127 protein-coding genes, 1 tRNA gene and 1 pseudogene are annotated in these 168058 nt (G+C 69.0%); 74 read left to right on the plus strand and 55 right to left on the minus strand.

What is annotated here, in order from left to right:
* The 11 genes from AWC03_RS09430 to proB form a co-directional block, all read left to right on the plus strand.
* Positions 1-315, plus strand: a 315-nt coding sequence (locus AWC03_RS09430) for a transglycosylase family protein (protein WP_249025857.1), incomplete at its 5' end; no start/stop codon positions are given.
* Positions 316-389: 74 nt separating this feature from the next.
* Complete coding sequence (locus AWC03_RS09435; protein WP_085240233.1) at positions 390-1649, plus strand: saccharopine dehydrogenase family protein; 1260 nt, start codon at positions 390-392, stop codon at positions 1647-1649.
* A gap of 62 nt (positions 1650-1711) precedes the next feature.
* A complete protein-coding gene (locus AWC03_RS09440; RefSeq protein WP_085240234.1) occupies positions 1712-4369 on the plus strand; it encodes a valine--tRNA ligase in 2658 nt (885 codons plus the stop codon).
* Positions 4370-4376: 7 nt separating this feature from the next.
* On the plus strand, positions 4377-5834 hold the full coding sequence (gene folC, locus AWC03_RS09445; RefSeq protein WP_085240235.1) for a bifunctional tetrahydrofolate synthase/dihydrofolate synthase: 1458 nt from the start codon (positions 4377-4379) through the stop codon (positions 5832-5834).
* Positions 5831-6181: a DUF4233 domain-containing protein gene (locus AWC03_RS09450; protein WP_085240236.1), complete on the plus strand. Its 351-nt coding sequence runs from the start codon at positions 5831-5833 to the stop codon at positions 6179-6181. Before folC ends, AWC03_RS09450 begins: the two co-directional genes overlap by 4 nt.
* 61 nt (positions 6182-6242) lie before the next feature.
* A complete protein-coding gene (gene ndk / locus AWC03_RS09455; RefSeq protein WP_085240237.1) occupies positions 6243-6653 on the plus strand; it encodes a nucleoside-diphosphate kinase in 411 nt (136 codons plus the stop codon).
* 327 nt (positions 6654-6980) lie between these two features.
* Positions 6981-9830, plus strand: coding sequence for a ribonuclease E (gene rne / locus AWC03_RS09460; RefSeq protein WP_085240238.1), 2850 nt, complete (start codon positions 6981-6983; stop codon positions 9828-9830).
* Between the two features lie 194 nt (positions 9831-10024).
* Positions 10025-10336 (plus strand): 50S ribosomal protein L21, encoded by a 312-nt coding sequence (gene rplU, locus AWC03_RS09465; protein ID WP_007169506.1) that lies wholly within the window; start codon positions 10025-10027, stop codon positions 10334-10336.
* A gap of 15 nt (positions 10337-10351) precedes the next feature.
* Complete coding sequence (rpmA, locus tag AWC03_RS09470; protein ID WP_085240239.1) at positions 10352-10606, plus strand: 50S ribosomal protein L27; 255 nt, start codon at positions 10352-10354, stop codon at positions 10604-10606.
* Positions 10607-10707: 101 nt separating this feature from the next.
* Positions 10708-12150, plus strand: coding sequence for a GTPase ObgE (gene obgE, locus AWC03_RS09475; protein ID WP_085240240.1), 1443 nt, complete (start codon positions 10708-10710; stop codon positions 12148-12150).
* Positions 12147-13250, plus strand: coding sequence for a glutamate 5-kinase (proB, locus tag AWC03_RS09480; protein ID WP_085240241.1), 1104 nt, complete (start codon positions 12147-12149; stop codon positions 13248-13250). The genes obgE and proB overlap by 4 nt, the downstream gene beginning before the upstream one ends.
* Before the next feature lie 5 nt (positions 13251-13255).
* Here the strand turns inward: proB and AWC03_RS09485 are convergent, their stop codons facing one another.
* The 3 genes from AWC03_RS09485 to AWC03_RS09495 all read right to left on the minus strand — a co-directional run bounded on the left by AWC03_RS09485 (position 13256) and on the right by AWC03_RS09495 (position 14927).
* A complete protein-coding gene (locus AWC03_RS09485; RefSeq protein WP_085240242.1) occupies positions 13256-13681 on the minus strand; it encodes a DUF5313 domain-containing protein in 426 nt (141 codons plus the stop codon).
* Positions 13682-13689: 8 nt separating this feature from the next.
* Positions 13690-14193 carry a MarR family winged helix-turn-helix transcriptional regulator gene (locus AWC03_RS09490; RefSeq protein ID WP_085240243.1) on the minus strand — a complete coding sequence of 168 codons (504 nt, stop codon included), beginning with the start codon at positions 14191-14193 and terminating at the stop codon, positions 13690-13692.
* 83 nt (positions 14194-14276) lie between these two features.
* Positions 14277-14927: a TetR/AcrR family transcriptional regulator gene (locus tag AWC03_RS09495; protein WP_085240244.1), complete on the minus strand. Its 651-nt coding sequence runs from the start codon at positions 14925-14927 to the stop codon at positions 14277-14279.
* A 105-nt stretch (positions 14928-15032) separates the two neighbouring features.
* On the opposite strand from AWC03_RS09495, the gene AWC03_RS09500 reads away from it, so the two are divergent.
* On the plus strand, positions 15033-16310 hold the full coding sequence (locus AWC03_RS09500; protein WP_085240245.1) for a cytochrome P450: 1278 nt from the start codon (positions 15033-15035) through the stop codon (positions 16308-16310).
* Here the strand turns inward: AWC03_RS09500 and AWC03_RS09505 are convergent.
* Both AWC03_RS09505 and AWC03_RS09510 read right to left on the minus strand, forming a co-directional pair.
* Positions 16307-17155, minus strand: a complete 849-nt coding sequence (locus AWC03_RS09505) for an NAD-dependent protein deacetylase (protein WP_085240246.1) — start codon at positions 17153-17155, stop codon at positions 16307-16309. The two genes, AWC03_RS09500 and AWC03_RS09505, sit on opposite strands and share 4 nt — an antisense overlap.
* A 64-nt stretch (positions 17156-17219) precedes the next feature.
* Positions 17220-17759: a cysteine hydrolase family protein gene (locus tag AWC03_RS09510; protein ID WP_085240247.1), complete on the minus strand. Its 540-nt coding sequence runs from the start codon at positions 17757-17759 to the stop codon at positions 17220-17222.
* Between the two features lie 59 nt (positions 17760-17818).
* On the opposite strand from AWC03_RS09510, the gene AWC03_RS09515 reads away from it, so the two are divergent.
* Positions 17819-19861, plus strand: a complete 2043-nt coding sequence (locus tag AWC03_RS09515) for an NAD(+) synthase (RefSeq protein ID WP_085240248.1) — start codon at positions 17819-17821, stop codon at positions 19859-19861.
* A gap of 52 nt (positions 19862-19913) precedes the next feature.
* Here AWC03_RS09515 and AWC03_RS09520 read toward each other — a convergent pair whose 3' ends face one another.
* Both AWC03_RS09520 and AWC03_RS09525 read right to left on the minus strand, forming a co-directional pair.
* Positions 19914-20321, minus strand: coding sequence for a hypothetical protein (locus tag AWC03_RS09520; RefSeq protein ID WP_085240249.1), 408 nt, complete (start codon positions 20319-20321; stop codon positions 19914-19916).
* A 95-nt stretch (positions 20322-20416) separates the two neighbouring features.
* Positions 20417-21295, minus strand: coding sequence for a ribokinase (locus AWC03_RS09525; RefSeq protein WP_085240250.1), 879 nt, complete (start codon positions 21293-21295; stop codon positions 20417-20419).
* 331 nt (positions 21296-21626) lie between these two features.
* Here AWC03_RS09525 and AWC03_RS09530 point away from each other — a divergent pair, with 331 nt between their 5' ends.
* The 10 genes from AWC03_RS09530 to AWC03_RS09575 all read left to right on the plus strand — a co-directional run bounded on the left by AWC03_RS09530 (position 21627) and on the right by AWC03_RS09575 (position 32392).
* The gene (locus AWC03_RS09530) at positions 21627-23855 is read left to right on the plus strand and encodes an adenylate/guanylate cyclase domain-containing protein (RefSeq protein WP_085240251.1); all 2229 of its coding nucleotides are present in this window, start codon (positions 21627-21629) and stop codon (positions 23853-23855) included.
* Positions 23852-25297: a mechanosensitive ion channel domain-containing protein gene (locus AWC03_RS09535; protein ID WP_085240252.1), complete on the plus strand. Its 1446-nt coding sequence runs from the start codon at positions 23852-23854 to the stop codon at positions 25295-25297. Before AWC03_RS09530 ends, AWC03_RS09535 begins: the two co-directional genes overlap by 4 nt.
* Before the next feature lie 105 nt (positions 25298-25402).
* A complete protein-coding gene (locus AWC03_RS09540) occupies positions 25403-26662 on the plus strand; it encodes a glutamate-5-semialdehyde dehydrogenase (protein ID WP_085240253.1) in 1260 nt (419 codons plus the stop codon).
* 37 nt (positions 26663-26699) lie between these two features.
* Positions 26700-27575 carry an AAA family ATPase gene (locus AWC03_RS09545; protein WP_085240254.1) on the plus strand — a complete coding sequence of 292 codons (876 nt, stop codon included), beginning with the start codon at positions 26700-26702 and terminating at the stop codon, positions 27573-27575.
* A 9-nt stretch (positions 27576-27584) separates the two neighbouring features.
* Positions 27585-29030 (plus strand): vWA domain-containing protein, encoded by a 1446-nt coding sequence (locus AWC03_RS09550; protein WP_085240255.1) that lies wholly within the window; start codon positions 27585-27587, stop codon positions 29028-29030.
* A gap of 77 nt (positions 29031-29107) precedes the next feature.
* Complete coding sequence (gene nadD, locus AWC03_RS09555) at positions 29108-29764, plus strand: nicotinate-nucleotide adenylyltransferase (protein WP_276327158.1); 657 nt, start codon at positions 29108-29110, stop codon at positions 29762-29764.
* Positions 29761-30150, plus strand: a complete 390-nt coding sequence (gene rsfS / locus AWC03_RS09560) for a ribosome silencing factor (RefSeq protein ID WP_085240257.1) — start codon at positions 29761-29763, stop codon at positions 30148-30150. The genes nadD and rsfS overlap by 4 nt, the downstream gene beginning before the upstream one ends.
* Positions 30147-30818 carry a glucosyl-3-phosphoglycerate phosphatase gene (gene gpgP, locus AWC03_RS09565; protein WP_085240258.1) on the plus strand — a complete coding sequence of 224 codons (672 nt, stop codon included), beginning with the start codon at positions 30147-30149 and terminating at the stop codon, positions 30816-30818. Before rsfS ends, gpgP begins: the two co-directional genes overlap by 4 nt.
* Positions 30808-31557: a diglucosylglycerate octanoyltransferase gene (gene octT / locus AWC03_RS09570; protein ID WP_085240259.1), complete on the plus strand. Its 750-nt coding sequence runs from the start codon at positions 30808-30810 to the stop codon at positions 31555-31557. Before gpgP ends, octT begins: the two co-directional genes overlap by 11 nt.
* 4 nt (positions 31558-31561) lie before the next feature.
* The gene (locus AWC03_RS09575; protein ID WP_085240260.1) at positions 31562-32392 is read left to right on the plus strand and encodes a DegV family protein; all 831 of its coding nucleotides are present in this window, start codon (positions 31562-31564) and stop codon (positions 32390-32392) included.
* Here the strand turns inward: AWC03_RS09575 and AWC03_RS09580 are convergent.
* From AWC03_RS09580 to AWC03_RS09605, 6 genes are all read right to left on the minus strand, one after another.
* Entirely contained in the window at positions 32389-35298 is a 2910-nt protein-coding gene (locus AWC03_RS09580) for an MMPL/RND family transporter (RefSeq protein WP_085240261.1), read from the minus strand. The two genes, AWC03_RS09575 and AWC03_RS09580, sit on opposite strands and share 4 nt — an antisense overlap.
* Complete coding sequence (locus AWC03_RS09585; protein WP_085240262.1) at positions 35295-35714, minus strand: MmpS family transport accessory protein; 420 nt, start codon at positions 35712-35714, stop codon at positions 35295-35297. The genes AWC03_RS09580 and AWC03_RS09585 overlap by 4 nt, the downstream gene beginning before the upstream one ends.
* Before the next feature lie 218 nt (positions 35715-35932).
* Positions 35933-36991 carry an NAD(P)H-dependent amine dehydrogenase family protein gene (locus AWC03_RS09590; RefSeq protein ID WP_085240263.1) on the minus strand — a complete coding sequence of 353 codons (1059 nt, stop codon included), beginning with the start codon at positions 36989-36991 and terminating at the stop codon, positions 35933-35935.
* Between the two features lie 76 nt (positions 36992-37067).
* Positions 37068-38168, minus strand: coding sequence for an acyltransferase PE (pe, locus tag AWC03_RS09595; protein ID WP_085240264.1), 1101 nt, complete (start codon positions 38166-38168; stop codon positions 37068-37070).
* Between the two features lie 64 nt (positions 38169-38232).
* Positions 38233-41232: an MMPL/RND family transporter gene (locus tag AWC03_RS09600; RefSeq protein ID WP_276328774.1), complete on the minus strand. Its 3000-nt coding sequence runs from the start codon at positions 41230-41232 to the stop codon at positions 38233-38235.
* 66 nt (positions 41233-41298) lie between these two features.
* Positions 41299-42720 (minus strand): condensation domain-containing protein, encoded by a 1422-nt coding sequence (locus tag AWC03_RS09605; RefSeq protein ID WP_085240347.1) that lies wholly within the window; start codon positions 42718-42720, stop codon positions 41299-41301.
* A gap of 335 nt (positions 42721-43055) precedes the next feature.
* On the opposite strand from AWC03_RS09605, the gene AWC03_RS09610 reads away from it, so the two are divergent.
* The gene (locus AWC03_RS09610; protein WP_085240265.1) at positions 43056-54041 is read left to right on the plus strand and encodes a type I polyketide synthase; all 10986 of its coding nucleotides are present in this window, start codon (positions 43056-43058) and stop codon (positions 54039-54041) included.
* A gap of 3 nt (positions 54042-54044) precedes the next feature.
* Here AWC03_RS09610 and AWC03_RS09615 read toward each other — a convergent pair whose 3' ends face one another.
* The 3 genes from AWC03_RS09615 to AWC03_RS09625 are packed head-to-tail and all read right to left on the minus strand — an operon-like array spanning position 54045 to position 56754.
* Entirely contained in the window at positions 54045-54476 is a 432-nt protein-coding gene (locus tag AWC03_RS09615) for a PPOX class F420-dependent oxidoreductase (protein ID WP_085240266.1), read from the minus strand.
* 3 nt (positions 54477-54479) lie between these two features.
* On the minus strand, positions 54480-55586 hold the full coding sequence (locus tag AWC03_RS09620) for an acyl-CoA dehydrogenase family protein (RefSeq protein WP_085240267.1): 1107 nt from the start codon (positions 55584-55586) through the stop codon (positions 54480-54482).
* 7 nt (positions 55587-55593) lie between these two features.
* The gene (locus tag AWC03_RS09625; RefSeq protein ID WP_085240268.1) at positions 55594-56754 is read right to left on the minus strand and encodes an acyl-CoA dehydrogenase family protein; all 1161 of its coding nucleotides are present in this window, start codon (positions 56752-56754) and stop codon (positions 55594-55596) included.
* 193 nt (positions 56755-56947) lie between these two features.
* Here AWC03_RS09625 and AWC03_RS09630 point away from each other — a divergent pair, with 193 nt between their 5' ends.
* Genes AWC03_RS09630 through holA form a run of 3 tightly spaced genes read left to right on the plus strand, consistent with a single transcriptional unit; the run spans position 56948 to position 60398 of the window.
* The gene (locus AWC03_RS09630) at positions 56948-57793 is read left to right on the plus strand and encodes a ComEA family DNA-binding protein (RefSeq protein ID WP_085240269.1); all 846 of its coding nucleotides are present in this window, start codon (positions 56948-56950) and stop codon (positions 57791-57793) included.
* Between the two features lie 5 nt (positions 57794-57798).
* Positions 57799-59394, plus strand: a complete 1596-nt coding sequence (locus tag AWC03_RS09635) for a ComEC/Rec2 family competence protein (protein WP_085240270.1) — start codon at positions 57799-57801, stop codon at positions 59392-59394.
* 44 nt (positions 59395-59438) lie between these two features.
* Positions 59439-60398 (plus strand): DNA polymerase III subunit delta, encoded by a 960-nt coding sequence (gene holA / locus AWC03_RS09640; protein ID WP_090421573.1) that lies wholly within the window; start codon positions 59439-59441, stop codon positions 60396-60398.
* Between the two features lie 13 nt (positions 60399-60411).
* Here holA and rpsT read toward each other — a convergent pair whose 3' ends face one another.
* A complete protein-coding gene (rpsT, locus tag AWC03_RS09645; protein ID WP_067918734.1) occupies positions 60412-60672 on the minus strand; it encodes a 30S ribosomal protein S20 in 261 nt (86 codons plus the stop codon).
* A 147-nt stretch (positions 60673-60819) separates the two neighbouring features.
* Between rpsT and AWC03_RS09650 the strand changes: the two genes are divergently transcribed.
* Genes AWC03_RS09650 through AWC03_RS09660 form a run of 3 tightly spaced genes read left to right on the plus strand, consistent with a single transcriptional unit; the run spans position 60820 to position 64309 of the window.
* On the plus strand, positions 60820-62493 hold the full coding sequence (locus AWC03_RS09650; protein WP_085240272.1) for a circularly permuted type 2 ATP-grasp protein: 1674 nt from the start codon (positions 60820-60822) through the stop codon (positions 62491-62493).
* Positions 62493-63470, plus strand: coding sequence for an alpha-E domain-containing protein (locus tag AWC03_RS09655; protein WP_085240273.1), 978 nt, complete (start codon positions 62493-62495; stop codon positions 63468-63470). Before AWC03_RS09650 ends, AWC03_RS09655 begins: the two co-directional genes overlap by 1 nt.
* The gene (locus AWC03_RS09660) at positions 63470-64309 is read left to right on the plus strand and encodes a transglutaminase family protein (protein ID WP_085240274.1); all 840 of its coding nucleotides are present in this window, start codon (positions 63470-63472) and stop codon (positions 64307-64309) included. Before AWC03_RS09655 ends, AWC03_RS09660 begins: the two co-directional genes overlap by 1 nt.
* A 41-nt stretch (positions 64310-64350) precedes the next feature.
* On the opposite strand, the gene AWC03_RS09665 is transcribed toward AWC03_RS09660, so the two are convergent.
* Entirely contained in the window at positions 64351-65190 is an 840-nt protein-coding gene (locus AWC03_RS09665; RefSeq protein WP_085240275.1) for a ribonuclease Z, read from the minus strand.
* Between the two features lie 195 nt (positions 65191-65385).
* Here AWC03_RS09665 and AWC03_RS09670 point away from each other — a divergent pair, with 195 nt between their 5' ends.
* On the plus strand, positions 65386-65814 hold the full coding sequence (locus tag AWC03_RS09670) for a CBS domain-containing protein (RefSeq protein ID WP_085240276.1): 429 nt from the start codon (positions 65386-65388) through the stop codon (positions 65812-65814).
* Positions 65815-65828: 14 nt separating this feature from the next.
* On the opposite strand, the gene AWC03_RS09675 is transcribed toward AWC03_RS09670, so the two are convergent.
* Positions 65829-66428 carry a type II toxin-antitoxin system PemK/MazF family toxin gene (locus tag AWC03_RS09675; protein ID WP_085240277.1) on the minus strand — a complete coding sequence of 200 codons (600 nt, stop codon included), beginning with the start codon at positions 66426-66428 and terminating at the stop codon, positions 65829-65831.
* Between AWC03_RS09675 and lepA the strand changes: the two are divergent.
* From lepA to AWC03_RS09690, 3 genes and pseudogenes are all read left to right on the plus strand, one after another.
* Positions 66410-68419, plus strand: a pseudogene (lepA, locus tag AWC03_RS09680) (translation elongation factor 4). The gene AWC03_RS09675 and the pseudogene lepA overlap by 19 nt on opposite strands.
* A gap of 5 nt (positions 68420-68424) precedes the next feature.
* A complete protein-coding gene (locus tag AWC03_RS09685; RefSeq protein ID WP_085240348.1) occupies positions 68425-69210 on the plus strand; it encodes a sensor domain-containing protein in 786 nt (261 codons plus the stop codon).
* Between the two features lie 192 nt (positions 69211-69402).
* The gene (locus tag AWC03_RS09690; protein ID WP_208859343.1) at positions 69403-70119 is read left to right on the plus strand and encodes a sensor domain-containing protein; all 717 of its coding nucleotides are present in this window, start codon (positions 69403-69405) and stop codon (positions 70117-70119) included.
* A gap of 36 nt (positions 70120-70155) precedes the next feature.
* Here the strand turns inward: AWC03_RS09690 and AWC03_RS09695 are convergent, their stop codons facing one another.
* Complete coding sequence (locus tag AWC03_RS09695; RefSeq protein ID WP_085240280.1) at positions 70156-72192, minus strand: glycoside hydrolase family 15 protein; 2037 nt, start codon at positions 72190-72192, stop codon at positions 70156-70158.
* 71 nt (positions 72193-72263) lie between these two features.
* Positions 72264-73499: an FAD-dependent oxidoreductase gene (locus AWC03_RS09700; RefSeq protein ID WP_085240281.1), complete on the minus strand. Its 1236-nt coding sequence runs from the start codon at positions 73497-73499 to the stop codon at positions 72264-72266.
* A gap of 56 nt (positions 73500-73555) precedes the next feature.
* Here AWC03_RS09700 and AWC03_RS09705 point away from each other — a divergent pair, with 56 nt between their 5' ends.
* The 5 genes from AWC03_RS09705 to AWC03_RS09725 all read left to right on the plus strand — a co-directional run bounded on the left by AWC03_RS09705 (position 73556) and on the right by AWC03_RS09725 (position 77871).
* On the plus strand, positions 73556-73750 hold the full coding sequence (locus tag AWC03_RS09705; protein ID WP_085240282.1) for a hypothetical protein: 195 nt from the start codon (positions 73556-73558) through the stop codon (positions 73748-73750).
* Positions 73751-74027: 277 nt separating this feature from the next.
* Positions 74028-75074, plus strand: a complete 1047-nt coding sequence (locus AWC03_RS09710; protein ID WP_085240283.1) for a sulfate ABC transporter substrate-binding protein — start codon at positions 74028-74030, stop codon at positions 75072-75074.
* Positions 75071-75952: a sulfate ABC transporter permease subunit CysT gene (gene cysT, locus AWC03_RS09715; protein WP_085240284.1), complete on the plus strand. Its 882-nt coding sequence runs from the start codon at positions 75071-75073 to the stop codon at positions 75950-75952. The genes AWC03_RS09710 and cysT overlap by 4 nt, the downstream gene beginning before the upstream one ends.
* Complete coding sequence (gene cysW, locus AWC03_RS09720) at positions 75949-76761, plus strand: sulfate ABC transporter permease subunit CysW (RefSeq protein WP_085240285.1); 813 nt, start codon at positions 75949-75951, stop codon at positions 76759-76761. Before cysT ends, cysW begins: the two co-directional genes overlap by 4 nt.
* 21 nt (positions 76762-76782) lie before the next feature.
* On the plus strand, positions 76783-77871 hold the full coding sequence (locus tag AWC03_RS09725) for a sulfate/molybdate ABC transporter ATP-binding protein (RefSeq protein WP_085240286.1): 1089 nt from the start codon (positions 76783-76785) through the stop codon (positions 77869-77871).
* 16 nt (positions 77872-77887) lie between these two features.
* Here AWC03_RS09725 and AWC03_RS09730 read toward each other — a convergent pair whose 3' ends face one another.
* The 3 genes from AWC03_RS09730 to AWC03_RS28310 form a co-directional block, all read right to left on the minus strand.
* The gene (locus tag AWC03_RS09730; RefSeq protein WP_085240287.1) at positions 77888-78631 is read right to left on the minus strand and encodes a phosphoadenylyl-sulfate reductase; all 744 of its coding nucleotides are present in this window, start codon (positions 78629-78631) and stop codon (positions 77888-77890) included.
* The gene (locus tag AWC03_RS09735; protein WP_085240288.1) at positions 78628-80307 is read right to left on the minus strand and encodes a nitrite/sulfite reductase; all 1680 of its coding nucleotides are present in this window, start codon (positions 80305-80307) and stop codon (positions 78628-78630) included. Before AWC03_RS09735 ends, AWC03_RS09730 begins: the two co-directional genes overlap by 4 nt.
* Positions 80308-80417: 110 nt before the next feature.
* Complete coding sequence (locus tag AWC03_RS28310; protein ID WP_420845655.1) at positions 80418-80792, minus strand: Ms4527A family Cys-rich leader peptide; 375 nt, start codon at positions 80790-80792, stop codon at positions 80418-80420.
* Here AWC03_RS28310 and hemW point away from each other — a divergent pair.
* On the plus strand, positions 80701-81873 hold the full coding sequence (gene hemW / locus AWC03_RS09745) for a radical SAM family heme chaperone HemW (protein WP_085240290.1): 1173 nt from the start codon (positions 80701-80703) through the stop codon (positions 81871-81873). The genes AWC03_RS28310 and hemW overlap by 92 nt on opposite strands.
* A 3-nt stretch (positions 81874-81876) precedes the next feature.
* Here hemW and AWC03_RS09750 read toward each other — a convergent pair whose 3' ends face one another.
* From AWC03_RS09750 to AWC03_RS09760, 3 genes are all read right to left on the minus strand, one after another.
* A complete protein-coding gene (locus AWC03_RS09750; RefSeq protein ID WP_085240291.1) occupies positions 81877-83100 on the minus strand; it encodes a sodium-dependent bicarbonate transport family permease in 1224 nt (407 codons plus the stop codon).
* Positions 83101-83319: 219 nt separating this feature from the next.
* A complete protein-coding gene (locus AWC03_RS09755) occupies positions 83320-84555 on the minus strand; it encodes a sodium-dependent bicarbonate transport family permease (RefSeq protein WP_085240292.1) in 1236 nt (411 codons plus the stop codon).
* 287 nt (positions 84556-84842) lie between these two features.
* A complete protein-coding gene (locus tag AWC03_RS09760; RefSeq protein WP_085240293.1) occupies positions 84843-85055 on the minus strand; it encodes a hypothetical protein in 213 nt (70 codons plus the stop codon).
* Between the two features lie 510 nt (positions 85056-85565).
* Between AWC03_RS09760 and AWC03_RS09765 the strand changes: the two genes are divergently transcribed.
* Positions 85566-86918: a salicylate synthase gene (locus tag AWC03_RS09765; RefSeq protein ID WP_085240294.1), complete on the plus strand. Its 1353-nt coding sequence runs from the start codon at positions 85566-85568 to the stop codon at positions 86916-86918.
* A gap of 168 nt (positions 86919-87086) precedes the next feature.
* Positions 87087-88103 (plus strand): acyl-ACP desaturase, encoded by a 1017-nt coding sequence (locus tag AWC03_RS09770; RefSeq protein WP_085240295.1) that lies wholly within the window; start codon positions 87087-87089, stop codon positions 88101-88103.
* A 13-nt stretch (positions 88104-88116) separates the two neighbouring features.
* On the opposite strand, the gene AWC03_RS09775 is transcribed toward AWC03_RS09770, so the two are convergent.
* From AWC03_RS09775 to AWC03_RS09815, 9 genes are all read right to left on the minus strand, one after another.
* On the minus strand, positions 88117-89043 hold the full coding sequence (locus AWC03_RS09775; protein WP_085240296.1) for a MerR family transcriptional regulator: 927 nt from the start codon (positions 89041-89043) through the stop codon (positions 88117-88119).
* A gap of 3 nt (positions 89044-89046) precedes the next feature.
* Positions 89047-90543, minus strand: a complete 1497-nt coding sequence (locus AWC03_RS09780; protein WP_420845656.1) for a flavin-containing monooxygenase — start codon at positions 90541-90543, stop codon at positions 89047-89049.
* Positions 90544-90545: 2 nt separating this feature from the next.
* A complete protein-coding gene (locus AWC03_RS09785; protein ID WP_085240298.1) occupies positions 90546-91466 on the minus strand; it encodes a ferritin family protein in 921 nt (306 codons plus the stop codon).
* A gap of 25 nt (positions 91467-91491) precedes the next feature.
* On the minus strand, positions 91492-92340 hold the full coding sequence (locus tag AWC03_RS09790) for an SDR family NAD(P)-dependent oxidoreductase (RefSeq protein ID WP_085240299.1): 849 nt from the start codon (positions 92338-92340) through the stop codon (positions 91492-91494).
* Between the two features lie 3 nt (positions 92341-92343).
* Positions 92344-93354 (minus strand): alpha/beta hydrolase, encoded by a 1011-nt coding sequence (locus AWC03_RS09795; protein ID WP_085240300.1) that lies wholly within the window; start codon positions 93352-93354, stop codon positions 92344-92346.
* 184 nt (positions 93355-93538) lie between these two features.
* Positions 93539-94792 (minus strand): HNH endonuclease signature motif containing protein, encoded by a 1254-nt coding sequence (locus tag AWC03_RS09800; protein ID WP_085240301.1) that lies wholly within the window; start codon positions 94790-94792, stop codon positions 93539-93541.
* Between the two features lie 237 nt (positions 94793-95029).
* Positions 95030-96277, minus strand: coding sequence for a hypothetical protein (locus tag AWC03_RS09805; RefSeq protein WP_085240302.1), 1248 nt, complete (start codon positions 96275-96277; stop codon positions 95030-95032).
* Complete coding sequence (locus AWC03_RS09810; protein WP_085240303.1) at positions 96274-97611, minus strand: condensation domain-containing protein; 1338 nt, start codon at positions 97609-97611, stop codon at positions 96274-96276. The genes AWC03_RS09805 and AWC03_RS09810 overlap by 4 nt, the downstream gene beginning before the upstream one ends.
* A gap of 88 nt (positions 97612-97699) precedes the next feature.
* Positions 97700-99091 (minus strand): condensation domain-containing protein, encoded by a 1392-nt coding sequence (locus AWC03_RS09815; protein ID WP_085240304.1) that lies wholly within the window; start codon positions 99089-99091, stop codon positions 97700-97702.
* A gap of 1078 nt (positions 99092-100169) precedes the next feature.
* Here AWC03_RS09815 and AWC03_RS09820 point away from each other — a divergent pair.
* Together AWC03_RS09820 and AWC03_RS09825 are read left to right on the plus strand one after the other, a co-directional pair.
* Positions 100170-100916 carry a maleylpyruvate isomerase family mycothiol-dependent enzyme gene (locus tag AWC03_RS09820; protein WP_085240305.1) on the plus strand — a complete coding sequence of 249 codons (747 nt, stop codon included), beginning with the start codon at positions 100170-100172 and terminating at the stop codon, positions 100914-100916.
* An 80-nt stretch (positions 100917-100996) separates the two neighbouring features.
* On the plus strand, positions 100997-101614 hold the full coding sequence (locus AWC03_RS09825; RefSeq protein WP_085240306.1) for a TetR/AcrR family transcriptional regulator: 618 nt from the start codon (positions 100997-100999) through the stop codon (positions 101612-101614).
* A 7-nt stretch (positions 101615-101621) separates the two neighbouring features.
* Here the strand turns inward: AWC03_RS09825 and AWC03_RS09830 are convergent, their stop codons facing one another.
* A complete protein-coding gene (locus AWC03_RS09830) occupies positions 101622-103283 on the minus strand; it encodes a (2,3-dihydroxybenzoyl)adenylate synthase (RefSeq protein WP_085240307.1) in 1662 nt (553 codons plus the stop codon).
* A gap of 99 nt (positions 103284-103382) precedes the next feature.
* Between AWC03_RS09830 and AWC03_RS09835 the strand changes: the two genes are divergently transcribed.
* The 10 genes from AWC03_RS09835 to AWC03_RS09880 all read left to right on the plus strand — a co-directional run bounded on the left by AWC03_RS09835 (position 103383) and on the right by AWC03_RS09880 (position 125763).
* Positions 103383-106886, plus strand: coding sequence for a non-ribosomal peptide synthetase (locus AWC03_RS09835; RefSeq protein ID WP_085240308.1), 3504 nt, complete (start codon positions 103383-103385; stop codon positions 106884-106886).
* A complete protein-coding gene (locus AWC03_RS09840; protein WP_085240309.1) occupies positions 106883-107644 on the plus strand; it encodes a thioesterase II family protein in 762 nt (253 codons plus the stop codon). The genes AWC03_RS09835 and AWC03_RS09840 overlap by 4 nt, the downstream gene beginning before the upstream one ends.
* On the plus strand, positions 107637-108953 hold the full coding sequence (locus AWC03_RS09845; protein WP_085240310.1) for a beta-ketoacyl [acyl carrier protein] synthase domain-containing protein: 1317 nt from the start codon (positions 107637-107639) through the stop codon (positions 108951-108953). Before AWC03_RS09840 ends, AWC03_RS09845 begins: the two co-directional genes overlap by 8 nt.
* Complete coding sequence (gene mbtD, locus AWC03_RS09850) at positions 108950-111958, plus strand: mycobactin polyketide synthase MbtD (RefSeq protein WP_420845657.1); 3009 nt, start codon at positions 108950-108952, stop codon at positions 111956-111958. Before AWC03_RS09845 ends, mbtD begins: the two co-directional genes overlap by 4 nt.
* Positions 111955-118500 (plus strand): non-ribosomal peptide synthetase, encoded by a 6546-nt coding sequence (locus tag AWC03_RS09855; protein ID WP_085240312.1) that lies wholly within the window; start codon positions 111955-111957, stop codon positions 118498-118500. The genes mbtD and AWC03_RS09855 overlap by 4 nt, the downstream gene beginning before the upstream one ends.
* On the plus strand, positions 118497-122903 hold the full coding sequence (locus AWC03_RS09860; RefSeq protein ID WP_085240349.1) for a non-ribosomal peptide synthetase: 4407 nt from the start codon (positions 118497-118499) through the stop codon (positions 122901-122903). The genes AWC03_RS09855 and AWC03_RS09860 overlap by 4 nt, the downstream gene beginning before the upstream one ends.
* Positions 122900-124195: an NADPH-dependent L-lysine N(6)-monooxygenase MbtG gene (gene mbtG / locus AWC03_RS09865; protein WP_085240313.1), complete on the plus strand. Its 1296-nt coding sequence runs from the start codon at positions 122900-122902 to the stop codon at positions 124193-124195. Before AWC03_RS09860 ends, mbtG begins: the two co-directional genes overlap by 4 nt.
* The gene (locus tag AWC03_RS09870; protein WP_085240314.1) at positions 124173-124388 is read left to right on the plus strand and encodes an MbtH family protein; all 216 of its coding nucleotides are present in this window, start codon (positions 124173-124175) and stop codon (positions 124386-124388) included. The genes mbtG and AWC03_RS09870 overlap by 23 nt, the downstream gene beginning before the upstream one ends.
* Before the next feature lie 179 nt (positions 124389-124567).
* Positions 124568-125083 carry an MTB12 family secreted protein gene (locus AWC03_RS09875; protein ID WP_085240350.1) on the plus strand — a complete coding sequence of 172 codons (516 nt, stop codon included), beginning with the start codon at positions 124568-124570 and terminating at the stop codon, positions 125081-125083.
* A gap of 179 nt (positions 125084-125262) precedes the next feature.
* Positions 125263-125763: an MTB12 family secreted protein gene (locus AWC03_RS09880; RefSeq protein ID WP_085240351.1), complete on the plus strand. Its 501-nt coding sequence runs from the start codon at positions 125263-125265 to the stop codon at positions 125761-125763.
* Here AWC03_RS09880 and AWC03_RS09885 read toward each other — a convergent pair.
* The 3 genes from AWC03_RS09885 to AWC03_RS09895 form a co-directional block, all read right to left on the minus strand.
* Positions 125757-126641, minus strand: a complete 885-nt coding sequence (locus tag AWC03_RS09885; RefSeq protein ID WP_085240315.1) for a sigma-70 family RNA polymerase sigma factor — start codon at positions 126639-126641, stop codon at positions 125757-125759. The two genes, AWC03_RS09880 and AWC03_RS09885, sit on opposite strands and share 7 nt — an antisense overlap.
* A complete protein-coding gene (locus tag AWC03_RS09890) occupies positions 126638-127237 on the minus strand; it encodes a carboxymuconolactone decarboxylase family protein (protein WP_085240316.1) in 600 nt (199 codons plus the stop codon). Before AWC03_RS09890 ends, AWC03_RS09885 begins: the two co-directional genes overlap by 4 nt.
* A gap of 78 nt (positions 127238-127315) precedes the next feature.
* Complete coding sequence (locus tag AWC03_RS09895; protein ID WP_067918923.1) at positions 127316-127630, minus strand: type II toxin-antitoxin system VapB family antitoxin; 315 nt, start codon at positions 127628-127630, stop codon at positions 127316-127318.
* Between the two features lie 216 nt (positions 127631-127846).
* On the opposite strand from AWC03_RS09895, the gene hrcA reads away from it, so the two are divergent.
* The 8 genes from hrcA to era all read left to right on the plus strand — a co-directional run bounded on the left by hrcA (position 127847) and on the right by era (position 136088).
* Positions 127847-128878 carry a heat-inducible transcriptional repressor HrcA gene (gene hrcA / locus AWC03_RS09900; RefSeq protein WP_085240317.1) on the plus strand — a complete coding sequence of 344 codons (1032 nt, stop codon included), beginning with the start codon at positions 127847-127849 and terminating at the stop codon, positions 128876-128878.
* A 58-nt stretch (positions 128879-128936) separates the two neighbouring features.
* Positions 128937-130082 carry a molecular chaperone DnaJ gene (dnaJ, locus tag AWC03_RS09905; protein WP_085240318.1) on the plus strand — a complete coding sequence of 382 codons (1146 nt, stop codon included), beginning with the start codon at positions 128937-128939 and terminating at the stop codon, positions 130080-130082.
* Positions 130083-130100: 18 nt separating this feature from the next.
* On the plus strand, positions 130101-130862 hold the full coding sequence (locus tag AWC03_RS09910) for a 16S rRNA (uracil(1498)-N(3))-methyltransferase (protein WP_085240319.1): 762 nt from the start codon (positions 130101-130103) through the stop codon (positions 130860-130862).
* A gap of 97 nt (positions 130863-130959) precedes the next feature.
* Positions 130960-132018: a PhoH family protein gene (locus tag AWC03_RS09915; protein ID WP_085240320.1), complete on the plus strand. Its 1059-nt coding sequence runs from the start codon at positions 130960-130962 to the stop codon at positions 132016-132018.
* A gap of 19 nt (positions 132019-132037) precedes the next feature.
* Entirely contained in the window at positions 132038-132571 is a 534-nt protein-coding gene (gene ybeY / locus AWC03_RS09920; RefSeq protein ID WP_085240321.1) for an rRNA maturation RNase YbeY, read from the plus strand.
* Positions 132568-133860, plus strand: coding sequence for a hypothetical protein (locus AWC03_RS09925; RefSeq protein WP_085240322.1), 1293 nt, complete (start codon positions 132568-132570; stop codon positions 133858-133860). Before ybeY ends, AWC03_RS09925 begins: the two co-directional genes overlap by 4 nt.
* Positions 133857-135170: a hemolysin family protein gene (locus tag AWC03_RS09930; RefSeq protein ID WP_085240323.1), complete on the plus strand. Its 1314-nt coding sequence runs from the start codon at positions 133857-133859 to the stop codon at positions 135168-135170. The genes AWC03_RS09925 and AWC03_RS09930 overlap by 4 nt, the downstream gene beginning before the upstream one ends.
* Before the next feature lie 18 nt (positions 135171-135188).
* A complete protein-coding gene (gene era / locus AWC03_RS09935) occupies positions 135189-136088 on the plus strand; it encodes a GTPase Era (protein WP_085240324.1) in 900 nt (299 codons plus the stop codon).
* Between the two features lie 158 nt (positions 136089-136246).
* On the opposite strand, the gene AWC03_RS09940 is transcribed toward era, so the two are convergent.
* Together AWC03_RS09940 and AWC03_RS09945 are read right to left on the minus strand one after the other, a co-directional pair.
* Positions 136247-137704 (minus strand): aminotransferase class I/II-fold pyridoxal phosphate-dependent enzyme, encoded by a 1458-nt coding sequence (locus tag AWC03_RS09940; RefSeq protein ID WP_085240325.1) that lies wholly within the window; start codon positions 137702-137704, stop codon positions 136247-136249.
* Positions 137705-137801: 97 nt separating this feature from the next.
* Positions 137802-139298 carry an amidase gene (locus tag AWC03_RS09945; RefSeq protein WP_085240326.1) on the minus strand — a complete coding sequence of 499 codons (1497 nt, stop codon included), beginning with the start codon at positions 139296-139298 and terminating at the stop codon, positions 137802-137804.
* Between the two features lie 62 nt (positions 139299-139360).
* Here AWC03_RS09945 and recO point away from each other — a divergent pair, with 62 nt between their 5' ends.
* Genes recO through AWC03_RS09960 form a run of 3 tightly spaced genes read left to right on the plus strand, consistent with a single transcriptional unit; the run spans position 139361 to position 141547 of the window.
* Complete coding sequence (recO, locus tag AWC03_RS09950) at positions 139361-140152, plus strand: DNA repair protein RecO (protein WP_085240327.1); 792 nt, start codon at positions 139361-139363, stop codon at positions 140150-140152.
* The gene (locus AWC03_RS09955) at positions 140145-141062 is read left to right on the plus strand and encodes a decaprenyl diphosphate synthase (protein WP_085240328.1); all 918 of its coding nucleotides are present in this window, start codon (positions 140145-140147) and stop codon (positions 141060-141062) included. Before recO ends, AWC03_RS09955 begins: the two co-directional genes overlap by 8 nt.
* A gap of 56 nt (positions 141063-141118) precedes the next feature.
* Positions 141119-141547 carry a hypothetical protein gene (locus tag AWC03_RS09960; protein ID WP_085240352.1) on the plus strand — a complete coding sequence of 143 codons (429 nt, stop codon included), beginning with the start codon at positions 141119-141121 and terminating at the stop codon, positions 141545-141547.
* A 19-nt stretch (positions 141548-141566) separates the two neighbouring features.
* Here the strand turns inward: AWC03_RS09960 and AWC03_RS09965 are convergent, their stop codons facing one another.
* On the minus strand, positions 141567-141956 hold the full coding sequence (locus tag AWC03_RS09965; protein WP_085240329.1) for a Fur family transcriptional regulator: 390 nt from the start codon (positions 141954-141956) through the stop codon (positions 141567-141569).
* Entirely contained in the window at positions 141953-142330 is a 378-nt protein-coding gene (locus AWC03_RS09970; protein WP_420845660.1) for an ArsR/SmtB family transcription factor, read from the minus strand. Before AWC03_RS09970 ends, AWC03_RS09965 begins: the two co-directional genes overlap by 4 nt.
* Positions 142331-142576: 246 nt before the next feature.
* Here AWC03_RS09970 and AWC03_RS09975 point away from each other — a divergent pair, with 246 nt between their 5' ends.
* The 3 genes from AWC03_RS09975 (at position 142577) to AWC03_RS09985 (ending at position 145875) form a co-directional block, all read left to right on the plus strand.
* Positions 142577-143974, plus strand: coding sequence for a glycine--tRNA ligase (locus AWC03_RS09975; RefSeq protein ID WP_085240353.1), 1398 nt, complete (start codon positions 142577-142579; stop codon positions 143972-143974).
* 220 nt (positions 143975-144194) lie between these two features.
* On the plus strand, positions 144195-145394 hold the full coding sequence (locus tag AWC03_RS09980) for a PPE family protein (protein ID WP_085240331.1): 1200 nt from the start codon (positions 144195-144197) through the stop codon (positions 145392-145394).
* Positions 145395-145548: 154 nt separating this feature from the next.
* Complete coding sequence (locus AWC03_RS09985) at positions 145549-145875, plus strand: hypothetical protein (RefSeq protein WP_420845658.1); 327 nt, start codon at positions 145549-145551, stop codon at positions 145873-145875.
* A 23-nt stretch (positions 145876-145898) separates the two neighbouring features.
* On the opposite strand, the gene AWC03_RS09990 is transcribed toward AWC03_RS09985, so the two are convergent.
* Positions 145899-147878: a TPM domain-containing protein gene (locus tag AWC03_RS09990; protein ID WP_085240354.1), complete on the minus strand. Its 1980-nt coding sequence runs from the start codon at positions 147876-147878 to the stop codon at positions 145899-145901.
* A 95-nt stretch (positions 147879-147973) separates the two neighbouring features.
* Here AWC03_RS09990 and AWC03_RS09995 point away from each other — a divergent pair, with 95 nt between their 5' ends.
* The 3 genes from AWC03_RS09995 to dnaG all read left to right on the plus strand — a co-directional run bounded on the left by AWC03_RS09995 (position 147974) and on the right by dnaG (position 151949).
* Positions 147974-149263, plus strand: coding sequence for a deoxyguanosinetriphosphate triphosphohydrolase (locus tag AWC03_RS09995; protein WP_142278363.1), 1290 nt, complete (start codon positions 147974-147976; stop codon positions 149261-149263).
* A 64-nt stretch (positions 149264-149327) separates the two neighbouring features.
* Positions 149328-149939, plus strand: a complete 612-nt coding sequence (gene sodC / locus AWC03_RS10000; protein WP_085240333.1) for a superoxide dismutase[Cu-Zn] — start codon at positions 149328-149330, stop codon at positions 149937-149939.
* A gap of 30 nt (positions 149940-149969) precedes the next feature.
* The gene (gene dnaG / locus AWC03_RS10005) at positions 149970-151949 is read left to right on the plus strand and encodes a DNA primase (RefSeq protein ID WP_085240334.1); all 1980 of its coding nucleotides are present in this window, start codon (positions 149970-149972) and stop codon (positions 151947-151949) included.
* Here the strand turns inward: dnaG and AWC03_RS10010 are convergent.
* Positions 151924-152202 (minus strand): hypothetical protein, encoded by a 279-nt coding sequence (locus AWC03_RS10010; protein ID WP_085240335.1) that lies wholly within the window; start codon positions 152200-152202, stop codon positions 151924-151926. The two genes, dnaG and AWC03_RS10010, sit on opposite strands and share 26 nt — an antisense overlap.
* 130 nt (positions 152203-152332) lie before the next feature.
* Between AWC03_RS10010 and AWC03_RS10015 the strand changes: the two genes are divergently transcribed.
* Positions 152333-152405, plus strand: a tRNA-Asn gene (locus AWC03_RS10015).
* A 12-nt stretch (positions 152406-152417) separates the two neighbouring features.
* On the opposite strand, the gene AWC03_RS10020 is transcribed toward AWC03_RS10015, so the two are convergent.
* The 7 genes from AWC03_RS10020 to AWC03_RS10050 form a co-directional block, all read right to left on the minus strand.
* Positions 152418-154064 (minus strand): NAD-dependent malic enzyme, encoded by a 1647-nt coding sequence (locus AWC03_RS10020; protein ID WP_085240336.1) that lies wholly within the window; start codon positions 154062-154064, stop codon positions 152418-152420.
* Positions 154065-154159: 95 nt separating this feature from the next.
* Positions 154160-154579 (minus strand): thioredoxin family protein, encoded by a 420-nt coding sequence (locus AWC03_RS10025; RefSeq protein WP_085240337.1) that lies wholly within the window; start codon positions 154577-154579, stop codon positions 154160-154162.
* Positions 154580-154587: 8 nt separating this feature from the next.
* A complete protein-coding gene (gene cysE, locus AWC03_RS10030; protein ID WP_085240338.1) occupies positions 154588-155271 on the minus strand; it encodes a serine O-acetyltransferase in 684 nt (227 codons plus the stop codon).
* A 2-nt stretch (positions 155272-155273) separates the two neighbouring features.
* Positions 155274-156206, minus strand: a complete 933-nt coding sequence (cysK, locus tag AWC03_RS10035; RefSeq protein WP_085240339.1) for a cysteine synthase A — start codon at positions 156204-156206, stop codon at positions 155274-155276.
* A gap of 358 nt (positions 156207-156564) precedes the next feature.
* Positions 156565-157368: a trehalose 2-sulfotransferase gene (stf0, locus tag AWC03_RS10040; protein WP_085240340.1), complete on the minus strand. Its 804-nt coding sequence runs from the start codon at positions 157366-157368 to the stop codon at positions 156565-156567.
* A gap of 107 nt (positions 157369-157475) precedes the next feature.
* Complete coding sequence (locus AWC03_RS10045) at positions 157476-157751, minus strand: hypothetical protein (RefSeq protein ID WP_244275195.1); 276 nt, start codon at positions 157749-157751, stop codon at positions 157476-157478.
* 109 nt (positions 157752-157860) lie between these two features.
* A complete protein-coding gene (locus tag AWC03_RS10050) occupies positions 157861-162066 on the minus strand; it encodes a bifunctional nitrate reductase/sulfite reductase flavoprotein subunit alpha (RefSeq protein WP_085240341.1) in 4206 nt (1401 codons plus the stop codon).
* A gap of 311 nt (positions 162067-162377) precedes the next feature.
* Here AWC03_RS10050 and AWC03_RS10055 point away from each other — a divergent pair, with 311 nt between their 5' ends.
* On the plus strand, positions 162378-162845 hold the full coding sequence (locus AWC03_RS10055; RefSeq protein WP_085240357.1) for an LppP/LprE family lipoprotein: 468 nt from the start codon (positions 162378-162380) through the stop codon (positions 162843-162845).
* A 183-nt stretch (positions 162846-163028) separates the two neighbouring features.
* On the opposite strand, the gene AWC03_RS10060 is transcribed toward AWC03_RS10055, so the two are convergent.
* Positions 163029-164981, minus strand: coding sequence for an acyl-CoA dehydrogenase family protein (locus AWC03_RS10060; protein WP_085240342.1), 1953 nt, complete (start codon positions 164979-164981; stop codon positions 163029-163031).
* Between the two features lie 126 nt (positions 164982-165107).
* On the opposite strand from AWC03_RS10060, the gene AWC03_RS10065 reads away from it, so the two are divergent.
* Positions 165108-166211: an esterase-like activity of phytase family protein gene (locus AWC03_RS10065; protein WP_085240343.1), complete on the plus strand. Its 1104-nt coding sequence runs from the start codon at positions 165108-165110 to the stop codon at positions 166209-166211.
* On the opposite strand, the gene AWC03_RS10070 is transcribed toward AWC03_RS10065, so the two are convergent.
* Positions 166170-168058: ATP-binding cassette domain-containing protein (locus tag AWC03_RS10070; RefSeq protein WP_420845659.1), on the minus strand; the 1889-nt coding region annotated here is incomplete at its 5' end. The genes AWC03_RS10065 and AWC03_RS10070 overlap by 42 nt on opposite strands.

Consider the following 168058-nt stretch of genomic DNA (forward strand, 5'->3'; position numbering starts at 1 on the left):
CCGCCGCCGGCACCCGCGGGCTTCGACCCCAACGTGCCGCCGCCCCCGGGCCCGGAGGCCCCGCCGCCCCCGCCTGTCCGCGCCTACAGCGTGAACTGGGACGCCATCGCGCAGTGCGAGTCGGGTGGCAACTGGTCGATCAGCACCGGTAACGGGTTCTCCGGGGGCCTGCAGTTCACCCCGAGCACCTGGCGCGCCAACGGCGGGTCGGGCTCTCCCGCCGGCGCGAGCCGCGAGGAGCAGATCCGGGTGGCCGAGAACGTGCTGCACTCGCAGGGCATCGGCGCGTGGCCGGTCTGCGGGCGTCGCGGCTGACGACCCACAACGCAGTAGTAAGTAGTGCCGGGCCATTGGCCCGGCACTACTTATCTGCGGGTAGCGTCGGGCCCGTGACCGCAACGCCGCGCGAATTCGACATCGTGTTGTACGGGGCGACCGGCTTCGTCGGGAAGTTGACCGCCGAATACCTGGCCCGGACGGGGCCGGAAACCCGGGTGGCACTGGCCGGCAGATCGACCGAGCGCTTACGGGCCGTCCGCGAGACCCTTGGCCAGGCCGCGCAATCCTGGCCGCTGGTCGCCGCCGACGCCTCGTCGCCGTCGACGCTGAACGAGATGGCCGCCCGCACCCAGGTCGTCATCACCACGGTCGGGCCGTACACCCGCTACGGGCTGCCACTGGTGGCCGCGTGCGCGGCGGCGGGCACCGACTACGCCGACCTGACCGGCGAGGCGATGTTCGTCCGCGAGAGCATCGACCTGTACCACAAGCAGGCCGCCGACACCGGCGCGCGCATCGTGCACGCCTGCGGATTCGACTCCGTTCCCTCGGACCTCAGCGTGTACGCGCTCTACCGGGCGGCGCGGGACGACGGCACCGGCGAACTCGGCGACACCGACCTGGTGGTCCGGTCCTTCTCGGGTGGGGTGTCCGGCGGAACCGTGGCGTCGATGCTGGAAGTGCTGGACACCGCATCCCGCGATCCCGACGCCCGCCGCCAGCTCGCCGACCCGTACACGTTGACCACCGACCGCAGCGCGGAACCGGAGATCGGCCCCCAGCCCGACCTGCCGTGGCGCCGCGGTCGTCAGATCGCACCGGAGCTGACCGGCGTGTGGACATCGGGATTCGTGATGGCGCCCTACAACACCCGCATCGTGCGGCGCAGCAACGCGTTACTGGACTGGGCCTACGGCCGCCACTTCCGCTACACCGAAAGCATGAGCCTGGGGTCGTCCCCGCTGGCCCCGCTGGCATCCGCGGCGGTAGGCGGGGTCGCCAACGCCACCTTCGGATTGGGCAGCCGCTACTTCCGGCTGCTGCCGCGCCGGCTGGTGGAGCGCATCGTGCCCAAGCCCGGGACCGGCCCCGGCCCGGCGGCGCGCGAGCGCGGTTTCTACAAGCTCGAGACCTACACCACCACAACCACCGGCGCGCGTTATGTCGCGCGCATGGAGCAGCGCGGCGACCCCGGCTACAAGGCGACCTCGGTGCTGCTGGGGGAGTGCGGCCTCGCGCTCGCGTTCGACCGCGACAAGCTGCCCGACCTGCACGGCGTGCTGACCCCGGCGGCGGCGATGGGCGATGCCCTGCTGGACAGGTTCCCCGCCGCGGGTGTGACGCTGCAGGTCGACCGGCTGGGGAAGTGACCCCGCTCACCTGCGATTTGGGCACCTACATCGGAGCAAACGGCGCTCCCTAGAATTGACGGGTGACCGCCAGCCGCAGCCCCGCCACCGACCTGCCCAAGTCGTGGGATCCGGGTGCCGCCGAAAGCGCGATCTACCAGAAATGGCTCGACGCGGGCTACTTCGAGGCGGACCCGACGAGCGCCAAGCCCGGGTACTCGATCGTGTTGCCGCCGCCGAACGTGACCGGCAGCCTGCACATGGGCCACGCGCTGGAACACACCATGATGGACGCCCTGACCCGTCGCAAACGGATGCAGGGATATGAGGTGTTGTGGCAGCCGGGCATGGACCACGCGGGTATCGCGACCCAGAGCGTGGTGGAAAAGCAGCTCGCGGTGGACGGCAAGACCAAAGAGGACTTCGGCCGTGAGCTGTTCGTCGAAAAGGTCTGGGACTGGAAGCGGCAGTCCGGCGGTGCCATCGGCGGTCAGATGCGCCGGCTCGGCGACGGGGTCGCGTGGAGCCGCGACCGGTTCACCATGGACGAGGGTCTGTCGCGGGCGGTCCGCACGATCTTCAAGCGGCTCTACGACGCGGGGCTGATTTATCAGGCCGAGCGGCTGGTCAACTGGTCCCCGGTGCTGCAGACGGCCATCTCCGACATCGAGGTCGTCTACGACGAGGTCGAGGGCGAGCTGGTCTCCTTCCGGTACGGCTCGCTCAACGACGACGAGCCGCACATCGTGGTGGCGACCACCCGGGTCGAGACGATGCTGGGCGACACCGCCATCGCCGTGCATCCGGACGACACGCGCTACACGCGTCTGGTCGGGACGACGCTGCCGCACCCGTTCCTCGATCGCGAGGTCGTGGTCGTCGCCGACGAGCACGTCGATCCCGAGTTCGGCACCGGAGCGGTCAAAGTCACGCCCGCGCATGATCCCAACGACTTCGAGATCGGGCTGCGGCATAACCTGCCGATGCCCAGCATCATGGACGCCAGGGCCGTTATCGCCGGCACGGGAACCGAATTCGACGGCATGGACCGGTTCGAGGCCCGCGTGGCGGTGCGCGAAGCGCTGGCGGCTCAGGGCCGCATCGTGGAGGAGAAGCGGCCCTATCTGCACAGCGTCGGGCATTCGGAGCGAAGCGGCGAGGTCATCGAGCCCCGCCTGTCGCTGCAGTGGTGGGTGAAGGTCGAGTCGCTCGCCAAGGCTGCGGGCGACGCGGTTCGCAACGGGGACACCGTGATTCATCCGGCCAGCATGGAGCCGCGGTGGTTCGGCTGGGTCGACGACATGCGCGACTGGTGCATCTCGCGGCAGCTGTGGTGGGGCCACCGGATCCCGATCTGGTACGGGCCGGGCGGCGAGCAGGTGTGCGTCGGCCCGGACGAGACGCCGCCGGAGGGCTGGGAGCAGGACCCCGACGTGCTGGACACCTGGTTCTCCTCGGCCCTTTGGCCGTTCTCCACGCTGGGCTGGCCGGACAAGACCCCGGAGCTGGAAAAGTTCTATCCAACAAGCGTTTTGGTCACCGGATACGACATCTTGTTCTTCTGGGTGGCCCGCATGATGATGTTCGGCACTTTCGTCGGCGGCGACCAGGCCATCACCCTCGACGGCCGCCGCGGACCGCAGGTGCCGTTCACCGACGTGTTCCTGCACGGCCTGATCCGCGACGAGTTCGGCCGCAAGATGAGCAAGTCCAGGGGCAATGTCGTCGACCCGCTGGACTGGATGGACAGCTTCGGGGCCGACGCCCTGCGGTTCACGCTGGCCCGCGGCGCCAACCCCGGAGGTGACCTGGCCGTCGGCGAGGACGCCGTGCGGGCATCCCGCAATTTCTGTACGAAGCTGTTCAACGCGACCCGGTACGCGTTGCTGAACGGCGCCCGCGTCGCGCCGCTGCCGGCGCAGGACGAACTCACCGACGCCGACCGGTGGATCCTGGGACGGCTGGAAGAGGTTCGCGCCGAAGTCGATTCGGCCCTCGACGACTACGAGTTCAGCCGCGCCTGCGAGGCGCTCTACCACTTCGCGTGGGACGAATTCTGCGACTGGTACGTCGAATTGGCCAAGACGCAGCTGGCCGAGGGCAATGCCCACACCACCGCGGTCCTCGCCGCGGTGCTGGACACCCTGCTGCGGTTGCTGCACCCCGTCATCCCGTTCCTCACCGAGGCGTTGTGGCAGGCCCTGACCGGCCAGGAGTCGCTGGTGATCGCAGCCTGGCCGGAGCCTTCCGGTATAGAGCTGGATCACGTTGCCGCGCAACGGATCAGCGATATGCAGCGGCTGGTAACCGAGGTCCGCCGGTTCCGCAGCGACCAGGGCCTGGCCGACCGGCAGAAGGTGCCGGCCCGGCTCGGCGGCGTGAATGCGGCGGATCTGGGCGCTCAGGTGTCCGCCGTGACGTCGCTGGCCTGGCTCACCGCGCCGGGCGACGACTTCCAGTCGTCGGTGTCGTTGGAAGTGCGACTGGGCCCCCACATGAACCACACCGTCGTCGTCGAGATCGACACCTCGGGCACCATCGACGTCGCCGCCGAACGCCGCCGCCTGGAGAAAGACCTCGCCGCGGCTCAAAAGGAACTGGCGTCGACCACCGCGAAACTGGCCAACGAGGACTTCCTGTCCAAGGCCCCGCAGAACGTCGTGGACAAGATCCGGGACCGTCAGCGCGTGGCCCAGGACGAGACCGACCGGATCACCGCGCGGCTGGTCGGGCTGCAATGAGTGCTCGATGACCGAGCCCTGCGACTGGCCCGAAAACGGCCGCGAAAGCGACGGCGCCACCGGCTTGGCTCCCACCCCGGACGAGATCGCCGCGCTGCTTCAGGTCGAGCATCTGCTCGACCAACGCTGGCCGGAGACCAAGATCGAGCCGAGCCTGACCCGGATCAGCGCCTTGATGGACCTGCTGGGCTCGCCGCAGCGGGCCTATCCCTCGATCCACATCACCGGCACCAACGGCAAGACCTCGGTGGCGCGCATGGTCGACGCGCTGGTGACCGCCCTGCATCGGCGCACCGGGCGGACCACCAGCCCGCACCTGCAATCGGCGGTCGAGCGCATCGCGGTCGACGGCCGGCCGATCACCCCGGCCCAGTACGTGGCGACCTATCGGGAGATCGAGCCCTTCGTGCAGATGATCGACGCCCAGTCGCAGGCCGGCGGCGGGCCGGCGATGAGCAAGTTCGAGGTACTGACCGCCATGGCGTTCGCCGCGTTCGCCGACGCGCCCGTCGACGTCGCGGTCATCGAGGTCGGCATGGGCGGGCGGTGGGACGCGACCAACGTCGTCGACGCGCCGGTGGCGGTCATCACCCCGATCGGCATCGACCACGTGGAGTACCTCGGTGAGGACATCACCGCGATCGCCGGCGAAAAGGCGGGCATCATCACCAAGGCCCCTGACGGCGCGCCCGACACCGTCGCCGTGATCGCGCGGCAGGCGCCGGAGGCGATGGAGGTGCTGCTGGCCCAGGCCGTCCGCGCCGACGCCGCGGTGGCCCGCGAGGATTCGGAGTTCGCGGTGTTGGGCCGTCAGGTCGCGATCGGTGGTCAGGTGCTGCAACTGCAGGGCCTCGGCGGGGTGTATTCCGACGTCTATCTGCCGCTGCACGGTGAACACCAGGCCCATAACGCGGCGGTGGCGCTCGCGGCGGTGGAAGCCTTCTTCGGCGCCGGCGCGCAGCGGCAACTCGACGTCGAGGCGGTGCGGGCCGGATTCGCCGCCGTCACCAGCCCCGGCCGCCTGGAACGCATGCGCAGCGCCCCCACCGTGTTCATCGACGCCGCCCACAATCCGGCCGGTGCGGCCGCGCTGGCGCGGGCGCTGCGCGACGAATTCGACTTCCGCTACCTGGTCGGTGTGCTCAGCGTGCTGGGCGACAAGGACGTCAACGGCATCCTCGCCGCACTCGAGCCGGTGTTCGACGCCGTCGTCGTGACCCACAACGGGTCGCCGCGGGCCCTGGACGTCGAGTCGCTGGCGCTGGCCGCGGGGGAGCGATTCGGGCCCGATCGGGTCACGACCGCCGAGAACCTGCGCGATGCGATCGACGTCGCGACCGCCCTGGTCGACGACGCGACCGTGGCAGGGGACGCCGAGGCCTTCTCCGGCACCGGGATCGTCATCACCGGCTCGGTCGTCACGGCCGGGGCGGCACGCACCCTGTTCGGTCGGGATCCGGAATGACCGACCAGAACCGGACGGACCCCTGGAAGAGCTTCGGCGCGGTGATGGCCGCGACGCTGCTCCTGGAAGCGATCGTGGTGCTGCTGGCGATTCCGGTGGTGAGCGCGGTCGGCGGCGGGCTGACGCCGGTGACGCTGGGTTACCTGATCGGCGTGGCGGCGCTGCTCATCCTGCTGGGCGGGGTGCAGCGCAAACCGTGGGCGATCTGGGTGAACCTGGGCGTGCAACTGCTCCTGCTGGCGGGCTTCGCGGTGTATCCGGGTGTCGGGTTCATCGGGGTCCTGTTCACCGGGTTGTGGGCCCTGATCGCGTACTTCCGGGCCGAGGTGCGGCGGCGCCAGGGGTAGCGCGGCCCCCTGATCGCCGCTGCCCCGGCCGATTCCCGCCCGGTTCTGTACGCTGTCGGCCGTGACCGAACGGACCCTGGTACTGATCAAGCCGGACGGCGTCGAGCGGCAGCTGATAGGGGAAATCCTCAGCCGCATCGAGCGGAAAGGCCTGACCATCGCCGCGCTGGAGCTGCGGTGCGTCAGCGAGGACCTGGCCGCCCAGCATTACGCCGAGCACGAGGGCAAGCCGTTCTTCGGATCGCTGCTGGAATTCATCACGTCCGGGCCGGTGGTGGCGGCGATCGTCGAGGGACCGCGGGCGATTGCGGCGTTTCGGCAGCTCGCGGGCGGTACCGACCCGGTGGATAAGGCGACACCAGGCACGATCCGGGGCGATTTCGGGCTGGAGACCCAGTTCAACCTCGTGCACGGGTCCGATTCGACCGAGTCCGCCAAGCGTGAAATCGCACTCTGGTTTCCCGGCGCGTAGCGCCCAGCAAACGGGCCGCGCCACGCCGCTGACGGCGCGTTCGCTCGGGGGCGGCTTGGCTCGGGGAGTGATGTGGGATACTGATGAAGGGTGAACGTCGCCGGACCGGCGTCGGACACCCGAATGAAGACTTAGACAAGCGCGATCATCGCCACCCCGCGTTGGTGCGCGGCATGTCAGGCCGTCATTCAGCACGGCGCCGAGTGCGTTCTCCGCGAACCGCTCGGGGCGAGACCATCACAAGCTCGGGGAAAGTCACCCGGGCCCATAGCGAAGCCCTCGCGTGGCCGCGTCGCAAGGACGCGCCCGGGGGCTTGAGGAGAATACGTGGTAGACGGTGCACCATCCGCAGAGTCATCCGAAGAGCCGACCCGGCACGACGAACTGCCGGACCGCCTGAGAGTCCATTCGCTAGCCCGGACGCTGGGAACCACCAGTAAGCGGGTGCTGGACGCCTTGAGCGCGCTCGACGGCCGCATCCGCAGCGCGCACTCCACCGTGGACCGCGACGACGCGGTGCGGGTACGCGACCTGCTGGCCGCCCAGCCCGACCCGGGTGCCGAGGATGTGCCCGCCGCCGTCGTCGCCGGCAGCGCGGGCGACGAAGCCGCCGCCGAACCCGAATCCCGGCTGATGCTCGAGACCACGGTCGAGCGGCCGCACTACATGCCGCTCTTCGTCGCGCCGCAGCCGCTGAAGGCGGACGACGACGACCGGAATGCCGACGACGGCACCGACTCCGACGACTCCGACGATTCCGACGTCGACGACGAAGACGACGAGCAGACCGATCGGCCGGCCAACCGGCGGCGGCGTCGGGGCCGGCGCGGCCGCGGCCGCGGCCGCGGTGAGCAGGGCGGACCGGACAACCAGAACGACGACGACGACGAGCCGCAGCAGCGGCGCCAGAAGGCGGGCCGCGGCGACTCCTCCGACGCCGAGGACGGCGACGACGAAGAGGGCTCCGACTATTCGGACTCCGATGACTCCGACACCGGTGACGACGGTTCGGGGGAGGGCGCCACCCGTCGCCGCCGTAGGCGCCGGCGGCGCAAGTCGGGCTCCGGTGACGACGGCGATGAGAGCCCGTCGCCCGACGACCCGCCCAACACCGTGGTCCACGAGCGCGCGCCCCGCAGCGGCAAGAACGGCGGCGATGGCGGCAACGGCTCGTCGAACGCCGAGATCAAGGGCATCGACGGCTCCACCAGGCTGGAGGCCAAGCGGCAACGGCGCCGCGACGGGCGCGACGCCGGGCGGCGCCGGCCGCCGGTACTGACCGAGGCGGAGTTCCTGGCGCGCCGCGAGGCCGTCGAACGGATCATGGTCGTGCGCGACCGCGTCCGCACCGAGCCGCCGCACCAGGGGGCGCGGTACACCCAGATCGCGGTGCTCGAGGACGGCATCGTCGTCGAGCACTTCGTGACGTCGGCCGCATCCGCCTCGCTGGTCGGCAACATCTACCTCGGGATCGTGCAGAACGTCCTGCCCTCGATGGAGGCGGCGTTCGTCGACATCGGCCGTGGCCGCAACGGCGTGCTCTACGCCGGCGAGGTCAACTGGGAAGCCGCGGGGCTGGGCGGGTCCGACCGCAAGATCGAACAGGCGCTCAAACCGGGCGACTACGTCGTGGTCCAGGTCAGCAAGGACCCCGTCGGGCACAAGGGCGCCCGGCTGACCACCCAGGTGTCGCTGGCCGGCCGGTACCTGGTCTACGTGCCGGGCGCGTCGTCGACGGGGATCAGCCGCAAGCTGCCCGACACCGAACGGCAGCGGCTCAAGGAGATCCTGCGCGAGGTGGTTCCCTCCGATGCCGGGGTGATCATCCGCACGGCCTCCGAGGGCGTCAAAGAGGACGACATCCGCAACGACGTCACCCGGCTGCAGGAGCGCTGGAAGCAGATCGAGGCCAAGGCGACCGAGATCAGCGAGAAGGCCGCCGGTGCGGCGGTCGCGCTCTACGAAGAGCCCGACGTGCTGGTCAAGGTCATCCGCGACCTGTTCAACGAGGACTTCGCGGGCCTGATCGTCTCCGGTGACGAAGCGTGGACGACCATCACCGAATACGTGAATTCCGTTGCGCCCGATCTGGTTTCGAAGCTGAACAAGTATGAGCCGCCCAGCGGCCCGGACGGTCAGGCCGGCCCCGACGTCTTCGCGGTGCACCGCATCGACGAGCAACTGGCCAAGGCGATGGAGCGCAAGGTCTGGCTGCCGTCGGGCGGCACGCTGGTGATCGACCGGACCGAGGCCATGACCGTGGTCGACGTCAACACCGGCAAGTTCACCGGGTCCGGCGGCAACCTCGAACAGACCGTCACCAAGAACAACCTCGAGGCGGCCGAGGAGATCGTGCGCCAACTCCGGCTGCGCGACATCGGCGGCATCGTGGTCATCGACTTCATCGACATGGTCCTCGAATCCAACCGCGACCTGGTGTTGCGGCGGCTGACCGAGGCGCTGGCCCGCGACCGCACCCGCCATCAGGTGTCCGAGGTGACGTCGCTGGGCCTGGTCCAGCTGACCCGCAAGCGGCTGGGTACCGGGCTGATCGAGGCCTTCTCCACGTCGTGCACCCACTGCGGCGGCCGCGGAATCGTGCTGCACACCGACCCCGTCGACTCGGCCCCCTCGAACGGGCGCAAGTCGGAGTCCGGGGGGCGCCGTGGCAGGCGCTCCAAGAAGAACCGCGCCGAGGAGCCGGTGGTGGCCAAAGTGCCCGCGCACGCTCCCGGCGAGCACCCGATGTTCAAGGCGATGGCCGCCGGCGGAACCGCGGGCCGCGACGACGACGAGGAATCCGACGAGGCCGCCGAGGAAGCGATCGGCGAGTTCGATGAGCAGAAGTCCGGGGACGCCGCCGACCTGGAGGGCGCCGACCAGGAGGACTTCGAAGAATCCGACGAGGACACCGACGACGACGCCGACGAGGACACCGACGACGACGAGTCCGACGACGATCTCGAGGACGACGATGACGAGGACCTCGACGACGAGGAAGACCTGGGCGACGACGACGAAGACCTCGAGATGGACGACGACGACGACCTGGACGTCGAGGATGACGACTCCGACGACGGGTCCGAGGCGTCCGGCGAGGCCGGGTCGGGGTTCGGGCGTCCGCGGCGCCGCCGCGCGGCGGGCCGGCCGGCGGGCCCGCCGATCCACGTGGACTGACGGGGCCCAGTTTGACCCTGTAGCCGCTGGTCAAGTACCCTAGGACAGTTGTCGCCAGGCCGTGTGGACTTTGGCCGGCGGCAGCGGGCACCGGGCAATCGGCGTGGACCCGCAACCCAGAGCGCACCGCCGGTGGCTCGCGCGCGAGAGAGCCGAAGAACCGGCTGAGCAGAGGAAAGAAGGCAGGAGCAACGATGGCGACCTACGCAATCGTCAAGACGGGCGGCAAGCAGTACAAGGTCGCCGTCGGGGACGTGGTCAAGGTCGAAAAGCTCGACTCCGACCCGGGCGCGAACGTGTCGCTGCCCGTCACCCTGGTCGTGGACGGCGCGAAGGTGACCACCGACGCCGCCGCGCTGGCCAAGGTGGCGGTGACGGGCGAGGTGCTCGAGCACACCAAGGGCCCCAAGATCCGTATCCACAAGTTCAGGAACAAGACCGGCTACCACAAGCGGCAGGGACACCGTCAGCAGCTGACGGTCCTGAAGGTCACCGGAATCAAGTAGCGGGAGGCGACAGAGATGGCACACAAGAAGGGCGCTTCCAGCTCGCGTAACGGCCGCGACTCCGCCGCTCAGCGGCTGGGCGTCAAGCGATTCGGCGGCCAGATCGTCAAGGCGGGCGAGATCATCGTTCGCCAGCGCGGCACCAAGTTCCACCCCGGCGTGAACGTCGGGCGTGGCGGCGACGACACGTTGTTCGCCAAGGCTGCCGGGGCCGTCGAGTTCGGCATCAAGCGCGGACGCAAAACCGTCAGCATCACGCCCCAGGTCTAGGCCTCGCGGGCCGGGGGCGCCGCGCCCCCGCGCGGGGAAACGCTGCGGCGGCTTCACGAGGTGTATGCGCCCTGGCGTGACTTTCGAAGGGCTGGTATCCGATGCCGCGATTCGTCGATCGGGTGGTCATTCACGCGCGCGCGGGTTCCGGCGGTAACGGCTGCGCGTCGGTTCACCGGGAGAAGTTCAAGCCGCTGGGCGGTCCCGACGGCGGCAACGGTGGCCGCGGCGGCAGCATCGTGTTCGTCGTCGATCCGCAGGTGCACACCCTGCTGGACTTTCACTTCCACCCGCACGTCACCGCCCCGTCGGGCAAACAGGGCATGGGCAACAACCGGGACGGGGCGGCCGGCACGGATCTAGAGGTCAAAGTCCCCGACGGCACCGTCGTATTGGACGAAAACGGCCGGCTGCTGGCCGACCTGGTGGGCGCGGGCACCCGCTTCGAAGCAGCGGCCGGCGGCCGTGGCGGCCTGGGCAATGCGGCGCTGGCGTCGCGCGCCCGCAAGGCCCCCGGCTTCGCCCTGCTCGGCGAACCGGGCGAGGCGCGAGACCTGACGCTCGAGCTCAAGACCGTCGCCGACGCCGGTCTCATCGGGTTTCCCTCGGCCGGTAAATCGTCACTGGTATCGGCGATCTCGGCGGCCAAACCGAAGATCGCGGACTACCCGTTCACCACGCTGGTGCCCAATCTCGGAGTGGTGTCGGCCGGCGAGCAGACGTTCACCGTCGCCGACGTGCCGGGCCTCATTCCCGGCGCATCGCAGGGCCGCGGGCTGGGCCTGGACTTCCTGCGGCACATCGAGCGCTGCGCCGTGCTGGTGCACGTCGTCGACTGTGCCACCTCGGAGCCTGGCCGCGACCCGATCTCCGACATCGACGCGCTGGAAGCCGAGCTCGCCGCCTATACCCCCACCCTGCAGGGTGACACGACACTGGGCGATTTGGCCGAGCGGCCACGCGCGGTGGTGTTGAACAAGATCGACGTGCCCGAGGCGCGTGAGCTCGCCGAATTCGTCCGCGACGAGATCGCCGAGCGCGGCTGGCCGGTGTTCCTCGTGTCGACGGTGTCGCGGGAAGGATTGCAGCCGTTGGTCTTCGGGCTCTGGCGGATGATCTCGGAATACAACGCCGCCCGGCCGCAGGCCGCGCCGCGGCGGCCGGTGATCCGCCCGGTTCCCGTCGACGACAGCGGCTTCACCGTTGAGCCGGACGGCGAGGGCGGCTTCGTGGTCAGCGGCGCCCGGCCGCAGCGGTGGGTTCGGCAGACCAACTTCGACAACGACGAAGCCGTGGGCTATCTCGCCGACCGGCTGGCCCGGCTGGGCGTCGAGGAGGAACTGCTGCGGCTGGGCGCGCAACCCGGCTGCGCCGTGACCATCGGTGACATGACATTCGACTGGGAACCGCAAACGCCTGCGGGACAACACGTTGCGATGTCCGGCCGCGGGAGCGACGTGCGGCTGGAACGCAGCGAGCGCACCGGCGCCGCGGAGCGCAAGGCGGCCCGTCGTCAGCGCCGCGAACGCGGGGACGCGACGTGACCGTCCACCGGGAGGCCATCCGGACCGCGCGCAGCCTGGTGGTCAAGATCGGTACCAACGCGCTGACCACACCATCGGGGGTATTCGACGCCGGCCGGCTGGCCGGGCTGGCCGACGCCATCGAGTCACGCATGAAGGCGGGCACCGATGTCGTCATCGTCTCGTCGGGCGCCATCGCCGCCGGCATCGAACCGCTGGGCTTGGCCCGTCGCCCCAAGGATCTGGCGACCAAGCAGGCCGCCGCCAGCGTCGGGCAGGTCGCGCTGGTGAACGCGTGGAGCGCGGCGTTCGCGCGGTACGGCCGCACGGTCGGCCAGGTGCTGCTGACCGCGCACGACATCTCCATGCGGGCCCAGCACACGAACGCGCAGCGCACCTTGGACCGGCTGCGCGCGCTGCACGCGGTGGCGATCGTCAACGAGAACGACACGGTGGCCACCAACGAGATCCGGTTCGGCGACAACGACCGCCTGTCGGCGCTGGTGGCTCATCTGGTCGGTGCCGAAGCCCTGGTGTTGCTCTCCGACATCGACGGCCTGTACGACGCCGATCCGCGAAAGACGAAGGGCGCCAAGTTCATTGCCGAGGTATCCGGCGCGGCCGACCTGGCCGGTGTGGTCGCCGGCCCCGGCAGCGACCTGGGGACCGGTGGAATGGTGTCGAAGATGTCCTCGGCGTTACTGGCCGCCGACGCCGGGGTGCCGGTCCTGCTCGCCGCCGCGGGCGACGCCGGGACCGCGCTGAGCGACGCCTCGGTCGGCACGGTGTTCGCCGCACGGCCGCAACGGATGTCGGCGCGGCGGTTCTGGGTGCGCTATGCCGCCGAGGCGGCCGGCGCGCTGTCCCTGGACGAGGGCGCGGTGCGCGCGGTGCTGGGCCAGCGGCGCTCGCTGCTGCCCGCCGGTATCACCGGGGTGTCGGGCCGGTTCTATGCCGGAGACGTCGTCGAATTGCACGGCCCGGACGCGGCCATGGTGGCCCGCGGCGTGGTGGCCTACGACGCCACCGAACTGGCGACGATGATCGGGCGGTCGACTTCCGAGCTGCCCGGTGAGTTGCGCCGGCCCGCGGTGCATGCCGACGACCTGGTGGCGGTCTGAGCCGGCTAGCTGAACGGGTTGCTGTTGTCCTGCCACGCCGCCGATTCCGGGCGCGGCCCGAAACGGCGGGCGTAGTCCTCGTGCATCTTCGCCTGCTTCTTGTTCTTGATCACGTCGACCAGGTTCGGGTCCAGGCCGTGCTGCGCCAGCCGGTGTCGACGCCAAACCTTGTTCAACGCCAGCGAGATCAGCAGGGCCCAGATGTAGAGCGGCACCGTCATCTCGGTATGCACGTACAACGACGCGGGCAGCAGCCAGAAGGGCGCGAGAACGAACAGCGGTGGTATGGCCCACCGGATCATGTGCCGGCGCACGGCTCCCTTGCCCGCCAGGTCGTTGGCGACCCATTCGCGCATCGAGCTGGGCAGGCATCGACCGTAGGAGTAGGCGATGTGTTGCCAAATGTTGGGTTTGGTCCTGGTGGTGGTCATGGCGGCTCCTAGGAGGGGGTTCCGGACTGCAATGCGCCCGCTGCCAAGGCGGCCGCGTTGACGCGGGTCAGCACCTCGTGCAGGTGCTGAAGTTCATCGATATCGACGCCCAGACGCGCGACCACGGCCGGCGGAATCTTGGTCGCACGCCGGCGTAAGGCGGTGCCGCTGTCGGTGAGTTTCACCTCGATGGAGCGTTCATCGACGGCACTTCGCGCGCGGGTGATCAGGCCGAGGCCCTCCAGGCGCTTGAGCATGGGCGACAGGGTGGCGGAATCCATCTGCAACGTGGTCGCGATCTCCTTGACCGACAGCGGTTTCCGTTGTCCCGAGGCTGATTTCTGATGGTCCCAGAGCGTCAGCATCACCAGATACTGGGGGTGGGTCAGCCCCAACGGCTCCAAGAGTGGCCGGTAGACCGCCAACACGGCGCGGTTGGTCAGGCTCAACGCGAAACAGACCTGCTGTTCCAGGGAAAGCGGGTCGACCTCGGGCGCGGCAGGTGATGCCATATTCGCATAGTACGCTAATAGATAGCACCCTAACTATGTCGTTCTGGTCACAGTGGCAGTGAAGCCGCCGGGCGACCGTCGCATCAGCGGGCCGAAGCGGGTTTGAGATAGAGGGCTCCCCAGACGATTTCCGCCAGTGTGGCGGCCAGTTCCGGGTCGTAGGCGGGCGGATTGCCCGGGAGGTTCTGCTGGCACGCGCGCTCAACCATCCACGTCAGCGCGCTGGCCGTGGTGGCCGCCGCCAGGCCGGGGCGGATGGACCCGTCGGCCTGGCCTTCTTCGATGACCCGGGTCAGCCGCCCGCTGATCGCCGTCAGCAGGTTGTGGTAGGTCGCGGTCACCAGCGGGTCGTAGCCGGCCATCTCGTTGAGCGCGACCAGCACCGGTTGATGGCGCCGATAGCTGGCGATGATCCCCTCCATCGCGGCGCGGACGTCGTCGGGATCGTGCCGCGACGACACGCTCCACCAGCGATCCGCGCTGTCGGCGAGGTCGGCGAACACCTGATTGGCCAGGCGGCGCAGCAGGTGGCCCTTGTCCTCGAAGTAGATGTAGAAGCTCGCGCGGGAAATGCCGGCCTCGGTCGACAGCCGGTCGACACTGAGCTCGGTGAAACTGGTGCCGCCGCGCATCAACCGCTCGGTGGCGTCGAGTAGCTGCCGCTCGATCTGCTCTCGCCGCTGCTGACGCCCCCGCTCGCGGTTGGCCTGCGGCTTCCGGGTGACCGATGGCATTCAGCCAGCATAGAACCATTTTTGACAGCTTGACTAGACACTCTGTCTAGGAATAGTGTCGCTGACGTCCTGTGACCGAGGTCATACACACTGGAGGTGGGTCCCATGACCCTGACGACCAAGACGTCCGGCGCCCAGCAGCCCGGCCGGGCCTACGACCCGATCGACCTGTCCTCGCGTGCGTTTTGGTCCACGACCGCGGCCGATCGGGAACGTTCGTTCGCGGTGCTGCGGGCCGAGCGGCCGGTGAGCTGGCACCCGCCGGTGGAGGACGCCCTGATGTCCGACCCCGACGATCCGGGCTACTGGGCGATCACGCGTCGCGCCGACATCGTCTCGGTCAGCCGCAACAACGAGGCGTTCCTGTCCGGCCAGGGCGTGATGTTCGAGAACATCCCGGTCGAGTTGCTCGAAGCGTCCCAGTCGTTCCTGGCGATGGACCCGCCGCGACACACCAAGCTGCGCAAGCTCGTCAGCGCCGCGTTCACCCCCAGGCAGATCCGCCGCATCGAGGACTCGATCAGGGCGAACGCCAAGGCCATCGTCGAAGAGCTGCGCGCGGCCGGAAGTGGGGCCGACTTCGTCGACCACTGCGCCAAGCAACTGCCGATCCGCACCCTGTCGGACATGGTGGGGATCCCGGAGTCGGAGCGTGAGCGCGTGGCGCGCGCCGCCGACGCGCTGGTGTCCTGGGCCGACCCCGTCTACCTCGACGGTCGCAACGCGCTGGAGGTCCTGGTCGAAAACCAGGTGTATCTGCACCAGATCGCCGGCACGCTGGCCGCCGAGCGTCGCGAGCGTCCCGGCGACGACCTGTTCAGCGGGCTGGTCAACGCCGAGGTCGACGGCGACCGGCTGACCGACGCGGAGGTGGCAGCCTTCTTCGTGCTGCTTTCCGTGGCCGCCAACGACACCACCCGTCAGACCACCAGCCACGCGATGAAGGCGCTCACCGACTTCGCAGACCAACGTGCCTGGCTGCTGGAGGATTTCGACACCCGGATCGGAACGGCCGTCGAGGAGTTCGTCCGCTGGGCCAGTCCGGTGATGAGCTTCCGCCGCACGGCAGCAACGGATTTCGAGCTCGGTGGCCAGACGATCCGGGCGGGCGAGAAGGTCGTCATGTTCTATCCGTCCGGCAACTGGGACACCGAGGCGTTCGACCACCCGGAGCGCTTCGACCTGAGCCGCAGCCCCAATCCGCACGTCGGCTTCGGCGGCGGCGGGGTGCACTTCTGCCTGGGCGCCCACGTGGCCCGGGCGCAGCTGCGCGCCATCTTCGGCGAGTTGTTGCGCCAGCTGCCCGACATCCAGGCCGGTGACCCGACATACGTGGCGGGCAACTTCATTCACGCCGTCCGCAGCATGCCGTGCACCTTCTAACGCATTGGTAACGGCAACAATTCGTCCGCCAGCAGCGCCAGCAGCTCGGAACAGCCGCCGTCGACCTTGACGGTCGCCAGGTCGTCCCCGCGGGTCCTTCCCCGGTTGATGATGGCGATCGGCATGCCCAGCGCGGCGGCGTGACGCACGAATCGGTAGCCGGAGAACACCGTCAGCGACGAGCCGGCCACCAGCAGCGCGTCAGCTTCGGACACCAGTGAATATGCCCGGTCGACAACATGTTTGGCGACGTTTTCGCCGAAGTAGACGATGTCCGGCTTGAGGATCCCACCGCAGCGCGGGCAGTCGAGATACCGGAACGACGTGGTATCGGCGACGACGGCGTCGGCGTCGGGGGCCACCGCGAGCCCGCCGACCGCTTCGGCGCGCTCGATGAATCCGGGGTTGAGCTCTTCCAGCCGTTCGGCGAGAGCGGCGCGGCTCATGGTGTACCCGCAGCTCAGGCAGACCACTTGGGCGTAGGTGCCGTGCAGATCGACGACGTTGCGGCTGCCGGCCTTGGTGTGCAGCAGGTCGACGTTTTGCGTGATCAGCCCCGTCACCACCGAGGCGTGTTCCAGCGCGGCCAGCGCCCGGTGGCCGGCGTTGGGCAGCGTGTCGTCCATGTGCCGCCAACCGACATGGTTGCGCGCCCAGTAGCGCTGCCTGAAGACGGCGTCCGAGGTGAACTGGCGGATCGTCATGGGATTGCTGGGCGGTGAATCGGGTCCGCGGTAATCGGGGATGCCGGAGTCGGTGGACAGGCCCGCGCCCGTCAGCACCGCGATCCGGCGACCGGCCAGCAGCGCGACCAGCTCCGGCGATTCTGCGCAGTGGGCGGTCACCTCTTCGAGAGTACGGGCGCGAAGGCCCACCGAGGACGTGCTGCGTACCCGCGCGGCGATATCGCTAACCGAGGCACTCCGCGGCCGTGGTGAGCTCGGCCGACATGTTCTGCTCCATCATCTTCAGCGCCGCCGCGCCGAGGTCGGGGTCGATGTGGGCGACGGCGTCGGTGGCGATCACGACGGGGAAGTGGCGCACATAGGCGTCGAGCGCGGTGTAGAGGATGCACTGCTCGGTGACCTGCCCGGTGATGATCAGCCGCTTGGTCTCGAGCCGGTTGAGCAGATACGCCAGCGCGGTCGCGTAGAAGGCGCTGTGTCGCACTTTGGTCATCACGCGGCAGTCCCCGGCCGGAACGATCGGCTTGACCAGATCGGGCCGCGCCCCGTCGAGCGCTGATCCGACGATGTCGGAGAACTGGGCGGCGAAGTCGCCGTAGTTGTCGTTGACGTACACCAGGTCGACGTCGGCGGATTCGCGTGCGCGCCCGACCAGATCGGTCAGCGGGTCGATGATCTTGGCGACATTGGGTATTAGTTCCTCAGCATCGGGATGCTGGTAGGTGTTCATCATGTCGACCACGACCACGGCGGTATCGCTCATGGGAAAGGGGATACCCGGCGGCCACGGGTTGACACCGGGCAGGCGACAATGGAAGGGCGATGGACTTTTACAACGCTTACAGCCAGGGGTTTGTCCGGGTCGCCGCGTGCACGCACCACACCGCGATCGCCGACCCGGCGGCCAACGCGGAGTCGGTCTTGCGGTTGGCGCTCGCCTGCCATGACGACGGCGTCGCGGTGGCCGTGTTTCCCGAGCTGACGTTGTCCGGATACTCCATCGAGGACATCGTCATGCAGGACCTGTTGCTCGACGACGTCAGCAGCGCCGTCGAGAGTATCGTCGCCGCCTCGACCGATCTGCTGCCGGTCCTGGTTGTCGGTGCGCCGCTGCGGTATCGGCAGCGCATCTACAACACCGCCGTCGTGATCCACCGCGGCGCGGTGCTCGGGGTGGCGCCGAAGTCGTACCTGCCCACGTACCGGGAGTTCTACGAACGCCGCCAGATCGCGGCCGGAGACGACGAGCGCGGCACCATCCGGATCTGTGACACCGACGTCCCGTTCGGTCCCGATCTGCTGTTCGCCGCGTCGGATATCCCCGACTTCGTGCTGCACGTCGAAATCTGCGAGGACATGTTCGTGCCGATCCCGCCCAGCGCGGAGGCCGCGCTGGCGGGCGCGACGGTGCTGGCCAACCTGTCCGGCAGCCCCATCACGATCGGCCGTGCCGAGGACCGCTGCCTGTTGGCGCGCTCGGCGTCGGCGCGGTGTCTGGCCGCCTACGTCTACGCCGCCGCCGGGGAGGGCGAGTCGACCACCGATCTGGCCTGGGACGGCCAGACGATGGTATGGGAGAACGGCGAACTGCTGGCCTCCTCGGAGCGCTTCCCGAAGGGGGAGCGGCGCAGCGTCGCCGACGTCGACATCGATCTGCTGCGCTCAGAACGGCTGCGGATGGGCACATTCGACGACAACCGGCGCCACCACCGCGGGTCGGCCGAGTCGTTCCGGCGTATCGGGTTCCGGCTGGACCCGCCGGGCGGCGACATCGGGTTGCGCCGCGACATCGAGCGATTCCCGTTCGTCCCCGCGAACCGCGAACGGTTGGAACAGGATTGCTACGAGGCCTACAACATCCAGGTGTCCGGGCTCGAGCAGCGGCTGCGCGCGCTGGACTACCCGAAGATCGTCATCGGCATCTCCGGTGGCCTGGACTCGACGCACGCGCTGATCGTTGCGGCACGGGCGATGGACCGCGAAGAGCGGCCGCGCAGCGACATTCTGGCGTTCACGCTGCCCGGCTTCGCGACCGGGGAACGCACCAAGCGCAATGCCATCGAGCTGTGCCGCGCATTGGGCGTCACCTTCTCCGAAATCGACATCACCGAGACCGCGATGGTGATGTTCAAGGGCATCGACCACCCGTTCGGGCGCGGGGAGAAGGTCTACGACGTCACCTTCGAGAACGTGCAGGCGGGGCTGCGCACCGACTACCTGTTCCGGCTGGCCAACCAGCGCGGCGGCATCGTGCTCGGCACCGGCGATCTATCCGAGATCGGGCTGGGCTGGTCGACGTACGGGGTGGGCGACCAGATGTCGCACTACAACGTCAACGGCGGTGTTCCGAAGACGCTGATCCAGCACCTGATCCGCTGGGTCATCTCGTCCGGGCAGTTCGAGTCCGACGTCACCGACGTGCTGCAGTCGGTGCTCGACACCGAGATCTCCCCGGAACTCGTCCCGAAGGGCGAAGAGGAAGAGCTGCAGAGCAGCGAGGACAAGGTCGGACCGTATGCGCTGCAAGACTTTTCGCTCTTCCACGTGCTGCGCTACGGATTCCGGCCGTCGAAGATCGCGTTTCTGGCCCGGCATGCGTGGAGCGACCCGGATCGGGGCAACTGGCCACCGGGATTCCCCGAGGACAAGCGACCGACATATTCGCTGAAGGAGATCCGGCACTGGCTGGGAGTGTTCGTGCAGCGGTTCTACTCGTTCAGTCAGTTCAAACGCTCGGCCTTGCCCAACGGGCCCAAGGTGTCGCACGGCGGCGCGCTGTCGCCGCGCGGTGATTGGCGGGCCCCGTCGGACATGTCCGCACGCATCTGGCTCGACGAGATCGAGCGGCAGATCCCCGAGGAGTAGCGCGCCGACGGGCCCGCCCGGTGATCGCCGGGCGGGCCCGCGAGCCTCCGGCTCACGCCCTCGCGCGGCGCCAGCCCTGGTACTGCAGTTCGGCGAACACCAGCGTGTAGGCGCCGGCCGCCAGATTCAACGCGACGCCGGCCGTGGTCAGCGGGAAGACGTCTTCGAGCACCAGAACCACGGCGGCCACCGTGTACGCCAGGTTGGCGATGATGACGCCCATGCCCGCGCGCCGCACCGAGGGCAGGGCGGCGAGGCCGAACACGACCACGCCGTAGCCGATCAAGAGCGCGGCCATGGCGTACTCGAACGTTGTCGTGGTCCCCGAAAGCTCGGCGAGCCGGCCGGCCAGCGGGATACCCGCCAGCCCGACCACGCCGCTGATGACGGCGTCGGCGCGCATGGCCAGTCGCAGCAGGCCGTCCCGGGTGCCGGTGCGGTCGATCGTGGTCGCGGACATGATGTTCCTTTCGTCGATGGCTGATCGCCACCGACGGTGCCCGCGAACCACTGCCAGGTCGACGCCAGACGCTGCCACCTACTGCCAGCCGCAGGTCAGGCGCGTGATTCGAGCGCCGCGTCGATCGCTTCGGCGTCCGGGGCGCAGTTGCCGGCGCCTGGCGTCAGGGTCGCCAGCGCTCCCGCCGCGCAGGCGCGCCGCAACGCGCGCAGTCGCTGGGCGGGAGAACCGGGGTTGCGTGGCCAGCTTCCGGCCAGCACCCCGGCGAAGACGTCCCCCGCCCCGGTGGTATCCACCGCGGCCACCGTGGGTGCGGGCACCACGAAGTCCCCGTCGGCGCCCACGTACCGCGCGCCGCGCGCGCCCAATGTGGTCACCAGGTGGGTGGGGCGCCACGGCCACTGTTCGGCCTCGGCTTCGTTGGCGATCACGACGTCGGCCTGCGCCGCCAGCTCCGACAGCGAGTCTTCGTCCCGCCCGGCCGGTGAGGCGTTGACGATGACGACCGCCCCGGCCGAACGGGCATGCCGTGCCGCCGCCACCGCTGCCCTCACTGGAATTTCCAGCTGCGTCAATAACACGTCGCAGCCGGCGATGACGCTTTTCGCGGCGGGGGTGTCCAGGGTCAGCCGCTCGTTGGCGCCCGGGGCGACCACAATGGTGTTCTCTGCGTCGGCATCGACGACCACGATCGCCGTGCCGCTCGGTCCGGGCGTTTCGGCAATCGCGTCCAACCCGACGCCGTTGGCCAGCAAGTGGGCGCGTAACTGTCCGGCGGCCGGGTCGTCGCCGACCGCGCCGACGAATTGCACCCGTGCCCCCGCCCGCGCCGCCGCCACCGCTTGATTGCCGCCCTTCCCACCTGGTCCGTGGGTGAACGACGAAGCCAGCACCGTATCGCCGGGGCGGGGAAGGGTATCGACGCGCAGCGACATATCCATGTTCACGCTGCCGACCACACATACTTGCGCCATACTCTGACGTTAGCCGGTTGCCAACCCCCGCGTACAGCGCCTTCAACATCGTGAAAAGCCTTGCTCCGTAGGGATTGTCGCGTCTGAATTCAGCATCCGGACTCGTGGTCGCGTGCCGCGGCGAAGCCCTCTCGCACGGCAACTGCAGCGATGGCTGCCCGACTGTCGTGTCCGGCCGTCAGCCTTGCGGTCACCCGGCGCTCGGGAGGTCTCCGACAGCGTGCGTGCATTCTTCACCGCCAACGCTTTGCGGCAATCGCCCATATCTCGAGACGCGCGCGCTAGTGTGCTGCGTGAGCGATGCTGCGTGTCCGAGGAAGGGCGTAGTCGAGTGACATCGAGCGAGCTACGAGACGCTGAGCCGGCTTCCCAGACGGCACCGGCAGCCGCCCCGGCGGAAACGGCTGCGGCGCGCCGAGGTGAGTCCCGCAAGGGCCATAAGTCTCGTCGTCGTAGGTTTTTCCGGATCGGCCTGCAATCGAAGCTGCTGCTGACGCTGCTGCTCTGCAGCATCCTGTCGATCGGGGTGATCGGGTTCATCGGGGCGTCGTCGGGCCGCAACGCCCTGCGCCAGGTCGAATCCGAGCGACTCATCGAACTGCGCGAGTCGCAGGCGCAGCAGGTGCGGTCCCTTTTCAAAGAGGTGACGAATTCGCTGCTCGTGTACAGCGGCGGTTTCAGCATCGTCGAGGCGACGACGGCGTTCACCGACGGCTTCGCACAGTTATCCAACGCGACCATCACGCCGCCCCAGCAGCAGGCGCTCGTCAACTACTACGACGACAACATGATCAAGCCGATCAAGCGGATCACCGGTGAGGAACTCGATCTCAACGCGATCTTCCCGAGTTCCAACGCGCAGAAGTACCTTCAGGCCAATTACACGGCGCCCTACCCGTCGATCTCCGACGCGCGGAAGGTTCAGGATGCCGGCGACGGCAGCGCGTGGTCGGCGGCCAGCGCCCGCTACGGTTTCTACTTGCACGACATCGTCACCCGTTTCGAATACCCCGACGCGCTGTTGCTGGACATGCAGGGCAATGTCGTCTTTTCGGTGAACAAAGGTCCGGACCTGGGCACCAACATCCTCACCGGCCCTTACCGGGAATCCAATCTGCGGGACGCATACCAGAAAGCCTTGCGCTCCAACGACATCAACTTTCTCTGGATCACCGACTTCCAGCCGTACCAGCCGCAGCTCGATGCCCCCACGGCGTGGGCGGTGTCGCCGGTGGGCATCAACGGCAAATTCGACGGCGTCATGGCGCTGCCGCTGCCGATCTCGAAGATCAACCGGATCATGACCGCCGACAAACACTGGGAGGCCGCCGGGATGGGGCCGGCGACCGAGACGTATCTGGCCGGGCCCGACAACCTGATGCGTTCTGATTCAAGACTTTTCCTGCAGGATCCGGCTGAATACAAGCGAGAGGCCGTGGCCTCGGGTACCCCGCCGGACGTGGTGGAGGAAGCGATCAGGCTCGGCGGCACGACCCTGGTGCAACCGGTCCCGACTGCGGGTCTTCGCGCCGCCCAGCGCGGACAGACCGGAGTCATCAGCGCCACCGACTACCTGGGGAACAAGGAACTCGAGGCCTTCGCCCCGCTGTCGTTGCCCAACTCCGATCTGCACTGGTCGATCCTGGCGACGCGGGACAACTCCGACGCCTTCGCGCGCCTGGGCAGGTTCAGCAGGACTGTCGTGCTGACGGTGGCGATCATGATCTTCGCCATCTGCGTGGCGTCGATGGTGCTGGCTCAGCTGATGTTGCGACCGATCCGTCGGCTGCAGACGGGCACGCAGAAGATCAGCTCGGGCGATTACCAGGTCAACATCCCGGTAACCACGCGCGACGAAATCGGCGACCTGACCGCGGCTTTCAACGAGATGAGCCGGAGCCTCGCGATCAAGGAGGAGCTGCTCAACGAACAGCGCCGGGAGAACGACCGGCTCTTGCTGGCGCTGATGCCCGAGTCGGTGGTCCAGCGGTACCGCGAGGGACAGGAGACCATCGCGCTGGAACACCAGGGCGTGGCCGTGGTCTTCGCCGAAATCGTCGGCCTCGACGAGGTTTCGGTGGATGTCAGCGGCGACGAGCTGGTGGGGATCGTCGACGAGCTGTTCCGGCAGTTCGATTCGGCGGCCGAATCTTTCGGCGTCGAGCGGATCCGCACCTTCCACAACGGCTATCTCGCCAGTTGCGGGGTGGTCACACCGCGGCTGGACAGCATCCACCGCAGCGTCGACTTCGCGGTGGAAATGCGCCACATCATCGATCGGTTCAACGGCCAAGCGGGTCACGAGCTGCGGCTGCGGGTGGGCATCAGCACCGGCGACGTCATCAGCGGACTGGTCGGCCGCTCCGGACTCGTCTACGACATGTGGGGCGCGGCGGTGAGTCTGGCTTACCGGATGCAGGGCGGCGCAAACGAATCGGGCATCTACGTCACCTCGCAGGTGTACGAGGCGATGCGTGACGTGCGGCAGTTCACGCCGGCCGGGACCATCTCGGTCGGCGGGACCGACCAGGCGATCTACCGGTTGTCGGAGCGATCATGAACTTGTTCCAATCATCCTGGTTCTACTGGGCGATCGGTGTCGCGGTCGGATTCCCGGTCGCTTTGATCCTGCTCACCGAGCTGCACCGCATGCTGGTCCGCCGAAACAGCCACCTCGCCAGGCAGGTAAGCCTGGTGCGCAACTACCTGCTGCCGCTGGGCGCGCTGTTGCTGTTGCTCGTCAAGGCGTCGCAGGTGTCGGCCGGGGACGAGCCGGTGCGGATCCTCACGACGGTGTTCGGCCTGCTGGTGCTGGTGCTGGTGTTGTCCGCCCTGAACGCCACGGTGTTCGAGGGCGCGCCCGACGACAGCTGGCGCAAACGACTGCCCGCCATCTTCGTCGACGTCGCCCGCTTCGGCGTCATCGGCGTCGGCCTGGCGGTGATGCTGTCGATGATCTGGGGTGTCCGGATCGGCGGCTTGTTCACCGCGCTGGGCATCACATCGGTGGTCATCGGCCTGATGCTGCAGAACTCCGTCGGCCAGGTGGTGTCGGGCTTGTTCATGCTGTTCGAGCAGCCCTTCCGGATCGACGAGTGGCTGGACACCGGGACCGCGCGGGGCCGCGTGGTCGAAGTGAACTGGCGGTCCGTGCACATCGACACCGGCAGCGGAATCCGAATCATGCCGAACTCGATGCTGGCCAGCACCTCCTTCACGAATCTCAGTCGTCCGTCCCGCGCGTACGACTGTGCGATCACAACGAAATTCGCGGCGGGCGACTCGCCCGACAAGGTGTGCGCGATGTTGACGCGGGTGGCCGGGGCGCTGCCGGCCCGAAGGCCCGAAATCCCGCCCACCACCGTGGCCTTGGGCGGCGCCCAGTACCGCACGACCGTCCGGTTGTTGTCGCCCGCCGACGCCGAGGCCACGGAAGCGACGTTCCTGCGCTGGGTTTGGTACGCCGCGCGGCGGGCGCGCCTGCGGCTCGACGGCGCTGACGACAACTACTCGACCAAACAACGCGTGGAGAAGGCGTTGCGCACGGTGGTCGCCCCGGCGTTGCGGCTGAGCCACACCGACCAGCAATCGCTGGTGCCGTACGCCAAGATCGTCCGCTACGGTGCCGACGAAATCCTCGAGTCCGCCGGTGAGGTGTCTCGCGGGGTGACTTTCCTGGTCGCCGGCCGGGTGCGCTTGACCGCGACGACCGACGAGGGGTCCATGGTCCCCGTCACCACCCTGGACGAGGGATCGTTCCTCGGCCTGACCGCGCTCACCCGCCAACCCAACCTCGCCGGTGCGTACGCACTGGACGAGGTGACCGCGCTACAGATCGACCGCGAGCATCTCGAGGATCTGGTGATGCGGAAGCCCTTGCTGCTCCAAGACCTGGGCCGGTTGATCGACGAGCGGCAGACCAAGGTGCGGCAGGCAACTCACCATGAGCGGACCGGTCCCGCCCGCCGCGAGGCGCCGACGCCGGCGCAGCGGCTCCGCTGACCCACCCGCGAACGGAATCCTGGTTGCCGGCGCGTCACGCGGGGGGTCGTGCCGCAATAGCCGGGCCGCCTCACCCGGCCGGTGAAGGACCGCTACCCTGGTTCAATGAGTCTGCAAGCACCTTCGCTGCCTGACTTGCGCCGAGAGGTCCACAACGCCGCTCGCCGCGCCCGGGTCGCCTCCCGCGTCCTGGCGCTTCTGCCGACCGTCGCCAAGGATCAGGCGCTGCGGTCCGCGGCCGATGCGATAGCGGCCCACACCGAGTTGATCCTGTCGGCCAACGCCGAAGATCTCAGCGCCGCCGAAGCCGTCGGCACACCGCCCGCGATGCTCGACCGATTGGCGCTGGACGCCAAACGGGTCGAGGGAATCGCCGCCGGGCTGCGCCAGGTGGCCGGGCTGCCCGACCCGGTCGGGGAGGTGCTGCGCGGCTACACGTTGCCCAATGGGCTGCACTTGCGGCAGCAGCGCGTGCCGCTGGGCGTCGTCGGCATGATCTACGAAGGCCGGCCCAACGTCACCGTCGACGCCTTCGGTCTGGCGCTCAAGTCGGGCAACGCCGTGTTGTTGCGCGGGAGTTCCTCGGCGGCGCGGTCCAACCAGGCCCTGGTGCAGGTGCTGCGCGCTTCGCTGGTCAGCGAGGACCTGCCCGCCGATGCCGTGCAACTGCTTTCGGCCGCCGATCGCGCCACGGTGACGCACCTGATCCAGGCCCGCGGCCTGGTCGACGTGGTGATACCGCGCGGGGGAGCGAGCCTGATCAATGCGGTGGTCCGCGACGCGCAGGTGCCCACCATCGAGACCGGTGTCGGCAACTGCCACGTCTACGTGCACGAAGGGGCCGACCTCGATGTCGCGGAACGGATCCTGTTGAACTCCAAGACGCGCCGGCCGAGTGTCTGCAACGCCGCCGAGACGCTATTGGTCGACGCCGCGATCGCCGACAAGGCCCTGCCCCGGTTGGTGGCCGCCCTCGAGAATGCCGGTGTGACGGTGCACGGCGGGCTTTCGGCGGACGCGGGGGAGGACGACCTGCGCCGCGAATACCTGTCGATGGACATCGCAGTCGCGGTGGTCGACGGCATCGACGCCGCGATCGCGCACATCAACGAGTACGGCACCGGCCACACCGAGGCCATCGTCACCAGCAATATGGCTGCGGCGCAACGGTTTAGTGACGGTGTCGACGCCGCAGCGGTGATGATCAACGCGTCGACGGCGTTCACCGACGGTGAGCAGTTCGGTTTCGGCGCCGAAATCGGCATCTCCACGCAGAAGTTGCATGCCCGCGGTCCGATGGGGCTGCCGGAGCTGACCTCGACCAAATGGATTGCCTGGGGCGACGGGCAAGTCCGTCCCGCCTGAGACCCGCGACGAAAAGTGTTTGAGGAGAACTGAGATAGTGAGCCTGCCCGCCCGGCCCAAGCCGTTGTTCGCCGACATCGATGACGTCTCCCGACGGTTGGCCGAGACCGGTTATCTTCCCGATACCGCGACCGCGACCGCGGTGTTCCTGGCCGACCGGCTGGGCAAGCCGCTGCTGGTGGAGGGCCCCGCCGGCGTCGGTAAGACCGAGCTCGCGCGCGCCGTCGCCGAGGCGACGGGCTCGGGACTGGTCCGGCTGCAGTGCTACGAAGGGGTGGACGAGGCCCGCGCGCTCTACGAGTGGAATCACGCCAAGCAGATCCTGCGCATCCAGGCCGGCTCCGGGGACTGGGATCAAACCAAAGACGACGTGTTCAGCGAGGAATTCCTGCTGCAACGCCCGCTGCTGACCGCCATCCGGCGCACCGAGCCCACGGTGCTGCTGATCGACGAGACCGACAAGGCCGACATCGAAATCGAGGGGCTGCTGCTCGAGGTGCTGTCCGACTTCGCGGTGACCGTCCCGGAACTGGGCACGATCACCGCCGAGCGGACACCGTTCGTGGTCTTGACCTCCAACGCCACCCGGGAACTGTCCGAGGCCCTCAAACGTCGATGCCTGTTCTTACACATCGACTTTCCCAGTCCCGAGCTGGAGCGCCGCATCCTGTTGTCGCGGGTGCCCGAATTGCCCCAGCACCTCGCCGAGGAGCTGGTACGCATCATCGGCGTGCTGCGCGGCATGCAGCTCAAGAAGGTGCCGTCCATCGCCGAGACCATCGACTGGGGCCGCACGCTGCTCGCGCTGGGCCTCGACACCATCGACGACTCCGTCGTCGCCGCCACGCTGGGTGTGGTGCTCAAGCACCAATCCGACCAGCAGCGCGCGAGCGGCGAGCTCCGGTTGAACTAGGAATCACCGATGGCCCCACGTCGCATCCGGCCCGCCCGGCCGCTCGCCCCGCACGGACTGCCCGGTCACCTGGTCGGCTTCGTGGAAGCGCTTCGCGGAGTGGGTATTTCGGTGGGTCCGTCGGAGACCGTGGACGCCGGCCGGGTGATGGCCACCCTGGGTCTGGGCGACCGCGATGTGCTGCGGGAGGGCATCGCGTGCGCCGTGCTGCGCAGTCCGGAACACCGCGAGACCTACGACGCCATGTTCGACCTGTGGTTCCCCGCCGCGTTGGGCGCTCGCGCCGTCGTCACCGACGAGGACGCCGACGGGGCGCGAGATGACTCGCTGCCGCCCGACGACGTCGAGGCGATGCGCCAGATGCTGGTCGACCTGCTTACCGAGAATCCCGACCTCGCCGACATGGATGAGCGGCTCGTCGCGATGATCGCACGCATCGTGGAGGCCTACGGCAAGTACAGCTCCAGCCGCGGGCCGTCCTTCTCCTCGTACCAGGCGCTCAAGGCGATGGCGCTGGACGAACTGGAGGCGAAGTTGCTGGCGGGGCTCCTCGCCCCCTACGGTGACGAGCCGACACCCACCCAGGAGCAGATCGCCAAAGCGCTTGCCGCGCAGCGCATCACCCAGTTGCGCAAGATGGTCGACGCCGAGACCAAGCGGCGCACCGCCGAACAACTCGGGCGTGACCACGTCCAGATGTACGGCATCCCCCAGCTTTCCGAGAACGTCGAGTTCCTGCGCGCCTCCGGGGACCAGCTGCGCCAGATGCAGCGGGTGGTGGCCCCGCTGGCCCGGACGCTGGCCACCCGGCTGGCGGCCCGGCGGCGACGCAGCCGCGCCGGGGTGATCGACCTGCGCAAGACACTGCGCAAGTCGATGTCCACCGGCGGCGTGCCGATCGACGTGGTGCTGGCCAAACCCCGCCCGGCACGCCCGGAACTGGTGGTGCTGTGCGACGTGTCCGGTTCGGTCGCCGGGTTCAGCCATTTCACCCTGCTGTTGGTACACGCTCTGCGCCAACAGTTCTCGCGGGTCAGGGTGTTCGCGTTCATCGACACCACCGACGAGGTGACCCATATGTTCGGCCCGGAAGCCGATCTGGCCGTGGCGATCCAGCGGATCACCCGGGAGGCCGGGGTGTACAGCCGCGACGGGCATTCCGATTACGGCAACGCCTTCGCGTCCTTCGTGCAGGCGTTCCCCAACGTGCTGTCACCGCGCAGCTCGCTGCTGGTGCTCGGCGACGGCCGCACCAACTACCGCAATCCCGAGACCGGTCTGCTGGCCCACATGGTGACCGCCAGCCGGCACGCGCACTGGCTGAACCCCGAGCCCAGGCATCTGTGGGGCAGCGGCGACTCGGCGGTGCCGCGCTACCAGGAGATCATCACGATGCACGAATGCCGGTCGGCCAAGCAGCTCGCCACGGTGATCGACCAGCTGTTGCCCGTCTGAATTCTGCCCAGCCCGCGTCGGCTGGGAATCGGGCGACAACGCCGCCTCAAGTAAGCTGGCAAATCGTGCAAAAGCAGCTGCGCAGGCTGGGCGTGATGGGTGGGACGTTCGATCCCATCCATTACGGGCACCTGGTTGCCGCCAGTGAGGTCGCCGACCTGTTCGACCTCGACGAAGTGGTGTTCGTGCCCAGCGGTCAGCCCTGGCAGAAGGACCGGCACGTGTCCGCCGCCGAGGACCGGTACCTGATGACGGTGATCGCCACCGCGTCCAACCCGCGCTTTTCGGTGAGCCGCGTCGACATCGACCGCGGCGGGCCCACCTATACCAAGGACACCCTGCGGGATCTGCACGCCGTCAACCCCGATTCGCAGCTGTACTTCATCACCGGCGCCGACGCGCTGGCCTCCATCCTGTCGTGGCAGGGCTGGGAGGAGATGTTTCAGCTCGCGCGGTTCGTCGGCGTCAGCCGGCCCGGATACGAGCTGCGGCGTGAACACATCACCGGCGTCCTGGGCGAGCTGGACGACGATGTGCTGACGCTCGTCGAAATCCCGGCGCTGGCGATCTCGTCGACCGATTGCCGTCTGCGCGCCCAGCAGCGCCGGCCCCTGTGGTATCTGATGCCCGACGGCGTGGTGCAGTACGTCTCCAAGCGCCGGCTGTATCGCGGCGGCGAAAAACCGAAGGACACCGTGAGCCGTTCAACCCTGCCCGCCGGGAACAACACGTGACCGCCACCCAGGAGGCCATCGACATGGCGACCGTGGCGGCCGGCGCGGCCGCCTCCAAACTGGCCGACGACGTCGTCGTGATCGACGTCTCAGGCCAGCTGGTCATCACGGACTGCTTCGTCATCGCGTCGGCGTCCAACGAGCGGCAGGTCAACGCCATCGTCGACGAGGTCGAGGAGAAGATGCGCCGGGCCGGCTACAAGCCCGCGCGCCGGGAGGGCACCCGGGAGGGCCGCTGGACGCTGCTGGACTACCGCGACATCGTCGTGCACATCCAGCACCAGGACGACCGCGACTTCTATGCCCTGGACCGGTTGTGGGGTGACTGCCCGGTGGTGCCGGTGGACCTGGCGGACCTCCCCGAAGATCCAGCGGGCACGCAATGACCATTCGTCGCCTGATCATGTTGCGGCACGGGCAAACCGAGTTCAACGCCGGTAGCCGGATGCAGGGCCAGCTGGATTCTCAACTCAGTGAACTCGGGCGGGCACAAGCCGTCGCCGCCGCCGAGGTGCTGGGCAAGCTGCAGCCGTTGCTGATCGTCTCGTCGGACCTGCATCGCGCCTACGACACGGCGATCCGACTGGGGGAGCGCACCGGCCTGCCCATCCGGGTGGACCCGCGGTTGCGGGAAACCCATCTCGGCGAGTGGCAGGGGCTGACGCACACCGAGGTCGACGCGCAGGCCCCCGGCGCCCGGCTGGCCTGGCGCGAAGACGCCACCTGGGCACCGCACGGCGGAGAGAGCCGGGTCGACGTCGCCGCCCGCAGCGTGCCGTTGGTCGCCGAATTGGTGTCCGGCGAGCCGGAGTGGGGCGGCCTCCAGCATGCCGATCGCCCGGTCGTGCTGGTGGCCCACGGCGGCCTGATCGCCGCGCTGTCGGCCGCGCTGCTGAAGCTTCCGGTGGCCAACTGGCCGATGTTGGGCGGCATGGGCAATGCCAGCTGGGTGCAACTTTCGGGCCATTCGGACGAGGACGCGGGCGTGGCCGCCATCCGCTGGCGCCTCGACGTCTGGAACGCTTCGGCGCAGGTGTCCAACGATGTCCTGTGAGGCCCGGCCCACGCTGCTGATATTCGCCGACTCGCTGGCCTATTACGGGCCGACCGGCGGCCTGCCCGCCGACGATCCCCGCATCTGGCCCAACATCGTTGCCGCCCAATTGGGTTGGGATGTCGAGCTGATCGGCCGCATCGGTTGGACCTGCCGCGACATCTGGTGGGCCGCGACCCAGGACCCGCGCGCCTGGGCGGCGCTGCCGAGGGCGGGCGCGGTCATCTTCGCCACCGGCGGCATGGATTCGCTGCCGTCGGTGCTGCCGACGGCGCTGCGCGAGCTGATCCGCTACGTGCGGCCCCCCCGCCTCCGGCGTTGGGTGCGCGACGGCTACGGCTGGCTGCAGCCCAGGCTGTCGCCGGTGGCGCGCTCCGCGTTGCCTGCGCACCTGAGCGTCGATTACCTCGAACAGACCCGCGGCGCAATCGATTTCAACCGCCCCGGCATCCCCATCGTGGCGTCGCTGCCGTCGGTGCACATCGCCGAAACCTACGGCAGGGCGCATCACGGCCGCCCCGCCACCGCGGCGGCCATCACCGAGTGGGCGCAAAGCCACGATGTTCCCCTGGTGGATCTCAAAGCGGCCGTTGCCGAACACGTCATGAGCGGACGGGGGAATCCCGACGGGATCCACTGGAACTTCGAAGCCCACCAGGCGGTAGCCGAGTTGATGCTCAAGGCGCTGGCCGAGGCCGTGGACAAGGCTCAAGCGCCGACCGACAAGCCGCGCGGATAGCGTCATGCCTGTCGTGGTGGTGACCGACGCGTCGGCGCGCTTGCCGGCGGAGCTGCTGGACAAGTGGGCGATCCGCGTTGTGCCGCTGCACATCCTGCTCGACGGTGTCGATCTGCGCGACGGCGTGGACGAGATCCCCGAGGACGTCTACCAGCGCCACGCCACCACCGCGGCGGCCACCCCGGCCGAACTGGCCGACGCCTACCAGCAGGCGCTGGCCGACAGCGGCGGGGACGGCGTGGTGGCGGTGCATCTCTCGTCGGCGCTGTCGGGAACCTGCGGCGCGGCCGAACGGACCGCCGCGGACCTGGACCCCCACGTCCGGGTCGTCGACTCGAGGTCGACCGCGATGGGCACGGGCTTCATCGCGCTGGCCGCCGCGCGGGCCGCGGCCGCCGGGGGCGACCTCGACGCCGTTGCCGACGCGGCGAAACTGGCTGTGCGGCACAGCCATGCGTTCATGGTGGTGCACCGACTGGACAACCTGCGCCGCAGTGGACGGATCGGCGGAGCCAAGGCCTGGCTGGGGACCGCGCTGGCGCTCAAGCCGCTGCTGCGCATCGACGACGGCAAACTCGTTCTGGCGCAACGGGTGCGCACCGTCACCCACGCGACCGAGACGATGGTCGACCGGGTCTGCGAGGTGGTGGGCGAGGGTCCCGCCGCGCTCGCGGTCCACCACGTCGCCAATCCGGACGGCGCCAAGGAGGTGGCGGCGACGCTGGCGCGGCGGTTACCCGCGTGCGAGCCGGCGATCATCACCCCGTTGGGGCCGGTGCTGGCGTTGCACGTCGGCGCCGGCGCGGTCGCGGTCTGCGTGCAGCTACCGACCTAGGCCGGCGCCGCGCGCAGGGCGTTGTCGCCGCGCGGATGCACCACCTGCGGCCACCAGAACCACCGCCCCAGCAGCGTCGCGATCGACGGCATCAGCAGGGTGCGCACGATCAGGGTGTCGAGCAGCAGACCGATGCAGACCGTCGACCCGAACTGGCCGAGCACCCGTAGGTCGCTGCCGAGCATCGATGCCATGGTGAAGGCGAACACCAGGCCCGCCGCGGTCACCACGCCACCGGTACCGGCCATCGACCGGATGATCCCCGTCTTGAGCCCGGCATGGATCTCCTCTTTGAACCGGGAGACCAGCAGCAGGTTGTAGTCGGACCCGACAGCCAACAGGATGATGACCGAGAGCGCCATCACGATCCAGTGGATCCTGATACCGAACAAATCCTGCCAAATGAGCACGGACAACCCGAACGACGCCGCGATCGAGCTGGCGGCGGTGCCGACGATCACCAACGCGGCCACCACACTCCTGGTGAGCAGCAGCATGATCATGAAGATCAGCGTCAGCGCCGACACCACGGCGATCATCAGGTCGTACTTCTCGCCGTCGGCCATGTCCCGGAACGTCGGGGCGGTCCCCCCGAGGTAGATCCGCGCATCCGACAGCGACGACTGCTTCAGCGCCTCCTGGGCGGCGGTGCGCTCGGCGTCGACTCGCGAAATGCCTTCCGGTGTCATCGGATCGCTCTGATGGGTGATGAAGAACCGCGCCGACTTGCCGTCCGGTGACAAGAACATGCGCAGCCCCGTCTGGAAGTCGGGGTTCTGGAACGCCTCCGGTGGCAGGTAGAAGAAGTCGTCGTTCTTCGACGCGTCGAAGCTCTGACCCATGACGATCGCGGTGTTGCTCATCGCCTCCATCTGGTCGATCATCGCCTTGAACGTCTGGTACAGCGTCAGCGTGATGCCCCTGGTGGTCTTCAGCGTCGTGATCAGCGTGGGAAACAGCGCGTTGAGGTCGTGGGTGGCTTTGGCGGTGTGCTGGATATCGGCCGTGAGGTAGTGGAACTGTTCGGCCAGCTGGTCGAAGCCGTCGAACGTGTCGAAGAGGGACCGCAACCCGATGCACACCGGGATGTCGTAGCAGTGCCTCTCCCAGTAGAAGTAGGAGCGGATCGGCCGGAAGGTGTCGTCGAAATCGGCGATGTGGTCGCGCAGGGTGTCGGTGATCTGCGACGTCACCGCCGTGGTCTTCGCGCTGTCGTCCGCGGCGTTGGCCAGGTCCAGCGACACCTCGTATTGCCGTTGCGTGGTGTCGATCTGGGTCTGCAGGTCGTCGGCCATCCTGAGGATGTCGGCGATGCGCTCCTTGAGGAAGCCCATGTTCTGCATCGTGGTCTGACTTTGGATGCTGTTCTGGAACGGTATCGAGCTGTGCTGAATCGGAATGCCCAGCGGCCTGGTGATGTCCTGCACCATCGCGATCCCGAGCGTGCGCATCTCGTTCTTGGCCACCCGGTCCAACACCAGCATGTCGGCGGGGTTTCGCATGTCATGGTCGGACTCCACCATCAACATGTCGGGGTTCATCCGGGCCTGCGAGAAATGGCGGTCGGCGGCCGCTTGCCCGAGATTGGACGGGGCGGAGGCCGGTAGGTAGTACCGGTCGTTGTAGCTCGTCTTGTAGCTCGGCAGGGCGATCATGCCGACCAGGACGACCGCGGCGCTGACGGCCAGAACCGGTGCCGGCCAGCGCACGACCGCGGTGCCGACCCGCCGCCAGAGCCGTCCGCCCTTGGCCGCCCGCTTGGACTCGAAGAAGTGAAAACGGCTGCCCACGAAGACAACAGCGGGACCCAGCGTGAGTCCGGCCAGAACCACCACCAGCATGCCGATCGCGACGGGTGCGCCCATGGTGTTGAACCAGGGCAGCCGCGTGAAGCTCAGGCAGTAGGTGGCGCCGGCGATGGTCAGGCCCGACCCCAGCACAACGGGCGCGACCCCTTTGAAGGTGGTGTAGTAGGCGGTTTCTCGGTCCTCGCCGGCGCGCAGCGCTTCCTGGTAGCGGCCAACGAGAAAGATGCCGTAGTCGGTTCCGGCCGCGATCGCCAGCATGGTGAGGATGTTGGCGGCGAAGGTGGTGAGCCCGAAGGCGTTGTGGTACGCCAGGACCGCGACGACGCCCCGCGAACAGGCCAGTGCCACAAAGGTCATGAACAGCTGCACCAGGGTGGTGACGACGGACCGGTAGACCAGCAGCAACATGATCGCGATGGCGCCCAAGGTGAACAGCGTGATCTTGGCCAGGCTGGCGTTACCGATGATGTGCATGTCGTCGGACAGCGCCGCCGGACCGGTGACGTAGGCCTTCACGCCCGGCGGCGCCTTGTTCTCGTCGATGACCTTGCGCACGGCGTCCACGGATTCGTTGGCCAGCGTGGTGCCCTGATTGCCGGCCAGGTTGATCATCACGTAGGCGCCCTTGGAGTCGGCGCTCTGCGCGCCCGCGGCAGTGAGCCGGTCACCCCAGAAGTCCTGGATGTGCTGGATGTGCTGGGGATCCTTGCGGAGGTCCCGAATCAGCTTGTCGTAGTACTGGTGCGCGTCCTGACCGAGGGGCTGCTGGCCCTCGAGGACGATCATGACCGTGCTGTTGGAGTCGAATTCGCGGAAGTTGTGGCCCAGGCGCATCATCGCCTTCATCGACGGCGCGTCCAGCGGTGTCATCGGCGCCGAGTGGGCCTCGCCGACTTTTTCCAGCGTGGGGACGATGACGTTCACCAGCACGGTGACGAACAGCCAGCCCAGGATGATCGGGACCGCGAAAATGCGGATCGCGTGGGGAAGGTAGGGCCGGTGACCGCGCTCGGCCTTGGCTTGAGCCGGTGTCTTGATCGGACCGGTGTCCTCGGTGTCCGCGGTGTCGACCCGGCCCCTGTTGTCGGCGTCGCTCATGCGGACTTCACCAAGCAGAAGGTCTGGGCATTGTGGCCGCTGGAGTGCTGCTGTTCGCGGACGACGCCGTCCACGGTGATCTTGCAGCTGATCTCACTGCTGTCGCTCTGCGCCATGATGTTGGCGCTCACCGACGGCAGGGTCGTCGAGATGGTGGCCGACCACGGCAATGGCGCCGCGTTGACCTGGTGGGTGTTGGCGTTCTCGTCCCAGTAGTTGATGTTGGCCGTGGCCCCGGGCGGCCCGGTGATGTCGTAGACCACGACCTTCGGGTTGAACTGCACGATTTCGATCCCCTTGCCCGCGTTCGCGTTGAGATCCTGTGAGCCGAAAATCTTGTGGAGCCGCGACACGATCAACGCCGAAACGGCCAGGACCACCACCAGAACGAGCGGTATCCACGCCCGTTTGAGCAAACGGGATACGGTGCCGGCTCGTGGACCCGAATCTGGACTAGCCACGCCTGAACCGCCTTCCGCTAACCGCCACCCCGGCGCCGCCGCAAAGCTGACCTACCTCGCCGGCGACACCGGTGTCGCCCGACGCTTTGCTCAGCTAAGCACTCTAAACCTTAGTGCACGCAAGCGTTCCTCCGGGGGCCTCGGTGTGCTGAACGGCACATGGCTGCGGCTGCCTAACGGGCCACCCGGCCGGTCACCGGCGGCAGTTCGGCCAGCGTCACGATCCCGGGTTCGGCGGCGACGACGGCCGGGACGGCATTGGTGACCGGCATCGCGGTGTAGATCATTCCCAGGCCCATGAATCCGGGCTCGGTCCAGTCCTTCGGCGGCAGGCAGTGCAGGACGGTGCGCATGTTGGGCAGCCCGAACACCTGGATGACGTGGCCGTGCTCCAGCGGTTTGGGCGGCACCACGTGATTGCCCATGGTCCAGTTGAAGCCCACGCTGACCACGTTGCGGTCGCCCTCCCAGCCGCGGTGGTAGCCATAGACGCCGCCCACCGTTCCCGCGGGGATCCGCATGAACCCCAGATCGGAATCGCCGGTGGCGGCGGTGAACGTCACGTCGAAGGTCATCCGGTCCAGCTTCGCCCCGATCGCGTCGGCCATCATGGCGGCGGATTCGGCGAAGACCTCGCTTTCGCGCCGCACGCTTTCGGCCAGCCCCGGCGTAGCGGGATCCTGCGAGAAGCCCATCGCCGTCTGGGTTTCCGCCGATTCGTAGGTCGAGCAGTCCACCGACTCGGTGATGCGGATCTCGTCGACGCGTTCGCAGGCGCCGGACAGCACCATGCCGACCATGTTGGTCATGCCGGGGTGCGCGCCGCTGCCGAAGATCGTGGAACCGCCTCGTTTGCACGCATCGGCGATGCGTTCGCGGTCCTCCGGCGTCTGCTTGCCCCCGGTGATCCAGGCCGCGCTGGAGCAGACGTTGACGCCCGCTTCCAGTAACCGCACCAATTCATCGACGTTCGGCCACAACGGGTTATAGCAACACGCGTCGGCGCCCAGGGCGAGCAGCGCGTCGATGTCGTTCGTCGCGCGCACTCCGGTCGGTTCGGGCCAGCCGGCCAGTTCGGCGGCGTCCACGCCCACCTTGTCCGCCCCGTGCGCATACACCCCGACCAGTTCCATGTCCGGTCTGCCGATGATGGCGTGCAGCGAACGGCGCCCGATGTTTCCGGTCGTCCACTGGATCACCCGCAGCGGGCGTTCGGCCGCAGTTTTGCTCATCGCGTCTCCTTTGACGTGGCGAATGTGAGCCATTATCGCCGACGCTGTCGCGGCGTATCGGGGCCCGCCTCTCCGCTCAGCGGTTGCCCTGACCGAACGCGGCCATGGAGCTGGACAATAGCTGCGAAAACGGGTCGGCACCGCCACCGAAGGTGGCCTGACTGGCCGGTGCGATCACGGCCGCCGGGTCGAAGCCCCGCACCGGATCGACTTGGATCGGAGCCGTCAGTGGGTCGTCGTTTCGCGAATATCCCGCGTTCACCATGGGCGTCAGCTCGGCGTCGAGCTGATTGAGCAGGTCTTCCGGCACCCCGAGGTAGCCCAGGGGCAGCACCAGTGGGAGGTGCTTCTCGGGAATCAGATACGTCGTTGTGGTCGCTCCCCGGGAGTTCACGGTGGTTCTGATGTTCTGCGGCGGCACCATGCTCGGGTCGGTGAACGCGACCGCCGTATGCCCGGTCGCCTCGCCCACCAGGGTGTTGGCGAGGGCCAACAGGTTGTCCGGACGATCCGGGAAGTCGGCGATCATGTCGTAGGCGGCGACGAACGCCTTGGTGTCGTATTGGCTCTCCACCGGGGGCGGGATGCGGTAGTCGAGCGCGGGGACGACGGCGCCGACCGGGAAAACGGAGGTCAGGAAGCTCTCGCCGAAGGCGTGACGTCCCACCGGATTGCCAAATGTGCTGAAAATCAATTGATTCGGCGGGGGAGCGGTCGGATCGTTCGCCAACCGGGCCTGCTCGGCGTCAAGCACGAGCGAACCCTCGGACAACCCGATGGCGGCACCGGGGCCGCCTCGGCGGATCGCCGCGTCCAGGTTGTCCGCGCCGATCGCGACCGATTCCCCGACGCTGGGCCCGTCGACTCCCAGGCCCGGGAAGGCTTCGTCCAGCCGGCCGATGCCCGGAAAGAGCCGCTCGAGCACGTGGCCCTGCACCTGCCCCGCCGGGTAGTTGACGATTTCCCGCTGGAACCCCGGAAACCATCCGGCCCCCAGGCGCCGGCCGTACTCGTCGTAGGGGATGCCCGGGACGTGCGCGCCGCCGAGGGCGTACGCCATTCCGCCGGCGGGCGTCCCGTCGCCCGGCGCGTCGTCGGCCGTGGCGATTCCGAGGCCGAAACATCCTGTGGCGCTTAGGGTTACCAGAGCGGTAACTCCTGCGAGTAGTTTCTGCATCGCCACTTCCCGCCTGCTCGATTCCGCCTCGTAGTGTCGCATACCCCGCCGGCCGGGCGGGCGTCTACGGCGCATTCCGGGCCGCCGATCCCGCGGGCGGCCGCCGCGATCCCGCTCGGGAGGGCCACCAGCTCGCCCGCCCGACCAGCGTAGCCAGGGCGGGCACCGTTATGGTGCGCACCACGAAGGTGTCGAGCAGGATGCCGATCCCGATCACCACACCGCCCTGGACCACGGTGCTGATGCTGGAGAACACGAGACCCCACATGGAAGCCGCGAAGATCAATCCCGCCGCGGTGATCACCCCCCCGGTCGAACCCAGCGTGCGGATGATGCCGTAACGCATGCTGTGCGGGGACTCGTCGCGCATTCGCGAGATCAGCAGCATGTTGTAGTCCGCCCCGACCGCGACCAAGACCACGAACGCCAAGGGCGGCACGCTCCAATGCAATTGCTGGCCGAGGACGAATTGGAACGTCACCACGCCGATGCCGACCGCTGACAAGTACGAGATGACGACGGACGCCACCAGATACAGCGGTGCGACGACCGCTCGCAGCAGCGCGATCAAGGTCAACAGCACGACGATGAGGGTGACCGCGATGATGAATCTGATGTCGTGCTCGTAGAAGTCGCGCGTGTCACGCAGGGTGACGGGATAGCCCGCCATCGATATGGAGGCATCCGCCAACGCGGTATTCGGTTGGGCTCCCCGGGCGGTGTCGGCGATCGCGTTGACCTGGTCCATCGCCTCGGCGCTGAACGGGTTCAGTTTGGTTTGAACCAGATAACGCACCGAATGGCCGTCCGGCGAGACGAACGCCTTCGCCGCCTTCTTGAACTCCTCCATGTGCAGGAGCTGCGCCGGGACGTTGAACCCCGCCATCGACGGCTCGGCCGCATCGCGTTTCAGCGTCAGGAGAAACGCCGACGCCTCACCGAGACCGGCGCCCATCTGTTTGATCTGGTCGACCAGCTGGTCTACTCCGTCGGCGACCTGCCGGCTTCCACCCGCGAACTCCGCGGCGCCCTGCTGGAGATGGTTCAGGTCCGCCTGCAGGCCACCCGGTTGGTCCAGCCCCATGGCATGCAGCGCCTTGACGAAGCCGGCCAGCGCGGCACGCAGATGATCGACCGATGCGTTGAGGGTCTGCCGGTCTTGGAACGCCTGCAGTTGTGCGGCCAGGTCGTTGATCTGGTCGAGGCTTCCGTCACCGCGCGCGTTGACCACCCGCTCGAATTGGACGCGGGTGGCGCTGCAGGAGGGGTCGGCATCGCAGACCTGGTTGCCTTCCAGCGCGGTCAGCACCGGGGCCACCCAGGCGAACAGATCCTTGACCGCCGCGAAGTTCACGCCGATGGTATGGCCGAGCGAGTTGATGCTGTTGACCAGTTTGGCCGCCACGACGACTTCTTTGACCAGCTTGTCGCCGCCGTATTGGCTCCTGATCGAGGTGAAGGCATCCGTCAGGCCCCGCATCCCGGCCACCATCTGGTTGACTTGCCCGCGCACCTCGCCGAGGTTGTCGGCCAGCGTGTTCGCCCCGGCGGCCAAGCGGTTCAGATCGTCGGTGTGGTCGCCGATCAGCGCGGAACCGGCGCCCAGGCGAGCGCCGATCGCGCCCGCCTGATACGTCGCTCGGAACTGTTCCGGCACGGCTCCGGCGGGGCGGGTCACGCCGCTGACCTGAGCGATGTTCGGCAGTTGGTTGACCCGGCTGGCCATCTGCTCCAGATCCGCCAGGGCCCGCGGTGTGCGCAGGTCGTGCGGTGACTGGACGAGGATGTATTCGGGGATGGACTGGTTGACCGGGAAGTGGCGATCCAGCGCGGCGTACCCGAGCGAGCTCGGGGCCGAGGCCCGCAGCGCCTTGCGGTCGTCGTAGTTGTAGCGCACCAAGCCCGCGCAGCTGGCGAGGATGATCAACACCAGCGCGCTGGCGACCAGGTGACGTCTCGGCCGGCGCACGATGCGTATCCCGGACCGCCGCCAAAACCGGGCGGTCAGTTCGCGCGACGGTTTGATCCATCCGCGTGGCCCGGCCAGCACCAGTACGGCGGGCAGCAACGTCATTGCCGCGAGGAACGCGACACCGATGCCGATGGCCGAGGACACCCCCACCGTGGAGAACACGCCCATTCGGGCAAAACTCATGCCGAGGAAGGTGATCCCCACCGTGGCCGCGGACGCGGCGATCACTTTTCCGATCGAGAGCAACGCCCGCCGTACCGCCTCGTCGTTGTCGGCGCCGAGCCGCAGATAGTCGTGATAACGGCTGATCAGAAAGACCGCATAATCGGTTCCCGCGCCGGCGACCATTGCGCTCAAGAAGACGATGGACTGGTTCGACACGCCCAACCCGCTGGCCCGCGAGATGCCGGCCACGACGGCCTGCGCGATCACCATCGACGTCCCGATCGCGATCAGCGGCAGCAGCATGGTGAGCGGGTTGCGGTAAACGACGAGCAGGACGATGAGCACCAGCGCGGCGATCGCAAGTTCGATCGGAACGCGGTCCCGCTCGCCGGCGACGGTGAGGTCGCTGACGGTGGCCGCGGGTCCGGCGAGGTTCGCCGTCAGCGGAGTTCCGGCGACGCTGCGGTGGACGACGTCGGCGACCCGGGTGTAGGCGGCGTAGGCCTTCGGGGTGCCCAATTCGCCGGCGATGCCGACCGGCAGCACCCAGGACTTGTGGTCTTTGCTGGTCAAACCCGCGCGCAGCGCCGGCGTGCTGAGGAAATCCTGCAACATCAGCACGTCGCGGGTGTCGTCGTGCAGGGCGGTCACCACTTTGCGGTAGGCGGCCTCGTCGGCCGGCCCGAGCCCCTTCTCATCCGTGAGGACCACCAGCAGCAGGTCCTCGGCGCCCGATTCGTGAAACGCCTCGGTCATCTTCCGGGCGGCGACGCTCGACGGCGCGCCGCTGGGCAGTATCGCGAGCGGATGCTTCTGCGCCATCTCGTTCAGGGTCGGCAACGTCAGCGGCAGGGCGACCGCGACCACGGCCCAGAGCCCGATCACCACCCCGGGCCACCGCATCACAAAATTGGCTAGCCGTCGCACATCGAACTCCCGGCCGGCCGGAGATGGCTCATCCAGAGGAAAGCAGCAGCCATCGCCTACTCCTTGCTATGCAACGCGCCCCCAGTGCCCGGTATCGGCGACCCGCATGCACACGGACTTCATCGCTGCGACGTACCGGGAAACCGATTTCTGGGCAACCGCGTTCGCGGGGTACATGACCGCCATCGCGGTGCCCTCTTCGTACCGGAAGATATAGATCGTGAGTTGGTAGGAATACCTTCCGTCGGAATAGATTCCGATGTTGTTTGCGTAGCCCATTTCGGCTGCCGCCAGCACGGCGTTCATGGGGGCGGCGTCGCTGTGCAAGAAATTCGTCACGGGGAAGTTCGGACGGGGCCTGCTCAGCCACGGCGCCAATTCCAGCACGCGGTAATACGGCACCTTGGCCATGTCCAGGCTTGAATCAAAAGATGTCTGCGCCGCCCACGCGGCTTCGCTGAAGGACACCGCTGCAATCGGAATGGTGATCGGAACCAGCCCGGTGAACCAGCCCTGGGTCATGAAGTTGTCCGACGTCCTGCGGGTATCTCTGGGAGTGAGCCCGTAATACGTTGCCGCGCCGGTGAATTCGTGTTCCACCTGGGCGAGGCAGGCGAACAGCCCGCCGACGAAGCGAGCGCCCGCCGCCGAGCTGGCCGATTCGAACCTCGCCGTCTGCGCCGCGTCCATCAACGTGTCCGTGATCATGTCACTCTTGGTGGGCTCCAGTGGATTGCCCAATGGCAAAGGGAACTCCGGCAGGCTGCCATTGTTGTTCTCCGCGAATTCGATCCACGCGCGTACCGGAGGCGAATCCACGGTCAAAGCCGACGTGTGCTGGCGCTCTTGGAGACAGAAATCGTCGAAGCTTCCGGCGGCGGGCAGGGCGAGGGGCCCGGCGCCGCTTGTCAACGCCGAATACCTGGCATGGGACTCCACCATCGTGATGCCGATCAGCGCGGCGTCGCCGTGGACGTGATCGATACTCGCGTAGAAGGTGAAGTGGTCGTCGTTTTGAACGATCCCGAAGCTGAAGCACTCCCAATGAAACGGGTCGGGTGTGGCGACTACATGATTGTGCAAGTCCTCGATGGCCAATTCGCCGTGGACCGTCGGCGTGAATTCGATATCGTCGGGATCATCGATGGTATGCCGGAGAATCTCTCCGGTTTCGGTGTATTCGAACCAACTGCGGTACGTGTCGTGGCGACGCAGGTACGCGTTGAGCGCCTCGTTCATGGCGGAGATGTCGCACTGGCCGGAAATTTGGCACGTCGCGATGATCTGCCGCGAATAGTCGAGGCCCGAGGTCGTTTGCCGGTGGTAGCCCTGAAGATGTTGCCCCTGCATGTAGCTGACCGGGACGGGACTGACCGGCGCCTGCCGGGCCTTCTCCCGGGCGGCGGGCGTCGGGTGCCAGGAGACGACCACGCCTGGGCTCAGCGTCCACTCAGCGATTGAGCCGATCGTAATCTTCCCGATGCGCAAGATCTTCTCCTCGGTCTGCCGGGCGGCGGTTCCGGGCCCCGCTGGTGGCCAGATCAACATAACTTCTTCGGCGACTTCCGACCCCGACATGCCGGGCCACAGCTGTTCCCCGACGGGTGCGGGGGTGGTTAGGGTAAGACCGGCCCGACGTGGGGACGCGGTCCGGCATCCGGCGAACACTACTCGCCGCTGGGGGATCATTCTGCTGCGCCTAGGGTCGACATGTGGTGCAGTGAGCGGGGTCAAAAGCTGGGTCCGTAAAAAGTCACGGGCCTATCGCCGGAGGCTGGTCCCCGGGGGATCGCCTTCGTCGTCCGAGGTGAGAGGACAGATGCATGGCAACCGCCGAGGCTCGGACGGAGCGAGCATCCGGTTTCGCGATAGTCGGCTACGCAGTGCGTGTTCCGGGTGCCGCCGACGCTTCCGAATTCTGGGACGTGTTGCGGCAAGGGCGCGATGCGGTGTCGGAGGTGCCCCCAGACCGGTGGAATGTCGACGAATTCTTCGACCCAGACCCTGATGCGGCCGGGAAGATCGTCAGCCGCCGGGCGGGCTTCGTCGACGACGTAGTGGGCTTCGACGCGCCGTTCTTCGGCGTGTCGGCGCGTGAGGTCATGTTGATGGACCCGCAGCACCGGCTGTTGCTGGAGACGGCATGGCAGGCGGTCGAGCACTCCGGTACGGCGCCAACGGCTTTGGCGAACAGCAAGACCGGGGTGTTCGTCGGCCTGTCCACCCACGACTACCTGGCGATGGTCTCGGACGAGTTGAAGTACGACGCGATCGACGCGTATATGGCGATCGGGACGGCGGCCGCCGCGGCAGCGGGCCGGATCAGCTACCGGCTGGGGCTGCAGGGCCCGGCCGTCACCGTCGACACGGCCTGCAGCTCGTCGTTGGTGGCGGTCCATCAGGCGTGCCAGGCGCTGCGGCTGGGGGAGTGCGACCTCGCGCTGGCCGGCGGTGCCAACGTCCTGCTCAGCCCGGCGACCATGATGACCTTCTCGCGGGCGCACATGCTCGCGCCGGACGGGCGCTGCAAGACGTTCGACGCCTCCGCGGATGGCTACGTGCGCGGCGAGGGTTGCGGCGTCATCGTCGTCAAGCGGCTCGACGATGCGATCCGCGACGGTGACCGCATTCGCGCGGTGATCCGGGGCAGCGCGGTCAACCAGGACGGCGCGTCGGGCGGTTTGACGGTCCCCAACGGTGTCGCGCAGCAGCGGGTCGTCGCCGAAGCGCTGGAGCGCGCCGGGGTCTCGGCCCGCGACGTCGGATACCTGGAAGCGCACGGCACCGGGACGTCGCTGGGCGACCCGATCGAGGTCCAGGCCGCGGCGGCCGTACTCGGTGAGGGTCGCGACGCGGACCGGCCGCTGTTGATCGGGTCGGTGAAGACCAATATCGGGCATCTGGAAGCGGCGGCCGGAATCGCCGGGATCATCAAGGTGGTGCTGTCGCTCGAGCACCAGCTCTTGCCGAAACACCTCAACTTCTCCACCCCGTCGCCCTACATTCCGTGGGACCGGCTTCCGGTGCGCGTCGTGGACGAGGCGACCCGCTGGGAACGCAACGGGCGGGCCCGCGTCGCGGGTGTCAGTTCGTTCGGGTTCTCCGGGACCAACGCGCACGTCATCCTCGAGGAAGCACCCGCGGAAATCGGTCGGCACGCGGCGCCGGGTCCCGTCGAGCAGCCCGAGGACCGGCGGTTCAGCGTCCTGCCGCTTTCGGCGCGCACCCCGGCGGCCCTGGCGCAGCTCGCCGATCGCTACCGCGGTTGGTTGACCGCGCACCCGGAGACCGACCTGTCCGAGCTGTGCTTCACCGCCGGCGTGGGCCGGGCCCACTTCGAGCATCGGGCCGCGCTGGTGGTCAATTCGACGGAATCGGCCGCCGAGTTGCTCGGCGCCCTCGCCGACGACCGCCCCGCACCGGGTTTGCTGCGGGGGGAATGCGACGACAGGCCGAAGACGGCGTGGCTGTTCCCGGGTCAAGGCAGCCAGTTCGCCGGCATGGCCCGGGAGCTGTTCGAAACCGAGCCGGTGTTCGCCGAGACGATGACCCGGTGCGCCGCGGTGGTCGATGCCGTGCTCGAAAAGCCCATGCTGGACGTCATTTTCGATGTCGACAACCCCGACACCCTGCGGCAGACCAGCTACGCCCAGCCCGCCCTGTTCGCCGTCGAGATGGGGTTGGCCAGGCTCTGGCAGTCGTGGGGCCTCGAGCCCGACGTGGTGCTGGGCCACAGCGTGGGCCAGTACGCCGCCGCCTGTGTCGCCGGTGTGCTCAGCCTCGAGGATGGCGCGCTCCTGCTCGCCGAGCGCGGCCGCCTTTTCGGCAATCTGCCCGCGGGCGGGCGGATGGTCGCGATCTTCGCCGCGGCGGAGCGCGTGGAAAGCTGCACCGACGAGTTCCCGCGGCTGTCGGTGGCCGCCTACAACGGTGCCAACACCGTGCTCGCGGGCCCCGCCGAGGATCTGGACCGGGTGGTGGGCGGCTTGACCGCCGACGGCGTTCGCTGCGACTGGCTGGACACCAGCCACGCATTCCATTCGGCGCTGCTGGACCCGGCACTCGATGAATTCGAGTCGTACGCAAGCCGGTTCGGTTTCAGCTCGCCACAACGGACCCTGGTGTGCAACCGCACCGGCGCCGCCCTGGGGCGCAGCGCAGAGCTGGACGCTTCCTACTGGCGCCGCCACGCGCGCCAGCCGATCGAGTTCGCCAAGAGCGTGGCCACGTTGGCCGATCTCAACTGCGCGGTGCTCCTCGAGGTCGGCGCCCAACCCGTGCTCACCGCCGCCGCTCTGCGGGCGTGGCCCGATCCGGCGACCGCGCCGCGGGCGATCGCGTCGCTGCGTCGAAACGGCGCCGACCACCGCCAGATCATCGAAGCCCTTGGCAGCGCATACGTCTGCGGCCACCTGCCCGCCTTCGCTGCTCTGCAACAGGGACCGACGCGCAAGCTCGACCTGCCCACCTATCCGTTCCAGCACCGCCACTACTGGTTTCGCGACAAGGACGTCCCGTCCACCCCTGCCGTCGCCGAAGCCGCCGTCGCGCGCAGCGAAGCAGTCCGGCTTCTCGAGGACGGCCGGATCGAGGAACTCGCCACCCTCCTCGACGGGCCGAACGCCGACCGGCGGACCACCGACGTGCTGGCCCGGCTTGCGGCGCAACACAACCAGGAACGTGGGAACCAGTCCATCGCGGACGCTCGTTACGAGATCCGCTGGGAGAAAAGCGCGGCCGCGCGCGCGGACGCCGGCGCGGGATCTGACTGGCTGCTGATCGCCGATGACACCGAGGCGGTCGCGCCGTTGGTCGACGCGCTGACCGCCCAAGGGCAGCCGTTCCGGATCGCCGGGCTGCCGGTGTCCGAAGCCGACGAGGAATGGCTCGAAGCGGAGCTGCGCGCCGCGGCGGCGGGCGAATCGACGCTGCGTATCCTGCACTGCGCGGCCCTCGAAGGGGACGCGGCGCCATCGATGCGCTCGCTGCTGCGGATGCAACACCGCGTCCTGAGCGGAACGCGCCGGCTCTTCCGCGCCGCGGCCGCCGCCGAGCTACGCGCCCCCATCTGGCTGATAACCCGAGGCGCGCAACGCGTCACCGACGCCGACGGCGTGTCGCCGGCGCAATCCTGTCTATGGGGATTCGGGCGTGCCGCATCCCTGGAGCACCCGCAGCTGTGGGGCGGGCTGGCGGACCTGTCCGAAGGCAGCGCCGACGAGTGGGGCCGGCTGATCGGTCAGGTTGCGGCGGGCCCGCGGGGCGAAGACCAGATCGCGTTGCGGGACCACGGTGTCTATGTTCCGCGGCTGGCCCGAAGCGCGGGGCGGCCGATCGCGCCGCCACTCGTATTGCGCGGAGACGCAACCTATCTGGTGACCGGCGGCCTGGGCGGCGTCGGCTTGGAGATCGCCGGGTATCTGGCCGACCACGGTGCGCGCCACCTGGTGCTGACCAGCCGACGGGCGCCCAGTGCTGCGGCGCAGCAGCGCGTCGATGCCATCCGGGAAGGGTCGGATTGTGAAATCCGGGTCATCGCGGCCGATGTCGCCAATCCGCACGACGTCGCCCGACTGCTGGCCACGGTTGAGGCCCAACTGCCGCCGCTGGCGGGCATCGTCCACGCCGCGGGCGAGATCGGCACCACGCCGCTGCGGGCCTTGGACGACGCCGAAGTGGACCGGGTGTTCGCGGGAAAGGTCTGGGGCGCCTGGAATTTGAGCGAGGCGATCGCGGAGCTGCCACTGGACTTCTTCCTGAGCACCTCCTCGATCGCCTCGGTGTGGGGCAGCTTCGGCCAGACCGCCTACGGCGCGGCCAACGCCTTCCTGGACGGATTGTCCTGGCGGCTGCGTGAGCAGGGCGTGGCGGGGGTCAGCGTCAACTTCGGTCCATGGTCGGCGGGGATGGCCGACGAGGAGGCCCGGGCGCGCCTGGAGCAGCGCGGGGTCCGCACGCTGCCACCCGCCGACGCGCTGGCCGGAATGGCCGAACTCGTCGCGGCTTCCGCGACCCACGGTGTGGTCGCCCGGATCGACTGGGCCCGCTTCCTGCCGCTCTATCAGCAGGCGGGCCGGCGGGCATTCCTGGACGAGCTGGGCCGAGAGCTGCCCGAGTCGGCGCCGGTGCCGACACCGTCGGGGAACACCCGACTGGTCGAACAGCTCACCCAGGCGCCGGTGCAGCAGCGCAAGAAGCTGCTGGTCGACTACCTGCGCGACGTCGTCGCCGAGGTGACGCGGATCGACGCGGCGGAGATCCGCGAGGAGGCCGGATTCTTCGACCTCGGCATGGATTCGCTGATGGCCGTCGAGTTGCGGCGCCGAGTCGAGCATGCGGTGGGCAGGGAACTGCCGGCCACCCTCGCAATGGACTACCCGCGCGTGGGCGACGTGGCGCTGTACCTGCTGAACGACGTCCTCGGTCTCAACGCACGGGCGGGCGCCAAGGCGGATGCCCGGCCGGTGCCGGTGCCGACCGGGCCCGCCGACGAGCCGATCGCGATCGTCGCGGTGGCCTGCCGCTTTCCGGCCTCGCCCGATCCCGAAACTTATTGGGACGTGCTGTCCGGCGGTGTGGACGCGATCCGGGAGATCCCGGATGACCGCTTCGAGATCGACGAGTACTACGACCCGGATCCGGCGACGCCGGGCAAGATCTACAGCCGCAGCGGCGGATTCCTCGACGGGATCGACGGATTCGACCCCGAGTTCTTCGGGATCTCCCCACGGGAGGCCGTGTGGATAGATCCGCAGCAGCGGCTGATGCTCGAGATCGCTTGGGAGGGCCTGGAACGCGCCGGATATTCCCCGGCCGCGTTGCGGGGCAGCCGAAGCGGCATCTTCGTGGGCGTGGCCGCCAACGAGTATTCGCACCTGTTGTCGCGAGACTCGGTGGAAAGCATCGAAGCGCACTTCATCACCGGCAATGCGCTGAATGCCATCGCGGGTCGGGTCGCGTTCGCGCTGGGGCTGGAAGGGCCGGCGGTGGCGGTCGACACCGCGTGCAGCTCGTCGCTGGTCGCCGTCCATCAGGCCTGCCAGGCGCTGCACTCCGGCGACTGCGATCTGGCGCTGGCGGGCGGGGTGAACGTGCTGCTGAGCCCGGCGTCCATCGTCGCCGCCTCGCGCGCGCGGATGCTGTCGCCCGACGGACGGTGCAAGACCTTCGACGCCGCCGCCGACGGCTATGTGCGCAGTGAAGGATGCGGGATTCTGGTGCTCAAGCGGCTGAGCGATGCGCAGCGCAGCGGCGACCGCATCTGCGCGGTCATCCGAGGTAGCGCCGTCAATCAGGACGGCGCCTCCAGCGGGCTGACCGTGCCCAATGGTGGTGCGCAGCAACGGCTTATCTCCGCTGCACTGGCCCGAGCCGGGGTAACCGGGGGAGAAGTCGACTACCTGGAGGCGCACGGCACCGGCACCTCACTCGGTGACCCGATCGAGGTGCAGGCCGCCGCGGCCGTCTACGGCGAAGACCGGGATCCGCACCGGCCCCTGCTGATCGGCTCGGCGAAGACCAATCTCGGCCACCTCGAGTCGGCCGCGGGAGTCGCGGGTTTGATCAAGGTCGTGCTGTCTTTGCAGCACGAGGTGCTGCCGCAGAACCTGCACTTCAAGAACCCGTCGCCGCATATTCCGTGGGATTCCCTGCCGGTGCGGGTCGTCGACCGGGCGACGCCCTGGCAGGCCAACGGCCGGCCGCGCCGGGCCGGGGTGAGCTCGTTCGGGTTCACCGGAACGAACGCCCATGTGCTGATCGAGGAGGCGCCGCCGGAATCGGTGGCCGGTGACTCGGCGGACGGCCTTGCGCTGACACCGGTGTCGGACGCCGCGGACGAACGCATCAACGTGTTGCCCTTGTCGGCGCGCTCACCGCAGGCTCTGGTCGCGCTGGCGCAGCGATACGGGTCCTGGCTCGACTCGCACCCCGACGTCGACATCGCCGACGTCTGCTTCACGGCCGGGGTCGGCCGTTCGCACTTCGAGCACCGCGCCGCGCTGGTCGTGGATTCGGCGCAGGGTGCCCGCGAGATGCTGGCCGAATTGGCCGAGAACCGGCTGCGGCCGGGGGCGGTCCGCGGCGAGTGCGCCGACCCGCCGAAGACGGCGTGGTTGTTCACCGGGCAGGGCAGCCAGTATCCGGGGATGGCCCGCGAGTTGTTCGACTCCGAGCCGGTGTTCGCCGAGACGGTGACGCGGTGCGCGGAAGCGGTCGACGGCATGCTGCCGCGCCCGCTGCTGGAGGTGCTGTTCGACGCCGACAGGAAGATCGGCGCCGGGGCCGCAGAAACGTTGCAGCACACGTCGTTTGCTCAACCGGCGCTCTTCGCCATCGAGATGGGCCTGGCCCGGTTGTGGCAGTCATGGGGCATCGAGCCCGACGTCGTCCTGGGCCACAGCGTCGGCCAGTACGCGGCGGCGTGCGTGGCCGAAGTGTTCAGCCTCGAGGACGGGGCACGGTTGATGGCCGAACGCGGCCGGCTGTTCGGCAGCCTGCCCGAGGGTGGCCGGATGGTGGCGGTGTTCGCCGACCCCGAGAACGTGGAGGACGCCGCCAAGCAGTTCTCCCGGGTTTCGGTCGCCGCCTATAACGGCCGCAACACGGTCTTGTCGGGCCCGGGCGCCGATCTGGAACGCATCGTCGCGGCCTTCAGCGATGACGGGATCCGCTGCACCTGGCTGGACACCAGCCACGCCTTCCACTCCGAGCTGCTGGAGCCCGTGCTCGACGAATTCGAGTCGTACGCGGCCAAGCTGGCGTTCGCCACCCCGACCCGGCCGCTGGTCTGCAACCGCACCGGCGCGGTGCTCACCGCGGAAACCCCGCTGGACGCGCAATATTGGCGGCGGCATTCCCGCCAGCCGGTGCAGTTCACCGAAAGCGTGCGCACGGTGGCAGCGCTGGGCTGCTCGGTGCTGATGGAGATCGGCCCGCAACCGATCTTGACCGCGGCCGCGGTGCCGGCCTGGCCGGAACACGCGGCGGCGCCCCGCGCCATCGCCTCCCTGCGCAAGGGCACCGGCGCGCGGCGTCAGATCGCCGAAGCGCTGGCGGCGGCCTACGCCGCAGGGCACCGGCCCGAGTTCGCCACGGTGTACCGGCGACCCGGCCGCAGGCTCGATCTGCCCACCTACCCGTTCCAGCGCCGCCACTTCTGGCCCAAGACGTCCGGTGTCGCAAGCGCCGACGGCCGGGGTGCCGCCGCGTCCGGAATCCTGGGCAGCGAAAAGGATCTGGCCTCCGGCGATATCGTCTACACCAGCCGGCTGTCCCTCAAATCGCAGCCGTGGCTGTCCCATCACGTCATCTACGGCACCGTTGTCGTTCCGGGGGCGACCTACGCGGCGATGGCCCTTGCCGCGGTCGGGACGCCGGCTCAGGTGCAGAACGTGTTCTTCTACGAACCGATCATCCTGCCGGACAAGAGTTCTCGCGAGGTGCAGCTGACCCTGCATCCGGCCGAGGACCGGGGTGGCTGGACCTTCCAGGTGCACAGCCGCCCATACGGCGTCCGCGACGCGCAATGGTCGTTGAACGCCGACGGCACCGTCATCACCGGAAGCGCCGACGCAAAAGACGAGCCGGCGGATTCCGTTGACGCCGCGGTCGAACGGTTGAACCGCACCCGTCCCCAGCAGCTGTTCGACACGTTCGCCGACATGGAGCTGGCCTGGGGCCCCACCTGGTCCACCTCCCTGAAATCACTGTGGGTGGGCGAAGGCGAGGCGGTCGGCGACGTCGTCGTCGGTGAAGAACTCGCCGAGCAGTTGGGCAACGAGCCGGTCCACCCGGTACTGCTCGACCTGTGCACCGGCGTCGCGTTCCCGGCCTTTCCGGCGCTTCTCGCGGCGACCGAGCAGGGAGCAATCCCCGACCTGTTTTTGCCGCTGCGCTACGGGCAGGTGATGATCCGTGAGCGGATGCCACGGCGGTTCTACTGCCGGGCCAAGTGGCGCGCCGGCGGTATGGAGAGCGAAACACAGGTCTTCGACCTCGATTTCGTGGATCGCGACGGCCACCACCTGGGCGGCATACGCGAGTTCACCGTCAAACGCGCGCCCCGGGAAGCGTTGCTGCGTGGGCTCGGGGGCGACGTTGGCCGGCTGCTGTACACCCTCGGCTGGCATGAGGTGCCGGCACCGGCGTCGAGCGCCGATGCCGGGCAAGGCGAGAACACCCACGGCACTTGGTTGGTCGCCGGCTTCGACGAGCTCGCAGCCGAGGTGCCCGGTTGCGTCCCGTCCAGCGGGGCCATGGGGCCGCGGGACTGGCGACAGCTGTTCGCCCACGCGCGGGAGAGCGGCGCACCGATCACCGGCATCGTCTGGCGCGGCACCCGTCGACCGGGCGAGGAGGAGTCGAGCGACGAGTTCGCCGCCCGGCTCGAGACAGACATCGGCAACCTGCTGGGCGCCGTGCACACCATGCTGGCCGAAGAATCGCTGAAACTGCCCGGCGGACTGTGGATCATCACCGAACGGGCGGTGGCGACCGAATCCGGCGAGCGGGTCGACCCGGTGCAGGCGGCGCTGTGGGGGCTGGGACGAACCATCATCGCCGAGCAGCCGACGCTGCGCTGCAGGCTGACCGACCACGACGGGTCCGAAGAGGCCGTGCACTCGCTGGCCAGGCTGCTCGGCGCGGCCGACACGTCTGTCGGAGAGCCCGAACTCGCGCTGCGCCAAGGGAAGTTCCTGGCCTCCAGGCTACTGCCCTGGGCGCGCAGCGGTCAGCTCTCCGTACCGCGCACCGGCGACTACGTGCTGGCGCCGACCGAACGCGGCGCGATCGACAACCTGCGTCTCGCCGAGACGGAAGTCCCGCCGCCGGATGCCGGCCAGGTGCAGATCCGGGTGGAGGCCGCCGGTCTCAACTTCCGGGATGTGCTCAACGTGCTGGGCCTCTACCCGGGCGATCCGGGCCTGATCGGCGGCGACTTCTCCGGCATCGTCACCGAAATCGGAGCCGGCGTGACCGGATTCGAGATCGGCGAGCGCGTCTTCGGCTTCATGCAGGGAGCGTTTGCCAGCCAGATCAACGTGCCCGCCCAACTGCTGGCGCCGGTACCGCACGAGCTGGGTGCGGTGGCGGCGGCCACCATTCCGGCCGCTGCGCTCACGGCGCGGCTCGCGTTCGACTGGGCGCAACTCAAGCCCGGCGACCGCGTGCTCATCCACGCCGCAAGCGGTGGCGTGGGACTCGCCGCCATCCAGATGGCGCAGCAGCAGGGCGCGATCGTCTTCGCCACCGCCAGCACCTACAAACGGGCGACGCTGCGCAAACTGGGCGTGGAGCACGTCTACGATTCGCGCACAACCGATTTCGCCGACCAGATCCTCGCGGACACCGACGGGGCCGGCGTCGACGTGGTGCTCAACAGCCTGACCAACGAGGGCTTTGTGGAAGCGACCGTGCGGGCCACCGCCCGCAATGGCCGTTTCGCCGAGATCGCCAAGCGGGACATCTGGACGCGTGAGCAGATGGCGGCGGCCCGACCCGACATCGCCTACGAGGTCGTCGCGTTGGACGGGACGATCGTGCAAGACCCGGAGCGCATCCGGCGATTGCTGGCCGAGGTCTCCGACGGCCTGGGCGGCGGCGAGTGGGCACCACTGCCCGCCGAGATCTACCCGCTGACCGAGGCGAAGACCGCGTTTCGCCGCATGCAGCAGGCGCGGCACATCGGCAAGATCGTGCTGCAGATGCCGAATCCGCTGCAGCCGCAGGGTGATCGGAGCTACCTGATCACCGGCGGCCTCGGCGCGCTCGGCCTGCACACCGCGTCCTACCTGGCCCAACTCGGTGCCGGTGACATCGTGCTCACCAGCCGTCGCGCGCCCGATGCGGACGCGCAACGGGCGATCGCCACCATCACCGAGCGCTACCGGTGCCGGATCCACACCTTTGCGGCCGACATCGGCGACGAGTCCCAGGTCGAGGAGTTGCTGGAGCGGATCCGCGCGGAGATGCCGCCGCTGGCGGGCGTGGTGCACCTGGCGGGCGTACTCGACGACGCGCTGCTGCCCGAGCAGAGCGTCGAACGCTTCCGGACGACCCTGCTGCCGAAAGCGCTGGGGTCCTGGCACTTGCACCGACTGACCAGAAAAGACGAACTCGACTTCTTCATCGTCTACTCGTCGATCTCCAGCGTGCTCGGTTCACCGGGCCAGTCCAACTACGCGACGGCCAATGCGCTGCTGGACGGGCTGGTGGCCGAGCGCAGGGCGCAAGGCCTGCCCGCCACGAGTGTCAACTTCGGTCCCTGGGCGCAGGGCGGTATGGCCGCCTCGGAGGCGGCGCGCGCCAATCTCGGTGCGCAGGGCCTGGTTTCGCTGGAGCCCTCCGCGGCCCTCAACGCCCTCGGTGAGATCGTCGCGCACGGCACGGGCCAGGCGACCGTCATCAAGGCCAATTGGCAGCGCACCGCGAAGATGCTCGGCGGTTCCCGCCCGCCGATTCTCGACCACGTGTTGCCGAGCGACGCCGCGACCGCGACCGGCGACAGCGAGTTGCTCAAGAAGCTGCACGAGGTGCCGGACGCGGAGCGAGTCAGTTTCCTGACCGAGTTCCTGCAGCAGGAAGTGCAGCAGTTCCTGCGGCTCGCGCAACCGCCCGCCGCGACGAGCCGGTTCCTGGACCTGGGTACCGACTCGCTGATGGCGGTCGAACTCCGTAACCGGTTGTACGGTCAGTTCGGGGGCGCGTTCACGATCAGCGCCACAGCGGTTTTCGACTATCCGACGATCAGCGCGCTCGCCGAGTACCTGGCCGGTCAGGTGCCGGAGGTGGTCCCGGCGTCGGACTAGGGGTCAGTCGCTGATATCGAATCCGGCGATGACCTTGGTCGGGCGCAGGCGCACCACCAGTTCGCCGGGGACGGAGTTGCGGCGGCCGAACTCCTCGGCGCGGTCGGCGCCCATGTACCGTGCGCCGGTGCGGGTGGCGATGTCGAGCACCTCGGCCGGGTCCTCGCTCACCGTCGCCACCCCCTGCACCTGAACGAATGAATACGGCGGATGAGGATCGTCGACGCACATCACCACTCGCGGATCGCGATGCAGGGCACGGCCTTTCGACGTGTCACGGCCGGTGTTGAACGCCAGCTCCCCCTGGTCCACGACGAACCACACCGGCGCGACCAGTGGTCGGCCGTCGGCGGCCACGTAACCGAGCATGCCGGTGCGGGTTCCGGCTGACAGGAACTCGACAACCCTTTCCGAGAGCGCGGCGGGCCCGGCCATACGTTAGAGACGGGCCAGGTCGTAGTCGCCGATGTGGTCGATCAGGTTGTGCAGGTGGTCGCCCGAGGTGCCCAACATGTGCTCGATCGCGGTGAGCCGGGCCGCGTAGTGGGCGACCGGGTATTCCGCCGTCACCCCGATGCCGCCGTGCAGCTGGATCGACTCCTGGGCGATGTGCCGGCCCGAGCGGCCGATCTGCAGCTTGGCCCGCGAGGCGATCACCGGATCGAGGTTGCCGTCCGCGATGGACATCGACGCGTACAAGCTCATGCTGTGCGCCAGTTCGAGCGACACGTACATGTCGGCCGCCCGCTGGGTGAGTGCCTGGAACTTGTTGAGCGTGACGCCGAACTGCTTGCGGGTCTTGAGGTAGTCGGTGGTCAGCCGCAGCGCTTCCTCCATCGCCCCGACCGCCTCGGCGCACAGCGCCGCCTGGATGCGGATGACGGCGTCGCGGATGGTCTGCGACGCGTCCGCCGCTTCGCCCAGGGGCTCGGCGGGCGTGGCGTCCAGGTCGATCTGCGCGCCGCGCTGTCCGTCGAAGGTCCGGTAGGGGTGACGCGTGACCGTGTTCGCGTCCACCAGGAACAGGCCCGTCCCGCCGTCCGGCAGGGCGGCGCTGACCACCAGCGTGTCGGCGCAGTCCCCGGCGAGCACCGGGTTCTTGCGTCCGCTCAATGCCCATGAATCGCCTTGCCGCGCGGCCTTGGTGCTCGCATCCGCGGTCGGTGTGCGGTGCCCCGGTTCCAGGTGGGCGAAGGCCAGCAGCCGTTGGCCGGCCGCGACGTCGTCGAGCTGTTCCTTCTGCGCGTCGGTGCCCAGCTCGGCGATCAGCGCGCCCGGCGCGAGCGCGGCGTGCAGGATCGGTTCCGGGGCCAGCCGGCGGCCCGCCTCGGCGAGCACGACCATGATCTCGATCTGGCCCGCCTCCTCCGGGTCGAAGCCGAGGCCCAGGATCCCGGTGTCGGCGAGCTGGCTCCATACCTCGCGGCTCCAGCCCAGGTCCGAGCCGATGACCTTGTTGCGGCTCTCCGGGTCGTAGCTGCGCGACAGCAGGTCGCGGGTCGTGTCGCGGAGCAGTGTCTGCTCGTCGGTCAACTGAAAGTCCATGGCTGCCTCACAATCCCAGAATGGTGGACGCGATGATGTTGCGCTGCACCTCGTTGCTGCCGCCATAGATCGACGTCTTGCGGTAGTTGAGGTAGTGCGGCGCACTGTGTTGCGCCCAGTCCGGAGACGCGATGTCCTCCCCGTCGGCGGGCAACGCGTCGGGACCGGCCACCTCGACCAGCAGCTCGGTGGCCACCTGCTGCAGTTGACTGCCGCGGAGTTTGAGCACCGACGATGCCGGATTGGGCTGTCCGTTCGCCGAGTCCGTGACCACCCGTGACTGCGTGAGTTCCAATGCCAGCAACTCGTTTTCGGCCTCGGCAAGCCGGGCCGCGAACAGCGGGTCCTTGAGCAGGCCGACCTCGGCGGCGTGCTTCTTCACCTCGGCCAGGCGCACCTTGGTCCGCCCGACGCCGGCGATGCCGGTCCGTTCGTTGCCCAGCAGGAATTTCGCGTACGTCCAGCCCTTGTTCTCTTCCCCCACAAGCTGATTCGCGGGTACGCGGACGTCTTCGAAAAAGATCTCGTTGACCTCGTGGCCGCCGTCGATCGTCTTGATGGGCCGCAGGGTGATCCCCGGGCTCTTCATGTCGAACAGCAGGAACGAGATGCCGGCCTGACGCTTGGGCGCCTGCGGGTCGGTGCGCACCAGGCAGAAGATCCAGTCCGCGTACTGGCCGAGCGTGGTCCAGGTCTTCTGGCCGTTGACGACGTAGCTGTCGCCGTCCCGGACCGCGGTGGTGCGCAGCGACGCCAGGTCCGAGCCGGCCTCGGGCTCGGAAAACCCCTGGCACCACCAGATGTCGAGGCTCGCGGTCGGCGGCAGGAAGCGTTGTTTGACCTCCTCCGAACCGAATTCGGCGATCACCGGACCCACCATCTTGGTGTTGAAGTTCAGCGGCTCCGGGACGCACGCCAGCTGCATTTCGTCGGCCCAGATCTGGTGTTGGGTGGCCGTCCAGTCCTTGCCGCCCCACTCGACCGGCCAGTTCGGCACCGCCAGGCCGTGCTCGTGCAGGATCTTGTGGCTGGTGACGATGTCCTCATGGTTCACTTCCGCCGAGCCCCGGCGCACCCGCTCGCGCAGCTCTTCCGGGATCTTGGTGGTGTAGATCGTGCGGAGTTCGTCGCGGAACGCGGCTTCCTCCGGTGTGAGCGCCAGTTGCACGGCGGCCTCCTGTCATCTGGGGGTGAACGTGGCCACCAGCGTCGGAGGGGCCCGGTTCTGGCGATGCGTTCTCGGTTCCATATTGACCCATGCCTCACAGCGGTTGTGCACAGCCTCGGTTTAGTCCACAGACGCCGGCCGGGCAGGTGCCGCTCGGGGCCGGGCCGGCGGTCGGCGCGCCTACGGTCGGCGCATGCGAACAGAACTTCCCGCCGAGCGCTTGCAGCGCCGACTCGGCGCCGAACCGGCCGCAGAGCCCGACGCCGCGGAGCCGACGGCGGCCGGGCCGGCGGCCGACGAGGACCAGAATTCGCTGCTGCCGCGATGGCTGCCCGCCGCGTCCCCGGAGCGCGGCTGGCTGGCCAGCCTGCGCGCCGACCCGGGGCGTGCCGGCGCGATCGGGCTGGCGATCGTGGCCGCGCTGGCCGTGCTCGTCACGGTGTTCACGCTGCTGAGGGATCGGCCGGCGCCGGTGATGTCGGCCAAACTGCCGCCGGTCGAGAAGGCGTCGACGACGAGCCCCAGATCGTCGGCCAGCCCCGGCGCCGGCCCCGAGCGGCCCGTGGTGGTCAGCGTGGTCGGCCTGGTGCACAGCCCCGGACTGGTGACCCTGGCGCCCGGGGCGCGAGTCGCGGACGCGCTGCAGGCCGCGGGCGGCGCCGTCAGCGGGGCGGACACCATCGGACTGAACATGGCGCGCCCGCTCGGCGACGGGGAGCAGCTCGTCGTCGGGCTCGCCCCCGTCCCCGGGCAGCCGGCGGCGTTGGGCAGCTCCGTGGCGTCGGGCCCCACCGCGACGTCGAAGCCGCCGCGGGCAGGGGCCGGACCGGTGAAGCCGAAGGCGGGCGAGGTGCTCGACCTCAACACCGCCAGCGTGGAGGACTTGGACGGCCTGCCGGGCGTCGGGCCGGTCACGGCCGCCGCGATCGTCGCCTGGCGACAGGCGAACGGCAAGTTCACCAGCGTCGATCAGCTGGCCGACGTCGACGGCATCGGTCCGGCGCGGCTGGAGAAGTTGCGCGCACTGGTCCGTGTCTGACGCCCGTGCACGGTTCCGCCCTCGTCGAACCGGGCGCGCCGCGCGTCGACGCCCGCCTGGTGCCGGCCGCCGTCACCTGCTGGGTGGTGACCGCCGCCGGCATCTGGTGGCCGATCGGCCGGGCGGTGGCCGCCTGCTGCGTCGTGTTGGCCGCCGCCTCCGGCGCGCTGGCGTGGCATGCCGCGCGCAGGGGGCGGGGAGCCGCCGGGCGGCTGCGAGCCGTCAGCACCGGCCTGGCCGCGGTCGGGGTCGTGGGGGCGGGGTTCGGATTCGCGGTCGCGCTGCGCGCCGAAGCGGTCGATCGCCACCCGATCACCGCGGCGTTCGGAACCGCCGCCCCGGTGACGGTCACCCCCACCGAGAGCCCGGTGGCGTTGAGCCGCGGCCGGCTCATGTTTCGCGCCACGCTGCAGCGGTTGCGCGACGCCCCGCTGTCCGGTCGCGTCGTCGTCTTCGGCCGCGCGTCGGACATGGAATCGGAAGCCGACGGACTGATGGTGGGCCGGCCGCTGCGATTCACCGCGCGGGTCGGCCGGCCCACCCGCCGCGACCTCACCGTCGCGGTGCTCAACGCGTCGGGCCGGCCGGCCCTGGGCACCGCCGGCGCCGTGCAGCGGGCCGCCCACACGGTGCGCGGCCGGTTCGCCGCCGCCGTTCGGGGCACGCTGTCGGTCGAGCAGGCGGCGATGCTGCCCGCCCTGGTGCTGGGGGACACCTCGGCGGTCACCCCCGAGACCGACCGCGACTTCCGCGCGGCGGGCATGACGCACCTGATGGCGGTGTCGGGCGCCAACGTGACGATCGTGTGTGCGGCCGTCCTGTTCTCGGCGCGGTTGATCGGCCCGCGACCGGCCGTCGTCCTCGCCGGGCTGACGCTCGTCGCGTTCGTCGTCCTCGTGCAGCCGACGGCGAGCGTGTTGCGCGCGGCCGTGATGGGCGCGATCGCGCTGGCCGGGATGCTGTTCTCGCGGCGGCGCCAAGCCATCCCCGCGGTCAGCGCCACGGTGCTGGGACTGCTGGCGATAGCCCCGCAGCTCGCCGTCGACGTGGGCTTCGCGCTGTCCGTGGCCGCGACGGCCGCGCTGGTCGTCATCGCCCCGGTCTGGTCGCGGCGCCTGGTGAGCCGGGGCTGCCCCAGGCCGCTCGCCGACGCCCTGGCGGTCGCCGCGACCGCGCACGTGGTGACCGCTCCGCTGGTGGCCGGCATCTCCGGGCGCGTCAGCCTGGTGGCGGTGGGCGCCAACCTCGCGGCAGCCCCGGTGATAGCGCCGATCACCGTGCTGGGCAGCGCGGCGGCGGTGTTGAGCGTGCCGTGGCCGACTGGCGCCCAGCTGCTGATCCGTTTCACCGGCCCCGAACTGTGGTGGGTGGTGCGGGTGGCGCACTGGTCGGCCGGCGCGCCCGCGGCGACGGTGCCCGTCCCCGCCGGGGTACCCGGAGTGCTGCTGGTCGCGGGCGCGACCACGCTGATCGTCGTCGTGGTCACCCGGCTGCGCGGGCGCCGCCGGTTCGGCGCCGCGGTCGGCCTGGCCGCACTGACGGTTGTGCTGTGCGCGCTGGCCTGGTGGTTGTCCGCGGCCCTGGATCCCCGGGCGGCATAGTCGGTCCGTCGTGACACCATCGTGGGGTGAGCGAGGATTCGCCGTTGCACCTGGTCCTGGGTGACGAGGAGTTGCTGGTCGAGCGGGCGGTGGCCGACGTGTTGCGCTCGGCGCGCCGGCGGGCCGGCCCGCAAAACGAGGCCGACGTTCCGGTCAGCCGAATGCGGGCGGGCGACGTCAGCACCTACGAGCTCGCCGAACTGCTGAGCCCGTCGCTGTTCGGCGACGAGCGCATCGTCGTGCTGGAGGCCGCCGGCGAAGCGGGCAAGGAAGCGGCCGCGGTGATCGCCTCCGCCGCCGCGGACGTGCCGTTGGGCACGATGCTGGTGGTCGTGCATTCCGGCGGCGGGCGCGCCAAGGCGCTGACCACCGAGCTGCAATCACTGGGCGCGGTCGTGCATCCGTGCGCGCGGATCACCAAGGCCAGCGAGCGGGTCGACTTCGTGCGCAAGGAGTTTCGTGCGCTGCGGGTCAAGGTCGACGAGGACACCGTGGCCGCGATGCTGGACGCGGTCGGCTCCGACGTGCGGGAGCTGGCGGCCGCCTGTTCGCAGCTGGTCGCCGACACCGGCGGGGTCGTCGATGTCGCCGCCGTCCGCCGCTACCACAGCGGCAAAGCCGAGGTGAAGGGGTTCGACATCGCCGACAAGGCGGTGGCCGGCGACGTCGCGGGCGCCGCCGAGGCGCTGCGGTGGGCGATGATGCGGGGCGAGCCGCTGGTGGTGCTGGCCGACGCGCTCGCCGAAGCGGTCCACACGATCGGCCGGGTCGGGCCGCTGTCGGGCGATCCCTATCGGCTGGCCTCCCAGCTGGGGATGCCGCCGTGGCGGGTGCAGAAGGCCCAGAAGCAGGCGCGGTATTGGTCGCGTGACAGTGTGGCGGCGGCGATGAAGGTGGTGGCGGCGCTCAACGCCAACGTCAAAGGGGCGGTGGCAGACGCCGACTACGCGTTGGAGTCGGCGGTACGGAAGGTGGCCGAGCTGGCCGCCCACCGGGGTCGGTGAGCGCGGGCCGGGCTCAGAGCTTGTTGAGCGCTCGCGCCAGGGCCGACTTCTTGTTGGCCGCCTGATTCTTGTGGATCACGCCCTTGCTGGCGGCCTTGTCCAGCTTGCGGGTGGTCGCCGCCAGCAACTCGGTGGCCTTCTCCTTGTCGCCGGCGTGAGTGGCCTCGCGGAACGCACGAACGGCGGTGCGAAGCGAAGACTTCACCGACTTGTTGCGCAGGCGAGCGCGCTCGTTGGTGCGGTTGCGCTTCTGCTGCGACTTGATGTTGGCCACGCTTCTTAGTTCCTTACTCCGATTCGACGATTGTTGGGGCGCCGGAAATCACCACAGCGACTGCCCAGGTTATCAGTCGGTTACGTTTTCTCCCAAAACGGGAACCCGTGGCCTGCCACAACGCCAATTTGAGGCAGCATCTGAAAAGTGAGTCTTCCGAGCCAGCTCGAGGAAAACAGGCGGGGGTTGCGTGCTGCGCGCGCCGAGCGCATCTTCGGCGGGTACAACTCGTCGTCGGACGTCTATTCGATGGCCTTCGACGAAATGTTCGACGCGCAGGGCGCCGTTCGGGGGCCCTACAAAGGCATCTACGCCGAGCTTGCGCCGTCGGACGCCTCGGAGCTCAAGGCGCGCGCCGATGCTCTGGGTCGCGCCTTCCTCGACCAGGGCATCACGTTCTCGCTGTCGGGCCAGGAGCGGCCTTTTCCGCTCGACCTGGTCCCGCGGGTGATCTCCGCCGCGGAGTGGAGCCGGTTGGAGCGCGGCATCATCCAGCGTGTCAAGGCGCTCGAGATGTATCTCGACGACATCTACGGCGATCAGGAGATCCTGAACGACGACATCATCCCCCGCCGGCTGATCACGTCGTGCGAGCATTTCCACCGCCAGGCGATGGGCATCGTCCCGCCCAACGGCGTCCGCATCCACGTCGCCGGCATCGACCTGATCCGTGACGAGAAGGGCAATTTTCGCGTCCTCGAGGACAACCTGCGCTCGCCGTCAGGTGTGTCGTACGTCATGGAGAACCGGCGGACCATGGCGCGGGTCTTCCCGAACCTGTTCGCCACGCACCGGGTGCGTGCGGTCGACGACTACGCGTCGCACCTGCTGCGTGCCCTGCGCAATTCCGCGGCCACCAACGAGGCCGACCCGACGGTGGTGGTGCTGACCCCCGGGGTGTACAACTCCGCGTACTTCGAGCACTCGCTGCTCGCCCGCCAGATGGGCGTCGAGCTGGTCGAAGGCCGCGACCTGTTCTGCCGGGACAACCAGGTCTACATGCGCACCACGGACGGCGAGGTGCAGGTCGACGTCATCTACCGGCGTATCGATGACGCCTTTTTGGACCCGCTGCAGTTCCGCGCCGACTCGGTGCTGGGGGTGGCCGGCCTGGTCAACGCCGCACGGGCCGGGAATGTGGTCATCTCCAGCGCGATCGGCAACGGTGTGGGCGACGACAAGCTCGTCTACACCTATGTGCCGACGATGATCGAGTACTACCTGGGGGAGAAGCCGCTGCTGGCCAACGTCGAGACGTATCGGTGCTGGCTCGACGACGAACGCGAAGAGGTGCTGGACCGGATCGACGAATTGGTGCTCAAGCCGGTCGAGGGGTCCGGCGGCTACGGCATCGTGTTCGGGCCCGAAGCATCCGACAAAGAGTTGGCCACCATGGCCAAGAAGATCCACGAGGATCCGCGCAGCTGGATCGCCCAGCCGATGATGGAGCTCTCGACCGTGCCGACGCAGATCGGGAACACCCTGGCGCCGCGGTACGTCGACCTGCGGCCGTTCGCGGTGAACGACGGCGAGGAGGTGTGGGTGCTGCCCGGCGGGCTGACCCGGGTGGCCCTGGTGGAGGGCTCGCGGGTGGTCAACTCCAGTCAGGGCGGTGGCTCGAAGGACACCTGGGTGCTGGCATCGCGCGGGTCGGACAGCGACCGGGAGCTCGGCGCGGCCGAAGTTTTGCGCTCGCTGCCGGAATCCATTCCCGACCCGGCGCTCGACGGTGGGCAACGGTTGTCGCAAACCCAATCGCAGCCCACCGAGTCGCCCCAGGAACAGCAGCTGCAGCAGCAACAACGCCGGGGGAAGCGCTGATGCTGGCCCGTAACGCCGAGGCGTTGTTCTGGATCGGGCGCTATGTCGAGCGCGCCGACGACACGGCGCGCATTCTCGACGTGGTCCTGCACCAGTTGCTCGAGGATTCCAGCGTCGACCCCGACCAGGCGTCCCGCCTGCTGCTGCGGGTGCTCGGCATCGATCCCCCCACCCACGACCTCGACGTGTGGTCGTTGACCGACCTGGTGGCCTTCAGCACCAACGCTTCCGGGGGTTCGTCGATCGTCGACGCCGTCACGGCGGCGCGGGAAAACGCCAAGTCGGCCCGGGAGGTGACGTCCAGCGAGATCTGGGAGTGCCTGAACACCACCTACCACGCCCTGCCCGAACGCGAGCGGGCCGCCAAACGCCTTGGGCCGCACGAGTTCCTGTCGTACATCGAGGGCCGGGCGGCCATGTTCGCCGGGCTGGCCGACTCGACGCTGTCCCGCGACGACGGGTATCGCTTCATGGTGCTGGGCCGCGCGATCGAGCGGGTCGACATGACGGTGCGGTTGTTGCTGTCCCGGGTGGGCGACAGCGCGTCGTCACCGGCATGGGTGACGCTGTTGCGCTCCGCGGGCGCGCACGACACCTATCTGCGCACCTACCGCGGCGTACTGGATGCCGGCCGGGTCGTCGAGTTCATGATGCTGGACCGGCTTTTCCCGCGTTCGGTGTTCTATTCGCTGCGGCTGGCCGAACACAACCTCGACGAACTGCTGCACAACCGGCAGAGCCGGGTCGGCGCCACCGGGGAGGCGCAGCGGTTGCTCGGGCAGGCCCGCAGCGAACTGGAGTTCGTGCAGCCCGGGGTGCTGCTGGAGTCCTTGGAGTTCCGCCTGGCCGGGCTGCAGCGAACATGTCGCGAGGTGGGAGAAGCGTTGTCGGTCCAGTACTTTCACGTCACGCCATGGGTGGCGTGGTCGGACGCCGGTGATCGGGCCCGGCTGGTCGGCCGGCCGGGGGACAACTGATGTGGCGGCTGCGGGTGGTGCACACCACCGGTTACGCCTACCAGTCGCCGGTCACCGCCTCCTACAACGAAGCGCGGCTGACCCCGCGGTCGAACTCCAGGCAGAATGTCATCCTCAATCGCGTCGAAACCATCCCCGCGACCCGCTCATACCGCTACGTCGACTATTGGGGCACGGCCGTAACGGCTTTCGATCTGCACGCGCCGCACTCCGACCTCACGGTGACGTCGTCCTCGGTGGTCGAAACCGAGGGACCCGAATCGCCGGTGACCGACGTCGACTGGAGCGACCTGCGTTCGGAGGCGGTGATCGATCGGTTCGACGAATTGCTCCGCCCCACCGCGCACACCCCGGCGAGCAAGAAGGTCGGGTCCGTGGCGAAGAAGATCGCCAAGTCCCACCGGCCCGTCGAGGCCGTGGCCGCCGTGGCCCACTGGGTGCGCGGCGAGCTGGACTATCTCCCGGGAACCACCAGCGTGCGCTCGTCGGGGCTGGACGCGCTGAACGAGGGCAAGGGCGTCTGCCAGGACTTCGTGCACCTGTCGCTGATGGTGTTGCGGGCCATGGGGATTCCCGCGCGCTATGTGTCGGGTTACCTGCATCCCAAGCGCAACGCGGTCATCGGTGACACCGTGGACGGGCGCAGCCACGCCTGGATCCAGGCGTGGACGGGCGGCTGGTGGAGCTATGACGCGACCAACGAAACCGAGATCTCCGAGCAATACGTCAGCGTGGGAGCCGGTCGCGACTACACCGACGTGCCTCCGCTCAAAGGCATCTACTCCGGTCAGGGGGCGACCGATCTCGACGTCGTCGTGGAGGTCACCCGGCTGGCGTAGTTTTAGACCTAGCCATCGCGCGTCGACGTCCCGGATGATCCTCAGGGGCCGTCGATTTCGACGCGATGCAGATCGTCGCCCAGCTCGATCCGCCCGCTGAACTCCGAAGCGGCCAGCGCCCGCCACTGTTCTTCTTGGCCCGGCACCAGCGCCGGCACGTAGTGGGTCATCACGAGGGTGCCGACCCCCGCGCGGGCCGCCGTGGCCGCCGCTTCCTCAACCGACGAGTGGTAGTCGCAGATGTCCTGCAGCCGCTGTTGCGGGATGTTGCCGACGATGTCCTTGCGGATCACGGTGTGCACCAGCGCGCCGGCGCCCGCCGCCAGCTGGTCGAGACCGGCGCACGGCACGGTGTCCCCGGCCAGCACCACCGAAGCCGTCCCGTAGTCGACCCGGAACCCGACGGTCGGCGCCACCGGCCGGTGATCGGTGGGGGCCACCCGGATCGACACCCCGTCGCGGTCCCACACCGTTCCCTCGGTGCATTCGTGGACCTCGACCGCCGGTGGGGCGTTCAGGTCGGCGTGGTGGGCGATCCGGTACTCGATGTCGTGGCGGAACGCGTGCAGCGTCGCCTCCACCGTCTCCGCGGTCCCGGGCGGTCCGATGATCGGCAGCGGTGCGGGGTCGGGTGTGAAGGTGCTGATCCACCGGGTGATGAGCAGGTCGCCCAGGTCCCCGATGTGGTCGCTGTGAAAATGGGTGATCAGCAGCGCCGACAACCCGGCGGCGCCCACTCCCACCGCCGCCGCGCGCTGCAGCACGCCACGCCCGCAGTCCACCAGGAACACCTGACCGCCGGCGCGCACCAGCGTCGATGGCCCGGCCCGGTTGGGGTCGGGGATGGGGCTTCCGGTCCCCAGCAGCGTGATCTCGATCATGGCCCCTATCTTGCAAGGCCCGGCCCCCGGCGGTGGCCCGATCGGCCGATCCCGGTCGGCGTGTCGCCGCTTGGTTTCGAACGAGGACGTCAGGGTATGGACACGGATCGGCTACCGGTTCTCGTCGCGGCTTTTGCGCCGCGCAAGTTCGCCGTAGCCTGATGTGAAGCGGATCACGATCGGCTGGAGGCCTTGATGCGGATTGCAGACGTCTTGCGGAACAAGGGCGCGGCGGTGGTCACCATCAACCCCGATGCGACGGTCAAAGAGCTGCTCGCCGGTCTCGCCGAGCAGAACATCGGGGCCATGGTGGTGGTCGGCGACGAGGGCGTCGTCGGCATCGTCTCCGAGCGCGACGTGGTGCGCCAGCTGCACACCCACGGCGCCAGCGTGCTGTCGCGGCCGGTCTCCAAGATCATGACCGCCACGGTCGCCACCTGCACGAAAGCCGACACGGTCGACTCCCTGAGCGTGCTGATGACCAAGAACCGGGTGCGCCATGTGCCGGTGCTCGACGGCAAGAAGCTGATCGGCATCGTCAGCATCGGCGACGTCGTGAAGACCCGCATGGAAGAACTCGAGGCCGAGCAGCAGCAGCTGCATTCCTACATCACCCAGGGCTGACGCCGGGCGCGCGCTCAGCTCCAGGAGTAATCCGCCCGCAACCGCTCGGCCACCAGGTCGAAGAGCTCACGGTCCAGGATCGCGCCCTCGCGGCGGATGCTCTCCTCGGGCACGTCGAGCACGCGGTCCAACCGGACCCAGCTCTGTCTGCCCTCGTAATCCCACGCGCCGGAACCGATCCCGATCCAGTCGCGGTCTTCGGCGTGGCGCTCCTGGCTGGACACCATCAGTCCGAGCAGGACGCGGCGGTCGCGACCGACCACCAGCACGGGGCGGTCCTTGCCGCGGGTGGGGTCGTCCTCGTAAACCACCCAGGTCCACACGATCTCGCCCGGATCGGCCCGGCCGTCGAGGTCGGGGGCGTAAACGAGCTTGCGCGCGCGCTGCGCGGTGGGGAAGCTCGTGCTGGTCACCGGGCGGCCCGCGGCGATCGTGGGCTGTTGCGGCGCGGCGGCCGCGATGACGTTCGCGGTGATCTTGACGGCCTGCTGCAGTTCCCGCAGCACGGACTGGGAGTTCTGCACGTGCCGGGCCAACCGCGGGGCCCGGTCGAACACCAGGTTTTCCGCTAACCGCTGGAACGTCTTCCACTGGGATTTGCGGGCAGACGCCATATTCGCAGCATAGACGCGCGGCGCGCGCCGCGATTGTGTCCAAGTAGGTCTCGGCGGCCGGCCCTGGATACCCTGGACCTACCCATGAGCCGCTGTTCGAGCGGCCGCACGCGTGTCCAGACCAGGAGATTCCCATCAGCAGTTTCGCCGACAAGACCTTCACCGCGCCGGCGCAGATTCGGAACTTCTGCATCATCGCCCACATCGATCACGGCAAGTCCACGCTGGCGGACCGGATGCTTCAGCTCACCGGCGTCGTCGATGAGCGGTCGATGCGCGCCCAATACCTGGACCGGATGGACATCGAGCGGGAGCGCGGGATCACCATCAAGGCGCAGAACGTGCGGCTGCCGTGGAAAGTATCCGGCGGCGAGCACGCCGGAGAAGAATTCGTCCTGCACCTGATCGACACCCCGGGCCACGTCGACTTCACCTACGAGGTGTCCCGTGCGCTGGAGGCTTGTGAGGGCGCGGTGCTGCTGGTCGACGCCGCCCAGGGCATCGAGGCGCAGACGCTGGCCAACCTGTACCTGGCGCTGGACCGCGACCTGCACATCATCCCGGTGCTCAACAAGATCGACCTGCCCGCGGCCGACCCCGAGCGCTACGCCGCCGAACTAGCCCACATCGTCGGCTGCGAACCCGGCGACGTGCTGCGGGTATCCGGTAAAACCGGGGAGGGCGTCGCCGACCTGCTCGACCATGTGGTGCGCGAGGTGCCCCCGCCGCAGGGCGACGCCGACGCGCCCACCCGCGCGATGATCTTCGACTCCGTCTACGACATCTACCGCGGCGTGGTGACCTACGTCCGGGTGATGGACGGCAAGATCGTCCCGCGTGAGCGGATCAAGATGATGTCCACCGGCGCCACCCACGAGCTGCTCGAGGTGGGCATCGTCTCGCCCGAACCGAAGCCCAGCGAGGGGCTGGGAGTGGGTGAGGTGGGTTACCTGATCACCGGCGTGAAGGACGTCCGCCAGTCCAAGGTCGGCGACACGGTGACGACGGCCCGGCACGGCGCCACCGAGGCGCTGACGGGTTATCGCGAACCCAAGCCGATGGTCTACTCGGGCCTGTATCCCGTGGACGGCTCCGACTACCCGGACCTGCGCGATGCCCTGGACAAGCTGCAGCTCAACGACGCGGCCCTGACCTACGAGCCGGAAACGTCGGTGGCGCTGGGCTTCGGGTTCCGGTGCGGCTTCCTGGGCCTGCTGCACATGGAGATCACCCGCGAACGCCTGGAACGCGAGTTCGATCTGGACTTGATCTCGACGTCACCCAATGTCGTCTACCGCGTCATCAAGGAAGACGACACAGAGATCATCGTGACCAACCCGTCCGACTGGCCCGAGGGCAAGGTCCGCACGGTTTACGAGCCCGTCGTCAAGACCACCATCATCGCGCCCAGCGAGTTCATCGGCACCATCATGGAGCTCTGCCAGTCGCGCCGTGGCGAGCTGGGTGGCATGGACTACCTGTCACCCGAGCGGGTCGAACTGCGCTACACCATGCCGCTCGGCGAGATCATCTTCGACTTCTTCGATTCGTTGAAGTCGCGGACCCGCGGCTACGCCAGCCTCGACTACGAGGAGGCCGGCGAGCAGGAGGCCCAACTGGTCAAGGTCGACATCCTGCTCCAGGGCGAGGCCGTCGACGCGTTCAGCGCGATCGTCCACAAAGACGGGGCATCGGCGTACGGCAACAAGATGACCACCAAGCTCAAAGAGCTGATCCCGCGCCAGCAGTTCGAGGTGCCGGTGCAGGCCGCCATCGGATCGAAAATCATTGCCCGCGAGAACATTCGGGCGATCCGCAAGGACGTGCTGTCCAAGTGCTACGGCGGGGACATCACCCGCAAGCGCAAACTGCTGGAAAAGCAGAAGGAGGGCAAGAAGCGGATGAAGACCATCGGGCGGGTCGACGTGCCGCAGGAGGCCTTCGTCGCGGCGCTGTCCACCGACGCCGCGAGTGACAAGGGCAAGAAGTAGCCGTGATGCCGACGCGGGCCGGTGCTGTGGTCGGTATCGGCCTGCTGGCCGCCGCTTTGGCCACCGGCTGCACCGTCGCCGGGACCGCGCGGCCCGCGCCGGGTTTGAAGCCCCACCCGGTCACCGGGCAGGCGGTCAAGAAGGTGCTCCTCGACGACGCTGAGCTGTCGAAGCTGCTCGGCCAGTCCTTCGGAGCCAAGGCCGAACTTCCGGCGCGGTTCGGCGGCCCCGAGGTGTTGCCTCCGGCCTTCGGCGCGGTCTCGCCGGCCAACTGCGTCGGCGTCACGTCGATGATGGTGAAGAACGCCTACCGATCCGCCGACGTCAAAAATGCGGCGCGGGCGACGTGGTGGAACGTGCGCGGGCCGGCGAAAGTGATCAGCGTGGCCGAGGGCGTGGTCGCCCTTTCCGGACCCGGAGGGGCCGCCGCGCTGTTCCAGCAATTCACCCAGCAATGGCGCGACTGCGACGGCACGACCGTGACCATCGGGCGTCCCAGCATCATCACCGACCGTCCTGCGATCGTCTTCTCCGACGCCATCTCCGACGTGCGCGTCACGGATTCGGTTGTGGCTGCGACCCTTTCGATCGACACCCAGCTGCCCGGCCTACCGTCCAGCGGACCGCGCCCCGAAGCGCGCGCGCTCGGCGTGCGGGGGAACTGCCTCGTCGAAGTCGATGTCGCGTTCTTCGGCGCGACAAATCCGGGGGACGAGGGGACCGGCGATGTGCACCGCAGCGCCGTCGACATCGCGCACGCGATGATGGACGAAGTCAGCGCGCTGAGCTGAAGCGACCCCGGGTCGGACACAAGCTGGGGTTTCGCTGCGGTTGGCCTGTGCTTGACCTGTGCTTTCGGTGCGGCTTTCGGCCGTTCCTGCACCGGCGAACGTAATATCCTGGGAAACAAGTTGAGCCAAGCGAGAAGTGTCCGTGGACAGATGAGAAGCCGTTGGTTACTCGTAGCTTTACTCGGGGTTGCGATGTTGGTCGCCGGCTGCTCGGCGACGGTCGGAGGCGTAGCGCAGCGCGCACCGGCCTCGACGCCGCGATCCGTCGGCGGCCAGACCATCCAGCGGGTGCTGCTCGGCAGGAGTGCGCTGTCGCGAATTGTCAAACAGCCGCTGACCCTTGATCCGGAGTCTCCGCCGCTCGTCGGCGGTCCCGAGAGTCTGCGCGGCAACGGATCGGCTTGGCCCGGCAATTGCATGGGCGTCGCCGTCTTGCTGCAGGACGGTGCTTACCGGTCCAGCGACGTCAAAGGTGTCGCGCTTGAGACGTGGCGGCCCGCAGCCAAGTCCGCGCCGGTCACCAGGGTACAAGAGGGTGTGGTCAGCCTGGCCAAGGCTGCCGACGCCAACGCCCTCTTCGAGAAACTCTCGCAAGAGTGGCGATCGTGCGACGGCAAGGTGTTGAACCCTTCGGGCGGGTCGTTCGGGCTCGAGGTGAAAATCAGCGACGTACAGGTCGCCAGTTCGGTTTCGGCGGCTACCGTTTCGATGGGGTTCAACCTCGCCAGTCCGCTCGCCGAGTCCATACCGGCGGGGCGGGCCCTTGGTGTCCGGGACAATTGCCTCATCGAAGTCGAGGTTGACTACATCAACACCTTCGGCCCGCTCTCTCAAGGGCCGGGCGATGTCAACAGCAGCGCGCTGGATATCGCGCAAGTCATGCGGGACAAGGTGACGGCGCTGAGCTGAGGCGCGCGGGTCGAGCGCAGTTGGGACCGGGACGCCCTACATCGGCGCGTTGGCGGGCTGGAACATCCCGGACCCGTCGGCCTCCTCCTCGGCGCGGATCACGTGCACCACGGCGTTGATCAGCGCCAGGTGGGTGAACGCCTGCGGGAAGTTACCCAGGTGCCGGCCGGTCCGTGGTTCGATCTCCTCGGCGTAGAGGTGCAACGGGCTGGCGTAGGCCAGCAGCCGCTCGCACAAGCGCTTGGCGCGCGCCACCTCGCCGATCTCCACCAGCGCCGACACCAGCCAGAACGAGCAGATCGTGAACGTGCCCTCCTCGCCGGACAGCCCGTCGTCGGTCTGTTCGACTCGGTAGCGCAGCACCAGGCCTTCCTGGGTGAGCTCGTCGGCGATGGCCAGCACCGTGTTGCGCACCCGGGGGTCGTCGGGCGGCAGGAAGCGGGTCAGCACCACGAGCAGCAGCGAGGCGTCCAGCGCGTCGCTGCCATAGCGCTGGGTGAACACCCCGCGGGAGTCCACCCCGTGTTGCAAGATGTCGGCCTTGATCTCCTCGGCGATGTCCCGCCACTGCTGGGCGTAGCTCTTCTCGCCCTGGCGCTCGGCCAGCTTCGCCCCGCGGTCGAGCGCGACCCAGCACATCACCTTCGACGAGGTGAAGTGCTGGGGCTCGCCGCGGACCTCCCAGATGCCCCGGTCGGGTTCCCGCCAGTGCTTGATGGCCTCTTCCACCTGCTTCTTCAGCACCGGCCACAGGCTCTCCGGGATCTGTTCGCGGGATTTGCAGTGCAGGTAGAACGAGTCGAGGATGGAGCCCCAGATGTCGTGCTGGACCTGGTCGTAGGCCCCGTTGCCGATGCGCACCGGCCGGGCATGGTCATAACCCGACAGGTGGTGCAGCTCCTCTTCGACCAGGCTGCGTTCGCCGCCCACGCCGTACATCACCTGCAACGGGTGGCGCTCGTTGCTGTTGGCGCCGGAGACGTCGGCGATGAACGCGAAGAAGTCGTCGGCCTCGCGGTCCAGTCCCAGCGTGTAGAGCCCCCACAATGCAAACGTCGAGTCACGCACCCACGCGTAGCGATAGTCCCAATTGCGTTCCCCCTGCGGGGTTTCCGGCAGCGACGTGGTGGCGGCCGCCAGCAGCGCGCCCGTGGGCGAGTACGTCAGCCCCTTCAACGTGAGGGCGCTGCGCTGCAGGTAGGCCCGCCACGGGTGGTCGGGGAAGTTGCCGATGTTGATCCACTGGCGCCAGCACTCGGTGGTCTGCCACATTCGTTCGGCGGCTTCCTCGTAGGTCTGCGGCGCCGGGTGCTTGGTCCAGCTCAGGGCGACGAACACGTCGTCGCCCTCCTTCATCCGCGTGCGTGCCCGCGCTTCGCGGCCCTCCAGCCCGATCCGCAGGTTCGTGGTGAGCCGCAGGGTCGGATGGGCGTCGGGCTGTTTGGCGGCCCGCGCGATGGCCTCGCCGTACGCGTTGGCCGAGTATTCCCACGTGGCACCCACGCGGTGGTAGTCGAACGCGGGCTCGCAGCTCATCATCAGCTCGACGGTCCCGCTGACGCAGCGCACCGTGCGCAGCAGAATGTGCTCGGCATCCCAGTCCATCGGGGTGCGGCGGTGGGTCCGCGACCGGCGCTCGATGTCGTGCCACGGCCCCATCACCAGCGCGTCGCGCACGATCAACCATCCGGTGTGGGTTTGCCACGTGGTCTCCATGATCAGGCTGCCGGGCAGGTACCGGCGGGCCGAGGGCACCGAGACGCCGTAGGGCCCGAGCCGGAAGTGGCCGGCGCTGCGGTCCAGGATGGCGCCGAACACGCTGGGGGAGTCCGGCCGCGGCACGCACAGCCATTCGACGGATCCCGCGGGGGAGATCAAGCAGGTCGTCTCCCAGTCCGACAGGAAGGCGTAGTCGGCGATCGGCGGAAACGGGTTCCGCAGTGCCCCGCTGGCGGCCAGCGGCGCCGGTGCGCTGAAGTCGATGGGCGAAGGCAAGACCGCCGGTGCCGCCTGGAACGCCTCCTCGGGCATGGCGTCGGCGGGCTGGTCATCAGGCTGGGCGTGCAGGACCATCCCGACATCATCATCTGTTGAGCGGCCCGGCGTCCATTTTTTGGGCCAGGTGTCGCGCGCCGGTACCCGGTTCAGTTCCGGCGTTCGGCGTACCCGGGGGCGTGCTCGGGCAGCGGCCCGATGGCGATCAGGTACGCGGCCAGCCGCCGCAACGCCACCGACCGACTCACCAGGCGCACGGCGCGCGGCGCGCCCTGAGCGCTTCCGGACACCGCTCCCGCGATCACTTTCGCGTGGACAAAGCGTTGCGCGGCCTGCAGCAACGCTGTCGGGGGCCACCGCCTCAGCTGCACCCGGGCCAACTGGCGGGTCGACACCCGGCCCGCGCGGAGCGGGCCGGCGAGGATGCGGGCGGCGGCCACCGCGTCGGCCACCGCCAGGTTGATGCCGATGCCGCCCACCGGCGACATCGCGTGTGCCGCGTCGCCGATGAACAGCGCGCCGTCGGCGTACCACCGGGCCAGCCGGTTGAGCTGCACATCAAGCAATTTCACGTCGTCGAACGATGCCAGCGCGTCGACGCGGTCACCGAGCCAGGGCACCATGCTGATCAGCGCCTTGTGCAGCGCCTCGATGCCCTCGGCCCGCATCCGGGCGTCGGTTCCCTTCGGGATGATGTAGGCGATCTGGTAATAGTCGCCGCGGTCGATCACGATCACCGCGTGGCCGGAGCGCAGGATGCCGGAAAGCCCGCGCGGGTCGCCGGACACCCGCGGTAGCCGGAACCACCACACGTCCATGGGGACGCCGTAACTTCGCGGGGTCAGGCCGACGGCCGAACGCACCGTCGAATACCGGCCGTCGCAGGCCACCGTCAATTGCGCGCGCATCTGCTTGGTTTCGCCCGACTGGTCGCGGTACGTGACGCCCGCCACGCGGCCACCCTCGCGGATCACGCCGACCACCTCGGTGCTCCGCATCAACCGGAAGCTCGGTTCGGCCTCGGCCGCGGTGGCCACCATCTCGAGGAAGTCCCATTGCGGTACCAGGGCGATGTGCCGGTGCGGCCCGGGCAGGCGGGTCAGGTCGAGATCTACCGGCGAGGTCTGTATCTCCATGCGGATGTTCTCGACCAGCCGGTGCGGAACCTTCGCGAACGCCGGCCCCAAACCGAGTTCGTCGAGCAGTCGCAGGGTGCTCGCGTGCACGGTGTCACCTCGGAAATCACGCAGGAAGTCGGCGTGTTTCTCCATCACCGTGACCCTTACGCCGGCGCGGGCCAACAGCAGACCGAGGATCATTCCCGCCGGTCCTCCTCCGGCGATCAGGCACGTCGTTTCCGCGGATTCGGTGGCTCCGGCTGGCATGCGCCGATCTTGACACACATTGGTTTCCCCGGGGAGGTGCGAATAGTCTGAGTCGGATGAACGCGTTCCTAAATTGGTGGGACGGCAACGAGCTGTGGCTTTCCGGGCTCGCCTTCGTGCTGCAGGCCATGGTGGTGATGCCCGTGGTCCTGGCAGTGGCCTACCTTGGGGCCGCCGTGTCGGACGGCCTGCTCGGTAAGGGCATCGAGCTGATGCGCCGCGCCCGGCACGCCGATGGGGCGGCCGGGTAATTCGTATGCCGCGCTCACACGTGACGCTGGTTCTCGTCGCGCTCGTGGTGCTGGTGGTCGTCGCCTGGCTACTGACGCACTGAGCCGCCGGTCCTGTTAGGCTTCGCGACATGCACGTGGCATCCGGTGTCCTGGAATGCTCTGCCGTCGTGCGCTGTTGTCGCTGACTCCCGATCCCGTGCGGTCTGGTATGGAGTCGTGAATTCTCCACACGCGTTATGCGCCTTTCCGCGTCAACGGGACCCGTAACCACAAGTCCTGCACGGAAAGGCCGCTCATGCTCAACGACGTCGGAAGTGCGCCGCGCCCACGGCCCGTCCGGTACGTCGGGGCGCTGGCGCTGATCGCCGGTGTGGTCGCGGCCTGTAGCGGCGGCCCCAGCGATGTCGTCGGCGGGGGCGGGCCCACCAACGCACGCACGAGCATCACCCTGGTCGCCTATTCGGTCCCAGAACCCGGGTGGAGCAAGGTGATCCCGGCGTTCAATGCCGCCGAAGAGGGCAAGGGCGTGCAGGTGATCGCCTCCTACGGCGCCTCCGGTGACCAATCACGCGGCGTCCTCGACGGCAAGCCCGCCGACGTCGTGAACTTCTCCGTCGAACCGGACATCACCCGGCTGGTCAAAGCCGGGAAGATTTCCAAAGACTGGAATACCGACGCCACCAAGGGAATTCCGTTCGGGTCGGTGGTGACGTTGTTGGTGCGCAAGGGTAATCCGAAGAACATCAAGGATTGGGATGACCTGCTGCGGCCGGGGGTGGAGGTCATCACCCCCAGTCCGCTGAGTTCGGGTGCGGCCAAGTGGAATCTGCTGGCACCGTACGCGGTCAAGAGTGAAGGCGGCAGCAACCCCCAGGCCGGCGTCGACTTCATCAGCAAGCTGGTGCGCGAACACATCAAGCTGCGTCCCGGTTCGGGACGGGAGGCGACCGATGTTTTCGTCCAGGGCAGCGGGGACGTGTTGATCAGTTACGAGAACGAGGCGATCGCCACGGAGCGCGCGGGCAAGCCGGTCGAGCACATCAATCCCCCGCAGACGTTCAAGATCGAGAATCCGGTCGCGGTGGTGAGCACCAGCCCGCACCTGGATGCCGCGGTCGCCTTCAAGAACTTCCAGTACACCGCCGCGGCGCAGAAGGTGTGGGCGCAGGCCGGCTTTCGGCCGGTCGACCCGGCCGTCGCGGCCGAGTTCCGCGGCCAGTTTCCGGCGCCGGTGAAGCTGTGGACCATCGCCGACCTCGGTGGTTGGGAGACGACGGACCCGCAGTTGTTCGACAAGACCACCGGTAGCGTCACCAAGATCTACATGCAGGCCACGGGATGACGGCCGCGCTCAGGCCTGGTTCCCAGATCATCGGACCCGACCCGGGCGGCGACGGGGACCGCCCGGCGGGTTGCGGGCGGGCTTCCCGGGGCAGCGTCACGTCCCTGCGGGTGGGGGTGGCGGCGGTGTGGCTTTCGGTGATCGTGCTGCTGCCGCTGGCCGCCATCGCCTGGCAGGCCGCCGGCGGTGGCTGGCGCATTTTCTGGTCGGCGGTCACATCGAATGCCGCGCTGGAGTCGTTCCGGGTGACGCTGACGATCTCCGCCGGCGTCGCGTTGGTGAACCTGATCTTCGGGCTGATCATCGCCTGGGTGCTGGTGCGGGACGACTTCGTCGGCAAACGGCTCGTCGATGCCATCATCGACCTGCCGTTCGCGCTGCCCACCATCGTCGCCAGCTTGGTGATGCTGGCCCTCTACGGCACCAACAGCCCGGTGCATCTGCAGCTGCAGCACACGGCCTGGGGCGTGGCGGTGGCGCTGGCCTTCGTCACCCTGCCCTTCGTGGTGCGCGCGGTGCAGCCGGTCCTACTGGAGATCGATCGAGAGACCGAGGAGGCGGCGGCGTCGTTGGGTGCCACCGCGCCGAAGATCTTCACCTCGGTCGTGCTGCCGTCGTTGACGCCCGCGCTGTTGTCCGGTGCGGGCCTGGCGTTCTCGCGCGCAATCGGCGAGTTCGGGTCGGTGGTGTTGATCGGTGGCGCGGTGCCCGGCAAGACCGAAGTGTCCTCGCAATGGATACGGACCCTCATCGAGAACGACGACCGCACCGGCGCCGCCGCGATATCCATCGTGCTGCTGTCGATTTCGTTCGTCGTGCTCTTCCTGCTGCGGATCGCAGGTGGGCGCGCGGCCAAGCGCGAGGAGCTGGCCGCGTGACCTTGTCGCCCAGGATCCGGTACCTGATCCGAATCATCGGGCTCGCATACATTTTCGTTCTGCTGGTGGTGCCGGTCGCCCTGATCCTGTGGCGCACCTTTCAACCCGGGATCGGCCAATTCGTCGACTGGGTGAGCACACCCGCGGCGATATCGGCGTTGAACTTGACGTTGCTGGTCATCGCCATCGTGGTGCCACTGAACGTGGTCTTCGGCATTCCCACCGCTTTGGTGCTGGCCCGCAACAGGTTTCGTGGTAAGGGTGTCCTGCAGGCGGCGATCGACCTGCCTTTCGCGGTGTCACCGGTCATCGTGGGTGTCGCCCTGATCCTGTTGTGGGGGTCTGCGGGGGCGTTCGGCTTCGTCGAGAGAGATCTCGGGTTCAAGATCATCTTCGGGCTGCCCGGAATCGTGCTTGCGAGCGTCTTCGTGACCCTGCCGTTCGTGGTGCGTGAGGTGGAACCGGTTCTGCACGAGCTGGGGACCGACCAGGAGGAGGCGGCCTCGACCTTGGGATCGGGCTGGTGGCAGACCTTTTGGCGGATCACCCTGCCATCCATCCGATGGGGTTTGACCTACGGAATCGTGTTGACCGTCGCGCGGACCCTCGGCGAATACGGGGCAGTCATCATCGTGTCGTCGAACCTGCCGGGTAAGTCGCAGACCCTGACGTTGCTGGTCTCGGATCGCTATAACCGCGGCGCCGAGTACGGGGCGTACGCGCTGTCGACGTTGCTGATGGGCGTCGCGGTGGTGGTCCTGATCGTCCAAGTGATCTTGGATGTCCGCCGGGCACGGGCGGTCAGATAGGCCTGACATGGAGACTCGTAGATGACCGTCAACGACACCGGGCCCGTCGACCACGCCATCGTCGTGCGCAATGCCTATAAGCGCTACGGCGACTTCGTGGCATTGGACAACGTGGACTTCGTCGTGCCTTCCGGCTCGCTGACGGCATTGTTGGGTCCCAGCGGTTCCGGCAAGTCGACCCTGTTGCGTGCCATCGCCGGGCTCGACCAGCCCGACAGCGGAACGATCACGATCAACGGTTCGGACGTCACGCGGGTGCCGCCGCAGCGGCGCGGCATCGGGTTCGTGTTCCAGCATTACGCGGCGTTCAAACACTTGACCGTTCGTGACAACGTGGCCTACGGGTTGAAGATCCGCAAGCGACCCAAAGCCGAGGTCAAGGCCAAGGTGGACAACCTGTTGGAAGTGGTGGGGCTCAGCGGCTTTCAGAACCGCTACCCCAACCAGCTCTCCGGCGGCCAGCGGCAGCGCATGGCGCTCGCGCGGGCGCTGGCGGTCGACCCGCAGGTGTTGCTGCTCGACGAGCCGTTCGGCGCCCTGGACGCGAAGGTGCGTGAGGACCTGCGCGCGTGGTTGCGGCGATTGCACGACGAGGTGCACGTGACCACGGTGCTGGTCACCCACGACCAGGCGGAGGCCCTGGATGTCGCCGACCGCATCGCCGTGCTCAATCACGGGCGCATCGAGCAGGTGGGATCGCCGACCGAGGTCTACGACGCGCCGGCGAGTGCCTTCGTCATGTCGTTCCTCGGGGCGGTGTCCACCCTGAACGGCAATCTGGTTCGGCCGCATGACATCCGGGTGGGCCGCAGCCCCGAGATGGCGATCGCGGGCGGGGACGGCACCGCGGAGTCGATCGGGGTGGTGCGCGCCACCGTCGACCGCGTGGTCGTGCTGGGCTTCGAGGTGCGGGTGGAATTGACCAGCGCCGCCACCGGAGGGCCCTTCACCGCGCAGATCACCCGCGGCGACGCCGAGGCGCTGGCCCTGCGCGAGGGCGACACGGTCTACGTGCGCGCGACCCGGACGCCGTTCATCGCCGCCAAGGCGACGGCCGATCGCGGCGACGGCCCCGCCGGCGAAGACCAAACCACGCCGACGTCGGCGTGAGGCTTCGGCCCCTCCGTTACGAGGCGTGCAGCCCGCACTCGGTCTTCGACAACCCCTGCCAGCGCCCACTGCGCGGGTCCGCCCCGGCGAGGGGCTTGGCCGTGCAGGGCGCGCAGCCGATAGACGGGTACCCGTCGTAGACAAGGGGATTGACCAACACGCCGTGCTCGTCGATGTAATTCTGCATGTCCTCGTCGGTCCACGTCACAAGCGGGTTGATCTTCACCAGCTTGAAGCCCTCGTCGAAGCCGACCACCGGGGCGTTGGCCCGCGTTCTCGCCTCGCTGCGGCGTAGGCCGGTCACCCAGGCCGAGTAGCCATTCAGGGCCCGGCGCAGCGGCACGACCTTGCGCAGCCGGCAGCACTCACCCGGGTCGCGGCCGAACAGGTTCTTCCCCAGCAGTCGGTCCTGCTCGGTCACCGTCTGCTCGGGGGTGATGTTCAGCACGTGGATGTCGTACACCGATTCGACCGCATCGCGGGTCCCGATGGTTTCGGCGAAGTGATAGCCGGTGTCCAGGAAGACCACCGGCACACCCGGCCGGACCTTGGACGCCAGATCGATCAACACGGCCTCCTGCATGCTGGAGGTCAGCACGTAATTGCAGGTGGCCCAACCGCGCGGCCCGTTGAGTCCGCCGAAAGTCTCATCGGTCCAACGCAGAACCTCGGTGGCGCTGGCGCCCTCGAGCTCCGCGGCCCCACGCGCCGCCAGGTCCCGCAGTTCGGCCTCGGTCCATTTCGTTGCTTGCCCACTCATCGTAAATCGTCCTCATCTGCCCGAATCGCCCACTGCGCGAACCGCTCTCCCGCACTGCGGTGTTTGATGAAGTTGCGCACCACCCGGTCGATGTAGTCACCCAACTCGTCACTGGTGACCTTGTGCTGGCGCAGCTTCCGCCCGAATCCGCTGTCCAGCCCGAGGCTGCCGCCCAGGTGCACCTGAAAGCCCTCGACGGAGCCCCCATGGCCGTCGTCGACCATTTGGCCCTTGAAGCCGATGTCGGCCACCTGAATTCGCGCACAGGAGTTCGGACAACCGTTGATGTTGACCGTGATCGGCACGTCGAGCGCGGCGTTGACGTCCTCGAGCCGCCGTTCCAGCTCGGGCACCAAGACCTGCGCCCTGCCCCGGGTTTCGGCGAACGACAACTTGCAGTATTCGATCCCGCTGCAGGCCATGAGGTTTCGCCGCCAATGGGACGGTCTGGTCTGCAGGCCCAGCGCCGCCAAGCCGGCAAGCACCTCGTCGAGTTTGTCGTCGGCGATGTCGAGGATGACCAGCTTCTGGTAGGGGGTGAACCGGATCCGGTCCGAGCCCGCCCGCTCCATCAGGTCGGCGATCGCCGAGAGGATGGTGCCCGAGACACGGCCGGCGATCGGAGCGGCACCAACCGCGTTGAGCCCGTTCTTGAGCCGTTGCACCCCGATGTGATCGATCGGATGCGTGAGCGGCTCGGGGGCCGGGCCGTCGATCAGCGGCCGCTTGAGGTACTCCGTTTCGAGCACCTCACGGAATTTTTCTACGCCCCAGTCCTTGATCAGGAACTTCAGCCGGGCCTTGGACCGCAGCCGCCGGTAGCCGTAGTCGCGGAATATCGACGTCACCGCCTCCCAGACCTCGGGCACCTCGTTCAGCGGCACCCAGGCCCCGACCCGCTGGGCCAGCATCGGATTGGTGGACAGGCCGCCGCCGACCCAAAGGTCCAGCCCGGGCCCGTGCTCGGGGTGGTTGACGCCGATGAAGGCGATGTCATTGATCTCGTGCGCGACATCCTGCAGACCCGAGATCGCGGTCTTGTACTTGCGCGGCAGGTCGGCGAAGTCCGGCTTGCCGATGTAGCGGCGCACGATCTCGTCGATCGCCCAGGTGGGGTCGAGCACCTCGTCGAGTGACTCGCCGGCCAGCGGTGACCCCAGGATGACGCGGGGGCAGTCGCCGCACGCCTCGGCGGTCTGCAGGCCGACGCCGGCGAGCCGCCGCCAGATCTCCGGGACGTCTTCGACCCGGATCCAGTGAATCTGCACGTTCTGCCGGTCGGAGATGTCGGCGGTGTCGCGGCCGAATTCGGTCGAGATCTGGCCGATCGTACGTAACGCGGCGGCCGACAGCGCGCCGCCGTCGCAGCGCACGCGCATCATGAAGTACTTGGCTTCGAGCAGATCGGCGTTCTCGTCCCCGGTGAACGTGCCGTCGTAGCCCTGTTCGCGCTGGGTGTAAAGCCCCCACCAGCGGAAGCGGCCGCGCAGGTCACTCTTGTCGATGCTGTCGAAGCCGGCCTTGGCGTAGACGTTCTCGATGCGCTCGCGCACCTCGAGGGGGGCGCCGGCGCGCTTCATCTCCTCGTTGGGGTTGAGCGGGTCGCGGTCTCCCAACGCCCACTGGCCTTCGTTACGAGGCTTGTTCTGGGACCCGGCGGGTCGGGCTGTGGTCATTGGAAAAGGTCTCCTTGTGGACATCGCAGGCATAGAAGCACAGCTCACCGGTGGTATCGGCGGCGCAGATCCGATGCCAGCTGGACGTACAGGTGGGCGGGTCTACGACATCAAGGGAGACAGCAACAGCTGCAAACACGCTTGAGATCAATGTGCCGCCGCGCCACGAGCGCAATGCGAAGGCTTGGCTCAGCAACGGTCACGCCTTCATTGTGCCACGCCGATGAATGCCGATGCCAACAGGTCAAAGATCCGCTCGCGGTGAGCGGAATGCCCCGATTAAGTTGGCCGGTCCGGTGGAAACACCCGGAAACACCCGGAATTTCCCGTCCGCCCGGCCCCCGGGCTGATCGGCGCGCCCTACCCGGCGGGCGCACCGTGGGATGATTTGGCATGGCACTTCGCGAGGAACGGGTCGAGCTGCCCGATCTGCAGCCCGTCCCTGGGCGGCCGTTCGGGCTGTACATCCATGTTCCGTTCTGCATAACCCGTTGCGGCTATTGCGATTTCAACACCTACACCCCGGCCGAGTTGGGTGGTGTCAACCCCGACGCCTGGCTGGCGGCGCTGCGGACGGAACTGAAGCTGGCGGCGGAGCGGCTTCCGGGGCCGACGGTGAACACCGTTTTCGTCGGCGGAGGCACACCGTCGCTGTTGGGTGGCACCCGGGTGGCCGCGGTGCTGGACATGGTCCGCGAGCATTTCACGCTGGCAAACGACGCCGAGATCACCACCGAGGCCAACCCCGAGTCGGCCTGGCCGGACTTCTTCGACGCCGTCCGCGCGGCCGGCTACACGCGGGTGTCGCTCGGCATGCAGTCGGTGTCACCGACCGTGCTGGGCGTCCTCGACCGCATTCACACCCCGAACCGGTCGGCGGCCGCCGCCCGCGAAGCGTTGGAGGCGGGCTTCGAACACGTCAGCCTCGACCTGATCTATGGCACGCCGGGGGAGTCCGACGACGATCTGCTGCGCTCGGTCGACACGGCGGTCGACACCGGCGTCGACCACGTGTCCGCCTACGCGCTGGTCGTCGAGGAAGGCACCGCGCTGGCCCGGCGGGTTCGGCGCGGCGAGCTGGCGGCTCCCGACGACGACGTGCTGGCGCACCGCTATGAGTTGGTCGATGCCCGGCTGTCCGAGGCCGGCATGTCGTGGTACGAAGTGTCCAACTGGTCGCGGCCCGGCGGTGAATGCCGACACAACCTCGGCTACTGGGATGGCGGCCAGTGGTGGGGCGCGGGGCCGGGAGCCCATGGCCATGTCGGCTCCGTGCGGTGGTGGAACGTCAAGCATCCCAACGCCTATGCGGAGGCGCTGGCCCGTGCGGCATTGCCGGTGGGGGGATTCGAGCGGTTGGACGCCGACGCCCTGCACACCGAAGAGGTGCTGCTGAAAACCCGACTGCGCCAGGGTCTTCCGTGCGAGGTGTTGACTCCCGGCGAACGGGAGCGCGCCGAAGGCGCGGTCGCCGACGGGTTGCTGGTGTCCGACGCCGACCGGTTCGTCCTCACCCCGCGTGGACGGCTGCTGGCCGACGCGGTGGTGCGCACCGTCCTGGGGTAGCGCTCAGCTCGCCGGAAACCATTGCGCGAGTGCGTGATTCATCTCGATGTAGAGCGGGATCCCGAGGGTCACGGTGTAGGAGAACGTCAAACCCAGCGCCGCCGCCAGCGGCAGGGTAGGGCTGGCCTCGGGGATGCCCAACCGCTGGACCGCGGGCAGCGTGATGTAGGACGCCGAACTGCACAACACCGCGAAGAGGACATAGGTACCCGGCTGAAAGTGGGTGTCGGTGAGGTTCGCGTAGCAGTAGGCGCCGACGATCCCCAGCAACGCAAACACGTTGGGCGCCAACAAACCGAAGACGATGAATCCGCTGCCCGCGAGTTTGAGATCCCGCAACTTGCGCGACGCCGTCATGCCCATCTCGAGCAGGAAAAGGCAGAGCGCACCCTGAAACGCCGCGACGAAAAGCTCGTTCTGGTCGTGCACCACCTTCTGGCCCTGCAGCGCGCCGATGAACCCGATGGCGATACCACCGACGAGCAGGATGAGCCCGGGGTTGAGAAACACCTCCCGCAAGATGGCTCCCGACATCAGTGGCGCCTTGTTGCGCCCCGGGTTGTCCCCATACCACTCGGGATGCTCTTGCTTTTCCAGCGAGAGCTCCAGCTCCTCCTCGATCCCGCGCTCGAGGTCGTCAGCGCCCGGGGCCCGTTCCTGCTGCTCGGCCACCTCCGGCCCCACCGCCACCGGCGCCGTGTAGCCGTCCTCGTCCGGCATGAACCCGGCCTCGTCCATGCCCCGGTGCCGCAGCCGGGCCACCAGGTAGAGCGCGACCAGGCAACCGGGAATCTCCATGAACGCCAACAGGACCGGCATGTAGGCGTCGAAGGCGATCCGCAGGCCTGTCAGGACGGCGACGCAGGTAGCGAACGTGCCCGCCGAGTCCGACCCGTAGTAGCCGGCAACCGCCGCCCGGTCGACTCGCCGCAGACTGGTCAGGTATCTGAGCAGTAAGTAGGTGAGCGCGCCCACGAGGACGTTCAGCGCGAAGCCCAGAACAACGAACCCGGCGATGTTGTCGATGTCGGCAGGTTTGACTTTCGCCAGTTCCTCGCCGCCCTGCCAGCCGATGGCCACCAGCAGGTACATGGTCAGGCCCTGATAGATCACGTACGGGAACTCGAAGCGCACCTTCAGAATCGGAATGAGGAACCCGAAATAGAAGAACAGCAGCAGCGGCTTGAAGAGATTGTGGATGAAGTTCTGCCACAACTCGTAAAGCATGTGCGCCTCCCGGCGACGCAGTCGGGCCCTGCAGGGGGCGGCAACCGACGCGCGGCCTCAAGGAATTTAGTGGAAACCCACCGCTTCGGTGAGCCCGACCCAACCCGTCGTTACGAACAATTAACAACGAGCGGAGTCGGGTGCCAGCCGGCGATCCGCCGCAATCCGTGAACGAAGCCGCTGCCCACGATGACCCGGCGATCGCTCGGCGGGGCGACCCTAGAACCAGTGCGCGATCAGCCGGTTGACCTCGATGTAGAGCGGGATCCCGATGGTGACGTTGTAGGAGAACGTCAGGCCGAGGGATGCCGCCAACGGCAGGGTGGGGCTGGCTTCGGGAATCGCCAGCCGCTGGACAGCGGGGACGGCGATGTAGGACGCCGCGCCACAGAGCACCGCGAAGAGTACGTAGGTTCCCGGCTTGAAATCGGCATGGGTCAGGGAAGAGTAGGCGTGGGCGACCAGGATGCCCAGCGGCGCAAAGATGTTCGGGGCCAGCAGGCCGAAGAAGATGAAGCCGGGGCCGGCCGTCCGCAGGTCCTTCAGCTTCCGGGAGGCGGTCATGCCCATCTCGAGCAGGAACAAGCAGAGCACGCCCTGGAACGCCAGGACGAAGAACCTGTCGTCGTCGGCGACCACCTTCTGGCCCTGCAACCCACTGACGAGGCCGATGATGATGCCGCCCATGAGCAGGACCAGCCCGGGGTTGAGGAAGACCTCTTGGAACAGCTCCCGCGAGAAGATGGGCGCCCTTTTGCGGGCGGTGTGCGGGCTCGGGTCGGGCTCCCAGTCCGGGTGGTCGAGTTTCTCCAGGGAGAACTCCAGTTCCTGCTCGATTCCGCGCTCGTGCTCGGCCTCCTCGAGGCTCTGTCCGTGCGGAGGCATCGCAGCGGCGCCGGGTCCGACTCCGACCGTGACCGGCGCGGTGTATCCCGGCTCGTCGGCCATGTTCCCGGCCGCGTCCATCCCGCGATGGCGAAGGCGTGCCACAAAGTACAGCGCCACCAGGCAGCCCGGAATCTCCATGACCGCCAACATGACCGGCATGTAGGCGTTGAACGCCATGCCGACGGCCGTCAGGACGGCCACGCAGGTGGCGAACGTGCCCGCCGAGTCCGACCCGTAATATCCGGCGACCGTCGCCCGGTCGATTCGGCGAAGGGAGGTCAGCCAATTCAGCAGCAGGTAGGCGATGCCGCCGATCAAGAAGTTGAGCACGAAGCCCAACACCATGAATCCCACGATCACTCCGACGCTGCCGGCGCTGATCTTGGCGAGTTCCTCGCCACCGTGCCAGCCGATGGCCAGCAGCAGGTACATCGTCAGACCCTGATAGATCACATAGGGGAATTCGAAGCGCACCTTCAGGATCGGAATGAGGAATCCGAAGTAGAAGAAGAGCAGCAGCGGCTTGAACAGGTTGTGGGTGAAGTTTTGCCAAAACTCTTGCAGCATCCGATGCCTTCCTCCATGAGTGCGGTGATCAGGAAAGCACCGTCCGCAAGCGGAGCCACCACGAACATCCCGACGACCGTGAAAATTTATCCCCCGCGGGTGTCCAACCGCCACTCGAATGTGCAGTACGCCGTTTAGGCGTGTCGGAGCGATCGGGGGCGGCCGAAGACGTCGAAAGCGCAGGTCAGATGCCTACCCGTGGTGATCCCCGGGACGCGGGGCGGTCGCAAGATAGTGGTGGATTTGGCGTGAAAGTGCTGTGTATTTGCTGTGGAGCTGGCGCAGAGTCAGCGATTGGACGAAATCAGCGACGGCCTCACCCCGACGCCCTTTTTCCGGTGCGTCACCGAGAGCCACGCCATCGGCGAGTAATGGGTCGTGATTTCCTCGAAACCGTCGACGCGGGAAACCCTGAGCACGCCCGTCTCTTGATTGATCTCGAGCTCGTCCCCGTCGCCGCCCTGGACCTCTTCGCCGTTCGCAAGGCGGATTACGAACATGGTGTTCCTCTCGGCATCGTCGGGCGGTATTCGTCGATCAAGCGGGTTGGTTCACGATGCGCCCGTCGCCCGACACGGGCTCGCGCAACCCTCGAACGTCCGCACTGGAGTTCACGACGCCACTCCTTTACCCGCGCCGACCGAGCTGGCCAACCACCGTACCTACAGGATTCCCTGGCCAGCGGATTCACGCGGTTAGGCAGTGATTTTAGGAAACGCTCCGTGATGTCGGCGGGGCGCTGTGCGGCCATAACGTAAACGCTCGGGAAACGTTCGGTGTCGCCGACGCCGCCGCGGCGGGGGCTCTGAGGTTCGGCGACGCCCCTCCCCGCCCTCGCCATCTGCGAAAACGGCAGACCGAACCGGGCATCGAGGCTTTGGGGGTGCGCCGCGTGTCGGGGTGGCCCGCGCGTTGATCACAAGCCTCATTCGGGTGGACGGCGGGCCGTGACCGGCGGCGGCGGGGATCGGTTGCGCGCAGTTACATAGGTTAGGCTACATTTACTAATCGTGACCCAGGTCAGCGTTCAGACGAGTTCCGCCGGCTCCGCGTCGTCACCGATTCCGCTTCCCGCTCACGTCGACCCGGCCGAGCTGGCCGCCGAGCTGGTCGCGCGGCTGCCCGAGCGGGTCGGCGAGGAATACCTGCTGTATGAGCGCCGTGGCCAATGGGTGCTGGCCAGCGGCGTGCGCGCGATGATCGAGCTGGACAGTGACGAGGTGCGCGTCATCCGAGACGGGGTGACTCGGCGGCAAGAGTGGTCGGGGCGGCCCGGTTCCGTCCTGGGCGAAGCCGTTGACAGGCTGTTGCTCGAGACCGACCATCTCTTCGGTTGGATCGCCTTCGAGTTCGGCGTCTACCGCTATGGACTGCAGCAGCGGCTGGCGCCACGAACCCCGCTGGCGCGCGTGTTCTGGCCGCGCACTCGCATCGTGGTGACCCGGGAGGAGGTCCAGCTCTTTGGCGCGACGGCGGAGCATCGCGATGCGGTAATCGGCCTGCTGGGCGACGGTGTGCCCGACGCGCGCCAGGCTCGCGCCCTCGACGTTCTCACCGACCCTTCGGGCTACCGCGATCGGGTGGCGTCGGCCGTCGGCGAGATCGCCGCCGGCCGCTACCACAAGGTGATCCTCTCGCGGCGTCTGGAAATCCCCTTCCCGCTGGACTTTCCGGCCACCTACCGGCTGGGTCGCCGACACAACACCCCGGTGCGGTCATTCTTGTTGCGGCTGGGCGGGATTCGGGCGGTCGGCTTCAGCCCCGAACTCGTCGCGGCCGTCCGTGAGGACGGGATGGTGGTGACCGAGCCCCTGGCGGGTACCCGGGCGCTGGGTCGCGGTGTGGCGCGCGACCGGCAGGCACGAGACGATCTGGAATCGAATTCCAAGGAGATTGTCGAGCATGCGATTTCGGTGCGGAGCTCGCTTCAGGAGATGACCGAGATCGCCGAATCCGGCACGGTGGCGGTCACCGACTTCATGACGGTGCGGGAGCGCGGGAGCGTGCAGCACCTCGGGTCGACGGTCACCGGGCGGCTGGGTCCGGCGAACGACCGGATGGACGCGCTGGAAGCGCTTTTCCCGGCCGTCACCGCGTCGGGGATCCCGAAAGGTGACGGGGTGGAAGCGATCCTGCGTCTGGACGAGAGCCCGCGCGGGCTGTATTCCGGAGCGGTCGTGATGTTTTCGGCCGACGGCGCCCTGGACGCGGCCTTGACCCTGCGGGCGGCCTACGAACGCGACGGCAAGGCGTGGCTGCGAGCGGGGGCCGGCATCATCGAAGAGTCCACGCCCGAGCGGGAATTCGAAGAGACCTGCGAAAAGCTGTCCACCCTCGCGCCCTATCTGGTGGCGCGCCCTTAACTCGTCTGATCGGTGGCCGGCGAAGGCCTCCGCGGCGCGGTGAGCGCCCTTTTCCGGCATAGGGACCTTTGGCCCTAGTTCGCGTTTTCCCGGCGTGTCATCTTTATGTAACCGCATGACACAGATACATTGTGCGTTACTTGACGGCACACATAACTGGAGGGCTTTGTGTCCAAAGATCTGACAAACCTGCAGCTACTCCACGAGCTGGAGCCTGTGGTCGAGGGTCTGCTCAACCGACACCTGTCGATGTTCAAAGAGTGGAATCCGCACGACTACGTCCCATGGTCGGACGGCAAGAATTTCTATGCGCTCGACGGTCAGGACTGGGAGCCCGGCGACACCCGACTGCCCGACGTCGCGCAGGTGGCGATGGTGCAGAACCTGCTGACAGAGGACAATTTGCCGTCTTATCACCGCGAGATCGCGATGAACTTCAGCATGGACGGCCCTTGGGGGCAGTGGGTCAACAGGTGGACGGCCGAGGAGGCCAGGCACAGCACGGCGCTGCGCGACTATCTGGTGGTCACCCGCGCCGTCGACCCGGTGGCGTTGGAGAAGCTGCGCATGGAGCAAATGACGCGTGGCTTCAGCCCGGGGCAGAATCAGCAGGGCGACATGTTTGCCGAGAGCCTGTTTGACTCGGTCATGTATGTGTCGTTCCAGGAGCTGGCCACCCGCGTTTCCCACCGCAACACCGGCAAGGCCTCCCAGGACCCCATCGCCGAGCGGCTGATGGCCAGGGTGTCCCACGACGAGAACCTGCACATGATCTTCTACCGGGACGTCAGTGCGGCGGGTCTGGACATCGCCCCGAACCAGGCGATGCAGTCGGTGCACCGGATCCTGCGCAACTTCAAGATGCCCGGGTTCACGGTGCCGGAGTTCCGGCGCAAGGCGGTGGTCATCGCCGTCGGCGGCGTCTACGACCCCCGAATCCATCTCGACGAAGTGGTGATGCCGGTGCTCAGAAACTGGCGCATCTTCGAACGCGAAGACTTCAGCGGCGATGCCGCGCGGATGCGCGACGACCTCGCGGTGCTGGTCAAGGAGCTCGAGCAGGCCTCCGACAAATTCGAGGAATCCAAGCAGCGCTACCTCGAGCGCGAGGCCCGCAAGACCGAGAAGATCACCGCCAGGAAGGTGCTCGAAACGGAGGGGCGGCTGACCCTGAGCGGACACTGACGCCGAAGCCCGGTCAGGCCGACGAGCTGGACTCCAGGTAGTCGGAGAGGATGCGGCTCACCAGTGACTCGATGTTGGACTCGATCGACGACGCGAGTGTGGCGGTGACCGTGGCCACGGCTTGGGTCCGGAAGCGCACCAGCATGGTGATCAGCTCGGCGATCTCGGCATCCGCCGGAAGCGGTTCGCCGGGCTTGATGCTACCCAGCACGTGCTCGGCCCCGGCGCGCACCAGCAGGTCGCTGATCTTGTCGATCTCCGGCACGATCTGCTCGTGTAGGTCGATCAGCTTTCCCAATTCGACGCCGTAGCCGCGGATTTCGTTGAACGCTTCGATCAGCTTCGGGCGGGTCACGGTGGCGTTGCCCCCGTCGACCCGGACGACCTGCAGCGCCACCAGGCGGTCGAAGGCCTCCGGGTCGTCGACGAGTCGCTGAGCGTCGACAAGCGGCATGGTCTCCGGTTTCTCGGTGGTCCAGGTGCCCACGATCGCCGTCTCCAGGCCGAGCACGTCACCCAGGTTCTTGCCTTCTTCCCAGGCGCTGAGCATTTCGCGTACGTGCGCGATGGTGTATCCGCGGTCCAGCATCGAGGTGATCAGCCGCAGTCGGGTCAGGTGGGTGTCGTTGAACAATGCGATGCGGCCGACGCGCAACGGTGGGGGAAGCAGCCCGCGGTCGCGGTAGACCCGGATGTTGCGGGTGGTGGTGCCGGCCAGCCGGGCCAGGTCGTCGATCCGGTATTCACCGGATGCGGGGTCGCCGTGGGGGTGGCGGACCGCGGCGTCGAACAGTTGCGAGACCGCCGTCTCGATCAATTGCCGGTATTCCCGCGATTGGCGCCGAACGCGCTTGGGCGCGCGCCGCACGTTGTGCAACACGCTGGCGATCGTGCCGGGTTCGGGTCGTGCAGAACGGTCGAGCGGGCGGTCCGGTGCCATGTGTCAGCCCGACGAGACGGCGGCCGCCTGGGTGCGGCGCGCCACCGCTTGGTAGTCGTCGTAGCGGAAATCCCTCATCTGCCGAAGATACTGCGTCGCGAAACCCGGGTACATCGACCCGTTGTATCCGTCCTCGGTGAGGTACCAACTGCGGCAGCCGGACATCCACGTCGTCTTCGTCAGGCGGCGCTGAATGTCGTCGTTGTGGCGCCGCTGGACCTCTTCGCGCACATCGAGATAGCGCAGGTCGTTCTCGAGGATGGCGGTGATGCCCCGCACCGCGTACTCCAGCTGACCCTCGATGTAGACCAGCAGGGAGTTGTGGCCCGGCCCGGAGTTGGGTCCGGTCATAACGAACAGATTCGGATACCCGTGCACGTTGATGCTCTTGTAAGCCTGTGCGCCACCGGCCCATTCGTCGGCCAGCGACCGGCCGTCGAGCCCGGTGACCGCAAACGGCGGACCGGTCAGGTGGACGTCGTAGCCGGTGGCGAAGACGACGCAGTCGAGCTGGTGCTCGATGCCGTCGCTGGTGCGGATGCCGGCCGGGCTCATGGTCGCGATCGGCCAGTCGATGAGCTTGCAGTTGTCGCGCTGCAGGGCGGGGTAGTAGTCGCTGGAGACCAGCATGCGCTTGCACCCCGGGCGGAAGTCCGGCGTCAGCTGGCGTCGCAGCCAGGGGTCCTTCACCTGCGCCCGCAGGTGTGCCCGCCCCAGGCGCGCGGCCACCGAAGTCAGCGGCGTGTCCCACACCAGCGCGGTGGCGCTGGCCTCGTGTCCCCAGAACAGGGCCTGACGGGCAAGGTGCTGGGCGGCAGGGACTTTGGCGAACAGGGCCTGCACGGCCGGCGGAGTGGCGGTGTCCAGGCGCGGCAACACCCAGCAGGGCGTGCGCTGGAACACCTTGACGAACCCGGCTTGCTTCACCAACTCGGGGATGATCTGGATCGCGCTGGCGCCGGTGCCGATCACGGCCACCCGCTTGCCCGCGAAATCGTAGCCGTGGTCCCAGCGGGCGCTGTGCACCTTGTGTCCGCGATAGCTGTCCAGGCCGCGAATGTCGGGAAAGCTCACGTCCGACAGCGGGCCGGAGGCCAGCACGACGGTGCGCGCGCGGAATCGCTTGCGGCCCCTGGTGGTTGCGGTCCAGACCCCGGCAGCCTCGTCGAAGGCCAGGCCGCTGACCTCCTGGCCGAATCGGATGTGGCGGCGGATGTCGAATCTGGTCGCTATGTCCTCGAGGTGCCGGCAGATCTCCGGGGCGGGGGAGTAGGTGCGCGACCAGGCCGGGTTCTTGACGAACGAATACGAGTACAGCAGCGAGGGGACGTCGCAGCTGGCACCGGGATAGGTTGTGTCGCGCCAGGTTCCGCCAACCCGGTCACCGCGTTCCAGGATCACGATGTCGTCGACCCCGGCGTCGGCCAATCGGATGGCCGCGCCCAGTCCGGTGAAGCCGGCCCCGATGATGAGCACCGCGTGGGCGCGGTCGGTTGTCATGGTCAGGCCGCCGGCTTGTAGGTGAGTTCCTTGAACCAGCTGGGCACGGGCCTCAGCAGCGTCTTGGGGTAACGGTCCGACAGCCAGACCATCGAACCGGCCAGCAGCTGATAGGGATGCCGCGGATTGACGACCATGGCGCCATGCCGCTTGAGGAGCTGGTAGGTGGGCACCCGCCAGGTGTGTTCCCCGCGCTCGCCGAGCTGCTTGAACCGCTTGACCGCGTTGTTCAGCCGCTCGGGCTCCAGTCCCATCTCGGCCATCTCGCCGTAGATGCGTTTGAGCAGCGGAACGTACATGAGCATGCCGATGATGAGGCCCGGGGATGCCGTGCGGCCGACGAGTTCGATGGCCAGTCGGCGCGCCCTAGCGTGTCCGATCAGGTCGAGCACCTCGAAATCGACTGCGATGTGCCGCGATTCATCGTTGTTGATCTTCTCGAACACCTGGTGGCACACCGGGTCTTCCACGGTGTCGAGCAAAAACTTCAGCAGCGCACCGTCGAGGGCCACCTCCAGCATCGGGATGACGGTGCCCAGCACGGACAGCGGCATGCTGTCGGCGAACGCGTCGAGCCACTCGATGGACAGCCGGATGTTGACGTTCGGCTCGGGTAGTTCCCCGTCGTCGAGCATCCCCCAGCGCTTCATGAGCGCCATCTCGGCGTTGGCGTGGCGCTGCTCCTCGGCGTGGAAGTAGCGGTAAATCTCCGCCAGCGTCGGGTCGGGCGCCTTCTTGGCCAGCGCGGCGAATCCGCGGGCGCCGACGTTCTCGATCCAGCAGAGGTCGGCCATGAAGGCCTTGAGTTTGGGGCGGAATTCGTCCCGGATGGTCTCGGCGCCGGGCGCGCCCCAGTCGATGTCGGCGAGCGCCCATTGGCGATCCTTGATCTTGGCGAGCATGGCTTCCATGTCGATGGCCACCGGGAGCTCCTTAGCGTCGGGTGGATCAGGGCACGTTGATGCGGGAAATCAGGCCGGCCGCACGCGTATAGGCCTGCGGGGCCATGCGTTTGACACTCCAGCCGATCTTGGCGTCGAGTTGCGGCATGCAGTACAGCTCGCCGCGGTCGTGGGCGTCCAGGCAGATCCGCGCGACCTTGTCCGCCGAGAATCCGGTCCAGCGCATCAGCTTGTTGGCCAGCTCGCTGGATTCCTCGCTGATGCGCCCGGACTCGATGATGTTGGTCTTCACGAAGGTCGGGCACAGCACGGTGACTCTCACCCGAGTGCCGGCCAGTTCGGCGGCCAGGGTCTCGGACAGGGAGAGCACCCCGGCCTTGCTGACGTTGTAGGCGGCCATGCCCGGGGCCGCACCGAACGCCGCCGCGGAGGCGACGTTGATGATGCCGCGGGGTGCCTGCGAGCGACCTGCTTCCCGCAGGATCGGGGTGAACACGTGGCAGCCGTGGATCGGACCCCACAAATTGATGCCCAGCGTCCACACCCAATCGTCCAGCGGCGCATCGCCGATGGCCGCGCCGCCGGCGCCGACCCCGGCGTTGTTGATCACCAGGGTGGGCGGCCCCGAAAACCACTCCTGTGACCGCTCGGCCAGCGCCTGGACGTCGTCGAACTTCGAGACGTCACAACGGACGGCCACCGCTTTGCCGCCCTGTTCGGTGATCGCGTCGGCCGTCCTTTGGGCGGCGGCTTCGTCGATGTCACTGCAGACGACCGCGCCGCCGCGGCGCCCGAGCTCGACGGCGAACGCCGCACCGATTCCGCTGCCGGCGCCGGTCACCACCGCCGACGCGCTCCGGCTGGTCTTGGATCTGCCCAGCAGCCAGTCCAGCATTCCTCAGTGGACCTCCTGGGCGAGCGCCCGCGCGTCCTGCAAGGCGTGGGCGATGAACCGCGCGACGTAGGTCACGGCCTTGGCGGCTTCTGGCGTCAGGCGCGGCAGCGCTTGAAAGACGTGCACCTGGTGTGGCCAGATCTGGAGCTCGCATCGCCCGCCCGCCGTTCGGATGTCGGCGGCGAGCCGACGCGCGTCGTCCTGGAGCATCTCCGCGCCGCCGGCCTGGATCAAGGTCTGCGGAAGTGGCGGCCCGCCGGCCACGTTCAGCGTCAGCCGTTGGTGGGCGGGATCGAGGCCGGCGTGATACATGGCGACCAGGCGGGCCGCGTCGGCGGCCCGGATCGCCGGGTCGCGGCGTATCCGTTCCCGCGCGAGGCACAGCGCGAAGGTGATGTCGTAGAGCGGAGAGAACAGCGCGAGCGCGGCGGGGTGCTCGGCCGTGACCTCCGGTTGCAGCAGCATGTCGACGGCGAGGTGCCCGCCGGCCGAATCTCCGGCGATCACAATTTGTTTCGGCGATATATTGCAGGCTCTGACCAGCCAGTCCCAGCCCGCCCGGACGTCGTCGGCGGCGGCGGGAAAGCGGTGGCGGGGTGCCAGCCGGTAGTCGACGCAGAACACCGGCAAGCCGGTCAGGGACGACAGCCAAGATGTCAACCGCCGGTGCGTCTTTGGCGAGCACACGGCGTAGCCGCTGCCGTGCACGTAGTAGATGGCACCCGCTTTTGTTGATGGAACCAGGTTTTCGCTGGTGGGTGTGCGTGGCCCGTAGACCCACTCGCCCTTCAGGCGGCGGCCGTCGGGCAGCCTCGTGTCGACGTGTTTGACGCGTGTGCCGGCAAGCGGCGGGCCGAGGGTTCCCATTATTCCGGCGATGATCCGGCGAGACAGCCACAAGCCCCATGCCCGCTCGGGTGGGAGCAGGCCGGTCACTGGCCGCAGGGTGTAAGTACTTACCGCTGCCGCACCGCGGGACCGCAATGACCCGCGAGCCGGAACACCGTCCGTCATGCCACGCAGTCAACAACAAATGGTGACATTAGTCAATGGCAGCTTTTGGGCCCGTCTGCAAAGTCGGGCAACGTGCAGCCGGCCGGCGCGCACACGTCCGTGGGGATCAGGTTGCCGGCTTTGATTGCGGGGGGCAAGCAAAAGCCGTTGCTATTAGGCGTGTTTCGGCTCGGATGGGGCTGGGCTAACCGGCCTGGTTGTTGGGCGGGGGTTGCGGTTGGAAGGGCTCATACCACCACCAGTCGGCGCGTTCGCCGGTGGGTCCGGGGCACGGCGCGACGGCGGGTGGGGCAAGGGTGGGTGGGCGCGCGAGTGACGCTGCGCCAAGTGGTTTCCCGCAGCTGTCGGTGACGGTCAGTTGGGTTGGGGGTCCGGCGATGGTGATCAGGCCGCGGTGGTGCAGCCGGTGGTGATAAGGGCAGACCAGCACCAGGTTGGCCAACTCGGTGGGGCCGCCGTCTTCCCAGTGCCGGATGTGATGCGCGTGCAGCCCACGCGTAGCGCCACAGCCGGGAACCGCGCACATGCGGTGGCGATACTCCAGCGCGCGGCGAAGCCGCCGGCTGATCGTGCGCGTCGCCCGGCCGGCGCCGATGGGCTCGCCGTCACGTTCGAACCAGACCTCACACGTGGCATCACAGGTCAGGTAGCGGCGTTCGGCCTGGGTGAGCAGCGGACCCAGATGCAGCGCCGCGGCGGGCTGCTCAAGGTCGAGATGCACGATCACCGTGGTGTGCTGCCCGTGCGGCCGCCGTGCCACGTCGGCGTCCCAGCCGGTCTCGACCAGACGCAGAAATGCCTCGAGGGTGCCCGGCACTGGCGGTGCGATCTCTGCTGACATATCGCCCTTGCCGCGGTCGTGTTTCCACTCGGCGATCAGTGCATCACGATGAGACGCCAAGGCGGCGTCGAACTTCGCCGCGTCCAGGTGCGGCAGCCTGATGCGCCAACAGGTGAACTCCTCGTCGGCGGTCTTGGTGATCGCCGGCTGCGGTTGCGGCCGAGTTTCGGGTTCGGGTCGTGGTTCTAACCTGACCGCGGTGCGCAGCTGGTTGACCGTGGCGCAATGCGCCAACTGCGCGTAATGCTCATCGGATCCGTCACCGGCGCGCGCGGCGATGACGCCGAGTTGATCCAGCGACAACCGACCTTCCCGCATGCCCTGGGCGCAGCGCGGAAACGCCTCCAGCCGGCGTGCCACGGTGCTGATCGTGTGGGCGTTGGCCGACGACAAGCCCAGCTTCCAGGCCACCAACGCCGCCACCGACCGCGCACCCGTGGCACCGCACAACTCGTCGCGATCCAGCTCGGCGACGATCTCCACGATGCGCCCGTCAATCGCATTGCGCTGGCCGGCCAACTCCGCCAACTCCTCGAACAACACATCAAGACGCTCGACGGGACTCACCACCACGGGAGGCGATGCGGTCGAAGACATAACCACATCATCGCAGCCACCCCCGACAAGTCCCGCCGGACAACCTGATTGCTTTCGCCGGACCGGTTTACCGGGGATTCTTCGCATTGGATGCGGGGGCATGGCGCTTCTTCGGCGGCGATGCCCCCCATCGGCCGGGCACGGCATAACGACGGGACGTCTTTGACGACAGCGTCGACGAAGCTGTCAGGGATTCCTGGCTGTGCTGCACAGCCGTGTCGACGCCTTGGGGGGAAGTCAGCTCATCCGCGGTCCGCCGAAGCCCGGAACCGTGCCGACCGGGATCACGGCGAGCGCGATGGCGAGAAGAGCGAACGAGCGCAACGCTTTCGGCGAGGGTTCCTGTTCGATCTCCGGTCGGCGCGCCGCGAAGAGGATGAACACCACGCCGACATCGAATGCCACGACCGTGAGCCAGCGGGTCCAGTCGTAGCCGGTCAGGAAGACCGGGCCGACCGACAGCAGTGCGGCGATGACCCAGGCGATCCGCCCGCGCAGCGCCGCGGCGAACGCGTGCAGCGGCACGCCCGAAGCGGTGCCGAGGCCCCACATCGTCGCCACGACGGCAGCCGCACCGAACAGCGCGGACATGGCCAGGCCGACTATTCCGATGTGACCGACGGTCCGGATGGCATCGCCGATTCCGCTGTCGTAGTTCGGCATCACATTGCGGCACACCCAGTCGTGGTAGTCGGTCTGCCTCGGTCGTCCGTCAATCACGTAGCGCAGCAACGTGGTCGGCGACGTCACGGTGGCGAACGGGTTGGGCATCAGGCGGTGGGGAACCGACCCGCACAGTTGCGCCCCGACGTCGTGGCGACCGAACACCGCCACGCCGGCCGTCGTGACGACGCCGGGCACCACCGCCAGCAGCGCGCCCAGCCCCCTTTTCAGGGCGCCGCCCAGGACGATGACCGCCAGCACGGCGCCCAACGCGAACTGCAAACCCACCGCCTCGTGCACGAGCGTCAACGCCGCGGTCGCCGCGCCGTAGGCCGCGCACCACGCCGTCGCCACGGCGCGCGAACGTGCGACCAGCAGCGCGCAGGAGAACAGCGCCAGGGCCGCCGCACCGAACAGGTCCGGCCGGGCCGAATAGGCCGCAAACGGGATACCGAAGGGCAGCAACGGAATCAGCATCGCAACCAGCAACCTGCGCCCAGACCAAGGTCGACCGGCGAGCACCACACCCGCGACCGTCGCCAGAGCGCACAGGTACACCGCCGTCGACAGCCACCGCAGGCCCAGCGCGACCGCGAAGTAATGGCCCGGCGCCGCCCGCACCAGCTCGCCGGCGAGCCCCCGGCGCACGAAGCCGTGTGCGTAATCGGCCGCGTAGTAGGACATCCAGTACACGTCGAGCGGAACGACCTTGATGGCGAACCACAGCACCGCCACCGCCCAGGCCGCGATCCCGGCGCCGATACCCACGTACCTGAGGCGGGACGCGTGTTCGTCCGGCCCGAGGTCGACGTTCGCCGTCAAACCCGCCCCTCGTAGCCGGTGGTGGCAAACAGCTGCAGATCGGCCAGGGCGCTGCACGCGATCTCTCGGATGTTCGCCGCGCCGTTGTCGGTGTCGCCGCGGCCCGCGATGACGTTGAGAAACCGGCTGCCGTTGATGGTTCCCGTGCTGCAGAACAATTGGCCTTGCGTGTGCTCGACGCGGCCGGGGGTGATGCCCTGTTCGGCCAGGCGGATGCAGACCTCGGCGGCGTCCTCACCGTCGATGCGGCCAACCGCTGCGTCGAGGCTTCCGAGGTTGGAACAGCCGACCGGAAGCCGGCCGGTCGACATCGCAACCCCTTCGGCGGCCCGGACCAGCCTGCGCGGGGTGTACGGGACGAGCGGCAACGCCGCGAGCATCTCGTTGGGTTGCCGTTGCAGCGACGTCAGCAGCCGTTTGATTTCCGCACGCGCGCAGCTCAAGTCGTGGGTCACCGCCGTTGCGTCAACGGCGAAGGTGATCGAGGTCAGTGCGTTGGCGCGGTCGTCGTTGCCGGTGCGGTCGCTGACCGGGAGCACGACCGTCACCGACTTTCCCTCGGGGAGCACCCTGCCCATCCGGTGGGCCAGGCGGGCCGCGAACGCGACGAAGAGGGTGTTGGCGCTTCCATTCAGACTGCGCGCACGCGCTTCCCATGCCGCGGCGTCGGTTTGCAACGTCACCGACTCCAGTGCCGTGCGGTCCTCGTCAGCGGGGGACAATGAGCCGGGCCGCCGCTCCCCACGGGGGCCTGCCGGGTTGTTGAGCATGATGACGAGCGTCGCGATCAGCGCACGGATGGCCGCCGGCAGGCCGCGTACGGCATCGGTCAGGTCCGCGGAAACGGCGCGCAGCCGGCCCCGCGAATGCGGCTGTGGGTAGCCGAAATCGCGTGTCTCCCCTTTGACCGCTTCGGTTACTGCCGTGATGAGCCCGAGTCCGTCGACGACGCAATGTGATGCCACCAAGGTGACGGCCGCACCGCCGTCGTCCAACGGCAAGAGGCCCAGGTGAAACACCGGCCCGCACTCGGGATCGACGCGAACCTGTGCGCGCCTTTCGACCCACGCGCCGATCTGCGACCGCGGTTGTCGTGGTTCCAGCGCGATGTCGGGTGAGCGGTTGTCGAGCACCCAGCGATGACGCCCGAACGGCACCGGCGAACGCTCGATGCGGCGGCCGAGCAGACCGGCACCGAGATCGTCGTTGAAGCTTCTCAGCGCATCGAGGTGCACGTCGCGGTCGTACACCCAGGTGCACTGCACCGTACTGCCTTGACCGGTGGCCCGCAGCCGCAAGAAGGCGGCCTGGTCCAGAAACGCCAGCCTGGTCATCGGCGCCCCGCTTCGACCGCTCGAGGCCGGCCCGCGAGTGCCGCGGCGCCTTCGGTACCGAGACCTCCGGCAGGAGAACGGAACTGCATCAGGCGTCGTCGTGCAGCCCGGCGTCCGCTACCCGCCTGAACTCGGCACGTATCGTCTCGACGTAGCGCAGGACGGACGCGCGGGCGACGTCGGTGCCCGGGTAGGCGACCACCAACTGCGTTCCGTCGTGCATGCGGTTGACCCACATGCAGACCGTCTCCGACAGCCGGTTGTCGCCCCAGATCCCCGCACGCAGGCCGTCGAAGTAGTCGCCGAACGGGAGCTTGCGGATGTCGATGTAGGACAGCATCGGGACGGGCCGGTCCGGAACCTCCAGACGGCCCCACGAGGCATCCGCCATCTCCAGCAAGTGGTAATAGGGCACGGTGCCGAGGGCCGTGTTCGCATCGAACGATGCCTGGGCGGCGCTGACCACCTCGGCGAAGGAGGCGCCCGCCGTCGGGATTGCCAACGGGACGAAGCTGGCCAACCAACCCACCGTGGTGGCGTGGGCGGGGTCTCGCCGGTTGTCGAAGGGCGTGAGTCCGAAGTACGTGGGCGCGCCGGTCAACCGATGTTCGGCGAGCGCAGCGCAGGCGAACACGCCACCGCTGAACCGTGCTCCCGCGGCGCGGCACGTCGCCTCGAAACGTCGGGCCTGGTCACCATCGATCAGTTCGAACACGTCGATGGCCCCCGGTGTATCCGCGGAAGCCTCGCCCAGTTCGAGCGGGAACCTCGGCAGCACACCGTTGTTGGCGTCGAGAAAGGAACGCCAGCGCCGGATTTCGGGTGAATCCTCGTCGAGGGCGGCGGTGTGGGCACGCTGCTTTGCGCTGTATTCGCGGTGACTGGGTGCCGGTGGCAGCGCGGCTTGCCCCTGCTGCAGCGCGGTGAAATACGCCGTCTGGATGTCCAGGAAGATCACACCGGCCGACATGCCGTCGGCGCGGAGGTGGTCGACGGCGATGTAGATCGTGAAACGGTCCTCGCCCTGGATGATTCCGAAGCTGAAGCAATCCCATTGCAGCGGATCGGGCGTGTCCAGGATCAGTTTGCGGATCTCGAGAGGAGCCATTTCTCCGAGATCCGTTGGCGCCAGGGCGATGTTCTCCGGGTCGGCGATTACGTAGCGGAGGATGTCGTCCTTGCCGCGGAGGGCAAACCAGTCGTGGTAGGCGTCATGGCGCCGCACATGGCTATTCAGCGCCTGCGTCATGGCATCGATATCGCAGACACCTCTGATCTCCCAGGCCCCGATGCACAACCGCGGGATGTCACGGCCGAGGCTGACCTGGCGCCGGTAATACCGAAGATGCTGCGACTGCTGGTAACTGACCGGGGCGGAATGATATTGCGCTTCGGCGGCGCGCGCGTAAGTGTCCGCGGTGGGATACCAGGACACCACGGTGCCCTCGGCCGTCCAGTCGTCCACCGTGCCCAGGAACATGCGCTGACCCTTCTTCGTCAGTTGACGGCGTCAATTCCAAAAGGCCTTGACGCAATTGCGCAGATGTTGCTGAACGACGTTGTCCTCGCCGCGGTTCGAGCCGATGCCCCCGCATGCTGGCGTAACCATAATGGGCCCCCTTGAACTCGGCAATCCGAGAGGATCTCTGAGCATCCGCCCAATTGCCGTCGTCTTTGCCGCGCGCGGTAACAACAACGCGAGTGAGCTGAATTCGCGCGCGGTCGATCCCCAAAACAGTGCTCTGACAAGCCTTTATCTCGGCGTCACGACCCGTTCGGTCGATACCTCCCCGATATCGAGCGCTACCTCGATAAGCCATTCGTGCCGCTGGTGGGCCTGCGGAACGACGGCCTCGATCACCGTATCCTAGGAACGGTTAGGGCGGAATAGTACCAGCCAAACTTTTTTGGCGCGCTTCGGCGGGCAAACGGTCAACCCGCCTCGACGCGGTTAAGGGGGATATCCCGCGCTGTCGTCCGTGTCGGCGGGCGCTCAATCGCCGAAGTCAGGTAATGCCGACCGCCATTCGCTGACGCATGCGGATTGTTTCGCGTTGTGTGGCAGCGTGTTTCAGCGGACCTTCTTTCGATGCGCATTGTTGACGATGGAGATCCTGGAATGGGCTTTTGCTCAGCACCTCCCACTTCAGGTCGATGGCGCTCAATCGGAGCGCCGCCGGTTATGGGTATCCGGTCGTGGTGTGATCCTGACCACGTCTTCGCCCAGGGCTCCAGACGCCGCTTGCGACAAAGCCTTTGGCCGCGGCCATGGGGCGTGCCGGCCGAAGCGGTGCGAAAGTGCCGGAATGCTGGGCGAACTGGCTTGACATCGCGCCGATGAAGCGCTGCCGCTCCCGGAATTCGGCCAACGGTGAGGGCGCCACCGTCGCGGCGGCCAGTGACCCGGCCCTGTGCCAGTTGTGGCGGTGTGGCAACCCGCGCCGTGGTGCGGCAGGCAAGGCTCCCCTGGACCGGGGCCGGCCAGCCAGGATCACTTGACAACATACATTCGGTAGGTATGTTAATACATACCGTATGTATCAAGGAGGTGAAGGTTCATGAGTGCCACGCTCGAAGCCATCGCGGCGGAACGCGCAATCGTGCTGGACGTGTGTTCCCGCCTGCCCGGCGCGACGTGGGCGACCGAGAGCGGATGTCCGGGTTGGACTGTCCAGGACCTGGTATCGCACATGGCATGTAGCTACTGGTTGGCGGTCGACCCGTCGACGCTGCCTGACCCCGGTGGCCTGCCCGCCGAGCGCGCCGCGGACCTTTACGTCGCGTCGCGTCGCTCCATGACCCCGGCGGAAGTGCTCGCCGACTACGAGTCCGTCAGCGCGCGGGGTCTGGACGTGCTGGCCGCGGTCGAGGGCCAAGACGTCGACATACCGATAGGCGACGTCGGAACATATCCGGCCTCGGTCGTGCCCACGACCTTTGTCTTCGAGACCTTCGTGCACCTTCGCTACGACTTGTTCACTCCGGACGGTCCGTTGCGGTCGGATCCGCCGCCCGTCGACGAACTCCGGCTTGCGCCGACGCTGGACTGGATCGAGGCGGCGCTGCCGCAGCAGAACTCCCAGCTGCTCAACGGTTTACGCGGCGGTGTCGAGATCCGCCTCGACGGGATGTGCGCGCGGACGCTGCACCTCGGTGCCCCGGGGGATCCGGCTGCGGAGATCGCGAGCGATTCGCAGGCGTTCGTGCGGTGGGTCACCCAGCGCGGCACCTGGGAAGGACTTGGCGTTCAGGCCGAGGGTGACCCGTCGGCCCTGGACATCGTCCGCCGGTTCCGGGTGTTCTGAACGACGCCGCGGCCGACTGTCCCGCGACTTTCACGCGGTGTGTATGACAATGCATACGGACGTGTGAAAGTGAGGGTGGCATGGCGCAAGACGGTCGCCGCACGCAGGCCGAGCGTGCCGCCGACACGCGGGGTGCGTTGATCAGCGCCGCCCGGCCCCTGTTCGCCGCGCGGGGATTCGCGGAGGTATCCCTGGAGACGATCGTGCGCGACGCGGGGGTGACGCGCGGCGCGTTGTACCACCACTTCGCCGACAAGACGGAGCTGTTCGCGGCGGTGTTCGAGCAGGTGGAGGGTGAGATGGCCACCCGGATGGGGGAGGCCGTCGCGGCGGCGGGACACTCCGATCCGGTCGAGATCATGCGGCTGTGCGCCGGCCTGTGGTTGGACGCGTGCGCCGAACCCGAGGTTCAGCGCATCGTGTTGCTGGAGGCTCTGGCGGTGTTGGGTTGGGAACGCTGGAGCGACATCGGGCACCGATACAACATCGGCTTCGTGACGGCACTGCTGGCCAACGCCATCGAGTCCGGCAGCATCCCGCCCCAACCCGTCGAGGCGACGGCGCTCACCGTGATGGGGGCGTTGCGCGAGGCGACGCTCTACATCGCCCGCGCGGACGATCAGCGCCGGGCGCGCGCCGATGCCGGCGCCGTGATGGATCGGCTCCTCAATGCGTTGCGTGCCAAGGAACCCGGCTGAACCTCGCTCAGCCCGACGAGCGGTCGTGCGCCGATAGCTGCCGGGCGATCGCCTTCTTGTCGACCTTGCCGATCGGTGTGGTCGGCAGCGTTGACATCGGGAACAGCACATCGGGCCGCGCGTGAGCGGCCACGCCGCGCCGGTCCAGGTGCGCGTTCAACTCCGCCAGCGTGATCGCCGGGCCGGTGAAAACCACAGCCGCACAGATCCTTTCGCCCAGGTAGGGATCGGGAAGCGGCACCGCGGCCGCCGTGAAGATCGCCGGGTGGCGCAGCATCTGCTCCTCGAGGTCGGCCGCGGAGATCGATTCACCGCCGCGGCAGATGACGTCCTTGACCCGCCCGGTGACCGTCAGATACCCGTCGCGCCGGAGCCGGACCAGGTCGCCGCTGCGGAAGAAGCCGTCGGGATCGAAGCACCGCTCGTTGTCGCGCTCGGCACGGTAATAGCCGTTGAGCGTGTAGGGTCCGCGCACCAGCAGCTCGCCTTCCTCGCCCGGCTCGACCGGTTCTCCGTCGGTGTTCACCACGCGCAATTCGTCGGCCGCGCACAACGGCCGCCCCTGGGTGCGGTCGACGAGTTCGGGCGGATCGCCCGGGCGGGTGTAGTTGAGCAGCCCCTCGGCCATCCCGAACACCTGCTGCAGCCCCGGGGTCAGGGTGGCGCGAATCAGGCGGGCGTCGCCGGGCTCCAGCTTTGCGCCGCCAACCTGCAGGAGCCGCAGGGACTTCGGCGTCACCGGCTCCCACTCGCAGGCCTGCGCCCAGAGTTTGGCCAGGGCCGGCACCAGGGCGGTGACCGTGACGCCGTGCCGCTCGATGGCGGCGAAGGCGGCCTCCGGGCTGGGGTCGGTGCCGAACACGGTGGTGGCGCCCACCGTCATGGCGCCGAGCAGCCCGGGACAGGCCAACGGGAAGTTGTGCCCGGCGGCGAGCATCACCAGGTACACGTCGTCGGCGGTGAGCCCGCAGACCCGGGCGCTGGCGGTCGCGTTGAACAGGTAATCCTCGTGGGTGCGGGGGATGAGCTTGGGAGTGCCGGTGGTGCCGCCCGAGACCAGCAGCAGCGCAGGCGATTCCGGATCGCGCGGCGGTGCGGGGGGCGGGGTGGCGTCCTGGGCGCAGAGTTGCGCCCACGAGGTGAACGGGCCGGGGTCGCCGTCGACGATGACGTGCGCGAGCCCGGGGTGGTCCGCGACGAGCTCGCGCGCCATGGCACGGTAGTCGAAACCGGTTGCGGCGCCGGCGATCACCAATGCCGTGGGCTCGCTGACGGCTGCGAAATGCCCCAATTCCGCCGCCCGGTGGCCGGGCAGACACATCACCGGGATGGCGCCCGCCCGTAACAAGCCGAACAGCGCCACCGCGAACTGGCATCCGTTCGGCAGCTGCAGCAGCACCCGGTCGCCCGGTGCGATGCCCAGGGCGCGCAGTCCCGCGGCGGCGCGGTCGGCGCGCTCGTCGAGCTGCGCATAACTCAGGCCGGCGCCGCTCACGGCGTCGAGCGCGGCGGTCCGGCCGGGCCAGCGGTGCGCCGCGTCGCTCAGGATGGTGTCCAGCGTGCGCCCCGCCCAGTAGCCGGCCGCCCGGTAGGCGGCGGCCCGGTCGGCGGGGAACGGCACGAACCCGTCGATGGCCCCGGCCGGGGTTTGCCTTGTGTTCGCGGTCATTGGTCCTCGGATAAGGGGGGCGTAGTAGCGGCGATCCGTGAGTAAGGATAGGGTAACCACCACAACTTAGGGCAGCCTGTGCTAATTCAGGGAGGGTTCGTGGTGCGTGCCTCGGTGCGCTCGGAAGACATCCGGGCGGAGGTGGCCGAACTGTTGGGCGTCCGCGCGGACGACCTGCACCCGGGCGCCAACCTCATCGGCCAGGGCCTGGACTCCATCCGGATGATGACCCTGGCGGGCCGCTGGCGGCGTCAGGGCATCGCGGTCGACTTCGCCACGCTGGCCGCCACCCCGACCATCGAGGCCTGGGCCGCCGTGGTGACCGCCGCCGGCCCGGACGGGACGGCCGAGCCGCCGGCCGCCGAGCCGGACGATGCTGCCGACGGTGAGCCCTTCCCGCTGGCGCCGATGCAGCACGCCATGTGGGTCGGCCGCCAGGACGGTCAGCGGCTGGGCGGGGTGGCCGGACACCTCTACGTCGAATTCGACGGCCGCGCTATCGATCCCGAGCGCCTGCGGATGGCGGCCACGGCACTGGCGCGGCGCCATCCGATGCTGCGGGTGCAGTTCCTGCCGGACGGCACCCAGCACATCGCGGCGACCGGTGACGAATTCCCGGTCACGGTCGAAGACCTGCGCCACCTCGGCGGCGACCGAGTCGATCAGCGGCTCGCCGCCATCCGCGACGCCAAATCGCACCAACAACTCGACGGCGCGGTGTTCGAGCTGGCGCTGACCCGGCTGCCCGGCGAGCGCTCGCGCCTGCACGTCGACCTGGACATGCAGGCCGCCGATGCGATGAGCTATCGCACCCTGATGGCCGACCTGACGGCCCTCTACCTCGGGCGCGAGCTGCCCGCACTGGGCTACACCTACCGGCAGTACCGGCAGGCCATCGAGGCGGAGGAGGCGGGTCCACAGCCGGCCCGCGACGCCGCCCGCGAGTGGTGGGCGCGGCGCCTCCCCGAGCTGCCGGACCCGCCGGCGCTTCCCACCACCGGCGACCGCGGCTCGCGCCGCAGCACCCGGCTCTGGCACTGGCTGGACCCGGACACCCGCGACGCCCTGTTCGCGCGCGCGCAGGCCCGCGGGATCACCCCCGCCATGACGCTGGCCGCGTCGTTCGCCAACACCCTGGCGCGCTGGTCGACCACCTCGCGTTTCCTGCTGAACGTGCCGCTGTTCGGCCGCCAGCCCCTGCACCCCGACGTCGACTCGCTGGTCGGCGACTTCACCTCCTCGCTGCTCCTCGACGTCGACCTCACCGGCACCCGCACGCCGGCGGCGCGGGCACAGGCGGTGCAGGACGCGATGCGGACCGCCGCCGCACACTGCGCCTATCCCGGGCTGTCGGTGCTGCGGGACCTCGGCCGGCAGCGCGGCACCCAGGTGCTGGCACCGGTGGTGTTCACCAGTGCCCTGGGGCTCGGCGCGCTGTTCAGTCGCGAGGTCACCGCGCAATTCGGCACGCCCGCGTGGCTCATCTCCCAGGGCCCGCAGGTGCTGCTCGACGCTCAGGTCACCGAGTTCGACGGCGGGGTGCTGGTGAATTGGGATGTGCGCGAGGGCATCTTTGCCCCGGGTGTCATCGACGCCATGTTCGCCTACCACATCGACGAACTGCTCGGGCTGGCCTCCGCCGACGACGACTGGGACGCACCGGGGCCGGCGCCGCTGCCGGACGCGCAGCGCGCGGTGCGCGACGCCGTCAACACCCGCACCGCCGCGCCCAGTGGAGAAGCGTTGCACGACGGATTCTTTCGGCAAGCCGAGCGGCGGCCCGACGCGCCCGCCGTGCTCGCCGGTTCCGGTGACCTCAGCTACGGGCAGCTGCGCGACCAGGCGCTGGCGGTGGCCGCCGCGCTGCACGCGGCCGGCGTCGGCGCCGGCGACACGGTCGCCGTGGTGGGCCCGAAAACCGCCGAGCAGGTCCCGGCGCTGCTGGGCATCCTGAGCATCGGCGCCGTGTACCTGCCGATCGGCGCCGACCAGCCGCGCGATCGCGCGGAACGCATCCTGCAGACCGGCGGGGTGCGCCTGGCCCTTATGTGTGGCGGGCAGCGGCTGGCGCTGCCGGTGCCCGAATTGATCCTCGCCGATGTGCTGCGCGACGCACCCGTTCGCGCCGACATGCGCTGCCCGAGAATCGATCCCGCCGATCTCGCCTACGTGTTGTTCACCTCCGGCTCGACAGGCGAGCCCAAGGGCGTCGAGGTGACGCACGACGCCGCGATGAACACCGTGGAGTTCATCGCCCGCCACTTCGAGATCGGTCCCGCGGACCGGTGCCTGGCCCTCTCCACCCTCGAAGGCGACATCTCGGTGATGGACATCTTCGTCACCCTGCGCACCGGCGGGTCGATCGTGGTCGTCGACGAGGCTCAGCGCCGCGACCCCGACGCCTGGGCCCGCCTCATCGACACCCACCGGGTCACGGTCTTGCACTTCATGCCGGGCTGGCTGGAGATGCTGCTCGAGGTCGGCCGCGGACGGCTCTCCTCGGTGCGGGTGATCCCCACCGGTGGGGACTGGGTGCGCCCCGAGGTGGCGCGCCGCCTGCGGGCCGAGGCGCCCGGCCTCCGGTTCGCAGGCCTGGGTGGAGCGACCGAAACCCCGGTCCACAACACCATTTTCGAGGTCGCCGATCCCGACGAACTGCCGGCCGACTGGACCGCACTGCCCTACGGCGTCCCGCTTGCCAACAATGCCTGCCGCGTCGTCGACGACGCGGGTGACGACTGCCCCGACTGGGTCGCGGGCGAACTCTGGGTGTCCGGGCGCGGGATCGCCCGGGGTTATCGCGGGCGTCCGGACCTCACCGCGGAGCGCTTCGTCGAGCACGCGGGCCGGACCTGGTACCGCACCGGCGATCTCGCCCGCTACTGGCCCGACGGCACGCTGGAATTCGTCGGACGCGCCGACCACCGGGTCAAGATCAGCGGGTATCGCGTCGAACTCGGCGAAATCGAGGGCGCGCTGCGCCGGTTGCCGGGGATCGCGATAGCGGTCGCCGCGGTGGTGCCCGGATCCGGTGCCTCCGAGGTGCTGGCCGCCGCGGTCTGCCCGGAGAGCGCCGGGCTGACCGCCGAGCGGATTCGCGAGCTGATGGGCGAGCTGGTGCCCGCGCACATGGTCCCGCGGCACGTCGCGCTGGTCGAGCGCATCCCGTTCACCGACGCCGGCAAGATCGACCGCCGCGCCGTCGCGCGCGACCTGGCTGCCCTGGCCGCACTGTCCGGGCGGCCCGGCTACCGCGCCCCGTCGACGCCGCTGGAAAACGCCCTCGCCGGGCTCCTGGGCGAGCTGCTCGGCGTGGAGCGGGTCGGTCGTGACGACGACTTCTTCGCCCTCGGCGGCGATTCGGTGCTGGCCACCCAGGCCGTGGGTCGCATCCGGACCTGGCTGGACACCCCTCACATCATGGTCGCCGACGTGTTCGCCACCAGAACCGTCGCCGCGCTCGCCGACCTGCTTGCCGGCCGCGAGCCGGACCGGACGCGGCTGGATCAGGTGGCCGAACTGTATCTCGAGGTCATCCACATGGACGCCGACACGGTGCTGTCGGCCGCTCGCCACAGCGGGAAAACCGGTACGGCGCAATGACCTTCAACCCCGTGATGAGCACGCCAACCGAATTCGCCTCCTGGATCAAGCGGGTGCCCGGCAGGAACGGCGACCGGTCCGGCGCCACCGTCGTGTTTCCGCATGCCGGGGCGGCCGCGGCGGGCTACCGGGCACTGGCGACAGCACTCGCCGCCGGCGGCGACACGTACATCGTGCAGTACCCGCAGCGCGCGGACCGGCTGGACGATCCGGCCCCCGACACCGTGCGCGACCTTGCCCGGGGCCTGTTCGACGCCGGACCGTGGAGCCGGGTCGCGCCGCTGCGGTTGTTCGGCCACAGCATGGGCGCCGTCGTGGCTTTCGAGTTCGCCAGGATCGCCGAATCCCGCGACACGGCCGTGCACCGCCTGTGGGTCTCGGCCGGGCCGGCCCCATCCGCGGTGGCCACCATGCCCGAACTGCCCACCACCGACGACGGATTGCTCGCCGACATCGCCGATCTCGGCGGCACCGATCCCGAGCTGCTCGCCGACGAAGAGTTCGCCGAACTGCTGACCACCGCCGTGCGGGCCGACTACCAGGCCGTCAACCGCTACCGGTGCGCCCCCGGGGTCCGCATCGCGGCCGACATCTCCGTGCTGGGGGCGCGCGACGACCACCGCGTCGATCCGGTCGCGTTGCGGTTGTGGAAGGACCACACCGCGGGTGCCTTCGCGATGTTCCTCTACGACGGCGGGCACTTCTACCTCGACGAACACCTCGAGGCCGTCGCGGAGCGGGTGAACTTCGATGCCTGACAACGGGTTCGACGGTGCGTCCGATCCGGTCGCGATCGTCGGGATGGCCCTGGAAGCCCCCGGCGGCATCGACACCGCCGACAAGTACTGGGACCTGCTGTCACACGGGCGTGAGGCGCTGGGGCCGTTTCCGACCGACCGGGGCTGGCAAGTCGGCGAGCTGCTCGCCGGATCGCGGCGCGGCGGGTTCAAGGAGATCCACGACCGCGGTGGCTTTCTCTCCGGCGCAACGACATTCGACCCCGAATTCTTCGGCATCTCGCCGCGGGAGGCGGTGGCTATGGACCCCCAGCAACGCGTCGTGCTCCGGGTGTCCTGGCGTGCCCTGGAAAACAGCGGCATCAATCCCGACGATCTGGCCGGACATGACGTCGGGTGCTTCGTCGGCGCCTCGGCCACCGGATACGGGCCGCAGATGGCCAGCTTCTCCCGGCACAGCGGCCACCTGCTCGCCGGCACCGCGCTCAGCGTGATCAGCGGCCGCGTCGCCTACACGCTGGGGCTAGCCGGCCCGGCGCTGACGGTGGACTCCTCGTGTGCGTCCGCGCTGGCGGCGTTTCACGTCGCCGTGCGTTCGGTGCAGAACGGGGACTGCGACCTGGCGCTGGCCGGCGGGGTCAACGTGCTGGGATCGCCCGGGTTCTTCGTCGAGTTCTCCAAGCAGCACGCCCTCTCCGACGACGGCCACTGCCGCCCGTACAGCGCGCAGGCCAGCGGGACGGTGTGGGCCGAGGGGGCGGCGATGTTTGTGCTGCAACGCAAATCGGCCGCGCTCCGGGCGGGCCGCCATGTCGTCGCCGAGGTGCGCGCCACCGCGGTCAACCAGGACGGCCGCAGCGCCGGGCTGAGCGCCCCCAGCGGGGACGCGCAGGTCCGCCTGTTCCGGCGCGCCATGACACAGGCCGGGATCGGCCCCGAAGACGTCGGGATGGTCGAGGGCCACGGCACCGGCACCCGGCTCGGCGACCGCACCGAGCTGCGGTCGCTGGCCCAGACCTACGGCGACACGACGCCCGGTGGCGGCGCGCTGCTCGGTTCGGTCAAATCCAACGTCGGCCACGCCCTGGCCGCCAGCGGGGCGCTCGGGCTGGCCAAGGTGGTGGTCTCCGCCGAGCACGGGGCCGTCCCGCCGACGCTGCACGCGTCGGCCGCCAGCCCGGAAATCGACTGGGACAGCCAGGGATTACGCCTGGCGACGGCACTGACGCCATGGCCTGCGATCGGCGGCCGACGGATCGCGGCGGCGTCGGCATTCGGCATCGCCGGCACCAATGCGCACGTGATCGTCTCCCTCCCCGAGGTCGCGTGATGCTGACCTCCCCGTTTCCCGACAGCCGCGTGCCGGTGATGCTCTCGGCGCACGACGAAGGGCTGATCGGTCAGGACGCCCGCGCCATCCTGGACTACCTGCGCCGGACCGGCCCCGCCACCGACACCGCCGACGTCGCGTCCACCCTGCTGCGGCTGCGGCGGATACGGCGGCACCGCGCGGTGGTGCGGGCGCGCGACCGCGGCGAGCTGCTCTCCGGCCTGTCCGCGCTGGCCCGCGACCACGAGCACCCGCTGGTCACCCGGTCCTCACTCGGCGCCGCCCCGCGCATCGCCTTCGTGTTTCCCGGTCAGGGCAACCAATGGCATTCGATGGGAGCCGATGCATACCAACGACTTCCGGCATACCGGGCCGAGGCCGACCGATGCGCTCAGGCCTTCCGCGCCGCCGGGCTGCCCTCGCCGTTGCCCTACCTGACCGGCGGGCTCGACCGGAACTGGTCGCGCACCGAAATACAGGGAGCGCAGTTCACCCACGCGGTCAGCCTGGCCCGCCAATGGCAATCTCATGGCGCGCTGCCCGCCATCGCCATCGGTCACAGCCTCGGCGAGGTGGCGGCGGCGTATGTGGCCGAACGGATATCGTTGCCCGACGCGGCCGGACTGGTCGGCGCCCGCGCCACGATCGTCGACAGCTTGGCGGGGCAGTACGCGATGGCGGTGCTCGGCACCGGGGTCGACGAGGCCGAGTGCCTGATTGGCGAAACGGCGGGCTGGCTGGAAGTTTCGGCGGTCAACGGCCCGGCGTCGACCGTGGTGTCCGGCGACCGCGACGCCGTCGCGGCCGCCGTGCGGCTGGCCCGGCAGCGGGGCGTGTTCACCCACCAGCTCTCGGTGGACTACCCGGGACACACCAGCGTCCTGCGGCAGTTGCGCGCCGCGTTGGCGGAGCGGGCGCCACGCTCGGCATTCCGGGACAGCCCGGTGCGGTTCATCGGCTCGACCTTCGGCGCCGAGGTGGGCAGCGACGCGGACTTCTCCCGGTACTGGTATGAAAACCTCTGCAGCACCGTTCGTTTTGACCGAGCCGTGGGGGCGGCCCAGCGGCTGGGCGCGAACGTGTTCGTCGAGATGTCCGCGCACCCCTCGCTGCTGTATCCGCTCGCGGACCTGATCGGCGAGGCGGCGGTGGCCGTCGGCTCCGGTCATCGCGACGGCGCGATCGTCGACACACTGGCGGCGAACATCGCGGCCGTGGCGACCGCCGACCCCGGCTGCCAATGGGCCCGCGCCGTCCCCGGCGGCCTGCGGGCACCGCTGCGGGGCTTCCCGAACGCGCCCATGCGGGCGCTACACCTGTGGGCGGCGCCGGAGCCGCTGACCGCGACCGCTCCGCCGGCCCCGGCACCCACCGTCGCCGTCGAGGACTGGGAGCAGGCGGCGCCATCGGCCGCGCCGGGTGCCGACGTCGGCGTCCTCGCCGTCGCGCCGACGGATGAGCCTCTGACGCGCCGGCTGATCGACGCCGTTGGGGCGCACGGCGGTTGCCGGGTGGTGCCGCCGACCGACGCGGAGATCCTCGCGGTCATCGCGCCGCGGCTGGACGCGCCGGACCCCGCGGCCGCGGTCGAGCAGATCGGCGGCCGCCCGGACGCCGGCCTACCCGACTACGCCGCGCTGATCGGTCCGCGCTGCCGGACCGTGTGGCTGCTCACCGCGGGCGCCGAAACCGTCGAACAAAACGATTCCGATGCCGTCCCGGCGCAGGCGGCGCTGGCCGCGATGCATCGCAGCGTCGGGTTCGAGTTCCCCGAGCAGACCTTCGGACATCTCGACCTGCCGCACCGGGACGTCGACGCCGTAACGGCGCGCGCCGTCGTCGGCGCCCTGCTCGGCGAGGTGGCCGAGGTGGCGCTGCGGGGCGGCGAATCGCCGCAACCCTACGTCCGGACCTTCCGGGAATGCGCCGACTCGGCGGCCGCACGGCCGCTGACCGCCGACGCGCTTGACCACGTGGTCATCACCGGCGGCAGCGGCGCCATCGGCCTGCAGTATGCGCGATACTGCATCGAGCGCGGGGCGCGGACGGTCACGCTGTTGAGCCGGAACGGCATCGACGGGGACACGCTGCGCCGGCTCATCGAAGGCCACGGCGCCGACGTGCGCGCCCCGCGCTGCGACATCACCGACCCCGCGGCCGTGGCGGCCGTCGCGGCCCGCCACGGCGGCCCGGGCGCGTCGTTGCTGATCCACACCGCGGGCATCGCCGAGGCCCGCTCGCGGTCCGAGCTGACCGGCGCCCACGTGGCGGCGGTGTGCGCCGCCAAGGTGCGCGGCCTGGCGGTGCTGGCCGAGGTGTGGCCGCTGCGGCCGGATTGCCGAATCCTGGCGTGCTCGTCGGTGTTCGGGGTGTGGGGCGGCCACCATCACGCGGCGTATGCCGCCTCCAACCGGCTGCTCGACGTGTTGGTCGCCGGGCTGCGCCGCAGGGGACGCGACGGCATGGCGATTCGATGGGGACTGTGGCAAACCGCCGGCGTGGTGGGGGCCGAGGAACTCACCCGCACCCAACGCTCCGGCCTGATCGCGATGGCTCCGGACCGGGCGATCCAGGCGAGCCTGCACCGCTACGACGGTGATCCGCTGATCTTCGACGCCGACCTCGACCGGCTCGGGGTGTTCTTCGAAAGCCAAGGCGTGCCAATGCCGTTCACGCCACCGGTGGAGGAAGCCGACGGTCCCGCCGCCCGATCGCTCGCCGCGGTGGTGCGCGCCGAACTCGCCGCGACGCTGCACCTGGCCGACTCCGTCTCGATCGACCCGGGCGCACCGCTCATCGACCTCGGGGTCGACTCGCTGCTCGCACTCGACCTGCGTAAGCGGCTGCGCCGGACGGTCGGAAGCTCGGTGCCGGTCGCCCGCATGCTCGGCGGGATCACCCTCGACGAATTGATCGACTCATTGAGTGCCGGCCCGGCCGGCGGGTCGCGGGACGGCGCAACGCTCGACGCTCCCGAAGGCAGAAAGGTTGGACTCCCAGCGTGACGGACACCACCGGGACCAGGGCCCGTCTCGACGACGAGCGCCTGGAGATATTGCGCCGCAAGATCACCGAGCGGGGCCTGGGCAGCCCGGCCACCCAGGCGGTCGCGACCGACACACGGCCGCGCATGTCCGCCGGCCAGCACCGGATGTGGTTCGTGCAGTCGGTGGACCCGGACAGCGCGCTGCTCAACGTCTGTGTCTCCTACCGCGTCACCGGCCCGGTCGACCCCGGGCGCCTGCGGCGCGCGGTCGACGCCGTGGCCGCGCGGCACTGCGTGCTGCACACGACCTACGCCATGGGCCCCGATGGCGACCCGTATCCGGTCCTCCGGGACGGGCTGCGGCCCGAGTGGGCGGAGCACGACCTGTCGGAGCTGACCGAGCAGGCCCGCCGGTTGCGGTTGGACGTGCTGGCGCAGCGGGACTTTCGCCGGCCCTTCGACCTGGCGAACGATTCACCGCTGCGGGTGACCGTGGCGCGCCTGTCGGCCGACGAGTTGATGCTGCTGATCACCGCCCACCACGTCGCCTGGGACGACGGCTCGTGGACACCGTTCTTCGCGGACCTGACCCGCGCCTACATCGACCCGGACGCCTTCGCGGGCGAACCCGCGTCGGCGGCCCCACCGCCCGACGACGCCGCGGATCCGGCGGCGGACATCGAGTACTGGCGGCCCATGATGGCGAATCTGCCTGAGCCGCTGGAACTTCCGGGGCCCAACGGGTCGGTGGTGCCCAGCACCTGGCGCGCACAACGCGCCACGAGGCGGTTGCCGGCGGCCACCGTCGACCGGGCTGCGGCGTTGGCGCGGGAAACGGGGGCCACCCCGTACATGGTGCTGATGGCCGCGTTCGCCGCGCTGGTGCACCGCTACACCCAGTCGACGGACTTCCTCGTCGCCGCCCCCGTGCTCAACCGCGGCGTCGGCACCGAAACGGCCATCGGGTACTACGGGAACACCGTGGTGCTTCGGCTGCGCCCGGAGCCCCACCAGACGTTCCGCGAGCTGCTGGCGCACACCCGGGACAGCGCGGTGGGCGCCTTCGCCCATTCGCGCGCCGACCTGGACTGGCTGGTGCGGGAGTCCAATCCCGATCGCCGGCACGGCGCCGACCGGATGACCCGGGTGAGCTTCGGGCAGCGGGAGCCCGACGGCGCCGGCTTCTGTCCGCCGGGCGTGGCGTGCGAGCGCGCGGAGCTGCGCGGCCAGTTCAACCAGCTGCCGTTGAGTGTCATGATCGAGCTGGACCGCGCCGCTGACGGCTCGGGCGGCGCGCTGGTCGAAGCCGAGTACCTGGTCGAGGTGCTGGACCGGCAGCTGATCGATCAGCTGCTGCGGCACTACGCCGTGTTGCTGGACGACGCGCTGAGCAACCCCGACACCGCACTGTCGGCGTGCGCGCTGATGGACGCCGACGACGCCGAGTGGTTGCGCAGGGCCTCGACCGGTGACGACTTCGAAACGCCCGCCACCACGTTGCCCGCGCTGGTCACCCGCCGGGCGGCGCTGTCGCCCGACGCCGTCGCCGTCGTCTACGAGGGACGCGAGTACACCTACCGCGAGATCGACGAAGAGTCGAATCGGCTGGCGCACTGGCTGATCGAGCAGGGCATCGGCACCGAAGACCGCGTCGCGGTGCTGCTGGACAAGTCGCCCGACTTGGTCATCACCGCGCTGGGCGTGCTCAAGGCCGGCGCGGTCTACCTGCCGGTGGACCCCACCTATCCGGCGGATCGGCTGGCCTTCATCCTCGGCGACGCCGACGCCAAACTGGTGCTGCGCGAACCGGTTACCGGGCTGTCGCGGTACCCGGCGACCGCGCCCGCCGAGTTGGTGCGGCCGCTGGGCCCGCAGAACACCGCGTACCTGATCTACACCTCGGGTTCGACCGGGCTGCCCAAGGGCGTTCCGGTGCCCCACGCGCCGATCGCCGAGTACTTCGTCTGGTTCGGCGACGAGTACCGCGTCGACGAAACCGACCGGCTGTTGCAGGTCGCATCGCCCAGCTTCGACGTCTCCATGGGCGAGATCTTCGGCACGTTGATCATGGGCGCCCGCCTGGTGATTCCGCGGCCTGACGGGCTGCGCGACATCGGCTACCTCACCGAACTTCTCGGCCGCGAAGGCATCACCTCGATGCATTTCGTGCCGTCGCTGCTCGGGCTCTTCCTGTCGCTGCCCGGCGTCGGCCAGTGGCGCAGCCTGCGGCGCGTCCCCATCGGCGGGGAGGCCTTGCCGGGTGAGATCGCCGACAAGTTCCACGCCACCTTCGACGCGCTGCTGTACAACTTCTACGGTCCGACCGAAACCGTCGTCAACTGCACGAGTTACCCGGTGGAAGGGGCCCAGGGCACCCGGGTGGTGCCCATCGGCCGTCCCAAGATCAACACGCAGGTGCACCTGCTCGACAACGCGCTGCGGCCCGTTCCCGCTGGCGTGATCGGCGAGATCTACATCGGTGGAACACATGTCGCGCACGGATACCACGGCAGGCCGGGGCTGACGGCCGAGCGTTTCGTCGCCGACCCGTTCACCCCGGGCCGCCGGTTGTACCGCTCGGGCGACCTCGCTCGCCGCAACGCCGAGGGGAACATCGAGTTCGTCGGCCGCGCCGACGAACAGGTCAAGATCCGCGGCTTCCGCATCGAACTGGGCGAGGTCGCGGCCGCCATCTCGGTCGATCCCAGCGTGGGACAGGCGGTCGTGCTCGCGATGGACCTGCCCCGGTTGGGCAAGAGCCTGGTGGGATACGTGACGCCGGCCGAGGGCGGGGGTCCGGAAACCGTTGAGGTCGAACGGATCCGCGCCCGGGTGGCCGCCGCGCTGCCGGACTACATGACCCCGGCGGCCTACGTGACGCTCGCGGAAATCCCCATCACGGCGCACGGCAAGATCGACCGCGCCGCGTTGCCCGAACCGCAGATCGCGGCGGCCGCGCAATACCGCGACCCGACCACTGCCACCGAACGCCGCGTCGCGGCACTGTTTTCCGCGCTGCTCGGCCACGACCGGGTGGGTGCCGACGACTCGTTCTTCGACCTGGGTGGTCACTCGCTGGTGGCCACCAAACTGGTGACCGCGATTCGCTCGGAGTGCGGGGTGGAGCTCGGCATCCGCGACGTGTTCGAGCTGCCGACCGTGGGACTGCTGGCGGAGCGGGTCGACCAGCTCAGTGCCGGCGCGGTCCGCCCGTCGCGGCCCAGGCTGGTGGCGACCGTCCACGACGAGCCGCTGCCGCTGTCGGCCTCGCAGCTGCGTAGTTGGTTCGCCTACCGCGTCGACGGGCCCGGCTGGGTCAACAACATTCCCTTCGCCGCGAAACTGACCGGGCCGTGGGACGTCGAGGCCCTGATCGCCGCGGTCGGTGACGTCGTCGCCCGCCACGAGATCCTGCGCACCTCCTACGTCGAGGTGGACGGCGTGCCCTACCAGGTGGTCGGATCGGGCCAGGAGGTTTCCGTGCGCCGCGCCACCGGCCCCGACGACGCCTGGCTGCAACGGCAACTGGACGCCGAGCGCCGGCACTGCTTCGAGCTGGACCGCGAGGTGCCGGTCCGGGTCGCGGTGCTGCACACCGCCGACAACCCCGCCGAGCGCGTGCTGTCGTTGGTGATCCACCACATCGCCTCCGACCACTGGTCGGCCGGCGTGCTGTTCGCCGACGTGATGACCGCCTACCGGGCGCGCCGCGCCGGGGAGGCCCCGTCCTGGGCGCCGCTGCGCGTGCAGTACGCCGACTACGCGGCGTGGCAGGGGGCTTTCCTGGGTGACGCGAGCGGCCAGGAACCCGCCGTGGCCGCCGGGCAGCGCGAGTATTGGGCGCGGCAGCTGGCCGGACTGCCGGAGGACACCGGGCTGCGGCCCGACTTCCCCCGCCAGCCCGTGCCCAGCGGCGCCGGCGAATCCGTCGACTTCCGCATCGACGCGGCGACGCGCGCCAAGCTCGCCGAGCTGTCCCGGGAGCTGGGCATCACCGAGTTCATGCTGCTGCAAACGGCCGTCGCCGTGGTGCTGCACAAGGCGGGCGGCGGCCTGGACGTTCCGCTCGGCACGCCGGTCGCCGGGCGCACCGAGGCCGAATTGGACCAACTGATCGGCTTTTTCGTCAACATCCTGGTACTGCGCAACGATCTGACCGGCAACCCGACGCTGCGCGAGCTGCTCACCCGCGCCCGCGAGACGGCGCTGGCCGCCTACGCCCACCAGGACCTGCCCTTCGACCGCGTGGTCGACAGCGTCAGCCCGGTCCGTTCCCTGTCACGCAACCCGCTGTTCCAGGTCGTCGTGCACGTGCGCGACCAGCTGCCCGCCGCCCGGGTGGTCGAGCAGACGGTCGACGGGGGACCGGACACGGTGTGCACCTCGCTGGACCCCGTGTTCGACATGGCGCACGCCGACCTCAGCGTCAACTTCTTCGGCACCGACGGCTCGAACGGCATCGGGTACAACGGCACTCTCATCTTCCGCACGGAGCTGTATGCCAGGACCACCATCGAGCGGATGGCCGGCTGGCTCACCCGCGTGGTGGCCGAGTTTGCCGACAACGTCGATCAGACTTTGCGAGATGTGCAGTTGACCGACGCCGACGAGCGGCGCCGGATGCTGGAGGGCTGGAGCCGCGGTGAGCGGGCGCCGCGGGACCGGCCGCGCACCATCCCCGACCTGCTGCAGCCGAGCCGAACCTGGGGACCCGACCGGATTGCGGTGCGCTGCGGTGACGAGCAGATCGATTACCCTGCGCTGCACCGCCGTTCGGACAACCTGGCGGCGCTGCTCGCCACGCGCGGGGTCCGGCCCGGGACGCTGGTGGGCCTGTCGACGCGGCGGGGACTCGACCTGGTGGTGGCGCTGGTGGCCATCATGAAGGCCGGGGGCGGGTATTTCCCGATCGACCCCGGCTACCCGGGGGCGCGCAAGCTGTTCATGCTCGGGGACGTCCGCCCGCCGGTGGTGGTGGCCACCGCCGACGCGGCCGACAGCATCCCCGAAGCCGCTGGCGTCAACGTGATCTCGCTGGACGACCCGCGCGTCCGCGACGCGATGCAGAACGGGGAGGCCGACCACCGGGCACTGCCCCTGCCGCACCCCGACGACCCGATGTACCTGGTCTTCACGTCGGGATCGACGGGCACGCCGAAGGGCGCGGTGGGCACCCATCGGTCGATGGCCGCCCGGCTGGACTGGCAGCTGCGGCACTACCCGCCGAGAACGGACGACGTCCGGCTGGCGCAGGCCTCGATGACGTTCCTCGAGGGCGGCATGGAGATGCTGGCCGGCCTGGCGGCGGGGGCCACCATGATCCTCGCAGACGATGCCGAGCACCGCGACCCGGAAGCGCTCGGGGACTTGATGACCCGGCATTCGGTCGCCCAGGTGACCGCCGTGCCCAGCCTGGTCTCCGCCCTCGTCGACAGCCGGCCCGGCGCGGTGCGGGCACTGTCCCGGCTGGTGTGCGGCGGGGAACCGGTGAGCACCCCACTGCTGCAGCGGCTTGTGTCGGTGTGCGCCGGGGCGGACGTCGAGCTGTTGAACAACATCGGCTCGACCGAAACCTCCGGCGCAGTTTGCCGCGGGCGGCTGGAGCCGCCGCATCCGCTGGTGGGCAAGCCGGTCCCGGGGGCCGACGCCTACCTGCTCGACGACGCCCTGCGGCCGGTGCCGGTCGGGGTGGTCGGGGAGCTGTATTACGCCGGCGATCAACTGGCCCGCGGCTACTGGAAGCGGCCCGGGCTGACCGCCGCTCGGTTCGTCGCCAATCCCTTTGCCCCCGAACCGGGTTCGCGCCTGTATCGCAGCGGCGACCTCGCCCGCTGGACCGAGTGCGGCCGGCTGGAATTCGTCGGGCGCTCCGACCACCAGGTGCAGGTGCGCGGTTTCCGGGTCGAATTGGGCGAGGTGGAGGCGGCGCTGGCCGGAGTCGACGGCGTCGCGGCCGCGGCCGCCCGCACCTGGGAGGTGCACGGGGGCACCTCGCTCGCGGGATACGTGGTGCCCCAACGGTCGATCGCCGACGACAGCGAGAAGGCCTCGTTCGCGGCACGGGTGCGCGCCGCGATCGGCACGACGCTGCCCGGCTACATGATGCCGTCGTCGTTGACCGTCCTCGACGCGCTGCCCAAGACCGACTCGGGCAAGCTGAACCGGCCCGCTCTGCCGCGGCCGGTGGTCAGCACCCGCGGGCGCGTCGAACCGTCGCGCACCGACACCGAACGGGCACTGGCTAAGGTGTTCGCCGAGCTGCTCTCGACGCCCGAGGTGGGTCGTTTCGACGACTTCTTCGCGCTCGGCGGCGACAGCATCCTGTCCGTGCAGCTGGCCTCGCGGGCGCGCGCGGCCGGCCTGGCCGTCAGCCCGCGGATGATCTTCGAGAACCCGACGGTGCAGCAGCTGGCGGCCGCGCTGGATGCGTTGGGCGCGAACGGCAATGACGCCGACCCGGCCGACGCCCGATTCGAGCCGATGAGCGCGTCGGGGCTGTCGGCCGACGACCTCGCCACCGTGGCGCAGCTGTGGTCGTCGTCGCGCGAGGGTGCGACATGACGGCCACCAAGGACGTCGCGCCCGGCATCGAGGACGTGATGGCGCTGAGCCCGCTGCAAGAGGGCCTGTACTCGCTGACCACGCTGGCCGAATTCGGCGACGGGGAAACCGCCGACGATCCGTACGTGATCGGGATGGTCGCCGACATCTCCGGCGCGCTCGACGCGGCGCTGTTGCGTGATTGCGCGGCAAAGATGTTGGGCCGACACCCCAACCTGCGGGCCAGCTTCTTCAGCCGCGGCATCGCCCGCCCGGTGCAGATCGTCCCGTCGCGGGTCGACCTGCCATGGCGCACCGTCACCGCCACGCCCGAGGACGTGCCGGCGTTGGAGGCCGGCGAACGCCGCAGCCCGTTCGACCTCGAACACGGGCCGGCCATCCGCTTCCTGCTCATCGAACTGCCCGGTGCGCGCTGGCGTTTGGTGCTCACCGCCCACCACATCGTGATCGACGGCTGGTCGTTGCCGGTGTTCGTCAACGAGATGATGATGCTGTACCGGTCGGGCGGCGACCTGGCGGCGCTGCCCGTCACCCCGCGGCCCTACCGCGATTACATCGGCTGGCTGGCCAGCCGTGATACCGAAGCCAGCCAACAAGTTTGGCGCCGGCACCTCGAACGCCTTCCGGGCCCCACCCTGCTGGCGGCGGCGCTGGGCTCGGCGGACGACAAGCGGACCGCGCTGCCCCGCCCCACCGAACTGCGGATGCCCGCCCCGGCCACCGCGCGCATGGTCGAGCAGACCCGTTCCCGAGGCATCACCGTCAGCACGCTGATGCAGATGGCGTGGGCGCTGGTGCTCTCGCGGCTGATCGACACCCAGGACGTGGTCTTCGGGGTCACGGTGTCGGGCAGGCCGCCCGAACTGGCCGGCGTGGAGACCATGATCGGTCTGTTCGTCAACACCGTGCCCATGCGGGTGCGACTCGACCCGGCGACCCCCGTCGGCGAGCAATGCCGCACCGTGCAGCGCACCGCCGCGCTGCTGCGCGAGCACGGCTACCTCGGGCATGCCCAACTGCGCGCGCTCGGCGGGGTCGGGGAGATGTTCGACACCCTGCTGGTCTACGAGAACTTCCCGCTCGACGGGCTGACCGCCGGCACCGAATTGACCGCCGCCGGCGCGACATTCCGGCCGTCGGCGCTGCAAACCCTGTCGCATTTCCCGATCACCGTCGCGGCCCACCTGGCCGGCGGCGAACTGGTGCTGCTGGTCGAAGCGATCGACGGCGCGCTGGGCGACATCCCACCCGCCGCCCTCGGCCGGCGGGTGCTCGTCACCGCCGAGCGGCTGCTGCGGGACTGGGAGCGTCCGCTGCGCCAGGTCAGCGTCCTCTTCGAGGACGAGGCGCTCCCCCCGGGCGCCGCCTGCGCCCCCGCCGCGGCGCCGGTCGGCATCCACACGCGCTTCGCCGGGGTGGTCGGCAGGGCCCCGGACCGTCTCGCGGTCAGCTGGGCCGGCGGCGCGCTGAGCTACCGCGACCTGGACGCCCTGGCCAACGGCCTGGCCGCCCGGCTCGCGGACCGCGGCGTGCGGCCCGAAACCCCGGTCGCCATCCGGCTTTCCCGCGGCCCGCAGTACATCGTCGCGACGCTGGCCGTGCTCAAAGCCGGCGGTGTGTGCGTGCCGATGGAGCCGGGGACACCCCCCGAACGGGTGGCATCGATCCTGCGCCAAACCGGCGCGTCCGTCGTGCTCGACGAGGAGTCGATGGCGAACCGCGAACCTGCCGGCAGCGACTTTCGGCCAGTCGATGTGCCGCCCGGCCAGGCCGCGTATGTCGTCTTCACGTCGGGCACGACGGGAGAACCGAAGGGCGTCATCGGAACTCACGCGGCGGTGACGGCCTATGCCGACGATCACCTGGACAAGGTGTTGCGGCCGGCGGCCGCCCGACTCGGTCGACCGCTGCGCATCGCGCACGCGTGGTCGTTCGCGTTCGACGCCGCCTGGCAGCCGCTGGTCGGGCTGCTCGACGGCCACGGTGTGCACGTCGTGGACGAGCCCACCCAGACCGACGCCGAGGCGCTGGTCGCGGCGATCGCCCAACACCGTGTCGACATGATCGACACCACCCCGTCGATGTTTGCCCAACTCAGCGCGAGCGGTTTGCTGGCGGCGGTTCCGCTGGCCGTTCTCGCGCTGGGCGGGGAGGCGCTCGGCGCAACCGCCTGGGACCTCATCCGCGCCGAGTGCGCCCGCACGGGCATGACGGCCTACAACTGCTACGGCCCCACCGAGACCACCGTCGAGGCGGTGGTCGCCGCCATCGCCGAGCACGACGAGCCGTCGATCGGGCGGCCGACGTTGCACACCCGCGGCTACGTGCTCGACTCGGCGCTGCGCCCGGTGCCGCGCGGCGCGACGGGTGAGCTCTACCTGGGCGGCGCCCAGCTGGCCCGCGGCTACCTCGGCCGGCCCGCCGAAACCGCCCAGCGGTTCGTGGCCGACCCGTTCGCGGCCGGCGAACGCATGTACCGCACCGGCGATTTGGTGCGTCGAGGCGCCGACGGCGCGCTGCAGTACGTGGGCCGCGCCGACGCGCAGGTGAAGATCCGCGGCTACCGCGTGGAACCCGGCGAGATCGCTGCCGCCCTCGAATCCCATCCCGGCGTCCGGCAAGCGGGCGTGCTGGTGCGCCGGCGGCGCGGCGCCGCGCTGCTGACCGCCTACGTGGTGGTCGCCGACACCGGCCGGCCACCGTCGCCGGCCGAGCTGCGCGGCACGCTCGGCCCCCGGTTGCCGCGCTACATGATTCCGCAGCGCATCGTCACGGTCGACCAAATCCCGCTCACGGTCAACGGCAAGCTGGACGAGGCCGCGCTGAGCACCCTCGACGCCGTCGAGGCGGGTTCCGCCCGCGCCGAGCCCGAAACCCCCACCGAAGCCGCGCTGGCCGAACTGCTTTCGGGGCTGCTGGAGCAGCCCCGGGTGGACGTGGCCGCGGACTTGCTGCAGCTGGGCCTGGACAGCATCACGGCCCTGTCGGTGGTGCAGGCGGCCCGCGCGCGGGGGATCGCCCTGCGCGCCAGGCTGATCCTGGAGTGCGCCAACATCCGCGAGCTCGCCGAGGCGATCGACTCCGAAACCGCCACCGCCACGAGCGATGCCGACGACGCCACCGGACCCATGCCCGTGTTGCCCAACGGCCGCTGGCTCTACGAACACGGCGAGCCGCGGCGACTGGCGCAGACCGAGGCCATCCGGCTGCCCGACGGCGTCACCCGCGAGCAGTTGGACACCGCGCTGGCCGGCGTCGTGGCCGGCCACGAGGTGCTGCGCACCCGCCTGGACCGCCCCACCATGACCCTGGTCCCGGCGCGGACCACCGGGATCGACCTCTTCGAAATCGAGGGCGATGGCGACCTGCGGGCCGCGGTCCCCGGACACGTCGCACGGGCGGTCGAGCGCCTCGACCCGGAACGGGGAGCGCTGCTGGCCGCGGTGTGGCTTCGGCCCCCGGCCGGGCCGAGCGTCCTGCTGCTGACCGCCCACGTCCTCGCGATGGATCCGGCGTCCTGGCGCGTGGTCCTCGGCGAATTGCACGCCGCCCTTACGGCATTGGCCACCGGCCACCCACCCGCCCCGGTCCGGGAGCACACCAGCTACCGGCGTTGGGCCGGCGCGCTCGTCGAGCGCGCGCACCGGCTGGACACGATGCAATTCTGGGCCGCCCAGTCCGGGGGCGCCGACCCCGACCTCGGCGCCCGGCGGATCGACCCGGGCCGTGACCGGGCCCGCGATCTGCAGGTCCGCATGATCGCCGCGGACGCCGACACCACCGGCCGGCTGCTGGACTCCGGGCTGCCGTTGCCGCACCTGTTGATCGCCGCCACCGCGGCGACGGTGACGCGGTGGCGGCAATCGCGCAACCAGGCCACGCCGCCGCCCCTGCTGGCCCTGGAAACACACGGCCGCGCCGACGGTCTCGTCGACGGGCCGGGCGCGCCCACCGTCGACACCGGCGACACCGTCGGGCTGCTGAGTTCCATCTACCCGATGCGGGTGACGTCGGCCGACCCCCGCGAGGTGGGCGAGCAACTGGCGGCCATTCCCGGGGACGGCCTGGACTACGGGCTGCTGCGCTACCTGCGCGCCGACACCGCCGAACGCCTCGCCGGGTTGCCCGGCCCGCAGCTGTTGCTGAACTACCTGGGCGCCGCCCACGCCGGCGGGGGGACCGGACTCACCCTGGAGCGCGAGCTGCTCGCCGGGGTGTCGCCGCAACCGGAACCCGATCTGGCGGTACGGCACGAGCTGACCATCGTGGCCGCCATGCTCACGCTCGGCGGACAGCGCGTGCTGGCCGCGCAATGGCGCACGTTGCCCGACATTCTCGGCGACGCCGATGTGGCCGAGCTGCAACGTCTTTGGATGGAATCGCTGCGGGAGACGGTGACATGAGCACACTTGCGATCCTGGGCGCGGGAGCCAAGGCCGTCGCCGTCGCGGCCAAGGCGTCCGTGCTACGGGGCATGGGCGTCGACGCCCCCGAGGTGATCGCGGTCGAACGCATCGGCGTCGCGGCCAACTGGCAGGCCAGCGGCGGCTGGACCGACGGCGCGCACCGGCTGGGCACCAGCCCGGAAAAGGATGTGGGGTTTCCCTACCGTTCCGCGCTGGTGCCCCGCCGCAACGCCGAACTCGACGAGCGGATGACCCGCTACAGCTGGCAGTCCTACCTGATCGCCACGGCGTCGTTCGCCGAGTGGATCGACCGCGGCAGGCCGGCGCCGACGCATCGCAAGTGGAGTCAGTACCTGGGTTGGGTCGCCGAGCAGATCGGCCTCGACGTGGTGCACGGCGAGGTGGAACGGCTGGCCGTCAGCGGCAACCAATGGGCGCTGCACACCCGCGACACCACCGTGCACGCCGACGCCCTGATGATCACCGGACCCGGGCAGGCCGAAAAGTCGTTGCTGCCCGGCAACCCGCGGATGCTGTCGATCGCCCAGTTCTGGCACCGCGCCGCCGGACACGACCGGATCAGCGCCGAGCGGGTGGCGGTGATCGGCGGCGGCGAGACGGCCGCGTCCATGCTCAACGAGCTGTTCCGGCACCGGGTTTCGACCATCACCGTCATTTCCCCGCAGGTGACGCTGTTCACCCGCGGGGAGAGCTTCTTCGAGAACTCGCTGTTCTCCGACCCCACCGACTGGAGCGCCCTGACGCTGGCCGAGCGCCGTGACGCGCTGGCCCGCACCGACCGCGGGGTGTTCTCGGCCAACGTGCAGGAGGCGCTGCTGGCCGACGACCGCATCCGCCACCTGCGGGGCCGGGTGGCCCATGCGGTGGGCCGCGACGGGCAGATCCGATTGACCCTGTCCACCAACCGGGGCAGCGAAAACCTCGAAACCGTGCACGGTTTCGATCTGGTCATCGACGGCTCCGGCGCCGACCCGCTGTGGTTCACGTCGTTGTTCGGCCAGGACGTGCTGGACCTGCTGGAGCTCGGGCTCGGCGGCCCGCTGACCGCCGACACCCTGCAGGAGGCCATCGGCTACGACCTGGCCGTCACCGACGTCACGCCCAAGTTGTTCCTGCCCAACCTGTCCGGGCTGACGCAGGGGCCCGGATTTCCCAACCTCAGCTCCCTGGGATTGTTGTCTGACCGGGTACTGGGATCCAGTGGCGGCTTGGTGGGCCCGTCCGCGCACACGACAAGGAGACGCGATGAGCATCAACCCCTTCGATGACGACAACGGCACCTTCTTCGTTCTGGTCAACGACGAGGACCAGCACAGCCTGTGGCCCGGCTTCGCCGACAAACCGGCGGGCTGGCGGGCGGTCTTCGGCGAAGCGAGCCGCGCGGAGTGCCTGGAGTACATCGAACAGAATTGGACCGACATCCGGCCGAAGAGTCTGCGGGAATCGATCGAGCGACGCTGACCCGGGGCGGTGCCCGCCGCCGTAGCGTCACCGTAACGTGACCGGCCCGAGACACAAATGCCGGTCGCACCAGGCACACTTACACCAACTACACCGTGGTCTCGCGTAACCATGTGGGGGACAACATCACTGACATCCCATCGTGGTGCACGCGCGTCGAAGGGGGAACCGTGAACACCATGAAGACCTGGAAAACCGTTGCCACCGGCGTGGCGGCTTTCGCCGTCGTAGGGGGAGCCGCCGGTGGCGCATTCGTCACAGCACCGACCGATCAAGTGCAGCTGGCCGCGCTCGGCGCGCCCTTACCGCAGGACCCGCCACCACCGCCGCCGGCCCCCGGAGCCCTGCCGACCGCGGCCCAGCTGTCGAGCCTGTGCGAGCAGGCCACCAATCCGGGCGTCTCGTACACGACCAAGAACAATCTGGTCGAAAACGGCATCAGCCCCGACGAGGGCCACGTCGCCGACCACGATCTGCGAAAGGCCTACCGCAACGGGAACTTCCCGGAGACCTTCGCGGTGACGAACATCGCCCCGGCCGGCCCGAACATGGCCCAGGCCGACGTGGCCATCTCGGGCCCGAAGTTCGCCGGGCCGGTGCAAAAGCACCTGGTGTTCGTCAACCAGGGCGGGAACTGGCTTCTCCAGCACGACGCCGCCATCGCCCTGATCCAGGCTGCGACGGCGACCAACTAGGCGGCCGGTATTCTGGGCGGCCACACAGTCAGCGCACAGGTTGTGCATGTTGTCTCCACATCGCCCGGCCGTAACGTAGCCGTGCCGACACGCGAAACAACCAGGGGTAGCAGGCGCGTTGACACCACGCCAGATGTGTGGATCGTTTCGGATCATTCGTGCCCGTCGAAGGGGGAACCATGAAAACCGTTAAGTTGCTCGCCACCGGAGCGGCGGCCTTCGCCGTCATCGCGGGCGCGGCCGCGGGCGCGGCGTCGATCGCGGCGCCGGTGGATCAGGTGGGGCTCGTCGCGGTCGGCGCGCCGTTGCCGCGGGATCCGGCTCCGGTCGCCGCCGACGTCCCGACCGCCGACCAGCTGACCGGCGTGCTGAACAGCCTGGCCGACCCCAGCGTGTCGTTCGCCAGCAAGAGCAACCTGGTGCAGGGCGGCATCAGCGGGATCGAGGCGCACGTCGCCGACAAGAAGCTGCAGAAGGCCGCCAGGAACGGCGACCTGCCCCTGTCGTTCGACGTCACGAACATCCAGCCGGCCGCCGCCGGTACGGCCACGGCCGATGTCGCGGTCTCCGGCCCGAAGCTGACGTCTCCCGTCACCCAGAACATCACGTTCGTCAACCAGGGCGGCTGGGTGCTGTCGCGGGCGTCGGCGATGGAGTTGCTGCAGGCCGCCGGTCAGTGACCTGCGCGCAGCACGCGCGGGTCTGATCGGGCGACGCGGGCGGGGTCGGCCAGGACGTCGACCGAGGCGACCAGGCCGTCGCGCACCACGAAGCCCATGATCGCCGTCGCCCGGCCGGCCACGAAGATCACCGCGCCCGCAGCGCCGTTGACGGTCGCGGCGCGCACCTCGCGGTCCGCACCCGCGTAGGCGCGGGCCAGCTTCGCCACGGCGGACGCCCCCTCGGCGCGGAAACCCGCGGTGCCGTGGCCGAAGTCGCCGCGCAACACCACGTCGGGATGCAGCACCGCCACCAGGCGGTCGAAGTCGCCGCTTCGGCCCGCCGCGAAGAAGGCGTCCACGGCCTCCCGCTGGGCGACCATGTCGGAGTCGGGCGTCGGGTCGGCCGCTGCGATGCGCCGGCGCGCCCGGCTGGCCAGCTTGCGGGTGGCCTCCGGCGTCCGGCCGACGACGGGTGCGATCCGGTCGAACGGCACGGCGAACGCGTCGTGCAGCACGAACGCCAGGCGCTGCTCGGGCGGCAAGGTGTCCAGCACCACGAACAGCGCCAGCCCCACCGCGTCGGCCAGCATCGCCCGGCGTTCGGGGTCGTATTCGCCTTCGGCTTCCACGATCGGATCCGGCAGGACCCGGTTGGGCTCCTCCCGCCCGCGGGCCCGGCGGTCGCGCAGCATGTTCAAGCAGATGCGGGCCACCACGGTGGTCAGCCAGGCGTCCAGGTTGGCGATGTCGTCGTCGGCGGCGCCGTTGAGCCGCAGCCACGTTTCCTGCACGGCGTCCTGCGCGTCGTCGATCGAGCCCAGCATGCGGTAGGCGATGGCGCCCAGCTGCGGCCGCGCCGCCTCGAAGCGCGCCGTCACCGACGCATCCGCGGTCACGTGCGGCCGCCGGTGTCGGGTAGGGCGCAGACCCGGTCGCCGGAAAAGCCGGACGAGCCGATCCCGAGGGCGAGGTTGAAGCGGGCCCGCAGATTACCCAGCGTGATGACGTGGGTGAGACCGACGAGCTGGGCGGTGTCGAAATGGGCGCGCAGCGCGTCGAAGAGCTCGTCGCTGACCTCCACCGGGGTCAGGCTGACCGCGGTTGCGTACTCGAGGATCAGCTTGTCGACGGGGGAGAAGCACGCGGCGTTTCGATAGTCGGCCATCCCGAGCAGTTCCTCGTCGGTGATGCCCCACTGCCGGGCGATCTGCGACCCCAGGTCGATGCAGTACTCGCAGCGCACGGTCGTCGCCGACTTGAGCTCCGCGAGCGCGCGGTGGCGGGGGCTGAGGATGTCCAGCTTCGACTCGGCCTGCTCGAGCCTCCCGTAGGCGTTGAGCAGCCGCGGGATGTGCGCGTACATCCGCAGCGGTTCCAGCATCCCGGCCGTTTCCAGACCGGTCATCTGCGCCAGCTTGCGCCTGGTGAAGAAGAAGGCGACCCGGGCGCCCAGGCCGGCGTCGTGGTCGGAGACCCCTGGCAACCGGGACATGGCATCCTCCTAGCGAGTTGCGGTGTGAACCAACGTCCTCACTGAGTCGACACCCGGGGCCGCACAAACGTGACCGGGTTACCGCGGCGGCCCCGGCGCCATGTCCATGTCGAACACCCGGGCGTGCAGCACGGTGCGGTTCCGCAGCGCCGCCCGGACCGCGCGGTGCAGCCCGTCTTCGAGATAGGTGACGCCCTTCCACCGCACCGCGTGCGGGAACAGGTCGCCGTAGAAGGTCGAGTCCTCCGACAGCAGGCGGTCCAGGGCGAGCACCGTCGTCGTGGTGACCAGTTCGTCGAGCCGGATCTGCTGCGGCGGGATCTGGGCCCAGTCGCGGTAGGACAGCCCGTGCTCGGGATACGGCTTGCCTTCGCGCACGCCCTTGAAAATCATGGGCCGATCTTCCGCGACCCGTTGTTCTCGGCGGACCGGTTCATGCTGGACAGGCTAGTCGGAAGACGCGGCGTCGGAGCCGATGCCGCCCGAATCGCGGCGGGCGCCGCCGATTGCCCGCCCGCCGGGCGCCGGCGAACGACCGCTGGTAACGGTTGGCAGGACTCGAGACCCGTAAAATGAACCGGTCAACGCGGTGCAGGGAGGTGACAGCGAGTGGGAAGTGCCGACGACCGTCGCTTCGAGGTGCTGCGTGCCATCGTCGCCGATTTCGTTGCCACCAAGGAACCCATCGGTTCCAAGAGCCTGGTGGAGCGTCACAACCTGGGCGTCTCGTCCGCGACCATCCGCAACGACATGGCGGTGCTGGAGGCCGAGGGCTACATCACCCAGCCGCACACCAGCTCTGGGCGCGTGCCCACGGAGAAGGGCTACCGCGAATTCGTCGACCGCCTCCACGACGTCAAGCCGCTGTCCTCGGCCGAGCGGAGCGCGATCCTGAGCTTCCTTGAGTCCGGCGTCGACCTGGACGACGTGCTGCGCCGGGCGGTGCGGCTGCTGGCCCAGCTGACCCGCCAGGTGGCCGTGGTGCAATACCCGACGCTGACGTCGTCCACCGTGCGCCACCTCGAAGTGATCGCGCTGACCCCGGCCCGGCTGCTGATGGTGGTCATCACCGACACGGGCCGGGTGGACCAGCGCATCGTCGAACTCGGCGACGTCATCGACGACCACCGGTTGTCCCAGCTCCGCGAATTGCTGGGCCAGGCGCTGGTCGGCAAGAAGCTTTCGGCGGCCTCGGTCGCGGTGGCCGACCTGGCCGGGCAGCTCCGCGCCCCGGACGGGCTGGGCGACGCCGTCGGCCGCTCGGCGACGGTGTTGCTGGAGTCGCTGGTCGAACACAGCGAAGAACGCTTGCTGATGGGCGGTACCGCCAACCTCACGCGCAATGCCGCCGACTTCGGTGGCTCGCTGCGCTCCATCCTGGAGGCGCTCGAGGAGCAGGTGGTGGTGCTGCGGTTGCTGGCGGCCCAGCAGGAAGCCGGTAAGGTGACGGTGCGCATCGGCCATGAGACGGCCGCCGAGGAGATGGCGGGCACCTCGATGGTCACCACCGCCTACGGCACCTCCGACACCGTCTTCGGCGGGATGGGTGTGCTGGGGCCCACCCGGATGGACTATCCGGGAACTATTGCCAGCGTCGCCGCGGTTGCCCTTTATATCGGCGAAGTCCTGGGTGCTCGATGAACGCGCACCCGCAGCATGCGCAGGCGCGGGATAAAGACCAGGTTTAGGAGAAGCAGGCGTGGCACGCGACTATTACGGGCTGCTCGGCGTGAGCAGAGACGCCAACGATGCGGAGATCAAGCGCGCGTACCGCAAGCTGGCGCGCGAACTGCATCCCGACGTCAACCCGGATGAGGCCGCGCAGGCGAAGTTCAAGGAGATCAGCGTCGCCTACGAGGTGCTGAGCGACCCGGAGAAACGGCGCATCGTCGACCTGGGTGGCGATCCGATGGAGAACGCCGCGGCGGGCGGCGGCTTCGGCGGCGGTTTCGGCGGTCTGGGCGACGTGTTCGAGGCGTTCTTCGGCGGCGGCTTCAGCGGCGGCGCGACCTCCCGCGGTCCGATGGGCCGGGTGCGGCCCGGCTCGGACTCGCTGCTGCGGATGCGGCTCGACCTGGAGGAGTGCGCGACCGGGGTGACCAAGCAGGTCACCGTCGACACCGCGGTGCTGTGCGACCGATGCCAGGGCAAGGGCACCAACGGCGATTCCGTGCCGGTCCCGTGCGACACCTGCGGCGGCCGCGGCGAGATCCAGACGGTGCAGCGTTCGCTGCTCGGCCAGGTGATGACCTCGCGGCCGTGCCCGACCTGCCGCGGCGTCGGCGTCGTCATCCCCGATCCGTGCCACCAGTGCATGGGTGACGGCCGGGTCCGGGCCCGCCGCGAGATCAGCGTCAAGATCCCCGCCGGGGTCGGCGACGGCATGCGGGTGCGGCTGGCCGCCCAGGGCGAGGTCGGACCCGGGGGAGGGCCGGCCGGCGACCTGTATGTCGAGGTTCACGAGCAGCCTCACGACGTCTTCGTGCGCGAAGGTGACGACCTGCACTGCACGGTGTCGGTGCCCATGGTCGACGCGGCCCTGGGCGCCACGATCACCGTCGACGCCATCCTGGACGGGCTCAGCGAGGTCACCATTCCGGCCGGCACGCAACCGAATTCGGTCATCACGCTGCGTGGCCACGGCATGCCGCACCTGCGCTCGGGCACCCGGGGGGACCTGCACGTCCACGTCGAGGTGCTGGTCCCCACCCGGCTGGACCACCACGACACCGAACTGCTGCGGGAGCTGAAGAGCCGGCGCAGCCGCGACGTGCCCGAGGTCCGGTCGACGCACGCGGGGGGTGGGCTGTTCAGCCGCCTGCGCGAGACCTTCACCGGCCGCTAGCCGCTGCAAGGCGGGCGCATGGTCGCGACCCTGTTCTACGTCGACGCGCTGCCCGATATCGGGGCGCTGGCCCTCGTCGGGGGCGACGAGGGATTCCACGCCGCCACGGTGCGGCGGATCCGCCCGGGCGAACAGCTGGTCCTCGGCGACGGCGCCGGTGGCCTGGCGCACTGCGAGGTCGAGCACGCCGGCCGCGACGGACTGCGGGCGCGGGTGCTGAAGCGCTGGAGCGTCCCGCCCGGCCGGCCGCCGGTGACGGTGGTCCAGGCGCTGCCGAAGTCCGACCGCTCGGAGTTGGCCATCGAGCTGGCCACCGAAGCCGGCGCCGACGCGTTCCTGGCCTGGCAGGCGGCCCGCTGCGTGGCCGTCTGGCAGGGCGCCCGCGCGGACAAGGGACTGCGCCGGTGGCGTGCCGTAACCCGGTCCGCGGCCCGGCAATCCCGGCGGGCGCACATCCCGCCCGTCGACGGCGTGCTGTCCACCGCGGCACTGGCCCAGCGGATCCGCGACGACGTGGCCGCCGGGGCGGTGGTGCTGGCGTTACACGAGTCGGCGACCGACCCGCTGACCCACCTCGAGGTCGCCCGCGCGCAGTCGCTGGTTCTCGTCGTGGGCCCCGAAGGCGGCATCGCCCCCGACGAGATCGCCGCGTTGACCGGGGCGGGGGCGGCACCGGTGCGGCTGGGCCCGCAGGTGCTGCGCACGTCGACCGCCGCGGCGGTGGCGCTGGGCGCGCTCGGCGTGCTCACCGGGCGCTGGGACGACGCTTCGCCCCTCTAATTCCGCGGCTGAACGCTGACCAACGGGGGGCCCGGGCGTAGACTTAGGCAGCCGAGCAAACCACCGACAAGCCGAGAAAGCAGGCATCGAGAACCACGTGACGCCCCGCGAGACCAGCGCTGTTGACACAGCCGGAGGCCTCCAGGCCAACGCCCAAGTACGCAGCAGCATCGATGTCCAGCCCGATGTCGTCGTCGGCTTGTTGGGATCGGCAGACGAAAACCTCCGCGCGTTGGAACGCAGCCTCAATGCCGACCTGCACGTGCGTGGCAACGCCGTGACGGTCTCGGGTGCGCCGGCCGACGTCGCGCTCGCCGAGCGGGCGATCTCCGAGCTGGTCGCGATCGTCGCCAACGGTCAGCCGCTGACCCCGGAGGTGGTCCGCCACAGCGTCGCCATGCTGGCCGGCACCGACAACGAGTCGCCGGCCGAAGTGCTCACCCTGGACATCCTGTCGCGGCGCGGAAAGACCATCCGGCCCAAGACGCTCAACCAGAAGCGCTACGTCGACGCCATCGACGCCAACACCATCGTTTTCGGGGTCGGCCCGGCCGGCACCGGGAAGACGTATCTGGCGATGGCCAAGGCGGTCAGCGCCTTGCAGACCAAACAGGTCAACCGCATCATCCTGACCCGGCCGGCGGTGGAAGCCGGTGAGCGCCTTGGGTTTTTGCCGGGCACGCTGAGCGAGAAGATCGACCCGTATCTGCGGCCGCTGTACGACGCGCTGTACGACATGATGGATCCCGAGCTGATCCCCAAGCTGATGTCCGCCGGGGTCATCGAGGTGGCGCCGCTGGCGTATATGCGTGGCCGCACGCTGAATTCGGCCTTCATCGTCCTCGACGAGGCGCAGAACACCACCGCCGAGCAGATGAAGATGTTCCTGACCCGGCTCGGATTCGGCTCGAAGATGGTCATCACCGGGGACATCACCCAGGTGGATCTTCCCGGCGGCGCGAGGTCGGGCCTGCGGTCGGCGATCGAGATCCTGGACAGCGTCGAGGACATCCACATCGCGGAGCTGACCAGCGTGGACGTGGTGCGCCACCGGCTGGTCTCCGAAATCGTGGACGCCTACGCGAGATTCGAAGAACCCGGGCTGGCGATGAACCGGGCGGCCCGGCGCGCGTCGGGCACCCGCGGGCGCCGGTGATGAGGGCCGTGACCGTTTCATGAGCATCGAGGTATCCAACGAGTCGGGCGTCGACGTCTCCGAAACCGAGTTGATCAGCGTCGCACGGTTTGTCATCGCCAAGATGGACGTCAACCCGGCAGCCGAGCTGTCGATGGTGCTGCTGGACACCGCGGCGATGGCCGACCTGCACATGCGCTGGATGGACCTGCCCGGGCCGACGGACGTGATGAGCTTCCCGATGGACGAGCTCGAGCCGGGTGGCAGGCCCGACGCGCCGGAGCCGGGACCGTCGATGCTGGGCGACATCGTGCTGTGCCCGGAATTCGCCGCCGGGCAGGCCGACGCGGCCGGCCACAGCCTGGGCCACGAGCTGGCCCTGCTGACCATCCACGGGGTGCTGCATCTGCTGGGATACGACCACGGCGAGCCGGACGAGGAGAAGGAAATGTTCGCGCTCCAGGACCGGTTGCTCGAAGAATGGGTCGCCGAGCAGGTCGAGGCCTACCAGCAACACCGCCAGCTGGAGCGGGATAGCCGGTTGCTGGACAAGTCGAGGTATTTCGACAATTGAGCCCACTTCGAATTCTCGGGATCGCGGCCGCAGCCGCCATCGCCTTGGCGCCGTTCTCGGTGGTAGCCACCACGACCGGCGTGGCCGAGGCGGCTCCGTGCGCCGGGGCCGGGTCCAACCCCGCCAGTTGTCAGTGGTGTCAATATCTGGTGGCGCAGTACCACACCTCCAACGTGTGCTCTCAGGCCGCGCCGCCCCGCCGGGCCCAGCCGCCGCCGAGCCCGGTGCAGGTTCCCGAGCTTCCGCCCTACGTGCCGCCGAGCCCGGAGCCGGTGCATGCGCCGCCGGTCATCCCGCCGAATCTGCCGCCCCCCAACGCGGTCCAGACGATCAGCCCGCCGGGGCCCGACGCCTCCAGAAACGTCTCGGTGGTGGCACCGCCGCGGGGGCTGGACGTTCCGCCGCAGGCCGTCGCGGCGGCCAAGGCCGCACCGCCGACGCGCGTCAATCCGGCCGACCCGCCGAAGCCGCCCACGCAGGTCGACTTCAACCAGCGGGTGCAGAACGTCGTCAACACCCACCGGGAGAACGTCGACGTCCTCAAGGTCGACAATCAGCGGCTGATCCGGCCCCGCCACTGGGACTACGTCGACTACGACGACGCCTATCGCCGGCCGGCTCTGTTCAACCCGCTGACTCAGGCGATGACCTTCCGCTACTTCTACAACGGCGCCGACCGGGAGCTTTACGTGCCGCCCGGCGCCCGGATGGTGCTCGACGCCGCCACCGTCGGCGTGGTGCCGTTCACCGCGGTCGGCGACGGCTGGGTGGCGTCGGGCAGTTTGTACGGTGGGGGCGTGGTGCCGCCCGACGGGTTCAACGGCCCGCCACCGCCGGACTTCCGGCAGCCGGCGCCGCCGAAGGTGTATCAGAACGTCCTGGTCGCCGTGCCCGCCGCCAACCAGATCGTGGAAGTCGGCCAGGTGGCGGTGGTCGGGGTGGACAACAGCCAACCCGCGGGCAGCCGGGACACCATGTTCCTGCTCGACGACTCGACCCTGGCGTGGGGCCAGGTCAACGACACCAGCAGCGCCAACTCCCAGATCAGGGTGACCAAGACTCAGTCGCTGCCCGGCGCGGGGCCGACCGACGACGGCAACTTCCTGGTGGTGCTGGCCGTCCGCCCGCACGAGGAGCCGCCCCAGCCCGCGCCGCCGTGGTGGCCCTCGGCCCTGGGCTACGGGGCGTTGGGGGTGGTCGTGGGTCTCACCGCCTGGGCCCTCAACCGCAAGCGCAGCGATGACGACGTCGGGCAGCCCGTCACCACATCAAGGTCTTCCGGCAGTTGACCGGCCTGTCCTGGCTGCTCGGCGCGATGGCGCTGATCGCCATCGGCGGGCTGTTCGCGGCGATGGACGCCGCCATCAGCACGGTCTCGCTGGCCCGGGTCCAGGAGTTGGTGCGCGAGGAGCGGCCCGGTGCCGTATCGCTGTCCGAGGTGATGGCCGAGCGGCCGCGCTACATCAACCTGGTCGTGCTGCTGCGGATCACCTGCGAGATCACGGCGACCGTGCTGCTGGTGCTGTTCCTGTACGACAACTTCGGTCTGAATCGGGCGTTGTTCGGCGCAGCGGGCACCATGGTGGTGATGAGTTTCGTCGTCATCGGGGTCGGCCCGCGCACGCTCGGCCGCCAGCATGCGTATTCCATCTCGTTGACGACGGCGGTTCCGCTGCGCCTCATCTCGTGGCTGTTGATGCCGCTGAGCCGGTTGCTGGTGGTGCTGGGTAATGCGCTGACGCCCGGCCGCGGCCTGCGCAACGGCCCGTTCGCGTCCGAGATCGAGCTGCGCGAGGTCGTCGACCTGGCCCAGCAGCGCGGCGTGGTCGCCGCCGACGAACGGCGGATGATCGAGTCGGTGTTCGAGCTCGGCGACACCCCGGCCCGCGAGGTGATGGTGCCGCGCACCGAGATGATCTGGATCGAAAGCGACAAGCTCGCCAGCCAGGCGCTGAACCTGGCGGTGCGCAGCGGGCATTCCCGCCTCCCGGTGATCGGGGAGAACGTCGATGACATCGTCGGGGTGGTGTACCTCAAAGACCTTGTGCAGCAAAGTTTTCTGTCGGGTGACCGCGGGCGGGGCATCACCGTGGCGCACGTGATGCGCCCGGCGGTGTTCGTGCCGGACTCCAAGCCCCTGGATACGCTGTTGCGCGAAATGCAGCGGGACCGCATCCACATGGCCCTCCTGGTCGACGAGTACGGCGCGATAGCCGGCCTGGTGAGCATCGAAGACGTGCTGGAGGAAATCGTCGGCGAGATCGCCGACGAGTACGACCTGACCGAGACGGCTCCGATAGAAGACCTGGGCGACAAACGCTTCCGCGTCTCGGCGCGGTTGCCGATCGAGGACCTCGGCGAGCTGTACGACGTGGAATTCGACGACGACCTCGACGTCGATACCGTCGGCGGCCTGCTCGCCCTGGAGCTGGGCCGGGTTCCCCTGCCCGGCGCCGAGGTGGTCTCGCACGGCTTGCGGCTGCAGGCCGAGGGCGGCACCGATCACCGCGGACGGGTGCGCGTCGGCACTGTCCTGTTGAGCCCGGCCGAGCCGCAGTCCAACGGCTCCGGCGACCGTGGGGCCGAACAGCATGGCTGAGCGTCGGGGCGCCGGGGCATGACCGAATTCCATTCGGGCTTCGTGTGTTTGGTCGGCAGGCCGAACACGGGCAAGTCGACGCTGACCAACGCGCTCGTCGGAACCAAGGTGGCGATCACCTCGACGCGGCCGCAGACCACCCGCCACACCATCCGCGGAATCGTGCACCGGAACGATTTCCAGATCATTCTCGTCGACACGCCCGGCTTGCACCGGCCGCGCACCCTGCTGGGCAAGCGGCTCAACGACCTGGTGCGCGATACCTACGCCGAAGTCGACGTGATCGGGTTGTGCATCCCGGCCGACGAGGCGATCGGTCCCGGCGACAGGTGGATCGTCGACCAGATCCGTTCGACCGCACCGAAAACGAAGCTGGTGGCCATCGTCACCAAGATCGACAAGGTCCCGAGGGACCGGGTGGCCGCCCAGCTGGTCGCCGTCAGCGAGCTCGTTGGCAGTTCCGCCGAAATCGTTCCGGTGTCGGCAACCACCGGCGAGCAGGTGGACGTTTTGATCGACGTGCTCGCGGCGGCGCTGCCGGAAGGCCCGGCGTATTACCCCGACGGCGAACTGACCGACGAACCCGAAGAGACGCTGATGGCCGAGCTGATCCGCGAGGCGGCCCTGGAGGGGGTCCGCGACGAGCTGCCGCATTCACTGGCGGTGGTCATCGACGAGGTCAACCCGAGGGAGGGCCGCGACGACCTGATCGACGTGCACGCCATCCTCTACGTCGAGCGGGACAGCCAGAAAGGCATCGTCATCGGCAAAGGCGGCGCCCGACTGCGAGAAGTCGGGACCGCGGCTCGCGGGCAGATCGAGAAGCTGCTGGGCACCAAGGTCTACCTCGAGCTGCGCGTCAAGGTCGCCAAGAACTGGCAAAGCGACCCCAAACAGCTTGGTCGGCTGGGCTTCTAGACCGGCGGTTCGACGTCCTAGACTCGCGCTGCCGCAGCGGCAATCGCCGGACGCCGCTTGGCTTTTCCGCGCGGCCAACCGCGTGCTGCCCGACAGCGTCAAAGCCGTTGGCAACCGGGTGATGTCGCGGCCGCGCGCCTGCCGACAGGAGCCAAGGGTCACGCCAGCACGCGGATGGTCTGCAACGACGGGTCCGCGGCGTCGGGGACATTCATCCCGGCCCGCACACCCGAACACAGGTAGTCCAGCACGGCGTCGTTGAGGCGCTCGCCGGGCACCACGGCCGGAATCCCGGGCGGGTACGGCGTGCATTGCTCGGCGGCGACGCGACCCGCGGCTTGGCCGGTGGAAACCGCCTCGACTTGCCCGAAGAACGCGTCCCGCGGCAGACACACCGTCTCCAGCTGCAGTTGTTCGGGCGACGGCAGGTCGATGCGCGGCGGCGGGTCGATTCCGTCGGCGGCCTTGCGCCAGTCCGCGAGCGCGCCCATCAGACGGCCGGCGGTGTCCCGGTCGTCGGCAATGGACAGCGTTGCCAGAATGCGGCGGTGATCGCTCATCCCCATGTCGACGCGCGCGTGCTCGCGCAGCCAGTCGTGGGCCTGATAGCCCGACGTGCCCGTCGCGGACACGTCCATCAACACCTGCAACCGGTCCAGGTCATGGGAGGCCTGCACGCCGAGCAACTCGTCGTCGAGCACCTTCACGTCGGGAATGGTTTCGATGTCGCGACGCAGCTGACAGGCGAGATCCATTGCACCACCGAGCAACTCGTGCCCGCGCTGCACCATCTGGCGCCGCCAGCCGTCCATGGCGGAGTACACCAGGACACTGGGGCTGGTGGTCATCAGCAGGTCGGCGCACGCGGAGAGGCGGTCCTGGTCGATCCGGTCGCCCTGCACGTGAAACACGGAACCCTGCTCGAAGCCCGCTCCCATCTTGTGGACGCTGACCACGCAGACGTCCGCACCGGCATCCATCGCCCACGTCGGCAGGTTCTCGTGGAAGGGCAGGTGCGCCCCCCACGCCTCGTCGATGATCAACGGCTTGCCGCGCGCGTGGCAAACCTCGGCGATCCCGGCGATGTCGGCACACGTGCCGTACGGGCTGGGGCTCACGACGAGCGCGCCGGCGGCATCGGGCTGCTTTTCCCAGGCCTCCCGCACCTGCTGCGGTGACGGCGGATGCGAGAAATGTCGCTCGGCGTCCCAGCGGGGGGTGATCCAGCGGGGTTGCACGCCGGAAAAGATCAGCCCCGCCACGATCGACTTGTGGCTGTCACGGCTGACCAGCAGGCTGCCGTCGCCGCCGGCCACCGCCATCATCGCCGCCTTCACCGACAACGAACTGCCGCAGGTGGAGAACCAGGCGATGTCGGCGCCCACGGCCTCGGCCATCAGGTCCTCGGCGTGCTTCAGGTACTGCCGGCTGGTCCTGCGATCGTCCAGCCCGCCACTGGCCAGCACGTCGTCCAGAAACGGCTCGCGACCCAGGACGGCCAGGACCCGGTCGTCGGTGCCGCGGCCCTGCCGGTGACCAGGCGGCGTGAACCCGTACCGGTTCTTTTTGCGGTAATCGGCCAGCGCATCCAACAGAGGTGCATCCGATTGGTCCATTGGTGCGGGGTACCCGCATCGTTGCGGGCTATGCGACGCCGTCGACGTCCGGACCGTAGGACGGTTGCACGGCGGTCGTGATGTGCCGCTTGGCGTTTCACCTTGACGGCGTGGCGCCGGCCGCCGGCGGCGCGCCCGCTTCTGCGGTCCACCACATCGTCGGCTGCTTGGTCGACCACCCGCAGACGGCCTCCAACTCGGCGGCCAGCGAGATCAACGTGCCCTCGCTGTTGGCGGGCCCCATCAACTGCACGCCGATCGGCAGCCCCTCGGAGGTGAACCCGGCCGGCACGTTGATCGACGGCCAGCCCAACACGTTCCATGCGAACGTGGCCGGACACGCGGCGACCATGGCCCGATCGGTGCCGAAGCCGCTCAACCGGTCGAAGGCGCGCGCCAGCGGCGGCGGTTGGGCCGTGGTGGGGGCCAGCACGACGTCGACGATGTCGAAGATCGAGCCCACCCGCCGGTGCAGGGCGGCTTCGTGCCGGCGCGCGGTGCGCAGGATCGCCTGACCCAGGACATGCCCCACGCGCAGGTTCGCCGACGTGCGAGGGTCCAGGGTCACCCCGTCGCCCAGTCGCTCCTCCCAATCCCGCAGCCCGGCGGTCGACCGCGCGAGGAAGTCCCACGACAACCGCAGGCCGTAGTCGGGGTTGCCCGGCACCACCGTGTGGCCGAGCAACTCGAGTTGCGTGGCGACGGCTCGCGTCGCAGCCAGGATCTCCGGATGCAGCTTGGACCGAAAACCCGTGTAGGGGAACCGGGTCGACAGCGCGATGTTGAGCGGACCGGGCGCGATACCGACATAGTCGGAGGCGGTGACCGGGGGCGGCCTGTGCCGGTCGCCCTCGACATTGCCCGACGCCGCGTCGAGCACCAACGCCGCGTCGGCCACCGTGCGGGCCAGCACGCCGTTGACCGTGATGCCGTTGAACGCCTCGGGCAGCGGCCAGGTGGAGATGCGGCCACGCTGCGGCTTGATGCCCACCAGGTGCGTCCACGCGGCGGGGATCCGGACGCTGCCGGCGCCGTCGGAGCCGATCGCGGCGGTGACCAGCCCGGCGGCCACCGCGGCCGCGCTGCCGCCCGACGAGCCGCCCGGGGTGTGCCGGCGCGACCAGGGGTTGCGGGTATGCCCGAATCCGGGTCCGCTGGTGAACGGCCACTGGCCCAGTTCGCAGGTGTTGGTCTTGCCGACGATCACCGCGCCGGCCGCCTTCAGGCGGCGAACCACCTCGGCGTCGTGGGTAGCGGGCGCGACATATCCCTCGGTGCCGAACGCGGTCGGCACCCCGGCGATGTCGACGTCGTCCTTCACCGCGATCGGGATGCCCAGCAACGGCGCCGTGTCCCCGGCCGCGCGGCGTCGATCGGCCGCCGCCGCGTCGGCCAGCGCCGACTCGGTGAGCACCACGCGGAAGGCGTTCAACGTGGGCTGGCTCGCGTGGATGGCGTGCAGGGACCGGCGCACCAGTGTGACGGAGGTCACCGAGCGGCTCGCCAGCTGATAGAGCAGGTCAGTCAGGGTGGGCAGGCGCTGGTTGCCGGATCCGAAAACGGACCCGGTACTCGACTCGGAAGCGCCAATCACGGGGTACGAGACTAATCGGCGCGGATACCAGCATTGTCGCGGCGGGGTGCAAAACTGTTGTGATGCGGCTGTATCGAGACCGGGCGGTGGTGTTGCGTCAACACAAGCTCGGCGAGGCCGACCGGATCGTCACCCTGCTCACCCGCGATCACGGGCTGGTTCGGGCGGTGGCCAAGGGTGTCCGCCGCACCCGCAGCAAATTCGGGGCGCGGCTGGAACCGTTCGCGCACATCGACGCGCAGCTGCATCCCGGCCGCAACCTCGACATCGTCACCCAGGTTGTCTCGATTGACGCGTTCGCCACCGACATCGTCAGCGACTACGGCCGCTACACCTGCGGCTGCGCGATGCTGGAAACCGCCGAACGCCTCGCCGGTGAGGAGCGGGCCCCCGCCCCGGCCCTGCACCGGCTCACGGTGAGCGCGTTGCGGGCGGTGGCCGACGGCCGCCGGTCCCGGGACCTGCTGCTGGACGCCTACCTGCTGCGCGCCATGGGCATCGCCGGATGGGCGCCGGCGCTGACCGAGTGCGCCCGATGCGCCACCCCCGGGCCGCACCGCGCGTTTCACGTCGGCGCCGGGGGCAGCGTCTGCGCGCACTGCCGTCCGGCCGGCTCGACGACACCGCCGCCGGGCGTGCTGGATCTGATGTCCGCGTTGCACGACGGCGATTGGGAGTTCGCCGACAAGACCCCGCAATCGCACCGCAGCTACGTCAGCGGGCTGGTGGCCGCGCACCTGCAATGGCACCTGGAACGGCAGCTCAAAACGCTGCCATTGGTGGAACGGACGCATCACGTCGACCGCGCCATCGCCGAGCGGCGCGCTGCGCTGGCCGAGCGGGACTGTGGCTAGGGTCCGGGCCGGCGGCCCCGGCCGGACGCCCGGGCGCGCGCCGAGGCCCGCCGACTTCCCCCAGCTGCCGCCCGCGCCCGACGACTACCCCGTCTTTCCCGACCGGACGACCTGGCCGGTCGTGTTTCCCGAACTGCCGCCCGCCGCCGGCGGTGGGCCGTCCCGGCCCCCGCAGCACATCTCCAAGGCCGCCGCGCCCCGGATTCCGGCCGACCGGTTGCCGGTTCACGTCGCCATCGTGATGGACGGCAACGGCCGCTGGGCCACCCAACGCGGATTGACCCGTACCGACGGCCACAAGGCGGGTGAGGCGGTCGTCATCGACGTCGTCTGTGGCGCAATCGAAATCGGAATCAAATGGCTCAGCCTCTACGCCTTCTCTACCGAGAACTGGAAGCGTTCGCCCGAGGAGGTCCGCTTCCTGATGGGCTTCAACCGCGATGTGGTGCGCATGCGCCGGGTGAACCTCAAGACCATAGGGGTCAAGATCCGCTGGGTGGGCTCGCGTCCGCGGCTGTGGCGCAGCGTGATCAATGAATTGGCGATCGCCGAAGAGATGACGAAGGACAACGACGTCATCACCGTCAACTACTGCGTCAACTACGGGGGACGCGCCGAAATCGCCGACGCCACAAAAGAAATCGCGCGCCTGGCCGCCGCTGGCCGCCTGAACCCGGAGCGCATCACCGAGGCGACGGTGGCGCAGCACCTGCAGCGGCCGGACATCCCCGACGTGGACCTCTTCCTGCGGAGCTCCGGGGAGCAGCGATCCAGCAATTTCATGCTGTGGCAGGCGGCGTACGCCGAATACATCTTCCAGGACAAGCTGTGGCCCGACTACGACCGCCGCGACCTGTGGGCGGCCTGCGAGGAATACGCCGCGCGGAACCGAAGATTCGGGAGCGCGTAGTGGGGACCGGAAGCGCGGCGGAGCCGGGCGCGACGGGTCCGCACGGGGATGATCCGATGCCATCACTGCAGGAGCGGCTGGCGTCGGTGCTCGGCGAAGTCCTCCCCGTCCAGGAGGAGCCCGATGGCGCGCTGACCGTGCGCCACGCCGGGACCATCGCGTCGCTGCGGGTGGTCCACATCGCCGACGACCTAGACCTGGTGTCGCTCACCCAGGTCGTGGCCTGGGATCTGCCGTTGACCAAGAAGATCGGCGATCAGGTCGCCAGGCAGGCCCGCGCCAGCAACTTCGGCAGCGTCACCCTCGTGGAGAAGGTCAACGAGAAGGCGGTGCAACGCAACGCGGGCAAGGGCGCCGCCAAGAGCGCCGACGTGATGCTGCGATACAACTTTCCCGGTGCCGGCCTGACCGACGACGCGCTGCGCACCCTGATCCTGCTGGTGCTCGATACCGGCGCCGGGATCCGGAGCGCCCTGACGCCGTGACGGTGTCACGTCCGCCGCGTTATTGACAGTCCTTGCAGGTGCCGAAGATCTCGATGGTGTGGCTGACGTCGGCATAGCCGTGTTTGGCCGCGACTTGCGCCGCCCACTCCTCGACCTCGTGGTCGCCGACTTCGATGGTGGAACCGCAGCCGCGGCAGACCAGGTGATGATGGTGGTGTTCGGAGCACCTGCGGTAGACCGACTCGCCGGTGTCGGTGCGCAGCGTGTCGACCATGCCCGCCGCCGCCATCGACTGCAGCGTCCGGTAGACCGTGGTCAGCCCGATGTTCTCGCCGCGGCGGCGCAACTCGTCGTGCAACTCCTGCGCCGAGCGGAAGTCGTCGAGGGTGTCCATCAGTCTGGAGATCGCCGCCCGCTGGCGGGTCGACCGGACGCTCGCGCCCGTCACTGGGTGCCCTCGCCCGCGTGGGCCACCGCGTCCACCACGATGTGCGCCAGGTGATGGTCGGCCAGCCGGTACAGCACCTCGCGGCCCGAGCGCTCCCCGGTGACGACGCCGGCGGCCTTGAGGATCTTCAGGTGCTGGCTGACCAGTGGCTGCGGGACGCCGAGCGCGTCGACCAGCTCGTGCACGCAGCGGTGGGATTCACGCAGCTGCAGCACGATGGCGATCCGGACCGGGGCCGCCAGCGCGCGCAGCAGCTCGCCGGCCGCGTCGAGGATCTCCCGCGACGGCGGGACGGGATAGTCGGCCAGCGCGCGGTGTCCGCCGGGCCCGGCGTCGACGTGCTCCTGGTCGACCACGCTCATGGCCGATCCCATGTCGCCACCGGCGGTGGTCGGCATGGAGGACGGCGGAGAGGGGGACATCGCCATGGGAGAGAGTCATCACCTCGAGAAGTGCCAGGTAGTGGGGAAGTCCCGCCGTGAGGTCCGGCGGGCGGCCGACTTCCACTGTCACATGCATGATGACGCATGTCAAAGACCGCGGCGCCGATCGCTACCATGACTGATGCTCTGCGCGCGGCGGTCGGCCGCCGCGCGCGCCCGTCCAAACCCGGAAAGGGAGTGCACCACCCCGTGGCCTCCGTCATCGACACCGTAGTGAACCTGGCCAAACGGCGCGGCTTCGTCTTTCCCTCGGGTGAGATCTACGGCGGCACCCGGTCGGCGTGGGACTACGGGCCGCTGGGCGTCGAGCTCAAGGAGAACATCAAACGGCAGTGGTGGCGGTCGGTGGTGACCGGGCGCGACGACGTGGTGGGCATCGATTCGTCGATCATCCTGCCGCGGCAGGTTTGGGTGGCCTCCGGCCACGTCGAGGTCTTCCACGACCCGCTGGTCGAGTGCCTGAACTGCCACCATCGGCATCGTCAGGACCACATGCAGGAGGCCTACGCGGTCAAGAAGGGCATCGATGACCCCGCCACCGTGCCGATGACCGAGATCGTCTGCCCTGACTGCGGCACCAAGGGCCGGTGGACCGAGCCCCGCGAGTTCAACATGATGCTCAAGACCTACCTCGGGCCCATCGAGACCGAGGAGGGGCTGCACTACCTGCGTCCGGAGACCGCGCAGGGCATCTTCGTCAACTTCGCCAACGTCGCCACCACCGCGCGCAAGAAGCCGCCCTTCGGCATCGGCCAGATCGGCAAGAGCTTCCGGAACGAGATCACGCCGGGCAACTTCATTTTCCGAACCCGCGAGTTCGAACAAATGGAAATGGAGTTCTTCGTCGAACCGTCGACGGCGAAGGAATGGCACCAGTATTGGATTGACACCCGGCTGCAATGGTATGTCGAGCTGGGTATCAATCCGGAGAATCTGCGATTGTTCGAGCACCCGGCCGAGAAGCTCTCGCACTATTCGGACCGCACCGTCGACATCGAGTACAAGTTCGGTTTCGCCGGCAACCCGTGGGGTGAGCTGGAAGGCGTCGCCAACCGCACCGATTTCGACTTGTCCACCCACGCAAAGCATTCCGGGGCGGACCTGTCGTACTACGACCAGGCCACCGATAAGCGCTACACCCCGTATGTCATCGAACCCGCGGCCGGCCTCACCCGGTCGTTCATGGCGTTTCTGATCGATGCCTACACCGAGGACGAGGCGCCCAACGCCAAGGGCGTCATGGAGAAGCGCACGGTGCTGCGCTTGGACCCGCGGCTGGCACCGGTCAAGGCCGCGGTACTGCCGCTGTCCCGACACGCCGACCTGAGCCCGAAGGCGCGCGACCTGGCCGCAGAGTTGCGCACCTGCTGGAACATCGATTTCGACGACGCCGGCGCGATCGGGCGACGCTACCGGCGCCAGGACGAGGTGGGGACGCCGTTCTGTGTGACGGTGGACTTCGATTCGCTCGAAGACAACGCCGTCACGGTGCGTCGCCGTGACGACATGACGCAGGAGCGGGTCGCGATGAACGCCGTGGCCGACTATCTGGCCGCGCGGCTCAAGGGCTGCTGACCGGTACGGGCGCCGCGCCCCTCCGGGCCCGGAGGGGCCTGCTCGATCGGCCTGCGCATCCCTGCGCCGCGTAATTAAACGTTTCGTAAAAAACCGGTCTCGGGTGGCCGGTTGTCCTAGGCTTTTAAGGCGATGTTCCTCACGTGTTTAGTGACCGGGGGTGGGTGTCGGTTCGTGTGGGTGTAGGTGCCGTTGACGCGGTCGGTGGGTTGGGGATGTGATGATTCCAGCTTTTCTCTTCTTCCCCCCCGAGATCAACTCTGCGCTCATGTATGGCGGCGCCGGGCCCGGCTCATTGTTGACGGCGGCCTCGGCCTGGCAGGCGCTGGCGGAGGACTTGGCGGCGGCCGCGGCGTCGTTCGAAGCGGTTGTGACGGGGGTGGCCGCCGGCCCGTGGACCGGTCCGTCATCGGCGGCGATGGTGGCGGCGGCGACACCCTATCTGCAGTGGCTGATCTCGGCGGCCGGACAAGCCGAGATGGCGGCCGCCCAGGCGACGGCCGCCGCGACGGCATACGAGGCGGCATTCATGGCGACGGTGCCCACCCCGGACGTGCTCGCCAACCGCCTCCGGTTGCTGATGCTGATCGCGACGAACTTCTTCGGTCAGAACACCCCGGCGATCGCGATGACCGAGATCGAGTACATGGAGATGTGGGCCCAGGATGTGGCCGCGATGGTGGGCTATCACATCGGGGCGCAGACGGTGGCGTCGACGCTGCCGGCGTTCAGCGCACCCCCGGTGGGGCTGGGCGGACTGGCGGGGCTCGTGACGGCTCCGCTGAACTGGGCGTCCCAGGCTTTCGGAGCGTTTTCGTCGTTGGGCGCCTCGTTCGTGTCCGAGCTGCAGTCGGTGCTGGGGGCGTTTTTCCCCGGCCTCTCGTCGTTGCTGTCGTCGATGCCGGTGACGACGATGACCGCACTGGCGCCGATCGGGATGTATCCGGCGAGCGCGCTGATGTCGCCGATGATGGTGCTGGCCCACAGTGTGGGGCCCGCGGCGCCGGCGGCGGCCGGTGTCACCACCGTGTCCGCGGAGGTTCCACTCGCCCCCGCGGGCGGCGCCCACGGCCTGCAGTCGCTCGGCGGGTTCGGCGTGGCCACCGCCGGGCTGGGCAACGCGCGGTTCGTGGGGGCGATCACGGTGCCGCCGACCTGGCAGGGGTCGATGCCAATGCCGGCGGTCCTGACGAGTCTGGCGGTGCCGGCGCTGGGGACCCAGCTGCCGACCCCGATCGCGACCGGGGGATCGTCCTCCGCGTCGTCCGCACCGGCCGGGTCCACCCCGGCCGTGGCCATGGCGGTCGACGAGCGGGACACCGAGTCGGACAAGACCGACCGGAGGGGGCGCCGCGGCGGGGAGAACCCGCACGTGGTGCAGGCACGGCCCAAGGTGGTGCCGCGAACCAAGGGCGGATAGGGGGCCGACGACCGCCCTCCGGTTCGGCCATGCTCTTGGCGAAAGCAAATCCCCGTTTTTCGGGTATTTGTCTTGAGTTTGGCTTACGATATGGCTGCTTGGTGTTAATTGGTTCGGCCACAGCGTCCGAAGATCGGCTGTGGAAGGGGGCAACATGCTTTTGCCTCTTGGTCCGCCGCTACCAGATGACTCGGTGGCCGCGGTTCGGGGTGAGTCGGGGATGCTCGGCGGCCTGTCGGTTCCGCTCAAATGGGGTGTGGCCGTGCCGCCCGACGACTACGACCACTGGGCGCCGAAGCCGGACGTGAGCGCCGACGCTCCCGACCCGTCCGCCGACGCCCCGGCCCCGGCCGCCGTGGTTGCCGACGCCGGCCAATTCGGCGAGTGGAACGAGTGGACGCGGTGGGAAGGCGAAGCCCAACCCCAGTTCGAAATGCCGCGCAGCGGGGGCGTGATCCCGCATTCACCGGCCGCCGGTTGACGGTGGGAGGCAGGACAGGCGGCTCAGAAGCGGCCGCCTCCGCCCATGAAGCCGCCGCCTGAGGAGCCGCCGAAGGATGTCGGGCTCCAGCCGCCGAATCCGCCCCGCATACCGCCGCTGAGCACGTTGCCGATGATGATTCCGCCCAGCATCGCGCCCATGTCGCCGCCCCCGCCACGGGTGAAGGCCCGCTGAGCCGACTCCACGTCGGCATTGGCCAGCGACTGCGCCTGGGCGGCCAGCGTCGATGCCGCGTTGGCGTGGGAAATCGCCTCGGCCGGGTGCGCCGCCCGCTTGTCGCGGGCGGCTTGCAAGTGCCGTTCGGCTTCGGCGAGCCGGGTGCGGGCCTCCGGGCCGACGCTGCCCCGGCGCGTGTCGATGTAGTCGGAGACCGCCCGCACCCGGGATTCCGCGGTGAACAACGCCTGCTCCAGCGACCGGTTGAGCTGCTCGGCGGCGGCCTGCTCCCGCGCCAGCGTGACCAGCAGCCCGTTGAGATCCGCATCCGCCTTGGCCAACTGCCCGAAGGCGCCCAGCGGGTCGGTGGATGCTCCAGCGCCCGCAGCGTCGACGGCCCGCGCGGCCGCATCGCGCGCCGCGATCAGATCGCCGCTGTGCGCGGATTTGGTGGTCTGCGCGTTCTGCAGCAGCTGGTTGGCGCGCTTGATGTCCGCCTGGATGTCGGCCATGGCCGACGGCAGCCGGTCGATGGCGTGCCGAATGTCGGTGGCCGCGTTGTCCACCGCGTCGAGCAGTGCCCGCGCCTGCCCGAGCGCGGACTCGGCGGCACGGACGGCGTCCACCAAACCGGCCTGCCGGCCGCTGACCGCTTCGTCGGCCAGCTCCCGGGCGGTGCCGATGTTGCGGTCGGCGAATGCCAGCCGCTCCTTGGCCGCCGAGGCGTTGCCGGACACCGAAGTCAGTGCGGCGGCGTCGAATTGGTGGTGCAGCTCGGCCAGTCGCTGTTCGGCGGGGGCGATGCGGGCGGTCAGCTCGACGTACTGCTGGGTCAGCGCGTCCAGCCGCGACGGGGCGTTGATCACCAGATCGCGCAGCCTCTCGAAGGCTTCGGTCTGCGACTCCAGCTCGCGGTCGGCGCGTGCGGCGGACACCACGACCCGGGTGAGCGCCTCGCGGCGCTGGTCCGGGGTCTCCGGTGTGCTGTCGTCGAGCTGCTGGCGCACCGTGAACGCTTGGGACAGAGCGGCTTTGGCGTTGTTCACGGCCTGGGTGAACGGCCCGGTCCGCTCTTCGCCGAACTCGGCGACGGCCAGGTCGAGTTCGTTGGCGCTGGTCCGCACGGCGTTGTCGACCTCCACCACCAGCGCCCGGGACAAATCGTCGAGGGCCTGCAACGGCACGGCGGCCAGCGCATCGACGTCGGTGGGGTCGACGCGCCGGGCGGCGGCCAGTTGGGCCGCACGCCGCCGCCGGCCGCGATAGCGCATGACCAACAGCAGGGCCGCCGCCGCGGCGAGGATGAGCGCCAGCGTGACCAGCAGGGCCACCCGGCCCGACGAGCCCGGCGACGTGTTCAGCCCGTTGGCCGCCGCCACCGCGGCGCCGCTCCAGTCCCCGTTGTGCAGGGCGGGTTCGATTTTGTTGCGCCGCAAGTCATCGACCTGGCGCGCGTTGACGCTCGTGACGGTGGACGGCACCAGGAAGGCGTATGCACGGCTGTTGGTGGCGACGGCCAGCAGGGCGTCATAGCCGCCCAGATCGCTGGACCGCATCGTGCGCTGTGCCCAGCTCACCGCGTCGAGGCCGGAGAAGTCGTCGACGTAGACCACCCACAGCCGGATGTGGCGGTCCGTGTACAGCTTGCCCACCGCGGACGTGACCGCCGCCCGGCCGGGGTCGGTCAGCGCGCCCGCGTTGTCGGTGACGTAGTCCGCGAGCCGGAACGGGGGCTGCGCGCCCGCCGGGGGTGCGACCAGCAGCCCGCCGCCGAAACCGAGCGCGAGGATCGCCCCGATCAGACCGAGCAGGCGAGCAGTGCGCATGCGCATGAGGCCAATTTAGCGCCGCGCGGATGCGGGCAAATAGCCGCGCGCCGGGGCGGTACCACGTCCGGCGATCCCTGGCAGACTGTGCTGCGGTGATTGAGAAGGTGAACACGATTCGGCAAGACCCCTACGACGACTTCGACCGTCAACGGCGGGTGCGCGAGGCGCCGAAGACCGCGGGTCTGCCCGGTACGGAGGGTCAGCACCGTACCGACTTCGCGCGGGACCGGGCCCGGGTGTTGCACAGCGCCGCGCTGCGCCGGCTGGCCGACAAGACCCAGGTGGTCGGGCCCCGCGAAGGGGACACCCCGCGCACCCGGCTGACGCATTCGCTGGAGGTCGCCCAGATCGGGCGCGGCATGGCGGTCGGCCTGGGCTGCGACCTCGACCTGGTCGAGCTGGCGGGGCTGGCGCACGACATCGGCCACCCGCCGTATGGACACAACGGCGAGCGCGCCCTGGACGAGGTCGCCGCCGGCCACGGCGGTTTCGAGGGGAATGCGCAGAACTTCCGCATCCTGACCAGCCTCGAGCCCAAAGTCCTTGACGAACAAGGCAATAGCGCAGGGCTGAACCTGACTCGCGCTTCTTTGGACGCGGTCACCAAGTATCCGTGGTACCGAGGCAAGGGGCGCGGCAAAGAGAAGAGAAAGTTCGGTTTCTACGACGAGGACCGCGAGCCGGCGGACTGGGTGCGGGCCCGCGCGCCGGAAGGCCGGATGTGCCTGGAAGCGCAGGTGATGGACTGGGCCGACGATATCGCCTACTCCGTCCACGACGTCGAGGACGGCGTCGTCTCCCAACGCATCGACCTGCGGGTGCTCGCCGATGAGCACGAGGCGGCCGCGCTGGCCAAACTGGGCGAGAGTGAATACTTCCGGGTCAGCGCCGACGACTTCATGGCGGCCGCGGGGCGGCTCTCGGCGTTGCCGGTGGTGGCAGCCGTCGGCAAGTACGACGCCACCTTGTCGGCGTCCGTCGCGCTCAAGCGACTGACCAGTGAACTGGTCGGCAGGTTCGCCTCGGCCGCCATCGCCACCACCCGCGCCGCGGCCGGTCCCGGGCCGCTGGTGCGCTACCGGGCCGACCTGCTGGTCCCCGACCTGGTGCGCGCCGAGGTCGCCCTGCTGAAAATCCTTGCGCTGCAGTTCATCATGTCCGACCCGCGCCATCTGGACGCCCAGGCCCTGCAACGCGAACGGATCCACCGGGTGGCGCAATGGCTGCATGCCGGGGCGCCCCACACGCTCGACCCGGTCTTCGCCGCGGCATTCACCGCCGCGGCCGACGACCGCGCCCGGTTACGGGTCATCGTCGACCAGATCGCCTCGTATACCGAGGGCCGGCTGGAACGCATCGACGCGCGCCAGGCCACCGGTTAGCCGCGGCCCCGGCGCAGGTCATCCCACGGCGGCGCCGTCGCCGCCGCGGACTAGGCTGCCCGGCATGACCAAATTCAGCGGCATCGCCACCCTCGCGGTGGGGCTTCCCGTCGTCGTCATGACCGCCTGCAGCTCGCCGCAACATGCGAGCACCCAGCCCGGCACCACCCCTCCGGTCAAGAGCGCCCCGCCGGCATCGTCGGGCGAAACGACCACCACGCCGGCGCCCAACGGCGAATCGCTCAGCGCGCAACTGAAGACACCGGACGGGCGGGCAGTCGCCACGGCGACGTTCGACTTCACCGGCGGCTACGTGACCGTCACCGTCAAGACCGTCGCCCCGGGCATCTTGACGCCGGGCTTCCATGGCATGCACGTCCACCAGATCGGCAAGTGCGAGCCGAACTCCGTCGCCCCGACCGGCGGCCCGCCCGGAAACTTCCTGTCGGCAGGCGGTCATTACAACGCGCCCGGGCACACCGGAAAGCCCGAAAGCGGCGACCTGACGGCGCTCGAGGTGCGCCAGGACGGGTCGGCCTACCTGGTGACCACCACCGACGCCTTCACCCGCGACGTCCTGGTGGGCGGCGACGGCAAGGCGTTGATGTTGCACGGCGCCGAATACAGCGACAGCGCGATGGACCGGGTGGCGTGCGGCGTCATCGGAACCGGATAGCCGGCCGGCTCGGCGCTCTAGACTGAGCCGATGTCCAGCCCGGCAGGTTCGTGGGGGCGCCAACCGCGCGCGGGGGAGGACGACGCCCGGCCCAGGGGCCGCGGCCGGATCCCCGACCGCGACATCGCCGCCATCCGCGAGCGTGTCCGCATCGACGAAGTCGTCGGCGACTACGTCCAATTGCGGCGCGCCGGAGCCGATTCCCTCAAGGGCCTGTGCCCGTTCCACGACGAGAAATCGCCGTCGTTCCACGTTCGCCCCAACCACGGTCACTTCCACTGCTTCGGCTGCGGGGAAGGCGGCGACGTCTACGCCTTCATCCAGAAGATCGAACACGTCACCTTCGTCGAGGCCGTCGAACTGCTCGCCGACCGGATCGGCCACACGATCAGCTACACCGGCCCGGCGACCAGCGTGCAGCGGGACCGCGGGAGTCGCAGCCGGCTGGTCGCGGCCAACGCGGCCGCGGCGGAGTTCTACGCCGCGGCCCTGGAGTCCGCCGAGGCCGCGCCGGCCCGCCAGTACCTGACCGAGCGGAATTTCGACGCCGAGGCGGCCCGTCGCTTCGGCTGCGGCTTCGCGCCGTCGGGCTGGGACTCACTGACGAAACATCTGGTGCGCAAGGGTTTCGAGTTCAAGGAGCTGGAGGCGGCCGGCCTGTCGCGGCAGGGCCGGCGCGGCCCCATCGACCGCTTCCACCGCCGGCTGCTGTGGCCCATCCGCACCGCGGCCGGCGAGGTGATCGGGTTCGGCGCCCGCCGGCTCTTCGACGACGATCCGATGGAAGCCAAGTACATCAACACGCCCGAGACGCTGCTGTACAAGAAGTCGTCGGTGATGTTCGGCATCGATCTGGCCAAGCGCGACATCGCCAAGGGGCACCAGGCCGTCGTCGTCGAGGGCTACACCGACGTGATGGCGATGCATCTGGCCGGCGTCACCACCGCGGTGGCGTCGTGCGGCACCGCGTTCGGCGACGAGCACCTGGCGATGCTGCGGCGACTGATGATGGACGACAGCTTCTTCCGCGGCGAGCTGATCTACGTCTTCGACGGCGACGAGGCCGGACGGGCGGCCGCACTCAAGGCCTTCGGCGGCGAGCAGAACCTGGCGGGGCAGTCGTTCGTCGCGGTGGCCCCGGACGGCATGGATCCCTGCGACCTGCGGCTGAAATCCGGCGACGGCGCCCTGCGCGACCTGGTGGCGCGGCGTACCCCGTTGTTCGAGTTCGCGATCCGCACGGCGCTCGCCGAGATGGACCTCGACAGCGCCGAGGGCAGGGTCGCGGCGCTGCGCCGCTGCGTGCCGATGGTGGCCCAGATCAAAGACCCGACGCTGCGCGACGAGTACGCCCGCCAGCTGGCCGGCTGGGTCGGCTGGGACGACGTCGCGCAGGTCATCGACCGGGTGCGCAGTCAGGCCAAGCAGTCGCCGGCCGCCGCCCGGGGCGGCGCCGGTGCGAACGCCTCCCGCCGCGCCCCCCAGCCGGCCCGTGCGGCGGCACCGGCCGGAACCCGCCCTGACCCGCGCGACCCGACCCTGCGGCTGCAGCGTGAGGCGCTCAAGTCGGCGCTGCAGTCGCCGGCGCTGGCCGGGCCGGTGTTCGACACGCTGACGGTCGAGAGCTTCACCCATCCCGGATACGCCGCCGTGCGCGGGGCCATCGAGGCCGCCGGCGGCACGTCGAGCGGCGTCACGGGGGCGCAGTGGATCGACGCGGTGCGCCAGCGGGCCGGGTCGGACCTGACCGCGGGGTTGATCAACGAGCTGGGCGTGGAGGCCATCGAGGTCGACGACGAGAAGCTGCCCCGCTACATCGCCGGCGTGCTGGCCCGGCTGCAGGAAGTGTGGATGGGCCACCAGATCGCCGAAGTCAAGTCCAAGCTGCAGCGCATGTCGCCGATCGAGCAGGGCGACGAATACCACGCGCTGTTCGGCGACCTGGTCGCGATGGAGGCCTACCGGCGCAGCCTGCTGGAGCAGGCTAGCGGCGACGATCTGACGATGTGAGGGCCTCGTCGGCGGCTCGGCCGCCGTCGCGCTCCATGATGGCCGTCCGATCGTCGATCTCGGCGACTGTCACGAACCCGGTGTCCGGGGAGATCCTGTTCGCGACCTTGCGGCGCCCCCCGTCGATCACCGACTTGGCCACGGGACTGCTGGTCAGCGCCCGATAGGTGCCGACGATCTGCTCGTATCGGCGGCGCCCCGCCTTCGAGCCCAGCACATACCCCAGCCCAAGCACCACGACATATCGGATCAAAACGTTCCTCCCGACTAGCGACGGTTCCATCCTGCCTCACCCGGACGGGTGCGTGCGCGCCCGATCCGTCCCGGCGTCTAGTTGGGTCCGGTTGTGCCAGTACGCTAGAGTCGTCCCGCGATCGTGTTGATCCCCTGTAGCTCAATTGGCAGAGCGTTCGGCTGTTAACCGATAGGTTCCTGGTTCGAGTCCAGGCGGGGGAGCAAGGCCGAGAACTAGTCGTATTCCGGGGTCCACACGGTGTCGAGCACGGCTTGGCGGGGGTCGGGGTGCGTCCGGGTGGCCACCCCATCGGCGACGGCGGCGCCATACACGGCCTCGGCGACCTGTGTCGAGATGGCGCGCAAGTCCCGCACATCGGGCAGCAGCGAATCCCCGGTGGCTGACGGGCTCGCTTGTCGCACAATGGCTTTCGCCGCCGCCTGCAGCATCCCGCGGGTCACCAGCCGGGCGCCGGCGACGATGATGCCCAGCCCGATCCCGGGGAACACCAGCACGTTGTTGGCCTGGCCGACGGTGTAGGTGGTGCCGTCGTACTCGATCGGCGCGACGGGGGTTCCCGTGGTGATCAGCGCCTTGCCGTCGGACCACTGCAGCAGGTCGGCGGGCACCGCCTCCATGCGTGAGGTCGGGTTGGACAACGGAAAGATCATCGGGCGCTCACAGGAGGCGACCATGGCCCGTACGACCTTCTCGGTGAAGGCGCCGAACACGGCCGAGGAGCCCAGCAGGACGGTGGGGGAGGCGAGCTTGATCGCGTCGACCAATCCCACCCGGTCCCCCCGGCCCACGCCCAGCCGGGCGCGGTTCTTGGCGTAGGGCGCCTGGAAGTCCCGCAGATCGTCCATGTCGTCGAACAGCAGGCCCTGCTTGTCGATCGGCCAGATCTGCGCCGTGGCCTGCTCGACGGTGGCGCCGTCGGAGACCATCGCGTCGCGGATCTGGTCGGCCACCCCGATCCCGGCGGTCCCGGCCCCGAAGACGACCACGTTCTGGTCGCGCATCGGCACACCGGTGACGTGGCATCCGCCGTACACGGCCGCGACGACCACCGCGCCGGTGCCCTGGATGTCGTCATTGAACACGCAGTACTTGTCGCCGTACGCGTGCAGGATCCGGCGGGCGTTCAGGGGCCCGAAGTCCTCGAAATGCAGGATCGCCTTCGGGAACAGCCGGTGCGCGGTTTCGATGTAGCGATCGACGAAGGCGTCGTATTCGGCGCCGCGGCGCCGGGCGTGACGATTGCCCAGGTAGAACGGGTCCTGCAGGAGCTGCTCGTTGTCGGTGCCGACGTCCAGCGAGACCGCGATGCAGCGGCGCGGATCGATGCCGGCCCCGGCGGTGTACAGCGACAGTTTGCCCACCGCGATCTGGATGCCGCCCACGCCCCAGTCGCCGATGCCCAGGATCGCCTCGGCGTCGGTGCACACGATGAGGTCGACGTCGCCGGGTTCCAGCCCGAAGGTCGCGAAGGCCGCCTCGATGTCGTCGGGCTCGTCGATGCTCAGGAACAGCCCCCGCTGCCCGCGGTATTCGTCGGAGAACCGTTGAATGGCCTCGCCGACGGTGGGCGTGTAGACCACCGGCGTCAGCTCGGGCAGATGGTCTTCGAGCACCTTGTAGTAGAGCAGTTCGTGGCGGTAATGCAGCTGTTCCAGCAGCAGATTGCGGCCCAGATCGGTTGCCAGGCTTTGCAATTGATGCCATACCCGGTCGGCCTGTTCGTCGAGCGTGAGCACCGCCGAGGGCAGTCGTCCGGTCAGCCCCAACCGCCGCCGCTGCTCGTGGGTGAAGCCGACTCCCCGGTTCAGGCTCGGCGCGGCCAGCGCCGGCGGGATCCGCGGCGCGTGGGCGTCGCTCATCGCAATCTCCGTCCCCTACTTGGCCCTCCGGCCAACCGTAGCGTCGATCGCGGTGAACGCGTCTTGAAGAGCGTCTGAAGCGCGGGCGGGGCCCGTCAAGCCAACAGCGGCTGCAGCGCCTGACGCAACTCCGCGGCCTTGGGCACGCCGGCGCTGCGGTATCGTTGCCGGCCCCCGGCGTCGAAGATGAACGTGGTCGGCAGCGACAGCACCGAAAGCCGTTTGGCGGCCGCGGGGTGGGCGTCGATGTCGACCTCCAGATGTGACACGTCGGGCAGATCCGTGCATACCTGTTCGACCACGCGGCGTACCGACGCGCAAGGACCACACCAGGCGGCAGTGAAGTGCACGACCGTCGGACCCATCCCGGACAAGCCGAGGTCCGCTGCGTCCTGCGGCGCGCCCGGCGCGGTCTCGCGCAGGACCCCCGAGCGTCGATTGACCAGCACGCCTGCGGCGCTGGCGGCTCCCAGGGTTGCGATCAGCGCCGTCACGACGACCACCACAGTGCTCACTTGGTCCCTCAGATCGAGAAGTCTTCGCCGTGCCACACCCCGGCTTCGGGTGGCCGGATGACACTCGCGGATTGTTGCCCGTCGTTGGCGGCCTCCAGCTTGGCGACCCTGGTCAGCAGGGACTGCAGACTGACGCCGACGAGGTCGGGCATCATCGAGTCGTCCGGGCTGCTCCGGCCGTGCCTGCTGATCACCTGCCCGGGGACCCCGATGACCACGGCGCTGGACGGAACCTCCTTGACGACGACGGCGTTGGCGCCGATCCGGCTGTCGTCGCCGACTTTGATCGCGCCGAGCACTTTTGCGCCGGCCCCGATGACGACCCGGTCACCGATCGTCGGGTGGCGTTTGCCCGTATCCCGGCCGCTGCCGCCCAGGGTGACGCCGTGGTAGAGCGTGACGTCCTCGCCGACCTCCGCCGTTTCCCCGATCACGACGCCGGTCGCGTGGTCGATGAACAGGCCCGGGCCCAGGACGGCGCCGGGGTGGACCTCCACGCCGGTCAGGATGCGGGTCAGCTCCCCGAGCGTGCGGGCCGCCAGCCGCGCACCGCGAAGCCACAGCCAGTGGTTGATTCGATGCGCCCAGATGGCGTGCACGCCCGGATAGGCGAAGATCACCTCCAGCGTGGTGGGCCGGGCCGGGTCACGCTCCCTGGCCACCCGGATGTCACGTCGTATCGTCGCCAGCATGGCTATCCCGCCAGGTCGGCGAAGAGCGGCGTGCTCAGATACCGCTCGCCGAAGCTGGGCAGCAGGACCACGACGAGTTTGCCGGCGTTCTCCGGGCGACGGGCCACCTCGAGCGCGGCCACCACGGCCGCGCCCGAGGAGATGCCGACCAGCAGCCCCTCCTCCCGCGCCAGCCGACGGGCCATTTCCAGCGACTCTTCGTTTCCGACCGCGATGACTTCGTCAACCAGATCCATATCGAGCACCGGCGGCACGAATCCGGCTCCGATGCCCTGGATGGGGTGGGGTCCCTTCTGCCCTCCGGACAGTACGGCCGAGGCGGCGGGTTCCACGGCCACGATCTGCGCCGACGGTTTGCGTTCCTTGACCACCTGGGCGACACCGGTGATGGTGCCGCCGGTGCCGACCCCGGCGACGAAGAAGTCGACCCTGCCGTCGGTGTCTCGCCATATCTCTTCGGCCGTGGTCGTGCGGTGGATCGCCGGATTGGCCGGGTTTTCGAACTGCTGCGGGATGAAGTACCGCTGGTCGTTCTTCGCCAACTGTTCCGCCTTGGCGATGGCACCCGCCATGCCGTCGGCGCCCGGCGTCAGCACGATCTCGGCACCGAAGGCGCGCAACAACATTCGGCGTTCGGTGCTCATGGTGTCCGGCATCGTCAGTACGCACCGGTAGCCCCGGGCCGCGCACACCATCGCCAGCGCGATGCCGGTGTTCCCGCTCGTCGGTTCCAGGATGATCGTGTCGGGTTTGATCAGACCCGCTTGTTCGGCCGCGTCGAGCATGGCCACCCCGATCCGGTCCTTGACGCTGTTGGCCGGGTTGAAGAATTCCAGCTTGGCGACGACGTCGGCCACAGCGCCTTCGGTGACCCGGTTCAGCCGGACCAGCGGCGTATTGCCGATCAGTTGCGTGACGTTCTCTGCGATGCTCATCCGTCTTCCTCAGGCGATGTCAGTACAAGCTTCGTCGGCCCGCCGGGCGATGTCGAATTCGATGGCGGCGCGGTGACACGTGGACAACATGGTCATCGGTGGGTTGATCTTCCTGGGATTGACTATCGCGCGTGGGCGGCCACGGGGTGTTACCTGTGCCGGCGCCCGCAAACCGGGATGAGCGCGAGGATTTCTGCGGCGTCAGGAATCAACAACAACGACAACAACAGCGCACGGTGCGGCGGCGCGTAATGGTGAGGCACGGCTGGGTGGCCTGTTGCATAGGCCCCACTATAGGACATCCGCGGATTTCGCTGTCTGCCTCGTCGTTTGCCGAAGCTCTCGCGGTCCAGCGCGGTCAGGTTGGCAGACCGTATTTCTCCGCATCGGCCCGGTACCGGTCGACCCACTCGTCGGAGCGGTGGTCGGCCTGACGCTCGAGCACCGGTTCGGGCGCCAGCCGCGGATCGAGCCCCAACGCCTCCAGGATGGCCGCCACCACTTGAGTCAGGTTGCGCCACAACACCGGATACGGAATCTCCATCGGCTTGACGTCTTCTTCGGCGAACCAATCTCGCCAGCCCTCGTTCTGGGCGCGGAGCATCGTGACGACGTGCGCGATCGCGCCGGGGTGATAGGTGGCGCGAGCATCGCGAACGGGGTCGGGCTGCCCCCGCCACACCCGCGTCTGCACCGCCCGCCAGAACGAGACCGCCTGTGAAACGACGTCGGGCCGATGCACATAGATGAAGAGCGGCTCCTCGCCCACGACGTCCGTGATCGCCGCCAGCAGGCCGTCACCGCTGCGATTCGGCAGGTTCTTCGCGCGCTTCAACAACAGCGGCGTCTGATTCCACATCAGCTTGCCGCCCCATATCCCGTTCGGAGTCCTCCCGACCGTGCGGATGTAGTCGCGCCAGATCTCGGCGGGGGCGAGGTCCGGAGTCCCCGCGTCGAGCGGGTCGAGCAGGCGCAGGATGGACTCGTCCTCCACGCCTGCGAACCACTCGCGTGGCTGTGGGGCCTGGCTGGTGGCCGGCAGGTACTGGAAGAACTCCTGCGGCTCGCCGGCCACGCCGGTCGCGCGCAGCGACTCGACCAGCAGCGTGCTGCCGCTGCGTTGCGATGCCAACACCAGGTATGACGACGGATGATCGGCCACGTGGCCAGCGTATCCGGCCGGAATTACTTTCGCAGATAATGTTTTACGCTCACGCCGAAGTCGGCCGCAGGCGTGAGCTCTTTTCCCGAAGCGCGCGGCGCGCGCGGTTAGGGGTGTGCGTCGCGGGCGTTTTCGTCGCAAACGCACTGGTGAGCACCCGACGGCAACCAGCGCCGAAGCTGCGTGCCGCGCTTGCGCATCAGGTGCTGCCGGTAGACCTTGTCGCGCTGCTGCGGGGAGAACGCCAGGTCCAAATTGATCGGCAACCCGGCCCAGTCGACCTGGTCACCGTCGCCGCCCGCGGCCGCCCGCCGCAGGCGGCACCGCAGCGGGCAGACGGCCTGCCCGGTGTCCTCGAGGGGCCCATCGAAGTCCAGAGCCACGCGTACGTCCCTCCTCGGCGCCACCAATGACTGAATGGTGCAGCGAGGTTGTTTCAGCGACAGGCGCGCGACGTTTCCGTCGTATTACGAGCCGGGTGGGGTCGCGGGCCTAGTACACGTCGCGGTGATAGCGTTTCTCGGCGCTCAACGAGCGGACGTACTCCTTCGCGCCGTCGGGATCGAGGCTGCCGTGCTCGGCCGCGATCTCGCAGAGCGCGCGGTCGACGTCCTTGGCCATGGGGTCCGCGGTGCCGCAAACGTACAGTTGCGCCCCGTCCTGCAGCCAGTGCCACAGCTGGGCGCCGCGCTGACGCATCAGGTGCTGCACGTACACCTTCTCGCGCTGGTCCCGCGAGAAGGCGAGGTCCAGCTCGGTGAGGAACCCGTCGCTGCGCATCTGCTCGAGCTCGTCGCGGTAGTAGTAGTCGGTGGCGGCGTGCTGTTCGCCGAAGAACAGCCAGTTGGGGCCGGTGTGGCCGAGCGCACGACGCTCCTGCAGAAAGCCGCGGAACGGGGCGATCCCGGTGCCCGGACCGACCATGATCATCGGGGTGTCGGGATCGCTGGGCGGCCGGAAGTTGCTCGATGGCTGCAGATAGACGGCGACCCGGTCGCCGGGGGAGCGGTCGGCCAGATACGTCGAACACACCCCGCGGCGCGGGACACCCTGGAAGTTGTAGCGCACCGGCGACACCGTCAGATGGACCTCGCCGGGGTGCTCCTTGGGGCTCGACGAGATCGAGTACAGCCGCGGCTGAAGGCGTTTGAGGACCCGCACCCATTCGTGGGCCGACGCCGAGACCGGCAGCCGCGCCAGCAGGTCGATGGATTGGCGGCCCCAGGCCCAATCGCTCAGGGCGGCTTTGTTGTCCGGCTTGAGCAGTTCGGCGAGCTTCGGGTCGCCGGTGCGCTCCTGCACGAAGCGCACCAGGTCCCGGCCGATGTGGGCGATCTCCAGGCGTTCGGTCAGCGCGGAGCGCAACGACATCAGGCCATGCTCGCCGACCTCGACCGGGGTCTGCCCGTCCAGTCCGGTGACCGACAGCCATTCGTCGACCAGTTGGTCGCTGTTGCGCGGCCACACCCCGAGCGCGTCGCCGGCCTCGTAGGTCACGGTTTCTTCCGGCAGGTCGAAAACCAGCTGCCGCACGTCTTTCGCGGATTCCGGCCGGCTCAGCACGGTGTTGCGGACCACGCCGGTGATCAGCGGGCGTTTCTTGCTGTAGGTGCCCGCTCCCGGCCGGGCGGCCCGGGATGGCGGCGCGACCGTGGACGTTGCGCGTGCCGGCGCGTGCTGATCGCGGCCGACCGGTGCGGCCGCGCTTGCCAGCGCCTGCACCACCTCGCCCAGCCACTTGGCCGCGGTGTCCTCGTAGTCGGGCTCGCAATCGGCCCGGTCGGCGATGCGGGTCGCGCCCAGTTCGGCGAGGCGCGCGTCGAGGCGGCGTCCGTGGCCGCAGAAATCGTCGTAGTTCGAGTCGCCGAGGGCGAGCACGGCATACCGGGTGTTGGTCAGTTCGGCAGCGCCGTCCGCCGTCACCGCCCGCCAGAAGCCGGCTCCGTTGTCCGGCGGTTCGCCGTCACCGGTCGTGCTGGTGATCAGCAGCAACTCCCGCGTCGTGGCGAGCTCGGCCACCGGGAAGTCGTCCATCGCGTGCAGCGCGACCGGCAATTCGGCGTCGCCCAGCCGCGCGGCGACGTCGGCGGCCAGTTCTTCGGCGTTGCCGGTCTGCGACGCCCATAACACCACGACGGGCGCCCGTCGGGCGGGCTCGGTGCCGGGGTGCTTGTTCGTGGGTCCCTTGACCGCCGGCGCCGGTCGGGGCGCGTCGTCGCGCGAGAACAGGCCCGCGAGCAGACCATCCACCCACAGCCGGGTGCCGGAGTCGAAGGGAGCGCTCTGGGGCAGGGTCGGCACCCCCGCCGTGCGTCGACCGGCGTCCGACCGGAGTGCGGTCAACATCCCGGCCAGGTAGGAGCGGCCGTGTTCGTCGAATTCCGGCACGGGTGTGGTTGTGACACCGAGCAAGTCGGCCAGGGCATCGACCCGTGCCACGCTGATTTCGGTGACCTCCGTGTGCGCGGGTTGTGATGCGTCGGCGTCCGCCGCCGGTTTGGCGGCCGGATCCGCCGCGGAGACAGCGACTTTCGCCAACGTGACGGCGCATGCTTTGAATTCCGGTTGGTTCGAGATGGGATCCACCGCGTCGTTGGTGACCGCGTTGATCGCCAGGTACTCGCCGAACACGTCGTTCCAGTGGAAGGGGGCGAAGCAGTTGCCGGGGCGCACCCGGTCGCTGATCGCGGCCGGCAGCACGGCGCGGCCGCGCCGGGAAGCGATTTCCACCGCGTCGCCGTCGGCGATCTGCAGTCGTGCGGCATCCTCGGGGTGGATTTCCACGAACGGGCCGGGATTGAGCTTGTTGAGCTTGGCGACCTTGCCCGTCTTGGTCATCGTGTGCCACTGGTGCGGCAGGCGGCCGGTGTTCAGCAGGAACGGGTAGTCGTTGTCCGGCATCTCGTCCGGTGGCAGATGCGGACGCGCGAAGAACACCGCGCGACCGTTCTCGGTGGGGAACGCCAGGCGGGGTGCGCTGCCGTCCTCGCGGACCAGCCTGGCCTGACTGACCCCGTCGTTGAGGTACCGGATGGGGTTGCGGTCGCTCGGGCTCTCCGGTGCGCACGGCCATTGCAGCGGGCCCCGGCGCAGCCGGTCGTAGCTGACCCCGCGCAGGTCGTAGCCCGTCTTCGGGTTGGAGAATCGCTTGATCTCTTCGAAGACTTCCTCGGCGGAGCCGTAGCTGAACGCGTCCGAAAAGCCCATCTCGCAGGCGATCCGGGCGATGATCTGCCAGTCGGGCAGCGCATCGCCCGGCGCCGCGCCGGCTGGCTGGAACAGCGTCATGTTGCGCTCGGAATTGACCATCACGCCCTCGGTCTCCGACCACAGGGCCGCCGGCAGCAGCACGTCGGCGTATTCGTTGGTCTCGGTCTGCAGGAAGGCGTCCTGGGTGATGACCAATTCGGCGCGCTCCAGGCCGGCCAGCACCGTTCTCCGGTTGGCCACGGAGGCAACGGGATTGGTGCAGACGACCCAACACGCCTTGATGTCGCCGTCGGCCATGCGGGAGAACATGTCGATGGTGCCGGTGCCGACGTCGGTGCGAAGCGTTCCGCGGGCAAGGCCCCACTGGTCCTCGGTGAAGGCCCGGTCGTCCGCCGACACGACGGAGCGCTGACCGGGCAATCCCGGCCCCATGTAACCCATTTCGCGACCGCCCATCGCGTTGGGCTGGCCGGTCAGCGAGAAGGGACCGCTGCCGGGTTTGCAGATCGCGCCGGTGGCCAGGTGCAGGTTGCACAGGGCGTTGGTGTTCCAGGTGCCGTGGGTGCTCTGGTTGAGGCCCATGGTCCAGCAGCTCACGAAGTTCTGCGCTTCGCCGATCATGCGGGCCGCGGCGCGGATGTCGGCCTCGGGGATCCCGGTGATCTCGCTGACCGTGCCCGGGGCGTACTGCTTGAGGAAGTCGGGCATCGCCTCCCACCCGTCGGTGAACTCGGCGATGAATTCGGGATCGGTGTGCCCGTTTTCGACGATCAGGTGCAGGAGCCCGTTGAGCAGTGCGAGATCCGAACCGGGGGCGATCTGAAGGAACAGGTCGGCCTTGTCCGCGGTCGCGGTGCGGCGCGGGTCGACGACGATCAGTTTCGCCCCGGCCTTGACGCGATCCATCATCCGCAGGAACAGGATGGGATGGCAGTCGGCCATGTTGGCGCCGATGACGAAGAAGACGTCGGCGTGTTCGAAGTCCTGGTACGAGCCGGGCGGGCCGTCGGCGCCCAGCGAGAGCTTGTAGCCCGAACCGGCGCTGGCCATGCACAGTCGCGAGTTGGACTCGATCTGGTTGGTGCCGATGAAGCCCTTGGTCAGCTTGTTCGCCAGATACTGCGCCTCGATCGACATCTGGCCCGACACGTACATGGCGAAGGAATCCGGGCCGTGCGCATCGATGATCGCTCGTAACCGGTTCGCGCACTGGGCGATCGCGCCGTCCATGTCCACGGCCTCGATGGGTTCGCCGCGGTCGGCGCGCACGTATGCCGATTCCATCCGGCCGGGCGCATCCAGCATGTCCGACGTGGTGGCGCCTTTGGTGCACAACCGGCCGAAGTTAGCCGGATGTTGTTTGTCCCCAACCGACTTCGCGATGTGACGCCGGCCGCTCTCGGGGTCGGTTGTGACCTGCAACACCATTCCGCAGCCCACGCCGCAGTACGCGCACACGGTGTTCACGGCATCGTTGACGGACGCCATGGACTCCCTGGTCACGCACTTGCCTCCTTATGAGCGCAACGGGCTTACGGTGAATGGTGCGACGAGCATGTTTCGGCACCGGGTATCCGGAGTTTCCCCCGGTTTACGGCTTCCTCTCACCGGCCAATGCGTGGCCGTGAAGTTTAGGAAAAGCCGGGAACCCCCAGGTCAGCACGAGTCATCGTCGACCCGCTGACTGCGCTCAAGGCTACCGGGGCGGATCGCGGCTTTAGCTGTCAGAACGGCGTCTCCGACCAAACAAACGGCACATTCACAGCCTTCGCTAAGCTCACCGCGTGCGTCGGCTGATGGTGATCCTCTTGGTCCTGCTGGCCTCCGGTTGCGGCGGTAACCACGCCGGTGCGCCACCGGCGCCGGCCGACAAATGCAAGGACTCCGACGGGCCGGCGCCCGACACCGTGCAGCGGGCCATCGCGGCGGTTCCCATCACCGTCCCGGGCACGACGTGGGTGGAAATCGCTCGCGGACATGCCAAGAAGTGCCGCCTGTACTGGGTGCAGATCATCCCGACCATTGCCGGCGAATCCACCGGCCAGCAGCTGCTGTTCTTCGACCACAACACGCCGCTGGGTACGGCGACCCCAAACCCGAAGCCGTACATCACCGTGCTGCCGCCCTCCGACGACACCGTTGCGGTTCAGTACCAATGGTTGAAAGGCAAGGATCAGCCGTGTTGCCCCAGCGGCATCGGCACGGTGAAGTTCGCGATCGGCCCGGACGGCAAACTGCAAGCGCTCGGCAAGATCCCGAATCAATGATCCACACGGCCCACGCGCGTGGGGCCCGCGCGGCCGCCGGGGCTTCCTGTCGCCGCCGGCGCGGAAGACGGCCTCACCCGCACCCCGGCGACCCGGTGGGGTGTTCACGACCACCGGCTACATGCGCACGGCCGCAACGGAAGACGGCACAGCCGGGCCGGGAGATGCTCGGCGGGCAGACCGTCAGCCCGTGACCGCGTCCGCCAAGTTCTCCGGGTGCAGCATCTCGGCATAGCGCAGCTGCTCGGGGATCCCGAAGCCGTCGACGAGCGTTTGCGCGTGCGGGCGCAGCGCGCGGCACCGGTCGTTGATACCCCGGGTGACGGCCTTGGCCCGCTCGGTGGACAGGTACCGATGCTCGATGTACCAGGCTTTGTCGTCCTCGATCACCGACAGCGCGTACAGGTCGCACACGATGCCCAGCAGCTCCCGGGCCTCCTCGTGCGGGCAGGCGTCGATGCCGGCGACGAACGCTTCGAGTATCACCCGGTCGATGTGCGCGGCCGCGGCGTGCAGCACGTGGTCCTGCACCGCGTTGAACGCGTCGAACTCCGACACCTCCTTGGACTTGGCCTGCAGCCGGCGAGCGACGGACGCGATCAGATACTCCTCCCGGTCCTCGAACATCTTGATCTGCGTGCCGCGGTTGAACAGGCTGCCCTCTTCCTCGCTGTCCTGCCGGGCGTCGACGATGGTTTGGATGATCGTCTCTGCCGCAGTGCGTTTCACGACGCGCTCGCCGACGGTGTTGGCGGCGAACCGGACCCATTCGACGGGGCTCATGCTGCGGATGTCGTCGGCGTAGGCCGTCAGCAGTTCCTTGGCCACCAGCTGCGTCAGGACGTGGTTGTCGCCCTCGAAGGTGGTGAACACGTCGGTGTCGCCGCGCAGGGCGACCAGCCGGTTCTCGGCCATGTAGCCCGCGCCGCCGCAAGCCTCCCGGGCCTCCTGGATCGCCCGCGACGCGTGCCAGGTGTTGGCCGCCTTCAAGCCGGCGGCGCGCGACTCCAACTCGCGCTGCTCGTCGGCGTCGACGGCGTCGGCGGTCTGGATGTCGTGACACTTACTGACCAGCTCGTTCTGCGCGAACTGCAGCGCGTAGGACTTGGCGATCAACGGGAACAGCCGCCGCTGATGCACCAGGTAGTCCATGATCAACACCTCGGACTCGTCGTCCGGCGCGCTGAATTGCCTGCGCTGCAAGGCGTATCGCGTGGCGATGTCCAATGCGACGCGACCGGCGGCGCCCGCGCTGCCGCCCACCGTGATCCGCCCGCGCACCAACGTGCCCAGCATGGTGAAGAACCGGCGGTTGGGGTTCTCGATCGGCGAGCTGTAGGTGCCGTCCGGCGCGACGTCGCCGTATTTGTTCAGCAGGTTCACCCGCGGGACCCGGACGTGGTCGAAGACGATGCGGCCGTTGTCGACGCCGGGCAGGCCGCCCTTGTACTCGCAGTCCGACGTCGTCACCCCGGGCAGGTCGTTGCCGTCGGCGTCGCGGATCGGCACCAGCAGGCAGTGCACGCCGTGGCCGACCGGCTCGCCGTTCTGGGTCGTGATCAGTTGCGCGAATACCGCTGCCATGGTGGCGGTTTCGGCCGCCCCGCCGATGTAGTCCTTCCGGGCCGTCGGCGTGGGGGAGTCGATGACGAACTCCTCCGTGGCGGGGTCATAGGTCGCGGTGGTCTCCAGCGACTGCACGTCGCTGCCGTGTCCGGTCTCGGTCATCGCGAAGCAGCCGCGCAATTCCAGGCTGATGATCTTCTTCACGTACGCCTCGTGGTGGCGTTCGGTGCCGAGGTTCTCCACCGCCCCGCCGAACAGCCCCCACTGAACGCCGGCCTTCACCATCAACGACAGATCCGACATCGCCAGCATCTCGATCATCGTGATCGCGGCGCCGATGTCACCGGTGCCGCCGTGCTCCTTGCGGAAGTTGTCGGCGGCGGCACCGAACGCGGCCATGATCCTCATCTGCTCGGCCACCTTGGTGCGCGCGATCACCGTGTTCGGGGTGTAGTGCGGCCGGAAGAGGTCCTCGCTCATGGTGGACCGCAGCTGGTTCTTGACGTCGCGCCACCGCCCGTCGAGGGCGTTGCGCAGTTGCTCGGCAATGGTTGTGCTATCTGGCGCCATAAACCGACCGTATCCCCCGGTTCGCGCGGCGTGAAACAACAACCCCATCTCACCGAGCGTGTATTCACTGCGAGGCCGGGCCGGATTTTCGCGCTCGGTGCACCCTCGGGCGCTACCTTCTCGGTTATGAGGCGGTGGGTGGCGGCGTGCATGTGTGCCGCGCTGGCCTTGGCGGGATGCGCGCCCCGGCGCCCGCCCGCGCCGCGGCCGATGCTGACGTATCTGGGCCAGTCGCAGGTCCCGTTCGACGCCACCTTCGACGGCACCGTCATCGGCGGGCTGTCGGCGCTGAGCTATGACCCCGGACGGCAGCTGTACTACGTGATCAGTGACGATCGCTCCAAGAAGAACCCGGCCCGGTTCTACACCGTGCAGTTGTCCTTGTCGGACAAAGGAATTGACAACGTCACGTTCACCGGCACGCACCCGCTGCTGGACCCGTCCGGCCGGCCGTTCCCGCCGCTCACACTGGATGCCACGCCGCCGATCGTTCCCCCGGACGCCGAGGGCATCGCGTTCGACGCCTTGCGGCAGCGGCTGTACTGGACCTCCGAAGGTGAGCGGCTCACCGCCGGCCCGGTGTTGCTCGACCCCTGGGTCCGGACCGCCGCGCTCGATGGCGCCTACCTGGGCCAGTTCACGTTGCCGGCCAATCTGGCGATGTCCGCCCAGCGGACCGGCCCGCGCCGGAACAAGGCGCTGGAGGGCCTGGCGCTGACGCCCGACGGCCGATCGCTGTTCGCCGCGATGGAGGACCCCGGCCACAACGACGGTCCGCTCACCGACGACGGCCACCGCATCCTCACCCGGGTCACCGATTTCGACGTCGCGGCCGGGGCGCCCACCGCCCAATACGCCTACCCGATGGAGCCGCCGGCGCCGCCCGCCGACGTCAACGGTGTCTCCGATCTGGTCGCCCTGTCGGACACGACCTTCCTGGTGATCGAGCGATCCTCGGCCCTGCCGCCGACGGTGCGGATCTACCGTGCCGAGATCGGTGCGGCCACAGACGTTTTGACGACCCCGTCGGTGCGCGACGCGGCCGTGACACCCATGAGCAAAACCCTGGCGGTCGACTTGTCGTCCACGCCGGGACTGTCGCCGCTGGACAATGTCGAGGGCATCACGCTGGGGCCGAAGCTGCCCGACGGTCGCCAGTCGGTGGTGCTGGTCAGCGACAACAACTTCTCAGCCCGCCAGGTCACGCAGTTCCTGTTGTTCGCGATGTGATGGCGCGGGGGCCTGGCCGGGCGGCGGCCGCAGCCGGTAGAGGGTGAAGCCCGCCGCCGCCACGCCGAAGAGCACCAGCAACGTCATGTCGAACACCCACCAACCGCTGTAGTGAGTCCACGTCTGGGCGTCGGCGGCCAGCGCGTCGACCCTGCGCAGGTTGACCGTGGACGCCGAGGCGGCGAAGCCCCACCGGGCGGGGACGAACCAGGAGAGCTCTTGGAAGCCCCACTTGCTCACCAGCTGAACGAGGCTCCCGTTGAACAGCGCGGACGCCAGGATCACCGGCAGCAGCAGCGGCAGCACCTCACGCAGGCGCGTGCCCAGCGCCGACAACGCGAGCCCGAGCATCGCGTACACGATGGCCGTCACCGCCACGCTCACATAGAGCTCGAGCGTGGCGTTGTGCAGCAGAGCGGCGCCGCGCGCGGGACCGCCCTTGTCGGCGACGACGATCGCGAACACGACGGCCGTCGAGACGGCCGCGGCGACGCCGAACACGAGCATCTTCGCGGCCAGGTAGGCCACCGTCGACAGCCCCAGGGCCTGCTCGCGCCGGAAGATCCGCCGCTCGCCCACCACGGCACGGATCGGCAGCGCGGTGCCGATGATCACCGCGGCGAGGTTCAGGGCGGCCAGGATCTCGATGGCTTCGTGCGGGTGCGCGGCGCCCGCCGGGGGCCGCACCAGGCCGGAATCGCCCGGAATCAGCAGCGCCAGACCCGCCAGCACGAAAGGCAGGATCGCCGACAACACGAAGTAGGGGCGGTCGGCGAAGATCAGCTTGAGGTCGCGGCGGGCCAGCAGCCGGACTTGCCGCGACAGCGGGGGTTGGGCGGGCGGCGGCGACGGAGCGGCCACCTCCGGCGGCGCCGTCAACGCCGACGCCGACGGGCTGGCGCGGAACGCGCGGTGGGTTCCGCCGGGATCGGCGCCCACCCGGGCGAGCACCGTGGACCAGTCGGCGGTGCCCATCGCGGCCTCGACCTGCGCCGGCGGTCCGAGGAATGCCGTGGTACCGGCCGAGGTGAGCACCAGCACCTGGTCGCACAGGTTGAGGTCGGTCAACGGCGTCCGCGACGACACGGCCGCCACGACCACGCAGCCGATGTCGGCCTGACGCCGCAGCATCGCCATGACGTGGCGCTGTTGTTCGGCGTCCAGGCCGGCGCTCGGCTCGTCAACGACGAGCAGCGTCGGCCGGGTGACGAGCTCGACCGCCAGCGCCGCGCACCGGCGCACCTCGGGCGACAGCTTGCCGATCCGGGTGCCGCGGTGCGGCGTCAGCTCGAGTTCCTCGATCACCTGGCTGACCAGGCGGTCGCGATGCTCGGGTGAAACACCCTGCGGGAGGCGCATTTCGGTGACGTATCCCAAGGCCTGTTCGACGGTGAGCTGCCGGTGCAACGCGTCGCCGGGCGACACGATGCCGATGCGGGTGCGCATCGACGCCGGCTCGGCGTGCACGTCGTGGCCGTCGACGGTCACGCGTCCCGAGCTGAGTTGCCGGGTGCCGGCGAGCAGTCCGAGCAGCGCGGAGTTGCGGGCGGCCGAGGGCCCGACCACCGCGGTGAACACGCCCGGACGCGCCGCGAACGAGATGTCCGCGAGCGTCTCGCGCCCGTCGACGGTGAGTCCGAGCCGGTACGCGGCCAGCCCGACGGTGCGCGCGTCGGCGTTGAGCGGCAAGCGGTAGGTGGCGTTCGGCTCCGCGGTGCGAATCGACGGACGCGCGACGCGCAGTTTCGAGGTGACCATCCGCTCGATCAGCCCCGGGCCGCCCTGCTGTGGGGCGTCGGCCGCGGGGATCGGCTGAGCGGGCGGTGCCGGGGCGGGCGGTGCCGGGG

The sequence above is a fragment of the Mycobacterium europaeum genome, from assembly GCF_002102155.1.
In the GTDB taxonomy this organism is placed as follows: Bacteria; Actinomycetota; Actinomycetes; order Mycobacteriales; family Mycobacteriaceae; genus Mycobacterium; species Mycobacterium europaeum.

What these genes read in the sequence shown, in the direction of transcription:
- folC (WP_085240235.1), top strand. Translation starts at nt 4,377, where the DNA reads ATGACCGAGCCCTGCGACTGGCCCGAAAACGGCCGCGAAAGCGACGGC.
- AWC03_RS09450 (WP_085240236.1), top strand. Translation starts at nt 5,831, where the DNA reads ATGACCGACCAGAACCGGACGGACCCCTGGAAGAGCTTCGGCGCGGTG.
- rplU (WP_007169506.1), top strand. Translation starts at nt 10,025, where the DNA reads ATGGCGACCTACGCAATCGTCAAGACGGGCGGCAAGCAGTACAAGGTC.
- rpmA (WP_085240239.1), top strand. Translation starts at nt 10,352, where the DNA reads ATGGCACACAAGAAGGGCGCTTCCAGCTCGCGTAACGGCCGCGACTCC.
- obgE (WP_085240240.1), top strand. Translation starts at nt 10,708, where the DNA reads ATGCCGCGATTCGTCGATCGGGTGGTCATTCACGCGCGCGCGGGTTCC.
- AWC03_RS09485 (WP_085240242.1), bottom strand. Translation starts at nt 13,681, where the DNA reads ATGACCACCACCAGGACCAAACCCAACATTTGGCAACACATCGCCTAC.
- AWC03_RS09490 (WP_085240243.1), bottom strand. Translation starts at nt 14,193, where the DNA reads ATGGCATCACCTGCCGCGCCCGAGGTCGACCCGCTTTCCCTGGAACAG.
- AWC03_RS09495 (WP_085240244.1), bottom strand. Translation starts at nt 14,927, where the DNA reads ATGCCATCGGTCACCCGGAAGCCGCAGGCCAACCGCGAGCGGGGGCGT.
- AWC03_RS09500 (WP_085240245.1), top strand. Translation starts at nt 15,033, where the DNA reads ATGACCCTGACGACCAAGACGTCCGGCGCCCAGCAGCCCGGCCGGGCC.
- AWC03_RS09510 (WP_085240247.1), bottom strand. Translation starts at nt 17,759, where the DNA reads ATGAGCGATACCGCCGTGGTCGTGGTCGACATGATGAACACCTACCAG.
- AWC03_RS09515 (WP_085240248.1), top strand. Translation starts at nt 17,819, where the DNA reads ATGGACTTTTACAACGCTTACAGCCAGGGGTTTGTCCGGGTCGCCGCG.
- AWC03_RS09520 (WP_085240249.1), bottom strand. Translation starts at nt 20,321, where the DNA reads ATGTCCGCGACCACGATCGACCGCACCGGCACCCGGGACGGCCTGCTG.
- AWC03_RS09525 (WP_085240250.1), bottom strand. Translation starts at nt 21,295, where the DNA reads ATGGCGCAAGTATGTGTGGTCGGCAGCGTGAACATGGATATGTCGCTG.
- AWC03_RS09535 (WP_085240252.1), top strand. Translation starts at nt 23,852, where the DNA reads ATGAACTTGTTCCAATCATCCTGGTTCTACTGGGCGATCGGTGTCGCG.
- AWC03_RS09540 (WP_085240253.1), top strand. Translation starts at nt 25,403, where the DNA reads ATGAGTCTGCAAGCACCTTCGCTGCCTGACTTGCGCCGAGAGGTCCAC.
- AWC03_RS09550 (WP_085240255.1), top strand. Translation starts at nt 27,585, where the DNA reads ATGGCCCCACGTCGCATCCGGCCCGCCCGGCCGCTCGCCCCGCACGGA.
- gpgP (WP_085240258.1), top strand. Translation starts at nt 30,147, where the DNA reads ATGACCATTCGTCGCCTGATCATGTTGCGGCACGGGCAAACCGAGTTC.
- octT (WP_085240259.1), top strand. Translation starts at nt 30,808, where the DNA reads ATGTCCTGTGAGGCCCGGCCCACGCTGCTGATATTCGCCGACTCGCTG.
- AWC03_RS09575 (WP_085240260.1), top strand. Translation starts at nt 31,562, where the DNA reads ATGCCTGTCGTGGTGGTGACCGACGCGTCGGCGCGCTTGCCGGCGGAG.
- AWC03_RS09580 (WP_085240261.1), bottom strand. Translation starts at nt 35,298, where the DNA reads ATGAGCGACGCCGACAACAGGGGCCGGGTCGACACCGCGGACACCGAG.
- AWC03_RS09590 (WP_085240263.1), bottom strand. Translation starts at nt 36,991, where the DNA reads ATGAGCAAAACTGCGGCCGAACGCCCGCTGCGGGTGATCCAGTGGACG.
- pe (WP_085240264.1), bottom strand. Translation starts at nt 38,168, where the DNA reads ATGCAGAAACTACTCGCAGGAGTTACCGCTCTGGTAACCCTAAGCGCC.
- AWC03_RS09610 (WP_085240265.1), top strand. Translation starts at nt 43,056, where the DNA reads ATGGCAACCGCCGAGGCTCGGACGGAGCGAGCATCCGGTTTCGCGATA.
- AWC03_RS09615 (WP_085240266.1), bottom strand. Translation starts at nt 54,476, where the DNA reads ATGGCCGGGCCCGCCGCGCTCTCGGAAAGGGTTGTCGAGTTCCTGTCA.
- AWC03_RS09620 (WP_085240267.1), bottom strand. Translation starts at nt 55,586, where the DNA reads ATGGACTTTCAGTTGACCGACGAGCAGACACTGCTCCGCGACACGACC.
- AWC03_RS09630 (WP_085240269.1), top strand. Translation starts at nt 56,948, where the DNA reads ATGCGAACAGAACTTCCCGCCGAGCGCTTGCAGCGCCGACTCGGCGCC.
- AWC03_RS09655 (WP_085240273.1), top strand. Translation starts at nt 62,493, where the DNA reads ATGCTGGCCCGTAACGCCGAGGCGTTGTTCTGGATCGGGCGCTATGTC.
- AWC03_RS09660 (WP_085240274.1), top strand. Translation starts at nt 63,470, where the DNA reads ATGTGGCGGCTGCGGGTGGTGCACACCACCGGTTACGCCTACCAGTCG.
- AWC03_RS09665 (WP_085240275.1), bottom strand. Translation starts at nt 65,190, where the DNA reads ATGATCGAGATCACGCTGCTGGGGACCGGAAGCCCCATCCCCGACCCC.
- AWC03_RS09670 (WP_085240276.1), top strand. Translation starts at nt 65,386, where the DNA reads ATGCGGATTGCAGACGTCTTGCGGAACAAGGGCGCGGCGGTGGTCACC.
- AWC03_RS09675 (WP_085240277.1), bottom strand. Translation starts at nt 66,428, where the DNA reads ATGGCGTCTGCCCGCAAATCCCAGTGGAAGACGTTCCAGCGGTTAGCG.
- AWC03_RS09685 (WP_085240348.1), top strand. Translation starts at nt 68,425, where the DNA reads ATGCCGACGCGGGCCGGTGCTGTGGTCGGTATCGGCCTGCTGGCCGCC.
- AWC03_RS09690 (WP_208859343.1), top strand. Translation starts at nt 69,403, where the DNA reads ATGTTGGTCGCCGGCTGCTCGGCGACGGTCGGAGGCGTAGCGCAGCGC.
- AWC03_RS09695 (WP_085240280.1), bottom strand. Translation starts at nt 72,192, where the DNA reads ATGGTCCTGCACGCCCAGCCTGATGACCAGCCCGCCGACGCCATGCCC.
- AWC03_RS09700 (WP_085240281.1), bottom strand. Translation starts at nt 73,499, where the DNA reads ATGCCAGCCGGAGCCACCGAATCCGCGGAAACGACGTGCCTGATCGCC.
- AWC03_RS09705 (WP_085240282.1), top strand. Translation starts at nt 73,556, where the DNA reads ATGAACGCGTTCCTAAATTGGTGGGACGGCAACGAGCTGTGGCTTTCC.
- AWC03_RS09710 (WP_085240283.1), top strand. Translation starts at nt 74,028, where the DNA reads ATGCTCAACGACGTCGGAAGTGCGCCGCGCCCACGGCCCGTCCGGTAC.
- cysT (WP_085240284.1), top strand. Translation starts at nt 75,071, where the DNA reads ATGACGGCCGCGCTCAGGCCTGGTTCCCAGATCATCGGACCCGACCCG.
- AWC03_RS09725 (WP_085240286.1), top strand. Translation starts at nt 76,783, where the DNA reads ATGACCGTCAACGACACCGGGCCCGTCGACCACGCCATCGTCGTGCGC.
- AWC03_RS09730 (WP_085240287.1), bottom strand. Translation starts at nt 78,631, where the DNA reads ATGAGTGGGCAAGCAACGAAATGGACCGAGGCCGAACTGCGGGACCTG.
- AWC03_RS09735 (WP_085240288.1), bottom strand. Translation starts at nt 80,307, where the DNA reads ATGACCACAGCCCGACCCGCCGGGTCCCAGAACAAGCCTCGTAACGAA.
- hemW (WP_085240290.1), top strand. Translation starts at nt 80,701, where the DNA reads ATGGCACTTCGCGAGGAACGGGTCGAGCTGCCCGATCTGCAGCCCGTC.
- AWC03_RS28310 (WP_420845655.1), bottom strand. Translation starts at nt 80,792, where the DNA reads ATGCAGAACGGAACATGGATGTACAGCCCGAACGGCCGCCCAGGGACG.
- AWC03_RS09750 (WP_085240291.1), bottom strand. Translation starts at nt 83,100, where the DNA reads ATGCTTTACGAGTTGTGGCAGAACTTCATCCACAATCTCTTCAAGCCG.
- AWC03_RS09755 (WP_085240292.1), bottom strand. Translation starts at nt 84,555, where the DNA reads ATGCTGCAAGAGTTTTGGCAAAACTTCACCCACAACCTGTTCAAGCCG.
- AWC03_RS09760 (WP_085240293.1), bottom strand. Translation starts at nt 85,055, where the DNA reads ATGTTCGTAATCCGCCTTGCGAACGGCGAAGAGGTCCAGGGCGGCGAC.
- AWC03_RS09775 (WP_085240296.1), bottom strand. Translation starts at nt 89,043, where the DNA reads ATGGCACCGGACCGCCCGCTCGACCGTTCTGCACGACCCGAACCCGGC.
- AWC03_RS09780 (WP_420845656.1), bottom strand. Translation starts at nt 90,543, where the DNA reads ATGACAACCGACCGCGCCCACGCGGTGCTCATCATCGGGGCCGGCTTC.
- AWC03_RS09790 (WP_085240299.1), bottom strand. Translation starts at nt 92,340, where the DNA reads ATGCTGGACTGGCTGCTGGGCAGATCCAAGACCAGCCGGAGCGCGTCG.
- AWC03_RS09795 (WP_085240300.1), bottom strand. Translation starts at nt 93,354, where the DNA reads ATGACGGACGGTGTTCCGGCTCGCGGGTCATTGCGGTCCCGCGGTGCG.
- AWC03_RS09800 (WP_085240301.1), bottom strand. Translation starts at nt 94,792, where the DNA reads ATGTCTTCGACCGCATCGCCTCCCGTGGTGGTGAGTCCCGTCGAGCGT.
- AWC03_RS09810 (WP_085240303.1), bottom strand. Translation starts at nt 97,611, where the DNA reads ATGACCAGGCTGGCGTTTCTGGACCAGGCCGCCTTCTTGCGGCTGCGG.
- AWC03_RS09815 (WP_085240304.1), bottom strand. Translation starts at nt 99,091, where the DNA reads ATGTTCCTGGGCACGGTGGACGACTGGACGGCCGAGGGCACCGTGGTG.
- AWC03_RS09820 (WP_085240305.1), top strand. Translation starts at nt 100,170, where the DNA reads ATGAGTGCCACGCTCGAAGCCATCGCGGCGGAACGCGCAATCGTGCTG.
- AWC03_RS09825 (WP_085240306.1), top strand. Translation starts at nt 100,997, where the DNA reads ATGGCGCAAGACGGTCGCCGCACGCAGGCCGAGCGTGCCGCCGACACG.
- AWC03_RS09830 (WP_085240307.1), bottom strand. Translation starts at nt 103,283, where the DNA reads ATGACCGCGAACACAAGGCAAACCCCGGCCGGGGCCATCGACGGGTTC.
- AWC03_RS09840 (WP_085240309.1), top strand. Translation starts at nt 106,883, where the DNA reads ATGACCTTCAACCCCGTGATGAGCACGCCAACCGAATTCGCCTCCTGG.
- AWC03_RS09845 (WP_085240310.1), top strand. Translation starts at nt 107,637, where the DNA reads ATGCCTGACAACGGGTTCGACGGTGCGTCCGATCCGGTCGCGATCGTC.
- AWC03_RS09860 (WP_085240349.1), top strand. Translation starts at nt 118,497, where the DNA reads ATGACGGCCACCAAGGACGTCGCGCCCGGCATCGAGGACGTGATGGCG.
- mbtG (WP_085240313.1), top strand. Translation starts at nt 122,900, where the DNA reads ATGAGCACACTTGCGATCCTGGGCGCGGGAGCCAAGGCCGTCGCCGTC.
- AWC03_RS09870 (WP_085240314.1), top strand. Translation starts at nt 124,173, where the DNA reads ATGAGCATCAACCCCTTCGATGACGACAACGGCACCTTCTTCGTTCTG.
- AWC03_RS09875 (WP_085240350.1), top strand. Translation starts at nt 124,568, where the DNA reads ATGAAGACCTGGAAAACCGTTGCCACCGGCGTGGCGGCTTTCGCCGTC.
- AWC03_RS09880 (WP_085240351.1), top strand. Translation starts at nt 125,263, where the DNA reads ATGAAAACCGTTAAGTTGCTCGCCACCGGAGCGGCGGCCTTCGCCGTC.
- AWC03_RS09890 (WP_085240316.1), bottom strand. Translation starts at nt 127,237, where the DNA reads ATGTCCCGGTTGCCAGGGGTCTCCGACCACGACGCCGGCCTGGGCGCC.
- AWC03_RS09895 (WP_067918923.1), bottom strand. Translation starts at nt 127,630, where the DNA reads ATGATTTTCAAGGGCGTGCGCGAAGGCAAGCCGTATCCCGAGCACGGG.
- AWC03_RS09910 (WP_085240319.1), top strand. Translation starts at nt 130,101, where the DNA reads ATGGTCGCGACCCTGTTCTACGTCGACGCGCTGCCCGATATCGGGGCG.
- ybeY (WP_085240321.1), top strand. Translation starts at nt 132,038, where the DNA reads ATGAGCATCGAGGTATCCAACGAGTCGGGCGTCGACGTCTCCGAAACC.
- era (WP_085240324.1), top strand. Translation starts at nt 135,189, where the DNA reads ATGACCGAATTCCATTCGGGCTTCGTGTGTTTGGTCGGCAGGCCGAAC.
- AWC03_RS09940 (WP_085240325.1), bottom strand. Translation starts at nt 137,704, where the DNA reads ATGGACCAATCGGATGCACCTCTGTTGGATGCGCTGGCCGATTACCGC.
- recO (WP_085240327.1), top strand. Translation starts at nt 139,361, where the DNA reads ATGCGGCTGTATCGAGACCGGGCGGTGGTGTTGCGTCAACACAAGCTC.
- AWC03_RS09960 (WP_085240352.1), top strand. Translation starts at nt 141,119, where the DNA reads ATGCCATCACTGCAGGAGCGGCTGGCGTCGGTGCTCGGCGAAGTCCTC.
- AWC03_RS09970 (WP_420845660.1), bottom strand. Translation starts at nt 142,330, where the DNA reads ATGGGATCGGCCATGAGCGTGGTCGACCAGGAGCACGTCGACGCCGGG.
- AWC03_RS09980 (WP_085240331.1), top strand. Translation starts at nt 144,195, where the DNA reads ATGATTCCAGCTTTTCTCTTCTTCCCCCCCGAGATCAACTCTGCGCTC.
- AWC03_RS09985 (WP_420845658.1), top strand. Translation starts at nt 145,549, where the DNA reads ATGCTTTTGCCTCTTGGTCCGCCGCTACCAGATGACTCGGTGGCCGCG.
- AWC03_RS09990 (WP_085240354.1), bottom strand. Translation starts at nt 147,878, where the DNA reads ATGCGCACTGCTCGCCTGCTCGGTCTGATCGGGGCGATCCTCGCGCTC.
- sodC (WP_085240333.1), top strand. Translation starts at nt 149,328, where the DNA reads ATGACCAAATTCAGCGGCATCGCCACCCTCGCGGTGGGGCTTCCCGTC.
- dnaG (WP_085240334.1), top strand. Translation starts at nt 149,970, where the DNA reads ATGTCCAGCCCGGCAGGTTCGTGGGGGCGCCAACCGCGCGCGGGGGAG.
- AWC03_RS10020 (WP_085240336.1), bottom strand. Translation starts at nt 154,064, where the DNA reads ATGAGCGACGCCCACGCGCCGCGGATCCCGCCGGCGCTGGCCGCGCCG.
- cysE (WP_085240338.1), bottom strand. Translation starts at nt 155,271, where the DNA reads ATGCTGGCGACGATACGACGTGACATCCGGGTGGCCAGGGAGCGTGAC.
- cysK (WP_085240339.1), bottom strand. Translation starts at nt 156,206, where the DNA reads ATGAGCATCGCAGAGAACGTCACGCAACTGATCGGCAATACGCCGCTG.
- AWC03_RS10050 (WP_085240341.1), bottom strand. Translation starts at nt 162,066, where the DNA reads ATGGCGTCCGTCAACGATGCCGTGAACACCGTGTGCGCGTACTGCGGC.
- AWC03_RS10060 (WP_085240342.1), bottom strand. Translation starts at nt 164,981, where the DNA reads ATGGCGCCAGATAGCACAACCATTGCCGAGCAACTGCGCAACGCCCTC.
- AWC03_RS10065 (WP_085240343.1), top strand. Translation starts at nt 165,108, where the DNA reads ATGAGGCGGTGGGTGGCGGCGTGCATGTGTGCCGCGCTGGCCTTGGCG.